Source organism: Paenibacillus polymyxa M1 (assembly GCF_000237325.1).
GTDB lineage: Bacteria > Bacillota > Bacilli > Paenibacillales > Paenibacillaceae > Paenibacillus > Paenibacillus polymyxa_C.
On the sequence record NC_017542.1, the window covers coordinates 4,960,344 to 5,130,000 of the forward strand.

The 169,657-nt window shown below is 47.2% G+C and carries 112 protein-coding genes, 11 tRNA genes, 2 rRNA genes and 5 pseudogenes (2 of these 130 only partly in view); 32 read left to right on the forward strand and 98 right to left on the reverse strand.

Going from position 1 to position 169,657, the window contains the following annotated elements; genetic code table 11:
- The 8 genes from PPM_RS22440 to PPM_RS22475 form a co-directional block, all read right to left on the reverse strand.
- Positions 1–90 carry the start of a response regulator transcription factor gene (locus tag PPM_RS22440; protein WP_013373119.1) on the reverse strand. 1,560 nt of this gene lie to the left of the window's left edge, so only the first 90 of its 1,650 coding nucleotides appear in the window; it begins with the start codon at positions 88–90; its stop codon lies beyond the left edge, outside the window.
- Positions 83–1,873, reverse strand: coding sequence for a cache domain-containing sensor histidine kinase (locus PPM_RS22445; RefSeq protein ID WP_013373120.1), 1,791 nt, complete (start codon positions 1,871–1,873; stop codon positions 83–85). Before PPM_RS22445 ends, PPM_RS22440 begins: the two co-directional genes overlap by 8 nt.
- Before the next feature lie 125 nt (positions 1,874–1,998).
- Positions 1,999–2,580, reverse strand: a complete 582-nt coding sequence (gene def, locus PPM_RS22450) for a peptide deformylase (protein ID WP_016324730.1) — start codon at positions 2,578–2,580, stop codon at positions 1,999–2,001.
- A gap of 287 nt (positions 2,581–2,867) precedes the next feature.
- Positions 2,868–3,842, reverse strand: a complete 975-nt coding sequence (locus tag PPM_RS22455) for a polysaccharide pyruvyl transferase family protein (protein WP_013373122.1) — start codon at positions 3,840–3,842, stop codon at positions 2,868–2,870.
- On the reverse strand, positions 3,817–5,196 hold the full coding sequence (locus PPM_RS22460) for a lipopolysaccharide biosynthesis protein (RefSeq protein WP_013373123.1): 1,380 nt from the start codon (positions 5,194–5,196) through the stop codon (positions 3,817–3,819). The genes PPM_RS22455 and PPM_RS22460 overlap by 26 nt, the downstream gene beginning before the upstream one ends.
- 73 nt (positions 5,197–5,269) lie before the next feature.
- Positions 5,270–6,223, reverse strand: a complete 954-nt coding sequence (locus PPM_RS22465) for a glycosyltransferase family 2 protein (RefSeq protein ID WP_013373124.1) — start codon at positions 6,221–6,223, stop codon at positions 5,270–5,272.
- Between the two features lie 39 nt (positions 6,224–6,262).
- The gene (locus tag PPM_RS22470; protein WP_013373125.1) at positions 6,263–7,204 is read right to left on the reverse strand and encodes a glycosyltransferase family 2 protein; all 942 of its coding nucleotides are present in this window, start codon (positions 7,202–7,204) and stop codon (positions 6,263–6,265) included.
- 205 nt (positions 7,205–7,409) lie between these two features.
- Complete coding sequence (locus PPM_RS22475) at positions 7,410–8,210, reverse strand: DUF1836 domain-containing protein (RefSeq protein WP_013373126.1); 801 nt, start codon at positions 8,208–8,210, stop codon at positions 7,410–7,412.
- A gap of 224 nt (positions 8,211–8,434) precedes the next feature.
- On the opposite strand from PPM_RS22475, the gene PPM_RS22480 reads away from it, so the two are divergent.
- The gene (locus PPM_RS22480; protein WP_013373127.1) at positions 8,435–9,805 is read left to right on the forward strand and encodes a hemolysin family protein; all 1,371 of its coding nucleotides are present in this window, start codon (positions 8,435–8,437) and stop codon (positions 9,803–9,805) included.
- Between the two features lie 128 nt (positions 9,806–9,933).
- Positions 9,934–10,731 carry an undecaprenyl-diphosphate phosphatase gene (bacA, locus tag PPM_RS22485; protein ID WP_013373128.1) on the forward strand — a complete coding sequence of 266 codons (798 nt, stop codon included), beginning with the start codon at positions 9,934–9,936 and terminating at the stop codon, positions 10,729–10,731.
- Positions 10,732–10,858: 127 nt separating this feature from the next.
- Here the strand turns inward: bacA and PPM_RS22490 are convergent, their stop codons facing one another.
- The 7 genes from PPM_RS22490 to PPM_RS22520 all read right to left on the reverse strand — a co-directional run bounded on the left by PPM_RS22490 (position 10,859) and on the right by PPM_RS22520 (position 16,827).
- On the reverse strand, positions 10,859–11,185 hold the full coding sequence (locus tag PPM_RS22490; RefSeq protein WP_013373129.1) for a thioredoxin family protein: 327 nt from the start codon (positions 11,183–11,185) through the stop codon (positions 10,859–10,861).
- A gap of 157 nt (positions 11,186–11,342) precedes the next feature.
- On the reverse strand, positions 11,343–12,254 hold the full coding sequence (locus PPM_RS22495; protein WP_013373130.1) for an aldo/keto reductase: 912 nt from the start codon (positions 12,252–12,254) through the stop codon (positions 11,343–11,345).
- 157 nt (positions 12,255–12,411) lie between these two features.
- On the reverse strand, positions 12,412–13,155 hold the full coding sequence (locus PPM_RS22500) for an alpha/beta hydrolase (RefSeq protein WP_013373131.1): 744 nt from the start codon (positions 13,153–13,155) through the stop codon (positions 12,412–12,414).
- A 33-nt stretch (positions 13,156–13,188) separates the two neighbouring features.
- Positions 13,189–14,169 (reverse strand): siderophore ABC transporter substrate-binding protein, encoded by a 981-nt coding sequence (locus PPM_RS22505; protein ID WP_013373132.1) that lies wholly within the window; start codon positions 14,167–14,169, stop codon positions 13,189–13,191.
- A 12-nt stretch (positions 14,170–14,181) separates the two neighbouring features.
- On the reverse strand, positions 14,182–14,940 hold the full coding sequence (locus PPM_RS22510; RefSeq protein ID WP_013373133.1) for an ABC transporter ATP-binding protein: 759 nt from the start codon (positions 14,938–14,940) through the stop codon (positions 14,182–14,184).
- Entirely contained in the window at positions 14,934–15,884 is a 951-nt protein-coding gene (locus PPM_RS22515; protein ID WP_013373134.1) for an iron chelate uptake ABC transporter family permease subunit, read from the reverse strand. Before PPM_RS22515 ends, PPM_RS22510 begins: the two co-directional genes overlap by 7 nt.
- Complete coding sequence (locus PPM_RS22520; protein WP_013373135.1) at positions 15,874–16,827, reverse strand: ABC transporter permease; 954 nt, start codon at positions 16,825–16,827, stop codon at positions 15,874–15,876. Before PPM_RS22520 ends, PPM_RS22515 begins: the two co-directional genes overlap by 11 nt.
- 323 nt (positions 16,828–17,150) lie before the next feature.
- On the opposite strand from PPM_RS22520, the gene PPM_RS22525 reads away from it, so the two are divergent.
- The 6 genes and pseudogenes from PPM_RS22525 (at position 17,151) to PPM_RS22550 (ending at position 23,537) form a co-directional block, all read left to right on the forward strand.
- The gene (locus tag PPM_RS22525) at positions 17,151–17,828 is read left to right on the forward strand and encodes a response regulator transcription factor (RefSeq protein ID WP_013373136.1); all 678 of its coding nucleotides are present in this window, start codon (positions 17,151–17,153) and stop codon (positions 17,826–17,828) included.
- Position 17,829: 1 nt separating this feature from the next.
- On the forward strand, positions 17,830–18,747 hold the full coding sequence (locus tag PPM_RS22530) for a sensor histidine kinase (RefSeq protein ID WP_013373137.1): 918 nt from the start codon (positions 17,830–17,832) through the stop codon (positions 18,745–18,747).
- A gap of 108 nt (positions 18,748–18,855) precedes the next feature.
- Positions 18,856–19,533: an ABC transporter ATP-binding protein gene (locus tag PPM_RS22535; RefSeq protein ID WP_013373138.1), complete on the forward strand. Its 678-nt coding sequence runs from the start codon at positions 18,856–18,858 to the stop codon at positions 19,531–19,533.
- Positions 19,530–22,082, forward strand: a complete 2,553-nt coding sequence (locus PPM_RS22540) for an ABC transporter permease (protein ID WP_013373139.1) — start codon at positions 19,530–19,532, stop codon at positions 22,080–22,082. The genes PPM_RS22535 and PPM_RS22540 overlap by 4 nt, the downstream gene beginning before the upstream one ends.
- A gap of 213 nt (positions 22,083–22,295) precedes the next feature.
- A pseudogene (locus PPM_RS22545) lies at positions 22,296–22,920 on the forward strand (response regulator transcription factor).
- A 164-nt stretch (positions 22,921–23,084) separates the two neighbouring features.
- Positions 23,085–23,537, forward strand: coding sequence for a histidine kinase dimerization/phospho-acceptor domain-containing protein (locus PPM_RS22550; RefSeq protein ID WP_013373142.1), 453 nt, complete (start codon positions 23,085–23,087; stop codon positions 23,535–23,537).
- A 486-nt stretch (positions 23,538–24,023) separates the two neighbouring features.
- Here PPM_RS22550 and PPM_RS30440 read toward each other — a convergent pair whose 3' ends face one another.
- Complete coding sequence (locus PPM_RS30440; protein ID WP_013373144.1) at positions 24,024–24,152, reverse strand: hypothetical protein; 129 nt, start codon at positions 24,150–24,152, stop codon at positions 24,024–24,026.
- A gap of 405 nt (positions 24,153–24,557) precedes the next feature.
- Between PPM_RS30440 and PPM_RS22555 the strand changes: the two genes are divergently transcribed.
- Together PPM_RS22555 and PPM_RS22560 are read left to right on the forward strand one after the other, a co-directional pair.
- The gene (locus PPM_RS22555; RefSeq protein ID WP_013373145.1) at positions 24,558–25,235 is read left to right on the forward strand and encodes an ABC transporter ATP-binding protein; all 678 of its coding nucleotides are present in this window, start codon (positions 24,558–24,560) and stop codon (positions 25,233–25,235) included.
- Positions 25,232–27,790 (forward strand): ABC transporter permease, encoded by a 2,559-nt coding sequence (locus PPM_RS22560; RefSeq protein WP_013373146.1) that lies wholly within the window; start codon positions 25,232–25,234, stop codon positions 27,788–27,790. Before PPM_RS22555 ends, PPM_RS22560 begins: the two co-directional genes overlap by 4 nt.
- Before the next feature lie 305 nt (positions 27,791–28,095).
- Here PPM_RS22560 and PPM_RS22565 read toward each other — a convergent pair whose 3' ends face one another.
- Together PPM_RS22565 and PPM_RS22570 are read right to left on the reverse strand one after the other, a co-directional pair.
- Positions 28,096–29,151: a radical SAM/SPASM domain-containing protein gene (locus PPM_RS22565; protein ID WP_013373147.1), complete on the reverse strand. Its 1,056-nt coding sequence runs from the start codon at positions 29,149–29,151 to the stop codon at positions 28,096–28,098.
- Positions 29,152–29,176: 25 nt separating this feature from the next.
- Positions 29,177–30,409 (reverse strand): radical SAM/SPASM domain-containing protein, encoded by a 1,233-nt coding sequence (locus tag PPM_RS22570; RefSeq protein WP_013373148.1) that lies wholly within the window; start codon positions 30,407–30,409, stop codon positions 29,177–29,179.
- 325 nt (positions 30,410–30,734) lie between these two features.
- Between PPM_RS22570 and PPM_RS22575 the strand changes: the two genes are divergently transcribed.
- Both PPM_RS22575 and PPM_RS22580 read left to right on the forward strand, forming a co-directional pair.
- Positions 30,735–31,694 carry an ABC transporter transmembrane domain-containing protein gene (locus tag PPM_RS22575; RefSeq protein WP_013373149.1) on the forward strand — a complete coding sequence of 320 codons (960 nt, stop codon included), beginning with the start codon at positions 30,735–30,737 and terminating at the stop codon, positions 31,692–31,694.
- A 1-nt stretch (position 31,695) separates the two neighbouring features.
- Positions 31,696–32,316, forward strand: coding sequence for an ABC transporter ATP-binding protein (locus PPM_RS22580; RefSeq protein ID WP_013373150.1), 621 nt, complete (start codon positions 31,696–31,698; stop codon positions 32,314–32,316).
- Between the two features lie 55 nt (positions 32,317–32,371).
- Here PPM_RS22580 and PPM_RS22585 read toward each other — a convergent pair whose 3' ends face one another.
- From PPM_RS22585 to PPM_RS22595, 3 genes are all read right to left on the reverse strand, one after another.
- Positions 32,372–33,676, reverse strand: a complete 1,305-nt coding sequence (locus tag PPM_RS22585; RefSeq protein ID WP_013373151.1) for a sensor histidine kinase — start codon at positions 33,674–33,676, stop codon at positions 32,372–32,374.
- Positions 33,677–34,411: a LytR/AlgR family response regulator transcription factor gene (locus tag PPM_RS22590; protein WP_013373152.1), complete on the reverse strand. Its 735-nt coding sequence runs from the start codon at positions 34,409–34,411 to the stop codon at positions 33,677–33,679.
- Positions 34,412–34,735: 324 nt separating this feature from the next.
- Positions 34,736–35,758, reverse strand: a complete 1,023-nt coding sequence (locus PPM_RS22595; protein WP_013373153.1) for a S8 family serine peptidase — start codon at positions 35,756–35,758, stop codon at positions 34,736–34,738.
- Positions 35,759–36,172: 414 nt separating this feature from the next.
- On the opposite strand from PPM_RS22595, the gene PPM_RS22600 reads away from it, so the two are divergent.
- Positions 36,173–36,682 (forward strand): thiol reductase thioredoxin, encoded by a 510-nt coding sequence (locus PPM_RS22600; RefSeq protein WP_013373154.1) that lies wholly within the window; start codon positions 36,173–36,175, stop codon positions 36,680–36,682.
- A 110-nt stretch (positions 36,683–36,792) separates the two neighbouring features.
- Here the strand turns inward: PPM_RS22600 and PPM_RS22605 are convergent, their stop codons facing one another.
- Entirely contained in the window at positions 36,793–37,323 is a 531-nt protein-coding gene (locus PPM_RS22605; RefSeq protein ID WP_013373155.1) for a GNAT family N-acetyltransferase, read from the reverse strand.
- A gap of 249 nt (positions 37,324–37,572) precedes the next feature.
- Here PPM_RS22605 and PPM_RS22610 point away from each other — a divergent pair, with 249 nt between their 5' ends.
- On the forward strand, positions 37,573–38,547 hold the full coding sequence (locus PPM_RS22610; protein ID WP_013373156.1) for a ring-cleaving dioxygenase: 975 nt from the start codon (positions 37,573–37,575) through the stop codon (positions 38,545–38,547).
- 159 nt (positions 38,548–38,706) lie between these two features.
- On the opposite strand, the gene PPM_RS22615 is transcribed toward PPM_RS22610, so the two are convergent.
- The 4 genes from PPM_RS22615 to PPM_RS22630 all read right to left on the reverse strand — a co-directional run bounded on the left by PPM_RS22615 (position 38,707) and on the right by PPM_RS22630 (position 45,187).
- On the reverse strand, positions 38,707–40,404 hold the full coding sequence (locus tag PPM_RS22615) for a M3 family oligoendopeptidase (RefSeq protein WP_013373157.1): 1,698 nt from the start codon (positions 40,402–40,404) through the stop codon (positions 38,707–38,709).
- 215 nt (positions 40,405–40,619) lie between these two features.
- Positions 40,620–41,429: a bifunctional hydroxymethylpyrimidine kinase/phosphomethylpyrimidine kinase gene (gene thiD / locus PPM_RS22620; RefSeq protein ID WP_013373158.1), complete on the reverse strand. Its 810-nt coding sequence runs from the start codon at positions 41,427–41,429 to the stop codon at positions 40,620–40,622.
- A 197-nt stretch (positions 41,430–41,626) separates the two neighbouring features.
- Entirely contained in the window at positions 41,627–43,033 is a 1,407-nt protein-coding gene (locus PPM_RS22625; RefSeq protein WP_013373159.1) for a hypothetical protein, read from the reverse strand.
- Between the two features lie 252 nt (positions 43,034–43,285).
- Positions 43,286–45,187 carry a bifunctional 2',3'-cyclic-nucleotide 2'-phosphodiesterase/3'-nucleotidase gene (locus PPM_RS22630; RefSeq protein WP_013373160.1) on the reverse strand — a complete coding sequence of 634 codons (1,902 nt, stop codon included), beginning with the start codon at positions 45,185–45,187 and terminating at the stop codon, positions 43,286–43,288.
- 254 nt (positions 45,188–45,441) lie between these two features.
- On the opposite strand from PPM_RS22630, the gene PPM_RS22635 reads away from it, so the two are divergent.
- The 4 genes from PPM_RS22635 (at position 45,442) to phnE (PPM_RS22650) (ending at position 48,927) form a co-directional block, all read left to right on the forward strand.
- Positions 45,442–46,410: a phosphate/phosphite/phosphonate ABC transporter substrate-binding protein gene (locus tag PPM_RS22635; RefSeq protein WP_013373161.1), complete on the forward strand. Its 969-nt coding sequence runs from the start codon at positions 45,442–45,444 to the stop codon at positions 46,408–46,410.
- 101 nt (positions 46,411–46,511) lie between these two features.
- Positions 46,512–47,282 (forward strand): phosphonate ABC transporter ATP-binding protein, encoded by a 771-nt coding sequence (gene phnC, locus PPM_RS22640; protein ID WP_025674722.1) that lies wholly within the window; start codon positions 46,512–46,514, stop codon positions 47,280–47,282.
- Complete coding sequence (gene phnE / locus PPM_RS22645; protein WP_016324733.1) at positions 47,279–48,133, forward strand: phosphonate ABC transporter, permease protein PhnE; 855 nt, start codon at positions 47,279–47,281, stop codon at positions 48,131–48,133. Before phnC ends, phnE (PPM_RS22645) begins: the two co-directional genes overlap by 4 nt.
- A complete protein-coding gene (gene phnE, locus PPM_RS22650) occupies positions 48,130–48,927 on the forward strand; it encodes a phosphonate ABC transporter, permease protein PhnE (protein WP_013373164.1) in 798 nt (265 codons plus the stop codon). The genes phnE (PPM_RS22645) and phnE (PPM_RS22650) overlap by 4 nt, the downstream gene beginning before the upstream one ends.
- 85 nt (positions 48,928–49,012) lie before the next feature.
- On the opposite strand, the gene PPM_RS22655 is transcribed toward phnE (PPM_RS22650), so the two are convergent.
- From PPM_RS22655 to PPM_RS22720, 14 genes are all read right to left on the reverse strand, one after another.
- A complete protein-coding gene (locus PPM_RS22655; RefSeq protein WP_013373165.1) occupies positions 49,013–50,143 on the reverse strand; it encodes an aminotransferase class V-fold PLP-dependent enzyme in 1,131 nt (376 codons plus the stop codon).
- A gap of 162 nt (positions 50,144–50,305) precedes the next feature.
- Positions 50,306–51,181: a sulfate ABC transporter permease subunit CysW gene (gene cysW, locus PPM_RS22660; RefSeq protein WP_013373166.1), complete on the reverse strand. Its 876-nt coding sequence runs from the start codon at positions 51,179–51,181 to the stop codon at positions 50,306–50,308.
- Positions 51,182–51,268: 87 nt separating this feature from the next.
- Positions 51,269–52,102: a sulfate ABC transporter permease subunit CysT gene (gene cysT, locus PPM_RS22665; protein WP_013373167.1), complete on the reverse strand. Its 834-nt coding sequence runs from the start codon at positions 52,100–52,102 to the stop codon at positions 51,269–51,271.
- Between the two features lie 79 nt (positions 52,103–52,181).
- Entirely contained in the window at positions 52,182–53,246 is a 1,065-nt protein-coding gene (locus PPM_RS22670; RefSeq protein WP_013373168.1) for a sulfate ABC transporter substrate-binding protein, read from the reverse strand.
- Positions 53,247–53,622: 376 nt separating this feature from the next.
- Positions 53,623–54,303 (reverse strand): hypothetical protein, encoded by a 681-nt coding sequence (locus tag PPM_RS22675; RefSeq protein ID WP_013373169.1) that lies wholly within the window; start codon positions 54,301–54,303, stop codon positions 53,623–53,625.
- Positions 54,304–54,419: 116 nt separating this feature from the next.
- Complete coding sequence (locus PPM_RS22680; protein ID WP_013373170.1) at positions 54,420–54,917, reverse strand: hypothetical protein; 498 nt, start codon at positions 54,915–54,917, stop codon at positions 54,420–54,422.
- Between the two features lie 47 nt (positions 54,918–54,964).
- On the reverse strand, positions 54,965–56,014 hold the full coding sequence (locus PPM_RS22685) for a leucine-rich repeat domain-containing protein (RefSeq protein WP_013373171.1): 1,050 nt from the start codon (positions 56,012–56,014) through the stop codon (positions 54,965–54,967).
- A gap of 154 nt (positions 56,015–56,168) precedes the next feature.
- Positions 56,169–57,470, reverse strand: coding sequence for a pyrimidine-nucleoside phosphorylase (locus PPM_RS22690; RefSeq protein WP_013373172.1), 1,302 nt, complete (start codon positions 57,468–57,470; stop codon positions 56,169–56,171).
- Between the two features lie 32 nt (positions 57,471–57,502).
- Entirely contained in the window at positions 57,503–58,210 is a 708-nt protein-coding gene (gene deoD, locus PPM_RS22695) for a purine-nucleoside phosphorylase (RefSeq protein WP_013373173.1), read from the reverse strand.
- A gap of 92 nt (positions 58,211–58,302) precedes the next feature.
- Complete coding sequence (gene deoB, locus PPM_RS22700) at positions 58,303–59,484, reverse strand: phosphopentomutase (RefSeq protein WP_013373174.1); 1,182 nt, start codon at positions 59,482–59,484, stop codon at positions 58,303–58,305.
- Between the two features lie 32 nt (positions 59,485–59,516).
- A complete protein-coding gene (locus PPM_RS22705) occupies positions 59,517–60,695 on the reverse strand; it encodes a NupC/NupG family nucleoside CNT transporter (protein WP_013373175.1) in 1,179 nt (392 codons plus the stop codon).
- 75 nt (positions 60,696–60,770) lie between these two features.
- Positions 60,771–61,166 carry a cytidine deaminase gene (locus PPM_RS22710; protein WP_013373176.1) on the reverse strand — a complete coding sequence of 132 codons (396 nt, stop codon included), beginning with the start codon at positions 61,164–61,166 and terminating at the stop codon, positions 60,771–60,773.
- 30 nt (positions 61,167–61,196) lie between these two features.
- Positions 61,197–61,859: a deoxyribose-phosphate aldolase gene (gene deoC, locus PPM_RS22715; RefSeq protein WP_013373177.1), complete on the reverse strand. Its 663-nt coding sequence runs from the start codon at positions 61,857–61,859 to the stop codon at positions 61,197–61,199.
- Positions 61,860–62,068: 209 nt separating this feature from the next.
- Positions 62,069–63,004: a sugar-binding transcriptional regulator gene (locus PPM_RS22720; RefSeq protein WP_013373178.1), complete on the reverse strand. Its 936-nt coding sequence runs from the start codon at positions 63,002–63,004 to the stop codon at positions 62,069–62,071.
- Between the two features lie 275 nt (positions 63,005–63,279).
- On the opposite strand from PPM_RS22720, the gene PPM_RS22725 reads away from it, so the two are divergent.
- Positions 63,280–63,693: a chemotaxis protein CheW gene (locus tag PPM_RS22725; protein WP_013373179.1), complete on the forward strand. Its 414-nt coding sequence runs from the start codon at positions 63,280–63,282 to the stop codon at positions 63,691–63,693.
- Between the two features lie 60 nt (positions 63,694–63,753).
- Here PPM_RS22725 and PPM_RS22730 read toward each other — a convergent pair whose 3' ends face one another.
- Positions 63,754–64,872 carry a slipin family protein gene (locus tag PPM_RS22730; RefSeq protein WP_013373180.1) on the reverse strand — a complete coding sequence of 373 codons (1,119 nt, stop codon included), beginning with the start codon at positions 64,870–64,872 and terminating at the stop codon, positions 63,754–63,756.
- A gap of 259 nt (positions 64,873–65,131) precedes the next feature.
- Between PPM_RS22730 and PPM_RS29445 the strand changes: the two genes are divergently transcribed.
- Positions 65,132–65,482, forward strand: coding sequence for a hypothetical protein (locus tag PPM_RS29445; protein WP_158309132.1), 351 nt, complete (start codon positions 65,132–65,134; stop codon positions 65,480–65,482).
- A 192-nt stretch (positions 65,483–65,674) separates the two neighbouring features.
- On the opposite strand, the gene PPM_RS22740 is transcribed toward PPM_RS29445, so the two are convergent.
- The 5 genes from PPM_RS22740 to PPM_RS22760 form a co-directional block, all read right to left on the reverse strand.
- Positions 65,675–66,304 (reverse strand): class I SAM-dependent methyltransferase, encoded by a 630-nt coding sequence (locus tag PPM_RS22740; protein ID WP_013373182.1) that lies wholly within the window; start codon positions 66,302–66,304, stop codon positions 65,675–65,677.
- Between the two features lie 71 nt (positions 66,305–66,375).
- Complete coding sequence (locus tag PPM_RS22745; RefSeq protein WP_016324734.1) at positions 66,376–67,527, reverse strand: fibronectin type III domain-containing protein; 1,152 nt, start codon at positions 67,525–67,527, stop codon at positions 66,376–66,378.
- 595 nt (positions 67,528–68,122) lie between these two features.
- Positions 68,123–69,223 carry a bifunctional diaminohydroxyphosphoribosylaminopyrimidine deaminase/5-amino-6-(5-phosphoribosylamino)uracil reductase RibD gene (ribD, locus tag PPM_RS22750; RefSeq protein ID WP_013373184.1) on the reverse strand — a complete coding sequence of 367 codons (1,101 nt, stop codon included), beginning with the start codon at positions 69,221–69,223 and terminating at the stop codon, positions 68,123–68,125.
- Positions 69,220–69,984: a GTP cyclohydrolase II gene (locus tag PPM_RS22755; RefSeq protein WP_013373185.1), complete on the reverse strand. Its 765-nt coding sequence runs from the start codon at positions 69,982–69,984 to the stop codon at positions 69,220–69,222. Before PPM_RS22755 ends, ribD begins: the two co-directional genes overlap by 4 nt.
- Positions 69,985–70,067: 83 nt before the next feature.
- Positions 70,068–71,165, reverse strand: coding sequence for an FAD-dependent monooxygenase (locus tag PPM_RS22760; protein ID WP_013373186.1), 1,098 nt, complete (start codon positions 71,163–71,165; stop codon positions 70,068–70,070).
- A 256-nt stretch (positions 71,166–71,421) separates the two neighbouring features.
- On the opposite strand from PPM_RS22760, the gene PPM_RS22765 reads away from it, so the two are divergent.
- Positions 71,422–71,757, forward strand: coding sequence for a winged helix-turn-helix transcriptional regulator (locus PPM_RS22765; RefSeq protein WP_013312049.1), 336 nt, complete (start codon positions 71,422–71,424; stop codon positions 71,755–71,757).
- A gap of 116 nt (positions 71,758–71,873) precedes the next feature.
- On the opposite strand, the gene PPM_RS22770 is transcribed toward PPM_RS22765, so the two are convergent.
- A complete protein-coding gene (locus PPM_RS22770; RefSeq protein ID WP_013373187.1) occupies positions 71,874–72,266 on the reverse strand; it encodes a winged helix-turn-helix transcriptional regulator in 393 nt (130 codons plus the stop codon).
- A 149-nt stretch (positions 72,267–72,415) separates the two neighbouring features.
- On the opposite strand from PPM_RS22770, the gene PPM_RS22775 reads away from it, so the two are divergent.
- Both PPM_RS22775 and PPM_RS22780 read left to right on the forward strand, forming a co-directional pair.
- The gene (locus tag PPM_RS22775; protein WP_013373188.1) at positions 72,416–72,934 is read left to right on the forward strand and encodes a DJ-1/PfpI family protein; all 519 of its coding nucleotides are present in this window, start codon (positions 72,416–72,418) and stop codon (positions 72,932–72,934) included.
- Positions 72,935–73,126: 192 nt separating this feature from the next.
- Positions 73,127–73,828 carry a YoaK family protein gene (locus PPM_RS22780; RefSeq protein WP_013373189.1) on the forward strand — a complete coding sequence of 234 codons (702 nt, stop codon included), beginning with the start codon at positions 73,127–73,129 and terminating at the stop codon, positions 73,826–73,828.
- Positions 73,829–73,840: 12 nt separating this feature from the next.
- Here PPM_RS22780 and PPM_RS22785 read toward each other — a convergent pair whose 3' ends face one another.
- Together PPM_RS22785 and PPM_RS22790 are read right to left on the reverse strand one after the other, a co-directional pair.
- Positions 73,841–75,016, reverse strand: a complete 1,176-nt coding sequence (locus PPM_RS22785) for an alanyl-tRNA editing protein (RefSeq protein WP_013373190.1) — start codon at positions 75,014–75,016, stop codon at positions 73,841–73,843.
- Between the two features lie 303 nt (positions 75,017–75,319).
- Positions 75,320–75,880, reverse strand: a complete 561-nt coding sequence (locus PPM_RS22790) for an NAD(P)H oxidoreductase (RefSeq protein ID WP_013373191.1) — start codon at positions 75,878–75,880, stop codon at positions 75,320–75,322.
- A 161-nt stretch (positions 75,881–76,041) separates the two neighbouring features.
- Between PPM_RS22790 and PPM_RS22795 the strand changes: the two genes are divergently transcribed.
- Positions 76,042–76,437, forward strand: coding sequence for a winged helix-turn-helix transcriptional regulator (locus tag PPM_RS22795; RefSeq protein ID WP_013373192.1), 396 nt, complete (start codon positions 76,042–76,044; stop codon positions 76,435–76,437).
- A 41-nt stretch (positions 76,438–76,478) separates the two neighbouring features.
- Here the strand turns inward: PPM_RS22795 and PPM_RS22800 are convergent.
- The 3 genes and pseudogenes from PPM_RS22800 to PPM_RS22810 form a co-directional block, all read right to left on the reverse strand.
- Positions 76,479–76,688: pseudogene (locus PPM_RS22800) on the reverse strand (arsenate reductase); the annotation flags it as partial.
- A 77-nt stretch (positions 76,689–76,765) separates the two neighbouring features.
- Entirely contained in the window at positions 76,766–78,055 is a 1,290-nt protein-coding gene (locus PPM_RS22805; protein ID WP_043886059.1) for an arsenical efflux pump membrane protein ArsB, read from the reverse strand.
- A gap of 238 nt (positions 78,056–78,293) precedes the next feature.
- Entirely contained in the window at positions 78,294–79,883 is a 1,590-nt protein-coding gene (locus tag PPM_RS22810) for an alkaline phosphatase family protein (protein WP_013373195.1), read from the reverse strand.
- Positions 79,884–80,056: 173 nt separating this feature from the next.
- On the opposite strand from PPM_RS22810, the gene PPM_RS22815 reads away from it, so the two are divergent.
- From PPM_RS22815 to PPM_RS22825, 3 genes are all read left to right on the forward strand, one after another.
- Positions 80,057–80,686: a class I SAM-dependent methyltransferase gene (locus PPM_RS22815; RefSeq protein WP_080567883.1), complete on the forward strand. Its 630-nt coding sequence runs from the start codon at positions 80,057–80,059 to the stop codon at positions 80,684–80,686.
- Positions 80,643–81,425 (forward strand): alpha/beta fold hydrolase, encoded by a 783-nt coding sequence (locus PPM_RS22820; protein WP_013373197.1) that lies wholly within the window; start codon positions 80,643–80,645, stop codon positions 81,423–81,425. Before PPM_RS22815 ends, PPM_RS22820 begins: the two co-directional genes overlap by 44 nt.
- A gap of 105 nt (positions 81,426–81,530) precedes the next feature.
- Positions 81,531–82,757 (forward strand): sugar efflux transporter, encoded by a 1,227-nt coding sequence (locus PPM_RS22825; RefSeq protein WP_013373198.1) that lies wholly within the window; start codon positions 81,531–81,533, stop codon positions 82,755–82,757.
- Positions 82,758–82,903: 146 nt separating this feature from the next.
- Here the strand turns inward: PPM_RS22825 and PPM_RS22830 are convergent, their stop codons facing one another.
- Both PPM_RS22830 and PPM_RS22835 read right to left on the reverse strand, forming a co-directional pair.
- On the reverse strand, positions 82,904–84,121 hold the full coding sequence (locus PPM_RS22830; RefSeq protein WP_013373199.1) for a macrolide family glycosyltransferase: 1,218 nt from the start codon (positions 84,119–84,121) through the stop codon (positions 82,904–82,906).
- A 276-nt stretch (positions 84,122–84,397) separates the two neighbouring features.
- Entirely contained in the window at positions 84,398–87,706 is a 3,309-nt protein-coding gene (locus PPM_RS22835) for a pectinesterase family protein (protein ID WP_013373200.1), read from the reverse strand.
- Positions 87,707–87,893: 187 nt separating this feature from the next.
- Between PPM_RS22835 and PPM_RS22840 the strand changes: the two genes are divergently transcribed.
- Complete coding sequence (locus PPM_RS22840; RefSeq protein WP_013373202.1) at positions 87,894–88,733, forward strand: helix-turn-helix transcriptional regulator; 840 nt, start codon at positions 87,894–87,896, stop codon at positions 88,731–88,733.
- Between the two features lie 227 nt (positions 88,734–88,960).
- Here the strand turns inward: PPM_RS22840 and PPM_RS22845 are convergent, their stop codons facing one another.
- The 8 genes from PPM_RS22845 to PPM_RS22875 all read right to left on the reverse strand — a co-directional run bounded on the left by PPM_RS22845 (position 88,961) and on the right by PPM_RS22875 (position 97,827).
- Positions 88,961–89,998 carry a threonine aldolase family protein gene (locus PPM_RS22845; RefSeq protein ID WP_013373203.1) on the reverse strand — a complete coding sequence of 346 codons (1,038 nt, stop codon included), beginning with the start codon at positions 89,996–89,998 and terminating at the stop codon, positions 88,961–88,963.
- The gene (locus PPM_RS22850; RefSeq protein ID WP_013373204.1) at positions 89,985–90,446 is read right to left on the reverse strand and encodes a MarR family winged helix-turn-helix transcriptional regulator; all 462 of its coding nucleotides are present in this window, start codon (positions 90,444–90,446) and stop codon (positions 89,985–89,987) included. The genes PPM_RS22845 and PPM_RS22850 overlap by 14 nt, the downstream gene beginning before the upstream one ends.
- A gap of 154 nt (positions 90,447–90,600) precedes the next feature.
- Positions 90,601–93,711, reverse strand: coding sequence for an efflux RND transporter permease subunit (locus PPM_RS22855; RefSeq protein ID WP_013373205.1), 3,111 nt, complete (start codon positions 93,709–93,711; stop codon positions 90,601–90,603).
- On the reverse strand, positions 93,708–95,129 hold the full coding sequence (locus PPM_RS22860; RefSeq protein WP_043886145.1) for an efflux RND transporter periplasmic adaptor subunit: 1,422 nt from the start codon (positions 95,127–95,129) through the stop codon (positions 93,708–93,710). The genes PPM_RS22855 and PPM_RS22860 overlap by 4 nt, the downstream gene beginning before the upstream one ends.
- Positions 95,130–95,302: 173 nt before the next feature.
- Positions 95,303–95,953 (reverse strand): response regulator, encoded by a 651-nt coding sequence (locus PPM_RS22865; RefSeq protein ID WP_013373207.1) that lies wholly within the window; start codon positions 95,951–95,953, stop codon positions 95,303–95,305.
- Positions 95,950–97,194: a sensor histidine kinase gene (locus tag PPM_RS22870; protein WP_013373208.1), complete on the reverse strand. Its 1,245-nt coding sequence runs from the start codon at positions 97,192–97,194 to the stop codon at positions 95,950–95,952. The genes PPM_RS22865 and PPM_RS22870 overlap by 4 nt, the downstream gene beginning before the upstream one ends.
- A 249-nt stretch (positions 97,195–97,443) precedes the next feature.
- Positions 97,444–97,614 (reverse strand): hypothetical protein, encoded by a 171-nt coding sequence (locus PPM_RS29710; protein WP_013373210.1) that lies wholly within the window; start codon positions 97,612–97,614, stop codon positions 97,444–97,446.
- An 18-nt stretch (positions 97,615–97,632) separates the two neighbouring features.
- Positions 97,633–97,827, reverse strand: coding sequence for an H-type small acid-soluble spore protein (locus PPM_RS22875; RefSeq protein ID WP_013373211.1), 195 nt, complete (start codon positions 97,825–97,827; stop codon positions 97,633–97,635).
- 229 nt (positions 97,828–98,056) lie between these two features.
- Here PPM_RS22875 and PPM_RS22880 point away from each other — a divergent pair, with 229 nt between their 5' ends.
- Complete coding sequence (locus tag PPM_RS22880; protein WP_013373213.1) at positions 98,057–99,256, forward strand: macrolide family glycosyltransferase; 1,200 nt, start codon at positions 98,057–98,059, stop codon at positions 99,254–99,256.
- A gap of 76 nt (positions 99,257–99,332) precedes the next feature.
- On the opposite strand, the gene PPM_RS22885 is transcribed toward PPM_RS22880, so the two are convergent.
- The 13 genes and pseudogenes from PPM_RS22885 to PPM_RS28045 form a co-directional block, all read right to left on the reverse strand.
- Complete coding sequence (locus PPM_RS22885; protein WP_013373214.1) at positions 99,333–100,796, reverse strand: glycoside hydrolase family 32 protein; 1,464 nt, start codon at positions 100,794–100,796, stop codon at positions 99,333–99,335.
- A gap of 35 nt (positions 100,797–100,831) precedes the next feature.
- Entirely contained in the window at positions 100,832–101,659 is an 828-nt protein-coding gene (locus tag PPM_RS22890) for a carbohydrate ABC transporter permease (protein WP_013373215.1), read from the reverse strand.
- Positions 101,659–102,543: a carbohydrate ABC transporter permease gene (locus PPM_RS22895; protein WP_013373216.1), complete on the reverse strand. Its 885-nt coding sequence runs from the start codon at positions 102,541–102,543 to the stop codon at positions 101,659–101,661. Before PPM_RS22895 ends, PPM_RS22890 begins: the two co-directional genes overlap by 1 nt.
- A gap of 61 nt (positions 102,544–102,604) precedes the next feature.
- A complete protein-coding gene (locus PPM_RS22900) occupies positions 102,605–103,930 on the reverse strand; it encodes an ABC transporter substrate-binding protein (RefSeq protein WP_013373217.1) in 1,326 nt (441 codons plus the stop codon).
- A 165-nt stretch (positions 103,931–104,095) separates the two neighbouring features.
- A complete protein-coding gene (locus PPM_RS22905) occupies positions 104,096–105,100 on the reverse strand; it encodes a LacI family DNA-binding transcriptional regulator (RefSeq protein ID WP_013373218.1) in 1,005 nt (334 codons plus the stop codon).
- Between the two features lie 135 nt (positions 105,101–105,235).
- Positions 105,236–105,346: pseudogene (locus PPM_RS28830) on the reverse strand (SUMF1/EgtB/PvdO family nonheme iron enzyme); the annotation flags it as partial.
- Positions 105,347–105,449: 103 nt separating this feature from the next.
- Entirely contained in the window at positions 105,450–106,088 is a 639-nt protein-coding gene (locus PPM_RS22910) for a glycoside hydrolase family 11 protein (RefSeq protein ID WP_013373220.1), read from the reverse strand.
- 540 nt (positions 106,089–106,628) lie between these two features.
- Positions 106,629–125,567 (reverse strand): non-ribosomal peptide synthetase, encoded by an 18,939-nt coding sequence (locus PPM_RS22915; protein WP_016324739.1) that lies wholly within the window; start codon positions 125,565–125,567, stop codon positions 106,629–106,631.
- Positions 125,568–125,797: 230 nt separating this feature from the next.
- Positions 125,798–127,531 carry an ABC transporter ATP-binding protein gene (locus tag PPM_RS22920; RefSeq protein ID WP_013373222.1) on the reverse strand — a complete coding sequence of 578 codons (1,734 nt, stop codon included), beginning with the start codon at positions 127,529–127,531 and terminating at the stop codon, positions 125,798–125,800.
- The gene (locus PPM_RS22925; protein ID WP_013373223.1) at positions 127,528–129,354 is read right to left on the reverse strand and encodes an ABC transporter ATP-binding protein; all 1,827 of its coding nucleotides are present in this window, start codon (positions 129,352–129,354) and stop codon (positions 127,528–127,530) included. Before PPM_RS22925 ends, PPM_RS22920 begins: the two co-directional genes overlap by 4 nt.
- The gene (locus tag PPM_RS22930) at positions 129,344–132,652 is read right to left on the reverse strand and encodes a non-ribosomal peptide synthetase (RefSeq protein ID WP_016324740.1); all 3,309 of its coding nucleotides are present in this window, start codon (positions 132,650–132,652) and stop codon (positions 129,344–129,346) included. Before PPM_RS22930 ends, PPM_RS22925 begins: the two co-directional genes overlap by 11 nt.
- Positions 132,653–132,806: 154 nt before the next feature.
- A complete protein-coding gene (locus PPM_RS22935; protein WP_016324741.1) occupies positions 132,807–147,839 on the reverse strand; it encodes a non-ribosomal peptide synthetase in 15,033 nt (5,010 codons plus the stop codon).
- A gap of 1,303 nt (positions 147,840–149,142) precedes the next feature.
- Positions 149,143–149,421 carry a TnsA endonuclease N-terminal domain-containing protein gene (locus PPM_RS28045; RefSeq protein WP_016324742.1) on the reverse strand — a complete coding sequence of 93 codons (279 nt, stop codon included), beginning with the start codon at positions 149,419–149,421 and terminating at the stop codon, positions 149,143–149,145.
- A 548-nt stretch (positions 149,422–149,969) separates the two neighbouring features.
- On the opposite strand from PPM_RS28045, the gene PPM_RS28835 reads away from it, so the two are divergent.
- Positions 149,970–150,053, forward strand: coding sequence for a helix-turn-helix domain-containing protein (locus tag PPM_RS28835; RefSeq protein WP_225683805.1), 84 nt, complete (start codon positions 149,970–149,972; stop codon positions 150,051–150,053).
- A 101-nt stretch (positions 150,054–150,154) separates the two neighbouring features.
- On the opposite strand, the gene PPM_RS30685 is transcribed toward PPM_RS28835, so the two are convergent.
- The 3 genes and pseudogenes from PPM_RS30685 to PPM_RS22955 form a co-directional block, all read right to left on the reverse strand.
- Positions 150,155–150,340, reverse strand: a complete 186-nt coding sequence (locus PPM_RS30685; protein ID WP_141651601.1) for a helix-turn-helix domain-containing protein — start codon at positions 150,338–150,340, stop codon at positions 150,155–150,157.
- A gap of 447 nt (positions 150,341–150,787) precedes the next feature.
- Entirely contained in the window at positions 150,788–152,122 is a 1,335-nt protein-coding gene (locus PPM_RS22950) for an erythromycin esterase family protein (RefSeq protein ID WP_013373230.1), read from the reverse strand.
- A 222-nt stretch (positions 152,123–152,344) separates the two neighbouring features.
- Positions 152,345–153,527, reverse strand: a pseudogene (locus tag PPM_RS22955) (serine hydrolase domain-containing protein).
- A 545-nt stretch (positions 153,528–154,072) separates the two neighbouring features.
- Here PPM_RS22955 and PPM_RS22960 point away from each other — a divergent pair.
- Both PPM_RS22960 and PPM_RS22965 read left to right on the forward strand, forming a co-directional pair.
- A complete protein-coding gene (locus PPM_RS22960) occupies positions 154,073–154,594 on the forward strand; it encodes a Receptor-mediated endocytosis protein 6 (protein ID WP_016324743.1) in 522 nt (173 codons plus the stop codon).
- A gap of 151 nt (positions 154,595–154,745) precedes the next feature.
- A pseudogene (locus PPM_RS22965) lies at positions 154,746–154,994 on the forward strand (Tn3 family transposase); the annotation flags it as partial.
- 227 nt (positions 154,995–155,221) lie between these two features.
- Here PPM_RS22965 and glmS read toward each other — a convergent pair.
- The 20 genes from glmS to PPM_RS23065 form a co-directional block, all read right to left on the reverse strand.
- The gene (gene glmS / locus PPM_RS22970) at positions 155,222–157,054 is read right to left on the reverse strand and encodes a glutamine--fructose-6-phosphate transaminase (isomerizing) (protein ID WP_013373234.1); all 1,833 of its coding nucleotides are present in this window, start codon (positions 157,052–157,054) and stop codon (positions 155,222–155,224) included.
- Positions 157,055–157,684: 630 nt separating this feature from the next.
- A complete protein-coding gene (gene glmM, locus PPM_RS22975; protein WP_013373235.1) occupies positions 157,685–159,025 on the reverse strand; it encodes a phosphoglucosamine mutase in 1,341 nt (446 codons plus the stop codon).
- Between the two features lie 60 nt (positions 159,026–159,085).
- Positions 159,086–160,555, reverse strand: a complete 1,470-nt coding sequence (locus PPM_RS22980; RefSeq protein ID WP_013373236.1) for a YbbR-like domain-containing protein — start codon at positions 160,553–160,555, stop codon at positions 159,086–159,088.
- Positions 160,552–161,385, reverse strand: a complete 834-nt coding sequence (gene cdaA, locus PPM_RS22985; protein ID WP_013373237.1) for a diadenylate cyclase CdaA — start codon at positions 161,383–161,385, stop codon at positions 160,552–160,554. The genes PPM_RS22980 and cdaA overlap by 4 nt, the downstream gene beginning before the upstream one ends.
- 221 nt (positions 161,386–161,606) lie before the next feature.
- Entirely contained in the window at positions 161,607–162,230 is a 624-nt protein-coding gene (locus PPM_RS22990) for an anti-sigma factor (protein ID WP_013373238.1), read from the reverse strand.
- Between the two features lie 150 nt (positions 162,231–162,380).
- On the reverse strand, positions 162,381–162,947 hold the full coding sequence (gene sigW / locus PPM_RS22995; protein WP_013373239.1) for an RNA polymerase sigma factor SigW: 567 nt from the start codon (positions 162,945–162,947) through the stop codon (positions 162,381–162,383).
- A 190-nt stretch (positions 162,948–163,137) separates the two neighbouring features.
- Positions 163,138–165,930: a phosphoenolpyruvate carboxylase gene (gene ppc, locus PPM_RS23000; protein WP_013373240.1), complete on the reverse strand. Its 2,793-nt coding sequence runs from the start codon at positions 165,928–165,930 to the stop codon at positions 163,138–163,140.
- A 726-nt stretch (positions 165,931–166,656) separates the two neighbouring features.
- A tRNA-Gly gene (locus tag PPM_RS23005) sits at positions 166,657–166,727 on the reverse strand.
- 9 nt (positions 166,728–166,736) lie between these two features.
- Positions 166,737–166,810 (reverse strand) — tRNA-Pro (locus tag PPM_RS23010).
- 22 nt (positions 166,811–166,832) lie between these two features.
- Positions 166,833–166,909 (reverse strand) — tRNA-Arg (locus tag PPM_RS23015).
- A 5-nt stretch (positions 166,910–166,914) separates the two neighbouring features.
- Positions 166,915–166,989, reverse strand: a tRNA-Gly gene (locus tag PPM_RS23020).
- Between the two features lie 10 nt (positions 166,990–166,999).
- Positions 167,000–167,080 (reverse strand) — tRNA-Leu (locus tag PPM_RS23025).
- 11 nt (positions 167,081–167,091) lie between these two features.
- Positions 167,092–167,167: transfer RNA gene (locus PPM_RS23030), tRNA-Lys, on the reverse strand.
- 4 nt (positions 167,168–167,171) lie between these two features.
- Positions 167,172–167,246, reverse strand: a tRNA-Gln gene (locus PPM_RS23035).
- A gap of 55 nt (positions 167,247–167,301) precedes the next feature.
- Positions 167,302–167,377 (reverse strand) — tRNA-Val (locus PPM_RS23040).
- 11 nt (positions 167,378–167,388) lie between these two features.
- Positions 167,389–167,460, reverse strand: a tRNA-Glu gene (locus PPM_RS23045).
- Between the two features lie 11 nt (positions 167,461–167,471).
- Positions 167,472–167,544: transfer RNA gene (locus tag PPM_RS23050), tRNA-Thr, on the reverse strand.
- Between the two features lie 3 nt (positions 167,545–167,547).
- Positions 167,548–167,623 (reverse strand) — tRNA-Asn (locus tag PPM_RS23055).
- An 18-nt stretch (positions 167,624–167,641) separates the two neighbouring features.
- Positions 167,642–167,758, reverse strand: a 5S ribosomal RNA gene (gene rrf / locus PPM_RS23060).
- Positions 167,759–167,835: 77 nt separating this feature from the next.
- A 23S ribosomal RNA gene (locus PPM_RS23065) occupies positions 167,836–169,657 on the reverse strand (it continues 1,106 nt past the right edge of the window).

Genomic DNA, 169,657 nt, shown 5'->3' on the forward strand with positions numbered 1-169,657 from the left:
GATGCGAAAGCCACAATCCCCCCAGTCAATAATGGAAGACAGTCCTTCACGAATCGCAGGCTCATCATCTACAATCATCGCTTTATACATTCGACGCTTCCTCCCTTGGTATGGAAAAGTATACGGTTGTTCCTACCTGTAATGCGCTTTCAATATGCAGACCATAACGTTCACCATACATCAATGTCAGACGTTGATGAACATTACGCAGACCAATACTGCTCCCTTCCGGCTCCTCCGTACCCGTGATCCGAGCCAACAAACGGGTCAGTTGCTCTTCCTTCATGCCAATTCCATCATCAGCCACTTTAATGTGCAGTTCTCTTTGTTCTATTGTGATATCTACCTTCACGGTAACTGGCTCTTCCTTATTTTCTAGGCCATGAATAACTGCATTTTCCACTAGCGGTTGTATGATTAAGGGAGGAATCGACATGTCCTTCGCGCTTTCTTCCAAATTCACTTCATAGACCAAACGATTCCCAAACCTGAACTGCTGAATTTGCAAATAGGATCGCACCATATCCAGTTCCTGTAATACGGTTGTTTTACCACTGCCAATCTCCAGATTCCTGCGCATCAGCCTGCCAAGCAAACGGACCGTCGTTGCAATCTCCGCTTCCCCATTCAAATGTGCTTTCATTCGAATGGATTCTAACGCGTTAAACAGAAAATGCGGATTAATTTGGCTTGCCATCATTTTTAGCTTGATATCCTTTTGTGCCAATTCAAGCTTATTGTTATGCTCACTCGTCTCATAGACCTGTGCCATAAGCTGGCGGATACTACTTACCATGTAGTTGAAACGGCGCGATAAATCACCGATCTCGTCCCTTCCCTCCACACTGGATACTACATGAAAATCACCCGCAGCTACTTGACCCAGCTCATAGCTCAACCGCTGGAGCCGTTTGGTAATAAGCCAGGAAATGATGGTAATCAGAATCAGCGCCATGATGAGTACCGCTAGTACACATAATGCACCAATCAGGCTGACCCGGTTCGCCCCCTGCACGATATGTTCCGTGGAAAACACCGAAATAATTGTCAATCCGCTCACACTTGAGGTTGGCAGTAGCTCATCCACAATAATGTTCGAGGGCGTTCCGTTGATTTTTGCTTCATATATCCCCTTACCTGCACGCTGGACATCAAAGCCTAAATGTAAATCGGTCAACGTCTGACCTACCGACTGTGGATGGGTAGCTGCGACTACAATCCCGTTACGATCCGCAATCAATGTTTCAAAGGGCTCCTTGCTTAGCATATGATTCAACTCGGTCTGACTCAGTGCAATCATCAGAACTCCCTTGGAATTGTATTCGGGAAAAGGAATTTGCCGTACCAGGCTGAGGCGATTAACTGGGGTATCCTCCTTATCCTGAATGTAAAACCAGTTAATCGCCGTCCCCTTCAAAGCCTCCTGGAACCATGGCTGCCGCTCAATGTTAGAGTCCACAGGAATAAACTCCAGATTGTTGACCAACGTCGGATTGTACGAATAGAACCGGATAGTAGCAACCTCTCTATATTGTTGGGTGTACTCATTAAAATCCTTGTATTGATGGTACGCATTCATGAGCTCCACCATGCCGGGATAACGACGGTTCGCCATCTCCTTTAGCCTTTTATCGAACATCAGCCCATTTGAAATATCTGTTGGCACACGTAGTAAATTTGCTGTCTGGCTCTTAATCTTTTCCACATTATTTACCGTCTGGGCAATCGCACTGTCCAGTGCCTGCTCTCGCAAATAAAAAGTAACACAGCCGCCCACCACCAGCACCGGGATCATGACAATCAGTACGTAGGAGAACAGCAGCTTATTCCGCATACGCATATTATTCATCAGATGCCGGACTCCACGATACATGCCATCCCTCCCGCGAAATAAGCGCTTACATGTTTTCAGTTTAAAGCTTCACAACATTTATATCCATATTTTCTTGCAAAATAAAAAGGTGGTGAACAGAGTCACCACACTTTACAGATCACGAACTATTTACGTACAAAAGGTTCGATATGCACTCCCTGTGGTAGCTTATGCGGATCTTCTGGGTTGATACGGTCATAGAACATAATGCCATCCAGATGGTCCATTTCATGCTGTACAACAATCGCTGCATAACCCTTAAACGTTAACAGCTCCTGAGTTCCGTCCGGCAAATTGGCCTTGATGCGAATCTTCTCGTAACGCGGTACATATCCGGGTATATACCGATCTACAGACAAGCATCCCTCCCCCTGTTCCAAGTAAATCATGGATGTAGAGTGGCTGACCAGCTTCGGATTAAACAGGGCGTATTCTACCGTTTGGTCTCCGTCCTCATAATAAATAGCACACATTCTTTTATTTAACCCAACCTGGTTGGCGGATAGTCCTACACCCGGGCGCAGCTCATAGCGGGTGGCCAGCTCTTCATTTTGGCTATTTTTCAGATAATCCAGCATCCATTGCATCTGTTGAAGATCCTCTTCAGACAGCGGCAGACATACCGGATCAACCTTTTTGCGCAAAATCGGTTCCCCTTCACGCACGATATCCTTCGTGAGAAGCATGTCCATCGATTGATTGCTCATTCGTCAGCCTCGATTCATTTAAATAAATATACGATCATGTGATGTACAGCAAAAGCTGGAGAATTCCGCGCTTTTCTGCAAGTTTTATCCCATAAATTATATCTATTCATGAAATGAATTGTCAAAATAGAGCGAAAATATCCTCTCTTATAGATTAAATCATTTAAATATTCATTGCGTTAATTGTTTATCTAATTAAATTATACTTATGCCCTTTGTAGTACTGAACCAAAAACCTCCTAAACCAATGAACTGTTCAGGAGGTCTTTAACTAGCTTTTCTTACGATTAAGACGGCTGCTCTAATGCTTCAGGTGTTTCACTGAACAGCTTTGCCTTCGGATTCGGCTGTGTCCAGGTATTATAATATTGCGAATTCTTGCCGTAAGAATTGTCAATGACAATATGCGGCATATCAAGCAGGCAGGCCAGAATGTGACCGTGCAGCCGTGAAGTGCGAACCTCGCGATAAGAACTGAACAGCATAACCGCCTTGTTCATGAGATGGTCGGTGTACTTGTACCAGAATGTACGGGTAGGCAACGGGCCACCAATTTTCTTATTCAGACGGTAAAACTTTTGGAAATAGACGATCCCCTTCACTTCCAGCGGAGTGAATAAAGTATCCCAGTCCAGACGGTGAGAGGCATCAGCCTCGTCATCGAATTTCTTTTGCCCCCCCACCGTTTCAATATCCGTACGCAGGAAGTACAGTACATCCTTAACGGTTTCCGTAGTTGGCTTTAATGGCCAAAGCTGGTGCGCCATATCAGGACATAATGTGATGTTGCACTGGTTCAGCTTATCCTTAGCCCACTGATAAGAGCGTGTATCCCGCACAAACATATGTAGATCCGGGTGAGCATTAAACAGGGCAGCCACCTCATTAGCCTTCTGTTCAGACTGGAAGTGGATCGTCTGCGGCATGATTACAATTCGGTGGTTAGGGAAATCACGAACGATGCGTTCTCGCAAATTTTGGTGATTTGAATATAAGTCGCCAAAGTTGCCACCACCGTGGCATACGATAATCCAGTCGCCCGGAATATGAAGCTGATCGGGAATATCCATGGCGCTATAACGGGCACGGACACGAATATCATTATCCTTAAAGAACGCTTCGGTGCCTTTCATGATCAGTACATCCCCACCGTTATTATAGACGGGATAATCGACATAAATAATATTCGAACCTTGAGGGACTACGTCGAGAATGACGCTTAGCTTATTTTTTAGTTTAGCCATGGGATGCGAATTCGGCATCTTTCAGTTCTCCCTTCCTGCGCTTCTTTTGTATAGTCTGCAAGACAAATGTAATATCACTTTTATCAAAAATGATCCGGGATAGCGGAACATTGAAAAACATGGGGAACGAGAACAGCGAGAACGCCAACCGTACACAAGCACCTACAAGCAAAGCAATAGCAATGCCGTCCAGACCGAAGATCGGTGTACAAATAAAAAACAGACCGACGGTGATCGCATAGGCTACAATTTGCCGGAACAGTACCAGTCCCGGACGACCGAGTGCGTTAAAGGCCGAAGCCAAAATCCATGAGCCACCACCAATAATACATTCCAGTGACAGCAGGTAGAACGTTAGCGATGCTTCCAGAAAAGCGGGACCGTACAGTAATCCCAGCATGTATCGTCCAATGAAGAGAGCCGGTACAATGACGATTAGCATCGCAGCCATAGAGATGCGAAAAGCACGACCCACCGTTTCGACAATTTTGCTGTGTTCCATCCCTGTCACCTTCGGGAAGGTTACATTAGTGACAGCATTTTGCACCACATTGAACACACGGGACAAGGCGTAGACAACAGAGTACAGACCGAACGCTTTGGGCGACAGCAGCGCCACAATGACGATTTTGTCCGTTTGTGTGGACAGCGTCCCCATCAACTCCATCCCATACACCCGCGCTCCATAGCTATAATAAGGGCGCAGCACTTGGCGGCTGGTCAACGGACGAAATGCGCGCAAATTCATATGCTTGCGCAAACGGAGGAACGCCCACATGAGCGCAAGGAAACTCGCAGCAAAATTCACTGCCCCCGCCAGTTGCACATTGAGTAAGCCCATCAGCCACAGGGTCACTAGACCGATGAAATTCAGTAACGGATAGTAAAACAACAGGCCGTTATATACGCTAAATCGATCCAGTCCTTGCGATAATGCCGTCGTGAGTGCTGTAAGTACCGCTAGCGGTACTGCTGCCGCACAATAAATCTGCGACAGTTGGATGATGTCTGCACCATAGCCATTCAGCCACAACGGCATACATATCCAGGCCACCGCTCCCGCCAACAGACTGGCAGGCAACTGAATCCAGAGCGACAACGCCAGCAGTTCTTCCGTCGTGCCTGTTTTCTTCTTGAGGTTATAAATTAACGATGTTGGCAAGCCGAAGCTCAATACACTGCCGATCAGCGTAGGCCAGAACAGAACAGCCGCCAGTTCACCTTTCCCCTCTACTCCGAGCATACGTGCGGTCAGGATGGAAGTCAGGGTCGTGACGATTAGCACAAAAAAATTATTAAAGCTTGTGCGCATGATCGTTTTGGCGAGACTGTCACCCGTGAATACTTTCCTTGCTGCTGTCCATGTGCTCATGTTACGTCCAACTCCTGTTCCTTATTAAGCCTCTCGTCTCTATGCTCACATCGCGTCTTTTGACGCACCTCCATCAGCCCACCGTTTTTTTGGAATTGCGCTCAGAAAACTGTCCTCCGCTAACAGGCTCCTTCGTACTTGAGAAAATCTCTTTCAGTGCTCTTCTATAGCCTTGAATGGCTTTATGATTTTTTTTGGGTTTTTCCCTCAAAATCTGGTACAACGTCGTCCAATATAGTGCTGCATAACCGATCGGCCCAGCCCCCTCGTCACGTAGTAGATGAATATGATTCATCACCCGCATATAAGTAACCTGTTCCATATTGTCGCGCGAGGACGGCGATTCGTGATGAAGCAGCGTAAGCGCCGGATTAATATACAATGGACCGCTTTTCATGGCGATACGGGAAAGTAATAAATCCTCGCCGACGCTATAGCTTTGCAACCAAGGTACCGGCTCCAGACTTAGAATCGCATCACGGCGAAATGACATATTACAACCATGAAAAAACTGGGTCTTAAACGTCTTCTTGGCCTTATGCCAGTTGTACATCGAGCCGGACTGACCGCTGAGGGACAATCTTCCTTTGGACAAGGATTGCTGGAACGAAAGCAAGCAGCGAATCGTACCCATGAAACTGTTACTCATTCCCTTTGCTATGCCGCCAACACCAGCTGCTTGCGGATACGCCTCATAGGTGCGCATTAACTCATTCAAGTAGTTGCTTGGCAGCTCAACATCATCGTCAAGGAACAAAATGATGTCACCTTGGGCAAGCTCCACCGTCTTTACACGTGATAACCATAGTCCGGGTTGCTCCTTACGATGATATCGGTAGGCAATTCCCGCTCTGCCCAACTGACGCTCATAACGTTCCAGCACATGCTTTGGCAGTTTTCCGTCATCAATAATCCACAGCTCGGTTTCACATGCCTCTGGTGCTCCCCCCATGGCAATTGAATTGATGCATCGGGTCAGATCGTCAACCCGATTGCGGGTGCACAGAGCAATGGACAAGCTTAACATCATACTCCCCCTTTATCCTGTCAATGTGTATAAAGCAGATTACTGAACCGCCGGGCCTAAATATTCGTTATATTTTTGCTTACGCGGGTTCAGAATGAACAACACCCCCTGCTTGTATCCATCTGCTGCGTTAAAATTACGGCGCAGCGTTTCTTTGAGCATCAAGTAGGTTAAGGTCCATAAAAGAGCTCCATACTGGATAAATCCCGCCTTTTTCAGGGCAAGAAAATAATAGTGGTTAATTGCTGTCGCCTTGGCTACTTTGCCCGCCTTATCGCGCGAGCTTGGAGATTCATGATGGATGATTTTTAAGTCAGGATTAATCACCAGTTTGCCGTAACGGCTCGCTAACTGGCACATGTACAAGTCGTCAGCCACCGCATAGCTGGTCATCCACGGATACGGCTTCATGTCCCGAAGCGCATCCCTCCGAAATGACATATTGCAGCCATGGAAAAATTCAGTGTTAAAAGTCTCGGTTGCTTCGCTCCAACGCAGCAAAGAACCTGCCAGACTACTGGGTGAGAGCTTGCCAAGGGAAGAAGACATCTGAAAAGTCAAAACGCCAAGCAGCTTTCCTGCCCGGCTTGAATGTAGTCCCTTTGCAATCCCTCCAACACCTACAATCGTTTCATCCTGTTCGTAGGTATCGAGCAAGCGCCGGATATAGAGTTTATCGTCCAGTTCGGCATCATCGTCAAAATACAGCACAATATCATACCGTACGAGAGACAAGGCCTCATAGCGGGATAACCAAACGCCGGGACGACTTTTTTTATAATATCTGAGAACACCTTGAGGCAATCCGGATACCATGTGACGGTACTGTTCAATCTGTTGGTCGGAAATATCGCCGTCATCAACAATCAGCAGTTCTACAGCTGTATGCTCCAATTGCTGCTGTGCAGCAATAGATTGTATACAGCGTGTCAGGTCTTCGATCCGGTTGCGGGTACAAATGATGATGGAGACATCGGACATGCCATTACCTCCTGTGTGTGTATCCAGATGCTTTGGAAGAGATATTCAAAGTTTTTCCAATTGCTGGATTATATATGTTTATTGTATCTTTGACAGCGTTTGAGTGTATATACCTCTTTTGTATACTTTTTCAGTCTCCAAAAGGGTAGACAATCCTCAAAAAAGAGCAAAAAAAATAGGATCGGCTTCTTACGCCAATCCTGATCTATCCTTGAAAATCCAAAAATAATGTCGCATTCACATACCGACGCGCCATCGACAAAAAATAACTATTTTGCACCGATACCGCTGCCACCAGCAAAGTATTACGCACTGCTTCACACTGGTTGGGGGTCAAGTGCTCTAAACGACAAGTATATTGATCTGCCGCCTGTACCAGCAGTTCTTCTGTCGCAGCTTCCTGCCGCTTCTGTCCTGTAGCAGAATTTCCGTTGTCTTTGACATACCCTGCTCCTGTCACATCAAGCAGTTGGTCTCCGTTCGCATCCAGTTCTTCAAATAAAGTTGAATATGCAGCGTACAAATCGACCGGCTGAATCAGATCATCCGTATCATCTTCAGGCTGTTGGAACAGGATATGAAATAGCTGACGGATGGATTCAAAATCAAGACATGATTTTAAATCTTCCACGATAAGCAATATGGCTGCCTGGTTGACTGAGTATTTTTTGCCGATCTTCGGAGCGCCGAGAAACTCCTTAAAATCACGTTTGACCCAATTTTGCATAGAGGCGAGTGAGACATGACTATATTCCACCAGTTGGCCTAGAGAAACAATTTCCTGCAGCGAAAAGGCTGCGCTGTGCTTGCCCTTAATGATTTTATCCAGCACAGGCGTCACTTCGGTATATAGAAATGTCGGCATGGTGCTACCGGAACGGGCAAGATGGCTATGAGTGCGCCTCCAAGCGTCTTGGAGAACAGCCAAAGGCTGCAAATCGCTGCGACCTTCCATGGCCAGCAGCAAATGGGCCATATCACGGCGAGTGAGGGTAAAAGACTCCATCTGCTTTCCTCCCTTTGTTACATTTCAAGTTCATTCGAACTCATCATACGCCCTTAAACTAGGCTTGTAAAGTGAAGCAATGAGCCGTGCGGGTTCTATTATGCCTTATTTTTCGTGTAAATTAGAGGTAGGTGACCTGCTACGATTCCATATGAACCTTGTATATTTTCTTTTAAGTTCTTAAAATAAGTTCAAGTGAACTCAAAACAGAGTTCCTTAAAAAATTGAACGAAAAAGGAATGAGTGAAAATTATATGGGTATAGGTGTCAGTCTATTTTTGTTTGCGGTGTTGATTTTATTTAGTGCTTTCTTCGTGGCTACCGAGTTTGCGATTATTAAAATCCGTTCCAGCCGGGTAGATCAGCTGGTCGTGGAGAACCGTAAAAACGCACTGGCGCTACAAAAAGTCGTCAATAATCTGGACGGCTACCTGTCCGCCTGTCAGCTTGGTATTACGATTACAGCGTTAGGACTCGGTTGGCTCGGTGAACCGACTGTAGTCAAACTGCTGGAGCCTCTCTTTCAACAGCTCAACATCAATGGGGAGTTTTCACATATCCTGGCCTTTATTATTTCATTTGTCATTGTAACTTACCTGCACGTGGTGATCGGCGAACTAGCTCCCAAAACATTGGCGATCCGCAAAGCGGAAGCTGTCAGCTTGTTAACCTCTCCAGTCATCGTGTGGTTTAACCGGATTATGTATCCGTTTATCTGGCTCCTTAACGGCTCGGCCAATCGCCTGGTTCGTCTGTTTGGTCTTCAACCGGCTAGTGAGCATGAAGAAGCGCACTCTCAGGAAGAAATTCAGATCATTTTGTCCGAAAGCGTGGAAAGTGGTAAGATCAATAACACCGAATATGGCTACGTGAATCGTATCTTCGCTTTTGACGAGACCGTTGCCAAAGAAATTATGGTGCCACGTACAGATATGGTATGCTTGTTTACGAATCGCTCGCTCAAAGAAAACATGCAGACTATTCACGAAGAACAGTATACCCGTTTTCCGGTAGCGACAGACAGCAAGGATCAGATCATTGGTATGATTAATACCAAGCAGCTATTCCTTGAGTATGATCGCAATCCCGAGCTTGTTTTCGATAGCCTGATTCAACCGATCCTGACCGTTCCGGAAGTTATTCCCGTCAACACGCTACTGAAACGTATGCAGAAGGAGCAGGTTCATATCGCTCTCCTGGTCGATGAATATGGTGGAACCTCTGGTCTGATTACCATTGAGGACATTTTGGAGGAGATTGTCGGCGAAATCCGGGACGAATTTGATAAGGATGAACGGAAGGAAATCGAGAAACTGACGGAGAACAGTTATTTGATGGATGGTAAAGTGATGCTTTCCGATCTGAGTGATCTGACGGGCTTGGCATTGGACGATGAAGACGTGGATACTGTCGGAGGGTGGGTGTATAGCCGGGTTCCGGAACCGAGACAGGGCAAGGAATTCATAGAAGATGATGTGAAATTTATCATTCGTGAAATGGGTAAAAATCGTATTCGTCGGGTGGAAATTATTTTACACCACAAATCCCCGACCTCGGAAATGGAGTCGGAATCGGACACTTCTTCCCAGGAGTGAACCTTTGTGATCTGAGCGACCAGCATACTGCACTTGGCACTTGCGTTCACTCCTACTGAAATGACATATTTTTAGGGCAAACGACTCAGGTTGTTTGCCCTACATGCGTGTAAGGAGGAGCTAGTAAATTGGATATTTTATCATCTATTATTATGGGAATTATTGAAGGGCTGACAGAGTTTTTGCCGGTCTCTTCGACGGGTCACATGATCCTTACGGCTGATCTTCTAGGGTTGAACACCGAGAATGATACGGTCAAAACATTTGAGGTTATCGTACAATTAGGTGCTGTAATGGCGGTCGTTGTATTATACTGGCGCAGATTCCTCAGCCTGTTTGATTTCAGACGCAAAATCTCATCCCAGCCACGTTTAAACCTGTTACATATTATTTTAGCCATGATCCCTGCGGGATTAATTGGTGTACTGTTCCGTGATGTAATCAAGCAATACTTGTTTGGTCCTGAAACGGTTTTGTACAGTTTGGTCATCGGGGGCTTGCTCATGATCGCGGCTGAAAAATTCCATCCGCCTATTAGATCACATACGTTGGATGAGATCACGTACAAACAAGCCTTTACCATCGGTGTGTTCCAAGTCCTAGCTCTGTGGCCAGGCTTCTCTCGTTCAGGCTCAACTATGTCTGGGGGCCTATTCGCACGTGTAAGCCATACGGCAGCCGCAGAATTTACATTCCTCGTATCTGTTCCGGTCATGCTGGGTGCATCAGGGATTGATATGATTAAAAGTATGGATCATCTGTCTATGAGTGATTTCCCGGTGTTCGCAGCCGGCTTTATTACTGCATTTATCGTCGGTATGCTGGCAATCAAAACGTTCCTCGGTCTGCTCAAACGCTTGAGCTTGACTACGTTTGCCATCTATCGTTTCGTGCTGGCAGCTGTGTTCTTTTTCATTATTTTGTAATCATTGTTTGGTATCCTACAACCAAAAAGGGATATCCAAGTGGCCTTAAGGTCAGCCTTGGATATCCCTTTTGCTATTTCGCGGGCTTCAATAGATCATCCTGATCTAGATCTACCATGCGTACTGATTACTGTTTAGATTCCAGCGTAGTCAGATATTCCGAAACTTGAGCTGGCGTTTTGGCGTATTTGCTGTGCAAATGAGCAATTTTCTCCCCATTTCGGAACACGAGCAGGCTCGGAATGCCGCGTACTTGATTTTGTTCAGCAATCGGCTGAAACTTCTCGGCATCCAGCGCAAAGAAACGCTTATCCGCGTTCTCCTTCATAATGCCGTCCATAAATTTATCCAGCGTCTTGCAATCTGGACACCAGCTGGTATCAAATTTCACGACAGTTAGACCGTCACCATTAATTAAATCCTGATATTGCTGCTCAGATTCGATGCGTTCCATTTATTGGTCCCTCCTAGAGTGAACTGATAATATCTTCACATTCACATATGAATGATAAATCAGGCTTATTCCTATATTGTAATGATTCTTGTATATATTGCAACTGGAATGAGTACATGTTCGAGCGTATACTTCACTTATCCTACTATGGCTCGGGTCAGCGGTATTGCGCGTCATAACGATTGGCTCGACTGATTTGCTGTAGCGTCTCTCGCTCGTGCTCAGTTAGCGGTGCAATATCTGCTGCAGAAATATTATGCTCCAATTGTCCCAAAGAGCTTGCACCCGGAATCACAGCCGCGACAGCCGTATGGGACAGGCTATAACGGATTGCCGTCTGCTCCATACTACGCTCCGGTCCTGCAAATGCCTTTAATTGCTTGCGCACGTCCAGTAGCTCTGCCTCTTCGTAGTCTAGGTATCCCTTGGCCGCCTTTTCTTCCCCCTTGTCAGCCAATACACCGCTCGCCACGGGTCCACGTGCAATCACGCTAATTCCCCGCTCCTGCAGCAAAGACAATACTTCTTCCTCTGCACGCCGGTCTAGTAAACTATACTGATTCATAACACTAACGATATTCGAGCGTTCCACATATTCACGGATGACATGCGGGCGAATGGAGGAAATACCATAGTAGCGGATGACACCCTCCTGCTGCAGTTGCTCGAAAGCCTCAATCGTTTCGTCTATCGGATCGTTAATCGTCCCTCCGTGCAGCTGATACAGGTCGATATAGTCCGTTCCCAGGCGGCGCAGACTCTCTTTAACGGCGGACAGGATATATTTCTTGGACGGGTCCCATTCCCATCCCTCCTGCCCTGGTATACGCCGATTGCCGACCTTGGTCGCCAGGATGACATCCTGCCGCCGTCCACGGATTGCTGACCCTACAATTTCTTCATTGCGCCCATGCTGGTACAAATCGGCCGTATCCAACAGATTTACACCCCTGTCTAACGCTTCATGAATCAAGTAAACGGCTTGCTGCTCCTCCGTACCGACCGACATACATCCCAAGCCAATCTCACCTACCAGCAAATCCGAAGATCCCAGGCGGTTTTTCTTCATTGTTGTCCCCCCTCACTTCCATGACGCATAACTTAAAATTTTAACATTTCTCTATTATACGAAAAATACATACAAAAAAAACAACCCCAAGGACATAGAGACTCCACGCTCTCCAATCCGTTGAAGTTGTTGTATGAAATCTGTATTCCATTTTATGCTATCCGAACAGCCACTGTATGGCCTTAGGAAACTGACGCTGAAAACAATCCACACGATGTACCGCATCTTGATCCAGCTCAAGCAGCACTTCTTTGGCATCCAATCCCTGTGTCAGCAGCACCTCGTATGCCTGGAGGGTCAACGGAACCATATCTTTTTGTACATTCGTCTTCCCTTCACCTTCACGGGTCCCAACAGATATATATATACGGTGTGTCCCAGCCATTACAGTGGCAAATGATGCAGATTGCATATAATTGATCATACCGGGAAACCAATACGAACCCGAGATCGAACCAATACGTCCAAATATATGCTGATAACGGAAGGCTGCATACATGGAAATCAGTCCACCCAACGAAGCACCAATCACCCCAGTATGCTCTAGCCCAGTTTGCACTGGATATTTTGCCTCGACGTATGGCATTACTTTTGTAACCACAAACGCCAGATACGCATCTCCTTCACCGCCAAAAGCAGGTCTTCCCTCTACTAAAGCAACTGCCTCCCAAGGCGTATAATCGTCCAGCCGATTCACAGGCTGAATGCCCACCAGCATTACACGGGGCAGCTCTCCCGTAGAAAAACCCCTTTCCAGCTCATCCAACCCGCTTAGAAATAAAGAGCTGCCATCCTGTACATACAGCACAGGATACAGCTCATTATGATTCACAGATACGGGAGGTGTATAGATGTGCACAAGATACCCATCTAATGAAATTTCATCTACATGACCCTTCATCCTACATAGTCCCCCATGATGTGAATGTATGCATTACAGTGCAGCATCTATTTCCTTGATCATTTCAGATACGGATTCCAGACCATTACCTGACAGGTACCAGTAGTTAGGATCCAGGTATACAATATGACCGTTTTTATAAGCATTCGTTTTCTTCACCAGTTCATTCTCAATGGTTTGTTTACCTGTAACCTGTTCCTTGCCTTCCTCGACCACCACAGCCCCACGGTCAACGACAAAAATATAATCTGGATTTTTTTGCTGTACATATTCAAAAGAAACCTTTTGTCCATGCGTCGATACTTTAATGCCAGGATCTACAGGAGTTACGCCAAAAGCATCATGAATGATACCAAAGCGGGATTGTGAGCCGTATGCACTCAGGCTTCCTTCATTTGTCAGTACGATCAATCCTTTAGCCTTGCTCGCTACAGCCTTGTCATGTACAGCCTTAATGGAGCTATCAATCGCAGCCAGTTCCTGTTTGGCAGCTTCCTCTTTGTCGAAGATTTGCCCCAGCGTTTCAACGTTTTTCTTAAAGGAATTGATATAATCCTTGGTGTCTACAGCCATCGAAATAGTAGGTGCAATTTTGCTCAACTCTTTATATGCATCAGCTTGTCTGCCACCAATGATGATCAGTTCAGGAGAGAGATCACTGATTTTCTCGTAATCCGGCTCAAACAGCGTGCCCGCACTTGCATATTTGGAATCTTTATATTTGTTCAAATACGTAGGAAGATCCTGCTGCGCTACCGCCGCAACGTCTACGCCCAGCTTATCGAGCGTATCCAATGAACCAAAATCAAAAACAACGACATTCTTCGGATTGACTTTGACTTGGACCGGGTTTTCATCCAGTGCGTGTTTGACCGATACAGTTTTGGATTCCGTTGTTGCAGTTGAGGAGCCATCGCCAGTCGCTTCCTGTGTTGCCGGAGCCGCTTTGCCACAGGCCGATACGATCAGTACCAGTGCAAGCATCAGTGTTAAAAACATCAAATTTTTCTTCATTTTACATTCCCCCTAAGTGAAGTACACACAAATTTTATGATCACCGATCTGTTGAATCGGAATATCCATATCGTACAAATCCTTTAATACCTGACTATCTATCATCTCGTCAGCCGTTCCTTGTTTCAGCAATCTGCCATTCTTCATCCCGACAATATGGTCCGAATAGCAGGAAGCAAAGTTAATGTCGTGAAGCACCACCAGAATCGTTTTGCCCAGATCATCCACTAAATTGCGCAGCGTCTTCATAATCTGAACCGAATGCTTCATATCCAAATTGTTCAGCGGCTCATCCAGCAGTATGTATTCCGTGTCCTGTGCCAGAATCATAGCAATAAACGCCCGCTGCCGCTGTCCCCCACTGAGCAAATCAATATGTTTGTCCTTCATATCCTCCAGTCCCATGTAGGCCATAGACTGCTCTACCATTTTGCGATCCTCGCTGTTCAATCTGCCCTTGGAATACGGAAAACGGCCGAAGCTGACCAGTTCCTTCACGGTTAAGCGGATGTTGACATCATTAGTCTGTTTTAAAATGGATATCTTCCGGGCTAGCTCCTCACTTTTGGTCAGGCTCACGGCCTGTCCGTCAATGAGGATTTCTCCCTCATCACTATCTGTTAGGCGACTGATCATCGACAACAGGGTGCTTTTCCCAGCGCCGTTAGGTCCAATAAAGGAGGTAATGGTGCCTTTAGGTATAGTGACGGACACCTGCTCCACCACATTTTTATTCCCGTAGCGTTTGGTTACGTTTTTGACTTCTACCATGATTTATTCTCCCGCAGCAAAAGGTACAGGAAGTACACCCCCCCGATAAAGTTAATAATGACGCTGACTGTTGTCGATAAATCGAATACTCTTTCCGCCAGCAGTTGGCACCCTGCCAAAGCAATGACACTAACACAGATGGAGGCCGGAATAATATAACGGTGCTGATACGTCTTCATCACCTGATAAGCCACATTGGCCACAATTAATCCGAGAAACGTGATCGGTCCAACAAGTGCCGTAGATATGGAGATGAGAATCGCTACAATAATCAGCAATCTTTTGATGATATAACTGTAAGGGAGACCTAAATTAATCGCATGCTCCCGTCCGAGCGACAGCACGTCCAGGTACTTAATAAATCTCCACGCATAAGCAAATACGAGCACAAGCACGAATACAGAAAGCCATAACAGTTCGGTGTTTACATTACTAAAGCTGGCGAAGCTCTTGTCCTGAATTTTCGCAAATTCGTTCGGATCAATCAGTACCTCCATAAAGGTAGACAGACTGTTAAACAGCGTCCCGAACACCAGACCGATCAGCAGAAGTACATAAATACCCCGTCCATCCTTGCGGAAAATTAACTTGTATAGCAATCCCGCGAACAACACCATCATCCCCACTGACAGCAAAAAGTTTAATTCTTTGCTGGTCGAAATCCATGGGACGGAACCAAATGCAAAAATAATCGTCGTCTGAATCAGCATATACAGTGAATCCAGCCCGATAATACCCGGAGTCAAAATCTTATTATTCGTAACCGTCTGGAAAATAACGGTCGCAAAAGCAATGGAGCCACCTGTCAGAATGAAAGCTGCGACCTTTTTCAATCGTCGCGGCAACGCGTAATGCCAGGTGTGCGGAAGATCGATAAACACAAAAGCAGCAATCAACACAAGCGCGGCAGCGGCTAATATTCCGATTTTTAATTTAGGATTCATAAGCCCTTCTCCTCAGCAGCAAATACAAGAACAACGCGCTCCCGATCACACCAACCGTAAGCCCTACAGAAATTTCATATGGGTAAATGATCACCCGTCCCAAAATATCGCAAAACAGCACAAAAACGGCGCCCAAGATCGCTGTATGAGCCAGGCTTTTTTTCAGATTATCCCCCATATACATACTGACCAGATTGGGTACAACCAGCCCCAAAAAGGGAATTGTCCCGACGGTTAAGATGACAACAGAGGACACCAAAGCCACGATCACCAAACCCACATTGACGGTGCGCTTGTAATGTACGCCCAAGTTGGCTGCAAAATCCTCACCCATACCTGCAATTGTAAAACGATTCGCATATATATACGCCAACGCAACCAAAGGAACACTAAGATACAGCATCTCGTAGCGGCCACTCATGATTAGAGAAAAATCCCCCTGCATCCACGAAGAAATGCCCTGGATCAGATTATATTTGTAGGCAAAAAAAGTCGTCACCGAATTTAAAATGCCCCCAAACATCAGACCAACAAGCGGGATAAATACCGGGTCCTTGAAACGGATTTTATCCAATATCTTCATGAAAATCAGCGTTCCCCCTAGAGCAAATCCAAAAGCCGTCAGCATCTTCGTCCAAAATCCCGCCGCTCCAAACACCATAATGGCCATCAGCACACCTAATCGTGCCGCATCCATCGTCCCTGCGGTGGTGGGCGATACAAATCGGTTCCGGGTAAGCTGCTGCATGATCAGCCCGCAGATACTCATACTCGCTCCTGCGATAATGATGCTGATCAAACGTGGAAATCTGCTAATCAGGAGCACCTGCGCTTGATCGTTGGTTAAGTGGAACAAATCAAGTGGAGTTACATCATGAACACCAATAAAAACCGAGGCGAAGGCTAGTACCAGAATAGCCAGTATTAAATAACGCAATTTCATCTCTAACTAAGGGAGCCTGTCCAATAACTCGTACCAAGCTTCGGCCCTGTCCTCCCCTCCAATAATGATAATCATTATCAAAACAACTAGGATAAATTATAGCAGTGATATTGTATCTGTCAAATTCTTTGCAATGAATAAACCATGTCAAAAAAGGTGTTAGCAAAACCTGAATAGTCTGAAGAGCGAATGAGCAAATAAGAGCAATATCCTGTAAAATAGAGGTGCAAGATTTTAGGGCCCTCTTTTCCATTTTTGCTGTAGGCAATTCTTGGAATTCGGGATTCATTAACTTGATGAATCAAAAAAACAGGAGGAAAATGATGAATCACATACTAATCGTCGAGGACGATATCGCCTTGAGTAACGGTATTGTTCTTGCTCTTAAAGAACCTAACAACGTATTTGTGCAAACGTATGACATTGCTACTGCAAAAGAACAATTGAACATCACTGCTTTTGATTTAGTCATTCTTGATATTAATTTACCAGATGGAAACGGGCTTGATCTTTTAACAGATATACGAAAAAAAACAACTATACCCGTCATCGTTCTGACAGCGAATGATATGGAAACAGATATCGTCACTGGTCTTGAGCTGGGTGCTGACGACTATATCACCAAACCTTTCAGTCTTATGGTACTGAGAGCGAGAGTCGGCGTTCAGCTTAAAAGAGCTGGGTACTCGCTTGCAGACTCCATTCAGCTAGGCGATTTTTCCTTCTCATTTGAGAGGATGGAATTTATTAAAAATGGTACACCTATTGAACTAAGTAAAACGGAGCAAAAATTGTTGCGCATTCTAATCAACAATCGAGGAAATACCGTTTCGCGTGATCATTTGGTAGACAGCATCTGGACTGACGGGGCTGAGTATGTAGGTGAAAATGCTTTGTCAGTTACGATAAAAAGGTTGCGGGATAAATTGGAGGATCATCCCTCCTCCCCACAATATATTAAAACGGTGTATGGGCTGGGCTACACATGGGCGTTGAAATGAGATGACAACACTCCTCTATATATGTATTGGAATTGCCGTCGCTGCTGTATGCACTGCTGTGGTTGCTATCATGCTGTATCGCAGGAGCATCCAAAGAACAATGAAAACTATTGAGAACATGCTGGATGCCGCGATAAATGGCAGCTTCTCGGAGGATGTCTTTGATGAATCCGTTCTCTCTGCAATAGAAGCGAAATTTGCGAAATTTCTTTCTATTTGCTCCGTGTCTTCCAAAAATCTGCTTGCCGAAAAGAATAAAATAAATGAGCTGATTTCCGATATTTCACACCAAACGAAAACACCAGTGGCCAACATCCTGCTTTATTCTCAGCTACTTAGCGAATACGAACTATCACAGGATACCTCCACTTGTGTGAAAGCTCTATCTGCACAGGCCGAAAAGCTTAACTTCCTTATCCAGACATTGTTGAAAACATCGCGGCTTGAAACGGGGATTATCACGGTAGCGCCAAGGCGAGAATCTGTTCAAAAGCTCCTTGATGCTGCACTGGAGCAAATGATGCCAAAAGCAGACGCCAAAGGGATTTCAGTTGTTATGGAGGACACAGTTACCCATGCTTATTTTGACCTAAAGTGGACGAGTGAAGCTGTCTATAACATTATGGATAACGCCATAAAATATACAGAGACAGGCGGAAGCATGAATATAAAAGTAACGGCATACGATTTGTTTTGTCGAATTGATATTATCGATAGCGGCATAGGCATTGCAGAAGAAGAACAAGGTAAAATCTTTACCCGCTTTTATCGCTCCCCCACTGTTAACTCGCAGGAGGGTGTAGGTATTGGACTGTTTTTAGCTAGAGAAATCATCGCTGCGGAGGGGGGGTACATCAAGGTACGATCACGCTACGGCCGTGGTTCTACCTTCTCTATTTTTCTTTCTATGGATACTTAATTCTTTCAATACCGTTAGATTTCAGAAAGATTGTAGAAAGATCAGTGTGTTAATGTCTGTACTGTAGATGACTACGATCCAGACATTTTTTTGTGGAGGAGAACGTATATGGCTCTATTGAAAACTCAGGCATTAAAGAAGCATTACGGTAATGGAGATACTGCTGTTCATGCCTTAGACAGCGTAAATCTGGAGGTGGAAAGCGGAGAATTTGTCGCTATTGTCGGTACATCCGGGAGCGGCAAATCTACCCTTCTGCATATGCTGGGTGGACTTGATCGTCCAACAAGTGGAGACGTTACGATTGACGGCAAAGATATTTTTACATTGAAGGACGAAGAATTGACAATTTTTCGCAGACGAAAGATTGGCTTCGTGTTTCAAAATTACAACCTGGTGCCTGTCTTAAATGTCTACGAAAATATTGTGCTTCCTATTGAACTGGACGGTAAAGAACCGGACAAAGCCCACGTAGATAAAATTGTACATACCTTGGGCCTTGACCACAAAATGAATAATCTGCCAAACAATCTTTCCGGTGGACAACAGCAACGTGTAGCTATTGCCAGAGCACTGGCAGCCAAGCCCGCCATTATCTTGGCAGATGAACCCACCGGAAATCTGGACAGTAAAACGAGTCTGGATGTGATGGGATTGATCAAAGTATCCAGCCAACAGTTCGCCCAAACGATGGTGATGATTACTCATAATGAGGAAATCGCGCAGATGGCAGACCGCATCATCCGCATTGAGGACGGTAAAATAGTAGGTGGTGCGACCCGATGATCAAAGTAAAAAACAGTAAGGCGGTTCGTAATTTATCAGATAAAAGTTTTAAAGCCAATAAAATCCGCAATATTATTGCGATTATCGCTATTGCCTTAACCACTTTGTTATTTACATCTGTGTTTACTATGGGGATTGGCGCGATGGAAAGTTTCCAGCAGGCAACGATGCGACAGGCTGGTGGGGGAGGGCAGGGTATTCTCAAATATATCAACGAAGAGGAATTTAATCACATCAAAGACCACCCTCTTATTAAAGAGATAGCGTATAGTCGCTTGTTAAGTGAAAAAGTGACAAACGAGCAATTTTTAAAGCGTCGTGCGGAGTTCTGGTATCATGACGATTTAGGGCTAAAGCTAGGATTGATTGAGCTAGAAAAAGGCCACAAACCGGTGGCAGAAAATGAGGTTATCTCGGACTCTAGTACCTTACAGTTACTGGGTATCCCCCTGAAAGAGGGCGCCCCATTGACCTTGAAGCTTGAGGTTCACGGCAAAATGGTACAGCGTGAATTTATCCTCTCCGGCTGGTGGAAGAGTGACCCCGCCGCCATGATAGCCAGAGGTCAAATTTATGCTTCTAAAGCTTATGTGGATGCACATGCCGAAGAATTACGCTACACATATAAGCAGGATCATGATATGACCGGAGCCATCAATGCAGATATCATGTTCGATAACAGCTCGAACATGCGGGAAAATCTTAATAAAGTGATTACAGAAAGCGGTTATTCCCTAGACCAAAATGCACCGAACTACATTGCAAGTTCTGTGAACTGGGCGTATCTTTCCAACACCTTCAGTTCGAACCCTGAAGCCGTCTTTCCCCTAGCCACTGGTCTGTTACTGATCATGCTTACTGGCTATCTAATCATCTATAATATTTTCCAAATCTCGGTGATGCGTGATATTCGTTTCTACGGTCTTCTAAAAACCATCGGCACAACCAGCAGACAAATCAGCAGAATCATCCGCAGACAGGCATTATTTCTTTCCTTAATCGGGGTTCCCATCGGCTTGCTCGGGGGTTTTGGTGTCGGAAAATCGCTTATCCCTCTGCTGCTTATGAACAATTATAGGCACGCTGAGGTAACCCTATCCCCCAACCCATGGATTTTTATCGACTCCGCTCTGTTTGCAGTCGTGACAGTTATGATCAGTGCATATAAGCCTAGCAGAATTGCGGCGACTGTGTCTCCGATCGAGGCAGTAAGATACGTAGACGGAGCTACCAAAAAGGGGAAGAAAAAACTAAAAAAATCAACTAACGGTGCTAAAATGCCACTGATGGCTCGAGTCAACTTAGGGCGCAATAAGAAGCGGACTACTTTGGTTCTGCTTAGCCTTTCTCTAGGTCTAGTACTACTGAATACTACTTTTACATTATCCCAAAGTCTGGATATGAATAAGTATGTGTCTAAAAGCCATGACACTGACTTTCTAATTGCACATGCTGATTATTTTCAAGAACATTTCACAGGCCCTGACAATGCGACGACGGAAAGCTATATTCAGGCCGTACAGGCACAACCCGGTTTTGAAGAAGGTGGACGATTGTACAGTGGCAGTAATTTATTCACTGTCGAGCATAAAGAGAACAAAGAGGGGATGAAGTTGTACGGGGAAATCGTCACTCCTGACGCTCGCGGCAACTTATCTGCAATAGTGTACGGGCTTGAAGATCTCCCCCTTCACCGACTACAATTAATTGATGGTGAACTTGATTATGGCAAGCTAGCTTCAGGAAAGTACATCCTGGAAGGGGTCAGGTTAGACAATTACGATAATCCTGAAATGGAACTATCCGTATACAAAGTAGGTGAAAAGGTTACTCTTCATAAGTATATGGGCACAGCAAATGCCCAGGAGTACACTAGCCATGAATTCACAGTGCTTGGTCATGTTGGCGTAAAATCATCCAATTCTGGTGTAGCCGTTGCTAGTTATACTGACTTCTATCTCCCGGCGGATATCTACAAGACGCTTGTGAAGAAGCCTGTGATAATGAGTTATGCCTTTAATGTATCCGACAGTAAAGAAAAAACGATGGAGAACTTTATAAAGAATTATACCGAAATAAAGGAGCCAGTGATGGACTATCGGTCCAAATCCACCGTAATTGCCGAGCTTTCAGGTATGCAAAAAACGATTTTGATGATCGGCGGTACGCTCAGTATTATTATTGGTGTGATTGGCATTGTTAATTTTGCAAACGCGCTTCTAACTAGTATTCTGACCCGCCATCAAGAATTTGCTATACTACAAAGCATCGGCATGACTAATAAACAATTAAAAACAATGCTTGTATATGAGGGGATGTACTATGTACTCGGCACCAGCATATGCTCCATCTTATTAGGAAGCCTACTTTCCGTCTTGATTGCGAAACCCCTGAGTGCCCAAATATGGTTTATGAGTTATAAATTTATTATCTGGCCGCTGATCCTCATGTTGCCTGTTCTGCTCGTGCTTGGGATCTGTCTTCCTCTCGCTATTTATTCTCTGAGTGACAGGAAAACTATCGTAGAACGACTGCGAACAGCAGAATAAATCCCCCTGTAAAGAAAATGACCTGGTCAAAACTTTTGGCTGGGTCATTTCATGGTTATTCAACAGTGGTTTAATACCTACTCCTTGAACCATGAGCAAATAAGAGCATATCCTGTAAAATAGAAATAGAGAATGGGCGGCTCTCATTTACATTTTTATTGTGAGCGGTTGTTAGAGCTCGGAATTGTTTAACCAAAATACAAGAGGAGAATAATGAACTATATAATAATTATCGAGGATGATATCGCCTTGAGTAACGGGATTGTTCCTGATCTTAAAGAACCTAACAACCTATTTACGCAAGCGTATGACATAGCTACTGCAAAAGAACAATTGAACGTCACTGCCTTTGACCTAATGATTCTTGATGTGAATTTGCCGGATGGAAGTGGACTCGACCTTTTAACCCATATACGTAAAAAAAAACAACTGTACCAGTCGTCGTTCTGACTGCGAATGATATGGAAACAGATATTGTCACTGAGTTCGAATTGGGTGCTGGGGGCCAAAGTAGATATTCAGCTAAAAAGAGCTAGGTATCCGCTTACAGATTCCTTTCAGCTTGACAATTCTTCCTTTTCATTTGAGAGGATGGCATTTATTAAGAATGGCACACCCATTGAACTAAGTAAAACTGAGCAAAAATTGTTGCGCATCCTAATCGATCAAGCAATACTGTATCTCGCGATCGCTTGATTGACAGCATATGGACAACTGATGGAGCTGAGTTTGTAGGTAAAAATGCCTTGGCGGTTACAACAAATTGGCGGATTCCCCCTCCTCTCCCGAATACATTAAAACAGTTTATGGGCTGGGATATAGATGGGCGGTGAAGTGATATGATAATACTTAACCATGTGTATATAGGAATTGCTCTACCTTTGCTGCCGCGGCTGTCGTTCTTCTATATCGTAAAAACATACATAAAATCATGCATCCACCGAAATAATTATTGATGATGCAATTAATGAGGAATTTGCAGAGCATGCTTTTGACGAATCCGTGTTATCCTCTGTAGAAACCAGGCTTGCGCAATTTCTTTCTATTTGCTCTGTCTTCTCAACAAATCTGCTGGTAGAGAAGAATAAGATAAACAAGCTCATTTCCGACATCTCCCACCAAACGAAGACACCTGTTGCCAACATCCTTCTCTACGCACAACTGCTTAGTGAGCATGATTTACCTGAGGATAGCTCTTCTTGTATAAAAGCTTTGGCTTCACGAGCAGAAAAACTTAATTTCCTGACCAATACATTGGTGAAAACATCGCGACTAAAAGTGGGGATTATCACGGTATCGCCGAGGCAGGAATCTGTTCAAGAGCTGCTGCACGTTGCACGGGAGCAAATGATTCCAAAGGCAGATACCAAAGACATCTCTATTGTTATGGAGAATACACCGATTCATACTTGCTTTGTTCTGAAATGGATGGCTGTATTATGGACAATGCTGTAAAATATACAGAAACGGGCGGGAACTTAGTAGTATGTAAAATCAAGAGAAAACATTCACTTCCAGAGCCTATGTAGACGCACTGCATAGTATTACGGAGAGAACGCTTATCCCCTTGAGGAAGACTCGTCGAATTATCATGGATCATAATGTAAACTGTTCCTATATTCGACATACCTGGTATGGATACGAGAACGATCATAGCGCTAATTTTTTCTTTGTTCATAATCATCCTTATCGACTACTTTACCATCTACAATTGAGTGAAGCTTCACGGATACCAATTAGCTCCATGAATTTCGCTATTGACAATTGTGCAGACTCCAAATGATAAGGAACAAGCCTCATGACGGCAGCAGCACAGAACATGAAAGAGGGTGTTCTACCGGAATCGCCTAGGAAAATAGAGCACTACTCTACTCACCCAGATATGATGCAAAAGAAAGTACCCTCGTCTTAAAAGACGAGGGTATTAGACAAAATCATTCTTTAAGTGGTTTGCAAGGTATTAGAGCTACAATGTCCATTGGGTTCGAGACAATCAAAATTGCAATGATTAGGATTACATTGTACTTCCATATCAAAATCTACATTTTCTAAAATCTCGATTTTTTCCATGTTAATTCCACCTCCTTTCACTATTAAAATATCATTAAAAATACCTCTAAATTTTCTATTGTAAAAATCAGCATGCTATTTGGCATAATTAGCAGATTAGACCGGGATGCCCCTCCTTCTCTTTGATCCTCTCATCTCTTTTTGCTTTTATAATATCAATACCGTTAACATCCCTTCATATCCTGCAAGTATAAATATCTTTTGATATAACAAATATTTCAGACAGAGTCTGTCCCTCCTACATTTCCCAACACCCATTACAATCCGATCTTTCTACTCTCACTCAAATAATCTTTCAATTCTGTTAGATTTCAGAAAGATTGTAGAAAGAAAGAGGTATTATAATAAAATTTGTATTGTAAGCAATTACGATGCAGATATTTTTATTGGGAGGAAAGCAAAAAAATGAAGATATTAGAAACCAGAGGGCTAAGAAAAACTTACGGTAACGGGGATACCGCTGTTCATGCCTTAGATGGTGTGAATCTGGAGGTGGAAAGCGGTGAATTTGTCGCTATCGTTGGTACATCCGGTAGCGGGAAGTCCACCCTTCTACATATGCTTGGTGGGCTGGATCGGCCTACAAGCGGAAACGTAACCGTTGACGGCAAGGATATCTATTCTCTAAAAAATGAAGAATTGACCATTTTCCGCCGAAGAAAGATTGGCTTCGTGTTTCAAAATTATAATCTAGTTCCAGTCTTAAATGTCTATGAGAATATCGTGCTCCCCATTGAACTGGATGGGAAACAACCAGACAAAGCCTATCTGACCCAAATTACAAATACACTGGGGCTTAAGAACAAATTAAACAATCTACCAAGCAATCTTTCGGGAGGTCAGCAGCAGCGAGTCGCTATTGCGAGAGCACTGGCGACGAAACCAGCCATTATTTTGGCTGACGAGCCTACTGGCAACCTGGACAGTAAAACCAGTCTGGATGTGATGGGATTGATCAAGGTATCCAGCCAGCAGTTCGCCCAGACAATGGTGATGATTACCCACAACGAGGAAATCGCGCAGATGGCAGATCGCATCATCCGCATTGAGGACGGTAAAATAGTAGGTGGTGCGACTAGATGATCAAAATAAAAAACAGTAAGGCAGTTCGTAATTTATCAGATAAAAGTTTTAAAGCGAATAAAACCCGCAATATTATTGCGATTATCGCTATTGCCTTAACCACTTTGTTATTTACATCTCTGTTTACTATGGGGATTGGCGCGATAGAAAGTCTCCAGCAGGCAACGATGCGGCAGTCCGGGGGAACTGCGCATGCTTTACTTAAATATATCAACGATGAGGAATTTAATCAGGTCAAAGACCACCCTCTTATTAAGGAGATAGCATATAACCGCTTGTTAAGTGGAAAGGTAACAAACGAGCAATTTTTAAAGCGCAAAACGGAGTTCTGGTATCATGACGATGTAGGGCTAAAGCTAGGATTGATTGAGCTAGAAAAAGGCCACAAACCGGTGGCAGAAAATGAGGTTATCGCGGACTCTAGCACCTTACAGTTACTGGGTATTCCCCTGAAAGAGGGCGCCACATTGTCCTTGAAGCTTGAGGTTCACGGCAAAATGGTACAGCGTGAATTTATCCTCTCCGGCTGGTGGAAGAGTGACCCCGCCGCCATGATAGACAGAGGTCAAATTTATGCTTCTAAAGCTTATGTGGATGCACATGCCGAAGAATTACGCTACACATATAAGCAGGATCATGATATGACCGGAGCCATCAATGCAGGTATCATGTTCGATAACAGCTCGAACATCCAGGGAAAACTTGATCAAGTGATTACAGAAAGTGGTTATTCCCTTGACAAAAATGCACCGAACTTCATTGAAACTTCTATGAACTGGGCGTATCTTTCCAACACTTTCAGTTCGGACCCTGAAACCATCTTTGTCCTAGCTGGTGGCCTGTTACTGATCATGCTTACTGGCTATTTGATCATCTATAATATTTTCCAAATCTCGGTGATGCGTGATATTCGTTTCTACGGTCTTCTAAAAACCATCGGCACAAGCAGTAGTCAACTCCGTAGGCTCATTCATAGACAGGCATTATTTCTTTCCTTGATCGGGGTTCCCATCGGCTTGCTCGGGGGTTTTGGGGTCGGCAAATCGCTTATCCCTCTGCTGCTTATGAACAATTATAGGCACGCAAATGCTGAGGTAACCCTATCCCCCAGCCCATGGATTTTTATCGGCTCAGCTCTGTTTGCAGTCGTGACAGTTATGATCAGCATTTATAAGCCTATTAGGGTTGCAGCGACTGTGTCTCCAATCGAGGCTGTAAGATACGTAGACGGAGATACCAAAAAGGGTGAGAAAAAACTAAAAAAATCAACTAACGGTGCTAAAATGCCGCTGATGGCTCGAGCCAACTTAGGGCGCAATAAGAAGCGGACCACTTTAGTGCTGCTTAGCCTTTCTCTAGGTTTAATGCTACTGAATACTACTCTTACATTATCCCAGAGTCTGGATATGGATAACTTTGTGTCAAAAAACAATGATACTGACTTTCTGATTGCACATGCTGATTATTTTCAAGAATATTTCACAGGCCCTGACAATGCAACGACGGAAAGCTATATTCAGGCCGTACAGACACAACCCGGTTTTGAAGAAGGTGGACGATTGTACAGTGGCAGCAATTTATTCACTGTCGAGCATAAAGAGAACAAAGAGGGGATGAAGTTGTACGGGGAAATCGTCACTCCTGACGCTCGTGGCAACTTATCTACAGTAGTGTATGGGCTTGAAGCTCTCCCCCTTCACCGACTAAAATTAATTGATGGTGAACTTGATTATGACAAGCTAGCTTCGGGAAAGTATATTTTGGAAGGGATCATATTAGACAATTACGATAATCCTGACATGGAACTATCCGTATACAAAGTAGGTGAAAAGGTTACTCTTCATAACTATATGGGCACAGCAAATGCCCAGGGGTATACTAGTCATGAATTCACAGTGCTTGGTCATGTTGGCGTAAAATCAACCAATTCTGGTGTAGCCGTTCCTACTTATACTAACTTATATCTCCCGGCGGATATCTATAAAACGCTTGTGAAGAAGCCTGTGGTGATGAGTTATGCCTTTAATGTGTCCAATAGTAAAGAAAAAACGATGGAGAGCTTCTTAAAGAACTATACCGAAATAAAGGAGCCAACGATGCATTATAAATCCAAATTCACCTCAATTGACACGCTTTCAGGTATGCAAAAAACAATTCTGATGATCGGCGGTACGCTCAGTATTATTATTGGTGTGATTGGCATTATTAATTTTGCAAACACGCTTCTAACTAGCATTCTGACCCGCCATCAAGAATTTGCTATACTACAAAGCATCGGCATGACCAACAAACAATTAAAAACAATGCTTGTTTATGAGGGGATGTACTATGTGCTCGGCACCAGCTTATGCTCCATCTTATTAGGAAGCCTATTTTCCATCTTGATTGTGAGACCCTTGAGTGCCCAAATATGGTTTATGAGTTATAGATTTATTATCTGGCCGCTGATCCTCGTGCTACTTGTTCTGCTCGTGCTTGGGATCTGTCTTCCTCTCGCTATTTATTCTCTGAGCAACAAGAAAACTATCGTAGAACGACTGCGAACAGCAGAATAAATATCCCCTAGTCAAGAAAAGAAATGACCTAGCAAAAACTTCTGGCTAGGTCATTTCTTATTTACTCACCTCTATAGTTTGTACTTGTTCTCTAACCTCCCTGAAATTAATTATAATAATGAGAAAACAGAGAAAATGCATACGTACCACCTTCAATTTGAACTCTGGTGTGTATATTCTAAACTTCTGTTCTTTGATGGCCATGACAAATCCCCTTTAGAAAGTAGTGCCAGATCACATCATATATGTGCTCTTTTAACACTCTCTACCCAAAGGGGATAATATCACCGTCCCCATCTGAGGAATCAGTGGGTAGAAAGAAGAAGCTCGAAGTTTTTTAATATATATTCATACTCCTTCACTATTGAATAGTGTATCCTTTGAGTTGCACAAAATACGGGTGATGATTCATAATGATTTCCAGTTTGGATTTTATTAATAATTTTACACATTTTGCTGCGACAATTATTATACATAGCACACTTTGTACAATCCCCTTGATCTTTTTGGTTGATTACATCTAAATTGGACAAACGATGTTCAATTATATCAGAAAATACATCCCCCATGGAAAATTCTTCGTGGCCTACTGCAAGAATACAAGGATAAATATTCCCAGCACTAGAAATATGAAAGCTGCTATGACATCCATCGCACGTTCCTCTTGGCCGAAAATATGCGTTTTTGAAATTATATAAAAAATACTGTGCTTTGATGATATCTTTATTCACCATATATGAAAATATTTCGTCAAGATTCTTTTGATAAACTTTCATAAGTTCTTTATTCCAATTCGGATTACTTTCATCTAGCGCAAAGCTGACAGTCGGATACCCTTTTTCAAAAAGGAAAATATAATTGTCAGCAAAATATGAAACATTATTAGGTGTAACAGTCATTCTTACTCGAAAAAAATGTGATTGATGATTAATGTAGTCAAGAGTTTCAATCACTCGATTGAAGCTTCCTTTCCCATTTCTGTATACTCTGTTGATATCGTGACTTTCTTGCTTCCCATCCAAACTAATTGTTAATTGGATATTTTCAGAAACATAATCAAGTATTTCTTGATTATAAATGGTGCCGTTCGTTGTCATTCTAAAAGAAACTTCGCCATGAATTTTTTGCTTTAACTCTTCTACTAGATAACGAATGATCGGATAATTAAGTAATGGTTCCCCCCCATGTAATGCTATGCGTATTTTATCTTTAGGATCCAAAGGATTTGCTGCAAGCTTTTTTTCCGTAAAATCAATAGCTTTTGCAGCCGTTTCCCTACTCATCATTTTTGGTACTTTACTAACATAACAATATTTACATTTCAAGTTACAATCTTCAGTTACCCAATATGTGAAGTTCATGGCATTACTCTCCTTAAATAAAAATTTAGCTATTCCAAACTAGTTCTTGAAGTTGTTTCTTTTGTTTTTGACAAATGGTATCGAACAACTCTTGGTTTTGATGCAAATAGTAGATGTTGCTTATGCAGTGATGGCAAAATAAATTAACGTTGCAGTTCTTACAGGGTTCAAATTCCCATGGTCTTACACATCCGATTTTATTATGATCTGCTTTTGGATTGCCTTTAGCCATTAATTCAATTAAATTATCATCAAATACATTTCCTAAAACAAAATCATCAGAATCCATCAACCCCCCACAAGGATAAATTTTCCCATTACCTCCAATAAATAACTCCCTTTTCCCTGGTGAACAAAGTCGACAGGTAACATCTTGAGAGGTCAGATCATCTACAAATGGCTTTTCGGGAAAAATCTCTTCACTATTCTCTCCTGCCCTTCCAGCGGATGTTAAGATTCTTAAAATAGGTTTAACACCTAATTTTTCACACAAATCAAGGAATTTATCTTCACCTCCATCAAAAGTATATTTTGTAATAACCATTGATAATGCGATTTTTTTCAGCCCATTACTTTGCATTAGTTTTATACTTTTTAGAACTCTACTAAAAACACCTTTGCCTCTAATTTGATCGCAAGTTTCTTCATCATAACCGTCCAGACTAAGGGAAACCTTATCTACATACCTAATCAATTGTTCCACATTTTTTGGGGTTATAAAAAGGCCATTGGTAGAGAGCAAAATGGCTCCGTTGAATGTTTGTTTTATGTACGCCAAAAGCTCCATGATATCTAATCGCATCATAGGCTCTCCACCCGTAACATTGATGGCTTGGGGTTTAAGTACGACGATCTGATCAATGATTTCTTTCACTTTTTCAGTTGTTAGTGCATCGGTAAAATGAGCATCCGCTGAAGCGCTGCAATGTTTACAGTGTAAATTACATCTATTTGTTAATCCTAGATAAACAACATCCAAGACCTCCTCATGAATATTTGTTAATTGTTCTTCGGTTAGAATACATTTGATATTCACCAATTCATAAAAGAGACTTGTTAAATTATGAATAACATCAGCATGTTGAGAACTTTTGGTAGGACTTAATAACGACTCAATCTCCCCATTATTAACCATATCCTTCAGCACAAGATAATAAGATTTAGAGGTTTTCAAAAAAGCTCCTGATTTTGTATTCGCGATAATGACTTGATGATTATGAAATAGTTCACGTGAGTAAGGATTTAAAACATATACCATGATTTTTTCTCCTCTCATACATCCCAAATTCATTTTCCATTCTATTAAATAGATCATGAATTGTTCTGATATTTACTGTTATGTCATAATCTAATGTTTTAATGCCATAAATTGATAATAATCAGAGTTAAATAACAATGGATTCTTTAGAGTATTTGAGGGGATGAGAGAAAGACGCGCTACATCCGTAAAAAACGTATACATAGATGTATTTCACGACATTAAAGAGGTCATTTATACCATAAATATAATTATTAGATATTCGATAGTAGAATGAGAAGTAGCTTCTTTATATATTTGTATCAGAAGGGCGGAATGGAATTTTATGCTTAGAAAATATAATTGGATTTTTAAAGAAGTTCATAAATTTTATCTTTTTATTGTACTTATTTTAGTTTTTCAAGCTTTAGATACAATACTTAGCATGATAATTCCCCAATACATAAGTAAGATTGTTGATTCTGGACTAGTATCCAAAGATCTCTCCTTAATTGTGAAGTTTATAGGAATAGCAACAGGCTTATTTATTCTATCTCACCTATGCAGTTTACTTTGTGAATTCATTTTTGCCGAATTAGGTAAAAGAATCTCTTATGCTATGAAAAAAAAGTTGTTAGAAAAGTTTTTTGTTTTGCCAGGTGAGACCATTACTTCAAACAGCGATAAGCTATTTTCCCTGTTTATTAACGACATTGGAATCATCGAAAGATTAGTATCCCACGGTATCCCTATGCTAATATCAAACTTACTTTTTCTAATTGTTATTTGTATTGTATTGCTTTTTTTCAACTACAAATTATTTACACTTGTACTTTTGATCATGCTTCTAACAATGATTAGTCAAATTTTCTTTAATAAAAGAATTACTCACAAGACAAAAGCAGTCATGAATGCTTATGATGACTCTATTTCTTATATTAGGCATACGCTTGGATCACTTTTATATTCTATTGGAATGGATATAAAAGACTATATTTTGGGAAAGTACATGCCTTTAGAGGAAAAATCACTTGAAGCTTATAGACAGAGAAGCAATACAATTATCGTAGCTTCCACTGTCCCTTCTGTCATTACCTCTATTGGAAGTGTATTGCTTTTGGGGGTGGGTACAATTTTAGTAATGAAAGGCCAAACAAGTATGGGAGTACTGACGGTATTTGTTTATTATTCAAATCAGATCATAAGTCCGATCAAAAGTGTTACAAACTATGTGGCCACTTGGAAGCAGACAAAAGTATCAATCGAAAGAATTGAGTCGATTATAAGAGCTGAAGAGGTGAAATAAAATGGACATAGAATTTAAAAATGTAAGTTATAGCTATAACGGTTTGGAAAAAGCGCTATCCGATGTTTCGTTCTCTGTTCATGGAAATCATATTTATTGCCTTTCAGGACGCAACGGGGCAGGAAAAAGCACACTATTAAAATTACTCACCAAGATTAATTGTAATTATACAGGTGATATCTTAGTGAACGAAAAGGAAATGAGAGAATGGAAACGCAAAGATATTATCAGCAAAGTAGGGATATGCTTCCAGGAACCCGTCATGTATGTAGATACGATCTTTAACAATATAACTCTGGGGCAACAGGGTATCCCTATGAGTCAGCTGAATTCATATATCGAATTATTGGATACCAAGAAATTTATCGAAGAAAGTAAAAAAGATCAAATAATCGGTAAAAATTTTTCTTTATCAGGAGGACAGCAGCAATTAATTTCGATACTGCGGAATATCTATACTAATAAAGAAGTATTAATTTTTGATGAACCCACTTCAAATTTAGATGGTGTTGTAAAAAAGAACTTTATTGATCTATTAGATGATCTAAAGTACAACCATACCATCATATTAATTACACATGATAGTGAACTAGGGAGTAAATATGAACAAATATTGTTGTAATGCAGGAGCAGGACGTAGCTGCATAAGCGTCTACGCCCTTTCACGAATTGGGTTCCTATTCTAAGTCCCATAAAATAATATTGACGCAAAACCGGTCTCCCCCGGTCCTTATATCCAGGATTCCTGAGTTTTCTTTTACAATCTGCTTGACACTTTTCAATCCAAAACCATGATTTTTTCTATTCTTTTTATTACTTATAAAATTACTATTTACAAACAGTGGATTAAACGTATTGGAAATCTCTATATAAAGCTGCTTTTCATGATATTTTAATTTTATATCCATTGTTTTCTTACCTTCAGTCACCTTGTCACAGCCCTCTATTGCATTATCCAGCAAATTACCAAAAACAACGGCTATAATATTATTATTTAGAGAAAATTTTTCTGGAAGAAAACTATCAACGTTCACTACAATACTTTTTTTAGTAGCTAAATTTATTTTCTCGGTGAGTACGTAATTAAGCACATTGTTGGGTGTGTATTTCTGAGTTTCAGTACATTTAATATCTGAGAGAATTCCTTCTATAAACCCCTCTGCTGCCTCTACGTTATTTTCTTTCAACAATCCTTTTAAGGTCAACAATTCATTTTTCATATCATGCTTGATTCTCCGAATTTCTTTTTGCGATTTTTCCAGATTATCATAATGAATATTTTCTGCTTTAAGATTGAAGTTTAATAATTCCTGCTCTATGATTTCGCCGTACATTCGACTTAATTGTTCATAAATAATTAACATGATGATATTGATCGATAAAACACCAATCATAGAAATTACACTTAACCACTCATTTGGGTTCTTGCCTGATCTTAAGATCAAATCAAAATGACTGCACGACAAGCAAAGAGTTATGATAGGAACTGCATACAAACACATGTATAAATAATGCAGAGTAGTTTCTCTTTGAGAAACATCTATTTTAAAAAGTAAAGGAACCCATAAAAAAAAGGAAAATTTACTGATTTTTGAGAGGAGAGCACCCGCTTCGTAATAATAAGATACATTATCTGATGTAAGGAGTACATTTGGAAAACAAACATTCATGATGGCGTAACATACTCCTTCAGATAAGATTTCAATTGCAATTACAACTGTACCCCAACACAGTTTTGTTGTTATATGATTTTTCGGGTAAAAACAAAGTACAGTGAACACTGGAACAACATTTAGCATAACATCAAATGTTATTTTCAAAAAATACATACTGACTACTGTCAGACCTATTAATGCAATCGTAAACAGCCAGATTTTCTCCGTCGAAAGTCCCTTTTTAGTAAATAAAACTTTATTCAGAAATCTACTTATGATGAAAATATCAAATGAATTGAGTATAAAATCAAACATGGCTCTTTCCAATTAGAATCTCTTCCTCATATAATTCATCATTTTTTGTTTAAAATCTTTTTTATACTTTCTACTGATCGGTAGTTCCAAATAAGTATCCTGAATTTCGCCATTTACGATCCGTTTCATCATAATATTTTCGCATTTTATTCCTACAACGTATTTCAGGTTAATGATATACGAAGCATGAACCTGAGTGAAAGCCATCGGATCAAGTTGAGCAAGTATTTGTGAAGTTGTCTGATTACACTTATATTCTTTTGTCTCTGTATAAATATAAGCAGCCCTTCCACTTTTCTCAAAGTACATAATTTCATCTTCGTTTACAATGAGCTTATTTCGTTCATAGCTAAACTCAAAATAACTATGTGAACTATGCAAATAGTGATCAGCTCTTTGAAGAACCTCAAAAAGGGTTTCTTTATTCACAGGTTTCAGTATGTAATCAAAGGTTTGTACTTTAAATACATCTGGCATGTATTCGTCATAATTGGTTACAAAGATAATTACAGCTTTATTGTCAAACTCTCTTACTTTTTTGGCTAAACTAATGCCATCCATATCCGCCATCTCAATATCAAGCAGATAAATATTGTATTCCGTTTTATTCTTAGCTACATATTGCAGCAACTTTTGCCCACTTCCAAAAGTATCTACTTCTACTTTAGTAAAGGGATATTCTAACGTAAACCTCTCCACCCGGGCAAGTTCTACATTTGTATCATCACACAGAGCAATGTTTAACATCCAATCACATCCCTACATACATTAATTATTCTTAATTGTAAAGTATCGTGTATAGGTTAACTCATGAACTTCACATCAATGAATTAATTCTCAGTTGCAAGGAACAATATGATTTCCGGTCATGCCCAGCACAATTCCAATCCCCTCTTTGCCGGGTTTATTATGTAGTTTCAAAGTTAACCTTATATATTATATAATGCTTACTAATTACATATATAGTATAGCATTTCAAGTTTTCTATAATCAACACTTTTTTCTAAATAAATACATTTTTATGTTTTTATTTAAATACTAAAAATATAGATTTCAAACAGCTTAATTTGATTAAATACCTAGCTCCTCCAAGTACTTCAACAATGCTGCAAGAGAACATACATTTAATATATGTATATTGTGATAATCGTTTAAGGTATGATTCAACTCTTTTTCTAAGCTACTCCAAAAATCATCAAAATTACTAAAAGTTATTCCCGTTAACTCAGAAATAAAGGGAAACTTATATAAAGAATGGATGTCAATTTCAAGATTAGTGGTTTCATAAATCGCTTTTTCTATAGACTTGCCAAATTTTTTTACTAAGTTACTATCAATGTCAGCATCAAGGATGGGTTTAAATTTAGGTACTGTCACCTCATATTCCAAAGCACTGCGTTCAAGAATATCATTAACCTCTGAAAACGTGATATCTTTATTATAAATGACAGAGTTCGTCACCTCAGAAGAGATCAGTTGCATACTTCTCCCCACACAAAGAGCATTCGCTTTAGAGGTACCTTTAAAAAAGGCAAATCGTTCGGCAAGTGTATAGACAAAAATTGGAGCTTCATCAAATACGGCTTGGATCTCTTTACTTTTTGAAAACAAAAATGACTCAATTGAACAAAACATTTGCCCATTTACACCAATGACAGTAGGCAGACTAGCTGGATAACTACTCTGACTACCATTTTTTACAGATACAAAAATAAGTTTATTTTGATCTACTAACTGCTGTGTAATTTGGCTAAGTTGCTGATAGTATCCTTCTGAAGTAACCGAAATGCTTATGCATATATATTTAATATTCAGATTAAGGCATTTCTTCAACGCCATCTGCAAGAGTCTAGTACTCGTTTTCCCTTCTTCATTTGCTATTTTTATGATGTAAAACTGAGCCTCACTAAAAACTTGCATAATCGTATCTGCCACAGATGTTCCATGCCCATGGTCATCCTGAAAATCATTATCCTCGATAATTTCGTTTCCTGAAAATTGAAATCTCACTCCATCTATAACATGTTTATTTAAACTTTGATTCGTCATATCCATTCCAGTATCAATTATGACTACTTGTTTGTTGTTAAACATAGTCTTCACCTATCCTATCAAATTTGTAGAATGCTATATATAAATTAGCACTTTAGTTTGATATAGAATGTGTAAGTGATAAAATAACCAATTTCATGCTATAAAAAGCAAATTTTCGATAAAAATGTATTAGAAATTCAATGCTGACCATTATAATTACGAGTTACTAGAGTATTCAGCAAGACGCAAAATGACACAATATGCGCTGATTATTACAGTAATATTTTTACGTAGATCAACTGTAGTAACCTTATTCATAGATTAACTACAGCTTAAGAATACAGGCTATCTGAAGCAATTAATCTCAATAGTCTGTTAAGGCTCCGTATAAATATTTTAAGAAGGTGATAATCAAAATAATATTATATGTCCGTAAAATTAGTATCAGGCAAAAAATTAATGTGGAGGTTTCTTATGATAAAAAACCGAAAAATTCTACCGTTCAAACTAGCTTTTATATTCTGTATGTGTTTGACAAGCTTTTTCATTGCTAATGATACTAACTATGCTGCAAAACATAAGAATTTTACGACTATAGAACAAAATAAAAATATTCCGACTGTTGAAGAATACGAGAATGATGTAAAAGATTTACCTAGACTTAATGCGAATGAAACCATGGACAAATTCAACTCGGGAGAAGGTTTTTACCTTTATATTGGTAGACCTAGTTGCTCCGATTGTCGTGAATTCTCTCCCATTTTAAAAGAATTTTCTGTGCGTATATCACAACCCATCTATTATTACAATCTGGATGGTGGGGACTGGGGACCAGCCATTCGGCAATTTCTTAGAGATCACATCAATTTACAAGCTACTCCAACATTAGCATATATTAAAGATGGAAAAGTCGTTGCCCAACAAGTTGATACTGGACCAAATGCTGATGAATTGCTAACTATTTTTGCCGATTGTCCTCAGTAACCTTTCGCATTCCAAAAATGATCGATTCAAATCATTGAAACTTTGACTCGCAAGATGGGATTCTTTGAAAAAAGATCCTTCTTGCGAGTCTTCTATACTTTATATTTTAATCACACTTCCCACTCTTCCCGTAAAAGCCCCATTCGGATCGAATCATAATACTTTCCATTATAATATCTGCACTTGCGAAGCCTGGCTTCGAGGGTCATGCCCAGCTTCTCCCCGACCTTCATCATCCGATGGTTTCCTGACCAGGTTGTAAAGCCTACTCTTACTAGAGGCAATGTATTAAACAAATGGTCGATCCACAATCGAAGTGCTCTCGTACCATAGCCACCACTCCAATACCCCGAATCATAGATACCTATCCCCATTTCAAGCCATAGCGAAGGCTTATGCTCCCAGTAGTAACTCACGGATCCAATGACCTTGCCTTCCACTTCAATGAGCCAAAAATCATCTTGTTCGACTCGCTTATTCTTCTCTTTTAAATACTCCTCAAAAGTAAGCGTCTTATGTTCATAGTAGGGTGCATCCCATTGCTTCCATTCCGGTGCTTCTTCCTTGTAAGTTAGTGTCCAAAGTGCATATAGGTCTTCTTCTGTAGCAGGCCTAATCGTTAAATCCTTTTCTGTATACATCGAGTCCCTCCTTTTATCATAAAACGCTCATTTCTATGCTGGATTATATGATGCTTTATTCTATCTGCTTTTGCATAATATCGAGTATCTATTTTTCCATCTTTGGAGCCAGCGCATAATTCATGTTGACAAACAATCAAAAATAATATATCTTAATATCAAGATAATAAATATAAAGAAAAGTTTACAACGACGGTTTATTTTGCTTTGAAAAACCTAATCATATAAAAACCAAGGAGGGCAAATAATATGAAATTGTTAGGATTGCATCACGTTTCGGCGATTACAGCGGCAGCGGCTAAAAATGTTGAATTTTATACTCAGGTATTGGGACTTCGGTTGATCAAGAAAACGGTGAACCAGGACGATGTTAGTGTGTATCACCTCTTTTACGGAGATGAGCGCGGAACCGCGGGTACGGAAGTCACTTTCTTTGAAATTCCACATGCTGGACAAACGCGTACAGGGAATAACAGCATTTCGGCGCTCTCCCTACGGGTACCGAACGACAAGGCTCTGAATTATTGGAAAAACCGCTTCGAGCAGCTGGATGTGAAGCATGGCGAAATTATAGATCAAGCAGGACGCTTGGCGCTTTCGTTCGAGGATTTTGAAGGACAACGCTTCTTCCTCGTTTCAGATGAGCATGATCACGGAATGCGCGGCGGCACGCCTTGGGAGAAGAGCCCTGTCCCTGCGGAATACGGCATCGTTGGACTTGGTCCGGTTCATCTGACCATTCCCAAAGCGGAGAATACCATTCTTATTCTTGAACAGGTTATGGGCTTCCGCAAAAAGGGCTCCTACCCTTCCCCTGTTGCTGGACAACCGGATGTGGTTATCTACGAAACAGGTGAAGGCGGTACAGGAACTGAAGTTCATCTGGAAGAGCGCAACGATCTGCCACAAGAGCGACCAGGACGCGGCAGTGTGCATCACGTCGCTTTCCGTGTTGAAACCGAGGAAGAGCTCAAACAGTGGGTAGAGCGTATTGGTCAGCTGCAAATTTCCAACTCTGGTTTTGTAGATCGCTTTTACTTCCGTTCCTTGTACTTCCGTGAGCCGAACGGCATTCTGTTTGAATTGGCTACCGATGGACCTGGCTTTGACACCGACGAGGAACTGGAGTTTCTGGGCGAATCTCTGGCACTGCCTCCATTCTTGGAGCCGCGCCGTGCATCAATTGAAGCCAATCTCAAACCACTCAACACCAAACATGAATAAAGTTATATTTACTCTAAAATAAACACAAAGCCGGGACTTCTACATCATGTAGAGGTTCCCGGCTTTTTTCGTGCAACTGCTCTGCTTTCATTTAAAAAAGCATCTCATCTACGAGCTTTTCAGCTAGACAGGTAAGTGAAATACCCTTTTGGGCTGTGCTTATAGCTTTTTATCATCCACGCTGTTCAGCCATGCTTCGATTTCTCCGATCACAGAGGCGATACAGCCGTCTTGGAACGGTGAGATCAATCCAGCCAGCTCAACCAATCCGGTAAAGGATCGGCTTCCTCCGGCACGACACAGCTTCAAATAATCTTTCCATGCTGCTGCCCGGTCTTCACCCATGCGTTTCCAAAACTGGAATGCACACAATTGTGCCAGTGTATAGTCAATATAATAGAACGGAGATTGAAAAATATGTCCCTGCTTGTGCCAGAAACCGCCCTTTTCGAGGTACTCGTTGCCTTCATAATCCAGATGCGGTTTATACTTGCGTTCAATGGAACGCCATGCACTTTTACGTTCGGCCGGTGTCCAATCCGGGTGTTCATATACGGCATGCTGGAATTCGTCTACGGCTACACCGTAAGGCACGAACAGCAACGATGAAGATAGGTGTTCAAAGTGATATTTGTCCGTGTCTTCCTCGAAGAACAGCTTCATCCAAGGCCATGCGAAAAACTCCATACTCATCGAATGAATTTCAGCCGCCTCCATGGTTGGCCAGTGGTACTCGGGAATTTCAAAATGTCGGCTTTCATAGACCTGGAAGGCATGACCTGCCTCATGAGTCAATACGTCGATATCACCGGATGTCCCATTAAAATTGGAGAAAATAAATGGCGTGCCATATTCGCTCAAAAATGTACAGTAGCCTCCGCTTTGCTTGCCTTTTTTACTGATTAAATCCATCAGTTCACGCTCGACCATAAAACTGAAAAATTCATGTGTTTCCGGTGAAAGCTCCTCATACATACGCGCTCCATGACGAAGAATCCAGTCCGGGTCACCTTTTGGCGTAGGATTGCCTGACAAGAAGTTGAAGCCCTCGTCGTAATAACGGAGCTGATCTACTCCGATCCGCTCGCGTTGGCGCTCTTTCAGCTTGGTTGCCAGAGGAACGATGTGCTTCAGCACCTGCTCGCGGAAATTGGCTACCATCTCTGCATTGTAATCTGTACGTCCCAAGCGGGCATAGCCCAATTCTACAAAGTTGTCATAGCCCAGCTTGTGTGCCATGCGCGTACGTACCTTGACCAATTCATCATAAATTCGATCCAGCTCGTCCTCATGCTCACTCATAAATTGATACTTGGCCTCGGAGGCCTGTTTGCGTGTCTCGCGGTTGGTTGCCATTTCAAATGGCAGGAGCTGTGACAATGTGCGTTCTTCACCCTCGAACGGGATCTTCGCTGAGGCAATTAATTGGGCATATTCCGAGGTCAACTTATTTTCCTGCTGCAAATCCTCAATGATATCCGGGTGGAACGACTTGAGCGCCACCTCGGCAATACTGAAAAGCTGGCTCCCCCATTGGCTCTCCAACTCAGCTCTAAATGGAGACTCCACCAACGCCCGGTAATAATCGGTTACATACTCTTGGATAACCGGCATGAAATCATCAGCGTACTCTTGCTCCGCTTTGTAAAAAGCATCTTCCGTATCAATGGAGTGCCGAACTTCCACCAATTGCAATTGCGTTTCCACGTTACTACGCAGCTTGTTAATGGCATGAATAACTTCATTTTGACGTTCTACACTGTCCGCTTCACGAAACTGCTGTAACAGCGTTTTAAACCGCTGTTCAATTTCAGGTTGCACTGGTCGGCTGTAAGCCATTTCGCTGAATAATGTCATTGCTTCGTTTCCCCCTTTAATGTAATAAATCTGATGCCTATTATACAGTACGATTAGACCAAACTGGAAGCTGGAATTCCAAAATAATACAACCTCAAAAGCCGCAATACCATGTATTGCGGCTTTTGAGCCTAATCTAACGCTATATAACGAAGACATAGTTGGCTATACCAACCTGATATATATACAGTCTAATGGAGATTTATAAGTCCTCTTTATTGATTTTGCAAACGGTGTGCCACATGCAGGGTCGGACCGACAAATTCATTTAGCTTGAAGCCACCTTCAATGGCCTGTGTAATGAATTTCTTGGCCTGATCCACAGCTTCACGTACAGTCAGCCCTTGTGCCAAACCAGCCGTTACCGCAGCCGAAGTGGTACAGCCTGCACCGTGGGTAAAGTTGGTTTGTACAACATCCGCTTCAAACCAGTCAAAAGTGATTCCGTCATACAGCAGATCCATCGCTTTACCTGCGCGAATTTTGCCACGGTCCTTGATCAGCACATGCTTAGCACCACGCTCGTGGATAATAGCAGCCGCTTCCTGCATCTGCTCCAGTGTCGTGATCGGTCCTTTCTTCGCCAGCTGTGAAGCCTCGAATAAGTTCGGTGTTACCAGATCAGCGCCAGGAATCAACAATTCCAGCATGGCCTCTGTATTTTCCGGCTGAAGCACTTCATCCGTGCCTTTGCAGACCATCACTGGGTCAATCACAATCCGTTTCAGATCATGCTTTTTCAAATGGCTGGCAACCAGTTCGATGATATCTACAGAACCCAGCATCCCGGTCTTCATTGCATCAAAACCGATACCTTCCAATACAGTACGCAGCTGCGCCTCAACCACGTCCAACGCAACAGGATATACAAGATGGTTCCAGGTTCTAGGTTCCATCGCAACTACGGTAGTCAGTACAGTCATGCCATATACGCCAAGCTCCTGAAAGGTTTTCAGGTCCGCCTGAATACCTGCTCCGCCGCTTGTGTCGGAGCCGGCTATCGTTAGTGTTTTGGGAATCGTCATTAGTACATGCTCTCCTTCACTTTCTGTGCTGCATTTATCCTAATCCTGCATGCGAAACTTGTCAACGCGCAAAACAGTCCTTTCCATACGAAAAGTCACAAGAACCAGCAACAGCTAAAAAACGAGAATATCCCCCTTTGAAATGAGAACATCCTCGTAAGTACGTGTTATATGAAGAATTTGAATGAAATTTAGACTTATAAATACCCACCCGTACTGTGATCATAGGCATGATTTTTTTCATTTGCCCGTACGCCGAGGCAAAAACTCTGATACAACTGCTGCTGTCTTGGGGTAGCAAAATTCCGGTGCTGCTCAAATAAAGCCATACAACCAATGATATGCTCGGTATAGCTGTTATCGACAGACAGTTGCAGGCAATGTAGTGTTTGTTCCAACCCTTCGGGGTAATCGCCTTTTCGAAAATAATATTCCGCATACACCTTACAAAAGGAGGCAAAGCGAAATGCATTAAAGTGCTTGCGATAATGTGTGTCCCATTGTTCCGGGGCAAGCTCCCAGAAACTCTTGAGTTGCTGGCTGAACAGCTCCAGCTCGGCATCTACGAAATAACCAAACCGATTCGCTGATTCGAGCAACGTATTCAAGCCTTCCAATGTCTCATCCGGATGCTCGCGCAGGTAAGTAATATATTCATAGATTGCAGAGGTGTTGCCCATTTTGATTTCAATACAAAGTCTGTTGCCCTGTGCATATACACGATGCAGGTTGACTACTTTCCAGCCTTCCTCGTCCAGACCCTCAAACCAGCTCAAATCTGCATAACCTTCAATCCATTGCTTGGATTCCTCATATCTACCCTGAAACTCATAGCAGCTGGCCTTGAGCAGATGCCCTTGAGCATAGTAATAAACGAGCGGCTTAAGCAGCTCCAGGTGCTCATCTCCAAAACGGTTCCGATTGCGATACAATGCCTGCGCCAGCTCTCTTAGCTCGTCCGCATACATTTCCATCTCGGACCATTGCATTTTTAAAGCAAACACTTGAGATAGCATATGTAAGCCTTCCAGTGCATAAATTTCCGGTAGACGACTACGGTATAAATGGAATTGTACAGCAGCCTTCAAGTTCCGTTGGTTATCCTTAATCTGAATCTGGAATATGCGAAAATAGCTAATCGCCAACCGTTCGGAGTGGGTATACTTCTCACTCTCAATAACACAATCATACAAAAGCATGGAGGCTTCATGTCGGCCATCCTCAAACATCGCTTCTGCAGTCTCAAAAATAGCCGGAATATTCGATAAATCGTCCATCAAATAGCCCAGCACACTGCGTATACAGTCCAGCTTGTTCAACTCTGAGCAACGAAGAAGAAATGGACGCAACCTTCTCCAGTGGGGCAAGGAATGAATAAAACACTCATCTACATACATCTCGAACAAAGATCCTTCTTCCAATCCCATCGCCTCAGTAATCAGATCAAGCTGATTAACTGAAATAGGCCGTGGTGGGTTTCGGTTAAGTATACCGCTAAGTGTACCCGGATTTACCTTGGAAGCATCTGCAAAACATTGCATCGAAATACCTTCACTTTGAATATACTTTTCTATCTGTGCGCGGATCGTGGTGTTTTTTTCCAAAGGGACACCCCCTCAAACGAATGATGGTGACTTTTTCATTACCTTTTAAACCAAAATTTGTTTAATCAAAGTATATGTCTAATTATACGAGAGGTCAATAACTTTAAACACGACTCAGGACATACAAAATCACGAGTTTCGTACGATTTTAAATCTGTTTTATGAAAAAAGACCGTCCTCTGAGAGACAGTCTTTCTCTATTATTTTGATGCTGTGGGCTTAGAAGATCACAACTTGCAAAATGATTTAGAATCACCGAAAATCAAGAGCAAACTTAGCGTATCCTTCTACCGTCAGCCCTTCATAAAGCAACTCAGAATAAGCATTGGCGACATGCGTTGCTTGCGGCGAGGTTAGGAACGTCACATGTGGACGACCCGACCATGGGGCGAGGGACCAGTGACCGTCAGCCTTTGGCGTCAACGTCTTCATATGCCGCACATACTCAGTCAGCACATGCCGGTTCTCATCCGGTGAAGCCAGTACAATTCGCTCCCCACCTGGATTAACCAACGCAGAGGAGAACGCGCGATAGTTATTCGTAACAACCAGATAACTCCGCTGCATATCCATCGGTTCCCCTTCAAAAGACATATGAATGATTCTGTGCGCATCTAGGTCCTTTAGTTCCCCGGCAGCATCATATCTGGCTGGCTGTGTTACATCAATCTGGTACTCGATGCCATCGATGATATCAAAATTAAAGCTTGGAAACTCAGAATTAATCAGCTCTTGCTCCTCCTCTGCCGAAGGATCAATTTGCCGGAATTGACCGGCAGACCACTCAAGCCATTCCCGAATTTCTGCCCCACTCAGTCGAACGACATGCAGCGTATTCGGAAAATTGTACAGATCGGCGATATGTTTGATCGCTATCGTCCCTGCGGGAATATCGGTATAATACGCCGGACCATATCTGCCCCCTGTTTTAAAAGGAGCTGCTGCCGACAGAACGGGCAACCCCTCATACTCGCTCCCTTGTAGCTGCTGTTTCACATACCAAATTTGTGCATCATTCACAAGCTGAACCGAAGCATCATCCATCACCTGGGCAAAAAAGCTGTTCACTGCTACCGTCGTTCGACCTACAGGTGCACGAATATAATCCAGGGTTCCAGCATGTTCATCTGCTACCGCCTGCTGAATAGCAGTATCTGGTTGGACGAGTGCTTCCTTGCGTATCGGGTCATACACCGGGCGTACCTCGGCAGCAGATGCAGCCACTTGCCACTTTCCTCCAATAAGGGCCAGATCCAGATCAATGATACCCAGATGATCTCCCCAGAAGCCCGGCTCTACTGCTGGAATGCCATGAATGGTGCCCTGCTCTGCATTAACACCTGTCATACCTATAAACGAAGGGCCAGGAAATACTTTATGTGCATGACCAAACACAATGGCATCGATCCCTTCCACCCTGCTCAGATGCAGCACCGCATTTTCCATATTCGGGGTTTCGGGAATATCCTCAAAGCCTGCATGAGGCATAGCAATAATGAGGTCGGCTCCGGCCGACTGCATTTCTGGAATAAACCGTCTGGCGGTTTCCAGCATATCTTTGACGATAAGTTTTCCTTCCAACCATGCCTTGTCCCATTGCATAATTTGCGGAGGCACAAAGCCGATGACTCCCACCTTCAGCAGATGCTTACCGCCTGCTTCATCCTCTACCGTCTTATCCAGCAATAGATAAGGCGTGAAGTAGTTTTGTTCTTCCTCTCCCGCTATATAGATGTTGGCATTCACATAAGGAAACTGTGCTCCTCGAAGGCAAGTCTGCAAATATTCCAACCCATAGTTAAATTCATGATTACCAATACTGCCTGCCTCATACCCCAGCAGATTCATTGCTTTATAGACGGGATGCACCTCGCTTGGGTCCCGTTGGAGCCGCTGTACAGCATAATCTCCCATCGGATTCCCCTGAATCACATCTCCGTTATCCAGCAGCAGGTGATTGGGCACTTCTGCCCGAGCCGTGTGAATCAGACTAGCGGTTTGCGTCAGACCGTAATGCAGTGTTTCCTGATCTGTATAATAATCATAATTCCACAAGCTAACATGCAGATCGGTGGTAACCATAATGCGGAATTTCACCTTCACAGCACCTGCATATTCCCGCCCTGTCTTATCATTAACGTCCAAAATATCCAATCTTGTTCTCTCCCTCAGCTTCGGTCATAGAGCTTGAATAAGTCTAACAAAGCACTGTTAAGAGAATGTTAAAATAAGCAATTCGCTTAAGTACAGTCTACGGCCTCTAGCAAATGATAAATTTTACATCATTTTTACCAAAGTCAGGAGTGCTTTTTACCCTACCTGTGGGACTAGCTGTTAAGATTTGGTTTGTCACTGAATTTACAGGTTTTTTAAATTTTCGTTATTACGATGTTTAGGGGGAAATTATTTTGTTCAAAAAAGCACTGACCTTGTGCATGACCTTCACACTGGCAGCGGGTTTAGCCGCTTGTGGCTCAAATGCAAGCAATAACAACAGCGCCTCCACTCCGGGTACAGATGGCTCTAAAAACGAAAGCACAGCCTATGTTCCTAAGGAGTTAAAGGTACAATTCGTTCCTTCTCAAAATGCAGATACCCTCGAAGCCAAAGCTAAACCGCTCGAAAAACTGCTGGGGGACAAGCTCGGAATCCCGGTGAAAGTAACCGTATCTCCTGACTACAATACGATTGTGGAAGCCATGTCTTCCAAACAGGTAGATGTAGGGTTCCTTCCGCCTAATGCTTATGTACTGGCACATGATAATCGTAAAGCGGCCGACTTGCTCCTGCAAGCTCAACGCTATGGCATTGAAGATGCCACAGGCAAGGACACGACTGAAAAAGTAAACTTTTATAAAGCAATGATCGTGGTGAAAAAGGATTCTCCAATTCAAAGTCTGGCTGATCTGAAAGGCAAGAAGGTTGGCTGGCAAAATGTAACCTCCTCCGCAGGCTATGTGTACCCCGCAGCAGAGCTGAAAAAAGCTGGCGTGGACCCGGACACAGATGTGCAGGGTGTGACGATCAAAGGCCACGACGCTGCTATTCTGGCGCTGCTGAATGGTCAGGTTGATGCTGTCGCTGTCTTCCAGGATGCACGTAACACAGTGAAGAAGGAAATCCCGGACGTATTTGAAAAGACACGTGTCATTCATTACACAGCTAAAATTCCAAATGACACCGTCAGCGTACGTTCCGATATGGATCAAACGTGGAGAGACAAAATCGCCCAAGCCTTTATTGACATTGCCAACGATCCTGAGGGCGGCGAAATCATTAAAGAAATTTACACCCATGTAGGTTATGAAAAGGGCGACGATAAAAACTTCGATTCTGTGCGTGAATACGCCGAAGCTGTCGGCCAAGCGGTAAAGTAACAGGTACGAAACAGGCTTTACGAATGACAGGGCAGCACCGTCCATGTATTCATGGCGGTGTTGTTTTCATTCCACCCCATCAGGGAGAAAGTTGGGAGCATATGATCGAATTTCGAAACGTATCGAAAACATACCCGAACGGCACCAAAGGGTTGAATAATATTAATTTGACGATTCAGGAGGGAGAAATGGTCGTCATTGTCGGCTTATCCGGTGCGGGTAAGTCCACCCTGCTGCGTTCCATTAACCGACTGCATGACATCACGTCTGGCGACATCGTTGTAGGCGGCAGGTCTGTCACATCTGCCGGAGGCAGCGAGCTGCGGCGTATTCGCCGTGATATCGGCATGATCTTTCAAAGCTTTAATCTGGTTAAGCGTTCGACGGTGCTTCGCAACGTACTTTCCGGCCGCGTTGGTTATCATTCGACGCTGCGGACCATTCTCGGTCTCTTCCCGAAGGAAGATATCGAGCTGGCACTAACGGCGCTAGAACGCGTGAATATCCGGGAAAAAGCTTACAGCCGAGCCGATGAGCTGTCCGGTGGCCAACAGCAGCGTGTATCCATCGCGCGTGCTCTGGCGCAGGAGGCTAAAATCATTCTGGCAGACGAGCCTGTCGCGTCGCTTGATCCACTGACCACCCGCCAGGTGATGGACGATCTCCAGCGAATCAACCGTGAAATGCAGATTACGACCATTGTCAATCTGCATTTCATTGATCTGGCGCGCGAATATGCAACACGGATCATCGGATTACGCGCTGGAGAGGTCGTCTTTGACGGCACACCGGAGGAAGCTACGGATGAAGCCTTTGCGGAGATCTACGGCCGGGCCATCAAGCATGATGAACTGCTGGGAGTGGGATCATGAAGCCCGACTCTACTGTCCAGCCGCTCTCTTCGACGCAACCGTCACCATCTGCTGGACCGCCCCAGCCAAGTAAGCCGCCCGCAGGGCCACCTTTGCCAGGACGCTACAAGCGTTACGCCACCTGGATGATTTTTATCGTGGTGCTGGTAGCCTGCTCCATTCATACAGATGCCACGCCTTACCAATTGATCGTTGGATTACCGGAAATGGGCAAATTGCTGGAGGAAATGTTTCCTCCAGACTGGAGTTACCTGCCTACCATCTGGAAACCGATGCTGGAAACGATCCAGATCGCTATTGTCGGCACGACACTGGGAGCCATATTAGCAATCCCTGTCGCGTTGCTGTGCGCCTATAATGTGATGCCGCGCAAGCTGATCTCGCTGCCGATGCGCACGATCCTGAATCTGGTACGGACGATTCCCGATTTGCTGTTTGCCTCGATCTTTGTGGCTGTATTCGGCATCGGACCGTTTGCAGGGATGCTTGCCCTGCTCTTCTTCTCCTTCGGAATCATAGCCAAGCTGACCTTTGAGGCGATTGAAGCCATTGATCCCGGACCACTGGAGGCTATGACTGCTGTTGGTGCAAGCCGCATTCAAGTTATCGCCTTTGGTGTGGTTCCTCAGGCATTGCCTTATTTTGTGTCGTACTTGCTGTATACCTTTGAGGTTAATGTGCGTGCAGCATCTGTTCTGGGGCTCGTTGGCGCTGGCGGCATCGGTCTGCTGCTTGACCGTTCCCTTGGGCTGTTCCGATATGACCGGGCAAGCATTATTATTCTACTGACCCTCGTCATCGTCCTTGCGATTGATTACGGCAGTAACCTGCTACGGAGGAAGTTATTATGAATGATCCTACGCTTCGCAGACCTATTGGCTCCCGCCTGCGCTTTTGGGCGTTAGCTATTCTGCTAATTATCATTTACATTTGGGCTTTTCGCGGGATGCAGTTTGAAGGATTACAGGGGACGGCCAAAAGCGTCTCTGTCGCGATATTGGGCGGTTTCCTTCATCCCGACTGGTCGTTTGTCTACATCCCTGAGGGGGAGGATTTGCTGCGTGGGTTGCTGGATACGCTGGTCATTTCAGTACTCGGAACCTTCGTGTCCGCATTTGTCTGCTTGCCGTTTGCCTTTTGGGCATCCAGCAATATGAGCCGTCTACGCCCTTTATCAGGTAGCGGGAAGTTTGTACTTAGTGTCATCCGGGTATTTCCCGAAATGATCGTCGCCATTCTATTCATTAAAGCCGTAGGTCCCGGCTCGTTTGCAGGTGTGCTTGCCCTCGGCATTCACTCCATTGGCATGCTGGCCAAGCTTTTCTCAGAAACGATTGAAAGTGTGGATCACGGGCCGCAGGAAGCTCTGATCGCGTGCGGTGCCAACCGTTGGCAGGTCATTTTCTTCGCCGTGCTGCCGCAGGTGATTCCACAGTTTCTTTCCTATTCGCTCTATCGTTTTGAAATTAACATCCGGTCCGCAACCACGCTCGGTCTGGTTGGTGCAGGTGGTATTGGTACTCCGCTGCTGTTTGCACTCCAAATGCGCAACTGGAACCGTGTAGGCGTCATTTTACTCGGCATTGTAGTCTTAATCATTTTGACGGATCTGGTATCCGGCTGGTTGCGCAAACGGATCGTGTAATTAAAAGTCTCTAAATCAACAAAAGCCTCTCCGGTGTAAAAGGGACCTGCTATGCTCCCATTCACTCGGAAGAGGCTTTTGCTGTTCAACAACTCCCAGCTAATTCATCTATGACCCGCCGGACTTCCTCTGCCGTATTGTAAAAATGCGGAGCCACACGGATAATATCCTTTCGTGCCGACACAATCATATTTCGGCTCCGCAAACGCCTCTCTACCGCCGACACATCGGCTACTTCAACAGCGAGCAGACTTGGTAAAGTGCCTCCTCGATCAGGTATACGTATGTGTAGCCCCTTGCTTCGTCCATATTCAACAGAAAAGTCCAACAGTTCATTCATATAGGTCTGAATGTTCATGACCCCAATTTCCAACAGTAGCTTTAAGGCTGCATTAGCGGCAAAAATGCTAATGAAGGAAGGTAATCCTGTCTCAAAGCGGCGGGTTCCCGCCGCCGGAACCGGATGAGCAATATCAAACCGGGAGGCGGGCTCCTGTCCGAGCCAGCCCGTAAGACGGGGCTTGAAGCGTTCTACTCGGTCCTTGCTTATATAAAGAAAAGCCACGCCCGGTATCCCCAGCATATATTTGCGTGCTCCCGCGACCAGAATATCTATGCCCATCGCCTTTACATCCACCGGAATCATTCCTGCAGACTGATAGGCATCCACGAACAGTAACGCCTGATTTCGGTGAGCTATATGTGCAATGGATTTGAGATCTTGCTGAAATCCGTTGGTATAATTCACATGGGACACCATAATAAGCGCAGTATTCTCCGTAACATGCTCCTCATACTGCTCTATGGTTACTTCTCCCTCCGTAGAAGGGATACAGCAAATATGATCACGGAACATCTCCTGTGCCTGCCAGATGTGTCCTACCGTCGGAAAGTCGGTATCTGCATACACAATCCCTTCTTTTCCCGGTACATAAGGAAGGGCAGTAGCCACACCAGCAATCGCCTCAGAGGCTGAGGACATCACCGCAATTTCGTCAGGCTCCGCCCCGATGAGCTTGGCAAAATGCCCTCTGGCTTCTTCCAAACGTGCCATAGATAGGTCGCCGTTAAGACCGTGTTGCAGCAAGCTTCGATGATATTCCTCAATGGCAGCAGAAACCGGTCTCGATATCGCCCCCTGGGAACAGCTCCCTACATGGATATGTGAGGACAGCACCGGAAACAACTGACGGTAGGACTGAAACGGATGTTTCATATTTCCCTTCGCTCCTCTTGGGCACACCAACGTGCCTTGATATGATCATTTTATTATCCATATAAGCCACCTTAGAACAAGGGCCTCTCTTCCCATCTTCTCGCCGTTAACAGACGATAGACACAAAGAGAGGCCCTGTTGGATCATATACACAATTATTAATTAATGCACGCGTTTGCGTCCAAACCAGCTTTTAAGCACCAAGGTTGCCAAAGCAAGTAGCAGCAACAACGAGGCCACTGCAAAAGATGCCGAGAACTGATACTCGTTATACAAAATCTCCACATGCAGCGGAAGTGTATTTGTCTCTCCCCGAATATGTCCCGAGACGACGGACACTGCACCAAACTCGCCCATGGCTCTCGCATTACACAGAATAATGCCATACAGCAAACCCCACTTGATGTTCGGCAGCGTCACTTTCCAGAAAATGCGCCAGCCGCGCGCACCCAGCGTGACCGCCGCTTCCTCCTCCTGCTGCCCCTGATCTTCCATCAGCGGAATAAGCTCACGCGCCACAAAAGGAAATGTAATGAACAGCGTTGCCAAAATAATGCCCGGCAAAGCAAATATAATTTTAATATCATGCTCGTCCAGCCACGGCCCAAGCCAGCCCTGTGCGCCAAACACTAATACATACATCAGACCTCCGACGACAGGCGAGATCGCAAAGGGCAAATCAATCAAGGTGACCAGCACACCTTTGCCGCGAAAATGAAATTTTGTGATCAGCCAGGCGGCCGCTACACCAAATACCGTATTCAGCGGAACCGTTATCGCTGCCACCAGCAGCGTCAACCGTAATGCAGACATGGCATCCGGGTCCCGTAGCGCTTCAACGTATACACTCCATCCCTGCTTGAGCGCTTCGGTAAGCACGACAATTAGCGGCAATACCAACACCCAGAGCAAAGCTAAAAAAGCAGCACCAATTAGCGTCCACTTTACCCAAGGGGCTTCAGTTGTAACCCTATTGGGCGGTGCGGATGAAGGCACTGGTGCAGAAGCAAGCTCTTGCCCAGTTATCGCTTGTGACATGATGTATCCCTCCTTGAACACGGGGTTTAATGCGCAGGCCTCTGCTGTCTGCATGCTAACGTTAGACAGTTACATTAGACAATTACATTAGACTGCACGGCGCCGCGACCAGCGCTGAAAACTGTTAATCACGAATAACAACACGAATGAAATGACCAACAGCATCAACGCCACCGCCGTAGCTCCTGCGTAGTCATTTTGCTCTAACTTGGACATAATGAGCAGCGGAGCAATCTCGGTCTTCATCGGCATATTGCCAGAAATGAAGACGACAGAGCCGTACTCGCCAATGCCGCGGGCAAAGGCAAGCGCAAAACCCGTCAGCAGTGGCGGTACCAGTTCCGGCACAATAACGCTGCGGAAGGTACGCCATCTGCCCGCTCCCAGCGTAGCCGCCACCTCCTCCTCATCCTTGTCCAGCTCCTCCAGCACCGGCTGAACTGTCCGTACGACGAACGGAATGCCAATAAACATCAACGCGAGCGTAATCCCCGTCTGTGAGTATGCCATTTTCCACCCAAGCGGTTCGAATAGTGAGCCGATCCAGCCGTTCTGTGCATATAGAGCGGTCAACGCAACCCCTGCCACCGCCGTGGGCAAAGCAAAGGGCAGATCAATGACCGCATCAAAAACTCGTTTCCCCGGAAATTCATAACGCACCAGTACCCAGGCGATCAATAAACCGAGAAACAGATCGATCAGCGCCGCGGCTGCGGCACACAAAAAGCTCACCTTGTAGGAAGCTAGCACCCTGACATCAGTCGCCACGTCCCAAAATTTCTCCCACGTCAGCCCGGTTGAATTCAGGAGCAGTGCTGATAATGGCACCAGCACCACCAGACTGAGATACAGTACACTATAACCCATTGTTAACCCGAATCCGGGAAGTACGCGTTTTCGGGTGGCTTGCATTTGACTCATGTTCTGTCCATCCCTCTCTGTATCCTTTGACTATGGGACTCGCGCCTACCGATCCACTCGCCTTTACACTCCACTTATGTTATGAACTACCAGGTACATAAATCTGGTCAAAAATACCCTTGTCACTAAAATGCTTTTGCTGTGTCTCTTTCCATGTCCCAAATACATCCTTCAAGGTTACGAGCTCCAGCTTAGGAAATTGATCCTTGAACTTTGCCGTCACACTCTCCAATGTTGGGCGATAATAATTTTCGGCAGCAATGGTCTGCCCTTCTTCACTGTACAAATATTTCAGGTACGCATCCGCCACCTCGCGTGTACCTTTTTTATTTACCACCTTATCGACTACCGCTACCGGAGGTTCAGCCACAATACTGATCGACGGATATACGATATCGAATTTATCCGCACCTAGCTCCTTCACAGAGAGCAGTGCTTCATTTTCCCAAGCGATCAGCACATCGCCAATTCCACGCTCTACGAAAGTCGTCGTCGCTCCACGTGCTCCGCTATCCAGTACCGGCACATGCTTATACAGCTCCTGTACAAACTGCTGGGCTTTGGCTTCATCGTTATTGTTCTTTTTGAGCGCATAGGCCCAGGCTGCAAGATAGTTCCAGCGGGCTCCGCCCGATGTTTTAGGATTTGGCGTAATGACCTGTACATCGCCGCGGGTTAAATCGTCCCAGTCCTTGATCCCCTTCGGGTTCCCTTTACGTACCAATAACACGATGGTTGATGTGTACGGGGAACTGTTATGCTCATATTTACTTTGCCATCCCTCTTTAACAAGCCCTTTTTCCTGTAACGCATCAATATCATAGCCCAGGGCCAGTGTAACTACATCTGCATCCAGTCCGTCCTGTACAGAGCGGCTTTGCTTGCCAGATCCTCCGTGGGATTGCTTGATCGTGACCTTCTGCCCTTTCTCCTTCTCCCAATGGGCGGCAAACGCTTTATTATATGCTTCATACAACTCACGGGTCGGATCATAAGAAACATTGAGCAACTCCACTTCCTTGGAGCCAGAAGCAGAGCTACCATCCGCCTGCGTCCCTTCCTTGCTTGCCCCACAAGCACTTAGCATCATTGTTAAAACCAAAGATAGTCCGAGAATAAGCCGAATTTTGTGTTTCTTCTTCATCAAGACACCCCTCATTCTATGTAATTTGTAAATACACATTCATTTACGCCTGTTATTTACAGACACAATCAAAAAAAAGGGCGGAGAATTCCCTGATGCAGCCCTGATAGGTCAAACCTGTCGCGTGTACAGTGTCTGCCTGCTGTTCCTAGAGGTTCTCCGCCAGAATGGCGAGGTTATACTTTCATACTTTAATTCTTTAATTCCTACCTGTTTAATGAGTTATAGGGATATAATACGAGAGTTTATGAGGGATGTCAAACCTTTTTTTTGTACGGGATGATCTAATAATTTGCTTTCTTCAAGGGGGGGACAGTCAGAAACATTGTATACGTTTCCGACCGCCTAGAGGGCATGGGTACACGTGGAATACGACTTAGTTGGCTACCGTTTCAAGATTAATCGAAAAAACTCCAAATTGCTTCGGATTGTCCGTAGCTCTTCTCAGCCACAGCTCACCCGATCCCACCATAACTCCCTGATAATTAACAAACAAATCATCTGTCTTTTGGTTCACTAGCGCCTCACGAATCGCGTCCGTAAAGATCTGATCATATTTAGCCAGAAAATCTTTCTTGTTCGGAATCGTTAGCGACTTTTCACTATCATTGACACGCAGAGGGTACAAAATATAATTGGCTACCTTTTCCTTGTCATTGTCGGCAACAGCCTTCTGCAACGCTTTGAATGTGTCCAAAAACGCTTTAGGATCTTGAATACCTGCTACCTCAAAAGGATTTTGAGATGCATTGGGCGCTGCAGGAGAAGATGTATCTGATGAAGTAGCTGGGGCGGAAGGAGCTGACTTTTGCGCATCAGTACCGCTGTTTTCTGCACTCTTGCTCTCTTTAACTGCTTTGTCACTTTGGGCTGAACCGTTCTGATTGCCTCCAGCACTGTTCTCGATCATGCTTGTACTGCTTCCAGCATCACTCGGTTCAGCATTATTATCCTGGCCGCAGCCTGTAAGAGCTACAAATGTAAGTGTAAGTAAAATGGCTGTAAGTGACAGCCTCCGTGACATTTTGTAATTATCGGATTCATGTTTTTTGGGCACAACGGGTCATCCTTTCTGCTTTCTACTCTGACCTATTCTGTTCATTAAGTCTTCAACCGTTCTATTGTAACATAAGTAGACTAATGACCGCATGTCGTGCCCATTCTGGAAGTAGCTTACAGTGTAATATATGCGAAGGTTTTAACGCTTCCTCGTGATCCATCGTCCGTACTTACTTTCAAAATCAGCTCTTTCAAGGAGCCATTTGCAGCTTCATTCTGCCCCTCTGGCTTGATAAACAGCAGATCGTGGCGTTCTCCCGGCTGTAACGTTCGGCTAGAAAACCCGCTCGTTGTGCCTTGCAAGTCTGATCCATTCGAACTGTTGAGCTTGTATCGTACGGGTTGCTTTCCTGTATTCTTGATACTGATGTACAGCTTATGCCCCTCTTCAAATCTGAACTCTGTTTGTCCTTGTCCTCCAAAATTCATCTCCTGATCATGTACAATGCGTTTTGCTGCTTCTCCTTGCTCACTCTGTATACTAAGCGGAACCGTCGAATGACTCTGATTTACTTCTGTGATGGTTGATGACGGGAGGACTCTCATATTGGCAAAAGCGACATAACCTACGATCACCCCCGCCACACCCATCCAAACCCATTTTTCCACCATTTCATATCCCTCCTACACAAAATATGCTGAAGCTACGTCGTATGAATTCAGTCGTCACCATGATTGCACAGATGGAACGGCTTATCTTCTATAAGAAAGCGATCCAGCCAGGTCATGGTATATATAAATTCGGGTGCCGATTCAATCAATCCGTTCACAATGTCCAAGGAACGCAGACTCCTCAGGTTTTGTATCTCAGGGGGGAGTGTACGGATTCCACTATACGAGATATCCAGATACTCCAGTTGATGCAGCTCTCCGATTGCAGGAGGTACACTTCGGAATGACAGTTCCTCCTTGGGGATCACCTTGTAGTCCGGTGCCGGGCGATCATAGCAACCACAGCTGACTCTTAGGCTTTTGAGTCGGGATAACTTGGCAATGTCAGCAGGTAGCTCTTCCAAATCTGCTACTTGAATCGTCAGTGACTCCAATGATTTCAATTCAAACAATGCAGACGGTAGTGTTCGTATATCCTGTTCAAAGATAGTCAAATGCTTCAGAGAACGCAATTCTCTAATCCGTTCCGGGATCTCCGTCAAGCCAAACCGCATGAGCTCCACTCGATCCGGTTGATGCCGAATAGCATCGTTCAAAAACATATCTATATTGCCATGATGTTCAGGTTTGTGAATAAACACACCGGGGATAAGCTTTTCTAATTCATCTGCATCTTCTTTATCCATGTTCAATCTACCGATTCGTTCGTGAGCTATGTTAATGATCCAATCCTCTCCATCGGCATTCTGGAAACACAAATCTTCTGGTAGTTTCGGATGTACCCAGGAAAACAGACTGGACGCCGCTTGCTTTAATACTTTTCCAGCCTCAGGCGTGCATTGGTACCGGTAAAATGTTCCCGGTGTGTAGGCAATCGAATGATTCTCCCTTATTGCATCATAGGAGTTCGTGGACAGCAAAAAAGGATTCAATTGCTGTAACAATTTCTCGAACAGAACATCCTTATCAGCGACTCCATTCTCATCCTCAGTTACCCACTTATGTACGCCTAGCATAAACGTATCTGCCCGTTCCATAGCATAATCAATCAGTCTTTCATAAGCTGTCCCACGAACATCGCTGTATAATCGGAACATGTCTCTCCTCCTCTGTGCTGCCCTGCGCCCTGACAATAAAAAAAAGCCAAACTCATAATCTATTATGAGTCTGGCTGTCATATTTTTCAAACTTGTTCAAAGGAATCCATACGATGGCTCTCTATCTAGATAAGCCGCAAATACAGCTTACATATTATTCTGTCACCGTTCCGTAGATCAGCACGGGGGCTTCCGCATGATCCGCAATACGGATGTTCGCGTAGATTTTCTCTATTACTTGGTCCACGTCTTCACGGTTCGCATGGATTGTAACCAGCGAATCGCCTTTTTGAACCGCATCGCCGACTTTTTTGTTCAGCATCAAGCCGACAGCCAAATCAATCTCGGATTCTTTGGTCGCACGGCCTGCTCCCAGTAGCATCGCAGCGGTACCGATTTCATCAGCCACGATTTCAGCTACCACGCCGTCCTGCTTTGCAGGTACTTCAATAAGATACTGCGCTTGTGGCAAGCGTTCTGGATGATCCACTACAGAAGCGTCGCCGCCTTGGTTCGCAATAAACTCTTTGAATTTCTCCAGTGCTTTGCCGTTACGAATGACCTCTTTGAGCTTCTCTTTGGCGTTTTCGAGGGAGTCTGCTTTTCCGGCCAAAAATACCATCTGACTGCCCAAAGCCATACACAGCTCTTCCAGATCTTTGGGTCCTTCGCCGCGCAGTGTATCAATCGCTTCTTTAACTTCGAGCGAGTTCCCGATAGCCAGCCCCAGCGGTTGACTCATGTCAGAAATAACCGCCATGGTCTTGCGACCCACATTGTTCCCGATGCTTACCATGGCATGTGCCAGTTCTTTGGCATCTTCTACTGTTTTCATGAATGCGCCCGCACCTGTCTTAACATCCAGTACGATGGCATCAGAGCCGGCAGCGATTTTCTTACTCATAATCGAGCTGGCAATCAACGGAATCGAATTTACCGTTGCTGTAACATCACGCAAAGCATACAATTTTTTATCCGCAGGTGTCAGGTTGCCGCTTTGTCCGACGACCGCAATTTTGCTGCGATTCACCAAATCTACGAATTCATCCTTGCTGATCTCTACGTGAAAGCCTGCAATGGCCTCCAGCTTGTCGATCGTTCCGCCCGTGTGCCCGAGGCCGCGACCTGACATTTTCGCTACCGGAATGTCTAAGGCTGCTACAAGCGGAGCCAGTACCAGTGTTGTCGTATCACCCACACCGCCAGTGGAGTGCTTATCGACCTTTACACCTTCAATCGCGGACAAGTCAATCGTATCTCCTGAATGAACCATTGCCATGGTCAAATCAGCACGTTCCCGTTCGTTCATATCTTTGAAGAAAATAGACATCGCCAATGCACTGACCTGATAATCAGGAATTTCACCCTGAGTATAGCCTTGGATAATAAAGTTAATTTCCTCAGTGCTCAGTTCTTTTCCGTCACGTTTTTTTTCAATCAAGTCTACCATTCTCATATGTCATTTCTCCTCACTGTGCGTATGATCGTTTACAGAGATACTGCTGTATCCAGTGCAACTTCCATCATTTCTTTAAACGTGGTTTGCCGTTCCTCTGCTGTCGTTTCTTCGCCTGTCAGCAAGTGATCACTTACCGTCAGAATGGTCAGTGCGTTTACGCCAAACTTGGCTGCCAGCGTGTATAAAGCCGAAGTCTCCATCTCCACACCCAACACACCGTATTCCATCAATTTTTGTACCACTGATTTGTCATCACGGTAGAAGCTGTCTGAACTGAATACGTTGCCAACATGCATGTTCAACCCTTTGGCAACCCCGCGATCATAAGCGCCCTTCAAGAGAGGGAAGCTGGCAATCGGGGAGAAATCGTAGCCGCCAAAGATATGGCGGTTCATGCCGGAATCTGTACAGGATGCCTGTGCCAAAATGACGTCACGAACGTGCACATGCTCCTTCATTCCGCCACATGTACCCACGCGGAACAAGTTTTTCACCCCATACTCGCTAATCAGTTCGTTGACATAAATACTGATGGAGGGCAGCCCCATCCCGGTTCCCTGTACAGACAGGCGTTTGCCTTGGTACGTTCCCGTGAATCCGAGCATTCCGCGCACCTCGTTGTAGCAGGTCACGTCCTCCAGATACGTTTCAGCGATAAATTTCGCCCGTAGCGGATCTCCTGGCAGCAAAATTGTTTCTGCAATCTCTCCAGGTTTGGCTCCAATGTGTACACTCATGTTTTTTATTCCTCCGTCCCATTTGTCCATGCTGATATCGTTACTCATTTCGTTACCAATAATCTTGACTGCCTTCGTTGCTAGCGTCTAGATTACTGAAGTTCTGCTAAAAAGCTAGTTCCATGCTCAGGCAGTTTTACACCAAAGTTATCCGCTACTGTCGCTCCAATATCCGCAAACGTCTTGCGGACTGCCAGTTCCTTGCCTCCAGCTACAAAACGAGGGGAATAAGCCAGCAAAGGCACATATTCGCGGGTATGATCCGTTCCGCGATAGGTTGGGTCATTCCCATGATCTGCGGTGATGATCAGCAGATCGTCATCGGTCATTTTGGCGAATACCTCGGGCAGACGGGCATCGTAATCGTCCAAGGCTTGACCATATCCCTGCGGATCACGACGATGACCGTATACAGCATCAAAGTCCACCAAATTCAAGAAGCTTAATCCAGTGAATTCCTCGTCCAGCGTAGCCACCAGCTTATCCATGCCATCCATGTTGGACACTGTGCGCACTGCCTTCGTTACACCCTCGCCGTCATAAATGTCAGAGATTTTACCCAAGGCGATTACATCCAGGCCTGCATCCTTCAGTTCATTCATTGTGGTGCGACCAAATGGCTTGAGCGCATAGTCATGTCGATTGGAGGTACGAGAGAAGTTCCCTGCCTCACCTACGAACGGACGGGCAATAATGCGACCCAGCATGTACGGATCTTCCAGCGTGATTTTACGGCAGAACTCACAGATCTCATAGAGCTCCTTCAAAGGTACAACTTCCTCATGCGCTGCAATTTGCAGTACTGAATCCGCTGAGGTATAGATGATGAGTGCGCCGGTTTTTACATGTTCTTCGCCCAGCTCATCAATGATTTCCGTGCCGCTGGCTGGCTTGTTGCCAATAACTTTGCGGCCTGTATGCTCCTCAATGCGCTGAATCAGCTCATCTGGAAACCCATCCGGGAATACACGGAAAGGAACTGCAATATTTAAGCCCATGATTTCCCAATGACCTGTCATCGTATCCTTGCCATTGGAGGCTTCCTGCATTTTGGTGTAATACGCGAGTGGCTTATCGACCGCTGGTACACCTTCTATGGAACGAATGTTGGACAGACCGAGCTTACCCATATTCGGCATGTTCAGACCGCCGCGTTCGCGTGCAATATGACCAAGTGTGTCTACATCATAATCATCAAACTGGGCAGCATCCGGTGCTTCGCCGATACCAACCGAGTCCATAACGACCAAGTGAATCCGTTTAAATTTAGACATTATAAAAATCCTTTCCTGACTCGCTGTTTTTTTTACAAAAACAACCCTGCAATCGTTGCCGACAGCACGCTAACCAGCGTCGCCCCGTACAACAGCTTCAGACCAAAACGGGCCACTACATTTCCCTGTTTTTCATGCAGACCCTTCACAGCCCCGGAAATAATACCGATGGACGAGAAGTTTGCAAAGGATACGAGGAATACCGATACGATCCCGATCGTACGCTCGGACAAGCCTGTTTGCTTGGTCAGATCCAGCATAGCCACAAATTCGTTGGATACGAGCTTGGTAGCCATAATGCTGCCTGCCTGCACTGCCTCGTTCCACGGAATCCCCATAACAAAGGCGAACGGTGCAAACACATACCCAAGCAGCGCCTGAAAGCTGATCCCAAACAACCAGGAGAAAATGCCGTTGACCATGGCAATCAGCGCCACAAAACCGATTAGCATCGCGGCTACCGTAATAGCAACCTTGAAACCATCCATAATATACTCCCCGAGCATTTCGAAGAAGGACTGCTTCTCTTCCTCTTGAACCTCCAGTAAATCGTCTTCCTTCTCAATCTTGTACGGATTAATAATGGAAGCGATAATAAAGCCGCCAAACAGGTTCAGCACCAATGCGGTAACCACATATTTGGGGTTCAACATTTGCATGTAGGCTCCCACAATCGACATGGACACCGTAGACATCGCAGATGCACACAATGTATACAGCCGGTGTTTTGGCAGCAGACCAATTTGTTTCTTAACGGAAATAAACACCTCGGATTGACCCAAGATAGCCGAAGCTACAGCGTTGTAGGATTCCAGTTTACCCATTCCGTTTACTTTGCTCAAGACAAGCCCGATATATTTAATAATAAAAGGAAGCACTTTTACATATTGTAAAATCCCAATCAGCGCGGATATGAACACGATTGGCAGCAGTACACCGATAAAGAACGGTGCTGCTCCTTCATTCGCAATTCCGCCAAAAACGAAGTTAATCCCTTCCATAGCATAACCAATCAGACTATTAAAACCTTTTGCAAAACCTTTAACTAGAATTTCACCAATCTCTGTATTCAGCAATACGAAAGCAAGCGCTGCTTGCAGAACAACCATAACTATCAGCGGACGATACCTGATTTTACGCTTGTCACTGCTGGCAACGTAAGTAAGTGCAAATACAACAAGCAATCCCACCAAAGCGATTACATATTTCATTTCAATTCCCCCTCATTACATTAAGCGCTTACATTGACCATAAAAAGAATGCGCCCCAAAGAGGCATTCTTTTTTTTATTTCCCCAGATCCGCAGGTCGAAAAGCACCCGGCAGTAACTGCTCCATCGTCCACTCTTCCGTATTGCCATGAAGGTTTGTCAGATAAATTTTGGTATCTTGATGAGCAAATTCGGAAATGACCTGACGACAGGCCCCACATGGAGACACAGGCCCTTCCGTATCAGCTGCAACCGCAATCGAATCAATTTTACGGCAGCCTTCGGATACCATTTTAAAAATCGCTGTCCGCTCTGCACAGTTGCATAAGCCGTAGGAGGCATTTTCCACATTGCATCCGTGATATACCGTGCCATCGCTTCCGAGAACCGCAGCACCTACTTGAAAATTCGAATACGGAACATATGCCTGTTTGCGCGCCTCAAGCGCTTTCTGAATCAATTGATCCTTCATCCCGAATCCCTCCATGACTTTAAAATAAACTTAGTAGGAAGATGTAGATTGCTCGCCCTCGATGATTTTCACACCGGAACTTGCACCGATCCGACTTGCGCCAGCTTCTACCAATTTTTGCACATCCTCCAGGCTACGTACGCCACCAGAAGCTTTGACACCAATATCAGGTCCTACTGTTTTGCGCATCAAGGCTACGTCTTCCACAGTAGCTCCACCTGTAGAGAAACCCGTCGAAGTTTTCACAAAATTCGCTCCAGCTTTGACGGACAGCTCACACGCCAGTACCTTCTCTTCGTCTGTCAGCAGGCAGGTTTCGATAATCACTTTGACCAGTGTACCCGCAGCCGCTTCCACAACCGCACGGATATCCTGCTCGACGAGCTGTACATCGCGCGCCTTCAAAGCGCCTATGTTAATAACCATATCAATTTCAGTTGCACCGTTAGCAATAGCATCTTTCGTTTCAAACGCTTTCGTTGCCGATGTATTGGCTCCCAGTGGAAACCCGATAACCGTACAGATAGCCACGTTTGTGCCTGCAAGCTGTTCAGCTGCATAAGCTACCCACGCCGGATTCACACATACGGAAGCAAACTGGTATTTTTTTGCCTCAGCAGTCAGTTTTGTAATTTCATCCTTCATCGCATCTGCTCGCAACAATGTATGGTCGATTAATGCTGCAATGTTCATATCTAAAAGCTCCTTCATTTAATAAATAGTGTGAAGAAAATGAATCGTTTATTTCTCTGTGATGAGATCATCATAGCACGGCTCTGAACATATGTAAAACACATTTTGAAATTATGTTCACGCTTGTACACAGGCCGTTCACCTACAATTCATGTTACCCTGTAGGCACACGCCGTAACCATGTTTAATTGAATTGAGGCCAACATGTTCTATTGCAAAAGTGCTTGTGCCGTAAACTGGTCCGTCACCAAGATATTCGCATACTTGCCACGCAGTGATGCCCGAATGGCCTCTACTTTGCGCTGACCTCCAGCTACAAGGATGGACTTCTCCTTCTTTCGCAGCTCAGGTAAATCAATTCCAACGGTACGGCTGTTGATTTCCTGACTGCATATGTTGCCCTCATCGTCAAAAAAGCGCGAGCAAATATCGCCCTTGCCGATTTTTTGCAGCAGCTTCTGCTCTTCATGGTTAAAGTATCCTAATCGGAACAGCAGCGCATCCTCCTTGACCGTACCCACCGTAAACACCGCAATGTTCGCCTGCTTGCCAAGTTGAATGATACGCTGGATATGCCGATCCTTCTCGACCATTCTCTTAACAGCTTGACTGTCGAAAATCACAGGTAGCGGCAAATACCGAGCGATGGTGTTAAAGGCTTCTGCGAACAAATTTACGGTTTCCACGGCATAAGTGTTGACATGTGAATGGCTTACGCCTCCTTTGAGTTGAACCACCTCAACTCCCTTGACCTGCTTTTGCTGAAGATGAAGCGCCACCGCATGCATGGTTGTTCCCCATGTCACACCAATAATATCAGCATCCTGTACCGTTTCATGCAAATAATCGGCTGCTTTTTTGCTAATATGCTTCTTGATCTCCTGGTATTCATTTAATGGCGAATAACAGACCAGCACGGTATCCAGCCCGTATTTCTTTTTCACCTGCTCTCCGAGCGCGTCCATATCCTCCATCGGGTCCACAATACTGATCCGTACGTATCCCTGTTCCTTGGCAGCCTGAAGTAACCGCGATACTGTAGGACGTGAAACCCCAAGTCTGACCGCGATATCCTGCTGGCTATAGTCGTTCAGATAGTATAATCTGGCTGCCTCGATACTTAATCGCTGCTTTTCATGATCCATTCTACCTCAACCCGCTTATCTTAAAATGTAGTGCCACCGGACACAGCCTTAGCCCCAACATTATATATGTAGGGAAACTCGAAGCCACGCCTTGTCCGTTTGGTTGTTATTTTGGAAGATTTAACTGCTCGTTTGTGATATTCTGTGATTAACTAAAACCATTTTACCGCATCCTCCACTTTATCGTTCCATCTGTCAAAACGCAATAGTTAACCCAATTTACCGCTAGTTCACAACTTGTGATGGACTTATCTGAATATGTAAGGAGAATTGCTATGTCTGAATTTATTGTGTGCAGTCTGGCGGACAAGAAGTTCGCGTTAAACTTTCTGGAAGTAGAAGAAGTCATGAATGCCAAAAAAGGGACGCCGCTCCCCTTTTCCGAAGCATGGCATGAAGGAATGGTGACCATTCGTGGCGACGTATTTACAATCCTTAATCTACGCAAAAAACTGCTTCTTCCCGCATCAAGCGACTCCTCTGAAGACAAAATGATTTTGCTCAGTCGTGCGAAGATTGCCCTGCTTGTCGATCAGGTAGAGGATACGGCATCTGCTGAAGACAGTCAGCTACAAAACAATGAGGAAGAATGGCAACGCGAATTGTTTCCTACTGTGATGGAGCATCGGGGTGCTCTCATTCCGGTGATCGATATGGACGCTTTTCTCGCATCCACCAAGACGAACTAAAATAAAAAACACTCCCGAACTTTGAGCCAGCTTGCACTCATCGTTCGGGAGTATTTTTCGTTATTGGAGCCCTTGCCCCTCTTTCATATGAACCAACGTGTTCAGCTGCTCCAGCAGCGTATTTCCACCAGTCAGCGATATCGTACCAATCTTCTCGCAGATTTTTTCCATGAATTCCAGCTCTTTGAGACGATAAAGGGTGGCGTTTTCGTCCATCAGCTTGGCCGTATTGAGCAGACTACGAGTGGATGCCGTCTCTTCACGTCGTGTGATGAGGTTAGCTTGCGCCTTCTTCTCTGCCAACAGCACCGTATTCAGGATATCCTTGATATCCCCCGGCAAAATAATATCCTTCACCCCTGCTGACGTAAAAGTCACTCCATATTCGTCGCTCTGTTCATTTAGTCGAGTCAAGACATATTCCGCAATTTCCTGCTTCATTTTGAGCAAATCATCCAGCTTCATTGTGCCTACATATTCACGCAGCAGCAGTTGAAGCATAATGTACATTTGCTCCTCGTATGCTCTGAATTCCAACGCCCGCAGCGGGTCGATAATACGATACTGACAGACAAAGTTAAGGCGTAGCGTGATTTTGTCTTCAGTCATGATTTCCTGTCCCATCAGGTCCATCTGCTGCTGTCGCATATCTAGTGTTTTGATCTCTGTATTCACAGTGGACAACCAAAAATAATATTTGCCCGGTTTTAGTTTACCTTGCAGCACATTATCGTAATACAAAAATCCCAATTCATGACTGGCCACCTGAAGGGCTTTCCAGAAGCCCGGTGTCTTGGACAAGAAGGCTTGCCCCAAAGACTTATCAATTGCAGGCTGCCGCGTATCTGCACGAACAAAACGATGCTCCTTGAGCATGTTCCAAAATGCATATTTCCCTGCTGTCAGCAGTTCCACAAACCGATTGTCTTCATAATGCAACACATACTCATGGTCCTCTACATCAATGACAGTCAATTGCTCCAGCAATAGAGGATCTGTCAAAAACAAACGAATATCGTGATCTGGTACAAAAAAAGGGTCGGATACATTTAAAATTTCAACGGCTTCCTGCTGAAATGTCTTCAATAGGTAAGTCCCTGGGTGCAGCAACTTGTGATAGCTTCCTTTTTTGAACAGCAGTCCGCGCTCATCGGCTTTAATCGTTATCTTCTTAAACATCGTATCACTCCTAGTGTTAAAAATCCTCAACTTAAAAATGTACATTTTCCGCGTGTAGCGGCTCCACGTTCCATTTGATCTTCCGATCGCTGTTGCCCCTGAATTTTTGGATTTGATGAACCCCTTATAGGGTTAAAATTCAGGGACAAAGGCGAACGCTTCGCTTCTCCAGATTCAAACGGACCGCTCCGCTTATTCGCACGTTGAGTCAAAACACATTTTTAAAATGAGGATTTATTTTTATTTGTTGTAGCAGGGGGTGGACCCTTACAGAGCATCCCTCCGGTTGGAGGGCGGGGCCAAGCTTAAGGAAAAAGAAAGGGGCCGCCTGTTCCCGTGTTCCGGGGATGGAATTCACCAGCCCAACATCGACTGTGAATCCGTATTCCCGAAGCCTCGGGTCCTGTCGGCGCTTACTCTCTCCGGTATCCGCTGGCCGCATAGCCATCGCCCCGGTATCTGTCATCAAGACCAGACATGGGATGCTCTTATTGGGGTCTTTTCATTGTTTTATTCGATCATTCGAATACTCTACCAGAAGTCGCGTGGAAGGCGATTGGGAATCGAACCCTTAATGTTGGTGGATGCATCAGATTTACAGGATACCTGATCCGATCAGGGCAGGCACTGCGGGACCATTGGAAATCCTCGCCTCGGTAATATCTTCCTGCATCAGCCTTTATCATTATTACGCACCCTTGCATTCACGAACATGGCGAAAGTATTACGACCCCATAAAAAACAAAAAAAGACACGGAGGAAGCATAACTGCTTCCCTCGTGTCGTTCTCTTACCATTCACCTTATAGCTCTTTTTGACATTTTACCATGATAAATTTGAATGGAGGTTTACTTTCCATATTTTTATGTGGCTCAACAATTTCGGAAATTTCTATTAGTCCATATTTTCCGAATTCTTGTTTTATTGAGTCAGAATCATAAAAAAACATTTTTACCCCTTCCATGATCTCGAAATAGTCTTTATCCAGTTGTTTTCCCTTTCCATACATTGGAGCTTCTTTTGAAATCGTAGTAAAAATCATATATCCGTTTGGCTTTAGTTGACGATAGCAATCTCTAATAAACTTATCTCTCTCACGCTTATTCAACAAATGAATAAGTGCATAACAAAATATACCGTCATAAAGCTTGTTATCAAAAGGCATATCCGTTACGGAGCCATGAAAAATACTAATATTAAGCTCTTTTTGTCTCGCCAAATCAATCGCTGTTTTTGAAATCTCAATACCTGTTACATCTATTCCGTTATCAACAAAAACCTTGGCATTTCTACCATATCCAATACCAGGTATCAATATATCCTTAACGTTCTTTGCAAGAAAAAAGTCCTTTGTCAGGATTGCTGAGTCTGAAGGTTCAAAGCCCCACATCATTTGATTTTCTATAAAACTGGATTCCCAAAACTCTGTCATACCTGTATCTCCTCTATATTTATATCATCCAAAATTTTATTTATTCAGAGCAAGCCCGGGTTGGGAGGTGTTCAACGCGTCGGTAGCAGAAACTCGGAAACTCCTGTTGTTGTAGCTGCAGTCTGGTGGGTATAGCTGAATGAAGGAGTCTCATATTGCAACCCCGCCTTTTCATAGGTGAACCAATAGCTGACGGCCTTCCCGCTGGAGAGGTCTGTAACCCGCTGTTCCCAAACACCAGCGTTGTTGGTCATCCGGTAATTGAGCTGTTGTCCACCTGATAAAGTATAATGCACGTCAACATAGGCGGAGGCTGTTTTAGGGGTAAATTGAAGCAGTGCTTCATGATCGCTGACAAAGTGGGACCGTACAGTGTAATCTTCCGTTTCTCCGCCTCCCTCATTGCCGCCAGATGCTGGCTCTGTAGTTACCGAAACAGCTTGACTGGCTGCAGATAAGTTACCGGCTGCGTCCTGAGCCTTAACGGTAAAGCTGTAAGTAGTAGCTGCAACCAGTCCTGTAATTGAAGCGGAAGTACCGTTTATTTTTGCCGCCTGAGCCCCGTCCTTATACACGATATACCCCGTAACGCCAACATTGTCTGTGGCTGCCTCCCACTCCAGAGTGACCGCCGAAGCCGTTTTGGTCGTAGCTCGCACATTTACCGGGCTTGATGGAGCTTCTGTATCAGGTTGCGGATTGCCACCGCCAAATTCAAAAAAAACATAGGGAGAGCCATGTCCATAGGTAGCGCTCATTTTGTTGCTGCCGCTTTGAAATAAGGATTTAACAAACCAATCACTGAAACCATCCACCTTGGCAGCCGAAAATGAAGCGCTTACAGAATGACCGATGGTAAAATCGTTCACATCATCCATCCAGCCTGCGATGTATCCCGGATTGACCGTAATTTTACCGCTTGGGTTAAAGATGCGCAGACCGTTTTGTTGATTTTTCAAGGCAAGTGGATGCGGATATTGAGCCTCGGAGTAGGGCACCCAGGCCAGACTGCTCCACCAGTCGTTGGTAGGCATTGGGCTGGTTACATTCGCTGTCTTATAAATTTCATTTTGCGGTGTAGCTGCTCCGGCAGGTAGTATGGTTGAATATGAGCCTGTGCCTTGTTTGACCTCACCCGAAAAGGCTTTAGTAGAAACCGGTGCAGCCAAAAACATCAGACTGGCACTTAACAAGCATAATATCATCTTTTTCACAACCAACATCCTCCTTTAAATTCCCTTATCTCTTTCCGTGCAAGCCTTTTCCCTTTTCTTCCAAGCTGAATTCAACTTCATTGTGCTTGATCACTATTTCCAGGTCAATCCTTTTATTTCTAAATTTTAACTAAATGAGGCGAAAGTATCTAAAAATACATAAGAAACCAGGACGAAAACCCCAAGTATTGTGTAATTATGTTATCTGGTTTCACCCCATAAGACATTCACCTTATGAGTTATTCACCCCATTAATCATTCATCCTAATAAACATTTAGTCTATAAAAAAAGACCCTCCAGGCCTTTTAGCCCTTCAGATCCTCTGTTTTGATTTATAAGTTTTTGATCTTCTTTGAGTCTTTGAATGAGTTTTGAGTTTATAGTTTCTCATGCCCTTCCCCATGCTCCACACACCATTTCGAAAAATGAGTGACTTTGCGGTGGGTAGCAGCGGAGCGGAGGGATTGAATCTGGAGAAGCGGTAGCGTTCGCCTTTGCAGTGGGATTCTTACCTTTAAATGTCTTATACAATCCGAAGAATCCCACTGCAACAGCGATCGGAAGATCAACCCCTTCGCGGAGCCTTCTTCCCCCTCAATTGACTCATTTTCCTCGCTCAAAATACCCTTCTATTTTCCAGTCCACGCCAACCTGCGTCACGCTCAAGTCCTGCAATGCCACCGCGTCGCTCATCGCAGACACGCCCTCTCCCCCGAGAAAGCCCGGAGCGGAGCGCCCTCCAACCAGCTTCGGCGCTATATACAACACCAGCTTGTCTGCCAATCCTTGCTGCACGAACGAAGCGTTCACCTCGGCCCCGCCTTCCACGAATACCGATGAGACCTCCGCCGCCCCCAGAATGTCCAGCATTTGCGGTAGGTTGACCCGCTCACTATATTCATCCTGTGTCGGATATACCTTCACACCAAGCTGTTCCAGCTGGCTTCGCTTGCCTTTATCGTAAGTCCGCCCTGTGAATATCCAGGTAGGCGCCTCTCCATCTGTAATAACACGAGCATCCAATGGAATACGAAGCTTACTATCCAGAATGATACGAATCGGATTCCGTCCTTCTGGTAGACGAGTCGTAAGCTGAGGATTATCATGAATCACGGTCTGTACACCGACCAGGATGCCTACATGCTCGTGACGAAGACGATGCACATCCTCCCGTGCAGCCTCAGATGTGATCCACTTGCTTTCAGAGGTTCGCGTTGCAATTTTACCGTCCAGCGTTACTGCCGATTTGATCGTAATAAAAGGACGCTTGTTCACGATATATTGATTGAACACTTCATTCATACGGATGGATTCCTGCTCACATACTCCGACTATGACCTCAATGCCTGCATCTTTCAAAATTTGTACCCCTCTGCCAGAAACCAGCGGGTTCGGGTCCAGTGCTGCAATCACCACCCTACGAATGCCAGCCTTCACAATCGCTTCCGCACACGGGCCTGTCCGGCCGTGATGGGAACATGGCTCCAGCGTTACATAAATCGTCGCTCCCTGAGCATGTTCCCCTGCCATACGCAATGCATGAATCTCGGCATGGGGCTCGCCAGGCTTCAAATGAGCGCCGATCCCAACGATACGGCCATTATTGACAATGACTGATCCAACCAGCGGATTCGGCTCTGTTTGCCCTTTGGCACTTCTGGCATTTTCCAGTGCCAGACGCATATATTTTTCGTGAGTGTTCATAGAACCTCCCTGAGATCGGAATCCCGCAAATGGCCGGATCGTTCTACTTTTGTATTCAAATACCGTTCATTATATTGCGACACATCGCCCCAGAGCGGCATACGCCCCGCCACATTCATACCTGACTTCTTCAAGGCATCCAGCTTTTTAGGGTTATTTGTAATCAGAGTTACTGGTTTTTGTCTCAAGTGCTGAAGCACACTAATGGCATCCGCATAATTGCGTGTATCATCTTCAAAACCCAACTGATGGTTGGCTTCGACGGTATCCATGCCTTCTTCTTGCAGAATATAAGCCATGGCTTTACTAAACAAACCGATCCCGCGACCTTCATGATTTGCTAGATAGAACAATGCACCTGTTCCATGTTCCACAATCATTTTCATCGACTGGTGGAGTTGAAATCCGCAGTCACAGCGCTTGCTACCAAAAATATCTCCAGTATGGCAAATACTATGCATGCGAACTAATGCATTATCTGACTGCTCGAGATCACCGTACACCAATACACTTGATTGTTGTCCCTCCGCCAAATTCAGTGTGGACAATCGCTTCACAATCGTCTCAGCATTGGCATTCAGTAAGTCCTGACGATCTTCCTCATCCCGTACAGGCAACCAGCAATACCATTGAAAAACAATCGTTTCCCCTTCCAAATTAACTGGCAGCTTGATCGGTCCTACCAAAATCGTCGAAGATTGCTTTCCACGAATAGTTTGAATTTTATCGTTAAGTAGCGTAGCTACATCTTTTTGGTTCATCTCTCTGCACCATCCTTTATATAAACTTTATATATGAAATGTCCTGTATTTCTCAGGCTAATCGTTGTTGTCAGGGTGTTACATCATTGAACTATGTGTAAGAAATGTTCATGAAACGTGGATTCCATGGTCAGTTGACGCTCCTGAAGCTCGGTGACAGCCTGCCGTCGTCCGTCTACGAAAGCCTTCAGGTCTTCTGCCGTATATACCTGCTGGCGTAAACGAAGAAGCTCACTGGCCAGCACATCGGCATCCTTCAAAGCGGCGTTCAAGCCAAAAGCTCCCGTGGGTGTCATGGTATGCGCCGCATCTCCAATCAGGACCAGTCCGTTCTGTGCCCATGTGTCACTGCGGCTGCTGAAAATATCCAACGGTACGAAGTCCTTCCATGAACGAATGTGATCATGCACACTATGCTTCAAATCCGGAAAAGCCTCCGTAAACAATTGTATAAATGATTCAAAAGATTGCTTAAACAGGGTGAGAAAACTGCCCTCCTCCACATTCCAGCCAATTTGAATATAGCCCTCAGCCTGTGAAAATAAAGCCAACTGGCCTCCGTTGACCAGTGCCAGACGAGTGACGGGCTCCCACCCGGCAGGTGCCGCGATTTTAGCCCATAGCAGATCATAGCCGTGGCGAATGTTCGTCACAGGCATCTCCGCCAGCTTGCGTACAGTCGAATAGCGTCCGTCTGCTCCTACAATCAAAGAACTGTGAATCGTAATCTCATGACCGTTCTTATCGCGGGCGGTCAAGCCCGTGTATCCCTGCTCGCTGTCACCTTCCAACGCAGTCACAGTTGTACCTGCCAGGTAACGGAAGGACTCGTAGGTGGACGCCTGTTTGAGCAGCGCCTCTAAAAATCGAGGTTGTGGAATATGCACTCCCACATTACCATGGATTAAAGCTGGCTCGACCGTTTTGATCTGCTGCTGATGCTGCCAATATTCGATTCTTGTGGAGGCGAGAATATGATCCTCATGAATTTGTTCGAGCAGCTTATGCTTTTGGATCACTTCCTGACCCTCATCGTTTAAAATTTCACCGCGGAAAGCCTTTCCGGGCACGCTCTGCCGCTCAATCAATATCGTCGAAACACCCTGCTCCGCCAGTAGACAGGATAACAAAGTCCCTGCGGGGCCTCCTCCAACTACGCACACTTCACATTCCAGCTTCATCCGACTTCCCCCTGCGCCCAAACCATAACCTCAACGATTCGTTCGTATCTGTTCATTTAATTACGTCATTAATAATATCAAATTATGTTCAAATTTTAAGTATTAATATCTTAAGCTCCGTAGCAAAGCTAACAAGTTACTTTATGTAACAAAGTATATTTATATCATACCATTTCGTCAAGTAATAAATTTATGTAAAGTAAAATCATTTACTTTTAACAGTGAATCGTTAATAATAGGAGTATGAGGTGATCACATGAACATTCCGCAGATGTGCCCACGGTTTGAAAAGGCTATGGAGCTACTGAGCAAGCGTTGGACGGTGTTGATCGTATTTCAACTAACGAATGGTCCGCAACGTTTCGTCGCTATTGAGAATTCAATTCCTAATTTAAGTGGAAAGGTCCTTTCGGACCGTTTGAAAGAGCTGGAGGAGGAAGGAATCATACAACGTATGGTTTATCCTGAGAAGCCTGTACGGATTGAATACTCCCTTACGGATAAGGGGCGCGATTTAGCTCCTTTATTTGACCATATCGGTACTTGGGCTACACGCTGGATTGAGGTTCTACCAGCACTTGAACAGCAATGATTCATATTGAAGCAAAGAACGCCTTTGCTCTAGGTACAATTCGTACTTATCGTGCAAGGCGTTCTATTTTTCATATGACGGAGCATTAATGGTCCATCTTAGATCGCATTCAGAATTTAAACGTTTCCCTCACTGCTGCGTTGCATTTCCTCACGGATCGATTGCACCCGTTTTTTCCCCCACTCATACATCATTTCCACAATCGGTAAAATCGTCATCCCCAGCGCAGTCATCGAATACTCCACCTTTGGGGGCACTTCGGGATACACTTCCCGGTGCACAATACCGTCCTCCATCAACTCCCGCAGTTGGTTGGTCAGCACTTTATGCGACAGCTTCGGAAACAACCTTTGCAGGTCACTGAACCGGTGCGGCCCTTCCACACCCAGATGCCATAAAATAACGACCTTCCATTTACCGCTTAGCACAGATAGCGTTAGTTCCTTTTCGCAGTTGTAGTCTCCATTTACAATTTTCTCCCGTATTTCGTCTCTCAGCGTATCAGACATATATCAATTAACTCCTTCTAAATCATCATGATCTTGCACATTAATAGTAACCTGCAGGTAACCTCCGTACTTGAAAGTGCATTCTTCACAGCCTGACGAAGCCACCCTACAATAGTAAATAACGTTACACATTCAAGGAGGAATAGAGTATGAGTAAAAAGGCTCTTTTTATTATACCCCCAGAGCGCTTTAATGAGGATGAATTGTTTAAACCAAAGGAAGCGCTGGAACAAGCAGGCGTTACTGTGACACTAGCCAGTACAAAAACAGGCGAAATCGTGGGTGACTACAATGGTAAAGCGACGGCTGATCTTGTTTTTACAGACGCTGTACTGGCTGACTATGATCTGGTATCTGTAATCGGCGGATCAGGAACGAATGATCATCTGTGGAATAATGCAGATCTCCAAGCTCTGCTGAAACAAGCTCATAAGCAAAAGACTTTAGTGGGCGGCATCTGTGCAGGCTCTGTGGCCGTGGCTCAAACCGGACTGCTCTCTGGAAGAACAGCTACATGCTATCCAGTGGATGTACAAAAGGATCAACTCCAAGCGCATCAAGCCGAATATGTCGCTCAGCATGTCGTTGCGCATAGCGATATTATTACAGCCGATGGCCCAGATGGAACTCAGGAGTTTGGTAGAGCCCTCGTTCAAGCTCTGCAATAAGCACATTCTCGAAGTTCAGATGGCACTTTAAACAGCACTCCAACAAGCCGCATCACGTCCTTTCTATTGTATGGGACCTGATGTGGCTTCTTTGTGTCATTTTCATGCTTAAGTGATTAATTTAATTGTATGGTCCTGGATTTTCGTGTTAGCTTTAAAGAATCGACGTTTAGCATAGGAGGCTTATATGCCGTGTTTATGAAAGGCAAAATCCATTTACATCAGGTAACGTCCGAATCGTTGCGACTGGGCGCCTTACTATCATTAGTAGGAGGCTTTTTGGACACATATACCTTTGTTGGAAGAGGCGGTGTTTTCGCCAACGCACAGACAGGCAATATCGTGCTGCTGGCTGTCAAGGTCATTCAGGGGCACTGGATTCAGGCGTTATCCTATATCCCGCCCCTGATCGCCTTTTCACTGGGCGTTTTTGTTGCTGAAGGGATTAAACGAAAATCAACCCACCGTTTAACTCCGGACTGGACCCGCGCTATTCTTTTACTGGAAATAGCAATTTTTTTCATCGTGGGACTGATTCCGCAAGGAGTTCCCAATACGGTAGTGGTGGTGATCGTCTCGTTCGTCGCTTCCGTACAAATGACTTCCTTCCGCAAGCTCATTGATGTGCCGTACACCTCCACGGTCAGTACCGGTAATCTCCGATCAGCTACAGAGGCTATGTATATCGCCATAACGACCAAGGATACGAACGCTGCCATTCGAGCGATGCGCTATGGTGTCATCCTGGCCGCCTTCTTGCTAGGAGCTTTGCTGGGGGGATTTCTGACTTTGACGATTGGGGATAAAGCCATTTGGGGCGCTGTTGTTGCACTTATTTTTTCTTTCATTTTATTTACAGAAGAGGAAAAGTGGAAGCTGCCGCTTCGTCACTAATCCTCCATTACATTAACCCTGAATGAACTGCCGCTGGGCCGTTTCAAAGAAATTCAAGAGGTTCTCGCGGGACGAAAATGCTGCCTGAGCAGATTGGTTGCTACCGCCCCCCTTGCCCTGAAACGCGCCCAGATTCTCTTTCAAAAACGCTCCGCAGCTAACAGATTGGGTACCGTTATGTGCCAGAATGATTTTATTTTCGGCCGTTGTGGCAAATAAAACAAGCAAATCATGCTCAGCGGTCAACTTGGCAGCCAATTGCTGCATCTCCTGAATGGATTTTTGTTCAAATACATAAGCAAGAACATGCCCCTGTACAGCAGACAACAACTCTTTCGCCTGGTACGATGCATTTTCCTCTTGTAGGAGCTCTACTTGTGCCTTGAGCTGCTTATGCTCCTGCTCCCACTTTTCGAATCGAGTCAAAATATCCTTTCGCCCAGTATTGAACTTCGCAGATAACACGTCCAAAATCCGAACACTATCATTAAAGTCGTGGAGTGCGCGAGCACCACATTTGAAATGGATTCTCGCCATCCCTTTTTGCTTTTCCCATTTCAAGCATTTAATCATTCCAATTTCCCCGGTCTGAGCCACATGTGTACCACCGCAAGCATTATATTCAATGCCTTCGATCTCAACAATCCGAATATTTTCCGTCACTTTAGGCATTTTCACAAGCGGAATGTCCTTCCATTGCTCATGGGTTACAAAATAGCTTTTTATGCTGCGGTTATTATAGATTTGCTGATTTACTTCCTGTTCGATTGCCGATAGCTGCGCAGATGTTACTTCCGAACAGTTGACATCGATTGTGGCGTACTCTTGTCCCAAATGAAAGCTTTCTGTACGCGCACCCAACAGCACCAGGCAAACTGCTGACAGCAAATGCTGTCCGCTATGCTGCTGCATATGATCAAATCTGCGCTCCCAATCCAATTGGCAGGCTACTTTTCCCTCGTTCGGCAAACGTTCTACCTGATGCCAAATGTCCCCATCCTCCAGAAAAACATCTAATACACGGATGCCCTGAATCGTTCCTGTATCACACGGCTGACCTCCGCCATGCGGATAAAAGGCCGTTTCCTCAAGCATAACAAAAAATGCCCCGTCTCTTTCCATGCTCTGTGTAATATGAGTGTCCCACTCCGTCAAATTTGGAGCGGTGTAATATAATTTTGTCGCCATTTCAGGTCCCTCACTTTTGGGTATCTTTGTCTTGTCTCGTCCGATAATCACTTATTATCAAGCACTTCACTGTAAATATCAATCTAGTGAATAGCTTGAACATTCCAGCGCACATGGGGAAGACAGAAGCTAGCCAAGCAGACTGTGGGTACTGCTTCTGAAAAGGGATCACCATAACCCCTTGTTTCAGCAAGCACAACTAGTGGTGATAAAAGGATAGTCTCTTCTGTAGAAATAAAAAAGGTTAAGTGCCATCTAACGAGCCTTAACCCTTTTTCAACAATATTTTTATCAGAATAATTTTTACTTATATGCCAGACCTAATTGATAAGCGTGCTCCAGTAAACCTACAATGTATTCTTTCGACTCGGACAAAGTATCATAGAAGAACTCCACCTTGGACTCTCTTACTCTTGCGTAACCAGCAATGGCTTTATTCAAATAATTAGTAACCAAATCGTGATATTCATAATTGACCAGATGTTCTTTAGTCCCTCCCGCCAAGCACATCCACAAAACCTGCTTCGTCGTAAATTCCTGAAGTAAACCTTTGTTCCAGACTTTATCTAGGTACCCTTTTAGCATGGAAGGCACACTGTACCACCATAGTGGAAACACAAAGACCAGAGCGTCCGCAGCTGCAATTCTATCCATCTCTTTCCGCGTTTCAGGAGCATATTGTTTATGGGTCGTATTCCAATCCAGCTCATCTGCAGCGCTGTACACCGGATTGTATCCATCCCGATCCAAGTCCAAAATATCTACCTCGTGCTTATTCTCTTTCAATCCCTCTACAAAACGAGTCATGACCGCAAGGGTAAGTGAATCTTCTCTAGGATGCGTGACGACCAATAGAAATTTCATGTATCCATAACCTTCTTTCTCCTCATAATTGTTGAACCCTGTCTACAGATGCTATTATGGATGTTATACATTAGAGTGTGAAGTACGCACTTCAATGTGCTGTAGGTACTTTAAGGTTCCTTAGTGCCTTTTGTACTACAGATCGGAGAGGGGGAAAGTCTATGGAAGACAAAGCCAAAACCTATATGCTCGGGATCGAGGCAACTTTGGAGGTCATCAGTGGAAAGTGGAAAGGCATCATCCTGCATCATTTAACCAGCGGCAGAAAACGTACATACGAACTTCGTCAACTCATTCCGAAAATCACCCAAAAAGTGCTTACCCAACAGCTTAGAGAGCTTGAAAAGGATGGAATCATTCACCGCATCATTTATAACCAGGTTCCACCCAAAGTGGAGTACGAGCTTAGTGAATATGGATGGGATTTTAAAGATCTGCTTGATCGTTTTTGCTTATGGGGAGAAGATCATTTAGATAGGATCTATGGAGATAAAACAAAGGTGCTGGAAGAGTATTCTGTGAAGGAAAAAAACGCCAAACAAGCACCACCTCTTTAAAGAGGCGTGCTTGTTTGAAATACTATGGCTGTGCACCTTGTTTATTCACCAGTCTCCGCAAATTTCCGAATACGAGTCCCGACTTCATCCCGTATACGCTGGAACACGCTCCATTGCTCCTCTTCTGTTCCTCGTGCTTTAGCCGGATCATCAAATCCCCAATGTTCACGGCGAACGCGCGGAGGTGTGATAGGACATTTATTTTCAGCATCTCCGCACAAGGTCACTACTAAATCCGCACCATTCAGCAATCATATCTGAAAGAATTACCAGTGCACAAAAAATAAATTTTCTTCTTTCCGTCATTAACGTTTCCTTCGATATTCAATTATGAAATGATTAACCATAGATATAAGCCCAGCAGGGTAATAAAAAGTGTAGGAATAGTTAAGACGATGCCTGTTTTGAAATAAGTGCCCCAAGAAATTTTTACGTTTTTGGAACGAAGTACATGTAGCCACAACAATGTGGCTAATGAACCGATTGGAGTTATTTTTGGTCCAAGATCCGACCCAATGACGTTAGCATAAATCAGTGCCTCTTTGACCATACTGGTTGCATGAGTGGCATTAATGGCAAGTGCATCAATCATGACCGTGGGCAAGTTATTCATACTCGACGAGATAATCGCCGCAATAAAACCCATGGCCATGGTAGCTACAAACATACCTTGATCAGCAGCCGCTTGAATCACATGGGACAGCAGATCCGTCAAACCGGCATTACGCAGACCATACACCACCACATACATCCCGATAGAGAAAAATACGATGGCCCATGGAGCTCCCTTGATGACTTCTTTCATGGGTACCACAGGGCTTCTTCTAGCCATCAGCAAGAAAAGGATGGCAATGATACCAGCCACCACCGAGACGGGAATGTCAAAAAATTCGCATGCAAAGTAGCCAACCAACAATATTGTGAGAACGACCCAGGACATACGGAACATCTTTGGATCTTTTATCGCATTTGCAGGCGTGATTAACTGTGTCGCATCAAACGTTTTAGGAATTTTTTTGCGAAAAAAGAGATACAGTACCACGATACTAGCCGCTAAGGAAAACAGATTTGGTACAATCATACGACTCGCATATTCCATAAAACTGATTCCAAAGAAATCGGCTGACACAATATTAACGAGGTTGCTGACTACAAGCGGAAGCGATGTCGTATCTGCAATAAATCCGCTCGCTATGATAAAAGGAAATACCATTTTCTCATCCAATTTCAGTGCCCGAACCATCGCCAGTACAATTGGTGTCAAAATTAAAGCCGCGCCGTCATTGGCAAAAAAGGCAGCAACTACGGCACCCAGCAGGCTCACATAGACAAACATCCGGGTTCCGCTTCCACGGGCTAGCCGTGCCATGTGAAGTGCTGCCCATTCGAAGAAACCAATTTTATCAAGGACTAATGAAATCAGTATAATGGCGACAAAAGCTAGTGTTGCATTCCAGACCATTCGAGTAACTTCCCAAACATCATGCAAATCCACCACCCCCACCAGCAAGGCGAGTATGGCACCGCCGCACGCAGACCACCCAATGGACAGATGTTTAGGCTGCCAGATGACCAATACTAAAGTGACTAAGAATATAATGCATGCCAAAAAAATCAATGTTTTAAAAACCTCCATTACATTACCTTATAAATATATACTTATATAAAAACCGTTTATCCCTTGAGAAAGATAAACGGAACAGGAACAGTCTTTGGCATGAACAGGCTGAGGAATCCGGCCCACAAAATGCAATCGGCTACAAACCTAGTTGATCCAAGGTGTGACCCCTTTCGATTATATAACTAATGCTTACATACTAATAGGGCTCAATTTTAATATCAAGAACGCTCAATACTTATTTGTTCACCAATTGCAGAATCCAATCTTTTATATCTACAATTCGCAGAGTTTTGGGCCGTGTATTCGTTCCAGAAATAATTAGTGGAACAAGGGAATCTTTTTCGTGCAGCGATCCATGGGCTCCCCCTCCGATGTGGGTAGGGGAACTTTCGCTGACGAGTTCGTATCCCGGTTGGACCGTGACGACAACATATCTTCCCTCATGCGAATTCATTGCCCCGTGTAGCCTCGCCAAAATATCTGGATATTTTCCATATTTGATCCGGTTATTATTTACCGTAATATCCACAAGGTCCTCTTCGCCCGATAATGTCCACGATTGTCCATATTCATCCATATATTTTCCACCGGGACGATAAGAAAACAATTTACCCTTTTTGCCTTTTGTAACATGAATATGGTTTGTACCATCTTTCATAGCGATAATGTCGAGCTTGTTCTCCTTTTGTAAAGACTTCACCACATCGGATAACTCTACGTTATCGTTTATTGCATAGATATAGGCCATCCGTTCATTAGCGGCAATCACGATCTGGTCATCACTTCTTACGGGTTGATTTAATTTTGCAATACGGTAATGGCTTAAAAGAGACCTTAAATCAACAGTCGCTGCCTGTCGATCATCATATACAGCGCTTTGCGCACTGTCGCCCATGACAATCCATATCGCACTGTTTACAGCCTCTTCCCACGAACCGTATGCGTTCAACACAGCTTGCAGTGCTTGGTCCGCTTTTTCAATTCCCTTTAGTTGAGTGGGACCCTTTCTATGCGCCAAATTATCATTCTCTGGGAAGTAGGCGATAGTTACATCTGGAAGTTTTTTCTGGCTGATTAAAAAAGCGGTATCCTTTGCGGAAAATTCGTTGTTCATCCCAAATTTTTTCCACACAGGAGTGTTCCAGCTATTTTTCGGATTCAATTGTGCCAGAGCTGCATAGGATAACCATTTAGGTCCTGTGACTATCATTTTTTCTGGTACTCTACTGCTATTCGCTATGAAGTCAGGTACTTTGAGGGCATGTTTCGTTCTTCCTCTAAAAACAATAGCATTGATGGACGCGGATTCTTCCCCTTTGTCAGCCAATTCCTCATGGATGGTTTTTGTTTTTTTGTTCAGATGAACTTGGTTTAATTGGTAAATGGCATCTAAAAATACTTGCAGTTGGTCTATCTTTAGGGCTTCCTTGGCACCATTTCCGTAGAAAATCATGCGTTTCCTTGAGTCGCTGTACCACACAAGTCCGGGCACATGATGTTGGTCTGCATACGTCCCCGTTAATAAGGTACTGTCGATGGTCACAGACATCGTGGGAAATGAACTCACTACATGTGGGAAATATTTCCCTTGATGAAGGAGATATTGCATTGCCGGAGCACGGCCTTCTTGAATCGCATCCTGCAAAGGCTTATCCATTAAAGAATCAATCATGATGAATATGACCGGTTTGGCCTTATTATTCACTGGGATATGGGACTTGATGCTTTGTTGATTTAGCTGTTGACTGGAGTCCGCCCTGCAACCGACGATTAGTAAACTTAAACTTAGCACTAGTACAATCGTGATTTTATACTTTATTCCCATTTGTGTATCCCTTTCTTTGAAAAACACAATTCCCTTGATTTTTTTATTTTTGCTTACACTAAAAAAAATTATTCCGAAATGAATTTTTTTAATCTAATATGCCAAATTACTTCTAGTGACTCGAATAATTAGAAAGCTGGTGAACTCCCATTAACATCCCGTTCTCACCTAGACTGTATCATTGGTTTGTCCGTCCAAAGTGGTTTACTAAAAAATATATCCATGATCATGTGCATTCCCATTTTTCCTTTGATAGCCAAACTGTACTGGATTTTGGCTGTGGTACTGGGGCAAATTGCTCCATGTTTAACCCGTTGTATTATGTTGGAATTGATCCTGACGCCCAACGAATTGATTATGCAAAGCGATTATATAGCCACCATGCATTTCAAGTATTTAATAGTAATAATTTACCATTTGATAATGAGTCGTTCGACTACATACTTATTATCGCTGTATTACACCACATTTCTTCGGATGAAATATCTAGCTACATGAAGGAATTCCAAAGAATCCTAAAGCCTAACGGAACCATTGTCATTATGGAACCATGTTTATCCAAGAAAAAACCGCTATGTAACTGGTTTATGAAATGGTACGACAACGGAGAGTATATTCGTAATGAAAAAGAATATATTCAATTGTTTAGAGATCAGGATTATGATTGTAGGGTCTTAAAACGATTCCGAAAATGTTTTTTATATCACGAGTTGTTTTTTTCAGTAAAACCAAAATCTTTAATGGGAGGGGAAAATAACAATGACTACTACAAGCATAAACGGATACTCGATGCACTATATTGATTCCGGTGAAGGAATGACCATCCTATTTATCCACCCTCCAGTACTCACAAGTTTAAATTTCACATACCAAATCCAAGGACTATCGCCCGATTTTCGAACTGTAGCTTTTGATATCAGAGGACACGGTAAAAGTCAGCCTTCCGAACAAACGGTTACTTACCCTCTCATCGCCCAGGATATTAAGCATTTGATGGATCGGTTGAGCTTAGATAAAGTATTTTTGTGTGGATATTCTACCGGTGGCTCGATAGTACTTGAATTCCTCCTGACTTATCCAGATCGGGCATGGGGAGGCATTGTTATTAGTGGAATGTCGGAAGTAAACGATTGGCGCCTAAGAAACAAAATTTCTTGGGGCACTGCTCTTTCCAAAATCGGCGCAGTCGGTACGATTGCGCTTTCGATTGCTTGGTCACAAACGAAACAGCTATCTTTGTTCCGTAAGTTATTCAACGATGCGAAGCAGAGCCATCCCGGGAATGTCGAACAATATTATCGTTACAGCTTGAAGTATAACTGTACCTCACGGCTCGGGGAAATCCATCTTCCTGTCCTGCTCGTTTATGGTGAAGAGGATAAACACTTTCATCCTTATGCCAACATATTGCATCAGCAATTACCGAAGAGTGAGCTTGTTTTCATTAAAAAAGCCGATCACCGCCTCCCTACGAAGGCCGCTGGAACATTGAATGAACTGATCAAGCAGTTCATAGATCGCTTTAGTGAAAATAACTTATAATATTTTATACAATGTAAATATACAAATTATGCTAAAGTCATATATAGTTTTGGTTGGATAGGTATGTAAGTTCTGCTTCTAAATCTAAAGGGGTGTAAAAATGAAATGCTAAAGCGTATTCAAAATCTTTTCTTTATCCCTAACTACCCGCTATTTATGATCTGTATGTTATTGCAAGGTATGGCTATTTCTATAAGTGCACCTTTTTTAGCTGTATATTTTACAAGTACACTTGGCGTATCTGTGGGAACCTTTGGTTTGTTTACAGCGGTGACTTTGATTTGTGGTATATGGATAAGCTCCCTTATTGCCGAACGCTCCGATACCGGGTTAGATCGCAAACAAATTTTAGTGATTTGTACGTTATTTAATGCTGTAGCCTTTGCTGGATATCTTGTAATCCAAAATTTTTATGTACTTTTTATTTATATGACTGTCTTTACGGCAATTGGCGCCCCTGGGATGCCGCAGTTATTTGCCAGTGCACGTGAAGCGGTAGATCGCAGTAAATCTGCGGATCATGCCTTTGCGAATTCAACGCTTCGTTCTATGTTTTCTCTTGGCTTTATTACCGGACCGCTCTTTGGTTCCTTCTTGATTGCACATACGGGCTTTAAAGGTATTTTTGTCGGTACGACCTCTATTTTTGTACTTATTGCCGTTCTTCTATTCTTTTTTATCAAGCAGCCTCCTGTTCAAGCTAAAAATAAGGATCAACTTTCACTTCATCACATTACATTACATAAAAATATTAAAATTCTGATTCCTTTTCTAGTTCTTACTCTGCTTTATACGTCTCACTGGATGAATAGTTTGAACATTTCCTTGTTCATCATCCACAATTTAAAAGGTGACACGAATGACGTTGCCCTAGTATCCAGTATTTGCGCAATCTTAGAGATACCCTTGATGCTCATGCTGGGCGTACTAGCGGCCAAATACTCCAACCGTTTGCTTATATTTTTAGGGGCTCTAACAGGCGTTGTCTATTATCTCCTCGTCCTTATGTCTACGGAGATGTGGCAGCTATTCGTGGGACAGCTTCTTCTAGCCTTCTTTGTTGCAGTGATATCAGCCATTGGTATCAGCTACATGCAGGATTTATTGCCATCTCTGCCCGGATATGCCTCGACACTGTATTCCAATGCGACAACGATCGGAAGACTGGCGGGGAGCTTGATGGGCGGATTGTTCGCTCAATGGATGGGTTATCGAAACTCCTATTGGGTATGCTTATTCCTGATCCTCTGTTGCCTTGGTCTGCTCGCGATTTCAAAAAAATTAGAGTTTCACAACTCGGCTGCTCTACAAGAAAGAAATCACAGTCTATAGGACAGCACCAATACAAAAAGCAGCACGTAATCTGGACGAGAACCTGAAGTCCGTTTACGTGCTGCTTTGTTATGCTATCATGCCATGCATGGTCCAGATTGGTTACATCGTAAGCCTCCGCACACGCACCCTATTTTTCTCGCATCCTATTTTCTTATAGTAGAGAAACGACTCATAATTGCATCAGCCGCATACGTATAACCGCCAGCCTGACGTAGTGATTGGCCAATTACATGCGCCTGTTGTTTATAGATGGCTTGATTTAAAACCTCTACCAAAGCAGCTTTTAAGATAGCGGGTGTAAGCTCATTTTTATTCACAGCAATACCCGCTCCCAGCTCTTGTACCCGATTGGCCACGATCGGTTGATCCGATGTCATGGGAACCAGAACCATCGGCACGTTGTAATACAAGGCTTCGCTTGCACTGTTCATTCCCCCATGTGTAATAAAGGCATCTACACGCTGAAGCATTTCCAGCTGCGGAATATAGGGCTTGATCATAAAATTGTCCGGGATATTGTCTGCCAATAACTCCATCTCCGCATATTGGCCTGATGAAAGTACAAATTGCACAGGCAAATCGCGAAATGCTTCAAAGCAAAGCTTGTAAAACTCCAAATCTCTATTAAGAATAGTTCCCAATGATATATAAACAACCTGCGGATACAAAGCACGAAGCTGTTCGAACGGAAAAGAGGGTGCATCTTTACGAGGTACAATAGATGGACCTGCAAAAATATAACTATCATCCAGCTTTTCAGCTTGCGGTTGAAAATAACGGCTTGTATACACGACCTTTAGGCTGTGGGAATGTGAATCGAGTTCATCAATAGCGGGGACGGAAACCTGAAACTCCTCAGCTAATTGATGTACTACTTTCATGGTGTCATCATAAAGCTCTCTCACTTTTATGTCATCATCATCCCAGCCTTGATCAGATCCCAGAGGCTCTACGAAAGCAAACGAACAGATCGTGCATACCGCAGGTATTCCCAGCCTCTCTGCTATAATTTTGCCTCCCCAACCCATCAAATAGTCATAAATCAAATAATCATACTCCTTATTTTCAATTTCTTTCATAACCTTTGGAATAATCGGTTCAATCAAACCTTTAACGATCATATTCACGAATTGATAATGATGTTTATATTCAGCCGGCTTTAATACAGGATTGTGAATAAATGCATCCGTACTAAATGGATAGGTGATCAGGTTTGCTCCCGTTTGTTGAATTCTCGTACCAAATTCCTCTGAACACACATAATCCACTTCTTTACCTCTGTCAACCAGCTGCTTCACTAATCCTAAGGACGGATTAACATGGCCTTCAGCAGGCGTGATCATAACCAACACACGTGCCATCCTACACCTCCAACATAATAATATGTTCAACTAAAAATAATTGTAGGTTTTTTCATGATGATTACGAACAAGATGTATATTAGCCTCGAGTTTATTACCACCTGTTATGCGCCTAAAAATACATCTCCTCTTCAATATATAAAATATTTACCATAATAACAAATGGTTTCAATTTTAGATTATGTATGTACCACATCCAAGTTTGCTCACAAACACGCACATAAGCGGAGGAAACGCTTAAAGCGTATCCCCCCGCTTATCGATTGAACATCAAATTTATAGACGCCAATTCCAATGATCTGTCCCGCTCAGAACAGCTTCAACAGTGTACTGGTTTGCTTCGTCAGCTGTAAGCTGTTTGGCCCAAGGTACACGCCCGCTACTTCCTGCACCTGGTCCAAAGTTGTCGAATTCTCCAAATCTTGCGGTCTGCTCATTGGATTCCTTACCCCAATTGTTCCAACCACCCGGCTTGATATGGTCATCCATATAGGTCTTCAAAAAAGTAACATGAGCGTAAGGACGCCATGGTCGCCCAAGATCCACCTTGCCTGTCAAGCCAGCTTCGGTTGTCAGACGACACTGAGTAAATACAAAACCTGGCTGGTTCTCTTCTGTTGAAGCTGCGGTTACGTATCCGGCACGCAGGCTGTGTATGATCGAATTATCAAACACAGCAGGTGCATTGCCAAATATAAAATCCACACTGCCACTGATGTAGCTGTCCTTAAAATACTGTCTGCCACGGTTTACGAGCAAAGTATCCTGTAGGCCGGTAATTTTGACATTATGATACTTGCCACGATCACCTTCGGCATATAACGCTACAGCCTGCACCTGCCCGGTCCCTTCTGTGTTGGCGACCGTCACATTTTCCATCACAAAATCAGGACTTTGCACACGCATAGTATAGCTATTGCTCGTTCCTAATTCTTTCCCGTCCACTATGGTCTTGGCTGTATCATCAAAAGCAATGATCGTTTTGTCCCGATCTTCTCCGATAATGCTCAGATTTTTTTTGGAGGAATTCACCTTTATTTTTTCACGGTAGGTACCGTTTTTGAGATGGATAATAGTCCTTGTGTTGCTGTTGTCAGGGACTGCATCAATAGCTGCCTGGAGAGATGTATAGTCAGCAGGGCCATAGGTCGATACAACCACACTAGTGGGAGAGGTTCCTCCTGAGTCTGTTAGCTTGCGGACCTTAACATTGCTGAATTCCGACGTATTGTAATTCCATACATCGTTTTGTTGTTTGGATGCATCGGTAGCTAGCCCGAACAGTAAGGGTTGATTCTCTGGAAAGTCCACGACTGCTTCACCCACTTTCTCCCAATTTGTTAGACCATCGGCGGATATCCATCCGGTCAGCTTTTGCCCTTGTCTCACCAGACGAACCGAATATGGCGTTGTAATAAATGTTTCCATTGACGCGCGCTTGGTTTTACCATCTGTTTGATCACGACTAATAAGAGTCCCCTGTTTACCATATTTAACAAATGCTAAAGACATAAAGGCCATTTTTGATCCAGGCTTCAGTGATTCACGGATCATTACACCTGCTTCGGCATTATCGTCCACAGGAGTAATCTTCTCCACACGGGCTGTAATTTCACCGTCTCCCTCCCATTTCTGATAAGCATAATGGAAAAGATCAGCCTGACCGTCAATGTCTCCCGCCGATTTCAGTCGTATGCTGCTGCCGTTTGCATCTTCTTTTAATACCTGAGTATGCCCTTTGATATAGCCATCGTTGCCCTCAGAGCCAACCTCTTCGCTGAGCCAGCTTCCCGTTGGTACAGTCGTGTTGACGTGGATGGTGACAGGATTGGAAAATGCAGCAGTTCCCTTGCGGTCTGTCACCCGTGCAATAATGTAATGGGTGCCGTCCGTCACATGATTCCAGCTGATTTGATAAGGCGCATTCTCTACTTTTCCAGCAAGTTTGCCGTCAATGATAAATTCAACGTGGGCAATGCCATCTTGGTCCTTGGCCGTTGCAGTTATGGTCGCATCACGTCCGGCTTCCAAAATATCGTTATGCTTCAGCGAACGTCCGCCTTCATCCGACACCTGAACGACGGCCTCCGGATTATCTACCTCACTTCCATTGGACAGCTTCTCAATGAGATCATTTAAATAGACTTCCAGATTCGTATAGCCCTTGGCAAAATGAGCATACTCGCCTGTGCCGGCAAGCTCCTGACCGTTGCGGTCGTCTGCATTTTTGGGGTCCAGCCCATGGGCACGTTCCCATTCATCCGGCATGCCATCATGATCACTGTCAGTAAGCTCCGTGTTGGTTACGCTATAATCATCGTAAATCCAGCCTGCCTCACGCGGGGAGTTGATAAACGCACCCGTTCCATTCTTCACATCATTCATAATGCGGGCGTCCACCGCATCTCTTCTTGGCAGCGTGGCTCCTGAACCAGCAAGCACCTCAGTGTATGCGGTCTGTGCATCTGTCGCTTGATATGGACCATACGCATCCGGTGAAATCCCGTTGTCGTATTCCCCTCTGACTTCAATCGGCTCTGCCAAACGAGTGGAAGGGTCAATAATCGATCCAATCGATGTTCCAAGCTGCCAGTTGTCCTTAGTAACCGATTCGTTGCCGTACATGTAGTTGCCACCAATATAGATGCGTGTTTTATATTTTTTACTTCCCACGTCTACAAAGATTTGACCGCGAACGTCCTTATATGTGTTGGGGCCATACTTATAATAGTTATTCAGCACATTATACGATCCTTCACCACCGCCATAGGAAGAGAAAAATCCCCAGTTATAAATGACATTATTGGTCATTTCCACAGCGTCGATTTGTTTTTTATCGGTTGGGAAACGCGGGTTGCGGCTTGCATTGTGTGCCAACAAGTTATGATGATAGGTGGAATTTCGACCACCCCATATGCCGCCATAGCCGTGGCGACCTTTTTGGTGCGTGGTCATTAGCATACTTTCGGACGCAATGGACCATTGTACCGTCGTATTTACGTTATCGTACAGACTCAGCACCTCATCCACAGACCAGCTAAAGGAACAGTGATCAATCATAATGTTTTTATGATATCTGGATCCTAATGCGTCATCCTCGCTGGGGTAACGGTCGGTTAATCGAAAACGCAGGTAACGGAGAATGACGTTATCTGCATCAATCCCTGTTGTGTAATCGCTTACAGTTATACCATCGCCAGGAGCTGTCTGACCCGCAACCGTCAGGTTGTTGCCCAGGATTTTAAGTGGCTCCTTAAGATGAATGGTTCCGCCCACCCGGAATACGACCGTCCGATTATCGGAGCTGACCGCTGCACGAAGAGATCCGGGGATCATCTGCTCACCTTTGCCGTAATCCTCCAGCGTGGTAACTTCGTAAACTTCACCTCCGCGTCCACCGGTAACATATTTACCGCCACCTTCAGCCCCCGGAAACGCCGGAATATTCGTCGCTATTTTTTCGACTTTTGCCATCTCTGTCCCGACCGCAGTCTCTGCTTGAATCAGTGGTGGGCACAAGGTCAACAACAATGAACCCACAACCACATTACATAGCACCTTTCTCCATGTACGCTGCTTGCTCATATTCTGTTTCCTCCCTAAGATTTTCTTTCACACCAGCGCATACTTTTATAAAAGAATGATCCGAGACGTTCAGAAGTGTTTTCACCTCCTTTCATCAATCTTTTCTGCTTTTACCGTGGGCAGGTGTCATATATACTATAGATATATGAATGCGCTTACTTATCTTAATTTGCAAAGGAAGAAGCACATGAATGAAATGAAGGAAGACAAATATATCATCGGAGAACAACAATTCTCCATTCATCACATCTACCGTACCGGCTTCACAGTTATGCCCAGACCTCATGTTCATGAGAACTATGAGCTGTATTTTTTGCTGCAGGGCGAACGCATCTACTTTATGAACGGCAAGGTATACACCGCTCGCAAGGGCGATCTGATATTCATCCTCCCTCATGACTTACACTCTACCGCCAGCACGCAATTGGAGGAAACAGAACGCATTTTGATTCATTTTTCTCCGACGTTTCTCCCACCGCAGGATCGTGACATTCTGGATCTACCGCCGTATCAGCAATCCGCGTTGCTTCGCTTACCGGCTAGAGAACAAGTCGAAGTTGAACGACTGTTCCTGCAAATGAATAGCGAATGTAGGAACAAGCAGCCTCTGCATGACCGTTGTGTACAGCATTTGCTGCTGGAAATGCTTATCCTGGTGCACCGATCGGAAGCGGCCGAGCGTAGTGAACTTATTTCATCTCATCCCATGCATCAGAAAATCACAGAAATTTCGTCTTTTATTCAGGATCATTTCAATGAGCCGTTAACTCTCGAACAAGTGGCCGCCTGCTTTTTTATTAGTCCAGCCTACCTAAGCCGCATCTTTCTAAAATTGACTGGCTTTCATTTCAGCGAATACATCCGCGTCGTGAGGGTTAGGGCGGCTCAAACCAGACTGCGAACCACCAAGGACAAAATCCAGAGCATTGCGGAGGATGTCGGCTTCGGTCATGCCTCCCATTTTAATAAAATCTTTAAAAAAATAACCGGGCTCTCCCCTCTTCAATACCGTAAACAGGTTCGATAGGTATTCAGTGTAAATAATTAGGCGCTAATTTTATACATTCGCTCTTGTCTTGTTTTTCCATTTTTATATCTACTTGCTCTTTCATGGAACTAAAGACGAGCCGCCTGGATTAGGTAATTTACACGACAAAAAAGCCATACTTCGCTGCAATGTGTGCAACGAGGTATGGCCTATTTCATCATTCATTTTACCTCTTCAAGATGATACTCATCGTTTATCCGTGACCTCTATTGTAATGCTTTGATATCCTGAAGCAGCATTTCAATATTTTCTTTCTTTGTGGCCCAACTGGTGCAAAATCGAACAGCAGTATGTGTATCATCAACCTTTTCCCAAAAGGAGTAAGTATATTTTTCACTCAACGCCTGTAATATACGATCCGATATAATCGGAAACTGCTGATTGGTTGTAGAATGATATAGGAAAGAAAATCCTTGCTCGGATAATCCTTTTTGCAGCAACATGGCCATATGTATGGCGTGTTTGGAAATCTCAAAGTATAAACCTTCCTCAAACAGCGTTTCAAACTGAATGCCCAGCATTCTGCCCTTAGCCAGCAGTCCTCCTTTTTGCTTGATCATATATCTAAAGTCTTTTTTCAAAGCATCATTTAGGATAACGACGGCTTCTCCCATCATTGCTCCAATTTTAGTGCCGCCAATATAAAACACATCGCACAGCATTGCTATATCTGCTAATGATACATCGCTATCCTCTGCAACCAAACCATAGCCTAAGCGGGCTCCATCTATAAACAGCGGTAAACCATATTCACGACAGACTTTACTTAACACTTCCAGCTCCGATCGGCTATAGATCGTTCCATTCTCGGTCGGTTGAGAAATATAAACCATCCCGGGTTGTACACAGTGCTCAGGAGCAGAATCACTCCAGTGAGCGTCGTATAGTTCCTTTACCTGCTCACCCCGGATTTTCCCATCCTCGCTTGGCAATGTCAGTACTTTATGTCCAATAGCCTCAATTGCTCCGGTCTCATGCACAGCAATATGTCCAGAAGTTGCCGCAATCACACCTTGATGCGGACGCAAAATCGAAGAAATGACCGTTGTATTGGTCTGTGTACCTCCAACCAAAAAGTGTACATCCGCATTTTCGGAGTCACACGCCTTTTTAATATAAGCTCTGGCTTTTTCACAATGATCGTCCATACCATAGCCTGGCGTTTGTTCCTCATTCGTTTCCAGTAGTCGCTGTAATATACGTTCATGGGCACCTTCGGTATAGTCGCATTCAAATCGTATCATTCTGTATCCTCTCCGAAATATCCAATTTCTTCTGAATTAACAACATAGAAGCATGTAATTCTTCAATCTCTATTTCTGAAAGTCCTTGAACTAATCTTAGAATTTGCTCATCAGACCTTTCATTCAATTGGTTGTAGAACGTTTTTCCTTTAGGTGTCAGACGAATTAGATTTGTTCTATTATCCACCGTTGAATTTTCCTTAACAAGAAAGCCCTCTTTGCAAAATTTAGCAATGATCCTGCTCATATAGCTGCGATCAATTTTAAGAGATTCGACCAGCGTATTCGCAATACATGGCTCGATCAACCCGATCTCTATAATGACACGTGCCTCGGTAAAGGAATATCCGCTATCCAGCACATGTCTATCTAAAACACCAAGTAAATTCGTATAGAACCGGTTAAAACGCCTCATATCCGCTATGATATTAGCATCTATATTGACCATAACTCCCCCTATTTAGTGGACTTTTGCAACAATTATAGTAATGATATTTGTTGACTATGTCAACAAATAAAAAGATCGTACATGAAGACCTTCGCCTCATGTACGATCCCTATTCTAAAAGAAATATTGAAGTATATTGTTTTTCTGTATTTACCTACAAGGTCAATGAGCTATCGGTGTTTATAGTCTTTTCCTGCTTCTGCTTCCGCTTCAGCTTCAGATGAGCTACGACCATATACAGCGTCGGAACGACAAACAAGGTTAAAATGGTCGAAAAGATCAGGCCAAAGATAATGGTCGTTGCCAACGGTTTGAAGAGAATTTCTCCTATGGTGGCGATAGGGATCATCCCCACAATCGCAGTTAACGAAGTAAGCAAGATCGGACGGAAACGGGCAGAACATGCCATAAGGATCGCGTCTGTCAGTTCAGCTCCTTCACGCCGCGCATCTTCAATAAACTCTATCAACACAATACCGTTACGCACAACGATACCAGCCAGTGAAATGATCCCCATAATACTCATGAATCCAATTGGCATGCCTGAAATAAAGCTTCCAAGAATTCCGCCTGCCGCTGCCAGATACACAGTGGTCATAATAATAAGCGGTGTGGAGACGGAGTAAAACTGCATCGTGATCAAGAGCAGGATGAGAAAAACAACGATAATGGCTAGTTTGCCCAAATCTGTAAAAATATCAGATTGCGCGGATGTTTCTCCTCCCATCTCCCAGGTGTAGCCTGGTTCAAACTGTGTATGGGTTAGTTTGCTACGGATGTCATTAGTGAGTTCTGTAGCTGTACGCCCATTCGCATTGGCTGAAATCGTTACCGTTCGTTCCAAATCATAACGGTGGATTTGCTGAATGGAAAAGTCCGGTTTCATCGTGACTAACTGGGATAATGGAATTTGCTCTTTTGCCGCATTGGTTACACTTAATTGTTGGAATAATACCTCAGGATCATCGTTTGGTTTATTCATGTATATATTTATATCCAGCAATTCCTTACCTGTATCAAAATCCGTTACATTGACCCCGTCACCCATTAACAGCAGAGTACGCGTCAAATTGGAATAGCTAACCCGATATTTATCCAAGGCTTGTGGGTTGACTTGGAAATTCAGATTATAGCTTTGCATCCCCATATTATCGGTCACGTCTACAGCTCCGGGGGTACCCGCAACCATTTCTTTGACTTTAGCTGTCATGTTTTGCAGTTTATCAATGTCTTCTCCCTTCATCCGGATAGACACCGCACTGCCGACCGGAATACCTAATTGAGGAACCCGAATGCTGATCAATGCAGATGGATATTTGGCTTGCAACGTATGAGTCCAGCTATCCACTGTTTTCTGGAGATCGAATAGTCCCTCGTTTCCAACGACAGCAAGTTGACCGTTGACCGCTCCCCCAGAGCCGTGACCGCCTGCAACATCGCTGTACATCTGAGGCGCTCCTCCACCCGCCGTTGCCGACAGCCGCTCTGTCTCTGGTTGTTTTTTGACCCACAGCCCAATCTCGTTAATTACCCGATTGGTTGCCTGTAACGATGTTCCTTCCGGCATCGTTACGCTGATCGTGGCATCCGCCTGGTCGGATTCTGGGAATAATTGAATGGGAACAACCGCAAGTAATCCATAAGCTGCCGTACCAATCATAAGACCAATCAGCGCTGTTAAAAGCGGGCGTTGCAGTATTCTTGGCATCCAGTTTTTAGAGTACACATTGGATAGAGACTGGATTTGATGACCCAGAAGCCCGGGCGGCTTAACCGCTTGGTTACTCTGTTTCCCTTTACGGCGTTGATCATACCATTGACGAAAAATAGGAATAATTGTTAACGACATAATCATGGAAGCTAGCATCGTTAACGAAATAACGGTAGGGATCGGTTTAATAAAGTCTCCGATATTACCCGGCAGGAATAACAACGGAGCAAATGCTGCAACCGTAGCTAGCGTAGCTGTAATGATCGATAAGGATACCTCTTTGGTTCCTTTAATAGCTGCCTCCGTAGCATTTTCCCCAAATTCAGAGCGTCGGCGTTCAATGTTGTCATTGACCACGACGGCATCATCAACCAATATCCCTAGCACGATGATGAGTCCGATGACTGAAATTTGATTCAGCGTAGTTCCTGTCATGGGCAAGAAAATAAAGCCGATGGCGATGGAAACAGGAATGGCCAACGCCACAAATGCAGAAGTTAGCAAATTCAAGCCTAAAGTACATATCACAATAACCGATAAAATAGCGATAATCATCTCTTTGGTCAGGTTTCCAAATATTTCACTCACTCGATCATTTTGTGCAAAAAGCAGCTCAAAATGTACATTCTTCGGCAAACTGCTCGCAAGTTGATTGATTTTGGCTGTTGTTGCTTTGGATACCGTTGGCACATCTGTTCCTATATCTCCGCTTACACTGATCGAAATAGCAGGCTTGGTATTCACATACGTATAACTAGCTGCTTTTTTAAAAACAAGTGAGGCAGTACCTATATCCTTCAGAGATATCGGAAATCCATCGTCATTGCTTGAAATCTGGACGTTATTTAGAATCGATGGATCCGTTGAGGCATTCACCGTCAGCTGATAAGTACGCTCATTGAAATCCATACTTCCTGTAGGCACTCTGTCATTCTCATCCTTGATCGCTTGAACAACCTGCTCCCAGGAGATGTTATATTGTTGCATCTTTTGCGTGTCTAAGCTAACTCGTACCTCTTGCTCAGGTATTCCTTGAATATTAACCTGCGAAATACCGTGGACTGTTTTTAATTGATCTTTCCATTTGTTCATTAATTCATTTAATGAGTATAAATCCTCAACCTTATCAGAGGTGATCGCATATGAACCAATGAAAGAGCTAGTCATGCTATCATTGATTATAGGCTGCATCGCATCGTCTGGAAGCTCGGATTGTGCATCCTGCACCTTCGTACGAAGATCAGCCCATACTTTTGTCGGATCCGCATCATTCAAAGCTTCTATGATAATACTGGATTGGCCTTTCGATGAAGTAGAGGAAATCGTTTTGACACCTTGTACAGCTTTAATTTTCTGTTCCATGACCTTAGTAATGGTTTGCTCGATTCTTTCAGGTGAGGCACCCGGATAGATGGTTGTAACACTGGCTGACATAGGAATAACATCAGGCTGCTCCTGTTTGGGCAACGATGTAAAATTAAAGAGCCCTAGCAGTATGCACATACCAAAGAAAATGAGCGTAATTTTCTGTTTTTTAACGATATATTTAATCATTCGGATGACTCCTCCGATTTCCCAAGCACATCATTCCCAATTAAATCGCCATTAAACAAGGTTCCTGCTCCTTGTGTAACAATTTGATCGCCTGCCTGTAGTCCGGAGAGAACTTCGAATTGATTATTCGTTACTTTTCCCACTTTAATTGTGGTTTTAACGGCCTTACCATTCACAGCTTTAAAAATATAAGGGTCACTTCCCGTGCTAATCACGGATTCTACAGGCACTAACAGGGCTTCCGCTTGATTCACACTTTTAGATGCGCTGATGACTTGTCCAGGTTTCCAATCCAGTTCAGGGTTAGGCAGGCTGACTTCCACATTAATACTGCCCGTTTTCGCATTCGTTGATGGGTAGATCTGAGTAACGGTCCCTATTCTAATTTCATTATAGAGTGATATATTTACTTTTTGGTTTTTCTTCCATGATAAGATTTCGCTATCCGGTACGGGAAGAAGTACTTTTAAGGTCTTGATATTCCCGACGACGAATGCCTCACTCCCACTGGAGCCCAGTTGACCATCAGACACCTTTTTTTCAATGACTACGCCAGCGATCGGGGAGGTTAAAGTAGCTTTTTTAAGTGACAAGGATGACTGTTCATAAGCAGCCAATGCATCCTCGTAGGTAGCCTGCGCCTGAGCTTTACTGGCTAGCCCTTGCTGCTTCGTAGCCATAGCGGTCTCCAGCCCTGCTCTGGCCTGCTCTACACCAGCTGAAGCCTGGGCACGTTGTTCCTGTGAGGCTCCCGCAAGCAAGAGAGACAACTGCTCTTGTGCGTCACTTAAACTTTTTTGTGCATTCGTTAATTCCAGCTGTGCATTCTCATTTTCCGACAATGATGCTGCACCTGCCTGGAACAGACTTTGCGTCCGTGCGGCATCCGCTTTTTTCTTATTGTAAGCATTGGTGGCTGCAGTAACCGCATTTTGTGACTGTGCAATTTCCTGCTTTTTGGCGCCATTGTTCAATTCCTGCAATTTCGATTGGGCCGCATCGACCTGGGATTGTGAACTATGAATACCCGCCTGTGCCGATTGAACAGAAGCCTCCGCTTGGCTAAGACCGGCTTTTGCCTTTTCCATGGTTGCCTTGGCCCGATCCAGCTGCAGCTGGTAGACAGATGTATCTAACTTCGCAAGGACGCTCCCTTTTTCTACGGAGTCCCCTACCTCAACCATAGTGTTCAATATACGTCCATCCGCTTCAAAGGAAACACTAGCTTCATTACTTGCCTGCAATGTTCCCGCCAGATTAAAATCATTGGCCAAAGGTTTCATTACAAGCTTCTCTACTTTTACCGGATGACTTGCCTGTGTTACAGAGTTCTCCGTTGCACTGGAGCAACCGGAAGCTACTATAGCTAATGCAATCCCCGTAATCATGATCCTGATTCCTTTTTTCTTCAACTTAATGTCATCCTCCCTGATTCTCTCTTCTAAAGGTGCTATCAGCAACCCGTGGGTCATGTAAACTTTTTTCATTGCTTTTTTCATGTTATAACAATGAACACACAAAAAAATCGTACAAAGGGGCAAGCACCTTATGTACGACTGGGCAATGAAAAACATCTATTCAGTTAACATCTCTAAAGCTGTAAAATCCCACGTTCCAACGAAACAGCAACGGCTTCAGATCTAGAATCAACACCAAGCTTATTATAAATATTCGTTAAATGCGCTTTGACGGTACGCTCGGAAATCCCCATATCAAATGCTATTTCCTTGCTTTTAAAACCGTGTGCAACAGACTTTAATATATGCCTTTCCTTATCCGTAAGAACTAAGCTGCTCTCGCGGGATTCTAGCTTGGCTTCTTTCTTATTCGTTGCAGCGAACACCCTTGCTGTTATTTCTGGCTGAAGCAACGTTTCACCCCTTAGCGCTGACTCAATCGTGCGAAACAGGTTTTCCCGGCTGGTATCTTTCAATAAATATCCTTTTGCCCCCAAAGAAAGTCCCTTAATCATTAAATCATCTTCGTTATAGGTAGTCAGGATAATGACGGGCGTTTCATTTTGTTTTTCTCTGAGGGCTTTCATTGTATCCAAACCACTCATTTGTGGCATATATAAATCTAGTAATATGACATCCGGTTGAAGCTCCTCGATCAGTTTAAGAGCAGTTGCACCTTCTCCGGCCTCGCCAATAACTTCATAGCTGTCATTGGTCTCCAACACCAGCTTTAACCCTTCTCTAACGACCCAATGATCGTCGACGATTAAAATCTTGTATTTCATGATAGGTCTCCTTTAGTAAGAGGCGCCTCTATTTTTATAGCTGTACCTGCTTGCAATATACTGTTAATATTGATGTTTCCACCCAGCATCCGTACACGTTCATGGATCCCTATTATTCCGTAATGTCCTGTTTGCTTGGCAATAATATCTGTATCAAATCCTTTTCCATCATCACGAATCTCAATTTCAATCTTACCTTCGTTATCCAAAATATTAATCCATACGGTATTCGCGTGTGAATGCTTGGCTACATTGGTTAAACATTCGCTTATAATAAATAGTCCATGCTCGAACAGCAGTCTGGGGACTGAAGTTTTAATTTTGATGTTGCGTATGACACGAATGCTCGTAGCCATTGTAAATCGCTGTATTTCTTCCTCCACTGCTTCTGCAAAATCAACTTCCGAGATCGTTTTCGAACGCAGATTGTCTATGGCTCGCCTTGAATCAGACAATGTCCTCCGTACTTGTGACATCGATTGTTGGACAATCTCTTGGGCTCTTTGCGTACTTCCTTTGCTCAGATGAGCGTCAATGGCTTCCAGCTGCATGATTAGCCCAGCAAGCCCTTGAGCCAGCGTATCATGCAGATCACGGGCCATGCGTTGTCGTTCATTGGCAATTGTAAGTTCTTCCACCTTTTGATGTGCGATTTCAAGCTCTTTCAGAACGTTTTGTGTGCGGATTCGTGCCTTGACTTGTTTGAGAAAAAGAACCGCATAAGCAACTATAACAACGACAATTAGAAAAAATAGCGGGATGAACAGCACAAATTGCCTGCCGTCATTGTGAGAGACCACAGCCACACAAAAAAGAACGTAGGAGATCAAAAATACAAGAATGACCTTGAGCGGCTTATAATAAATACCTATACTCTGACCCACCAAAACGGGCATTAAACCCACTAGTACTATGGAGAAACTTTCAGGTAGAAGAAATGCACTTGCAAAGATCAAGCCCCCTTGTATCACAAAATAAGCCCATGAAAAATATTTTGCCACTCGATGAGCATGCAGGTACAAGAGGATGTGCAATATGATAATTATAGTGAATAAAGAACTTTGCAGTAGATTTAAACCACCAAACAAATGTTGAAGAATGACAGACTCACTATAAATTATAAAAACCCATATGATCGTTAATATTTTTGAAATATCCTTGTTCTCAACTTCACCTTCACTTTTACTCTCACTTGTTTCCGGATTTAGATTTTGAACCTGAACATTAGATGCATCGTTCATAATTCCCTCCTACAATTCTGAATTCAGCTTTTCAACTTATTAGGATATGCCGCTATGACGGCCTGGTCCATTTCGTTTGAACAAAAATCATTTATATATCATTTTACAAAAAAACGAAAGGAAAAAAACGTACACATGGGCAGTTTCACTTGTACGTTTGGGCATTGAGTACTTTTTGTTCGATACTATCCATTATGGCGTCATATAAAAAGCACGCAGCAGGTTATCCTGTGCGCGCTTGACCACTCTCTATTCTTCTTCCAACTCATCTGGCACATCATATTTATTGATATGTGAAGTCATTGCTGCAACAGCTTCGCTGGCATCCGTGGTGGCCGGTACTTCTCTGACCACATCATCCGTCTGATCCCGAAAATTCAAACGATCTGCCTCGATCTCTTTCTGTTGATTCGGTTTCATTTTTCATGTCGCTCCTTTCTATTCAAGGGTCTGATCTCGTTCTGTTAACGCGTACAAAGGCACTTCCCGTTCCTCTTCCGGGTTATTCAGCGCATAGATTCGTGCCGTCTCACGCTGTTCATTCACATGCTGAATATAGATGGGTAACCCATCGCACAACACATTTGCCATGATGGGAGAGGACGCTATTTCTTGTGCTCTTTGAACATTCATTTAGAAAAAACCTCCCTCGCTATATAGGTTCGTCTTTACTATGCACGAGGTAAATATTTGTTATACACATTTCATGCCAACAAGCCCTTGTCCTTATTGTTTAGAATTGTGTTGGCGAATTTTTATGAAAGGATATCATTTGAAAAAATAAATATTATTGTTATTATGGATTGAGAGATTCAGTTAAAACTGCATCTTAAATGAAAGAGAAGGAAAGGAGCAAGGATGGATGTTAAACGTATTAATGGTTAATTTTCCGGCAGAAGGACATGTAAACCCCACGCTTGGGATCACGCAAGCCTTTGCAGCACGAGGGGACCAGGTTCATTACATTACAACTGAGAAATACAAGAATAGACTCGAAGCAGTTGGAGCGAAGGTTCACCTGCATCCTGATCTGGTCAGGACTGCTTCCATTGATACCAGCACTCCGGCAGGACTGAACGCATTTATGAATATTCATATCCAGACTTCGATGGACATCTTAGCCATCATCCAGGAGCTGTCCGAGCGTATTCAATTTGACTTAGTGTTCTATGACCGATTTGGAGCCGGTGAATTAGTGAGAGATTATTTGAATATTCCAGGCATCTCTTCATCCCCATCTTTTCTCATTTCAAATCATCTGATGGCTGCCAATCTCTTTCGCTCCGACGCTAAAGTACCGTTTCAGCCTGATGAACAAGTCACGACTTCACTTCATCTCATGAAAGAAAGATTCGGTGTTGCTCCCAAAGAAATGGTTCAATTTATGAACAATTCAGGGGCTTTGAATGTTGTGTATACGAGTAAATATTTTCAACCGAATGGTGAACAATTTGGGGATGAACATCTTTTTATTGGTCCCAGCTTTCCGGAGCGTAAAGGAGAAAATTCATTCCCGCTGGACAGACTACAGGATAAAAAGGTTTTGTATATTTCGATGGGAACTGTTCTGGACCACACTGAAGACTTTTTTAACACCTGCATTGAGGCTTTTTCCGATTTTGAAGGCATCGTCGTGATTGCAGCTGGCGAGAAAGCTGACTTTACGAAAATTAACCCGGCCCCTGAGCACTTTATCATCTCACCCTATGTACCTCAATTGGAGGTATTACGTCATTCAGATGTATTTATTACTCATGGTGGAATGAACAGCGTGAATGAAGGAATTCACTTTAATGTACCCTTGGTCGTGCTGCCTCAGGACAAGGATCAGCCCATGGTCGCGCAACGGTTAACGGAACTTCAAGCTGGCTATCGAATAACTAAGGATCAAATCAATACACAAACGTTAAGAGATGGCGTACATGAGGTCATGTCAAACGCAGCGTATAAAGAGGGCGTACAAAAAATAAATGACAGCTTCCAGCAATCCGGCGGTACCAAAGAAGCTCTCGCAAAAATTGATGCTTATCTTGATGCTTATCTGCAACATAAGCGCGCCTAAAATCACACGAGCAAAATGGCCACAAAAAAACAGGAATCTGACCATCCACGGTCAGGTTCCTGTTTGTGGTGCGATTCTATGCGAGGATATCCCACTTCTGGAACGAGACAATCGTACATTTTCCGCTCGCAAACGCATGAATACCTGTTGATTCCATTCCGGGATACACTCTTCCGGTGAGAACATATTCACCGTCGCCGATGAATATTTCCACAGAGCTCTTATCGACGAAGATCCGCAGCTCTAGACGTCCCTCTTGTAAGCCTAAGGGCACTCTTCTCTCTCCGCCCGGTCCGATACCGGCACGCTCACGGTTAAAACGGAACAGACCGTCATCGGGACGATACGAGAGTACAGTCTCCTCTTCGCCGCCCACCCGTAGCTTCAAGCCGAATTCATCAGTGTTACCAGCCTCGAACTCAAATACCGCCTTCAGTTCGTAGCTATCTCCGAACGTCTCCATGATCTGCTCGCCTGTCAGCAAGATATCCCGCTGTTCGAACAGATTGGATCGGTAATTTTCCACCTCTTCAAGCGGACGGAACAGCAATCTGTCGTGGTCGATCACCGCTTCCCGCGGAAGACTCATCGCACCAGCCCAGTGGTGTCCCTGCTGGGTTGGCATCTCCGACTCCCACATATCCATCCATCCGATGATGATACGCCGCCCTTTATCGTCCAAGGTTGACTGCGGGGCATAGAAATCGAATCCGTGATCTACCTGAGCATACTGCTCTGCCGTAAATGTTCCAGCCTCCGCATTGAAATCACCTATACCGTACATGGTGGAATGCAGATTACGGTATGCTTCTCCCTGAGCAGGCATGCGCTGTGGAGACAGCATGAATACGTGCCGACCGCCAAGCGGGAACAAATCCGGACACTCCCAATTATCGCCGTAGCGTCCGTCACTCACAGCCAGCACATTGACATACGTCCAGTTTCTCAGGTCTTCAGATCTGTAAAGCAGTACAAGCCCGTTCCCTTGGGCATCATTAGAGCCAAGAACGACGTAGTATTGATCTTCGTGCCTGAACACCTTAGGATCACGGAAATCTTTGCGGCTGACCCTGTCCGGTATGGCGTCATAACCGATGACCGGATTGCCCTCCCACTTTTCGAATGTCACCCCGTCTTCCGATACTGCAATTCCCTGTGACTGCTTGTAATCCTGATCCTTGTCAGGCCCGGTTACAACATGTCCGGTATACATCAGGACAAGCTTCCCGTCCTGCTCAACCGCACTGCCGGAGAAGCAGCCGTCCCGGTCGAACTCACTGTCCGGAGCCAAAGCGACCGGCAGATAGTCCCACTTCATAAGATCGCGGCTGACTGCGTGTCCCCAGTGCATCGGTCCCCACACCGATTTATACGGGTAATGTTGATAGAACAAGTGATACTGCCCGTTATATTGAATGAAACCGTTCGGGTCATTCATCCAGCCAAATTCAGCCATTAAATGGTAGTTCAGCCGATAATCCGGCCGCAGCATATGCCTGGATTGGGAAATAAATTGATCTGCATTCTCTCTCGTATACACTCTAGTATGTTTGATAAGGCATCCTACTCCTACAGTTATTTAATCGAACCTTGCATAACACCCTGAATAATATATTTTTGGGCGAACAAATAGATGATAATGATCGGAAATATCGTCAGTACCAAACTTGCCATCAATGGACCATAGTCCACTGTATAGGTCCCATAAAAGTTGTACGTGGACAACGGAAGTGTCCTCTGCTCAGGATCAACCAGAATGAGGGAAGGCAGCAGAAAATCATTCCAGATCCACAGTACATTGAGAATAGAAATAGTGGCCGTCGTGGGCATCAATACCGGAAACACGATCCTGAAGAATGTCTGAATCCGTGTGCAGCCGTCAATTAGCGCCGCTTCCTCCAGTTCCTTCGGAATACTCTTTACGAATCCATGATAAATGAAAACAGCCAGCGAGCTGCCAAAACCGATATACATGTAAATCAGCGACCACTTGCTGTTCAGTAGATCAAGTGAGCCGTAAATTTTCACCAATGGAATCATGATGGCCTGGAATGGGATGATCATGGAAGCTACCATCAGCATAAATGTATATTGGTTGAACTTGGTGTTGTTTCTGACAAAATAATGAGCCGTCATCGCCGCGAACAGTGAGATGAACAAGACACTTAACACCGTTATAACCAATGAGTTGGTGAAGGCAGCGATATAATTCATTTTATCGAATGCATTCATATAGTTGGCCATATTGAAGCTCTCTGGAAGCGATAACGGATTCGAGGTAATGGCCATATTTTCCTTGAACGAATTGATCAACAGAAAGACGAACGGTACGATGAACAATATGAGTATCACTGTCAGCACAATGAATTTGATCATGGAGGAAGCGATTTTTTTGCTTGCCATTACGCCTCCACCTCCAACTTCTTACTAAAATAAACCTGAAGCAGAGTGATGAGAGCAACCATCAGGAACAGCACGAATGCTTCAGCCTGGCCCACACCATAATCACGGGAAAGGAATGCCTTTTCATACACATGCATCGACACCATTTGAGTACTACTGAACGGTCCGCCTTTCGTGAGCGCGAGGTTGACGTCATAGACCATAAACCCACGCTGCAGGGACAAAAATATACATACGATGAAAGAAGGAACCATCAAGGGCAGCACCATTTTCCGCAGTCTGGTCCAGCTGTTCGCCCCATCAATGCTTGCAGCCTCCATAATATCATTCGGTACACCCGTCAATCCTGCAATATAAATGACCATCATGTAACCCGCGTTCTGCCACACGGTTACAATCACGAGTGTCCAGAACGCTTTGTCAGGATCAGCCAGCCAAGTCGTGCTGAGCGCCTGAATGTCGGCATGTTGTCCCAAATAGACAAGCACGTTGTTGAAGATAAACTGCCATATAAAACCGAGTACAATGCCGCCGACAAGGTTGGGCAGGAAAAATCCTGCCCGGAAAATGCTCTGTCCTTTTAACCCTTTAGTCAGCACATAAGCCAGCATAAAAGCGATAACATTGATAAGAACAACGGTATAAAATACATATTTGAGCGTCAAGGCGAACGATTTCCAAAACTCAATATCCCGAAAAACGGCCAGATAGTTTTGGATGCCAACCAGCGATAGTGTCGTGGAAATACCATCCCAGTTTGTGAACGTCAAATAAATGCCGTACAAGAATGGAATGATCATTACCGTTATGAAGGCAAACAAGGTTGGCCCGGTGAACAGCAGCCGTGTCCGTAGCCGGTTCCATACTCCTTTTTCCGCAATCATGGTGATCCCTCTCTTTGTTTCGGATTTCTCTCTCTATTTCCGGGTAATTTGACAATAAGCCTTATTTTACGGTTTTCCAGTAGTCTTCGATTTCCTTAGCCAGTGTTGCGCGATCGCCCTGTTTCGCCAGATATTTTTGCATGGAAGATCCTAGCTTAGACCAGTGGTCGGCAGGCAGCAAGCTCATCGACTGCTCTGACTTGCCTTTTGCAATATAATCCTGGATGGACTTGCCAAGTGGATCGGCCGCAGGCAGTGTAATATTTTTGAACGCCGGGATAATGTTCGCTTTGTTTACGAGGAAATCCTGACCTTTCGCATCATAAACGATCCAGTTCAGGAACTTCTTCGCTGCCTCTTGTTGTTCCGGCGTACTCTTCTCCTTGTCAATGACAATACGTTTGGAAACAGCGGATGAAATCTCCTGATTGCCGTAGTCATCGGCATTGTTGCTGATGGGTACAGGCAAGAAACCATATTCTTTGTTAGCGGTATCAAAACCGCTGATTTGCGGCCATGCCCAGTTGCCCATGAACCAAATGCCAACCTCGCCTTTGCCGAGCAACTCCGGTCCACGCTCATAAGCACCTGCCAGTGGGGAAGCCTGATCGATATTGTATTTCATCATGACGTCGAATGTATCCATAAGTCCGTTAAATACTGGATTGGTAGCCAAGTTAGCCTGGCCCGCTTTCAGTGATGCTATGAATTTGTCCACTTCAGCCATGTCTTTGTTCTGGCCTGCATAAGCAAGTGGCAAATAATGAGCACCTAGGGACCAGTCCATTGGCGAAATCACCAATGCTTTCTTCCCGGATGCCTCGATTTGTTGAAACAGTTTTTCAAGGTCATTTCGAGTTTTAATTGTAGTGGGATCGAAGCTTCCGCCTACCGCTTTATCAACAACCGCTTTGTTATAAATGAATCCGTAGCCTTCAACAGCCAGCGGAAACGCGTAATTTTTACCGTCAACCGTCGTAGCTGTGGTAGCGTTTTCAACAATGTCCTTATTCCACTTCTCTCCGCTTAAGTCGAGGATACGGTCCTTGAATTTCTCCACATCACCTGTATCTAGCATGGTCATGGTTGGCGGGTTTCCGGATGCATACAATGCAGAGGCACGCTCAAAAGGCGAGCCACCGGTCGGAACCGGCTGGATTTCAACAGTGATGCCGGGATTATCTTTCTGGAACGCCTTGGCGGCATCCTCCAGTTGTGAAAGGATTTCACCTTTAGAGTTCAAAAGTGTAATTTTCACATTTCCCGCATCCGCTGATCCCCCTCCAGAAGCCGAATTACTTCCTCCTCCGGAGCCGCCACATGCAGACACCACCATAACCAAAAGAAGCAGCATTACCATCCATTGAACTCTTTTGAATTTCCTCACTGTTGTCATCCCCCTATTTCTATAATGGCTGCTGTACTCTTAAATAAAACGCTTACAAACGGATTATATGTCAAAGATTCAATCTCTGTCAATCGTTTGACATGTTAAACCTTTAACATTCTTTTAAAAAAAATCTGTTCCCCTTGTTAGAGGAACAGATTTCATTCAGGTCGTTGCACGTTCAATCAGTTCAACAGGCAGCCGATTAACAGGCTGTACCTGCTCTCCCTCTGCCTGTCTACGAATCAGCTCGACCGCCAGTCTACCGATCTCTGCAATTGGCTGTCTTACCGATGTAAGTTCAGGCGTCAGCCAGGAAGCAGCGCTTACGTCATCAAAGCCTACAATACGCACATTCTCCGGCACATGCCGTCCGGCGCGGATATATTCTTTCAATGCAAAAGCGGCAATAATATCGCTTGTAGCAAACACCCCATCCACATCCGGATGTTCATGAACGAGTTTGGAGATCATTCGCTCGTACTCCTTTTGGTCGAACACATTCAAGTCCGTTTGAACGATCACATGCTCGATACTATGCCTGTCCACAACATCTTTGAATGCTTTAGTCCGCTCATTGGACAGCATGTTCAGCTCCAGATTTCCACATATATGTGCAATTTTCCGGCTCCCTTTGCGAATGAGCAGCTCCGTGGCCAGCTCGCCTCCGCGATAATTGTCCGAAGATATGTACGGAATATACGGGTCAATCTGCCTGTCAAATGTCACAATCGGTGAATTCAAATGTCGGTACTCTTCTACCTCCAGGGTATGACTCCCCATAATGATGCCGTCTACCCGGTTTCGTTTCAACATATCGATATACACTTTTTCCTTCACGGGATCCATATGTGAATTGCAGAGTAGAACCTTGCACCCCTGCTGATAGGCATAGTACTCCACCTGATTAGCAAGCTCACTAAAGAAAGGATGCGAGACATTGGGAATAATAAGGCCGATAATATTGGACTGCTTGCGTAGCAGGGATCGTGCTATTTCATTCGGTTGATAATTAAGCTCTTCCATTGCATCGAACACTTTTTTGCGTGTAGTTTCGCTGATATAGCCCCGGTTATTCATTACACGGGATACTGTAGTGACCGACACGCCCGCTTTTAACGCCACATCGTGAATTGTTGCCATATGAACCTCTTCCCGAACAAAATACATACATATAAACTATACCCTCTCCTCACCATTTCGACAACCTTGGGTATTATGTTAACTCATACATAAAACAGCGACAGCCGTGGACGAGAACTCGTCCTCAACTGTCGCTGTTTCATTAACTACCGTATCCCTTTAGTCTCCGTAACAATCCCAACACCATTCCCTTACATTGCCAGACATATCGCAAATTCCTAACTCGTTGGGTTTTCGTATACAGTTTCCAGATAAGTATTTGTCTCCGGCGTTATTTCCTTGTTTATGTTGTAATACGGTTTTAAGCCCTCATCCTGCTTTCCCCGTGAAGAAATGCCAATCGCTCCCGTTCGTTGAACAGTTTGCAGTTGAGTGGTTACCACACCGTTACGTTAGAGCTCCCACTACTCTGATATCCTTCTGTTGCTAACACCTGGTAAGACCAGTTGTTCCCCAGATGCATTCCTTTGCTCGCCCATGCCTTCACGTGATTGCTGAAAGTGATCGTGGAGTTGCCCCCGGTCGGTCTCTTCGTCTGTCGAACACTCCAGTACTGAATAAACGTCGTTTTTTGGCCTTCAATGGAAGGTGCGTCGTATCGCATTGTTGTGTAGATGTCATATGTGCCCCCATCACTGGTCACTGTACCTTTATACGTTCCGGTAGGTCGATAAGTACCCCAGCTATCAACGACGTAATATTCGATGAGTGCGTTTCTCGTCCACCCGTAGAGAGCCAAATATCCATTACCGGACGGCGCCCAGACACCGGCATTGTAGTTAATCGTTCTGTTGGGCGATCCAGTAGTCCAGCCTTTGCCGACAACAAAATTCCCGGTATCCTTCCATGTTACGCTGTAATTACCGCCTGATCCATTAACAGCATTGACGGTCCCGCCGCCATCGGTCCAATTTTGCCAGTAGTCTGTCGCTGCACTTGAGGTTGTTGCAAACACTCCAAAACTCATGGAAGCTGCAAGAACTACCGTTAACATTTTCTTACTAAACTTAAACATACTTTACCTCCTACAATTTTTATATTTGCATTCTACACCTGCTTGTCGGTCGATTCTCTGTTGCAGTGCATCACTCATGTGAACCATATTCCGTGTTTTCTTACTTTCACCTCCTTTATATGTAAAATTATATAATAATAGTGATCACACAACCACTTGGCAAATTAAATATTAAACTTTACTATGTTTAGATTTCCCTGAGTTTTAAAATAGTGCAGCGCCAGCGTAGCGGCTCATGATGTGTGCATGCCATCTTGGATTTGGCCCACAGTTCTTTCGCTCCGTAGGCTACATGAAGCGAACGACAGGAATATAGAGTTCTTTGGCCGCGGTGCCCTCACTCTGCGTAAACGCTCTAGTTATCTGCGCGAGTAGCAGTGCATTTTAAACCACAACTTGAAAAAATTTAGGTTTTTTAAAATTATATTTAGAGCTTTAAGTTTGCTATAGCGTACGCCTTTTTCCCTTTCATTTGGAAAAAAACACCCGGCAGGATGTGTACCGAGAGAAATACGGCATACACCCAAACCGGGTAAGGGATTAGAAAATAATATCAATGGCCTCTAGCACATCTTGCTCCTGTTCGGATTGCCCGTTCAGGGAAATATCCTTCAACAGCACCGAAGGCTGTTCGCAAATTTGGGTGATGATCACGAGCAGGTCCTGAGCGAAATTGTCGATCAGATTGCGCGTAAACAACTTGGTTGCATATTCAAACTGCCCGTTCATTCCCTCATCCAGCAACGAAATGACCAAGGTAAGATCAAATTGGGAAACCGTATGAGTTTCCGGATAAGATTCGATCTTGATATCCCCGAAGCTTTGAACGTTATCTTCCTTGGTTTCCAGAACAAACATGACATCGAATACAGGATTGCGGCTTTGATCTCGCGGCGCCTGCAGCTTTTTCACAAGCTCCTCGAACGGATAATCCTGGTGGTCGTAGGCCCCCAGCATCGTTTCTTTGACTTCGTTCAAGTAAGCGAGGAACGTCTTCTCCCCGGACGGATAATGGCGAATCGCCAAAGTGTTGACAAACATTCCGATGAGCGGCTCCAGGTCGGCATGTGTGCGGCCCGAAGCCGGCGTGCCTACAATGAAGTCTTCTTGTCCCGAGTACTTGCTGAGCAAGATTGAATAGGCCGCCAATAACACCATATAAAGGGTGGCACCGTTCTCATCGGCGATGCGCTGCAAGCTGTCGGTCATCTGCTTGTCGATGCTGAAAGGCAGCACATCTCCCTCAAAGCTGCGAGCGGCAGGTCTGACAAAGTCCGTAGGCAGTTCAAGCGTCGGCAGTTCGCCTTCCAGCACGTCCAGCCAGTAGGCTTCCTGACGTTTCAGCCGCTCTTTTACAGGTTCGGACTGCTGCCAAGCGGCGAATTCCTTGTATTGAATCCGAAGCGGTTCCAGAGTCTCGCCGTTATACAGGCGCAGCAGCTCTTCGACGAAGATGCCCATCGACATGCCATCTGTGACGATATGATGAATGTCCAGCATGAGCAGATGCCGTTCCGCTTCCCATTCGACTAAGCCCACACGTAGCAGCGGCGGCCGCTCCAAATCAAAGACGCGCACAAAGCCATCTACGATGCTCTTCGTTTCACTTTCCGTCGCTTTCGTATACTCGACGGCAAACTTCAAGTCCGGATAAATCCGTTGTACCGGTTCGCCGTCGACCATTTCGAAGCCGGTTCGCAAAATTTCGTGACGAGCTATCAATCCTTTGAGCGCCGCCTCGAATTGATTCCGTTCCAAGCGCCCGACGAGAACCGTCATGCCGGACATGTTGTAGCTAAGCTCGGCGCCTTCCATCTGCTGCTGGATGTACAGCCGTTTTTGCACGGAGGAAAGCGGATAGTAATCCCTCTTATCCAGAACCGGAATGGAGAGGTGTTCCTGCCGCTCCAATTGGCTGATCGCTTCGGCCATCGCTTCGATGGTCGAGTGCCGGAACACATCGCGCAGCGGCAGGTCCACGCTCAGCTCCTTGTGCACCTTGCTGACCAGCGTCGTCGCCCGCAGGGAGTGCCCGCCGAGGTCGAAGAAGTTGTCCGTCACGCCAATCGTGACCGACCCGAGCACGTCCTGCCAGATGGCGACCAGTTTCGCCTCCAGTTGGGTGCGCGGCGCCACATATTCGCGGCCTGCGCTTGCTCCCCCTTCCGGCGCCGGCAGCGCCTTCCGGTCGATCTTTCCGTTCGGCGTCAGAGGCAGGCGCTCCATCTCCACGAAGTACGACGGGATCATGTACCCCGGCAGCTCGCTGGCAATCGCCCGCTTCAGGTCCGCCGCCGTCAAGCCTTCTTCCGCTGTATAATAAGCGCACAAAGCTTTCTGACCCTCTTGATCTTCCCTGACGACGACGACCGCTTCCTTCACGCCACCTACACTCAGCAGCTTCGCTTCGACTTCGCCCGTCTCAATCCGGTACCCCCGGATTTTCGCCTGGTTGTCGATCCGGCCGATGAAGTCCACGTTGCCGTCCTCCATCCACCGCGCCAAGTCTCCCGTGCGGTACAGCCGCTCGCCCGCGGCGAACGGACTGTCTACGAACTTTTCTTCCGTCAGCTTCGGACGGTTCAAGTACCCGCGCGCCACTCCGACTCCGCCGATGACCAGCTCGCCCAGCACCCCGACCGGCACCGGATTCAGATGCGCATCCACGATGTAGAATTTCGCATTCAGCCACGCTTTACCGATCGGCACATTACCTGTCTGCGGTAGCTTCGTCAGCTCCTCGTCGTAGAAGCTGGAGTCGATCGCCGCTTCCGTCACGCCGTATGCGTTGATGATCCGGAACAACGAGCCGAAGCGTTCCTGCAAGGTCCGGTAATCCGCCACGCTGCAGCTGTCCGAGCTCGTGATCAACAGCTCCATCCAGCTCATATCCAGCCCCTGCTCGTGCACGTACTCCAGGAACGGCACGATCAGCGCCGGCGTCGATTCGAAGATGGTGACCTGCTCCCGCTCAATCCAGTGGTGCAGACGAGACGGATCAATCCGGTCGTCCTTCGGCACGATCACCATCGTGCCTCCGTTGTACAGCGTCCGCGCGATATCTCCCACGAACACGTCGAATGAGAAGCTTGCGAGCTGCAGCAGCCGCACCGGGAACTGATCCAACCGGTATTCCCGCCGGTAGCCCGCCGCTGTGTTCACCAGGCTGCGGTGCTCGATCATCACGCCCTTCGGCTTGCCCGTCGTTCCCGACGTATAGATCACGTACGCCAGTTCCTCCGGACGGGCTTCATGGAAGCTGTCGGTGCCAATATTCTGATGGCTCTCATCGCCGTCGTCCACAGCATCCGTCAGCTTGCCGGAGACCCTGCCCGAGCCAATCGGCGCATTCGCCCGCTCCTCGCTGTACGACGCTTCGTCATCCAGGTACAGCACCGTGGCCAGCGCCAGCTCCTCTTCGCCGAGCCAGGCTTCGGCGCGCTCTCGCAGCGGCGTTTGCGTCAGCAGCACCTTCGCTCCGCTGTCTTCAAGCATGAACCGCACGCGCTCCGCCGGATAATCCGGGTCCAGCGGCACATACGCCCCGCCCGCTTTCCAGACGGCCAGCACGGCCACCAGCAAGTCCACCGAACGCTCGGCGAGAATGCCGACGATCGTCTCCCGGCCGATGCCGCTTGCGCGCAGCGTAGCCGCCAAGCGGTTCGCCCGCTCGTTCAGCTCCGCATACGTCAGCCGGTCGTTCTCGTACACGACGGCTGCCTCTTCCGGCGTGCGCTCCACCTGTTCCTCGAACAGCCGGTGGAACGCGGCCGCAGGAGTCGCTTCCGGCTGCGCCGGGTTAAACGCGCCGAGAATCTGCTCTTTTTCCGCCGGTGTCAAAATGCCCAGCTCGGCAATAGTCGCCGTCGGGTTGCGGAGAATGGATTCAAGCAGCTGCAAGTAGTGAGCGGCCAATTTCTCCACCGTTTCGGTTTTATAAAGAGCAGTAGCATATTCAAACAGATATTCCAAGCCTTCCTCGATCTCCGTGACGTCCAAGCTGAGATCGAATTTAGAAACAATTTCTTCGCTGGCATACGTCGACAAATGGAGTCCGGGAAGCTGGATTTCCAAATTCTCTGTATTCTGCAAAGCAAACATTGTATCGAATAGCGGATTGCGGCGTAAATCGCGAGCCACGTTCACTTTATCCACCAGTTCCTCAAACGGATAATTCTGATGTTCAAAAGCGCCCAGCGTCGTCTCCTTGATTTCCTTCAAGTAGTCAAGGAACGTCTTACCGGCAGCCGGATAACTGCGGATGGCCAGGGTATTGACGAACATCCCGATCAGCGGCTGAACGTCGCTGTGATTTCTTCCCGCAATCGGCGTACCGACCACCACGTCTTCTTGCCCTGTATACTTATGCAATAATATTGTATAACCAGCAAGCAGAACCATGTAAAGCGTTGCGCCGTTCTCGGCTGCAAGCCGTTTCAGACCCTCGCTTTTCTTGCTATCCATAAACAATTGCAGCGTGCGGCCCTCGTAGCTCTGCATAGACGGGCGCGGATAGTCCGTCGGCAATTCCAAAACCGGCAGCTCTCCGCGGAACATGTCGAGCCAGTAGGCTTCCTGCTTGGCAAGCTGAGCTTTCTGCTCGTCCGATTGCTGCCATACCGCATAATCTTTGTATTGAATGCGGAGCGGCTCCAACTGTTCCCCGCTGTACAAGCGGACGAACTCTTCGATCAGTACGTCAATCGAAACGCCGTCGGATACGATATGATGCGTATCGAACATTAGAATGTGCCGGTCCGGCGCCAGTTCGGCAAGGCCTACCCGCAGAAGTGGCGGCTTCGCTAGATCAAACGGACGAACGAATTGGCGCACCGTTTCTTCCGCCTGCTCCCCGCTGATCTGCACATATTCCACCTGGAAGGCGACTTCTTCGTAAATCCGCTGAACCGCTTCGCCTTTTACCATCTCAAAGCCGGTACGCAGCGTTTCATGACGAGCTACGAGCCCGCGGAACGCTTCTTCAAACCGCTGCCGGTCGAGCCCTCCTTCGAGTAGCATAGCTCCCGGTATGTTGTAACTCAGCTCGGCTCCTTCCAGCTGGTTCAAGATATAGAGACGTTTCTGAGCGGAAGAGAGCGGATAATACTCGCTAGGTTCCGCAGCCGGAATAGCCGTGAACGAGCCGATCTCCAGCCGCTCCATAGCCGCGGCCATTTCCTCAACCGTCGAGTAGCGGAATACGTCGCGAAGCGGGAATTCAACGCCTAGCTCCTTATGCATTTTGCTGACAAGCGTCGTCGCCCGCAGGGAGTGTCCGCCGAGGTCGAAGAAGTTGTCCGTTACGCCTACCGCCTTCTCCCGAACAAGTACATCCTGCCAAATGGCGGCCAGCTTCGCCTCAAGTTCGGTGCGCGGCGCCACGTATTCGCGGCCTGCGCTTGCTCCCCCTTCCGGTGCTGGCAGCGCCTTCCGGTCGATCTTTCCGTTCGGCGTCAGAGGCAGGCGCTCCATCTCCACGAAGTACGACGGGATCATGTACCCCGGCAGCTCGCTGGCAATCGCCCGCTTCAGGTCCAACGCCGTCAAGCCTTCTTCCGCTGTATAATAAGCGCACAAAGCTTTCTGACCTTCTTGATCTTCCCTGACGACGACGACCGCTTCCTTCACGCCACCTACACTCAGCAGCTTCGCTTCGACTTCGCCCGTCTCAATCCGGTACCCCCGGATTTTCGCCTGGTTGTCGATCCGGCCGATGAAGTCCACGTTGCCGTCCTCCATCCATCGCGCCAAGTCTCCCGTGCGGTACAGCCGCTCGCCCGCGGCGAACGGACTGTCTACGAACTTTTCTTCCGTCAGCTCCGGACGGTTCAAGTACCCGCGCGCCACTCCGACTCCGCCGATGACCAGCTCGCCCAGCACCCCGACCGGCACCGGATTCAGATGCGCATCCACGATGTAGAATTTCGCATTCAGCCACGCTTTACCGATCGGCACATTACCTGTCTGCGGTAGCTTCGTCAGCTCCTCGTCGTAGAAGCTGGAGTCGATCGCCGCTTCCGTCACGCCGTATGCGTTGATGATCCGGAACAACGAGTCGAAGCGTTCCTGCAAGGTCCGGTAATCCGCCACGCTGCAGCTGTCCGAGCTCGTGATCAACAGCTCCATCCAGCTCATATCCAGCCGCTGCTCGTGCACGTACTCCAGGAACGGCACGATCAGCGCCGGCGTCGATTCGAAGATGGTGACCTGCTCCCGCTCAATCCAGTAGTGCAGACGAGACGGATCGATCCGGTCGTCCTTCGGCACGATCACCATCGTGCCTCCGTTGTACAGCGTCCGCGCGATATCTCCCACGAACACGTCGAACGAGAAGCTTGCGAGCTGCAGCAGCCGCACCGGGAACTGGTTCAACCGGTATTCCCGCCGGTAGCCCGCCGCCGTGTTCACCAGGCTGCGGTGCTCGATCATCACGCCCTTCGGCTTGCCCGTCGTTCCCGACGTATAGATCACGTACGCCAGTTCCTCCGGACGGGCTTCATGGAAGCTGTCGGTGCCAATATTCTGATGGCTCTCATCGCCGTCGTCCACAGCATCCGTCAGCTTGCCGGAGACTATGCCGGAGCCAATCGGCGCATTCGCCCGCTCCTCGCTGTACGACGCTTCGTCGTCCAGGTACAGCACCGCCGCCAGCGCCAGCTCCTCTTCGCCAAGCCAGGCTTCAGCACGCTCTCGCAGCGGCGTTTGCGTCAGCAGTACCTTCGCTCCGCTGTCTTCAAGCATGAACCGCACGCGCTCCGCCGGATAATCCGGGTCCAGCGGCACATACGCCCCGCCCGCTTTCCAGACGGCCAGCACGGCCACCAGCAAGTCCACCGAACGCTCGGCGAGAATGCCGACGATCGTCTCCCGGCCGATGCCACTTGCGCGCAGCGTAGCCGCCAAGCGGTTCGCCCGCTCGTTCAGCTCCGCATACGTCAGCCGGTCGTTCTCGTACACGACGGCCGCCTCTTCCGGCGTGCGCTCCGCCTGTTCCTCAAACAGCCGGTGGAACGCGGCCGCAGGAGCCGCTTCCGGCTGCGCCGGATTAAACGCGCCAAGAATTTGCTCTTTTTCCGCCGCCGTCAAAAGCTCCAACTGATTCACGCGGATGTTCGGGTTAGCCGCAACCTTCTCCAGTGCTTGGGCAAAATGTCCGTGGATCAGCCTGATGTCTTCCTCTCTGAACGTCAGCGCATTGTACGTAAACCGCAGCAAAATATGCTCTTCCGGAATGACGGTAATGTCTAGGTCGTAGTTCGTTTGCTCCGGCGACTGGATATTAGCGATTTTCAGCGCTTCTTGGTCTCCGCCGACGACCTGCTCAATCTGTTCTTCCATCGGATAATTTTCAAAGACCATGATATGGTTGATCAAGTCTCGCTTTTGCTCGCTCAGCGACTGAATTTCGAACAGCGGGAACGTTTCGTAAGCTCCCGATGCCAGCGCTTGATCCTGGGTTTTTCTCAAGATATCGGCTACCGTCTCCCCGGCTTTGCCTTGAATACGGACCGGGATCGTATTAATAAACAGGCCGATCATGCTTTCGATGCCCGGAATTTCCGCTGGACGCCCGGATACGACGGAGCCGAATACGACATCCTCGCTGTTGTTGTATACCTGCAAAACCAGTCCCCATACGGTCTGCATGAACGTATTGAGCGTCACCTGCTGCTGGCGCGCCACCCGCTCGATTTGCCCGGTCAGTTCCTTGCTGAGTTCCACATCGATTTCAGCCGCTTCAAAATGGCCCTGCTTCAGCTGCGTTTTCTCCTGGGGCAGCTTGGTCTGCTGATCGTAACCCGCCAAATACTCGGACCAGTAACGCGAAGCTTTCGCGGCATCTTGAGCTTCCAGCCATTCGATATACCGGGAGTACGAGGTAACCGGAGGAAGCTCCAGCGTCTGCTTCTCTTGGAACGCGAAGTAGGTGTCGAACACTTCCTTGATCATGAAGGACATGCACCAGCCGTCCATCAAAATGTGATGGTGACTCCAGATCACATGGTAGGACTCGTCGCCCGTGCGCAAAACTGTCACGCGCATAAGAGAGCCTCGGGCCAAATCGAACTTGTTCGCTTTATCCGCGCTGACGAAATCGGCTATCGTCTTCTCCGGGTCTTCATCGCTTACCGAGCGAATATCTTCGAAGTACACTTCACACTTCCGCTCGCGGAATACCACTTGAATCGGCTCGTCTCTCCAGCCGGTAATAAAGTTGGTCCGCAGCGCCTCATTCCGCTGCACCAGCGTATCCAATCCTTGGGTGAAGGCTTCGACATTCAGGCTTCCGCACAGATCGAAGGTCACCTGTTCGAAGTAAGCTTCCGAATCGGCATCCAGCAGGCTGTGGAACAACATCCCTTTTTGCAGCGGAGTCAGGGTGTATACATTCTCCAGTTCGCCGAGCGCCGCCGTATGTTCGGCCAGCCGCTCCAGTTCCTCCACCGTCACATCTTGAAGCAGTACGTCGCTAGGCGTAAGCTCCGGCCGCTCTTTCGATACGCAATGGCTGATGACTTCACGCAAGCTCGAATGAAGCAGGGTACCCAGGCGCTCTATCGTTTCCCGTTTATACTGGGTTTCCCCATAACGGATCGTGAGTTCCTGCACTCCTTCCGACACCATACCGTTGATATCGAGGACATAATCCATCACTGCATTCGGACTTGAATCGGAGCCCGGGCTGAACGGAGACGGCCGCGAGCCGCTGCTTTCGTAATCCTGGTCGAACTGACCCAAATAGTTAAAGCTGATCTCCGGCTCCAAAGCGAAGCGCTCGCCGTCACGCGGCGCCGACAAATAACGCAGGATGCCGTAGCCGATTCCTTTGTTCGGAATGCGGCGCAAGCTTTCTTTAACCTGTTTCACCTGATGACCGAGCGCCTGGGCGTGACCCGGCTCCAGAACGACAGGGAATTGGCTTGTAAACCAGCCTACCGTGCGCGTAATGTCCACATCCGGCAAAATATCTTCCCGGCCGTGGCCTTCGAGATTCACCAGCACGCGTTCCCGGCCGCTCCAAGCTTGTATCGCGAGGCCAAGCGCGGCAAGCAGCAAATCGTTCATTTCCGTATGGTAAGCACGGTGTGCCTGCTTCAGCAGCTGTTCGGTTTCCTCCGCCGTCAAGCGAACGGTCACGAGCCCGCTGTCCTTCAGCTTGGATCTGCCTTGTTCAAAATCTTTCGGAAGCGGCTCATAGGTCAATTGCTCGATATGCTGCCAGTACTCTCTCTCGCTTTCCATCGCCGGACCGTTCGCATAATCAGCGAGCTGTTTCGCCCACGTTTGGAATGAATCCGTTTTGAGCGGCAGACGGATCGGCTGCCCTTGCAGCGCCTGCTCATAGCCGGCAGCAAAATCCTCAAGCAGAATCCGCCAGGATACGCCGTCTACGACCAAGTGATGGATCGCGATGAGCAGGTGGTCGCCGTCGTCGCAGCGGAACAAGCCGAGCTTCACCAGCGGACCGTTTTCCAGATCGATGCTCGCTTGAATGTCATTTGCCTTAGCCTCTACCGCTTCTTTCACGTCGCCGACTCCCTTGAAATCGACAAATTCCAGATCGAACAGCGCTTCGTTCTCCCCGGCGCCGCGGTTCCAGGCGATATAGCCATTCTCGGTTTGGCGGTAAACCGTACGGAGAGCATCGTGATGCACGACAAGCTGACGCACCGCTTGACGTAAAGCTTCTTCGTCAAAGCCTTGCTTGGAGAACTGCATGAACGCCTGGTTGCTGTGATGCACGTCGGCCGGATTTTGTTCAAAGAACCAGCGCTGAATCGGGGTCAAGATGACCTCTCCCGTCACTTCGGCCTGGCTTGCCGTTCTCTCCGCCGTTTGCAGCTGCAAACTAAGGGCGGAAATCGTCGGGTAATGGAACAAATCTTTCATGACCAGCTTGTACCCCGTTTGCAAAAGACGGGACGATACCTGCAAGGCCTTGATCGAATCGCCGCCGAGCGCAAAGAAATTGTCCATCGTGCCGACCTGATCCACGCCCAGCACCGACTGCCAGACCGACGCAAGTGCTTGCTCGGCAGGAGTACGAGGTGCCGTGTATGCAGCCTCGGCACGAATGCTTCCTTCCGGTACAGGCAGCGCTTTACGGTCGATCTTCCCGTTCGGCGTAAGCGGCAATTGATCCAGGCGCATGATGCGCGAAGGCACCATATGGGAAGGCAGCGCGGCGTCCAGATGGGCCACAAGCCCTTCCAGATCGAAGCTGGAATCCGCTACGACATACCCGCACAAATATTTCTGCCCCCGCTCGTCCGTCCGGTCGATGACAAGCGCTTGACGCACGCCGGCAAAATTTTTCATGGCCGCTTCAATTTCACCAAGCTCGATCCGATAGCCGCGAATTTTCACCTGGTTGTCGATCCGGCCGATGAAGTCCACGTTGCCGTCCGGCATCCAGCGCGCCAGGTCGCCCGTCCGGTACAGCCGCTCCCCAGCGGCGAACGGGCTGTCTACGAATTTCTCCGCCGTCAAATCCGGGCGATTCAAGTAACCGCGGCCCACACCCGCTCCGCCGATAACCAGCTCGCCCAACACCCCGATCGGCACCGGCTTCAGATTCGCATCCACGATGTAGAACTTGGCGTTCAGCCAAGCTTTGCCGATCGGCACGCTACCCGTCTTCGGCAGCTTCTTCAGCGGCTCGTCATAGAAGCTGGAGTCAATCGCCGCTTCCGTTACGCCGTAGCTGTTAATAATACGGAACTGCGAGCCGAAGCGCTCCTGCAAGGTGCGGTAATCCGCTACGCTGCACGCATCCGAGCTTGTGATCAGCAGCTGCATCGAGCTGAGGTCCAGACCCTCGGCATGCACATGCTCCATGAACGGCACGATCAGCGCCGGAGTCGATTCGAACACCGTCACGGCGTAGTCGCGAATCCAGCCGTAGAGGCGGGTTGGATCAATCCGGTCGTCCTTCGGCACGATGACCATGGTGCCCCCGTTGTACAGCGTCCGCGCAATGTCGCCGACGAACACGTCGAACGAGAAGCTGGCGAGCTGCAGCAGCCGGATCGGGAACTGATCCAGGCGGTATTCCCGCCGGTAGCCCGCCGCCGTGTTCACCAGGCTGCGGTGCTCGATCATCACGCCCTTCGGCTTGCCCGTCGTTCCCGACGTATAGATCACGTAAGCCAAATCGCGCGGCTTGTTCACATTCGCCGGATTCGATGCGAGATCCGCCGCTAGTACGTTCTTCTCGGCTTCTGCCGTGGCGGACGTTTCGGCAGCAGCCGTTTCCGCTTGCGCCAAAGCCTCCGCCTCTGCGCCTGCTTCGCCCAAAGCTTGTACGCCCACAGCCGCTTCCGACGCGCCGAGGCTGTACGTCGCGGCGTCGTCAAGCGCAAGCACCGTTTGCAGCACTAGAGCTCCGTCGCTGCACCAAGCTTCCGCCTGCTCCAGCAGGCGGGTCTGCGTGAGCAGCACCGACGCCCCGCTGTCCGCGAGCATATACTCGATCCGCTCCGCCGGATAGTCCGGGTCGAGCGGCACATAAGCGCCACCCGCTTTCCATACGGCGAGCACCCCGATCAACAGCTCCGCCGAACGGCCGGCCAGAATGCCGACCACCTGCTCCGGCTTCACCCCGCGCTCCCGCAGTGCAAACGCCAGACGATTCGCTTTGGCGTTCAGCTCCGCATACGTCAGCTTGCTGTCTTCGTAGACAACCGCCAGCGCTCCCGGAGTGCGCTCCGCCTGCTCCTCGAACAGCTCGTGGAACGTTCTCTCTCTCCACGACTCATCCGCTTCCAAACCTGTACCCTCTGCGGCGGGTTGCTTCGCAAGAGCCGAAGACGACACGTCAAACCCGACCAGCAAATCATGCTTTTCGCTGTCCGTCAAGATATCCAAATCCGAAATCCGCGCACCCGGCTGAGCCAGGATCGACGCCAAAAGCTGCTCGTAATGACCCGCCAGCCGTACCATCGTTTCCTGTCTAAACAACGAGGTAGCGTACTCGATCTTGCAAACCAGCTCGTTATCAGCTTCCACGATATCAAAGCTAAGATCAAACTTTGCCGTCTTTTCCTCGATGTCGAACAGCGACCATTTCAAACCTTCCAGGGGTAAATCCAAGCTTTCGTGCTTTTGCAAAGAAAACATGGTGTCAAACAGAGGATTCCGGCTTAAATCCCGGCTCACCTGAAGAGCTTCCACCAGCTCCTCGAACGGATAGTCCTGGTGCTCGTAGGCTCCAAGCGTCGTTTCCTTCACTTCCTGCAAGTAATCCAGGAACGTCCGCTCCGCCACCGGGGCCAAGCGAAGGGCCAGCGTATTGACGAACATGCCGATAATCGGCTGCAGGTCGGCGTGAGAACGGGCGGCAATCGGAGTGCCAACCACTATATCTTCCTGTCCCGCGTATTTATGAAGCAATACGGAGTACGCAGCTAGCAGAAGCATGTACAGCGTCGCCCCCGAATCGCCGGCAAGCCGTTTGAGAGCTTCGCTTTTCTCCGCATCCAGCGTAAACGTGAGCGTTTGACCGTCAAACTGCTGAACGGCCGGGCGGGAGAAGTCGAGAGGCAGCTCAAGAACCGGAAGCTCGGAGCTGAATACCCCGCGCCAGTATTCCTCCTGCCGTTTGATGCGCTGGCGCTGCTCCTCGGATTGCTGCCAAACGGCGTAATCCTTGTATTGAATCCGCAGCTCCGGCAATTCCTCCCCATTGTAAAGCCGCACGAATTCGCGCAGCAGCACGTCCATGGAAAGGCCGTCGGAACCAATATGATGAATATCCAGCGCGAGCAGAAATTTCTCTTTCTCCAGTTCGATCAGTAGGGCGCGCAGCAAAGGCGGCTGGGTCAAGTCAAAAGGCTGAATGAAGCCTTCAAGAATGGCCGCAACCTGATCTTCGCTTGCTTGAAGCTTCTCGACTTTGAAAGCTACGAGCGGATGAATACGCTGAACCGGCTCCCCATTCACGATTTCAAAACCGGTACGCAGCATATCGTGCCGGGCCACCAAAGTAGTCAGCGCCTTTTCCACTTTGGCCTCGTTCAAAGCCCCTTCCAATTGCAAGGCGCTTGGGAGGTTGTAATTCAGCTCTGAGCCATCCAGTTGGTGCAGGACGTACAGCCTTTTTTGCGCGGAGGAAACCGGATAGTACGCTTTCTCTTCCGCTTTCGGAATCGAGCTGTGCCGCGTTTCTTCCAAGCTGGCAATAGCCCCGGCCATCGACTCTACCGTCATACAGCGGAACACATCGCGCAGCGGAAGTTCGACGTTCATTTCCTTCCGAATCTTGCTGACAAGGTTCGTCGCCCGCAAGGAGTGGCCGCCGAGCTCGAAGAAATTGTCCAAGACTCCAATGCCGGAGTAGCCCAGCACTTCCTCCCAGATCTTCACAAGCTGGGACTCCGTCCGGTTACGCGGCGCTACGTATTCGACGCCCGTTTGTAAGCCACCTTGCGGCTCCGGCAGCGCTTTGCGGTCCACTTTGCCGTTGGTCGTCAGCGGCATGCGCTCCAACTGCACGAAGTACGAAGGGATCATGTACCCCGGCATTCCCTGGGCCAGCGAGGTTCTCATTTCACTGACCGTCAGCGTCCGGTCCGCCACAAAGTAGGCGACAAGCGCCTTCTCTCCCCCGCCGTCCTGACGGGCGAGCACCACCGCTTCTTCCACGCCCTCGACGTTCAGAAGCTGCGTCTCGATTTCGTCCAACTCGATCCGGTACCCGCGGATTTTCACCTGATGATCGATCCGGCCTAGGTATTCGATGTTGCCGTCCGGCAGCCAAGCTGCCAAGTCGCCCGAGCGGTACAGCTTCTCCCCCTCCGCAAACGGGGAATCGACGAACTTCTCCGCCGTCAGATCCGGACGGTTCAGGTATCCTCTCGCAAGGCCTTCCCCGGCCACGTACATTTCGCCCGCTACACCGATCGGCACAGGGCGGCGGTTTTCATCCAGGACGTACACCCTCAGCGTCGGGATCGGCTTGCCGATATTGCTCTTCGCCGCCTCCATTTCGACCCACGTGATTTCCTTATACGTCACGTGAACCGTCGTCTCGGTAATGCCGTACATATTGATCAGCTTTGTCTCCGGGTACTTCGTCTTGAAGCCCTTGAGCAGCAGCGGACTCAGCGCTTCGCCCCCGAAGATGACGTTGCGAATCCGCAGATCGTACGGATGGTCCGCCAAGACCTCACGCAGCAGCTGGTAGAAGTACGTTGGTGTCTGGTTCAAAATCGTGACCTGTTCGCGGCCCAGTAGCGCCAGGAAATCGGCCGGATTTTTCGCCGTGAGCGGCGGTACGATGACCAGCTTGCCTCCGTACAGCAGCGCTCCGTACATTTCCCAGACGGAGAAATCGAAGCAGAACGAGTGGAACAGCGTCCACGTGTCGGACGGCCCGAAGTCGAACAGGTTCTTGTCGTTGAACAGGAGCCGCACGACGTTCTTATGCTCGATCAGCGTTCCTTTCGGTCTGCCGGTCGTTCCCGACGTGTAGATGACATAGGCCAGGTTGCCCGGTCCGGAAATCGGCTCCAGGTTCGAAGCGTCCAGTGCATCGGCGGAGTCCGCCCCTCTGTCACCCCAAACGTAATCGTCCAATTCGAGGCGCGTTCCTGCGAAGTCGGTCTTCTCGTGCAGATGCTTTTGAATCAGCAATAACGGCGCGCCCGAATCCTCGATCATGAAGCGGATACGCTCCTCCGGGTAGTCGGGATCGACAGGCACGTATGCTCCGCCCGCTTTGAGAATCGCCAGAATGCCGACGACCATATCGAGCGAGCGTTCGGCCAGAATCGCTACCAGTTGGTCCGCTTCTACTCCCGTCTCCCGCAGCTTCCGCGCAAGGCGGTTGGATCGCTCGTTCAGCTCGCGGTATGTCAGCTGCCGCTCGTTCATGACGGCGGCTACGTTGTCCGGGTAAAGCTCCGCCTGCTCTTCGAACAAGCCGTGAATCGTCTGCTGCCGCGGGTAGTCCGCCTCCGAATCGTTGAAACCGCCCACCAACTCGCGGATTTCCTCCTCTGTGAGCATTTCCAGCGAGGCAATATCCCCGTCCGGCGCTGCTGCGATGGTTTCCAGCAGCTTGTCATAATGTCTGGCGAACCGCTCCGCGGTCTCCTGTTTATACAAAGCCGTAGCGTAATCCAACCGGCATTCGAGCTGACCGTCCAGCTCCGAAATGTCCAGGAGCAGCTCGAACTTGGATGTTCGGTTTTCCAGCGGATAAAACGATTGCTCCAGCCCCTCGATGACAATTTGCTCGTTTTCCGTATTTTGCAGGGCGAAGAACGTATCAAAGAGCGGATTCCGGCCGGTCGCGCGTGGAATGTGAAGACTTTCCACCAAGTCTTCGAACAAATAATTTGGGTGTTCGAAAGCCCCGAGCGTGATGTCCTTGATTTCTTCCAGGTACGAAAGGTACGGCTTGGAACGCTCCGGACGGCTGCGAATGGCCAGCGTGTTGACAAACATCCCCACGATCGGCTGCACTTCTTCCTGCGTTCTTCCGGCAATCGGCGTTCCGACAATCAGATCTTCCTGACCCGAATATTTATGCATAAGGATGGAGTAAGCCGACAGCAGCACCATGTACAGGGTCGTCCCCGTCCGCGCCGCCAGCTCTTTCAGCTTCTCCGTCCGCTCTTTCCCGATATAAAACTTCACGGTCCGGCCGTCAAAGCTTTGCACCGCAGGCCGCGGGAAGTCCGTCGGCAGTTCCAAGACCGGCAGCTCGCCCGACAGCTGTTCCAGCCAGTACTCCTTCTGCGGCTGGAGCATCTGCCCGTAAGCTTCGGAATGCTGCCAAACGGCATAATCTTTGTATTGAATGCGCAGCGGGACCAGCTCCTCGCCCCGATACAGGCGGCTGAACTCGTCGAAGAGCAGCGCTGTCGAAATGCCGTCCGAGACAATATGGTGCATATCGAACAGCAGAATGTGGCGATCCTCGGCGACTTCGATCAGGCCGATGCGGAGAAGTGGCGGCTTGGTTACATCAAACGGGTGATAGTAAGCTTCCACCACTTGGTCCACTTCCCGCTCGCTCGCCTGGAAATAATCGACAGCAAACTCCACCTCATCATAGATGCGCTGAACAAGCTCGCCTTGAACCTGCTCGATCCCGGTACGCAGCGTCTCATGGCGCTGAATCAGCGCCCGGAACGCGTGCTCGACGCGCGTGCGGTCCAGCTTGCCTTCGAGAAGAAGCGCCGCCGACATATTGTAGCTGCGCTCGGCCCCGTCAAGCTGGCGTAGGATGTACAGACGCTTTTGCTCGGATGAAACCGGATAGTACTCAGCCTCAGCCGCCTTTGTAATCTCATACGTCTCCTGCTGCCTTAAACCGCCGATTCTTTGGGCCAGCTGTTCGATCGTGGTGTAGCGGAAAACTTCCCGCAGCGGAACCTCGACTTGCAGCTCTTTCCGAATCTTGGAAACCAGCGTGGAGGCCCGCAAGGAATGACCACCCAAGTCAAAGAAATCGTCTTGGACTCCAACTCGCGCAATACCCAGCACCTGCTGCCAAATGAGAGCAAGTCTTGTTTCAAGCGTTGTGCGAGGAGCCACATACTCACGGTCTGCTTCTACCTCTCCGGTCGGTTCAGGCAGCGCTTTACGGTCAATTTTGCCGTTCGGCGTGAGCGGAAGCTTATCAAGAGACACCAACCGGGCCGGGACCATATGGGCCGGCAGCTCTTGCTTCAATTGGGACAGCAGATCGCTCAGCTGCAAGGAAGCATCCGCCGTCACGTAGCCGCACAAATACTTCTGCCCCTGCTCATCCGTACGGTCGGTCACCACAGCCTGCTTGACGCCCGGAAAACGCAGCAGGGCCGTTTCAATTTCGCCGAGTTCGATCCGGAACCCGCGAATTTTCACCTGATAGTCGATCCGGCCGATGAAGTCGACGTTGCCGTCTTCCAGCCAGCGGGCCAAATCGCCTGTCCGGTACAGACGTTCGCCCGGCACAAACGGGCTGTCCACAAACTTCTCGGCGGTTAGGTCCGGACGGTTCCAGTACCCGCGCGCCACCCCGGCGCCGCCGATGACAAGCTCGCCCGGAACCCCTACAGGAACCGGCTTTAATGCGGCATCGACAATGTAAAACCGGGCGTTTAGCCAAGCTTTGCCGATCGGCACATGACCTGACGGCGGCAGCTTATCCAGCGGCTCACCGTAAAAGCTGCTGTCAATGGCCGCTTCGGTAACGCCATAGCTGTTGATGATGCGGAATTGTCCGCCGAATCTTTCCTGCAGCAATCGGTAATCGGTGACACTGCAAGCATCCGAGCTGGTAATCAGCAACTGCATGGAGCTAACGTCCAGCCCTTCTTCATAAATATGCTGCATGAACGGCAGGATGAGCGCAGGCGTCGATTCGAATACCGTAATGTTTTGGTCCCGAATCCAGCCGTATAAGAGGTTCGGATCAATCCGGTCATCCTTCGGCACAATCACCATCGTGCCTCCGTTATACAGCGTCCGCGCGATGTCTCCGACGAACACGTCAAACGAGAAGCTGGCCAGCTGCAGCAGCCGCACCGGAAACTGATCCAACCGGTACTCGCGACGGTACGCATCCGCCGTATTCACGAGACTACCGTGCTCGATCATGACGCCTTTCGGGCGTCCCGTCGTACCCGAGGTGTAAATCACATAAGCCAAGTCTTGCGGGGCGCTGCCGGCAGATTCAAATTCCACGGCTAAGGCATCCCCGTTATAAATCTGTTCATCGTCCATGGCATAGACAGCTTGAAGCTTCAGCCGGTCATCGGCCAACCAACCTCTGGCCCGCTCCAACAGATGACGCTGCGTAAGCAGCACCGATGCATCGCTATCGCTGAGCATGTACTCAATCCGCTCCGCCGGATAATCGGGGTCCAGCGGTACATAGGCTCCGCCGGCTTTCCAAACGGCGAGCACCCCGACCAGCAGTTCCACCGAACGCTCTGCCCAGATCCCCGTAATCGTCTCCCTTCCCACGCCCTGTTCGCGAAGGAGAGAAGCCAGCCGCTCGGCGCGTTCGTTCAATTCGCCGTAGGTCAGCTGTTTGTCCATGTAGACGACTGCCGGATGATCTGGAATTTCCCGGGCAAACTTTTCAACATACCGATGAAACGCTTCTCCCTCGCTAAGCCCTGCCACCGGCGGGTTAAAAACGTTGAGAATGCGGTGTCTCTCCTCATCGCTCAGCAGAGAAATCTCGCGTACCGGCAGTTCGGGAGTCTGAAGAAACTGGTCCAGAACGGTTACATACTGTTCCATAATCCGATCAATCTCGGCCGTCTCGAACAGGCCGGTACGATAGGAAGCATGGAGAATTACATGGCCTTCATTCAACATATGATCGAAGCGCAGCAGCAAATCGTCCATCTCGTGCCTAGCGAAGTGAGCCTCCAGGCGTACCTTGATTTCTTCGTACTCCACGATTTTCAAAGGCAGATATTCTAGAGACGTACGGAACAGCCCCGAAAGATCGTTGCGGCCGTGTTGTTCGCGTAAATCCTGGATCAATTGGTTATAAGGGTATTTCTGATACCGCAGATCCGCCGTATTTTCCTTGGAAACCGTTTGGATCAAGGAAAGCACGTGCTTGTCTGGATTCAGACGAATCCGCGTAGCCACGGTGCTGACGAACATGCCGATCGTTTCTTTTTCCTTCTTGCTGGTGCGATTGGCGAAAACCGTGCCGACCGGAACATCGGTGCTGTCGGTCAGCTTGTACAATAAGACGTACATAGCGGACAGAAATAACGTATATAAGCTGACCTGATATTGTTCGCTGAAGGCCAGAATGCGTTCATACCGGGAACCGTCCAAAGTGATGGCCAGTTTATTGGATTCGCTGCCGATCGAGAATGGCGGATACGATTTAATGCCGGTCGTTTCAGGCAAAGTGTTGTACTTCGTCAGCCAGTATTCCTTGCCTTTTTGATAACGCTGCGATTGCTCATATTCACGCTCCGCAGAAATATAATCCAGATAGGAAGGGGCCTGGTAACTGCTGTAGGTGCCTTTGCGCAGTTCCAGGTATTTTTCCATCACCGCATGCAGCAAAGCATTGACGGACAAGCCGTCGGCGATAATATGATTTACCGTCAAATTGAGCCATACTTGGCCGTTCGCAAAATGGATAATCGTAAATTGGTGGAGGTGTTCGTCGAACACGCTGGCCGGTTTTTCGCTTACTTCTTTCACCCAAGCATAGAATTGTTCGGTTGTGCCTATTTCGAGGCGGCTTATCCTAGCTTGGACATTCTCCGGCTCTTCGAACCACTGCGTTGGATTTTGCAAATCCCCGCTAATGCGGATTCGGAAAACGTCATAGGTTTTGACGATCTCTGCCGCCGCTTGCTCCAGAAGCTGTGCGTTGATCTCGCCCGTAATCTGGTAGGTCGCGGAAAGCATCGTGATGGACGTTCCCGGATTCATAATTTCCATGAACCATATTCGGCGCTGGGCTTGCGTTAATCCATATTTCTCGTTGGTATTCTCTCTCACATCGACACACTCCCGGTTTAGAGATTCTTTATAGATAGGCTTTGTACCTAGATGTCACTTAGTCACTCTTAGAAGAACCGCGCAGGCCACTCCCGGAACGGCTCCTTCGGACTCTTCCTCCTTTTTCGTGTCTACGTTTTCTGGTAACTACCGGTTATAAAGTCATACCTTGGATTACTAAAAGACTCTGTCGCATTCGCAAGCAGGAAGCCGCCCGCCGTAAAGCGGGTCTAGCCGTACAGCCGGGCGTAATAACCCCCGAGCGCCAGCAGGTCCTGATGGCGGCCCCGCTCGACGACCGTCCCTTGGTTCATGACGGTAATTAAATCCGCATGTTCCACGGTGCTGAGGCGGTGGGCGATCAGAATGGTGGTGCGCCCCTTCATCAATACGTTCAGGGCTTGCTGTACCCAATGCTGGGATTCGTTATCCAGTGCGGAAGTCGCTTCGTCCAGCAGCAGAATCGGGGCGTTTTTGAGAATCGCCCGGGCGATCGCAATTCGCTGCCTTTGTCCGCCCGACAACGACGCTCCTCTCTCTCCCACCGGCGTTTTATACTGTTCAGGAAGTTCCTGAATGAAATGGTGAGCGTACGCCGCTTTGGCCGCTTCGATCACTTCTTCATCCGTTGCATCCGGGTTGCCGTAGCGGATGTTTTCCTCAATCGTGCCGGTAAACAAGAACGGCTCCTGCGGAACGTATGCAATCTGCCTGCGGATTTCGTCCAGCGTGTAATGGCCGAACGGTTTGCCTTGGAGCAGGATTTCTCCGCTGTCCACAGGATAAAAGCCGAGCAGCAGCTTGATCAGCGTACTTTTGCCGCTGCCGCTGGCCCCCACGATAGCGGCGACCTGGCCGGGAAACACCTGCATGGAGATGTCGACAAGCACCTTTTTATCCGCCTGATAGGAAAATTCCACATCGCGAAACTCCACCGCAGCCTCCGACACGAGCTCGCTGTGAGGAGATCCCAAACGATCCGGTTCCTCTTCCTCTCTTAGTACCTCTTGAATCCGGTGAGCGCCCGCGAGCGAATTTTGGGTCATCGACAGAACCATCCCCAAGTTCAACAAGGCGTGCGTCAGATTCACTTGCAGAACCGCCAGGGCGGCGACACTTCCCATTCCCATCAGTCCGTAGGCATAAAGAAGACTGCCGATGACGATGATGCCGCAGAACGTGACGTAGCTGATAAAATGATTCACCGCAGCCTGCATGCCGTTCTTCTGCGCGGTTTGCCGAAGCGTCTGCGTCATTTGTTCGTTCAACGCCTCGTACTGGCCGTAAATCGTGCGGATGCGGAACAGCTTCACAATTTGAATGCCGCCCATAAAATCTTTGAATTTTTCGGTCATTTTACCGAGCGTTTGCAAGCCTTGTTCGGACAAAGCGCGAATATCCCGCGCAAATTTCAGACTGACCACGGAGGACAGCAGCAGAATGACGCAGGATACGCCGGCAAACCGCCAATCGATCAACACCATGGAGACAATGGAGCCGATGCAAAAGACAACTTGAAGCAGCAAAACGAAGTAAACCTGCGAGAATGTAAACTCAACGGTCGTTACGTCGTTGTTCACCCGCGACAGCAAGTCCCCATGGTGCGTCTGCTCCAGGAATCTCGGCCGCACCCGGCACAGCTTGTCATAAAGACGCTCGCGGATATTCAGCACAGTCAGCTCGACACTGCGCTGGTATAAGTAAATGAACCAGGGAGAAATCACATTTTCCAGGAACAAGGCCGCGCCCAAAATAATAAAGGCTTCCACCATCAGGGACGTATCTCGGGACACGGCGAAATCAACCAAGTTATGTACGACCAAGCTGAAGGCGATCAGGAACAATGTCTGGGTGAGCGCCGTCACGGCCAGGCCAATGGCGTACTGGGTTTTGCGCTTTCGGTTCATAAACATCAGCAAGTAGCCGAGTTCTTTCACTTGCGAGAGCCATCCGCCCTTTTTCATGTGTACGCCACCTCCCTACGTTCGGCAGACTCGGTAAATTCCTGATAGTACGACTGGGCGTACAGTCCCTTCATCTTCAGCAATTGTTCATGAGTGCCCTTTTCAACAATACTCCCCTGTTCCATGACCCAAATTTCATCGGCGTTTTGTACTGTAGAAAGCCGGTGGGCAATAACCATCGTCGTTCTCTGCTTCATCAATACGCCCAGCGCTTCCTGAACCGCGCTTTCCGACTCCGGATCAAGAGCCGACGTTGGCTCGTCCAGCAGCAGAACGGGAGCATCTTTCAGAAAAGCCCGGGCCATTGCAATGCGCTGGCGCTGCCCGCCGGACAAAAAGCCGCCGCGCTCTCCGACATATGTCTGGTAGCCGCCCTCAAGCTGCATAATGAAGGAATGCGCCTGAGCGGCTTTGGCGGCTTCGATAATCTCGTCCATCGACGCTCCTTCCCGCCCGTAGCCGATATTTTCAGCGATCGTGCCGCTAAACAAATATGAATCCTGGGTTACCACGGAAAAATGCGACCGAAGCTGCTCCGGATCGGCGCCGTGGATCAGGCTGCCGAACACGCGGATCTCGCCCTGGTCCTCCGGAAGCGGATAAAAGCCGCATACAAGCTTAAACACCGTGCTCTTCCCTCCGCCGCTCGCTCCGACAAGCGCGATCGTCTTCCCTTCCGGCACCGAGAAGCTAACATTCCGTAGGATCGGGGAGCTCTCCTCATACCCGAAGGTTACGTTCTGAAACTCGATGGGGGCGGCGCTCGCTTTCGGAAGCGAACGGCCATTTTCCGTTTCGGTCGGCTGCTCGACGATTTCAGAGACCCTTCTCAGGGCACCGGCCATTTCGAACGTCCGCGTGATGAGCTCGGGAATATGCTCCAGCGGCTCCAGACACAGATTCAGCAAGTACAGGAAGGCGATCAGCTCTCCCGCGCCTAGCTGCCCTTTGTAGATCAAATAGCTTCCGTAACTGACGGCGAAAATGATCGGGCTGATCATCAGCGTCGAAAGCAGCGGGTTGACCCAAGCTTCCCGCTTTTTCACGGCCAACTTTTTTTGGGCCGTCAATTGCAGCAGCACTTGGTAGGAGCGAGATAACATGCCGGATAGCAGGTAGCTTTTTACAATAGGCATACCCCCAAGCGTATCCTGGAGGTTGACGTTCATTCGGCCCATGTTCGCCTGGGCTTCCTCCGTCAACCGCTCCAACTGCTTGCCGATCCATTGGGAAACCAGCAGCGCTACAGGAAATAACAGCAGGCTGTACAGCATCAGCTCCCATTGGAGGTAGATCAAATAAGCGAAACAGCCGATGAACAACAGCGGATGATAAAACCACTGGGCGAGGTCCCGAATCATAAACTGCTGGATGAGCTGCAGGTCGTTGTTGATCCGCGACAATACGTCGCCAGAGTGCTGCTTTTCCAAATAGGAGACCGGGAGTTTGCCGATATGACGCATGACATGGTTGCGGATATCCTGCACCGCAGAGGCGCTGCTTCGCTCCACGCCGAAGCTCATGAAAAACTTCGCCGGCACACCGATCAAGATGACCACAAAGACCGCGTACACGATTTGCAGAACGATTGGCCCCGCCCCCTTCTCGGCCTGGGTGGTCAGCTGCTCGATCAAACTTCCCGTCCATATCTCAATAACGGCGGCGGCAATCGCGGACAAGACACCGACGATCATCCAGCCTTTGTGACGGCTTACATAGGACATCAGCCAGCGGAACGCTTTCCAGGCGGCGTAAGCGGTTTGGCGTTTGGAAGGCGCCGCTGTGCCTTGTTCTAGAACAGACGGCTGGCGGTCAGCTTCCATGCAGTACCCCGGCCTCCGCTTCGATCTGCCGCTTGACTTGCTCTAAGATGTCTCGAATGACGACGGCCGTTTCTTCCACGCGCGCGAGTTCCAGCAATTCCTCGTGCGCACCCTCCAGCCGGTAATCGGAGTAAGCTTGCGTCGTTGCCCCCCGCCAGGAAGGCAATTGGTGCTCCAGGCGGAAAGCTTCGCTGTCCTTCGCAATCAGTTCATAAATCCTGGCCGGGATCGTGCCGGAATTAATAAGCTGCGCTTCGTACGCCAAGGTCGCTTTGACCTTCCGATGAACCCGCTCCCGCACGAGCGGGTTGCTCATTAATTCCTTCTCTTCTTCGTCGAAATCCGCAAGCATTTCTTCAAGCTCTTTCTCCGACGTTTCAGAAGGCGTCAGCGCGTCCTTAATCCACGAGTCCACCATGAGCACGTCCGTTACGGAATACCCTCTTTTCTCCATCGTTTTGGCTACCTCGAACGTCAGGTTGCCTCCGAAGCAGTAGCCGAGCAGCACGTAAGGTCCTTCCGACTGGATGCGGACGATCTCGTCCACATAACGGTTCAGCATGGCCTCGTAATCGACGGCATCGTCGATAAAATCAATGCCGTAGAGCACGAACCGGCCGTCGAGCCTGCTTGCGAGCTCTCGGTAACCGATGCCGAAACCGCTACCCGGAGGGAAGCAGAACACGTTCAGATCTCCTGCTTTATTCAGCTTAATGAAGGAGTTTCCCCCTTTATCCAGGCCGAGATCCGACTCGCCGAAAGCCATGGCTTCAACTGTTACATTGTGGAATTGGCGGTTCAAAGGTATCTCGATGCCCGTTTCATCGTAAACGGCTTGAACGAGCCTCATCAGACTTAACGAATTGCCACCCAACTCAAAAAAGTTATCCTTTACGCCGACCTGCGGAACGCCAAGCGTATCCTGCCAGACGCGTGCGATCTTCATTTCGAGCAGCGTTCTCGGTGCGACATATTCCGCTCCTCCAGCCGCGGCTTCCTCCGGCGCGGGCAGTGCTTTGCGGTCGATTTTCCCGTTCGGGGTCAGCGGCATCCCCGAAAGCTGCACGAGGTGCGAAGGAATCATATACCCCGGAAGCTGCTTGGCGAGCTCCTCCTTGAGTTCATTCGCCGCCAGCCTCGTTTCCGCGACGTAATAAGCGACAAGCTGCTTATGGCCGTTCGCGTCGTCGCGGTCGAGCACCTTGGCTTCTTGCACGGCGGCGATCTTCAGTAGCTGCGTCTCGATTTCGTCCAACTCGATCCGGTACCCGCGGATTTTCACCTGGTGGTCGATCCGGCCCAGGTATTCGATGTTGCCGTCCGGCAGCCAAGCCGCCAAGTCACCCGAGCGGTACAGTTTCTCCCCCTCCGCAAACGGGGAATCGACGAACTTCTCCGCCGTCAGATCCGGACGGTTCAGGTATCCTCTCGCAAGGCCTTCCCCGGCCACGTACATTTCGCCCGCTACGCCAATCGGCACAGGGCGGCGGTTTTCATCCAGGACGTACACCCTCAGCGTCGGGATCGGCTTGCCGATATTGCTCTTCGCCGCCTCCATTTCGACCCACGTTATTTCCTTATACGTCACGTGAACCGTCGTCTCGGTAATGCCATACATATTGATCAGCTTCGTCTCTGGGTACTTCGTCTTGAAGCCCTTGAGCAGCAGCGGACTCAGCGCTTCGCCCCCGAAGATGACGTTGCGAATCCGCAGATCGTACGGATGGTCCGCCAAGACCTTACGCAGCAGCTGATAGAAGTACGTTGGTGTCTGGTTCAAAATCGTGACCTGTTCGCGGCCCAGCAGCGCCAGGAAATCGGCCGGATTTTTCGCCGTGAGCGGCGGTACGATGACCAGCTTGCCTCCGTTCAGCAGCGCTCCGTACATTTCCCAGACGGAGAAATCGAAGCAGAACGAGTGGAACAGCGTCCACGTGTCGGACGGCCCGAAGTCGAACAGGTTCTTGTCGTTGAACAGGAGCCGCACGACGTTCTTATGCTCGATCAGTGTTCCTTTCGGTCTGCCGGTCGTTCCCGACGTGTAGATGACATATGCCAGGTTGCCCGGCCCGGAAATCGGCTCCAGGTTCGAAGCGTCCAGCGCATCGGCGGAGTCCGCCCCTCTGTCGCCCCAAACGAAATCGTCCAATTCGAGGCGCGTTCCTGCGAAGTTGGTCTTCTCGTGCAGATGCTTTTGAATCAGCAATAACGGCGCGCCCGAATCCTCGATCATGAAGCGGATGCGCTCCTCCGGGTAGTCGGGATCGACAGGCACGTATGCTCCGCCCGCTTTGAGAATCGCCAGAATGCCGACAACCATATCGAGCGAGCGTTCGGCCAGAATCGCTACCAACTGGTCCGCTTCTACTCCCGTCTCCCGCAGCTTCCGCGCAAGGCGGTTGGATCGCTCGTTCAGCTCGCGGTAGGTCAGCTGCCGCTCGTTCATGACGGCGGCCACGTTGTCCGGGTAAAGCTCCGCCTGTTCTTCGAACAAGCCGTAAATCGTTTTCCCCCGCTCGAACTCGGTTTCGGTGTCATTAAATCGCTTCAGCAGCGTCTCCCTCTCGTCTGGGGACAGCACATCGGCTTGTCCGAGCTCCAGATCCGGCTGAAATAAAAGCACGGACAGCAGCCGAACAAGATGGTCGGCCGCCTGTTCCACAAATGCCCGCTCGTACCGCTGCCCATCAAAGCTTATTTCCAGCTCGATGGAGTGGTTTTGGCGGTCGAAGCGAAAAACCGTATCGGCCGCCACCCGGTTAACCAGCGGTTCCGGATGAATCGAGGCGAAGGATGCGACGGTGTTGACGACCGGGAGGCCGTCCCCCGTATAGTCCAGATGGAGCGGCTCCACCATTTTCCGAAAAGGCAGGTGCTGATGCTCCAGCGCCTCGCCGATGGAGGCTTTGATGCCCCCGAGCAGCGTTTTCAGCGTAGTCTGGCGGCTTACGGACGTCTTGATCACCAAGATGTCATGCGGCGGCGGAGTCCCGTCGGGGTCTGCGCTATAAGAAGGCATACCGATCAGCACTTGGTCCCGCCCGGTATATTTGAACAGCAGGCTTTTTACTCCTGCCAAAACAATCATGTACAAAGCCAAATCCGAACCGTTGGCGAGGCAAATGATTCTCTCCGAGAGTTCACTCGGCAGAGTACGGTGAAGCAAGCCCGGCTCGGCCGCAGCTTCCCCGTCGGCGGATAATTTGGAGGATTGACTGTAGGGAAGGAAGCTCAGGCTGTCATCGGCGTCAAACTTGCCGCTCCAGTATCGTTCTTCCTTTTCAAACAAAGATTTCATTCGTATCTCCCCTAAAAATGAAGTGACCGCATGCCCCGGCGCAGGTCCGAAAAAGCTTGCTTTCGGCCTGCGCGTTTACGGGCTTGGACGTTGTTCGCCGTCTTCCTTGGGATGCGCGCCGCTTTCATTTGACGGCGGAGGCGCGCTTGTAGGATTAGAACGCGAATTCGATCGTATCGACGGCACTTTTTGCGCCTGCCGCCGGTTTATGACATTCAATCCGGCTTAGCTCGAGTTGTGGATTTTCCGCAATTTGAGACAGTACCCGCAGGTAATCCTCGGTCAAGGTGCGGATCATCGCTTTTTTGAACAGCTTGGTGGCGTAGAAGAAGCCCCCGCTCAGCGCCCCGTTGTTTTCATACATAAACAGCGTCAGATCGAACTTCGCTTCTTCCAAATGGTCAAGCTCGTAAGTCTTCAGGCTGACCCCTTCCAGCTCGGCGTCTCGTTCTTCGATATTTTGCAAGTCGAAAACGGCATCGAACAGCGGGAAGCGGCCCGGCTCCCGCTTCACATTCAAACGCTCCACCAGCTCCTCGAATGGATAATCCTGGTTCTCGAAAGCACCCAAAGCCGTTTCCTTCACTTCTTCCAGGTAGGACAAGAACGTTTTGTCGCCCGACGGGCGATTGCGGATCGCCAGCGTATTGACAAACATCCCGATGACCGGTTCCAAATCGGCGTTCGTTCTTCCCGCCACCGGGGTGCCCACGACCAAGTCCTCCTGCCCGCTGTACTTGGACAGCAGCACGGTATAAGCAGCAAGCAGCACCATGAACAGCGTGCTTTCACGCTCGGCCGCCAATTCGCGCAGCCGCGTAGAGAGAGAAGCTTCGACGTCGAACTCCAGATGCGCACCTTCGTAGCTGCGAGCCGCAGACCGTTCGTAGTCCATCGGCAGGTCCGCCGTCGGCAGCTCGCCTTCGAAGGTTTGCAGCCAGTAAGCTTCCTGCCGCCCGATCCGCTCTCGGTGGGCCTTCGACTGCTGCCAAACGGCATAATCCTTGTATTGAATGCGCAGTGGCGGCAGTTCTTCCCCGGCGTAGAAACTCGAGAACTCATCGATCACAATCGCCATTGATACGCCGTCGGACACCATATGGTGCATGTCGAAAAGGAGAATATGCAGGTTCGGCTCCAGTTCGATGACCCCGGCGCGCAGCAGCGGCGGCTTGCCGAGATCAAATGGACGAACGAAGCTGCGGACGATCTGCTCGATTTGAGCCGCATCCTCTTTATCCGCTTGATGATGCTCGATAGCAAAATCGACCTGCGGGTAAATCCGCTGAACCGCTTCGCCCTTCACGATTTCAAAACCGGTGCGCAGCGATTCATGCCGTGTTATCAATTTCCGCAAGGCGGCTTCCAACCGGTCTAAATCAAACTCGCCTTCCACCTGCACCAACTCCGGCATGTTGTAAAGCTGATCCGCTCCATCCAGCGTGTGCTGAATGAACAGCCGTTTCTGCGCGGAGGACAGAGGGTAGTACTCTCTCTCCTCCGCTTGAGGAATGGCCTCATGCTCCCGCCGTTCCATCCGGGCGATCGCCTCGGCCATCGCCGCAATCGTCGAGTGACGGAATACGTCGCGCAGCGGCAGGTTGACGTTTAATTCCTTAAATACCTTGCCCGCCAGCGTCGTCGCTCGCAGGGAGTGGCCGCCGATGTCGAAGAAGTTGTCGTGAACGCCAATCTCCTTCGCAAGCCCCAGCACCTCCTGCCAAATCGCCGCCAGCTTCGTTTCCAACTCATTGCGCGGTGCGACGTACTCCGTTCCGCTTCCCGCTTCCCCTTCCGGCGCTGGCAGCGCCTTCCGGTCAATCTTTCCGTTCGGCGTCAGAGGCAGGCGCTCCATCTCCACGAAGTACGACGGGATCATGTAACCCGGCAGCTCCTGCGCCAGCGCGCTGCGCAGATCGTTCACTGCCAGCTCCGCTCCGGTATCCGGCGTGTAATACGCGCATAGCGCCTTCTGCCCGTTCGCGTCACTTCGAACTAGCACCACCGCTTCGCGCACGCCTTCCACCCGCAGCAGCTGCGACTCGATCTCGCCCGTCTCGATCCGGTAGCCCCGGATTTTCGCCTGGTTGTCGATCCGGCCGATGAAGTCCACGTTGCCGTCTTCCATCCACCGCGCCAAGTCTCCCGTGCGGTACAACCGCTCGCCCGCGGCGAACGGGCTGTCTACGAACTTCTCTTCCGTCAGCTCCGGACGGTTCAAGTACCCGCGCGCCACTCCGACTCCGCCGATGACCAGCTCGCCCAGCACCCCGACCGGCACCGGATTCAGGTGCGCGTCCACGATATAGAATTTCGCATTCAGCCACGCTTTGCCGATCGGCACATTGCCTGTCTGCGGCAGCTTCGCCAGCTCTTCTTCGTAGAAGCTGGAGTCGATCGCCGCTTCCGTCACGCCGTATGCGTTGATGATCCGGAACAACGAGCCGAAGCGTTCCTGCAAGGTCCGGTAATCCGCCACGCTGCAGCTGTCCGAGCTCGTGATTAACAGCTCCAACCGACTCATATCCAGCCCCTGATCGTGCACGTACTCTAGGAACGGCACGATCAGCGCCGGTGTCGATTCGAAGATGGTGACCCGCTCCCGCTCCATCCAGTAGTGCAGACGAGACGGATCGATCCGGTCGTCCTTCGGCACAATCACCATCGTGCCTCCGTTGTACAGCGTCCGCGCGATATCTCCCACGAACACGTCGAACGAGAAGCTTGCGAGCTGCAGCAGCCGCACCGGGAACTGATCCAACTGGTATTCCCGCCGGTAGCCCGCCGCCGTGTTCACCAGGCTACGGTGCTCGATCATCACGCCCTTCGGCTTGCCCGTCGTTCCCGACGTATAGATCACGTACGCCAAATCCTCCGGACGGGCTTCATGGAAGCTGTCGGTGCCAACATGCTGATGGCTCTCATCGCTGTCGTCCACAGCATCCCTCAGCTTGCCGGAGACCATGCCCGAGCCAATCGGCGCATTCGCCCGCTCCTCGCTGTACGAAGTTTCTTTGTCCAGGTACAGCACCGCCGCCAGCGTCAGCTCCTCTTCGCCGAGCCAGGCTTCGGCGCGCTCTCGCAGCGCCGTTTGCGTCAGCAGTACCTTCGCTCCGCTGTCTTCGAGCATGAACCGCACGCGCTCCGCCGGATAATCCGGGTCCAGCGGCACATACGCCCCGCCCGCTTTCCAGACGGCCAGCACGGCCACCAGCAAGTCCACCGCACGCTCGGCGAGAATGCCGACGATCGTCTCCCGGCCGATGCCGCTTGCGCGCAGCGTAGCCGCCAAGCGGTTCGCCCGCTCGTTCAGCTCCGCATACGTCAGCCGGTCGTTCTCATACACGACGGCCGTCTCTTCCGGCGTGCGCTCCACCTGTTCCTCAAACAGCCGATGGAACGCGGCCGCAGGAGCCGCTTCCGGCTGCGCCGGGTTGAACGCGCCGAGAATTTGCTCTTTTTCCTCTGCCGTCAGCAAGTTCAGCTCGGCAATCTTCGCATCTGGACGGCTTACGATCGTTTCGAGCAGCTGCTCGTAATGTTTCGCCAGCCGTTCGATCGTCTCCCTTTTGTAGAGAGCCGTCGCATATTCGAAGCTGTAATCCAAGCCGCCGTTCTCCTCGCCCACATCCAAGCTGATATCAAACTTCGCGGTATCCAATGCGCTCGGATAAGGAATCAGGCGAAGCCCTTCCAGCTCAAATTCCTCGTTTTCCGTATTCTGCATCGTAAACAGCGTGTCGAAGAGCGGATTGCGGCTTAGATCACGGGTGACTTGCACCTTGTCCACCAATTCTTCGAACGGATAGTTTTGATGCTCGAAGGCGTGGAGGGTCGTTTCTTTGACTTCGTTCAGGTATGACAGGAATGTCTTCTCCGAAGCCGGATAACTGCGGATAGCCAGCGTGTTTAAGAAAATCCCGATCAACGGCTGCACATCTCCATGATTCCTTCCGGCAATCGGCGTACCGACGATCACGTCTTCCTGACCTGAATATTTATGCAGAAGGACGTTATACGCCGCAAGCAGCACCATAAACAGCGTCGTGCCCGTTTCCGAGGCCAGCTGCTTTAGGCCGTCGGTTTTCGAAGCGTCGAAGAAAAACTCCAGCGTTTGGCCTTCGTAGCTCTGCACGGACGGACGCGGATAATCGGTCGGCATTTCCAGCACCGGAAGCTCGCCTTGGAACATGTCCAGCCAGTACGCCTCCTGACGCTGAAGCCGTTCCTTCTGCTCCTGCGAATGCTGCCAAACGGTGTAGTCTTTGTACTGAATGCGCAGAGGCTCCAATTGCTCGCCGCCGTACAAGCGGACGAATTCTTCAACAAAGATTTCCATCGAGACGCCATCGGAAATAATATGATGCATGTCGTACATTAGAATATGACGTTCTGGAGCCAGCTCGACAAGGCCTACCCTCAGCAGCGGAGGCTTCGCCAAGTCAAACGGACGGACGAAACGGCGAACCATCTCTTCGGCCTCTTGCTCATCCACTCGATAGAACTCCACGGCAAAATTCACGTCTTGGTAAATCCGCTGCGATGCTTCGCCATCCACCATTTCGAACCCGGTGCGCAGCGTTTCATGCCGCGCCACGAGCTTACGGAACGCTTCTTCGAACCTTGCCCGGTCCAAAGCACCCTCCAGCAGCATCGCTTCCGGCATGTTGTAGCTAAGCTCCGCGCCTTCCAGTTGATTCAGGATAAAGAGACGTTTTTGAGCAAAAGATTGCGGGTACATCTCTCGGTCATCCGCCACCGGAATGGCAACGAATGTCTGCTCATCCAGCCTGGAAATGGCGGCCGCCATGCTCTCGATGGTGGAATGGCGGAACACGTCGCGCAGCGGCAGATCCACGTTCAACTCTTTATGAATCTTGCTGACCAGCGTCGTCGCCCGCAGGGAGTGGCCGCCGATGTCGAAGAAGTTGTCGTGAACGCCAATCTCCTTCGCAAGCCCCAGCACCTCCTGCCAAATCACTGCCAGCTTCGTTTCCAGCTCATTGCGCGGTGCGACGTACTCCGTTCCGCTTCCCGCTTCCCCTTCCGGCGCCGGCAGCGCCTTCCGGTCAATCTTTCCGTTCGGCGTCAGCGGCAGGCGCTCCAGCTCCACGAAGTACGACGGGATCATGTACCCCGGCAGCTCCTGCGCCAGCGCGCTGCGCAGATCGTTCACTGCCAACTCCGCTCCGGTATCCGGCGTGTAATACGCGCATAGCGCCTTCTGCCCGTTCGCGTCACTTCGAACCAGCACCACCGCTTCGCGCACGCCTTTCACCCGCAGCAGCTGCGACTCGATCTCGCCCGTCTCGATCCGGTACCCCCTGATTTTCGCCTGGTTGTCGATCCGGCCGATGAAGTCCACGTTCCCGTCCTCCATCCACCGCGCCAAGTCTCCCGTGCGGTACAACCGCTCGCCCGCGGCGAACGGGCTGTCTACGAACTTCTCTTCCGTCAGCTCCGGACGGTTCAAGTACCCGCGCGCCACTCCGACTCCGCCGATGACCAGCTCGCCTAGCACCCCAATCGGCACCGGGTTCAGATGCGCGTCCACGATGTAGAATTTCGCATTCAGCCACGCTTTACCGATCGGCACATTGCCTGTCTGCGGCAGCTTCGCCAGCTCCTCTTCGTAGAAGCTGGAGTCGATCGCCGCTTCCGTTACGCCGTATGCGTTGATGATCCGGAACAACGAGCCGAAGCGTTCCTGCAAGGTCCGGTAATCCGCCACGCTGCAGCTGTCCGAGCTCGTGATCAACAGCTCCATCCAGCTCATATCCAGCCGCTGCTCGTGCACGTACTCCAGGAACGGCACGATCAGCGCCGGCGTCGATTCGAAGATGGTGACCCGTTCCCGCTCCATCCAGTGGTGCAGACGAGACGGATCAATCCGGTCGTCCTTCGGCACGATCACCATCGTGCCTCCGTTGTACAACGTCCGCGCGATATCTCCCACGAACACGTCGAACGAGAAGCTTGCGAGCTGCAGCAGCCGCACCGGGAACTGATCTAACCGGTATTCCCGCCGGTAGCCCGCCGCCGTGTTCACCAGGCTGCGGTGCTCGATCATCACGCCCTTCGGCTTGCCCGTCGTTCCCGACGTATAGATCACGTACGCCAGATCCTCCGGACGGGCTTCATGGAAGCTGTCGGTGCCGACATGCTGATGGCTCTCATCGCTGTCGTCCACAGCATCCGTCAGCTTGCCGGAGACCATGCCCGAGCCAATCGGCGCATTCGCCCGCTCCTCGCTGTACGACGCTTCGTCGTCCAGGTACAGCACCGCCGCCAGCGCCGACTCCTCTTCGCCGAGCCAGGCTTCGGCACGCTCTCGCAGCGCCGTTTGCGTCAGCAGCACCTTCGCTCCGCTGTCTTCAAGCATGAACCGCACGCGCTCCGCTGGATAATCCGGGTCGAGTGGCACATACGCCCCGCCCGCTTTCCAGACGGCCAGCACGGCCACCAGCAAGTCCACCGAACGCTCGGCGAGAATGCCGACGATCGTCTCCCGGCCGATGCCGCTTGCGCGCAGCGTAGCCGCCAAGCGGTTCGCCCGCTCGTTCAGCTCCGCATACGTCAGCCGGTCGTTCTCGTACACGACGGCCGCCTCTTCCGGCGTGCGCTCCGCCTGTTCCTCAAACAGCCGGTGGAACGCGGCCGCAGGAGCCGCTTCCGGCTGTGCCGGGTTGAACGCGCCGAGAATTTGTTCTTTTTCCTCTGCCGTCAGCAAGTTCAGCTCGGCAATCTTCGCATCTGGACGGCTTACGATCGCCGCAAGCAAATGTCCGAAATGAGTCGACAGCCGCCGGATCGTGCTTTCTTTATAAAGAGCCGTTGCGAATTCAAAGCTGCACTCCAGGCCGCCGTTTTCTTCCGTAACATCCACACTCAGGTCGAACTTGGCCGTGCCGTATTCGCTAGGGTACGGGGACAATTTCAGCCCTTCCAGCTCAAACTCTTTATCCTCCAAGTTTTGCAGGGAGAACATCGTGTCAAACAGCGGGTTGCGGCTCAAATCCCGGCTGACCTGCACTTTATCGACGAGCTCTTCGAACGGATAATTCTGATGCTCGTAAGCGCCTAAGGTCGTTTCTTTCACTTCTTCCAGATACGACAGGAAGGTCTTCTCCGAAGCCGGATAATTGCGGAGCGCCAGCGTATTGACGAACATTCCGATCAAAGGCTGCGTGTCTCCGTGCGTTCTGCCCGCAATCGACGTTCCGACGATCAAATCGTCCTGACCTGTGTATTTATGCAAAAGCACGGTATATGCCGCAAGCAGCACCATATACAGCGTCGTTCCTCTTTGAGCGGCCAGCTGCTTCAAGCCTTCGTTCGTTGCCTCGTCCACGAAGGACGTCAGCGTTTGTCCCTCAAAGCTCTGCACGGCAGGACGCGGATAGTCCGTCGGCATTTCCAGAACCGGAAGCTCGCCGCGGTAACGATCCAGCCAGTAAGCTTCCTCGCGTTTCAACTGCACTTTTTGCTCGTCCGACTGCTGCCATACCGCATAGTCCTTGTATTGAATGCGCAAAGGCTCTAATGATTCGCCGCCGTACAGACGAACGAGTTCCTCGACTAACACGTCCATCGAAACCCCGTCGGAGACGATATGGTGCATGTCGAACATCAGCAAATAACGTTCGGCTGCCAGCTCTACGAGTTCCGCTCGCAGCAGCGGAGGCTTCGCCAAGTCGAAAGGCCGGATGAAGGCCTGCACAACTTCGGGCGCTTCTTCCTCGCTCGCATGACGGTACTCAACGGCAAAGTCGACGCTCTCGTAAATGCGCTGTACAGCTTCGCCTTGTACGATCTCAAAGCCAGTTCGTAGCGTTTCGTGCCGTGCGATCAGTCCGCGGAAAGCCTTCTCCAGCAGGCTCCGGTCAATCGATCCTTCCAGCAACAGCACGCCCGGCATGTTGTAGCTCTGATCGGCCCCTTCCAGCTGATTCAGGATAAACAGCCGCTTCTGAGCTGAGGAAAGCGGATAATATGTTCTTGCGCCTGCCAGCGGAATCGACGAGAACGACTGCTCTCCGATCCGGGAGATGGCCAGAGCCATCTCTTCGATTGTTGAGTAGCGGAATACGTCGCGCAGAGGCAGCTCAACGTTCAGCTCCTGATGCACCTTGCTCACCAGTGTCGTCGCCCGCAGGGAATGGCCGCCCAGGTCGAAGAAATTGTCCAGGACTCCAATGCCGGAGTAGCCCAGTACTTCCTCCCAGATCTTCACAAGCTGGGACTCCGTCCGGTTACGCGGCGCTACGTATTCGACGCCCGTTTGTATGCCGCCTTGCGGCTCCGGCAGCGCTTTGCGGTCCACTTTGCCGTTGGTCGTCAGCGGCATGCGCTCCAACTGCACGAAGTACGAAGGGATCATGTACCCCGGCATTCCCTGGGCCAGCGAGGTTCTCATTTCGCTGACCGTCAGCGTTCGGTCCGCCACAAAGTAGGCAACAAGCGCCTTCTCGCCCTCGCCGTCCTGACGGGCGAGCACCACCGCTTCTTCCACGCCCTCGACGTTCAGAAGCTGCGTCTCGATTTCGTCCAGCTCGATTCGGTACCCGCGGATTTTGACCTGGTGGTCGATCCGGCCCAGGTATTCGATGTTGCCGTCCGGCAGCCAAGCCGCCAAGTCGCCCGAGCGGTACAGCTTCTCCCCCTCCGCAAACGGGGAATCGACGAACTTCTCCGCCGTCAGATCCGGACGGTTCAGGTATCCTCTCGCAAGGCCTTCCCCGGCCACGTACATTTCGCCCGCTACTCCAATCGGCACAGGGCGGCGGTTTTCATCAAGGACGTACACCCTCAGCGTCGGGATCGGCTTGCCGATATTGCTCTTCGCCGCCTCCATTTCGACCCACGTGATTTCCTTATACGTCACGTGAACCGTCGTCTCGGTAATGCCATACATATTGATCAGCTTCGTCTCCGGGTACTTCGTCTTGAAGCCCTTGAGCAGCAGCGGACTCAGCGCTTCGCCCCCGAAGATGACGTTGCGAATCCGCAGATCGTACGGATGGTCCGCCAAGACCTCACGCAGCAGCTGGTAGAAGTACGTTGGTGTCTGGTTCAAAATCGTGACCTGTTCGCGGCCCAGCAGCGCCAGGAAATCGGCCGGATTTTTCGCCGTGAGCGGCGGTACGATGACCAGCTTGCCTCCGTACAGCAACGCTCCGTACATTTCCCAGACGGAGAAATCGAAGCAGAACGAGTGGAACAGCGTCCACGTGTCGGACGGCCCGAAGTCGAACAGGTTCTTGTCGTTAAACAGGAGGCGCACGACGTTCTTATGCTCGATCAGCGTTCCTTTCGGTCTGCCGGTCGTTCCCGACGTGTAGATGACATAGGCCAGGTTGCCCGGCCCGGAAATCGGCTCCAGGTTCGAAGCGTCCAGCGCATCGGCGGAGTCCGCCCCTCTGTCACCCCAAACGTAATCGTCCAATTCGAGGCGCGTTCCTGCGAAGTCGGTCTTCTCGTGCAGATGCTTTTGAATCAGCAATAACGGCGCGCCCGAATCCTCGATCATGAAGCGGATGCGCTCCTCCGGGTAGTCGGGATCGACAGGCACGTATGCTCCGCCCGCTTTGAGAATCGCCAGAATGCCGACGACCATATCGAGCGAGCGTTCGGCCAGAATCGCTACCAGCTGGTCCGCTTCTACTCCCGTCTCCCGCAGCTTCCGCGCAAGGCAGTTGGATCGCTCGTTCAGCTCGCGGTATGTCAGCTGCCGCTCGTTCATGACGGCGGCCACGTTGTCCGGGTAAAGCTCCGCCTGCTCTTCGAACAATTGAATGAGCGTCTTCCCGCGCGGAAATTCCGTGATGGTGTCGTTAAAACGTCCGAGAAGGTCGGTTTTTTCCGCCTCCGTCACAAGTTCCAGCTCGCCCACTGTAATTTCCGGGTTATCCGTCACCTGCTCCAGCAGATGGACGAGATGCCCCTTGAGCCGCTCGATGCTGTCTTTATCGAACACTTCGGCGTTAAAGTCGAACCGAATTTCGATCTCGACTCCCGGCACCACGGTCACGTTGAAGTTATAGTTCGTCTGCTCCTCCATCTGAACGTCAGCGATCGTCAGGTCGCCGTGCTGCTGGTCGCCCGCCTGCTCCATCTGCTCGTCCACCGGATAGTTCTCGAAAGCGATGATATGGTTGATTAGGTTCTGCTTTTGCACGCTGCGGGCTTGAATTTCATACAGCGGATAGTAATCATAACGCCCGGACTCCAGCGCCCGCTCTTGGAGCTTCGCCATCAGGTCGGCGAACACGGTGTCCGCTTCGCTCGTGACGCGGACCGGCACCGTATTGATGAACAGCCCGATCATGGACTCGATGCCCGGGATTTCCGCCGGTCTTCCGGCCACGACGCTGCCGAATACGGCATCGTTTGTCCCGTTATATTTTTGCAGCATCACGCCCCATGCGGCTTGCAGCAACGTATTGACCGTAACCAGGCGCTGTTTCGCCACCTGGTCCATCCGCTCGCTCAAGTCTTTGCCTAGCTCGGCGGTGACGTGATCAGCCGTAAATCTGCCGTTCGGCGCCGGTTCCTTTTGTCCCGGGAGTACGGTTTGCCCTTCATAACCTGCCAGGAATGCCGTCCAATAGCCGGATGCCGCCTGATCGTCCTGTTTCTCCAACCATTCGATATAGGCGCCATAATCCGATCCCTTATCTCCCGCTGGCTGCTTGCCGGATGCCAAGGCCGAGTACGTCTCAAACAGCTCCTGCGTCAGCTGCGGTAGGCACCAGCCGTCCATCAAAATATGCTGGAAACTCCACAGCACATGATAGCTTTGCTCTTCGGTGCGCAGGATCGTAACCCGAACGAGCGCGTCATGTTCCAGGTCGAAGCCGCGAAGCTTGTCATCCTCGGCTTTTTTATCCAAGTACGCTTGTTTCTCGTCCGACTGCAAATGAAGCAGCTCTTCATATTCAAAGCCGACCGGCTTGTCGCGGTATATGATTTGCAGCGGCTCGCCCGTTGGTCCTTTCACAAAATTCGCCCGTAGCACCAGATGACGTTTTGCAAGCTCCATCCAGCTCCTCTCGAAAAGCTGGACGTCGAGCGCTCCCCGCATCGTAAACTGCGTCTGCTCGAAGTAAGCTGCCGTTTGCTGGTCAAGCGCACTGTGGAACCACATGCCCTTCTGCATCGGCGTAAGCGAGTAAATATTTTCGATTTCCCCGAGATGTCCCGAGCGCTGGGCGATTTGCTCCAATTCCTCGATGGTCAAGCCTTTAAATTGCACGTCGCTCGGCGTCAATTCGGTGTTTTCTTTGCCTGCGCAGTGGGTAATGAGCTCTCGAAGACTTTGCTCAAGCCGCTGAGCGAAGGCTTCCATCGTTTCCTTGTGATACTGCTTCCGGCTGTAGCTGAGATCGAGCGATAAAGCGCCTTCCAGCACCATGCCGTTGATATCCAGCACAAAGCTGCGGGCCTGCCGGTCGCTGGCCGGGCTGCCGCTGGAATAAGAAGATATGCCGATCTCGTCCTGATTGACATCATCGTCGAACTGGCCGAGGTAGTTAAAATTAATTTCCGGCTCTGAGCCCCAAACAAAGCCATCCTCCGATTTGGAGAGATAGCGGCATACGCCGTACCCAAGCCCCTTGTTCGGAATGCGGCGCAAGCTTTCCTTGACCTGTTTAATCTGATAGGCCAAATCCCGGTCGGTTTCCGGCTCCAGGACGACCGGAAACTTGGTCGTAAACCAGCCGACTGTGCGCGTGATGTCGATATCCGTTCCGATCGATTCGCGTCCGTGTCCTTCGAGATTGATCCGCACCCGTTCGTGTCCCGTCCACTTGCGAACGGCTATGCCGAGCGCCGTTACCAAAATATCGTTCATTTCGGTGTTGTAGGCCCGGTGAACCCGCTTCAGCAGCAGCTCCGTTTCTTCGGGAGTCAAACGAACGAACAGCGATTCGCTGTCCTGCTGCGTCGTAACGTCCGCCTCCAGATCCTTCGGCAAGGCCGGAACCGCAATTTGTTCCACGGCCTGCCAATAGGCCCGTTCCTTCGCCATCTCCGGGCTTTGCGCGTAAGCGGCCAGCTGCTCGGACCAAGTGCGGTACGCATCCGTTTTCGCTGGGAAACGAATTTCCTCGCTTTTGCCGGCCTGCTCGTAACCCAGAGCGAAATCCTCCATCAAAATACGCCAAGACACGCCGTCCACCACGGCATGATGAACCGCGAGCAGCAAATGATCGCCGTCCGCGCACCGGAACAGTCCCGCCTTCACGAGGGCCCTGTTCTCCAGATCGATGCCCGCTTGAATGTCCGTTGCCTTCGCTTCCACAGCCTGCGCGGTATTCTCCGCATCCTTGAAGTCGAACACGTCCAGCGTGAACAGCCCGCCTTCCTGAATCGCGCGGGTCCGCGCACTAAATCCTTGTTCCATCTTGCGGAACACCATCCGCAAGGCGTCATGATGCTCGGCCAGCTTTTGCAGCACCTGACGCACCGTCTCTTCGTCAAAGCGTTCCTTCCGGTACAGCATCACCGACTGGTTGAAATGATGCGGGTCCGCAAAGGAGCTCTCGAAAAACCAATGCTGAATCGGCGTCAGCGCCGTTTCACCCGTTATTTCGCCTTGATCGATGGTACGTCCGATCGGTTTCACATGCAGGCTGAGCTGTGAGATAGTCGGATATTTGAACAAATCCCGGATTTCCAGCTTGTACCCGGCTTGATGAAGCCGCGAAGATACTTGAATGGACTTGATCGAGTCTCCGCCCAGCTCGAAGAAGTGATCCGTTACCCCAACGCGATCGGCGTTCAATACCGCCTGCCACACATCGGCAAGCGTCCGCTCGGCTTCATTGCGAGGAGCTACGTACGCGCCGCCGGTCAGCGCATTTCCTTCCGGAGCAGGCAAAGCCTTGCGGTCGATTTTGTCGTTCGGCGTGAGCGGCATCCGCGGAAGCTGAACAAAATGCGCCGGAATCATGTAATTCGGCAATTTTTGCGCCAGCGCGCTTCTCAGCTCGCCGAGCGTAAGCGGGCGGCCCGCGACCAGGTAAGCGCACAGTTCTTGCCCGTTTTTGCCTTCCCGCGCGATTACGATCGTCTCCTGCACGGAGTCGATCTTCAGAAGCTGCTCTTCAATCTCGCCGATCTCGATCCGGAATCCACGGATTTTCACCTGATGGTCAATCCGGCCCAAGTACTCAATATTTCCGTCCGGCAGCCAGCGGGCCAAGTCGCCCGTCCGGTACAGTCTCTCTCCGGGCTCAAACGGGTGTTCGATGAATTTCTCCGCCGTCAGATCCGGCCGGTTCCAATATCCCCGGGCGAGGCCGACGCCCGCGATGCACAATTCCCCTTCCACTCCGATAGGCGCCAGTTGATTCTGTGCGCCCAGTATATACAAGCGATGGTTCCAGATCGGACGTCCGATCGGTATCGCTCTGCGTTCGGTGTCATACGTAGACGCCGCCCACACGGATGTGGCGATCGAGGCTTCCGTCGGACCGTACGCGTTATAGTATTGTACCTTGTCTTTCCACTGCTGCACGAATTCGGCTGAAACGGCGGAGCCCGCCGTGATGAGCCTGCTCAGACTCGGCAGGCGGTCTGAATTCAAATAAGCCGCATAAGTTGGCGGCAAAGTGGCGATCGTAATTGCATGCTCGTTCATGAAACGTTCGAACAGCTGATCATCCAAAATCGTCTCGGTTGACGGTATATATAAGGTCGCCCCGAAATATAGAGCGTTGAACATCTCCCAGCACGACGCATCGAACGATAGGCTGGCGAATTGGAGCACTCGATCCTGTTCGGTCGTGTGAAGCGTATGGGCAAACGTCAGTTTCAGGCTGACCAGCCCGCGATGCTCCAGCATGACCCCTTTGGGTTTGCCCGTCGTACCTGATGTATAGATGACATAAGCCAGATCATTCGGACCGCTGGCCGGATCCAGGTTCGAGCCATCGTCGCTGTAGGCCTGCTCGTCATCCAGCGCCACCACGGTCCCTTCGAACGGCACCTGCTGCTGCAGCTCCCTTTGCGTCAGCAACAGCTGCGCGTTCGAGTTCTCCAGAATGTAGCGGATGCGTTCTTCCGGGTATTCCGGGTCGATCGGCACGTAGGCACCGCCAGCTTTCAGAACCGCCAGAATGCCAACGACCGTCTCCAGCGATCTCCTGGCCATCAAGCCTACCAGCTGATTGGGCAGCACGCCGACCGATCGCAGCGTCCGCGCCAGCCGGTTTGCCCGTTCGTTCAGCTCCGCGTACGAAAGACGACGCCCCTCAAAGACAACCGCCGTCGCTTCGGGCACCCGCTTCGCCTGCTCCTCCACGAGCTGATGAATCGTCCGATCACGGGGATAGTCCTTCTCGGTATCGTTAAAGCTTTGCAGCAATTGAAATTTCTCGTCCTCCGACAGCATGTCCGCCCGCACAATGTCCAGCTCCAACTCGTAAAGCCCCACGGCCAGCAGGCGATTCAGATGGCCGACGACCCGCGTCATAAACTCGGAGTCATATAAGTGCTCGTTATATGACAGCGCTAGCTGTATCGTCCCGCCGGTTAAGCTAAATTCAAAGGAACAATCCGTGACCACGTTTTGCCCGATTTCGTCCAGATGCAGCTCCTTAAGGGATACTAGCGTATGGACGACGGGTATCCCGTCTGCATATTGCAGGTCCAGCTTCTCTGTCATTTTTAAGAATGGAATATGTTGATGCTGAATCGCTTCCGGCAAGGAAGTCCTCAGCTCGCTCAGAAGCGTTTTAAAAGTCGCACCCGCCGAAAGCGAGTTTTTCAAAATGGCCGTATGATTAACGGATCGGCGCGTCTCCGTCGGTTTCCGTACAACCGGCATGCCGACCAGAATGTCAGAAGCGCCCGTATATTTATGCAAGAGCGACTGAACACCTGCGAGCAAAATCATAAAAGTGGCCAGCGGAGCGCCCTTGCTCATTTGAAGGACGCGCTGCGCCACTTCCTCCGAAAGCGAACCGCCGACGGTTGTCATAATGGGCTCCAGGGAGCTTGGAGCTTTGCTGTAAGGCAGCCGCGTCAAGGTATAATCGTCGCTACCGAATTTTTCGTTCCAAAACAACGTTTCTTTTTCAAAAGCCATCTGGATCGTTCCCCTCTCTTCATCGGTAAAAGCAATCCGGCGGAGCATATGCCGCAGCAACGCTTCAGCCTCGCTCCCCGCCTTTTCAAACATGTGACAATAATGTCAATGGCTTTCGCCAGGTCACCGCTTCGCTTGCCCGGTTGATCGCATGCGGCAATCCTCTGCCTAGCAGCTGTCCCGCTCGGCTGCTATGCGTGAAAGACAACTAAGAGCATCGTTCTACGCAAGAGATGCGGGTGCTTAAATATGCTTGCTGCGGACGAGCCGCCCGAAGACGGGCTTTGGTTTAACATTGGGTTTGGAATTGGATTTGGGGGTGGACAAGGGATGTTCCTCCCATCGATGTAAGGCTTGCTGTAGGGTTCCGGCCGGCCAGCAGGAAGTCGGCCGTACCTCCAGATTCGGCACCGGAGCTGCCTTTGTCGAAGCCTATGTTTAAGGGATATTGATACACTCTATGTACGATTTGTGTATTCCCCCGTCTGGTGTGGATAAGTAAAGATACGGCTGCGGGGTAGTGAGCTTTTCCTGACGATTAGATGTGACGATGGGTCTGCATGAGGCTCAAAGAATGCTCCGTATGGCATGAACGGGACAGTCTTTATATTGGAAGTAAATTACATCTCTTCAAAAATGATCACGCGCTTCATCCTCCATTGGAATTGGGATAAGGTTGGCTTCATCCTTTCTGAACCTTCTGACGTCATGGAGCAACATATTCTCGGCTGTCATTTTCCACAATTGTCGGTCTCCGCATGCCTGCTTGCTGGGTAGCCAGTGGATTGGTTTCTCGCGCACAGCTTGCATAGATATAAAAACCATCTAATTCTATTTTCTATCATAATTGGAAAGGTAACCTAGGTAGAATTATATCAAAATTTCCAAGAATGTATAGTAAAACTTTAGTTAAATTGGGTCTGTCCAACATAAAGTGTTAATATTTTGCCTAAAAAAAGCGAATGGAGAAGAAACGCTGGGAATGGTTTGCCATCAATCGAGGAATTCGACGCGTGTTGACATTCAGGCGGGGTGCCGGCCGATTTGGGAGATCTTCCCTGGAGACATTTTCTGCCGGTGCTCCGAATCCTTGCGCTTTGCGATCTATTTTCTAAAATAATCATGGATTGTAGATTAGGCTGTATTAGATGAGTCATATCCACTACCAATAGCGATTCGCTATTAAATATTTCACAATTTGCATGCAGTACCCACTTGGTAAACCAAATAATTCATCTTGTTCTTTGTCACTTTCGCAAGTGGTTTTTCACTTTGTTGAATAGCACAATAGAGATTATCTTCGAGACTATTTATATGGTGATTTGACAATTTATCGTTGTTTTTAGCATTATGAAGCGATTCGACATTCCTAACCAAATTGTAGTTTATCTGTCTTTCAGTAATAAGTGCCCCACTCTATCTTTTGATCTTTAAAGAACTCTTTTTCAATCTGTAATTTCTCTACAACTCGTTTTGTCAACTTGTTAGAAGGTTTGATAGAATGTGCAATAAATTTTATACTTTCTTCTTGTTTTACTGTAAGTAACATATCTGTAGTCATAATGATGGGAAGCTTATTCTTGGGGTCAGTTGGATGTTTAATGCCTAACTTTTGTGCAATATAGAGGGTTTTATCTAGAGGTAATAAAGGAAATTGTTCGCGAATATCAATCACTTGCTCTGACCACTCCATTTAGTAATGATGTGCCAATTCAAAGTGTTCAGACAGATAATGGTGAAGTCGACCACTTTTCCAACCAAGAATTCGAGTAACTATCCCTATTGAAGGTACATCATGTATAGTCAACCAAGGTTTATATTCCGAAAAGTGGCCTTGACCTCTTCCTTCTTTGATTTTCCGTTGAATAGATGCTATAGAGTTACTTGATCGAATTTTGCTCATTATTCACCTTCTTTTTAGAACTACTAAATCAGAGTAAAGTTCAATTATCTTTTTCTACTCCTAAGATATATTTTAGTTTTACTTCAAAATACAAATGTAGAATATAACAACTCACAGCTTTATACAATAGCAAAGTAATATTTTTTAGATATATTTTACTTCGTAGCCTATTCATAGGCTACTCGTAGGGTACAGTAGGGCATGAATAAACTATAATATGGGCTATAAGTAGGTATAATTAGTAAGCAGATGGGGCGGGTAAAACCTATTTGATTTAATAGAGATGAATTCATGAATACTTTGGAACAGCGATGTAAAAATTGAGACTAATCCATAAATGGACACAAAAGGAAATTTCTAATAAGATCGGGGTAACTAAACAGGTTGTTTCTAATTGGGAGTGAAACGTAGCGCGGCCTGAAATTAATCATTTAATATCTTAAGCAAAGGTTTTTGACGTTACAACTGATTATTTACTTTGTATTGCTAATCGAATGACGTTCCCCTACTGTGTGGGCTCAATTGCTACAGGCGTATCTCCAAAGATTAACCACTCTATATGGGAATTGAAGTTTTCTTTAATTGCTATAAGTATATCTTGCTCCAGCTCACTCAACGTTCCTTGAGAAATTCCAATTATATTTGCAAACTTTATTTGATTTAAGTTGTTTGTTTTTCTAATAGTTCGAATTCGTTAGCCTATTGTAGACATAATTGCCTTCCTAAGCTAAAAAGATCCCGATATATCATCGGGATCTTTCTTGATGTTTGTAAAATGACTAGTTCCACACTTTTTTATCACCAGACATTTGTTTACAGACAATAAAGTTGTGTACCTAACTCCATTTTTTTGTAATAAACCATCCATAAAACAGAAGCCGCCCTTAAAGGTTGTTTGGAACTTCCTTTGAGGGCGGCTATTGTGCATCTACCTATGTTAAATCTCTAAGAGTTACAGCATTCCAACACAAACGGATTGCACTACTAACGCTCTCACTGCTTAACTCGAAGATTCCATGTAGATGGGCCTTCAGCATATAAACAAATGTCCCAAGTTCGATAACCCGATTCCAACGAAATTCAAACTTTTCACGAATCGTTGTGCCCTTAAGCAAGCCTTCTCGCACATTATTACAAATTATTGATGTAGTTGAGATGGACTTACTTTTTGAATTTGAACAAGTATATCAAACGTTTTACCTAATGATATATCAACAGTTTTTGGTATACCAGGGCCTTCTTTAGTTATTCCAGCGAAAATTTGATGTTGTTCGTTTAACCAAGTTTTTGTCACTCCGTTCGCCTTACGTAAATCAATAAAAAATTGATCTTTTTTGACCTGTCCAAAAATGTAATTATAACTGTTTGGATCATCTGATTTTAATATTCCATATGGGCCAAATTTACCATCATTATTATAAACATTATATTGTCCTTTATAAACTGATGTTCCAATAGATACATACCGTTTTCCATAATATTCTGCTAAATGCTGCCCAGCTACTTTAGGGTATATAAATGGAATCATATTTGTTTTCGAAACGTGTCCATTATGTCCCCAAACTATGGTTTTCCCTAAATGTTCTTCAGTCCACTTCGCATTTTCATACATTGCAATATCATGTTTCAAATAAAAATCCGATGGTTTATCAGGGGATGTTCCTCCTAACATTGTAGTAAACTGTTCAATAATACGAGCATTTTGTTTTATCCATGCGAATTCTTTGGATTTTCCGTTTAGATAACTTTTATTTTGTTCTAATAAAGCACTGATTTGTTTAGCATCTGAAATATACTTTTCTTTTTCTTCTTTCGTAAGGCTCTCAAAAGTATTCATATCCTTTGTTACAGGAATAAGACCTTTTATCTTCTCTTCTACTCTTGGCACAAGATCTGAATTGTTTCTTTTTATATATTCTCTTATATTATTATAAACATTCTCGTTTACTGATTGAATATCCATCCCAATGATACGCACTTTAGATTTATGTTTTGGATTAGCATTATATTGTCGAATCCAACTAAGTAGATCTAACATTTCTTTTGTGTTAAATTCAGGTGATAGATGTTGGCTTGGGTTTCCCTTACCAGTAAGAACATATCGATCAAGCTCCAAAGCTCTGTCCCATCCCTCTTCTAAAACTAAGTTGGTGAATCCCTTTTCAGATACTAAAAAATTAACAATGCGTTGTTTCATTGTAAAAATTTCATGAGCCCCATGCGTAGCTTCACCTAAACCTACAATTGAAGCTGAACCTACCATATTCTTAAGTGGTTTTAAATCATTAAAAGATGCAGTTGGATTAGTTGTTTTTAAAGGCTTTGCATGCATTTCTAACCATTCCGCTATTTGATTTGTATTATAGGGAGCTGTAACAGAAACTCCTGTTTTCGAGTCTGCATAAGTACTTCCTACAAAATTAGTCACTATTATAGCAGAAACACCAAGTGCAATAATCATTTTCTTTTTCATAAAACCCTCCTAAAATACTTATTTGTTAGTTTTTTGACATGCTCTAAGGACCAGGGGATACTTCAAGACCCTAGTTTGATGGCGACGTGGCGGGACCTCATGCCTATCAACTTAAGAACTTGCTTTATTCAAATTTTTTTAGAGTAAGTTGTTTTTTGAACCAGAAAGGCATATTTTTAACTATAAAAACTATGACAAAATTTATCCGGTTTTCCTTTTTGCCTACTTGCTAAATTCAGCAAGTAAAATATTTTTAAATGGATCAGGACTATCAGCTTTAAGGCTGTTCAAATTGACGGCCAATGTATGCTTGCCTCCAAGTGTGCCACCAGCAAAAGTGGTAAACCCTAGAACGCTACCTTTGTGTCCCCATATCGAGACACCGTTTGGAAGCTTAGTTTCAAAGATCCCAAGACCATATCCGGTTCCTTCTCTATCTGTAGGAACTGTAGTAAGCATTTGTTTTAGTTGCTGTTCCTTCAGTAATTTACCACTGAGTAAGTAAGAGAAGAATTTGTTTAAATCGTCAGCAGTAGAAATCATATCTCCATCCGAGCTACCTGGGTTAATATAAGTAACGTCTTTTAGCTCACTTGCTCCGTCTAGTTGGAAATAGCCACGGGCATGCTTGGTGCCTGGAATCACACTTGAATTGCCCGGTAGGAATGTATTTGACAAATCAAGCGGTTCAATAATCCGATTTTCAACCTCTTCCGCATAGCTGTTTCCAGTTACTTTTTCAATAAGGATCCCCAGTATTACGTATCCTGTGTTTGAATAAGACCAACCCTTTCCTGGGGCAAAGTCTGGGGGAAGAGAAATCCCCATCTTTACGAATTCTTCAGCCGTATACGATTTTTTTGTATCCGTATAATCAAAGTCTTTTGAATTTACATAGTCAGCGATACCACTTGTATGATTCAATATCTGCCGGATAGTAATTTGGTTACCATCATATCCGTTTCCTTGAATGACACCAGGCAACCATTTTTCAATGGGGTCGTCTAGATTCAAGCGGTTCTCTTCAGATAATTGAAGTAGAACTGTTGCAATGAATGTCTTCGTCACACTGCCAATGCGAAAACGAAAATCTGTTTTCATCGGTTTCTTGGCTCTCAGATCCGCTATCCCAGCAGCATAACTCCATGTTTTTCCACTCTTATAAATTTCAGCAAGTATCCCAGGGTATCCAAGTTGTAGTGTATTCCGCATTGCTTGCTTAGCAGAAGTACAATCTCGTTGGGTACTTGTTTGTAACAAACTAGATACATTTTGAGTGGGCTCTGCTTTTACAATTGAGGTTGGTGTTGTGTATAACAGAAAACTTCCAATCATTAAAAGAACTAAACCTGTAGATGTAATTTGACAATGCTTTTTCATAAAGATATTCTTCTCCTCTATTCATATTGTATCGGTAATTATCTGCTGTTTTAGGGCAAGAGTGGATTTGCAATTATCTTTACTCATTATTATTTTCACAAACGCTATTGTGTCCTAACAAACGGTAAATTCCTTTTTTTCCACATGTATGTTAACCCTAGAAATTACTTATTTCCCTTAAAACACTCTTGTTACTGGTTTGTTTTTCATAAATAGGTCAAACCTGTTTCCCCTTTCACGCCTCGTTAAATTTTTATCATACACAATGAAAATCCCCTCCTCATTTATGTTAATGTGTTAAAACTACCTCTGTGATTCTAGGTGTTTTTCTGTCACATACGGTAGTGTCAAAATGTCACGCTATATAAATCCTAATATTGTTCGGAGTTAATAACTCAATTCAGATGTCGCTGTCAGTGAAGCTGATGATTTGGCTGTGTTGAGTTATAATTACACAATTACGTAGCAGGAGAAGATGGACAAGAAAAACTTCAAAAATGTTGAAATACTACTGAAGTTTTTCGCTTAATTAATGGCGAATGGCGTGTCACAAGAAAGATATTAACGGAGATGATGGAATCTCCACCGGATTTCTTTCAAATCCAAACAAAAAGTCCTCTGGTGGTCAGAGACCTCGATATACTATTAGAATTGCAGCAACGTTGTGAATTATTAGTTTCTATGACTATTGAAACAGACCGAGAAGATGTAAAGCCACTTTTTGCACCTTTAGCTCTAGGGATCAACCAGCGCTTAAAGGCTCTTAGAAATGTCCATGCAGCAGGAATTAATACACAGGCATCCATTTCTCCTCTTTTGCCCTTAACGCCAGATTTCCCCAAAAGATTACAGAGGATTGTTGATCGAATATATATTGATTCGCTGAACATTGGAGATGGTTTAAAGGGGAAGCGATCCGTGCAATTGGGTATGCCTTTGTTGTTTCAGCGAAATGGGTTTTCTAAATGGTATCAGCCTGATATTCATTTAAAAACGAACAACTATTTTAATAAATATTTTGACGAAAAGATTATATTCTTATCTTCTAGTAGAGAGTATCCTCTAAAAGGGAAAATATGTATAATTAATTAATCTACAGGAAATCGGACAGTCATATCCTCTACTCCAATCTGGACGGTAATTCTATCAGTTACATTCTTATACATACAAAAAGAGCAGCCTGTTTAGCTGCTCTTTTTGTATGTATAAGATATTGAGTTTTCATCAGTTGAATTTCCTAATAGTTTCAACGCTTCACGTAGATGCGAAGTCCCATTACGGGACGGGAAAAGGAGCTACGATTTATCGGTTCGTGAGCGACCAATTTTCCATTTTCTTCACGAAAGTCATCAATACGAACACTCGGGATACCGTACACGTCATCGACGGTTTGCTCCACCATGAAACGGACTTGGCCATCGAGGTGCATTATACGGATACAGCCGATTACACCAATCAAGTCTTTGGTTTAACGCATTTGCTCGGATTTCGCTAACAGGAAAGGATTCAAAAACTTTTGACTTGTTATGCATTTTATATGCGCTCTGATTGAAACCTAAGCAGTCACCCTCTGAATGTAATAAAAAGCCCGATGATACGTGCTCATCGGGCTTTTTATTACATAGTTATCAAGAAGAGATATTCTTGTTATCCGTCATTAATAATTAGTATACAACTTTATTGTCTGTACGCAACATTAATTTAGAATTTTATTAATGCTTATTCTACAGTAACACTTTTCGCCAGGTTACGTGGTTTATCAACATCATGACCCAGTGCAAGTGATGCATAGTAGGCTAACAATTGGAGAGCTATAACTGAAATGGCAGCCGACAGAATCGGAAGTGTTTTTGGAATTGCAAATACTTGATCCACGGATTTCAGTAGCTCAACAGCGTGCTCTTCATACGTGATTGCAAGCACGTCACCGCCACGAGCTTTAACTTCCTTAATGTTGCTCACGGTTTTTTCCAACACGGATTCCTGAGTTACCAAAGCGATAACTGGAATTCCCTCTTCGATCAATGCCAGTGTACCATGCTTCAACTCACCCGCAGCATATGCCTCGGAATGAATGTAGGAGATTTCCTTGAGTTTCAGGGAACCTTCCTGTACTACAGCATAGTCCTGACCACGACCAATAAAGAACAGGTGCTTGTTGCTAGCGATTTGCTCAGCATAGGCTTTGATCGCATCTGCTTTACTCAACATCTCTTCTACTTGCTCTGGCAGTGATTCCATAGCAGCCAGCACATGAGCTACTTGCTCATCCGTTTGTGTGCCGCGTACTTGAGCCAGATACAGACCCAACAGATAAAACGCAATCAACTGGGAAGAATACGCTTTGGTGGAGGCTACGGCAATTTCCGGTCCTGCCAGTGTAACCAACACATCATCTGCATCACGGGCGATGGAACTACCAACTACGTTTGTAATCGCCAGTACATGCGCTCCGTTTGCTTGTGCTTCACGCAGTGCTGCCAAGGTATCAGCAGTTTCACCGGATTGACTCACCACGATCACCAATGTCTCAGGTGTTACGATAGGAGAACGGTAGCGATACTCGGAAGCTACATCGTTTTCTACCGGAATACGAGCCATACTTTCAATAACCGTACGACCAATCAAACCAGCATTGTAAGCTGTACCACACGCTACAATTTGAATGTTGCGGATATTTTTAATTTGTTCTTCTGTCAGCTTCAGCTCTGGAAGAACAACCTTTTTAGTGTCTTTATCGATACGGCCCAACATTGTATCACGGTAAGCCTTAGGCTGTTCGTGAATTTCTTTCAACATGAAATGCTCATATCCGCCTTTTTCCGCTGTTACAGCATCCCATTCGACATGAATCATTTCCCGAGAAATAAATTGGCCTTCGATTGTCATTAATTCGACAGCATCACTAGTCAGAACAGCCATTTCGCCATCGTTCAAAATAAATACATTGCGTGTATATTTCAGAATAGCCGGAATATCGGAACCGATAAAGTTCTCGCCTTCTCCCACACCAATAACCAGCGGGCTGGCTTGGCGAACAGCTACCAGCTTATTAGGCTCGTGCTCGGTCAGCACTCCCAGTGCAAAAGCACCGCGCATAAAGGTAATTGCTTTTTGTACTGCTTTAACAATATCTCCTTCATACTCACGCGCTACCAGATGGGAAATAACTTCTGTGTCCGTTTCGGAAATAAAGGTATGACCTTCGCCGATCAGCTGTTCCTTCAGTTCCAGATAGTTCTCAATAATTCCGTTGTGAACTACAGAAAACTTTTGGCTCTCATCCAAATGTGGATGGGAGTTTTCATCAGAAGGTTTACCGTGTGTTGCCCAACGTGTATGTCCGATGCCTGCATGGCCTACCAACGGTGTACCATCCAGTTTAGCTTCCAGATTCGCCAGACGACCTTTTGCCTTGGCTACTTGCAGTCCTGAATCTGTAAACACAGCAATACCCGCAGAATCATACCCGCGATATTCCAGCTTCTTCAGTCCGTCAATCAATACCTCTTGCGTATTCTGATTACCAATATATCCTACAATGCCACACATATTCGTTATCCTCCCGATCATCATTTCACAAGACGACTCATCACAGGACTAACGTGTGCGGTAGATTGTGGAATAAAGTTCATTCATCTATGAAGTTGTCAATGATAACTATAGAATTTACAGGCATCTCTTCACGAATGTAACGAAATTCCCAAACCGCGCACGCCAATGATGATGGCCGCACATTCATGAAATGAATCTTATAATTTAGGTTATAAAATAATTTGGGCATCTACCGGTGCGTTGTGTAAACAGTTGCCTGTTCATTTTCCGCTGCCGGTTTACGGGTTGATGCTTCACCGGAAGGTCCCCGCCGAATGTTTCGAACACCTTCACCTCGTCAGCTTGCTTTGTCGTGAACCGATGCGAGCAATATCATCTCAACGGAATCTATTGCTTCTCCACCAAGTTCCCCCGCACAAAATCAAGCTCTGGCGCTTGTATTACGTTACCTCACAACCCTCGCTTTCTCTAATTGAGTCACAACATCCCTATATTATATTCAGCAGAGCATCATTTGGCAATGACACTTTATTCATAATTACATCCTAAAGGCGTTAAATCCTTAGTGAATAACCGTAAATGCGGTTGCCTGCTTATGTTTAACAGGCAACCTACGTTTACAAAATTTTAAACTAATTCTTTTTTCACGACATCTACGATCTGTCCGACGAATTGCTCCAGCTCATCTTTGTCCGGGCCTTCGGCCATTACACGAATAAGCGACTCTGTACCTGAAGCACGGACCAATACACGCCCATTATCGCCCAATTGTTGTTCCACCTGCTCAATGGCTTCTGCAATCGCAGGATTCCCCTCGTAATTGCGTTTGTCCTGCACACGTACATTCACAAGCACTTGCGGATATTGTTTCATAAGCGATTTTAGCTCGCTCATCTTCTTGCCGGAAGCTTTCAGGGTATCTACCAACTGAATCCCCGTCAGCATGCCATCACCTGTCGTATTGTGGTCTAGGAAAATAACATGACCAGACTGCTCACCGCCCAGATTAAATCCACCCCGACGCATTTCTTCCATCACATAACGGTCTCCGACCGCAGTTTTTGCAGTCTTGAGAGCCAGCTTTTCAGTAGCTTTATAAAAACCGATATTACTCATTACTGTCGATACAATGGTGCTGTCCTTGAGTTTTCCAGCGCGGTTCATTGCATCTCCGCAAATACAGAGAATGTAGTCTCCATCTACCTCTTCCCCGTTCTCATCAATTGCGATCAGGCGATCAGCATCGCCGTCAAAGGCAAGCCCAATATCCGCTTTCAAGCGGCGCACTTCCTCTTTCAGCTTTTCAGGATGAGTCGAGCCACAATGATCATTGATATTCAATCCGTTTGGCTCCGCTCCGATCGTGTGCACTTCAGCTCCCAAATCCGCAAAAAGCTTCGGCGCCAGCTCATAAGCTGCTCCGTTTGCACAGTCCAATACAATTTTTAGACCTTCAAAAGAATGACTAATTGTTGTTTTCAAAAACTCCAGATAATCGTAGCGGGAATGCTCGTCTACAACAACCGTGCCCAACCCGCTGCCAATCGGACGAGGCAATTGGTCTTCTTTTGCATCCATAAGCTCTTCAATTTTCAATTCCGTTTCATCGGTTAATTTAAACCCATCGCCGCCAAAAAACTTAATCCCGTTGTCCTCAACAGGATTGTGAGATGCTGAGATCATTACACCAGCGTCCGCTTTCAATTGCCGTGTAAGATATGCCACCCCAGGCGTCGAAACGATACCTAGGCGAACCACATTAGCCCCAATGGACAACAACCCGGCTACCAGTGCCGATTCCAACATCAGCCCGGATATCCGTGTATCCATACCAATCACAACTGTCGGTTTCTCTACATTACCTGCTAAGACATATCCGCCGCAGCGGCCAATGCTATATGCCAGTTCGGCTGTTAGTTCCTGATTAGCAATGCCTCGTACACCATCTGTACCAAAATATTTCCCCATGTAAAATGACTCCCTTTTTTTGTCTAATAAATCTTGATCATTTACTACAGATAAAACATGTTATGGCTGACTGTTCTCCGAGGTTCCATTCGCAGAAGATTCTGCGCCGTTATGAGGATTTGTTTTATCCTCCGCAGCTGCGTTGTCCCCGGTATTAGCGTCAGAGTTGCCACCTTGATTGCCCTGCCCCTCCTGTGGCCTCTCCTGCCCCTTATCACCACTACCAGAGGGGTTTGATTCATTCTCACTATTCGGATTCGTTACAGCAGGCGTAGAAGGGCTCTCAATGTTTACCGTTGCCTTTAGTTGGCCGGCATTCCCGGCTTGTGTAATGTATTTAGGCAAGCCTACTTTCAAAGTAACCTCGTGTTGACCAGCCGAGAGGCCACTTACATTTGCCACCAAACTAACGTCATCATTGGTTAAATTGTTTACCAAATCCTGAGGACCCTTCACAGTAACATCCATCGTCTTGCCTGTGGGTGCTATAATAGTCGCGTTAGCTCCATCTCCTGCACCTTGTAAAACGATTGGGATGCCTGACAGCGTCCGTTCCGTATCTGTAACTTCATTGGAAGGAACGACGGTCACCTGAATTTGTATTAACCCTGGCTCGATTTTATCAGAACCTGAGGGAGCTGCCAAATTAGCTTGAACTGTACGGGTCCCCGCTTCCGTAAATTGACTCAGATCGAGTGTAACCGTGACATAAGAGCTGAGGCTGCTTAATACATCCTGTGATGCATATACCGCTGCTTCCTTCACGTTTGCGTTTACTTTAGAAAGCGCCAATCCGTCTGGCAACTCTCCGGAATAGACTATCTTGACAGGCACAGACTTCGCCTGCTGAGTGACTGGGATTTCAACGGACACCGTGGATGGCTCAATGACCGCACCTGTGAGTTCCTGTCCCTTTTTGTTATAAGCTTTCAGTTTTACACGTTTCTGTTCAAACTTTTCTGAAATGCCATCCGTATTAACAGCCCCTTGCACCGCAGTAACGGTATTCAACTGGCTTTTGGGTAAAGTAACCTTTACCGTTTGAGGAGCAATCACAGGCTTGCCGAGCTGTAGCCCCGCATCTGGACTACCCTTAGATACTATAGATACATTAAATGATTTCGTTTGTTTTTCCTCAATTGTTACTGTAACACGGTTAGGAGTCATCGATACCAATTCCACCCCATCCGGCAAATCCGGTTCAAGTGACAATGTTTTAGTACCCGCTCCTAAGCCGCTTAAGTTTAGTTTTGCCTGATAATTATCCGCGAAAAAAGTAGTCAGGACAGAGCGCTGTCCTCTGACCTCCATCTTTACATGATCCGTGTCCATAGTAGACAGCACATATTTTGAATCATCCAGACCACTGGCCTGAATGGCCACATTATCAATTATTTTATTATTATAGGAAACGGTCAACGTAGACGAAGGTGTACCTGTATCCAGATGAACCATTCCCCACAGCATTATAGCAACCGCAAGCGCCAATATCTTCGAAATCGTATTATTGTTAATCCATTTGTCCATCATGAATTTCCACGGCCTCCCCTCCGATTCCAGAATGAGCCGCGTTTTTCCTTCAGTGACGGTGTTGGCCGCAACTCCTCATACAGCTTGGAGATTAGGGATTCTTCCTTAATGTCTCGTACGACCTGACCATTGATAGCCAACGAAATTTGCCCTGTTTCCTCCGATACCACGACAGTTACGGCATCAGTTACCTCACTCACGCCAATTGCAGCCCGATGACGGGTTCCCAACTCCTTGCTAATGAAGGGATTTTCCGATAATGGCAAATAGCAGGCCGCAGAAGCAATCTGTTTATTTTGTATAATCACCGCACCATCATGCAAAGGCGTATTGGGAATGAAGATGTTAATTAGCAGTTCAGAACTAACTACGGCCTGTGTCTTGATACCAGACTCCGTATATTCGTTCAGTCCTGTCTCGCGCTCGAATACGACCAATGCTCCTATTTTTCTACGTGATAAATAATTCAGCGCCTTAATCATTTCTCCAATTAACTTATTGATTTCTTCATCATCTACCGACGAACGCCCAAATAATTTACCACGCCCCAACTGCTCTAGAGCACGACGCAACTCAGGTTGAAAAATAATAAAAATAGCCACTACACCAAAGGTGAACATCTGATTCATCAACCACTTGAGCGTGTACAAATCAAACCAGGTACTAACCGCCCAAATAACGACCAGGAACAGAATTCCTTTTAACAATTGAACTGCTCGCGTTCCGCGAACAAGTAAAATAAGCTGATACATAATATAGGTTACGATTAAAATGTCGATAATATCTTTAATGGACTCTTTCCAAGTCAGGTCCGCAAAATAATCCAACATGCGCATGCCCCCGCAATTTTCTGTAGTGAGTGGGTGTAATATGTACACAGTATGCTCTCTCTATCTAGGTTATAACGATCAGGCTCACGTTGCAAGCTGTGCGACAAAAGAATCACCAAAATCAGTAAAATACAGTACGATTCGCCAGATTCATATACAAAAAAACGCCTTTTCCAGCGGAAAAAGGCGCTCGATATCGTTCTTGCCATTTCAAGCTTCTTTTATGGAGAAGACGGTCCCCCGAACAAATCGGTAACCTTGTACCAAATCCAGTCCAAGGTTTGATCGATACTTTTAACCTGTCCTGCAATATGGGCGGTTGAAGCTTGATAGTAAGAGCCGTCAATCACAGTAAGATTTCCTTCCACATCACCGTATACACGGGCCTCACCATTTTGTACTGTTAAATCTCCGGCAATGGATTTCCCTTCAGGTACAATTACAGTATCGCCCTGAATAACAACTTGATCTAGATTGCTTCCTTTGACTACCAATTGATGGTCCGTGCTAGAAAAGCTGGCCATACTTGAGCATATCACAATAAGGAAGAAGGCGGCAGCTGTTACAGCGGGATGCCTCTTCACCCAAGTTAGCATAGGCACCGCAGGCTGTCTTTTATGCGGCGGCAAAGCATTCATAATGCGAAATGTCAGCTCATCCGATACACACGGCACTTGATGATAGCGTGTACCGTAAAGCATCGCATCCGTCCGCTCCAGCTCTTTAAAACGCATGCGGCATTCCGGGCAGTCTAACAAGTGTTGTTCCAACTCATGTTTGTCCTGCTCAGACAGGTCGCCATCTAGATAGTCATGCATAAAAGAGACGGCTTGTTTGCAATCCATATGAGCCAATCCTTTCTAATATTCTTCCGTGTTTCTCAACATAACATGCTCCGGCTTAGAAACTTTGCTCATCTTACATACGTTACAACGAGCATTATGTTTCATAAAAACATCTACGCAGGCTCTTTTCCTAGAATGTATGCACATCATTTATAGCTTGTGCTCCAATTTTTTGCGTAGAAAATCCCGTCCCCTGTGTACTCTTGTCTTAATTGTGGTAACTGGGAGATTGAGCACATCGCTAATTTCCTGCAAGGAAAGCTCCTGCAAGTACCGTAAAACCATAATCGTCTTGTATTTATCCGGAAGGCTGTCAATGGCGTCATGAATTAAAGCTTGCGTTTCCGACAACAGCGTACTCCCTTCAGGGGTAAGCTCTTCACTAGCAAGCATGGCGTACCCATCAACACCTTCTTGATCATTCATTTCAGCATCAAGTGAGTATGTAGGTTTTCTCCTTCGCAGACGATCAATGCACAGATTTGTAGCAATCCGATAAATCCAGGTTGAGAACTTCTGCCCATGGTCATACTTTTCCAAGTTGCGATACACACGCAAAAAAGTTTCCTGCACCAAATCCTCCGCCTCATGACGATTACCTAGCATCCGGTAGGAAAGATGAAAAATCCGATCTTTATATAACTCGACTAACTCCGCAAAAGCTCGCTGATCACCTTTTTGCACCAGCCTAACCAAGCGGCTTTCCATATTATCCACTCTATACTCCCCCAGACTTGCTGATGGGTTACTTATTATATGTTTATGATTATTCATCGTAGTTTAATTTTATCCAGAAATCAACTGAAGTATGGACACAAGTAACAAACTCGTGCGTCATTACTATAAACACAGCACAATCGGGCACTCCATGAGTACCCGATTGCCTGTATCATACAGCCAAACTATATCAGCCTGTGTTTCTCAAGCCTGCGGCAATTCCGTTAATCGTCAACAGTACCTCACGCAGCATTTCAGCATCATCACCGTTCTGATTACGCAACTCGCGCAGCTCACTTAGCAATTGAACCTGCAAATAACTTAACGGATCGACATAAGGATTACGCAACCGGATAGATTCCTGAATAACAGGTACATCGTCCAAAATCTCGGATTGTCCGGTTATTTTCAAAATCAACTCAGATGTCAGCTTGAACTCTGCAGAAATCTGTCCAAATATACGTTGTCGTGCTTCTTCATTATCCGACATCCCAGCGTACTCCTCTGCAATCAGCAAATCCGCTTTAGCGATTGCCATTTGCAGTGTATCAATAAGCGACCGGAAGAAAGCAGAGTCTCTAAACATCGTTTGCAGCACTTTAAGGTTATCTTCATTGTTTTGATAGTAGCTTTGCAAACCAGTTCCTGCCGCATACCAAGCGGGTAGCAAGTAACGACTTTGTGTCCACGCAAAAACCCACGGAATGGCGCGCAAGTCCTCAAAACGTTCGCTATTCTTACGCTTGGACGGGCGAGATCCAATATTCAGCTCGCCTACCTCAGGCAACGGTGTAGATTCTTTGAAGAAACTGAAGAAATCCGGGTCTCGGAAAATCAAATCTTGATACTTCTCCAGTGATACCTCGGAAATGCGGGCAATAATCTCCTCCCAGCTTTCCTCGAACACTTCTTTCTTTCCCGAGCGATGATAGGCAGCAGCCGTAATTAACGCCGATGTCGCCTGCTCCAAGCTCCGATATGCAATCCCCTTGAGCGAATAGCGGGATGATAGCACTTCGCCTTGCTCCGTAATCTTAATTCCTCCACCAATGGTATGAGGAGGCTGAGCCAGAATACTGCGGTTAAGTGGCATTCCTCCACGCCCCAGCGCTCCTCCACGTCCGTGGAAAAACTTCACTTTTGCGCCATACTCGTTTACTACTTCCGTAATGCTATTCATAGCGACTCGAAGTTCCCAGTTCGCTGTAACCACACCGCCATCCTTATTACTATCCGAGTAGCCAAGCATGATCTCCTGAAGCTCATCCATGGCGGCTACAGATTGTCGATATACAGGCAGGTTCATCAATCTTCTCATAATATCAGGTGCAGCGTGCAAATCATCTATCGTTTCGAACAAAGGAACGGATTGCAGCGTACAGATGACAGTGCCATCCTTCTCGATGCGGAACAGGCCCACCTCTTTGGCTAATACCATGACCTCAAGCAAATCACTGGCTCCTTGGGTCATACTGATCAAGTAGCTTGTAATGGATTGCTTGCCAAATTCCTCCTGAGCCAAATAAATCGTACGATATACATCAAGACATTCCTGTGTGCTATCGCTATATTTTAGATACGGCGAAGTAATCGGACGCGGTTCATTCAGCAGCTGTTCCAGCAGATCTATTTTTTCTTCCTCTGACAGCTTACTGTAATCTGACACAATTTTCATTTTAGAAAGAATTTCAGTCATCGCATTTTCATGTTCCTGACTATGCTGACGCACATCCAGCGTAGCCGTATGAAACCCGAATAGCTCTACCTGACGAATCATCTTTTGGATATACGTGTCTGCCACATAATCAGCAAAATGATGGCGCAAGCTGTTGTCAATAACATTCAGGTCTGCAATAAGTTCCTCCGCGGAGCTGTAGCGCTCCTTGGTACCCTGTTTGCTTTCATCCAAAACGTTATTCACCTTAGCAATCATATATGCCAGTTTGATGCGATAAGGCTCTTTTTCGTTATGCCATACTTCCATTTTTTTAAGTGTGATGTGGGCGCGGTCTTCTTCAATAGAAGCCAACAAATCATCAGAAACCCGCACAATGCTGGTACTGAAGCTCAAGTAACCCATGAGTTCTTTCAGCGTGTGCTGATATTCTCTCAAAGCCAACTTGCGCTGCATACGTAATGTTTCCCAAGTCACATGAGATGTAACAGATGGATTCCCGTCTCGGTCTCCACCGATCCAAGAACCAAATCTCAAATAAGTTGGAATGTGCCATTTTTGCTCAGGATAATATTTGACCAAACATCGTTCCAGTTCTTGGTATACATCCGGCAATACATGAAACAAGGTCTCATGAAAATAATACATTCCATTTCTTACTTCATCTAATACAGTTGGCTTTCGATCACGTAGCTCATCGGTCTGCCACAATGTAATTACTTCATTAAGCAGATTTTCCCGTACCTGTTCTCGCTCACGCAAGGTAAGCATCGGATTATCCAGCAGCATGACGTCTTCGGAAATACGTTTGTGGATATCCAGGATTACTCGTCGTGTTGCTTCTGTAGGATGTGCAGTCATGACCAGCTCCAAAGAGAGTTCATTCAGCATGTTGCTAACGTCCTCTGCGGAGAAGCCTCCTTGTTTAAGCTCCTGAACGGAACTTTCGATAGAACCGGGTTGAACCTCTTCACCAGCGGAATGCTCATAATCCCGCTTACGACGAATACGATGGTTCTGCTCAGCGATATTCACCAACTGAAAGTAAATCGCAAACGCGCGAATAACCTGGTGACGAATATCCGTATCCAGTCCACTGACCATTTGTTTGAAATTCTCGTATAACTCCGGCTGATACCCGGCACGTAACGATTTACTTGCCTCACGTATTTTCTCCACGATATCCAAAAGTTCGTTGCCACCCTGATGAACCAAAACCTCACCAAGAATATTTCCTAGAAAACGAACGTCCCGCCGTAGCAGATTGTTGGATTGGTTTTTGTTAGCGGTTAACGTAAGCTCAGTCATGCTTTTCCCCCCATCTGATCTGTTCCACACCTATTCAGTTGTAGCAAAGGTACGTATACACACGAAATTTGACACTTTCTTAACATCATACAATAAAAACGTATGAAAAGCTGCAAAATTTACAGGAAAAAATCATGCTTTTGAAATACTTTTTTGGAGAATATATTGGTTATATATACATAATAATGAAATTTAAAAATTAAATCTGATTTTATAGCTATTGATGTGCGAAACTTTATGCACAGTCTCTTTTAAAAGGTGCGTTTTCAAAGGTACAAATTCTTGTGTCATGATGTGTATATGTTTATTATTTGTTGACAAAGTGAAATTCATTGCGCTCTATCCACAAAGATATACACAAAAAAGCCATAATCTCAGTATTCTAAATCTGTTTACTCATTAATCTCTACGTGTTACCCACATAAATAAAGAAGAGTGTGCACAACAAAAGGAGCAGATGTAGAGTTATCACCATGAATTTCGCAACATAATAATTATAGGATTCCTATTTTCAATGGATTTGATCACGAATTTAGCCTTACTACAGGAAAAAGGGGGCCGTAAGAGGGGAAATCCGGGTCTAGGTGATAAAAGCCTATGTAGGATATGCACAAGTCATCCCCAACCGTGCATGACAAGAGGCATCATTTAATGCTCTATATACATAGAAGTTAATGTATTGTGGACAAAATAAAAAGAAGCCTTTCGGCTTCTAGGTAATCGGTAAGCGGGTGATGGGAATCGAACCCACGCTATCAGCTTGGAAGGCTGAAGTTCTACCATTGAACTACACCCGCAAATCAGTATCGGGATGACACGATTTGAACATGCGACCCCCTGGTCCCAAACCAGGTGCTCTACCAAGCTGAGCTACATCCCGATATTATATTATTTTAAAAAGATGGCGCGCCCTGAGAGATTCGAACTCCCGGCCTTTTGATTCGTAGTCAAACGCTCTATCCAGCTGAGCTAAGGGCGCAAATATGGAGCGGACGACGGGAATCGAACCCGCGACCCTCGCCTTGGCAAGGCGATGCTCTACCGCTGAGCCACGTCCGCAAAAACAGGATGCGCGTGGAGGGACTTGAACCCCCACGTCAAAGACGCTAGATCCTAAGTCTAGTGCGTCTGCCAATTCCGCCACACGCGCATGTAATACAATGGTGAGCCATGAAGGACTCGAACCTTCGACACCCTGATTAAAAGTCAGGTGCTCTACCAACTGAGCTAATGGCTCTTAATGGCTGGGGATATAGGATTTGAACCTATGCATGACGGAGTCAAAGTCCGTTGCCTTACCGCTTGGCTAATCCCCAATATGCATATGATTCACAATTCCCCTATATTTCATCCATGTAAGAGAATAAAATATGGTGGAGGCTGAGGGGATCGAACCCCCGACCCTCTGCTTGTAAGGCAGATGCTCTCCCAGCTGAGCTAAGCCTCCATACTATCCTATGACCCGTAGGGGATTCGAACCCCTGTTACCTCCGTGAAAGGGAGGTGTCTTAACCCCTTGACCAACGGGCCATCCTGTAACAAGCTCTCAACCGGGATCGAACCGGTGACCTCATCCTTACCATGGATGCACTCTACCTACTGAGCTATGAGAGCAAATGGCTCCCCGAACAGGACTCGAACCTGTGACAACTCGATTAACAGTCGAGTGCTCTACCAACTGAGCTATCAGGGAATAATAATTATAAAACTCGCTTGGCGGCGTCCTACTCTCCCAGGACCCTGCGGTCCAAGTACCATCGGCGCTGGAGGGCTTAACGGTCGTGTTCGGGATGGGTACGTGTGGAACCCCTCCGCTATCGCCACCAAACATGAATTTGCCTCGCAAATTCTAACTTCAAGGTTACACCCTGAAAACTGGATCCGAAACTTCCTTGCGCTTTATCTTAGGATAAGCCCTCGACCGATTAGTATTGGTCAGCTCCATGCATTACTGCACTTCCACCCCCAACCTATCTACCTCGTCGTCTTCAAGGGGTCTTACTCATTGGGAAATCTCATCTTGAGGGGGGCTTCACGCTTAGATGCTTTCAGCGCTTATCCCTTCCGTACATAGCTACCCAGCGGTGCTCCTGGCGGAACAACTGGTACACCAGCGGTACGTCCATCCCGGTCCTCTCGTACTAAGGACAGCTCCTCTCAAATTTCCTACGCCCACGACAGATAGGGACCGAACTGTCTCACGACGTTCTGAACCCAGCTCGCGTACCGCTTTAATGGGCGAACAGCCCAACCCTTGGGACCTACTTCAGCCCCAGGATGCGATGAGCCGACATCGAGGTGCCAAACCTCCCCGTCGATGTGGACTCTTGGGGGAGATAAGCCTGTTATCCCCAGGGTAGCTTTTATCCGTTGAGCGATGGCCCTTCCATGCGGTACCACCGGATCACTAAGCCCGACTTTCGTCCCTGCTCGACTTGTAGGTCTCGCAGTCAAGCTCCCTTCTGCCTTTGCACTCTTCGAATGATTTCCAACCATTCTGAGGGAACCTTGGGGCGCCTCCGTTACTCTTTAGGAGGCGACCGCCCCAGTCAAACTGCCCACCTGACACTGTCCTCGTACCGGATCACGGTACCAAGTTAGAACCTAGATACGATCAGGGTGGTATCCCAAGGATGCCTCCTCTCAAGCTGGCGCTCAAGATTCAACGGCTCCCACCTATCCTGTACAGATCGTACCCAAATTCAATATCAAGCTGCAGTAAAGCTCCATGGGGTCTTTCCGTCTTGTCGCGGGTAACCTGCATCTTCACAGGTATTAAAATTTCACCGGATCTCTCGTTGAGACAGCGCCCAAGTCGTTACGCCATTCGTGCGGGTCAGAATTTACCTGACAAGGAATTTCGCTACCTTAGGACCGTTATAGTTACGGCCGCCGTTTACTGGGGCTTCGGTTCATAGCTTCGCCCGAAGGCTTACCACTCCCCTTAACCTTCCAGCACCGGGCAGGCGTCAGCCCGTATACTTCGCCTTGCGGCTTCGCACAGACCTGTGTTTTTGCTAAACAGTCGCTTGGGCCTTTTCACTGCGGCCCCCTCGGGCTATTCACCCTACCGAGGCACCCCTTCTCCCGAAGTTACGGGGTCATTTTGCCGAGTTCCTTAACGAGAGTTCTTCCGCGCGCCTTAGAATTCTCTTCTCGCCTACCTGTGTCGGTTTGCGGTACGGGCACCTTCTCCTGGCTAGAGGCTTTTCTTGGCAGTCTGAGATCATGACCTTCGCTACTATAATTTTCGCTCCCCATCACAGCCCAGCCTTACGATGTGCGGATTTGCCTACACATCAGCCTCACTGCTTAGACGGACATCCATCAGTCCGCGTCACTACCCTACTGCGTCACCCCATCGCTCATCACGGATTACGGTGGTACAGGAATTTCTACCTGTTGTCCTTCGACTACGCCTATCGGCCTCGCCTTAGGTCCCGACTTACCCTGAGCGGACGAACCTTCCTCAGGAACCCTTAGGCTTTCGGCGGATCTGATTCTCACAGATCTTTTCGTTACTCATACCGGCATTCTCACTTGAATGCAGTCCAGCGCTCCTTCCGGTACACCTTCAACCCGCATTCAACGCTCCCCTACCCCTGATGCAAAAGCATCAAGCCATAGCTTCGGTGGTGTGTTTAGCCCCGTTACATTTTCGGCGCAGAGTCACTCGACCAGTGAGCTATTACGCACTCTTTCAATGGTGGCTGCTTCTAAGCCAACA

What these genes read in the sequence shown, in the direction of transcription:
- PPM_RS22445 (WP_013373120.1), bottom strand. Translation starts at nt 1,873, where the DNA reads ATGTATCGTGGAGTCCGGCATCTGATGAATAATATGCGTATGCGGAAT.
- def (WP_016324730.1), bottom strand. Translation starts at nt 2,580, where the DNA reads ATGAGCAATCAATCGATGGACATGCTTCTCACGAAGGATATCGTGCGT.
- PPM_RS22455 (WP_013373122.1), bottom strand. Translation starts at nt 3,842, where the DNA reads ATGCCGAATTCGCATCCCATGGCTAAACTAAAAAATAAGCTAAGCGTC.
- PPM_RS22460 (WP_013373123.1), bottom strand. Translation starts at nt 5,196, where the DNA reads ATGAGCACATGGACAGCAGCAAGGAAAGTATTCACGGGTGACAGTCTC.
- PPM_RS22465 (WP_013373124.1), bottom strand. Translation starts at nt 6,223, where the DNA reads ATGTTAAGCTTGTCCATTGCTCTGTGCACCCGCAATCGGGTTGACGAT.
- PPM_RS22470 (WP_013373125.1), bottom strand. Translation starts at nt 7,204, where the DNA reads ATGTCCGATGTCTCCATCATCATTTGTACCCGCAACCGGATCGAAGAC.
- PPM_RS22475 (WP_013373126.1), bottom strand. Translation starts at nt 8,210, where the DNA reads ATGGAGTCTTTTACCCTCACTCGCCGTGATATGGCCCATTTGCTGCTG.
- PPM_RS22490 (WP_013373129.1), bottom strand. Translation starts at nt 11,185, where the DNA reads ATGGAACGCATCGAATCTGAGCAGCAATATCAGGATTTAATTAATGGT.
- PPM_RS22495 (WP_013373130.1), bottom strand. Translation starts at nt 12,254, where the DNA reads ATGAAGAAAAACCGCCTGGGATCTTCGGATTTGCTGGTAGGTGAGATT.
- PPM_RS22500 (WP_013373131.1), bottom strand. Translation starts at nt 13,155, where the DNA reads ATGAAGGGTCATGTAGATGAAATTTCATTAGATGGGTATCTTGTGCAC.
- PPM_RS22505 (WP_013373132.1), bottom strand. Translation starts at nt 14,169, where the DNA reads ATGAAGAAAAATTTGATGTTTTTAACACTGATGCTTGCACTGGTACTG.
- PPM_RS22510 (WP_013373133.1), bottom strand. Translation starts at nt 14,940, where the DNA reads ATGGTAGAAGTCAAAAACGTAACCAAACGCTACGGGAATAAAAATGTG.
- PPM_RS22515 (WP_013373134.1), bottom strand. Translation starts at nt 15,884, where the DNA reads ATGAATCCTAAATTAAAAATCGGAATATTAGCCGCTGCCGCGCTTGTG.
- PPM_RS22520 (WP_013373135.1), bottom strand. Translation starts at nt 16,827, where the DNA reads ATGAAATTGCGTTATTTAATACTGGCTATTCTGGTACTAGCCTTCGCC.
- PPM_RS22525 (WP_013373136.1), top strand. Translation starts at nt 17,151, where the DNA reads ATGAATCACATACTAATCGTCGAGGACGATATCGCCTTGAGTAACGGT.
- PPM_RS22530 (WP_013373137.1), top strand. Translation starts at nt 17,830, where the DNA reads ATGACAACACTCCTCTATATATGTATTGGAATTGCCGTCGCTGCTGTA.
- PPM_RS22535 (WP_013373138.1), top strand. Translation starts at nt 18,856, where the DNA reads ATGGCTCTATTGAAAACTCAGGCATTAAAGAAGCATTACGGTAATGGA.
- PPM_RS22540 (WP_013373139.1), top strand. Translation starts at nt 19,530, where the DNA reads ATGATCAAAGTAAAAAACAGTAAGGCGGTTCGTAATTTATCAGATAAA.
- PPM_RS30440 (WP_013373144.1), bottom strand. Translation starts at nt 24,152, where the DNA reads ATGGAAAAAATCGAGATTTTAGAAAATGTAGATTTTGATATGGAAGTA.
- PPM_RS22555 (WP_013373145.1), top strand. Translation starts at nt 24,558, where the DNA reads ATGAAGATATTAGAAACCAGAGGGCTAAGAAAAACTTACGGTAACGGG.
- PPM_RS22560 (WP_013373146.1), top strand. Translation starts at nt 25,232, where the DNA reads ATGATCAAAATAAAAAACAGTAAGGCAGTTCGTAATTTATCAGATAAA.
- PPM_RS22565 (WP_013373147.1), bottom strand. Translation starts at nt 29,151, where the DNA reads ATGAACTTCACATATTGGGTAACTGAAGATTGTAACTTGAAATGTAAA.
- PPM_RS22570 (WP_013373148.1), bottom strand. Translation starts at nt 30,409, where the DNA reads ATGGTATATGTTTTAAATCCTTACTCACGTGAACTATTTCATAATCAT.
- PPM_RS22575 (WP_013373149.1), top strand. Translation starts at nt 30,735, where the DNA reads ATGCTTAGAAAATATAATTGGATTTTTAAAGAAGTTCATAAATTTTAT.
- PPM_RS22580 (WP_013373150.1), top strand. Translation starts at nt 31,696, where the DNA reads ATGGACATAGAATTTAAAAATGTAAGTTATAGCTATAACGGTTTGGAA.
- PPM_RS22590 (WP_013373152.1), bottom strand. Translation starts at nt 34,411, where the DNA reads ATGTTAAACATTGCTCTGTGTGATGATACAAATGTAGAACTTGCCCGG.
- PPM_RS22595 (WP_013373153.1), bottom strand. Translation starts at nt 35,758, where the DNA reads ATGTTTAACAACAAACAAGTAGTCATAATTGATACTGGAATGGATATG.
- PPM_RS22600 (WP_013373154.1), top strand. Translation starts at nt 36,173, where the DNA reads ATGATAAAAAACCGAAAAATTCTACCGTTCAAACTAGCTTTTATATTC.
- PPM_RS22605 (WP_013373155.1), bottom strand. Translation starts at nt 37,323, where the DNA reads ATGTATACAGAAAAGGATTTAACGATTAGGCCTGCTACAGAAGAAGAC.
- PPM_RS22610 (WP_013373156.1), top strand. Translation starts at nt 37,573, where the DNA reads ATGAAATTGTTAGGATTGCATCACGTTTCGGCGATTACAGCGGCAGCG.
- PPM_RS22615 (WP_013373157.1), bottom strand. Translation starts at nt 40,404, where the DNA reads ATGACATTATTCAGCGAAATGGCTTACAGCCGACCAGTGCAACCTGAA.
- thiD (WP_013373158.1), bottom strand. Translation starts at nt 41,429, where the DNA reads ATGACGATTCCCAAAACACTAACGATAGCCGGCTCCGACACAAGCGGC.
- phnC (WP_025674722.1), top strand. Translation starts at nt 46,512, where the DNA reads ATGATCGAATTTCGAAACGTATCGAAAACATACCCGAACGGCACCAAA.
- phnE (WP_016324733.1), top strand. Translation starts at nt 47,279, where the DNA reads ATGAAGCCCGACTCTACTGTCCAGCCGCTCTCTTCGACGCAACCGTCA.
- phnE (WP_013373164.1), top strand. Translation starts at nt 48,130, where the DNA reads ATGAATGATCCTACGCTTCGCAGACCTATTGGCTCCCGCCTGCGCTTT.
- PPM_RS22655 (WP_013373165.1), bottom strand. Translation starts at nt 50,143, where the DNA reads ATGAAACATCCGTTTCAGTCCTACCGTCAGTTGTTTCCGGTGCTGTCC.
- cysW (WP_013373166.1), bottom strand. Translation starts at nt 51,181, where the DNA reads ATGTCACAAGCGATAACTGGGCAAGAGCTTGCTTCTGCACCAGTGCCT.
- cysT (WP_013373167.1), bottom strand. Translation starts at nt 52,102, where the DNA reads ATGAGTCAAATGCAAGCCACCCGAAAACGCGTACTTCCCGGATTCGGG.
- PPM_RS22670 (WP_013373168.1), bottom strand. Translation starts at nt 53,246, where the DNA reads ATGAAGAAGAAACACAAAATTCGGCTTATTCTCGGACTATCTTTGGTT.
- PPM_RS22680 (WP_013373170.1), bottom strand. Translation starts at nt 54,917, where the DNA reads ATGGTGGAAAAATGGGTTTGGATGGGTGTGGCGGGGGTGATCGTAGGT.
- PPM_RS22685 (WP_013373171.1), bottom strand. Translation starts at nt 56,014, where the DNA reads ATGTTCCGATTATACAGCGATGTTCGTGGGACAGCTTATGAAAGACTG.
- PPM_RS22690 (WP_013373172.1), bottom strand. Translation starts at nt 57,470, where the DNA reads ATGAGAATGGTAGACTTGATTGAAAAAAAACGTGACGGAAAAGAACTG.
- deoD (WP_013373173.1), bottom strand. Translation starts at nt 58,210, where the DNA reads ATGAGTGTACACATTGGAGCCAAACCTGGAGAGATTGCAGAAACAATT.
- deoB (WP_013373174.1), bottom strand. Translation starts at nt 59,484, where the DNA reads ATGTCTAAATTTAAACGGATTCACTTGGTCGTTATGGACTCGGTTGGT.
- PPM_RS22705 (WP_013373175.1), bottom strand. Translation starts at nt 60,695, where the DNA reads ATGAAATATGTAATCGCTTTGGTGGGATTGCTTGTTGTATTTGCACTT.
- PPM_RS22710 (WP_013373176.1), bottom strand. Translation starts at nt 61,166, where the DNA reads ATGAAGGATCAATTGATTCAGAAAGCGCTTGAGGCGCGCAAACAGGCA.
- deoC (WP_013373177.1), bottom strand. Translation starts at nt 61,859, where the DNA reads ATGAACATTGCAGCATTAATCGACCATACATTGTTGCGAGCAGATGCG.
- PPM_RS22720 (WP_013373178.1), bottom strand. Translation starts at nt 63,004, where the DNA reads ATGGATCATGAAAAGCAGCGATTAAGTATCGAGGCAGCCAGATTATAC.
- PPM_RS22725 (WP_013373179.1), top strand. Translation starts at nt 63,280, where the DNA reads ATGTCTGAATTTATTGTGTGCAGTCTGGCGGACAAGAAGTTCGCGTTA.
- PPM_RS22730 (WP_013373180.1), bottom strand. Translation starts at nt 64,872, where the DNA reads ATGTTTAAGAAGATAACGATTAAAGCCGATGAGCGCGGACTGCTGTTC.
- PPM_RS22740 (WP_013373182.1), bottom strand. Translation starts at nt 66,304, where the DNA reads ATGACAGAGTTTTGGGAATCCAGTTTTATAGAAAATCAAATGATGTGG.
- PPM_RS22745 (WP_016324734.1), bottom strand. Translation starts at nt 67,527, where the DNA reads ATGTTGGTTGTGAAAAAGATGATATTATGCTTGTTAAGTGCCAGTCTG.
- ribD (WP_013373184.1), bottom strand. Translation starts at nt 69,223, where the DNA reads ATGAACACTCACGAAAAATATATGCGTCTGGCACTGGAAAATGCCAGA.
- PPM_RS22755 (WP_013373185.1), bottom strand. Translation starts at nt 69,984, where the DNA reads ATGAACCAAAAAGATGTAGCTACGCTACTTAACGATAAAATTCAAACT.
- PPM_RS22760 (WP_013373186.1), bottom strand. Translation starts at nt 71,165, where the DNA reads ATGAAGCTGGAATGTGAAGTGTGCGTAGTTGGAGGAGGCCCCGCAGGG.
- PPM_RS22765 (WP_013312049.1), top strand. Translation starts at nt 71,422, where the DNA reads ATGAACATTCCGCAGATGTGCCCACGGTTTGAAAAGGCTATGGAGCTA.
- PPM_RS22770 (WP_013373187.1), bottom strand. Translation starts at nt 72,266, where the DNA reads ATGTCTGATACGCTGAGAGACGAAATACGGGAGAAAATTGTAAATGGA.
- PPM_RS22775 (WP_013373188.1), top strand. Translation starts at nt 72,416, where the DNA reads ATGAGTAAAAAGGCTCTTTTTATTATACCCCCAGAGCGCTTTAATGAG.
- PPM_RS22785 (WP_013373190.1), bottom strand. Translation starts at nt 75,016, where the DNA reads ATGGCGACAAAATTATATTACACCGCTCCAAATTTGACGGAGTGGGAC.
- PPM_RS22790 (WP_013373191.1), bottom strand. Translation starts at nt 75,880, where the DNA reads ATGAAATTTCTATTGGTCGTCACGCATCCTAGAGAAGATTCACTTACC.
- PPM_RS22795 (WP_013373192.1), top strand. Translation starts at nt 76,042, where the DNA reads ATGGAAGACAAAGCCAAAACCTATATGCTCGGGATCGAGGCAACTTTG.
- PPM_RS22810 (WP_013373195.1), bottom strand. Translation starts at nt 79,883, where the DNA reads ATGGGAATAAAGTATAAAATCACGATTGTACTAGTGCTAAGTTTAAGT.
- PPM_RS22820 (WP_013373197.1), top strand. Translation starts at nt 80,643, where the DNA reads ATGACTACTACAAGCATAAACGGATACTCGATGCACTATATTGATTCC.
- PPM_RS22825 (WP_013373198.1), top strand. Translation starts at nt 81,531, where the DNA reads ATGCTAAAGCGTATTCAAAATCTTTTCTTTATCCCTAACTACCCGCTA.
- PPM_RS22830 (WP_013373199.1), bottom strand. Translation starts at nt 84,121, where the DNA reads ATGGCACGTGTGTTGGTTATGATCACGCCTGCTGAAGGCCATGTTAAT.
- PPM_RS22835 (WP_013373200.1), bottom strand. Translation starts at nt 87,706, where the DNA reads ATGAGCAAGCAGCGTACATGGAGAAAGGTGCTATGTAATGTGGTTGTG.
- PPM_RS22840 (WP_013373202.1), top strand. Translation starts at nt 87,894, where the DNA reads ATGAATGAAATGAAGGAAGACAAATATATCATCGGAGAACAACAATTC.
- PPM_RS22845 (WP_013373203.1), bottom strand. Translation starts at nt 89,998, where the DNA reads ATGATACGATTTGAATGCGACTATACCGAAGGTGCCCATGAACGTATA.
- PPM_RS22850 (WP_013373204.1), bottom strand. Translation starts at nt 90,446, where the DNA reads ATGGTCAATATAGATGCTAATATCATAGCGGATATGAGGCGTTTTAAC.
- PPM_RS22855 (WP_013373205.1), bottom strand. Translation starts at nt 93,711, where the DNA reads ATGATTAAATATATCGTTAAAAAACAGAAAATTACGCTCATTTTCTTT.
- PPM_RS22865 (WP_013373207.1), bottom strand. Translation starts at nt 95,953, where the DNA reads ATGAAATACAAGATTTTAATCGTCGACGATCATTGGGTCGTTAGAGAA.
- PPM_RS22870 (WP_013373208.1), bottom strand. Translation starts at nt 97,194, where the DNA reads ATGAACGATGCATCTAATGTTCAGGTTCAAAATCTAAATCCGGAAACA.
- PPM_RS29710 (WP_013373210.1), bottom strand. Translation starts at nt 97,614, where the DNA reads ATGAAACCGAATCAACAGAAAGAGATCGAGGCAGATCGTTTGAATTTT.
- PPM_RS22875 (WP_013373211.1), bottom strand. Translation starts at nt 97,827, where the DNA reads ATGAATGTTCAAAGAGCACAAGAAATAGCGTCCTCTCCCATCATGGCA.
- PPM_RS22880 (WP_013373213.1), top strand. Translation starts at nt 98,057, where the DNA reads ATGTTAAACGTATTAATGGTTAATTTTCCGGCAGAAGGACATGTAAAC.
- PPM_RS22890 (WP_013373215.1), bottom strand. Translation starts at nt 101,659, where the DNA reads ATGGCAAGCAAAAAAATCGCTTCCTCCATGATCAAATTCATTGTGCTG.
- PPM_RS22895 (WP_013373216.1), bottom strand. Translation starts at nt 102,543, where the DNA reads ATGATTGCGGAAAAAGGAGTATGGAACCGGCTACGGACACGGCTGCTG.
- PPM_RS22905 (WP_013373218.1), bottom strand. Translation starts at nt 105,100, where the DNA reads ATGTATTTTGTTCGGGAAGAGGTTCATATGGCAACAATTCACGATGTG.
- PPM_RS22910 (WP_013373220.1), bottom strand. Translation starts at nt 106,088, where the DNA reads ATGTTTAAGTTTAGTAAGAAAATGTTAACGGTAGTTCTTGCAGCTTCC.
- PPM_RS22920 (WP_013373222.1), bottom strand. Translation starts at nt 127,531, where the DNA reads ATGAAAAAGGGCGGATGGCTCTCGCAAGTGAAAGAACTCGGCTACTTG.
- PPM_RS22925 (WP_013373223.1), bottom strand. Translation starts at nt 129,354, where the DNA reads ATGGAAGCTGACCGCCAGCCGTCTGTTCTAGAACAAGGCACAGCGGCG.
- PPM_RS22930 (WP_016324740.1), bottom strand. Translation starts at nt 132,652, where the DNA reads ATGAAATCTTTGTTTGAAAAGGAAGAACGATACTGGAGCGGCAAGTTT.
- PPM_RS22935 (WP_016324741.1), bottom strand. Translation starts at nt 147,839, where the DNA reads ATGTTTGAAAAGGCGGGGAGCGAGGCTGAAGCGTTGCTGCGGCATATG.
- PPM_RS22950 (WP_013373230.1), bottom strand. Translation starts at nt 152,122, where the DNA reads ATGAAAAAGAAAATGATTATTGCACTTGGTGTTTCTGCTATAATAGTG.
- PPM_RS22960 (WP_016324743.1), top strand. Translation starts at nt 154,073, where the DNA reads ATGATGGAATCTCCACCGGATTTCTTTCAAATCCAAACAAAAAGTCCT.
- glmS (WP_013373234.1), bottom strand. Translation starts at nt 157,054, where the DNA reads ATGTGTGGCATTGTAGGATATATTGGTAATCAGAATACGCAAGAGGTA.
- glmM (WP_013373235.1), bottom strand. Translation starts at nt 159,025, where the DNA reads ATGGGGAAATATTTTGGTACAGATGGTGTACGAGGCATTGCTAATCAG.
- PPM_RS22980 (WP_013373236.1), bottom strand. Translation starts at nt 160,555, where the DNA reads ATGATGGACAAATGGATTAACAATAATACGATTTCGAAGATATTGGCG.
- cdaA (WP_013373237.1), bottom strand. Translation starts at nt 161,385, where the DNA reads ATGTTGGATTATTTTGCGGACCTGACTTGGAAAGAGTCCATTAAAGAT.
- PPM_RS22990 (WP_013373238.1), bottom strand. Translation starts at nt 162,230, where the DNA reads ATGGATTGCAAACAAGCCGTCTCTTTTATGCATGACTATCTAGATGGC.
- ppc (WP_013373240.1), bottom strand. Translation starts at nt 165,930, where the DNA reads ATGACTGAGCTTACGTTAACCGCTAACAAAAACCAATCCAACAATCTG.